General features: G+C 40.7%; 243 protein-coding genes, 4 tRNA genes and 1 pseudogene (2 of these 248 only partly in view). 135 read left to right on the top strand and 113 right to left on the bottom strand.

What is annotated here, in order from left to right:
* Both BLP52_RS08075 and BLP52_RS14580 read left to right on the top strand, forming a co-directional pair.
* Nucleotides 1-243: the end of a V-type ATP synthase subunit D gene (locus tag BLP52_RS08075; protein ID WP_091709956.1), read on the top strand. It extends 375 nt beyond the left edge of the window; the window shows 243 of its 618 coding nt (coding positions 376-618); the start codon falls outside the window, past its left edge; it ends in the stop codon at nucleotides 241-243.
* Between the two features lie 20 nt (nucleotides 244-263).
* The gene (locus BLP52_RS14580) at nucleotides 264-437 is read left to right on the top strand and encodes a hypothetical protein (protein WP_202905746.1); all 174 of its coding nucleotides are present in this window, start codon (nucleotides 264-266) and stop codon (nucleotides 435-437) included.
* A 16-nt stretch (nucleotides 438-453) separates the two neighbouring features.
* Here the strand turns inward: BLP52_RS14580 and bcp are convergent, their stop codons facing one another.
* Entirely contained in the window at nucleotides 454-960 is a 507-nt protein-coding gene (gene bcp / locus BLP52_RS08070; RefSeq protein ID WP_238380762.1) for a thioredoxin-dependent thiol peroxidase, read from the bottom strand.
* A 254-nt stretch (nucleotides 961-1214) separates the two neighbouring features.
* On the opposite strand from bcp, the gene BLP52_RS08065 reads away from it, so the two are divergent.
* Together BLP52_RS08065 and BLP52_RS08060 are read left to right on the top strand one after the other, a co-directional pair.
* The gene (locus BLP52_RS08065) at nucleotides 1215-1847 is read left to right on the top strand and encodes an ABC transporter ATP-binding protein (protein ID WP_091709955.1); all 633 of its coding nucleotides are present in this window, start codon (nucleotides 1215-1217) and stop codon (nucleotides 1845-1847) included.
* On the top strand, nucleotides 1847-2638 hold the full coding sequence (locus tag BLP52_RS08060) for an ABC transporter permease (RefSeq protein ID WP_091709954.1): 792 nt from the start codon (nucleotides 1847-1849) through the stop codon (nucleotides 2636-2638). The genes BLP52_RS08065 and BLP52_RS08060 overlap by 1 nt, the downstream gene beginning before the upstream one ends.
* A 2-nt stretch (nucleotides 2639-2640) precedes the next feature.
* On the opposite strand, the gene BLP52_RS08055 is transcribed toward BLP52_RS08060, so the two are convergent.
* Nucleotides 2641-3000 carry a DMT family transporter gene (locus BLP52_RS08055; RefSeq protein ID WP_338011372.1) on the bottom strand — a complete coding sequence of 120 codons (360 nt, stop codon included), beginning with the start codon at nucleotides 2998-3000 and terminating at the stop codon, nucleotides 2641-2643.
* A gap of 161 nt (nucleotides 3001-3161) precedes the next feature.
* Here BLP52_RS08055 and BLP52_RS08050 point away from each other — a divergent pair, with 161 nt between their 5' ends.
* Together BLP52_RS08050 and BLP52_RS08045 are read left to right on the top strand one after the other, a co-directional pair.
* The gene (locus BLP52_RS08050; protein ID WP_091709953.1) at nucleotides 3162-4973 is read left to right on the top strand and encodes a KUP/HAK/KT family potassium transporter; all 1812 of its coding nucleotides are present in this window, start codon (nucleotides 3162-3164) and stop codon (nucleotides 4971-4973) included.
* A 122-nt stretch (nucleotides 4974-5095) separates the two neighbouring features.
* A complete protein-coding gene (locus BLP52_RS08045; protein ID WP_091709952.1) occupies nucleotides 5096-5878 on the top strand; it encodes a DUF1638 domain-containing protein in 783 nt (260 codons plus the stop codon).
* A 79-nt stretch (nucleotides 5879-5957) separates the two neighbouring features.
* Here BLP52_RS08045 and BLP52_RS08040 read toward each other — a convergent pair whose 3' ends face one another.
* From BLP52_RS08040 to BLP52_RS08025, 4 genes are all read right to left on the bottom strand, one after another.
* Nucleotides 5958-6143, bottom strand: a complete 186-nt coding sequence (locus BLP52_RS08040; RefSeq protein WP_202905745.1) for a hypothetical protein — start codon at nucleotides 6141-6143, stop codon at nucleotides 5958-5960.
* A 264-nt stretch (nucleotides 6144-6407) separates the two neighbouring features.
* Nucleotides 6408-6731, bottom strand: coding sequence for a cupin domain-containing protein (locus BLP52_RS08035; RefSeq protein WP_091709951.1), 324 nt, complete (start codon nucleotides 6729-6731; stop codon nucleotides 6408-6410).
* Nucleotides 6732-7353: 622 nt separating this feature from the next.
* Nucleotides 7354-9360: a monovalent cation:proton antiporter family protein gene (locus BLP52_RS08030; protein ID WP_091709950.1), complete on the bottom strand. Its 2007-nt coding sequence runs from the start codon at nucleotides 9358-9360 to the stop codon at nucleotides 7354-7356.
* Between the two features lie 149 nt (nucleotides 9361-9509).
* Nucleotides 9510-9749, bottom strand: a complete 240-nt coding sequence (locus BLP52_RS08025; protein ID WP_091709949.1) for an MTH865 family protein — start codon at nucleotides 9747-9749, stop codon at nucleotides 9510-9512.
* Nucleotides 9750-9967: 218 nt separating this feature from the next.
* Here BLP52_RS08025 and BLP52_RS08020 point away from each other — a divergent pair, with 218 nt between their 5' ends.
* A complete protein-coding gene (locus tag BLP52_RS08020) occupies nucleotides 9968-10747 on the top strand; it encodes a winged helix-turn-helix domain-containing protein (protein WP_091709948.1) in 780 nt (259 codons plus the stop codon).
* A 10-nt stretch (nucleotides 10748-10757) separates the two neighbouring features.
* Here the strand turns inward: BLP52_RS08020 and BLP52_RS08015 are convergent, their stop codons facing one another.
* The 9 genes from BLP52_RS08015 to BLP52_RS07975 form a co-directional block, all read right to left on the bottom strand.
* Nucleotides 10758-12068 carry an ammonia-forming cytochrome c nitrite reductase subunit c552 gene (locus BLP52_RS08015; protein ID WP_091709947.1) on the bottom strand — a complete coding sequence of 437 codons (1311 nt, stop codon included), beginning with the start codon at nucleotides 12066-12068 and terminating at the stop codon, nucleotides 10758-10760.
* A 189-nt stretch (nucleotides 12069-12257) separates the two neighbouring features.
* Nucleotides 12258-12542 (bottom strand): CxxC-x17-CxxC domain-containing protein, encoded by a 285-nt coding sequence (locus tag BLP52_RS08010; RefSeq protein ID WP_091709946.1) that lies wholly within the window; start codon nucleotides 12540-12542, stop codon nucleotides 12258-12260.
* Nucleotides 12543-12873: 331 nt separating this feature from the next.
* On the bottom strand, nucleotides 12874-13674 hold the full coding sequence (locus BLP52_RS08005; RefSeq protein ID WP_091709945.1) for a helix-turn-helix transcriptional regulator: 801 nt from the start codon (nucleotides 13672-13674) through the stop codon (nucleotides 12874-12876).
* A 112-nt stretch (nucleotides 13675-13786) separates the two neighbouring features.
* A tRNA-Ala gene (locus BLP52_RS08000) sits at nucleotides 13787-13858 on the bottom strand.
* A 63-nt stretch (nucleotides 13859-13921) separates the two neighbouring features.
* The gene (locus BLP52_RS07995) at nucleotides 13922-14191 is read right to left on the bottom strand and encodes an elongation factor 1-beta (protein WP_091709944.1); all 270 of its coding nucleotides are present in this window, start codon (nucleotides 14189-14191) and stop codon (nucleotides 13922-13924) included.
* 10 nt (nucleotides 14192-14201) lie between these two features.
* A complete protein-coding gene (locus BLP52_RS07990) occupies nucleotides 14202-14369 on the bottom strand; it encodes a zinc finger domain-containing protein (RefSeq protein ID WP_091709943.1) in 168 nt (55 codons plus the stop codon).
* An 89-nt stretch (nucleotides 14370-14458) separates the two neighbouring features.
* Entirely contained in the window at nucleotides 14459-15097 is a 639-nt protein-coding gene (locus tag BLP52_RS07985; protein WP_091709942.1) for an amino acid kinase family protein, read from the bottom strand.
* A gap of 99 nt (nucleotides 15098-15196) precedes the next feature.
* Nucleotides 15197-16186 carry a hydantoinase/oxoprolinase family protein gene (locus BLP52_RS07980; protein ID WP_091709941.1) on the bottom strand — a complete coding sequence of 330 codons (990 nt, stop codon included), beginning with the start codon at nucleotides 16184-16186 and terminating at the stop codon, nucleotides 15197-15199.
* On the bottom strand, nucleotides 16183-17112 hold the full coding sequence (locus BLP52_RS07975; protein ID WP_091709940.1) for an ATP-grasp domain-containing protein: 930 nt from the start codon (nucleotides 17110-17112) through the stop codon (nucleotides 16183-16185). Before BLP52_RS07975 ends, BLP52_RS07980 begins: the two co-directional genes overlap by 4 nt.
* Nucleotides 17113-18037: 925 nt before the next feature.
* Here BLP52_RS07975 and BLP52_RS14575 point away from each other — a divergent pair.
* The 9 genes from BLP52_RS14575 (at nucleotide 18038) to BLP52_RS07940 (ending at nucleotide 26742) form a co-directional block, all read left to right on the top strand.
* A complete protein-coding gene (locus tag BLP52_RS14575; protein ID WP_202905744.1) occupies nucleotides 18038-18202 on the top strand; it encodes a hypothetical protein in 165 nt (54 codons plus the stop codon).
* A gap of 3 nt (nucleotides 18203-18205) precedes the next feature.
* Nucleotides 18206-18331, top strand: coding sequence for a zinc finger domain-containing protein (locus BLP52_RS14365; RefSeq protein WP_154717817.1), 126 nt, complete (start codon nucleotides 18206-18208; stop codon nucleotides 18329-18331).
* Nucleotides 18332-18498: 167 nt separating this feature from the next.
* Nucleotides 18499-19284 carry a helix-turn-helix transcriptional regulator gene (locus BLP52_RS07970; protein WP_091709939.1) on the top strand — a complete coding sequence of 262 codons (786 nt, stop codon included), beginning with the start codon at nucleotides 18499-18501 and terminating at the stop codon, nucleotides 19282-19284.
* A 144-nt stretch (nucleotides 19285-19428) separates the two neighbouring features.
* Complete coding sequence (locus BLP52_RS07965; RefSeq protein ID WP_091709938.1) at nucleotides 19429-19842, top strand: heat-shock protein; 414 nt, start codon at nucleotides 19429-19431, stop codon at nucleotides 19840-19842.
* 166 nt (nucleotides 19843-20008) lie between these two features.
* Nucleotides 20009-20530, top strand: a complete 522-nt coding sequence (gene grpE, locus BLP52_RS07960; RefSeq protein ID WP_091709937.1) for a nucleotide exchange factor GrpE — start codon at nucleotides 20009-20011, stop codon at nucleotides 20528-20530.
* A 106-nt stretch (nucleotides 20531-20636) separates the two neighbouring features.
* Entirely contained in the window at nucleotides 20637-22490 is a 1854-nt protein-coding gene (gene dnaK / locus BLP52_RS07955) for a molecular chaperone DnaK (protein ID WP_091709936.1), read from the top strand.
* 111 nt (nucleotides 22491-22601) lie between these two features.
* Nucleotides 22602-23783 (top strand): molecular chaperone DnaJ, encoded by a 1182-nt coding sequence (dnaJ, locus tag BLP52_RS07950; RefSeq protein ID WP_091709935.1) that lies wholly within the window; start codon nucleotides 22602-22604, stop codon nucleotides 23781-23783.
* Nucleotides 23784-23951: 168 nt separating this feature from the next.
* Entirely contained in the window at nucleotides 23952-25286 is a 1335-nt protein-coding gene (gene trkA, locus BLP52_RS07945) for a Trk system potassium transporter TrkA (RefSeq protein ID WP_091709934.1), read from the top strand.
* Nucleotides 25287-25308: 22 nt separating this feature from the next.
* Nucleotides 25309-26742, top strand: coding sequence for a TrkH family potassium uptake protein (locus tag BLP52_RS07940; RefSeq protein ID WP_091709933.1), 1434 nt, complete (start codon nucleotides 25309-25311; stop codon nucleotides 26740-26742).
* Nucleotides 26743-26812: 70 nt separating this feature from the next.
* On the opposite strand, the gene BLP52_RS07935 is transcribed toward BLP52_RS07940, so the two are convergent.
* The 7 genes from BLP52_RS07935 to BLP52_RS07905 form a co-directional block, all read right to left on the bottom strand.
* Entirely contained in the window at nucleotides 26813-28030 is a 1218-nt protein-coding gene (locus BLP52_RS07935; RefSeq protein WP_091709932.1) for an NAD(P)/FAD-dependent oxidoreductase, read from the bottom strand.
* Nucleotides 28027-28203: a 4Fe-4S binding protein gene (locus BLP52_RS07930; RefSeq protein WP_238380761.1), complete on the bottom strand. Its 177-nt coding sequence runs from the start codon at nucleotides 28201-28203 to the stop codon at nucleotides 28027-28029. Before BLP52_RS07930 ends, BLP52_RS07935 begins: the two co-directional genes overlap by 4 nt.
* 119 nt (nucleotides 28204-28322) lie before the next feature.
* The gene (gene cofC / locus BLP52_RS07925) at nucleotides 28323-28958 is read right to left on the bottom strand and encodes a 2-phospho-L-lactate guanylyltransferase (protein WP_091709931.1); all 636 of its coding nucleotides are present in this window, start codon (nucleotides 28956-28958) and stop codon (nucleotides 28323-28325) included.
* 62 nt (nucleotides 28959-29020) lie between these two features.
* Nucleotides 29021-30136 (bottom strand): 5-amino-6-(D-ribitylamino)uracil--L-tyrosine 4-hydroxyphenyl transferase CofH, encoded by a 1116-nt coding sequence (gene cofH, locus BLP52_RS07920; protein WP_091710009.1) that lies wholly within the window; start codon nucleotides 30134-30136, stop codon nucleotides 29021-29023.
* 53 nt (nucleotides 30137-30189) lie between these two features.
* On the bottom strand, nucleotides 30190-31176 hold the full coding sequence (gene cofG / locus BLP52_RS07915; protein WP_091709930.1) for a 7,8-didemethyl-8-hydroxy-5-deazariboflavin synthase subunit CofG: 987 nt from the start codon (nucleotides 31174-31176) through the stop codon (nucleotides 30190-30192).
* Nucleotides 31177-31239: 63 nt separating this feature from the next.
* Nucleotides 31240-32523, bottom strand: a complete 1284-nt coding sequence (locus BLP52_RS07910) for a phytoene desaturase family protein (RefSeq protein ID WP_091709929.1) — start codon at nucleotides 32521-32523, stop codon at nucleotides 31240-31242.
* Nucleotide 32524: 1 nt separating this feature from the next.
* Nucleotides 32525-32680 (bottom strand): 4Fe-4S binding protein, encoded by a 156-nt coding sequence (locus BLP52_RS07905; RefSeq protein WP_023844394.1) that lies wholly within the window; start codon nucleotides 32678-32680, stop codon nucleotides 32525-32527.
* A 184-nt stretch (nucleotides 32681-32864) separates the two neighbouring features.
* Between BLP52_RS07905 and BLP52_RS07900 the strand changes: the two genes are divergently transcribed.
* From BLP52_RS07900 to fpoO, 16 genes are all read left to right on the top strand, one after another.
* Nucleotides 32865-33314: an Lrp/AsnC family transcriptional regulator gene (locus BLP52_RS07900; protein ID WP_091709928.1), complete on the top strand. Its 450-nt coding sequence runs from the start codon at nucleotides 32865-32867 to the stop codon at nucleotides 33312-33314.
* A gap of 157 nt (nucleotides 33315-33471) precedes the next feature.
* Nucleotides 33472-33888: a DUF22 domain-containing protein gene (locus BLP52_RS07895; protein WP_091709927.1), complete on the top strand. Its 417-nt coding sequence runs from the start codon at nucleotides 33472-33474 to the stop codon at nucleotides 33886-33888.
* Nucleotides 33889-33899: 11 nt separating this feature from the next.
* The gene (locus BLP52_RS07890; protein WP_091709926.1) at nucleotides 33900-34406 is read left to right on the top strand and encodes a hypothetical protein; all 507 of its coding nucleotides are present in this window, start codon (nucleotides 33900-33902) and stop codon (nucleotides 34404-34406) included.
* Between the two features lie 367 nt (nucleotides 34407-34773).
* Entirely contained in the window at nucleotides 34774-35166 is a 393-nt protein-coding gene (gene fpoA, locus BLP52_RS07885; RefSeq protein WP_091709925.1) for a F420H2 dehydrogenase subunit FpoA, read from the top strand.
* Nucleotides 35154-35714 (top strand): NADH-quinone oxidoreductase subunit B, encoded by a 561-nt coding sequence (locus BLP52_RS07880; RefSeq protein WP_091709924.1) that lies wholly within the window; start codon nucleotides 35154-35156, stop codon nucleotides 35712-35714. The genes fpoA and BLP52_RS07880 overlap by 13 nt, the downstream gene beginning before the upstream one ends.
* Nucleotides 35715-35723: 9 nt before the next feature.
* Entirely contained in the window at nucleotides 35724-36200 is a 477-nt protein-coding gene (gene fpoC / locus BLP52_RS07875; protein WP_091709923.1) for a F420H2 dehydrogenase subunit FpoC, read from the top strand.
* Between the two features lie 10 nt (nucleotides 36201-36210).
* Nucleotides 36211-37335, top strand: coding sequence for a F420H2 dehydrogenase subunit FpoD (gene fpoD, locus BLP52_RS07870; RefSeq protein ID WP_091709922.1), 1125 nt, complete (start codon nucleotides 36211-36213; stop codon nucleotides 37333-37335).
* 5 nt (nucleotides 37336-37340) lie between these two features.
* Entirely contained in the window at nucleotides 37341-38369 is a 1029-nt protein-coding gene (gene fpoH / locus BLP52_RS07865) for a F420H2 dehydrogenase subunit FpoH (protein ID WP_091709921.1), read from the top strand.
* A 1-nt stretch (nucleotide 38370) separates the two neighbouring features.
* Entirely contained in the window at nucleotides 38371-38814 is a 444-nt protein-coding gene (gene fpoI / locus BLP52_RS07860; protein WP_091709920.1) for a F420H2 dehydrogenase subunit FpoI, read from the top strand.
* Nucleotides 38799-39077, top strand: a complete 279-nt coding sequence (locus BLP52_RS14795) for an NADH-quinone oxidoreductase subunit J (RefSeq protein ID WP_091709919.1) — start codon at nucleotides 38799-38801, stop codon at nucleotides 39075-39077. The genes fpoI and BLP52_RS14795 overlap by 16 nt, the downstream gene beginning before the upstream one ends.
* Nucleotides 39067-39375 carry a F420H2 dehydrogenase subunit FpoJ gene (fpoJ, locus tag BLP52_RS14790; protein ID WP_091709918.1) on the top strand — a complete coding sequence of 103 codons (309 nt, stop codon included), beginning with the start codon at nucleotides 39067-39069 and terminating at the stop codon, nucleotides 39373-39375. The genes BLP52_RS14795 and fpoJ overlap by 11 nt, the downstream gene beginning before the upstream one ends.
* The gene (gene fpoK, locus BLP52_RS07845) at nucleotides 39372-39674 is read left to right on the top strand and encodes a F420H2 dehydrogenase subunit FpoK (RefSeq protein WP_091709917.1); all 303 of its coding nucleotides are present in this window, start codon (nucleotides 39372-39374) and stop codon (nucleotides 39672-39674) included. Before fpoJ ends, fpoK begins: the two co-directional genes overlap by 4 nt.
* Nucleotides 39675-39676: 2 nt before the next feature.
* Entirely contained in the window at nucleotides 39677-41692 is a 2016-nt protein-coding gene (gene fpoL / locus BLP52_RS07840; RefSeq protein WP_202905743.1) for a F420H2 dehydrogenase subunit FpoL, read from the top strand.
* The gene (gene fpoM / locus BLP52_RS07835; protein WP_091709915.1) at nucleotides 41689-43176 is read left to right on the top strand and encodes a F(420)H(2) dehydrogenase subunit M; all 1488 of its coding nucleotides are present in this window, start codon (nucleotides 41689-41691) and stop codon (nucleotides 43174-43176) included. Before fpoL ends, fpoM begins: the two co-directional genes overlap by 4 nt.
* A 3-nt stretch (nucleotides 43177-43179) precedes the next feature.
* A complete protein-coding gene (gene fpoN / locus BLP52_RS07830; protein ID WP_394328633.1) occupies nucleotides 43180-44631 on the top strand; it encodes a F(420)H(2) dehydrogenase subunit N in 1452 nt (483 codons plus the stop codon).
* Nucleotide 44632: 1 nt separating this feature from the next.
* A complete protein-coding gene (fpoO, locus tag BLP52_RS07825) occupies nucleotides 44633-44995 on the top strand; it encodes a F420H2 dehydrogenase subunit FpoO (protein WP_091709913.1) in 363 nt (120 codons plus the stop codon).
* A 391-nt stretch (nucleotides 44996-45386) separates the two neighbouring features.
* Here fpoO and BLP52_RS07820 read toward each other — a convergent pair whose 3' ends face one another.
* From BLP52_RS07820 to BLP52_RS07745, 16 genes are all read right to left on the bottom strand, one after another.
* Entirely contained in the window at nucleotides 45387-46667 is a 1281-nt protein-coding gene (locus BLP52_RS07820; RefSeq protein WP_091709912.1) for a GntP family permease, read from the bottom strand.
* A 72-nt stretch (nucleotides 46668-46739) separates the two neighbouring features.
* A complete protein-coding gene (locus BLP52_RS07815; RefSeq protein ID WP_091710008.1) occupies nucleotides 46740-47345 on the bottom strand; it encodes a hypothetical protein in 606 nt (201 codons plus the stop codon).
* Nucleotides 47346-47356: 11 nt separating this feature from the next.
* Nucleotides 47357-47983 carry a hypothetical protein gene (locus tag BLP52_RS07810; protein ID WP_023844375.1) on the bottom strand — a complete coding sequence of 209 codons (627 nt, stop codon included), beginning with the start codon at nucleotides 47981-47983 and terminating at the stop codon, nucleotides 47357-47359.
* A gap of 114 nt (nucleotides 47984-48097) precedes the next feature.
* Complete coding sequence (locus BLP52_RS07805) at nucleotides 48098-48541, bottom strand: hypothetical protein (RefSeq protein ID WP_091709911.1); 444 nt, start codon at nucleotides 48539-48541, stop codon at nucleotides 48098-48100.
* A 37-nt stretch (nucleotides 48542-48578) separates the two neighbouring features.
* Nucleotides 48579-49205 (bottom strand): chemotaxis protein CheC, encoded by a 627-nt coding sequence (locus BLP52_RS07800; protein WP_091709910.1) that lies wholly within the window; start codon nucleotides 49203-49205, stop codon nucleotides 48579-48581.
* Nucleotides 49205-50173, bottom strand: a complete 969-nt coding sequence (locus tag BLP52_RS07795; RefSeq protein ID WP_238380760.1) for a DUF3795 domain-containing protein — start codon at nucleotides 50171-50173, stop codon at nucleotides 49205-49207. Before BLP52_RS07795 ends, BLP52_RS07800 begins: the two co-directional genes overlap by 1 nt.
* Before the next feature lie 114 nt (nucleotides 50174-50287).
* Nucleotides 50288-50761, bottom strand: a complete 474-nt coding sequence (locus BLP52_RS07790; protein WP_202905742.1) for a chemotaxis protein CheD — start codon at nucleotides 50759-50761, stop codon at nucleotides 50288-50290.
* Between the two features lie 2 nt (nucleotides 50762-50763).
* A complete protein-coding gene (locus BLP52_RS07785; RefSeq protein ID WP_091710006.1) occupies nucleotides 50764-51372 on the bottom strand; it encodes a chemotaxis protein CheC in 609 nt (202 codons plus the stop codon).
* Between the two features lie 14 nt (nucleotides 51373-51386).
* Nucleotides 51387-52001 (bottom strand): chemotaxis protein CheC, encoded by a 615-nt coding sequence (locus BLP52_RS07780; RefSeq protein ID WP_091709908.1) that lies wholly within the window; start codon nucleotides 51999-52001, stop codon nucleotides 51387-51389.
* Between the two features lie 71 nt (nucleotides 52002-52072).
* Nucleotides 52073-52897, bottom strand: coding sequence for a CheR family methyltransferase (locus BLP52_RS07775; RefSeq protein WP_091709907.1), 825 nt, complete (start codon nucleotides 52895-52897; stop codon nucleotides 52073-52075).
* 3 nt (nucleotides 52898-52900) lie between these two features.
* Nucleotides 52901-55021 carry a cell division protein FtsA gene (locus BLP52_RS07770; protein WP_091709906.1) on the bottom strand — a complete coding sequence of 707 codons (2121 nt, stop codon included), beginning with the start codon at nucleotides 55019-55021 and terminating at the stop codon, nucleotides 52901-52903.
* A gap of 1 nt (nucleotide 55022) precedes the next feature.
* Nucleotides 55023-55640 (bottom strand): chemotaxis protein CheC, encoded by a 618-nt coding sequence (locus tag BLP52_RS07765; RefSeq protein WP_091709905.1) that lies wholly within the window; start codon nucleotides 55638-55640, stop codon nucleotides 55023-55025.
* 15 nt (nucleotides 55641-55655) lie between these two features.
* Nucleotides 55656-57719 carry a chemotaxis protein CheA gene (locus tag BLP52_RS07760; RefSeq protein ID WP_091709904.1) on the bottom strand — a complete coding sequence of 688 codons (2064 nt, stop codon included), beginning with the start codon at nucleotides 57717-57719 and terminating at the stop codon, nucleotides 55656-55658.
* Between the two features lie 51 nt (nucleotides 57720-57770).
* Entirely contained in the window at nucleotides 57771-58874 is a 1104-nt protein-coding gene (locus tag BLP52_RS07755) for a protein-glutamate methylesterase/protein-glutamine glutaminase (protein WP_091709903.1), read from the bottom strand.
* Nucleotide 58875: 1 nt separating this feature from the next.
* Nucleotides 58876-59232, bottom strand: coding sequence for a response regulator (locus tag BLP52_RS07750; RefSeq protein ID WP_023844363.1), 357 nt, complete (start codon nucleotides 59230-59232; stop codon nucleotides 58876-58878).
* 322 nt (nucleotides 59233-59554) lie between these two features.
* Nucleotides 59555-60493, bottom strand: coding sequence for a nucleoside recognition domain-containing protein (locus tag BLP52_RS07745; RefSeq protein ID WP_091709902.1), 939 nt, complete (start codon nucleotides 60491-60493; stop codon nucleotides 59555-59557).
* A 132-nt stretch (nucleotides 60494-60625) separates the two neighbouring features.
* Here BLP52_RS07745 and BLP52_RS07740 point away from each other — a divergent pair, with 132 nt between their 5' ends.
* Genes BLP52_RS07740 through pyrG form a run of 3 tightly spaced genes read left to right on the top strand, consistent with a single transcriptional unit; the run spans nucleotide 60626 to nucleotide 63160 of the window.
* On the top strand, nucleotides 60626-60817 hold the full coding sequence (locus BLP52_RS07740) for a methytransferase partner Trm112 (RefSeq protein WP_238380759.1): 192 nt from the start codon (nucleotides 60626-60628) through the stop codon (nucleotides 60815-60817).
* Between the two features lie 19 nt (nucleotides 60818-60836).
* Entirely contained in the window at nucleotides 60837-61565 is a 729-nt protein-coding gene (locus tag BLP52_RS07735; RefSeq protein ID WP_091709901.1) for a DUF7524 family protein, read from the top strand.
* Between the two features lie 14 nt (nucleotides 61566-61579).
* Complete coding sequence (gene pyrG / locus BLP52_RS07730; RefSeq protein ID WP_091709900.1) at nucleotides 61580-63160, top strand: glutamine hydrolyzing CTP synthase; 1581 nt, start codon at nucleotides 61580-61582, stop codon at nucleotides 63158-63160.
* A 76-nt stretch (nucleotides 63161-63236) separates the two neighbouring features.
* Here the strand turns inward: pyrG and truD are convergent, their stop codons facing one another.
* Genes truD through BLP52_RS07705 form a run of 5 tightly spaced genes read right to left on the bottom strand, consistent with a single transcriptional unit; the run spans nucleotide 63237 to nucleotide 67774 of the window.
* On the bottom strand, nucleotides 63237-64550 hold the full coding sequence (gene truD / locus BLP52_RS07725) for a tRNA pseudouridine(13) synthase TruD (RefSeq protein ID WP_091709899.1): 1314 nt from the start codon (nucleotides 64548-64550) through the stop codon (nucleotides 63237-63239).
* A 21-nt stretch (nucleotides 64551-64571) separates the two neighbouring features.
* Nucleotides 64572-65750, bottom strand: coding sequence for a transglutaminase-like domain-containing protein (locus BLP52_RS07720; protein ID WP_091709898.1), 1179 nt, complete (start codon nucleotides 65748-65750; stop codon nucleotides 64572-64574).
* A 25-nt stretch (nucleotides 65751-65775) separates the two neighbouring features.
* Complete coding sequence (gene pth2 / locus BLP52_RS07715; protein ID WP_091709897.1) at nucleotides 65776-66123, bottom strand: peptidyl-tRNA hydrolase Pth2; 348 nt, start codon at nucleotides 66121-66123, stop codon at nucleotides 65776-65778.
* A gap of 1 nt (nucleotide 66124) precedes the next feature.
* The gene (gene mptN, locus BLP52_RS07710; protein ID WP_091709896.1) at nucleotides 66125-67048 is read right to left on the bottom strand and encodes a tetrahydromethanopterin:alpha-L-glutamate ligase; all 924 of its coding nucleotides are present in this window, start codon (nucleotides 67046-67048) and stop codon (nucleotides 66125-66127) included.
* 24 nt (nucleotides 67049-67072) lie between these two features.
* Nucleotides 67073-67774: a DUF434 domain-containing protein gene (locus tag BLP52_RS07705; protein WP_091709895.1), complete on the bottom strand. Its 702-nt coding sequence runs from the start codon at nucleotides 67772-67774 to the stop codon at nucleotides 67073-67075.
* Between the two features lie 164 nt (nucleotides 67775-67938).
* Here BLP52_RS07705 and BLP52_RS07700 point away from each other — a divergent pair, with 164 nt between their 5' ends.
* The 3 genes from BLP52_RS07700 to BLP52_RS07690 all read left to right on the top strand — a co-directional run bounded on the left by BLP52_RS07700 (nucleotide 67939) and on the right by BLP52_RS07690 (nucleotide 71028).
* Nucleotides 67939-69597, top strand: a complete 1659-nt coding sequence (locus tag BLP52_RS07700) for a DUF835 domain-containing protein (protein ID WP_091709894.1) — start codon at nucleotides 67939-67941, stop codon at nucleotides 69595-69597.
* A 201-nt stretch (nucleotides 69598-69798) separates the two neighbouring features.
* A complete protein-coding gene (locus BLP52_RS07695) occupies nucleotides 69799-70497 on the top strand; it encodes an RAD55 family ATPase (protein ID WP_091709893.1) in 699 nt (232 codons plus the stop codon).
* Nucleotides 70498-70608: 111 nt separating this feature from the next.
* Nucleotides 70609-71028, top strand: a complete 420-nt coding sequence (locus tag BLP52_RS07690; RefSeq protein ID WP_154717816.1) for a hypothetical protein — start codon at nucleotides 70609-70611, stop codon at nucleotides 71026-71028.
* A gap of 33 nt (nucleotides 71029-71061) precedes the next feature.
* Here BLP52_RS07690 and ftsA read toward each other — a convergent pair whose 3' ends face one another.
* Together ftsA and BLP52_RS07680 are read right to left on the bottom strand one after the other, a co-directional pair.
* On the bottom strand, nucleotides 71062-72417 hold the full coding sequence (gene ftsA, locus BLP52_RS07685) for a coenzyme F390 synthetase (RefSeq protein WP_091709891.1): 1356 nt from the start codon (nucleotides 72415-72417) through the stop codon (nucleotides 71062-71064).
* A gap of 12 nt (nucleotides 72418-72429) precedes the next feature.
* Entirely contained in the window at nucleotides 72430-74553 is a 2124-nt protein-coding gene (locus BLP52_RS07680; protein ID WP_238380758.1) for a thioredoxin domain-containing protein, read from the bottom strand.
* Nucleotides 74554-74805: 252 nt separating this feature from the next.
* Here BLP52_RS07680 and BLP52_RS07675 point away from each other — a divergent pair, with 252 nt between their 5' ends.
* The 7 genes from BLP52_RS07675 to BLP52_RS07645 all read left to right on the top strand — a co-directional run bounded on the left by BLP52_RS07675 (nucleotide 74806) and on the right by BLP52_RS07645 (nucleotide 80263).
* On the top strand, nucleotides 74806-75501 hold the full coding sequence (locus BLP52_RS07675; RefSeq protein ID WP_238380757.1) for a PKD domain-containing protein: 696 nt from the start codon (nucleotides 74806-74808) through the stop codon (nucleotides 75499-75501).
* A 284-nt stretch (nucleotides 75502-75785) separates the two neighbouring features.
* Nucleotides 75786-76484: a 7-cyano-7-deazaguanine synthase QueC gene (gene queC, locus BLP52_RS07670; RefSeq protein ID WP_091709889.1), complete on the top strand. Its 699-nt coding sequence runs from the start codon at nucleotides 75786-75788 to the stop codon at nucleotides 76482-76484.
* 23 nt (nucleotides 76485-76507) lie between these two features.
* Entirely contained in the window at nucleotides 76508-77065 is a 558-nt protein-coding gene (locus tag BLP52_RS07665) for a DUF366 family protein (RefSeq protein WP_091709888.1), read from the top strand.
* On the top strand, nucleotides 77062-77781 hold the full coding sequence (locus BLP52_RS07660) for a 7-carboxy-7-deazaguanine synthase QueE (RefSeq protein WP_394328632.1): 720 nt from the start codon (nucleotides 77062-77064) through the stop codon (nucleotides 77779-77781). Before BLP52_RS07665 ends, BLP52_RS07660 begins: the two co-directional genes overlap by 4 nt.
* Nucleotides 77778-78125, top strand: coding sequence for a 6-carboxytetrahydropterin synthase QueD (queD, locus tag BLP52_RS07655; RefSeq protein ID WP_091710002.1), 348 nt, complete (start codon nucleotides 77778-77780; stop codon nucleotides 78123-78125). The genes BLP52_RS07660 and queD overlap by 4 nt, the downstream gene beginning before the upstream one ends.
* Before the next feature lie 155 nt (nucleotides 78126-78280).
* Nucleotides 78281-79216, top strand: a complete 936-nt coding sequence (nifB, locus tag BLP52_RS07650; protein WP_091709887.1) for a nitrogenase cofactor biosynthesis protein NifB — start codon at nucleotides 78281-78283, stop codon at nucleotides 79214-79216.
* Between the two features lie 75 nt (nucleotides 79217-79291).
* Complete coding sequence (locus tag BLP52_RS07645) at nucleotides 79292-80263, top strand: methanogenesis marker 2 protein (protein WP_091709886.1); 972 nt, start codon at nucleotides 79292-79294, stop codon at nucleotides 80261-80263.
* Nucleotides 80264-80362: 99 nt separating this feature from the next.
* Here the strand turns inward: BLP52_RS07645 and BLP52_RS07640 are convergent, their stop codons facing one another.
* Nucleotides 80363-80659, bottom strand: coding sequence for a hypothetical protein (locus tag BLP52_RS07640; protein ID WP_091710001.1), 297 nt, complete (start codon nucleotides 80657-80659; stop codon nucleotides 80363-80365).
* Nucleotides 80660-80829: 170 nt separating this feature from the next.
* On the opposite strand from BLP52_RS07640, the gene BLP52_RS07635 reads away from it, so the two are divergent.
* The 4 genes from BLP52_RS07635 to BLP52_RS07620 all read left to right on the top strand — a co-directional run bounded on the left by BLP52_RS07635 (nucleotide 80830) and on the right by BLP52_RS07620 (nucleotide 82672).
* Nucleotides 80830-81525, top strand: coding sequence for a radical SAM protein (locus tag BLP52_RS07635; protein ID WP_091709885.1), 696 nt, complete (start codon nucleotides 80830-80832; stop codon nucleotides 81523-81525).
* A gap of 144 nt (nucleotides 81526-81669) precedes the next feature.
* Nucleotides 81670-81981, top strand: a complete 312-nt coding sequence (locus BLP52_RS07630) for a DUF5611 family protein (RefSeq protein WP_091710000.1) — start codon at nucleotides 81670-81672, stop codon at nucleotides 81979-81981.
* A 37-nt stretch (nucleotides 81982-82018) separates the two neighbouring features.
* Entirely contained in the window at nucleotides 82019-82525 is a 507-nt protein-coding gene (locus BLP52_RS07625) for a chorismate--pyruvate lyase family protein (protein WP_091709884.1), read from the top strand.
* Nucleotides 82526-82600: 75 nt separating this feature from the next.
* Nucleotides 82601-82672: transfer RNA gene (locus BLP52_RS07620), tRNA-Thr, on the top strand.
* A gap of 171 nt (nucleotides 82673-82843) precedes the next feature.
* On the opposite strand, the gene BLP52_RS07615 is transcribed toward BLP52_RS07620, so the two are convergent.
* On the bottom strand, nucleotides 82844-83080 hold the full coding sequence (locus tag BLP52_RS07615; RefSeq protein WP_091709883.1) for a hypothetical protein: 237 nt from the start codon (nucleotides 83078-83080) through the stop codon (nucleotides 82844-82846).
* 549 nt (nucleotides 83081-83629) lie between these two features.
* Between BLP52_RS07615 and BLP52_RS07610 the strand changes: the two genes are divergently transcribed.
* The gene (locus BLP52_RS07610; RefSeq protein WP_091709882.1) at nucleotides 83630-84316 is read left to right on the top strand and encodes a nuclease-related domain-containing protein; all 687 of its coding nucleotides are present in this window, start codon (nucleotides 83630-83632) and stop codon (nucleotides 84314-84316) included.
* Between the two features lie 164 nt (nucleotides 84317-84480).
* Here the strand turns inward: BLP52_RS07610 and BLP52_RS07605 are convergent, their stop codons facing one another.
* Both BLP52_RS07605 and BLP52_RS14520 read right to left on the bottom strand, forming a co-directional pair.
* Nucleotides 84481-84981 (bottom strand): hypothetical protein, encoded by a 501-nt coding sequence (locus BLP52_RS07605; RefSeq protein ID WP_154717815.1) that lies wholly within the window; start codon nucleotides 84979-84981, stop codon nucleotides 84481-84483.
* A 133-nt stretch (nucleotides 84982-85114) separates the two neighbouring features.
* A complete protein-coding gene (locus BLP52_RS14520) occupies nucleotides 85115-85375 on the bottom strand; it encodes a hypothetical protein (protein WP_091709880.1) in 261 nt (86 codons plus the stop codon).
* 621 nt (nucleotides 85376-85996) lie between these two features.
* Here BLP52_RS14520 and BLP52_RS07595 point away from each other — a divergent pair.
* On the top strand, nucleotides 85997-86731 hold the full coding sequence (locus tag BLP52_RS07595; RefSeq protein WP_091709879.1) for a hypothetical protein: 735 nt from the start codon (nucleotides 85997-85999) through the stop codon (nucleotides 86729-86731).
* On the opposite strand, the gene BLP52_RS07590 is transcribed toward BLP52_RS07595, so the two are convergent.
* The 4 genes from BLP52_RS07590 to BLP52_RS07570 all read right to left on the bottom strand — a co-directional run bounded on the left by BLP52_RS07590 (nucleotide 86728) and on the right by BLP52_RS07570 (nucleotide 91105).
* A complete protein-coding gene (locus BLP52_RS07590) occupies nucleotides 86728-87423 on the bottom strand; it encodes a hypothetical protein (protein ID WP_091709878.1) in 696 nt (231 codons plus the stop codon). The genes BLP52_RS07595 and BLP52_RS07590 overlap by 4 nt on opposite strands.
* A gap of 144 nt (nucleotides 87424-87567) precedes the next feature.
* On the bottom strand, nucleotides 87568-89016 hold the full coding sequence (locus BLP52_RS07585) for a DUF7845 domain-containing protein (RefSeq protein WP_091709877.1): 1449 nt from the start codon (nucleotides 89014-89016) through the stop codon (nucleotides 87568-87570).
* 52 nt (nucleotides 89017-89068) lie between these two features.
* Nucleotides 89069-89263, bottom strand: coding sequence for a hypothetical protein (locus BLP52_RS07580; RefSeq protein WP_091709876.1), 195 nt, complete (start codon nucleotides 89261-89263; stop codon nucleotides 89069-89071).
* 669 nt (nucleotides 89264-89932) lie between these two features.
* Nucleotides 89933-91105: a tyrosine-type recombinase/integrase gene (locus BLP52_RS07570; protein ID WP_091709874.1), complete on the bottom strand. Its 1173-nt coding sequence runs from the start codon at nucleotides 91103-91105 to the stop codon at nucleotides 89933-89935.
* 214 nt (nucleotides 91106-91319) lie between these two features.
* On the opposite strand from BLP52_RS07570, the gene BLP52_RS07565 reads away from it, so the two are divergent.
* Nucleotides 91320-92954, top strand: coding sequence for an ABC1 kinase family protein (locus BLP52_RS07565; protein WP_091709999.1), 1635 nt, complete (start codon nucleotides 91320-91322; stop codon nucleotides 92952-92954).
* Between the two features lie 134 nt (nucleotides 92955-93088).
* Here the strand turns inward: BLP52_RS07565 and BLP52_RS07560 are convergent, their stop codons facing one another.
* Genes BLP52_RS07560 through BLP52_RS07550 form a run of 3 tightly spaced genes read right to left on the bottom strand, consistent with a single transcriptional unit; the run spans nucleotide 93089 to nucleotide 94131 of the window.
* A complete protein-coding gene (locus BLP52_RS07560) occupies nucleotides 93089-93310 on the bottom strand; it encodes a hypothetical protein (protein WP_091709873.1) in 222 nt (73 codons plus the stop codon).
* A 50-nt stretch (nucleotides 93311-93360) separates the two neighbouring features.
* Nucleotides 93361-93609: a hypothetical protein gene (locus BLP52_RS14570; protein ID WP_091709872.1), complete on the bottom strand. Its 249-nt coding sequence runs from the start codon at nucleotides 93607-93609 to the stop codon at nucleotides 93361-93363.
* A gap of 39 nt (nucleotides 93610-93648) precedes the next feature.
* Entirely contained in the window at nucleotides 93649-94131 is a 483-nt protein-coding gene (locus tag BLP52_RS07550; protein ID WP_154717814.1) for a hypothetical protein, read from the bottom strand.
* Nucleotides 94132-94613: 482 nt separating this feature from the next.
* Here BLP52_RS07550 and BLP52_RS07545 point away from each other — a divergent pair, with 482 nt between their 5' ends.
* The gene (locus tag BLP52_RS07545) at nucleotides 94614-94910 is read left to right on the top strand and encodes a DUF5658 family protein (RefSeq protein ID WP_091709870.1); all 297 of its coding nucleotides are present in this window, start codon (nucleotides 94614-94616) and stop codon (nucleotides 94908-94910) included.
* Nucleotides 94911-95058: 148 nt separating this feature from the next.
* A complete protein-coding gene (locus BLP52_RS07540) occupies nucleotides 95059-95688 on the top strand; it encodes a type 1 glutamine amidotransferase family protein (RefSeq protein ID WP_091709869.1) in 630 nt (209 codons plus the stop codon).
* Nucleotides 95689-95793: 105 nt separating this feature from the next.
* Here BLP52_RS07540 and BLP52_RS07535 read toward each other — a convergent pair whose 3' ends face one another.
* Complete coding sequence (locus BLP52_RS07535; protein WP_091709868.1) at nucleotides 95794-96408, bottom strand: hypothetical protein; 615 nt, start codon at nucleotides 96406-96408, stop codon at nucleotides 95794-95796.
* Between the two features lie 251 nt (nucleotides 96409-96659).
* On the opposite strand from BLP52_RS07535, the gene BLP52_RS07530 reads away from it, so the two are divergent.
* A complete protein-coding gene (locus BLP52_RS07530) occupies nucleotides 96660-97979 on the top strand; it encodes an ATP-binding protein (protein ID WP_091709867.1) in 1320 nt (439 codons plus the stop codon).
* Between the two features lie 12 nt (nucleotides 97980-97991).
* On the opposite strand, the gene BLP52_RS07525 is transcribed toward BLP52_RS07530, so the two are convergent.
* From BLP52_RS07525 to BLP52_RS07515, 3 genes are all read right to left on the bottom strand, one after another.
* On the bottom strand, nucleotides 97992-98765 hold the full coding sequence (locus BLP52_RS07525; protein ID WP_091709866.1) for an NYN domain-containing protein: 774 nt from the start codon (nucleotides 98763-98765) through the stop codon (nucleotides 97992-97994).
* 88 nt (nucleotides 98766-98853) lie between these two features.
* Nucleotides 98854-99195, bottom strand: a complete 342-nt coding sequence (locus BLP52_RS07520) for a hypothetical protein (RefSeq protein WP_091709865.1) — start codon at nucleotides 99193-99195, stop codon at nucleotides 98854-98856.
* Nucleotides 99196-99453: 258 nt separating this feature from the next.
* Nucleotides 99454-99675, bottom strand: coding sequence for a DUF1059 domain-containing protein (locus BLP52_RS07515; protein ID WP_202905741.1), 222 nt, complete (start codon nucleotides 99673-99675; stop codon nucleotides 99454-99456).
* Nucleotides 99676-99799: 124 nt separating this feature from the next.
* Here BLP52_RS07515 and BLP52_RS07510 point away from each other — a divergent pair, with 124 nt between their 5' ends.
* Nucleotides 99800-100333, top strand: coding sequence for a putative ATP-dependent zinc protease (locus tag BLP52_RS07510; protein ID WP_091709864.1), 534 nt, complete (start codon nucleotides 99800-99802; stop codon nucleotides 100331-100333).
* A gap of 169 nt (nucleotides 100334-100502) precedes the next feature.
* A complete protein-coding gene (locus BLP52_RS07505) occupies nucleotides 100503-101660 on the top strand; it encodes a tetratricopeptide repeat protein (RefSeq protein WP_091709863.1) in 1158 nt (385 codons plus the stop codon).
* 118 nt (nucleotides 101661-101778) lie between these two features.
* On the opposite strand, the gene BLP52_RS07500 is transcribed toward BLP52_RS07505, so the two are convergent.
* A complete protein-coding gene (locus BLP52_RS07500) occupies nucleotides 101779-103020 on the bottom strand; it encodes an SLC13 family permease (RefSeq protein WP_091709862.1) in 1242 nt (413 codons plus the stop codon).
* Nucleotides 103021-103127: 107 nt separating this feature from the next.
* Here BLP52_RS07500 and BLP52_RS07495 point away from each other — a divergent pair, with 107 nt between their 5' ends.
* From BLP52_RS07495 to BLP52_RS07475, 5 genes are all read left to right on the top strand, one after another.
* Entirely contained in the window at nucleotides 103128-103859 is a 732-nt protein-coding gene (locus BLP52_RS07495; protein WP_091709861.1) for a fumarylacetoacetate hydrolase family protein, read from the top strand.
* Nucleotides 103859-104158 (top strand): hypothetical protein, encoded by a 300-nt coding sequence (locus BLP52_RS07490; protein ID WP_091709860.1) that lies wholly within the window; start codon nucleotides 103859-103861, stop codon nucleotides 104156-104158. The genes BLP52_RS07495 and BLP52_RS07490 overlap by 1 nt, the downstream gene beginning before the upstream one ends.
* A 177-nt stretch (nucleotides 104159-104335) precedes the next feature.
* Nucleotides 104336-106045: a glutamate--tRNA ligase gene (locus BLP52_RS07485; RefSeq protein WP_091709859.1), complete on the top strand. Its 1710-nt coding sequence runs from the start codon at nucleotides 104336-104338 to the stop codon at nucleotides 106043-106045.
* A gap of 83 nt (nucleotides 106046-106128) precedes the next feature.
* Nucleotides 106129-107079, top strand: coding sequence for a YbgA family protein (locus BLP52_RS07480; RefSeq protein ID WP_091709858.1), 951 nt, complete (start codon nucleotides 106129-106131; stop codon nucleotides 107077-107079).
* A 140-nt stretch (nucleotides 107080-107219) separates the two neighbouring features.
* Entirely contained in the window at nucleotides 107220-107459 is a 240-nt protein-coding gene (locus tag BLP52_RS07475) for a hypothetical protein (protein ID WP_238380756.1), read from the top strand.
* A gap of 91 nt (nucleotides 107460-107550) precedes the next feature.
* Here the strand turns inward: BLP52_RS07475 and BLP52_RS07470 are convergent, their stop codons facing one another.
* A complete protein-coding gene (locus tag BLP52_RS07470) occupies nucleotides 107551-108141 on the bottom strand; it encodes a 30S ribosomal protein S3ae (RefSeq protein ID WP_091709857.1) in 591 nt (196 codons plus the stop codon).
* 327 nt (nucleotides 108142-108468) lie between these two features.
* Here BLP52_RS07470 and thiM point away from each other — a divergent pair, with 327 nt between their 5' ends.
* The 3 genes from thiM (at nucleotide 108469) to BLP52_RS07455 (ending at nucleotide 111006) form a co-directional block, all read left to right on the top strand.
* Complete coding sequence (gene thiM / locus BLP52_RS07465; protein ID WP_091709856.1) at nucleotides 108469-109254, top strand: hydroxyethylthiazole kinase; 786 nt, start codon at nucleotides 108469-108471, stop codon at nucleotides 109252-109254.
* Nucleotides 109255-109259: 5 nt separating this feature from the next.
* Entirely contained in the window at nucleotides 109260-109919 is a 660-nt protein-coding gene (thiE, locus tag BLP52_RS07460; protein ID WP_091709855.1) for a thiamine phosphate synthase, read from the top strand.
* Between the two features lie 151 nt (nucleotides 109920-110070).
* A complete protein-coding gene (locus BLP52_RS07455) occupies nucleotides 110071-111006 on the top strand; it encodes an NADP-dependent oxidoreductase (protein ID WP_091709854.1) in 936 nt (311 codons plus the stop codon).
* Between the two features lie 64 nt (nucleotides 111007-111070).
* Here the strand turns inward: BLP52_RS07455 and BLP52_RS07450 are convergent, their stop codons facing one another.
* Entirely contained in the window at nucleotides 111071-112579 is a 1509-nt protein-coding gene (locus tag BLP52_RS07450; protein WP_091709996.1) for a serine--tRNA ligase, read from the bottom strand.
* Between the two features lie 267 nt (nucleotides 112580-112846).
* On the opposite strand from BLP52_RS07450, the gene BLP52_RS07445 reads away from it, so the two are divergent.
* From BLP52_RS07445 to BLP52_RS07435, 3 genes are all read left to right on the top strand, one after another.
* Complete coding sequence (locus tag BLP52_RS07445) at nucleotides 112847-113776, top strand: ketopantoate reductase family protein (protein ID WP_091709853.1); 930 nt, start codon at nucleotides 112847-112849, stop codon at nucleotides 113774-113776.
* 56 nt (nucleotides 113777-113832) lie between these two features.
* Entirely contained in the window at nucleotides 113833-114408 is a 576-nt protein-coding gene (locus BLP52_RS07440) for a uracil-DNA glycosylase (protein ID WP_091709852.1), read from the top strand.
* 311 nt (nucleotides 114409-114719) lie between these two features.
* Complete coding sequence (locus BLP52_RS07435; protein ID WP_091709851.1) at nucleotides 114720-115523, top strand: hypothetical protein; 804 nt, start codon at nucleotides 114720-114722, stop codon at nucleotides 115521-115523.
* A 141-nt stretch (nucleotides 115524-115664) separates the two neighbouring features.
* Here the strand turns inward: BLP52_RS07435 and BLP52_RS07430 are convergent, their stop codons facing one another.
* From BLP52_RS07430 to hisS, 12 genes are all read right to left on the bottom strand, one after another.
* Nucleotides 115665-115898, bottom strand: coding sequence for a KEOPS complex subunit Pcc1 (locus BLP52_RS07430; RefSeq protein ID WP_091709850.1), 234 nt, complete (start codon nucleotides 115896-115898; stop codon nucleotides 115665-115667).
* Nucleotides 115895-117235 carry a RecJ family nuclease gene (locus tag BLP52_RS07425; RefSeq protein ID WP_091709849.1) on the bottom strand — a complete coding sequence of 447 codons (1341 nt, stop codon included), beginning with the start codon at nucleotides 117233-117235 and terminating at the stop codon, nucleotides 115895-115897. Before BLP52_RS07425 ends, BLP52_RS07430 begins: the two co-directional genes overlap by 4 nt.
* A gap of 31 nt (nucleotides 117236-117266) precedes the next feature.
* The gene (gene glmU / locus BLP52_RS07420; protein WP_091709848.1) at nucleotides 117267-118475 is read right to left on the bottom strand and encodes a bifunctional sugar-1-phosphate nucleotidylyltransferase/acetyltransferase; all 1209 of its coding nucleotides are present in this window, start codon (nucleotides 118473-118475) and stop codon (nucleotides 117267-117269) included.
* Nucleotides 118472-119773, bottom strand: coding sequence for a phosphoglucosamine mutase (gene glmM / locus BLP52_RS07415; RefSeq protein WP_091709847.1), 1302 nt, complete (start codon nucleotides 119771-119773; stop codon nucleotides 118472-118474). Before glmM ends, glmU (BLP52_RS07420) begins: the two co-directional genes overlap by 4 nt.
* Before the next feature lie 27 nt (nucleotides 119774-119800).
* Nucleotides 119801-121630 (bottom strand): glutamine--fructose-6-phosphate transaminase (isomerizing), encoded by a 1830-nt coding sequence (glmS, locus tag BLP52_RS07410; protein ID WP_091709846.1) that lies wholly within the window; start codon nucleotides 121628-121630, stop codon nucleotides 119801-119803.
* Between the two features lie 16 nt (nucleotides 121631-121646).
* Complete coding sequence (gene glmU, locus BLP52_RS07405; protein WP_091709845.1) at nucleotides 121647-122864, bottom strand: bifunctional sugar-1-phosphate nucleotidylyltransferase/acetyltransferase; 1218 nt, start codon at nucleotides 122862-122864, stop codon at nucleotides 121647-121649.
* Between the two features lie 190 nt (nucleotides 122865-123054).
* Nucleotides 123055-123513 (bottom strand): 30S ribosomal protein S15, encoded by a 459-nt coding sequence (locus BLP52_RS07400; protein WP_091709844.1) that lies wholly within the window; start codon nucleotides 123511-123513, stop codon nucleotides 123055-123057.
* Nucleotides 123514-123737: 224 nt separating this feature from the next.
* Nucleotides 123738-124913 carry a DUF7284 family protein gene (locus BLP52_RS07395; protein WP_091709843.1) on the bottom strand — a complete coding sequence of 392 codons (1176 nt, stop codon included), beginning with the start codon at nucleotides 124911-124913 and terminating at the stop codon, nucleotides 123738-123740.
* A gap of 40 nt (nucleotides 124914-124953) precedes the next feature.
* Complete coding sequence (locus BLP52_RS07390) at nucleotides 124954-125460, bottom strand: hypothetical protein (RefSeq protein ID WP_091709842.1); 507 nt, start codon at nucleotides 125458-125460, stop codon at nucleotides 124954-124956.
* On the bottom strand, nucleotides 125435-126064 hold the full coding sequence (locus BLP52_RS07385) for a hypothetical protein (RefSeq protein WP_091709841.1): 630 nt from the start codon (nucleotides 126062-126064) through the stop codon (nucleotides 125435-125437). The genes BLP52_RS07390 and BLP52_RS07385 overlap by 26 nt, the downstream gene beginning before the upstream one ends.
* A complete protein-coding gene (locus tag BLP52_RS07380; protein ID WP_091709840.1) occupies nucleotides 126064-126555 on the bottom strand; it encodes a hypothetical protein in 492 nt (163 codons plus the stop codon). Before BLP52_RS07380 ends, BLP52_RS07385 begins: the two co-directional genes overlap by 1 nt.
* Nucleotides 126552-127787 carry a histidine--tRNA ligase gene (hisS, locus tag BLP52_RS07375; protein ID WP_091709839.1) on the bottom strand — a complete coding sequence of 412 codons (1236 nt, stop codon included), beginning with the start codon at nucleotides 127785-127787 and terminating at the stop codon, nucleotides 126552-126554. The genes BLP52_RS07380 and hisS overlap by 4 nt, the downstream gene beginning before the upstream one ends.
* A 341-nt stretch (nucleotides 127788-128128) precedes the next feature.
* On the opposite strand from hisS, the gene BLP52_RS07370 reads away from it, so the two are divergent.
* The 4 genes from BLP52_RS07370 to BLP52_RS07355 all read left to right on the top strand — a co-directional run bounded on the left by BLP52_RS07370 (nucleotide 128129) and on the right by BLP52_RS07355 (nucleotide 133847).
* Nucleotides 128129-132157, top strand: a complete 4029-nt coding sequence (locus tag BLP52_RS07370; protein ID WP_091709838.1) for a DUF7286 family protein — start codon at nucleotides 128129-128131, stop codon at nucleotides 132155-132157.
* A gap of 9 nt (nucleotides 132158-132166) precedes the next feature.
* Nucleotides 132167-132763, top strand: a complete 597-nt coding sequence (locus tag BLP52_RS07365) for a sarcinarray family MAST domain-containing protein (protein ID WP_091709837.1) — start codon at nucleotides 132167-132169, stop codon at nucleotides 132761-132763.
* A 546-nt stretch (nucleotides 132764-133309) separates the two neighbouring features.
* Nucleotides 133310-133468: a hypothetical protein gene (locus tag BLP52_RS14515; RefSeq protein ID WP_162272953.1), complete on the top strand. Its 159-nt coding sequence runs from the start codon at nucleotides 133310-133312 to the stop codon at nucleotides 133466-133468.
* A gap of 46 nt (nucleotides 133469-133514) precedes the next feature.
* Entirely contained in the window at nucleotides 133515-133847 is a 333-nt protein-coding gene (locus BLP52_RS07355; protein WP_091709836.1) for a hypothetical protein, read from the top strand.
* Here the strand turns inward: BLP52_RS07355 and BLP52_RS14690 are convergent.
* Nucleotides 133837-134106 (bottom strand): annotated as a pseudogene (locus tag BLP52_RS14690) (IS5 family transposase); the annotation flags it as partial. The gene BLP52_RS07355 and the pseudogene BLP52_RS14690 overlap by 11 nt on opposite strands.
* 110 nt (nucleotides 134107-134216) lie before the next feature.
* On the opposite strand from BLP52_RS14690, the gene BLP52_RS07345 reads away from it, so the two are divergent.
* Together BLP52_RS07345 and BLP52_RS07340 are read left to right on the top strand one after the other, a co-directional pair.
* Complete coding sequence (locus BLP52_RS07345) at nucleotides 134217-134663, top strand: hypothetical protein (protein WP_091709835.1); 447 nt, start codon at nucleotides 134217-134219, stop codon at nucleotides 134661-134663.
* Between the two features lie 127 nt (nucleotides 134664-134790).
* Nucleotides 134791-136089, top strand: coding sequence for a TrpB-like pyridoxal phosphate-dependent enzyme (locus BLP52_RS07340; protein WP_091709834.1), 1299 nt, complete (start codon nucleotides 134791-134793; stop codon nucleotides 136087-136089).
* An 82-nt stretch (nucleotides 136090-136171) separates the two neighbouring features.
* Here the strand turns inward: BLP52_RS07340 and BLP52_RS07335 are convergent, their stop codons facing one another.
* Nucleotides 136172-137086, bottom strand: a complete 915-nt coding sequence (locus BLP52_RS07335; protein WP_091709833.1) for a mechanosensitive ion channel family protein — start codon at nucleotides 137084-137086, stop codon at nucleotides 136172-136174.
* A gap of 284 nt (nucleotides 137087-137370) precedes the next feature.
* Between BLP52_RS07335 and BLP52_RS07330 the strand changes: the two genes are divergently transcribed.
* The 8 genes from BLP52_RS07330 (at nucleotide 137371) to ahbC (ending at nucleotide 147110) form a co-directional block, all read left to right on the top strand.
* Complete coding sequence (locus BLP52_RS07330; RefSeq protein WP_238380755.1) at nucleotides 137371-138855, top strand: DUF2193 domain-containing protein; 1485 nt, start codon at nucleotides 137371-137373, stop codon at nucleotides 138853-138855.
* Between the two features lie 50 nt (nucleotides 138856-138905).
* Entirely contained in the window at nucleotides 138906-139655 is a 750-nt protein-coding gene (locus BLP52_RS07325; protein WP_091709832.1) for an MIP/aquaporin family protein, read from the top strand.
* A gap of 123 nt (nucleotides 139656-139778) precedes the next feature.
* Entirely contained in the window at nucleotides 139779-142031 is a 2253-nt protein-coding gene (locus tag BLP52_RS07320) for an ATP-dependent DNA helicase (RefSeq protein ID WP_091709831.1), read from the top strand.
* A 128-nt stretch (nucleotides 142032-142159) separates the two neighbouring features.
* Nucleotides 142160-143440 carry a histidinol dehydrogenase gene (hisD, locus tag BLP52_RS07315; RefSeq protein WP_091709830.1) on the top strand — a complete coding sequence of 427 codons (1281 nt, stop codon included), beginning with the start codon at nucleotides 142160-142162 and terminating at the stop codon, nucleotides 143438-143440.
* Nucleotides 143441-143543: 103 nt separating this feature from the next.
* The gene (locus tag BLP52_RS07310; protein WP_091709829.1) at nucleotides 143544-143942 is read left to right on the top strand and encodes a DUF1699 family protein; all 399 of its coding nucleotides are present in this window, start codon (nucleotides 143544-143546) and stop codon (nucleotides 143940-143942) included.
* Nucleotides 143943-144190: 248 nt separating this feature from the next.
* Nucleotides 144191-144958 (top strand): uroporphyrinogen-III C-methyltransferase, encoded by a 768-nt coding sequence (cobA, locus tag BLP52_RS07305; protein WP_091709828.1) that lies wholly within the window; start codon nucleotides 144191-144193, stop codon nucleotides 144956-144958.
* 12 nt (nucleotides 144959-144970) lie between these two features.
* Complete coding sequence (locus tag BLP52_RS07300; protein WP_091709827.1) at nucleotides 144971-145768, top strand: uroporphyrinogen-III synthase; 798 nt, start codon at nucleotides 144971-144973, stop codon at nucleotides 145766-145768.
* A 142-nt stretch (nucleotides 145769-145910) separates the two neighbouring features.
* The gene (ahbC, locus tag BLP52_RS07295) at nucleotides 145911-147110 is read left to right on the top strand and encodes a 12,18-didecarboxysiroheme deacetylase (protein WP_091709826.1); all 1200 of its coding nucleotides are present in this window, start codon (nucleotides 145911-145913) and stop codon (nucleotides 147108-147110) included.
* Between the two features lie 238 nt (nucleotides 147111-147348).
* Here ahbC and BLP52_RS07290 read toward each other — a convergent pair whose 3' ends face one another.
* The 3 genes from BLP52_RS07290 to BLP52_RS07280 all read right to left on the bottom strand — a co-directional run bounded on the left by BLP52_RS07290 (nucleotide 147349) and on the right by BLP52_RS07280 (nucleotide 148688).
* Nucleotides 147349-147699 (bottom strand): desulfoferrodoxin family protein, encoded by a 351-nt coding sequence (locus tag BLP52_RS07290; protein WP_091709825.1) that lies wholly within the window; start codon nucleotides 147697-147699, stop codon nucleotides 147349-147351.
* 68 nt (nucleotides 147700-147767) lie between these two features.
* Complete coding sequence (locus tag BLP52_RS07285; RefSeq protein WP_091709824.1) at nucleotides 147768-148283, bottom strand: ferritin; 516 nt, start codon at nucleotides 148281-148283, stop codon at nucleotides 147768-147770.
* Nucleotides 148284-148337: 54 nt separating this feature from the next.
* Entirely contained in the window at nucleotides 148338-148688 is a 351-nt protein-coding gene (locus tag BLP52_RS07280) for a DsrE family protein (RefSeq protein ID WP_091709823.1), read from the bottom strand.
* 592 nt (nucleotides 148689-149280) lie between these two features.
* Here BLP52_RS07280 and BLP52_RS07270 point away from each other — a divergent pair.
* From BLP52_RS07270 to BLP52_RS07240, 8 genes are all read left to right on the top strand, one after another.
* Complete coding sequence (locus BLP52_RS07270) at nucleotides 149281-151872, top strand: valine--tRNA ligase (RefSeq protein ID WP_091709821.1); 2592 nt, start codon at nucleotides 149281-149283, stop codon at nucleotides 151870-151872.
* 230 nt (nucleotides 151873-152102) lie between these two features.
* Nucleotides 152103-152585, top strand: coding sequence for an RNA-binding protein (locus BLP52_RS07265; RefSeq protein ID WP_091709820.1), 483 nt, complete (start codon nucleotides 152103-152105; stop codon nucleotides 152583-152585).
* A 172-nt stretch (nucleotides 152586-152757) separates the two neighbouring features.
* Nucleotides 152758-153138 carry a cell division protein SepF gene (locus tag BLP52_RS07260; protein WP_091709819.1) on the top strand — a complete coding sequence of 127 codons (381 nt, stop codon included), beginning with the start codon at nucleotides 152758-152760 and terminating at the stop codon, nucleotides 153136-153138.
* Entirely contained in the window at nucleotides 153135-153773 is a 639-nt protein-coding gene (locus BLP52_RS07255; protein WP_394328631.1) for a ZPR1 zinc finger domain-containing protein, read from the top strand. Before BLP52_RS07260 ends, BLP52_RS07255 begins: the two co-directional genes overlap by 4 nt.
* Nucleotides 153774-153984: 211 nt before the next feature.
* Entirely contained in the window at nucleotides 153985-155418 is a 1434-nt protein-coding gene (gene proS / locus BLP52_RS07250) for a proline--tRNA ligase (protein ID WP_091709817.1), read from the top strand.
* A 53-nt stretch (nucleotides 155419-155471) separates the two neighbouring features.
* Nucleotides 155472-156548, top strand: coding sequence for a nicotinate mononucleotide-dependent phosphoribosyltransferase CobT (gene cobT / locus BLP52_RS07245; protein WP_091709816.1), 1077 nt, complete (start codon nucleotides 155472-155474; stop codon nucleotides 156546-156548).
* A 69-nt stretch (nucleotides 156549-156617) separates the two neighbouring features.
* Nucleotides 156618-156812, top strand: a tRNA-Trp gene (locus tag BLP52_RS14350).
* 203 nt (nucleotides 156813-157015) lie between these two features.
* A complete protein-coding gene (locus tag BLP52_RS07240) occupies nucleotides 157016-157777 on the top strand; it encodes a response regulator (RefSeq protein ID WP_091709815.1) in 762 nt (253 codons plus the stop codon).
* Nucleotides 157778-157821: 44 nt separating this feature from the next.
* On the opposite strand, the gene BLP52_RS07235 is transcribed toward BLP52_RS07240, so the two are convergent.
* The gene (locus BLP52_RS07235; RefSeq protein WP_091709814.1) at nucleotides 157822-158130 is read right to left on the bottom strand and encodes a DUF4405 domain-containing protein; all 309 of its coding nucleotides are present in this window, start codon (nucleotides 158128-158130) and stop codon (nucleotides 157822-157824) included.
* A gap of 230 nt (nucleotides 158131-158360) precedes the next feature.
* Between BLP52_RS07235 and BLP52_RS07230 the strand changes: the two genes are divergently transcribed.
* The 21 genes from BLP52_RS07230 (at nucleotide 158361) to BLP52_RS07130 (ending at nucleotide 173179) form a co-directional block, all read left to right on the top strand.
* Nucleotides 158361-158951, top strand: coding sequence for a 50S ribosomal protein L15e (locus BLP52_RS07230; RefSeq protein ID WP_091709813.1), 591 nt, complete (start codon nucleotides 158361-158363; stop codon nucleotides 158949-158951).
* Nucleotides 158948-159403: an RNA-binding protein gene (locus BLP52_RS07225; protein ID WP_091709812.1), complete on the top strand. Its 456-nt coding sequence runs from the start codon at nucleotides 158948-158950 to the stop codon at nucleotides 159401-159403. Before BLP52_RS07230 ends, BLP52_RS07225 begins: the two co-directional genes overlap by 4 nt.
* Nucleotides 159396-160133 carry a ribonuclease P protein component 3 gene (rnp3, locus tag BLP52_RS07220; protein WP_091709811.1) on the top strand — a complete coding sequence of 246 codons (738 nt, stop codon included), beginning with the start codon at nucleotides 159396-159398 and terminating at the stop codon, nucleotides 160131-160133. Before BLP52_RS07225 ends, rnp3 begins: the two co-directional genes overlap by 8 nt.
* The gene (locus BLP52_RS07215) at nucleotides 160130-160510 is read left to right on the top strand and encodes an Rpp14/Pop5 family protein (RefSeq protein WP_091709810.1); all 381 of its coding nucleotides are present in this window, start codon (nucleotides 160130-160132) and stop codon (nucleotides 160508-160510) included. The genes rnp3 and BLP52_RS07215 overlap by 4 nt, the downstream gene beginning before the upstream one ends.
* 68 nt (nucleotides 160511-160578) lie before the next feature.
* A complete protein-coding gene (gene psmA / locus BLP52_RS07210) occupies nucleotides 160579-161361 on the top strand; it encodes an archaeal proteasome endopeptidase complex subunit alpha (protein ID WP_091709809.1) in 783 nt (260 codons plus the stop codon).
* Nucleotides 161362-161386: 25 nt separating this feature from the next.
* The gene (locus BLP52_RS07205; RefSeq protein WP_091709808.1) at nucleotides 161387-162079 is read left to right on the top strand and encodes a ribosome assembly factor SBDS; all 693 of its coding nucleotides are present in this window, start codon (nucleotides 161387-161389) and stop codon (nucleotides 162077-162079) included.
* 9 nt (nucleotides 162080-162088) lie between these two features.
* Nucleotides 162089-162865, top strand: a complete 777-nt coding sequence (gene rrp4, locus BLP52_RS07200; protein ID WP_091709807.1) for an exosome complex RNA-binding protein Rrp4 — start codon at nucleotides 162089-162091, stop codon at nucleotides 162863-162865.
* Nucleotides 162866-162917: 52 nt separating this feature from the next.
* Complete coding sequence (gene rrp41 / locus BLP52_RS07195) at nucleotides 162918-163970, top strand: exosome complex exonuclease Rrp41 (RefSeq protein ID WP_091709806.1); 1053 nt, start codon at nucleotides 162918-162920, stop codon at nucleotides 163968-163970.
* Between the two features lie 9 nt (nucleotides 163971-163979).
* Nucleotides 163980-164762 (top strand): exosome complex protein Rrp42, encoded by a 783-nt coding sequence (gene rrp42 / locus BLP52_RS07190; RefSeq protein WP_202905740.1) that lies wholly within the window; start codon nucleotides 163980-163982, stop codon nucleotides 164760-164762.
* A 52-nt stretch (nucleotides 164763-164814) separates the two neighbouring features.
* Nucleotides 164815-165102, top strand: a complete 288-nt coding sequence (locus BLP52_RS07185; protein ID WP_091709805.1) for a 50S ribosomal protein L37ae — start codon at nucleotides 164815-164817, stop codon at nucleotides 165100-165102.
* Nucleotides 165103-165108: 6 nt separating this feature from the next.
* Entirely contained in the window at nucleotides 165109-165246 is a 138-nt protein-coding gene (locus BLP52_RS07180) for a DNA-directed RNA polymerase subunit P (RefSeq protein ID WP_084323965.1), read from the top strand.
* Between the two features lie 6 nt (nucleotides 165247-165252).
* Complete coding sequence (locus tag BLP52_RS07175) at nucleotides 165253-165723, top strand: Brix domain-containing protein (protein WP_154717811.1); 471 nt, start codon at nucleotides 165253-165255, stop codon at nucleotides 165721-165723.
* Nucleotides 165714-165950, top strand: coding sequence for a KEOPS complex subunit Pcc1 (locus BLP52_RS07170; RefSeq protein WP_091709803.1), 237 nt, complete (start codon nucleotides 165714-165716; stop codon nucleotides 165948-165950). The genes BLP52_RS07175 and BLP52_RS07170 overlap by 10 nt, the downstream gene beginning before the upstream one ends.
* Nucleotides 165951-166076: 126 nt before the next feature.
* Nucleotides 166077-166430, top strand: a complete 354-nt coding sequence (locus BLP52_RS07165; protein ID WP_091709802.1) for a prefoldin subunit beta — start codon at nucleotides 166077-166079, stop codon at nucleotides 166428-166430.
* A gap of 60 nt (nucleotides 166431-166490) precedes the next feature.
* Nucleotides 166491-167489, top strand: a complete 999-nt coding sequence (locus BLP52_RS07160; RefSeq protein WP_091709801.1) for a DHH family phosphoesterase — start codon at nucleotides 166491-166493, stop codon at nucleotides 167487-167489.
* A 19-nt stretch (nucleotides 167490-167508) separates the two neighbouring features.
* Nucleotides 167509-168813 carry a phenylacetate--CoA ligase family protein gene (locus tag BLP52_RS07155; RefSeq protein WP_091709800.1) on the top strand — a complete coding sequence of 435 codons (1305 nt, stop codon included), beginning with the start codon at nucleotides 167509-167511 and terminating at the stop codon, nucleotides 168811-168813.
* Nucleotides 168814-168856: 43 nt separating this feature from the next.
* On the top strand, nucleotides 168857-169294 hold the full coding sequence (locus BLP52_RS07150; RefSeq protein WP_091709799.1) for an ACT domain-containing protein: 438 nt from the start codon (nucleotides 168857-168859) through the stop codon (nucleotides 169292-169294).
* A gap of 140 nt (nucleotides 169295-169434) precedes the next feature.
* Nucleotides 169435-170511, top strand: coding sequence for a cobalamin B12-binding domain-containing protein (locus BLP52_RS07145; protein WP_091709798.1), 1077 nt, complete (start codon nucleotides 169435-169437; stop codon nucleotides 170509-170511).
* A gap of 151 nt (nucleotides 170512-170662) precedes the next feature.
* Nucleotides 170663-171733, top strand: a complete 1071-nt coding sequence (locus BLP52_RS07140) for an ATP-binding protein (protein WP_162272952.1) — start codon at nucleotides 170663-170665, stop codon at nucleotides 171731-171733.
* Between the two features lie 101 nt (nucleotides 171734-171834).
* The gene (locus tag BLP52_RS07135) at nucleotides 171835-172182 is read left to right on the top strand and encodes a DUF2103 domain-containing protein (RefSeq protein WP_091709796.1); all 348 of its coding nucleotides are present in this window, start codon (nucleotides 171835-171837) and stop codon (nucleotides 172180-172182) included.
* A 10-nt stretch (nucleotides 172183-172192) separates the two neighbouring features.
* Nucleotides 172193-173179 (top strand): methanogenesis marker 12 protein, encoded by a 987-nt coding sequence (locus tag BLP52_RS07130; protein ID WP_091709795.1) that lies wholly within the window; start codon nucleotides 172193-172195, stop codon nucleotides 173177-173179.
* 89 nt (nucleotides 173180-173268) lie between these two features.
* On the opposite strand, the gene BLP52_RS07125 is transcribed toward BLP52_RS07130, so the two are convergent.
* The 3 genes from BLP52_RS07125 to radC form a co-directional block, all read right to left on the bottom strand.
* Nucleotides 173269-174822: a thiamine pyrophosphate-dependent enzyme gene (locus BLP52_RS07125; protein WP_091709794.1), complete on the bottom strand. Its 1554-nt coding sequence runs from the start codon at nucleotides 174820-174822 to the stop codon at nucleotides 173269-173271.
* Nucleotides 174823-174839: 17 nt separating this feature from the next.
* Nucleotides 174840-175751, bottom strand: a complete 912-nt coding sequence (gene mmp11, locus BLP52_RS07120; protein ID WP_091709793.1) for a methanogenesis marker protein 11 — start codon at nucleotides 175749-175751, stop codon at nucleotides 174840-174842.
* 71 nt (nucleotides 175752-175822) lie between these two features.
* Nucleotides 175823-176512: a RadC family protein gene (gene radC / locus BLP52_RS07115; RefSeq protein WP_091709792.1), complete on the bottom strand. Its 690-nt coding sequence runs from the start codon at nucleotides 176510-176512 to the stop codon at nucleotides 175823-175825.
* 144 nt (nucleotides 176513-176656) lie between these two features.
* Between radC and BLP52_RS07110 the strand changes: the two genes are divergently transcribed.
* Nucleotides 176657-177487, top strand: coding sequence for a molybdopterin synthase (locus tag BLP52_RS07110; protein WP_091709791.1), 831 nt, complete (start codon nucleotides 176657-176659; stop codon nucleotides 177485-177487).
* Between the two features lie 48 nt (nucleotides 177488-177535).
* Here BLP52_RS07110 and BLP52_RS07105 read toward each other — a convergent pair whose 3' ends face one another.
* Nucleotides 177536-177946, bottom strand: coding sequence for an ArsR family transcriptional regulator (locus tag BLP52_RS07105; protein ID WP_091709790.1), 411 nt, complete (start codon nucleotides 177944-177946; stop codon nucleotides 177536-177538).
* A 175-nt stretch (nucleotides 177947-178121) separates the two neighbouring features.
* Between BLP52_RS07105 and groES the strand changes: the two genes are divergently transcribed.
* The 4 genes from groES to clpB all read left to right on the top strand — a co-directional run bounded on the left by groES (nucleotide 178122) and on the right by clpB (nucleotide 183456).
* A complete protein-coding gene (groES, locus tag BLP52_RS07100; RefSeq protein ID WP_091709789.1) occupies nucleotides 178122-178397 on the top strand; it encodes a co-chaperone GroES in 276 nt (91 codons plus the stop codon).
* Between the two features lie 31 nt (nucleotides 178398-178428).
* Entirely contained in the window at nucleotides 178429-180036 is a 1608-nt protein-coding gene (gene groL, locus BLP52_RS07095; RefSeq protein ID WP_091709788.1) for a chaperonin GroEL, read from the top strand.
* Between the two features lie 166 nt (nucleotides 180037-180202).
* Nucleotides 180203-180664, top strand: coding sequence for an Hsp20/alpha crystallin family protein (locus BLP52_RS07090; RefSeq protein ID WP_091709787.1), 462 nt, complete (start codon nucleotides 180203-180205; stop codon nucleotides 180662-180664).
* A gap of 170 nt (nucleotides 180665-180834) precedes the next feature.
* Nucleotides 180835-183456: an ATP-dependent chaperone ClpB gene (clpB, locus tag BLP52_RS07085; RefSeq protein WP_274377642.1), complete on the top strand. Its 2622-nt coding sequence runs from the start codon at nucleotides 180835-180837 to the stop codon at nucleotides 183454-183456.
* Between the two features lie 119 nt (nucleotides 183457-183575).
* Here clpB and BLP52_RS07080 read toward each other — a convergent pair whose 3' ends face one another.
* A complete protein-coding gene (locus BLP52_RS07080; protein WP_091709785.1) occupies nucleotides 183576-184427 on the bottom strand; it encodes a TrmB family transcriptional regulator in 852 nt (283 codons plus the stop codon).
* Nucleotides 184428-184603: 176 nt separating this feature from the next.
* On the opposite strand from BLP52_RS07080, the gene BLP52_RS07075 reads away from it, so the two are divergent.
* The 8 genes from BLP52_RS07075 to BLP52_RS07040 all read left to right on the top strand — a co-directional run bounded on the left by BLP52_RS07075 (nucleotide 184604) and on the right by BLP52_RS07040 (nucleotide 194154).
* Complete coding sequence (locus tag BLP52_RS07075; RefSeq protein WP_091709784.1) at nucleotides 184604-184807, top strand: hypothetical protein; 204 nt, start codon at nucleotides 184604-184606, stop codon at nucleotides 184805-184807.
* 595 nt (nucleotides 184808-185402) lie between these two features.
* Nucleotides 185403-187718, top strand: a complete 2316-nt coding sequence (locus tag BLP52_RS07070; protein WP_091709783.1) for an efflux RND transporter permease subunit — start codon at nucleotides 185403-185405, stop codon at nucleotides 187716-187718.
* Between the two features lie 47 nt (nucleotides 187719-187765).
* Nucleotides 187766-188821 (top strand): COG1361 S-layer family protein, encoded by a 1056-nt coding sequence (locus BLP52_RS07065; protein WP_154717810.1) that lies wholly within the window; start codon nucleotides 187766-187768, stop codon nucleotides 188819-188821.
* 11 nt (nucleotides 188822-188832) lie between these two features.
* Nucleotides 188833-189939: a COG1361 S-layer family protein gene (locus BLP52_RS07060; protein WP_238380754.1), complete on the top strand. Its 1107-nt coding sequence runs from the start codon at nucleotides 188833-188835 to the stop codon at nucleotides 189937-189939.
* Nucleotides 189940-189981: 42 nt separating this feature from the next.
* Entirely contained in the window at nucleotides 189982-190779 is a 798-nt protein-coding gene (locus tag BLP52_RS07055) for a TrmB family transcriptional regulator (protein ID WP_091709780.1), read from the top strand.
* Nucleotides 190780-190849: 70 nt separating this feature from the next.
* The gene (locus tag BLP52_RS07050; protein WP_154717809.1) at nucleotides 190850-192112 is read left to right on the top strand and encodes a PGF-pre-PGF domain-containing protein; all 1263 of its coding nucleotides are present in this window, start codon (nucleotides 190850-190852) and stop codon (nucleotides 192110-192112) included.
* A 19-nt stretch (nucleotides 192113-192131) separates the two neighbouring features.
* Nucleotides 192132-193268 carry an AI-2E family transporter gene (locus BLP52_RS07045; protein ID WP_091709778.1) on the top strand — a complete coding sequence of 379 codons (1137 nt, stop codon included), beginning with the start codon at nucleotides 192132-192134 and terminating at the stop codon, nucleotides 193266-193268.
* 190 nt (nucleotides 193269-193458) lie between these two features.
* Complete coding sequence (locus BLP52_RS07040; protein ID WP_091709777.1) at nucleotides 193459-194154, top strand: DUF169 domain-containing protein; 696 nt, start codon at nucleotides 193459-193461, stop codon at nucleotides 194152-194154.
* Nucleotides 194155-194210: 56 nt separating this feature from the next.
* Here the strand turns inward: BLP52_RS07040 and BLP52_RS07035 are convergent, their stop codons facing one another.
* From BLP52_RS07035 to BLP52_RS06980, 12 genes are all read right to left on the bottom strand, one after another.
* Entirely contained in the window at nucleotides 194211-195197 is a 987-nt protein-coding gene (locus tag BLP52_RS07035) for a radical SAM protein (protein WP_091709776.1), read from the bottom strand.
* 36 nt (nucleotides 195198-195233) lie between these two features.
* Nucleotides 195234-195905, bottom strand: coding sequence for an MBL fold metallo-hydrolase (locus BLP52_RS07030; RefSeq protein ID WP_091709775.1), 672 nt, complete (start codon nucleotides 195903-195905; stop codon nucleotides 195234-195236).
* Nucleotides 195906-195914: 9 nt separating this feature from the next.
* Nucleotides 195915-196487 (bottom strand): DUF1847 domain-containing protein, encoded by a 573-nt coding sequence (locus tag BLP52_RS07025; RefSeq protein WP_091709774.1) that lies wholly within the window; start codon nucleotides 196485-196487, stop codon nucleotides 195915-195917.
* 106 nt (nucleotides 196488-196593) lie between these two features.
* The gene (locus BLP52_RS07020; protein ID WP_091709773.1) at nucleotides 196594-197292 is read right to left on the bottom strand and encodes a DUF169 domain-containing protein; all 699 of its coding nucleotides are present in this window, start codon (nucleotides 197290-197292) and stop codon (nucleotides 196594-196596) included.
* 138 nt (nucleotides 197293-197430) lie between these two features.
* Nucleotides 197431-197856: a sirohydrochlorin nickelochelatase gene (cfbA, locus tag BLP52_RS07015; protein WP_274377645.1), complete on the bottom strand. Its 426-nt coding sequence runs from the start codon at nucleotides 197854-197856 to the stop codon at nucleotides 197431-197433.
* Nucleotides 197857-198121: 265 nt separating this feature from the next.
* The gene (gene cfbA, locus BLP52_RS07010) at nucleotides 198122-198535 is read right to left on the bottom strand and encodes a sirohydrochlorin nickelochelatase (RefSeq protein WP_274377644.1); all 414 of its coding nucleotides are present in this window, start codon (nucleotides 198533-198535) and stop codon (nucleotides 198122-198124) included.
* A gap of 113 nt (nucleotides 198536-198648) precedes the next feature.
* A complete protein-coding gene (fdhD, locus tag BLP52_RS07005; protein WP_091709771.1) occupies nucleotides 198649-199476 on the bottom strand; it encodes a formate dehydrogenase accessory sulfurtransferase FdhD in 828 nt (275 codons plus the stop codon).
* Entirely contained in the window at nucleotides 199473-200786 is a 1314-nt protein-coding gene (locus tag BLP52_RS07000; RefSeq protein WP_091709770.1) for a formylmethanofuran dehydrogenase subunit B, read from the bottom strand. Before BLP52_RS07000 ends, fdhD begins: the two co-directional genes overlap by 4 nt.
* 1 nt (nucleotide 200787) lies before the next feature.
* The gene (locus BLP52_RS06995) at nucleotides 200788-201177 is read right to left on the bottom strand and encodes a molybdopterin dinucleotide binding domain-containing protein (RefSeq protein WP_091709769.1); all 390 of its coding nucleotides are present in this window, start codon (nucleotides 201175-201177) and stop codon (nucleotides 200788-200790) included.
* Nucleotides 201178-201188: 11 nt separating this feature from the next.
* A complete protein-coding gene (locus tag BLP52_RS06990; RefSeq protein ID WP_091709768.1) occupies nucleotides 201189-201998 on the bottom strand; it encodes a formylmethanofuran dehydrogenase subunit C in 810 nt (269 codons plus the stop codon).
* A 5-nt stretch (nucleotides 201999-202003) separates the two neighbouring features.
* A complete protein-coding gene (locus tag BLP52_RS06985) occupies nucleotides 202004-203758 on the bottom strand; it encodes a formylmethanofuran dehydrogenase subunit A (RefSeq protein WP_091709767.1) in 1755 nt (584 codons plus the stop codon).
* Between the two features lie 2 nt (nucleotides 203759-203760).
* Nucleotides 203761-204780: a 4Fe-4S binding protein gene (locus BLP52_RS06980; protein ID WP_091709766.1), complete on the bottom strand. Its 1020-nt coding sequence runs from the start codon at nucleotides 204778-204780 to the stop codon at nucleotides 203761-203763.
* Between the two features lie 554 nt (nucleotides 204781-205334).
* Between BLP52_RS06980 and BLP52_RS06975 the strand changes: the two genes are divergently transcribed.
* From BLP52_RS06975 to BLP52_RS06960, 4 genes are all read left to right on the top strand, one after another.
* Nucleotides 205335-205910, top strand: coding sequence for a hypothetical protein (locus BLP52_RS06975; protein WP_154717808.1), 576 nt, complete (start codon nucleotides 205335-205337; stop codon nucleotides 205908-205910).
* A 149-nt stretch (nucleotides 205911-206059) separates the two neighbouring features.
* Entirely contained in the window at nucleotides 206060-206941 is an 882-nt protein-coding gene (locus BLP52_RS06970; protein WP_091709993.1) for a shikimate kinase, read from the top strand.
* A gap of 99 nt (nucleotides 206942-207040) precedes the next feature.
* The gene (locus tag BLP52_RS06965) at nucleotides 207041-207328 is read left to right on the top strand and encodes a chorismate mutase (RefSeq protein WP_091709764.1); all 288 of its coding nucleotides are present in this window, start codon (nucleotides 207041-207043) and stop codon (nucleotides 207326-207328) included.
* Between the two features lie 10 nt (nucleotides 207329-207338).
* A complete protein-coding gene (locus tag BLP52_RS06960; RefSeq protein WP_091709763.1) occupies nucleotides 207339-207725 on the top strand; it encodes a 5-(carboxyamino)imidazole ribonucleotide mutase in 387 nt (128 codons plus the stop codon).
* A gap of 3 nt (nucleotides 207726-207728) precedes the next feature.
* Here the strand turns inward: BLP52_RS06960 and BLP52_RS06955 are convergent, their stop codons facing one another.
* Both BLP52_RS06955 and BLP52_RS06950 read right to left on the bottom strand, forming a co-directional pair.
* The gene (locus BLP52_RS06955) at nucleotides 207729-208565 is read right to left on the bottom strand and encodes a response regulator (RefSeq protein WP_274377643.1); all 837 of its coding nucleotides are present in this window, start codon (nucleotides 208563-208565) and stop codon (nucleotides 207729-207731) included.
* Nucleotides 208566-208761: 196 nt separating this feature from the next.
* Nucleotides 208762-209559 carry an ATPase domain-containing protein gene (locus BLP52_RS06950; protein WP_091709761.1) on the bottom strand — a complete coding sequence of 266 codons (798 nt, stop codon included), beginning with the start codon at nucleotides 209557-209559 and terminating at the stop codon, nucleotides 208762-208764.
* A gap of 374 nt (nucleotides 209560-209933) precedes the next feature.
* Between BLP52_RS06950 and BLP52_RS06945 the strand changes: the two genes are divergently transcribed.
* A complete protein-coding gene (locus BLP52_RS06945; protein ID WP_091709760.1) occupies nucleotides 209934-211661 on the top strand; it encodes a 2-oxoacid:acceptor oxidoreductase subunit alpha in 1728 nt (575 codons plus the stop codon).
* Nucleotides 211662-212516: a 2-oxoacid:ferredoxin oxidoreductase subunit beta gene (locus BLP52_RS06940; protein WP_091709759.1), complete on the top strand. Its 855-nt coding sequence runs from the start codon at nucleotides 211662-211664 to the stop codon at nucleotides 212514-212516.
* Between the two features lie 4 nt (nucleotides 212517-212520).
* Here the strand turns inward: BLP52_RS06940 and BLP52_RS06935 are convergent, their stop codons facing one another.
* From BLP52_RS06935 to thiD, 10 genes are all read right to left on the bottom strand, one after another.
* A complete protein-coding gene (locus BLP52_RS06935) occupies nucleotides 212521-215190 on the bottom strand; it encodes a PAS domain-containing sensor histidine kinase (protein ID WP_091709758.1) in 2670 nt (889 codons plus the stop codon).
* Nucleotides 215191-215298: 108 nt separating this feature from the next.
* The gene (locus BLP52_RS06930) at nucleotides 215299-215898 is read right to left on the bottom strand and encodes a HemK2/MTQ2 family protein methyltransferase (protein ID WP_091709757.1); all 600 of its coding nucleotides are present in this window, start codon (nucleotides 215896-215898) and stop codon (nucleotides 215299-215301) included.
* Nucleotides 215899-215907: 9 nt separating this feature from the next.
* The gene (rsmA, locus tag BLP52_RS06925; protein WP_091709756.1) at nucleotides 215908-216717 is read right to left on the bottom strand and encodes a 16S rRNA (adenine(1518)-N(6)/adenine(1519)-N(6))-dimethyltransferase RsmA; all 810 of its coding nucleotides are present in this window, start codon (nucleotides 216715-216717) and stop codon (nucleotides 215908-215910) included.
* Nucleotides 216718-216731: 14 nt separating this feature from the next.
* The gene (locus tag BLP52_RS06920; protein WP_091709755.1) at nucleotides 216732-217328 is read right to left on the bottom strand and encodes a DUF655 domain-containing protein; all 597 of its coding nucleotides are present in this window, start codon (nucleotides 217326-217328) and stop codon (nucleotides 216732-216734) included.
* A gap of 83 nt (nucleotides 217329-217411) precedes the next feature.
* Nucleotides 217412-217765 carry an RNA polymerase Rpb4 family protein gene (locus tag BLP52_RS06915; protein WP_091709754.1) on the bottom strand — a complete coding sequence of 118 codons (354 nt, stop codon included), beginning with the start codon at nucleotides 217763-217765 and terminating at the stop codon, nucleotides 217412-217414.
* Between the two features lie 163 nt (nucleotides 217766-217928).
* Nucleotides 217929-218222, bottom strand: a complete 294-nt coding sequence (locus BLP52_RS06910) for a 50S ribosomal protein L21e (protein WP_091709753.1) — start codon at nucleotides 218220-218222, stop codon at nucleotides 217929-217931.
* Between the two features lie 66 nt (nucleotides 218223-218288).
* Nucleotides 218289-219581 (bottom strand): tRNA pseudouridine(54/55) synthase Pus10, encoded by a 1293-nt coding sequence (locus tag BLP52_RS06905; protein WP_091709752.1) that lies wholly within the window; start codon nucleotides 219579-219581, stop codon nucleotides 218289-218291.
* A gap of 82 nt (nucleotides 219582-219663) precedes the next feature.
* Entirely contained in the window at nucleotides 219664-220260 is a 597-nt protein-coding gene (gene trmY, locus BLP52_RS06900; RefSeq protein ID WP_091709751.1) for a tRNA (pseudouridine(54)-N(1))-methyltransferase TrmY, read from the bottom strand.
* 46 nt (nucleotides 220261-220306) lie between these two features.
* A complete protein-coding gene (locus BLP52_RS06895) occupies nucleotides 220307-221602 on the bottom strand; it encodes a DEAD/DEAH box helicase (protein ID WP_091709750.1) in 1296 nt (431 codons plus the stop codon).
* 93 nt (nucleotides 221603-221695) lie between these two features.
* Nucleotides 221696-223030, bottom strand: coding sequence for a bifunctional hydroxymethylpyrimidine kinase/phosphomethylpyrimidine kinase (thiD, locus tag BLP52_RS06890; RefSeq protein WP_091709749.1), 1335 nt, complete (start codon nucleotides 223028-223030; stop codon nucleotides 221696-221698).
* 280 nt (nucleotides 223031-223310) lie between these two features.
* On the opposite strand from thiD, the gene BLP52_RS06885 reads away from it, so the two are divergent.
* From BLP52_RS06885 to purF, 3 genes are all read left to right on the top strand, one after another.
* A complete protein-coding gene (locus BLP52_RS06885; protein WP_023844185.1) occupies nucleotides 223311-223529 on the top strand; it encodes an LSm family protein in 219 nt (72 codons plus the stop codon).
* A gap of 119 nt (nucleotides 223530-223648) precedes the next feature.
* Entirely contained in the window at nucleotides 223649-223819 is a 171-nt protein-coding gene (locus BLP52_RS06880) for a 50S ribosomal protein L37e (protein ID WP_091709748.1), read from the top strand.
* Between the two features lie 23 nt (nucleotides 223820-223842).
* On the top strand, nucleotides 223843-225258 hold the full coding sequence (gene purF, locus BLP52_RS06875) for an amidophosphoribosyltransferase (protein ID WP_091709747.1): 1416 nt from the start codon (nucleotides 223843-223845) through the stop codon (nucleotides 225256-225258).
* Nucleotides 225259-225675: 417 nt separating this feature from the next.
* Here the strand turns inward: purF and BLP52_RS06870 are convergent.
* The 3 genes from BLP52_RS06870 to BLP52_RS06860 form a co-directional block, all read right to left on the bottom strand.
* Nucleotides 225676-225750 (bottom strand) — tRNA-His (locus tag BLP52_RS06870).
* A gap of 120 nt (nucleotides 225751-225870) precedes the next feature.
* Nucleotides 225871-226650, bottom strand: a complete 780-nt coding sequence (locus BLP52_RS06865; protein WP_091709746.1) for a sulfide-dependent adenosine diphosphate thiazole synthase — start codon at nucleotides 226648-226650, stop codon at nucleotides 225871-225873.
* Nucleotides 226651-226709: 59 nt separating this feature from the next.
* A complete protein-coding gene (locus tag BLP52_RS06860; protein WP_091709745.1) occupies nucleotides 226710-229085 on the bottom strand; it encodes a sensor histidine kinase in 2376 nt (791 codons plus the stop codon).
* Between the two features lie 221 nt (nucleotides 229086-229306).
* Between BLP52_RS06860 and BLP52_RS06855 the strand changes: the two genes are divergently transcribed.
* Together BLP52_RS06855 and BLP52_RS06850 are read left to right on the top strand one after the other, a co-directional pair.
* The gene (locus BLP52_RS06855; RefSeq protein ID WP_202905739.1) at nucleotides 229307-230434 is read left to right on the top strand and encodes an AAA family ATPase; all 1128 of its coding nucleotides are present in this window, start codon (nucleotides 229307-229309) and stop codon (nucleotides 230432-230434) included.
* Nucleotides 230435-230503: 69 nt separating this feature from the next.
* Nucleotides 230504-230686, top strand: partial view of a hypothetical protein gene (locus BLP52_RS06850; protein ID WP_091709744.1) — the 5' portion only. The gene runs 90 nt beyond the window's last position; 183 of the gene's 273 nt are visible here — the first part of the coding sequence; the start codon lies at nucleotides 230504-230506; the stop codon falls past the right edge of the window.

The raw sequence follows: 230686 nt of genomic DNA, 5'->3' as shown, positions 1-230686 counted from the left end.
AGTTCATACACCGATGAGGCAGCAGATGCTTATGAGCATCTCGTAGAAAAGATCATCCTTGCAGCAGAGATAGAGACAACCATGAAAAAGCTTCTTGATGATATCGAGAAGACAAAAAGGCGTGTCAATGCTCTCGAGTTCAAGGTTATACCTGAACTACAGGAAGCAATGGTCTTCATTAGGCTCCGTCTCGAAGAGATGGAGAGGGAAAACACCTTCAGACTCAAGAGGATCAAAGGATAATCCTTTGATAACCTTTTTTTATGAACGATGTTCCAGAAGATCGGCCAAGCGCGGTCGATCGTTTTTTTCTAAAAATGATGCAACCTGAGAATCTTGGTAGAATTCTCAGATGGGCATGGTACATATCCCTTATTATGCTGGCACTTGGTTATATTTTGATATTCAGCACAATATCCGATTATATCAATTTCTAGTTTCTAATTTATCAATTTAGTTAGCTTTGATTTCTTTCAGAGTTGCAAGTACTTTTTCTGCATGTTCCTTAGTTTTAACATTGTCCCATATCCTTGCAATATTTCCTTCATTATCAATAAGGAAGGTTGACCTGACTGTTCCAAGGTATTCTTTGCCATAGTTCTTCTTTATTCTCCAGACGTCATACTTCTGATGAATTGTTGTTTCTTCATCTGAAAGAAGGGTAATTCCAAGTTCTTTTTTCTCGATGAATTTTATATGTGACTTAACACTGTCTTTACTTACTCCAAGAATAACAGCATTCTCTGATTCAAAGTCACCTTTAAGAGCTGTAAAGTCCTGTGCTTCCTTTGTACATCCTGAGGTGTTATCCTTTGGATAGAAGTAAAGAACAACCCATTTTCCAGCGAAATCCTTGAGACATACATTATTCTCATCCTGGTCTGGAAGACAAAACTCAGGAGCTTTATGTCCTTCTGTAAGTGAATTCTTGCTCATGACATATTCTATGTATGTTTTCATTTAAAGAGTTTAAGCAAAAAGATTGTTTCCGGACTCTGAATCTTATATGAAAGAGATTTTGGGTTGGTTTCTTATCGGGGGCAGAGTTGTAAGTATATGTCAGACCAACCCACAACTAAGTAAGTAATAGCTCTATATATATCTGAGCTATATTATGTAAATAGGACCCAATATTCTATATTGGGAAGCTATATCCGCATACAGCTTATGGCAATAACGTAAATTTCATCTATGTATTACTGGAGTAAATCATAATGGGGCTATTGGATATTCAAAACCTTTCTGTTAGTTATGATGGAAAATCAATTCTTTCAGATTTTAATTTCTCAATATTAAAAGGTGAGAAAATATTAATAAAAGGGAATTCCGGAATTGGAAAATCAACACTTTTCAGAATGATAATGGGGTTTGGAAAATATAACTCCGGTGAAATATACCTGGAAGGGGTTCCTGTAGATGCCGATAACATATGGGATATCAGAAAAAAGGTCGCTTATGTCTCTCAGGATACCGACATAGCAGAAGGAAAGGTATCAGATCTCATTGATGAGGTCTTCTCATTCAAAGCTAACAGAAATAACAATGGTAAAAGTGATCTTGAGAAACTGCTCAATCGCCTGTCTCTTTCTCCTGATCTGGTGAATAAAGAATACATGAAACTGTCAGGTGGCGAAAAACAAAGAGTGGTTTTAGTCCTTGCATTACTTTCAGGCAAAGATATTTTCCTTCTTGATGAGGTTACATCAGAACTTGACACAGGTTTGAAACAGAAGGTTGTAGACATATTCTTTGATAATCCACAATGGACAGTACTTGCAATTTCTCATGACAGGGAATGGGAAACTAAAGCAATGAAGGTAATTGACTTCTCAGGTAGGGTGAACTGATGGTAACATATGATATAAGCCTTGAAGGAATGTTTTTTTCTTTCTTCCTGCTTATTATACCTGTTCTTATAAGCTATTACTTGGATCTGAAATTAATTTCTTCAACACTTGAAAGTGCATTAAGGATGGTCCTTCAACTCCTCCTTGTTGGTGTTTTTCTAACTTTTGTATTTGACCTGAATAATCCAGTACTCAATATTGTGTGGGTGCTTGTAATGGTTTTTGTGGCATCACATACTGTTCTGAAAAATGCGGAGTTGAAAACACAAAATCTGCTGCCATTGCTCACTATTTTCATGGCAGTGACCAATTATACTATGTTGCTCTACTTCAATAAATTCATAATAGACCTCACTGATCTTTTTGATGCAAGATATTTCATACCTATTGCAGGCATGGTACTGGGTAATTCACTTAAAGCCAATGTAATTGGAATGGATAATTTCTGCAATGAGATACAGAGAAATGAAAATCGATATCTTTTCCGCTTGTCAATGGGGGCTGAAAAGATAGAAGCACTTGTCCCATATCTTCGTAAAAGCATCAGGGTTGCACTAAAGCCTACAATTGCAAATATGGCCACAATAGGAATAGTCTTCCTTCCTGGAATGATGACCGGTCAGATTCTTGCCGGTGCAAGCCCTCTTGTTGCAATAAAATACCAGATAGCCATCATGCTTGCAATATATGTAACAACCATGGTGAATGTGCTTCTGGGAGTATTTGTCCTGATATACAGAGGCTTTGATGAGTATGGGATGTTCAAAAAAGAAATGCTCAGAAGTTCCTGAGTTTAGTTAACACTGCTGCTCAGGTGCAGTCCTATAACACCTATTGCAATGAGGACCAGGAATGCAATTCTGACAGGTGGCATAGGTTCGCCAAATCCAAAATGCCCTATGGCAGATATCATGGCAACACCAAGTCCTGCCCAGATCGCATAGGCTACACTTACCTCTATTTTTTTCAGGGCAATGGTGAATGATATGAAACTTATTCCATAGAACACAAAGATAAGTACAGATGGCAGTGGCTTTGTCAGGCCCGCTGATAATTTCATGCAAGTGGTTCCGCAAATCTCAAAAATGATAGCAAATGCCAGATAAAGATAGCTCATTATTTCCATGTAGTTTCTTTTAGAGTTCTTAATCAAGACTTATTAATCTTTGCCAGAGATTATACAAATTTTGTCAGTATTTCATACGAATGGGATTTTTACTGCTACGGCAAATCGTATAACTATATTTTAAACCAAACGCTTTTGTATTAGCCCTGTATTTAACAGGGGGTATATTAATTACAGGAAATTATTCTATGATTAAAAACATGGATGTCAGAGGGATAATAAACTCCATGGGTCTCGTCTTTGGAGACATCGGTACGAGTCCAATATATACTCTCACAGTTATATTCATTATTACTAAGCTGACAGAAGAACACGTACTTGGTGTTCTCTCTCTTATTTTCTGGACACTTATCATACTTGTGACAATAGAATATTCCTGGCTTGCAATGAGCTTGGGTAAAAAAGGTGAAGGCGGAACCATTGTATTAAAAGAAATTCTTGTTCCGTTACTCAAATCAGGCAGGAAGGTAAGTGTTATTACATTCTTGTCCTATGTGGGTATCTCTTTTCTCCTGGGTGATGGAGTTATCACCCCTGCGATCAGTATTTTAAGTGCTGTGGAAGGATTACGTGTGATTCCGGGTCTTGAAGCCATTCACCAGAATACGCTGATATTGATTGCCGGAATAATTGCAATAGGTCTTTTTTCAATTCAAAGGAAAGGTACTGAAAAGATAGCATGGGTTTTTGGGCCTTTGATGATCTTATGGTTTGGTACACTTGCATTTTCAGGCGTTATTTCTATTTTTTCCACACCAGAAGTTCTGAAAGCTATAAATCCATATTATGCAGTTGAATTCGTTCTAACTAACGGATGGACAGGTTTTTTTGTATTGTCTGAAGTAATTCTTTGTGCAACAGGTGGTGAGGCGCTTTACGCTGACATGGGACATCTGGGTAAAGAACCTATCATAAAAGCATGGAAAATAGTATTTGTAGCACTGGTTCTGAATTATCTGGGGCAGGGAGCATTCATGCTTCGTAATCCCAATTCAACCAATGTTTTGTTTGAAATGATTTATCAGCAGGCGCCTGTAATATATATTCCTTTCCTGATTCTTAGTGTCCTTGCCACTATTATAGCTTCACAGGCAATGATAAGCGGCATGTTCTCAATCGTATATCAGGGAATAAGTACAAGGATTGCTCCTCTTCTGAAGATAGACTATACCTCAGAAGAAATGAAATCCCAGATATACATTAGCGTGGTTAACTGGTTACTTCTGATTTCAGTGTTGTTTGTTATGTATGAATTCAAGGAATCTCATAAATTAGCTGCAGCATACGGACTGACAGTAACCGGAAGTATGGTGATAACCGGAATTATGATGACTTTGATCTTCTATATAAGGAAAGATATGTTGAAGTCAGCAATTGCATTCCTTGTGACAATTGTTGATTTTGTGTACCTCCTGGCTAATATGTACAAGATCCCACATGGGGGTTACTGGTCAATTACCATAGCAGCTATCCTTCTCAGTATGATACTGATCTATACCTCAGGGCAGAAAAGACTATACAGATTGCTGAAACCAATGGTGCTCGATGATTTTCTCAAAAAGTATAATATGCTTTACATGAGGGCATCTAAAATAAAAGGAACAGCTCTTTTCTTTGCACGGGACATGTCTTTTGTTCCTCAATACATTACCCATACGATGTTTGATAATGGGATTATTTATGAAGACAATGTTGTAATTTCAATTTCTTTAAGTGAAGAACCATTTGGTGTAAATAGAACATTTAAAGAAGAAATTTCAAAAGGTTTACGGGTATTTGAGATCAAGATGGGATATATGGAAGTTATCGATCTTGTTGAGATTCTCAGAGCAGAAGGAATAGATGAACGCACCATATTTTATGGTGAAGAGGAGATCATTACAGATAATGTTATCTGGAGAATATTTGCCCTGATGAAGAAATTATCTCCTTCCTTTGTTCAGTTCTATAAGCTTCCTTCAGACAAGCTTCATGGAGTAGTTACAAGGTTTGAGATGTGAGTTCATATTTCCGTTAATCGGTTTGATTTGAACGATTGCTGTTCATCTATCAAAGGGGTAGTTTCTAATACAATGTGGTTTCAGATTAAATCACATTTCTTTTTCATGGAGAGTGTGGACAAATGCCAGTACTTACTTTCATTGCCTGTAGGATGTTTGAGGATGAGATCGTTCATATTGTTGAAAATGACGATTCCATAACGAATCTCTTAGTAGTTGATAATGCGGATTGTGGTGGTCTTGTGGCTAAACTGAAGGATTCGGGTTGTAATTTCACTCTGGTAAAAGAAAACAGGCTTTCAGATTTTCTGCAAGAAACAAAAACTCTTGTTCTTGTTGTGGAAATGCTTGAGCTTGCTTTGCATGCAACTCCTGAGCACCTCAAAGAAGTTGTTTATGACAAAGCACGTGAGATGGCAGAATATTCAGATGGCATCCTTCTTTTTTATGGTCTCTGCGGAAATGTTCTTGGAAAGGTGGATACAGAGCTTTCAGATCTTCCATGTCCTGTGCACATACTGAAGGAGAATAATGGTGATGTTATCGATGACTGCATTGGTGCAGTGCTTGGTGGCAGGGCCGCATATCTTGAGAAACTTAAGAGTTTTAATGGTGTGGGTACCTTTTTCATGACACCTATGTGGGCAGCCCACTGGCGTGAGATGGTCGTATCCGCAGGTATGACGCCTGATCCGGATAATATTAAGCTCTCAAAGTTTGTTTTTGATTATGCAGGATATAAGAATGTGGCTAAAATGGATACGGGGCTTTATTATGAGAAGCAGTTCGAACCCATGGTGGAAGAGTTTGCAAGACTTTTTGATTTTACTATCCTTGATATGAAAGCAAGTCCCAATCTACTTGTTCGTTGCTATGAGCAGTTGAAAGATGAAATCTCCGTTTAATGAAATAATAAACCGTCTATCCTAAAAAGTAAATGGATAATTCCATTATCCATTATTCGGAATCATACACAAAGAGTGCTCACTCTCCTTTGCTATATGTTCTTACTGATTCGATCTTTTCCCAGTCATAATATGTGTTGATCTTCTGACTATTTTCGTCTTCTGTAATACGTACGAACTGTTCTCCCAGGAAAAGAACCACCTTAGAGTAGACTTTCCCTTCATTGACCTGGATGTTCACTCCTTCTCTAAGTTTTCTGGACATCGTTCGTGAAGTGGGGAAGATGCGTATTCAAAGACTTTTTCCCAAGTGTCTTTCATTTTTTCACCTTTTAATTCAGTATGCTTTTTTCAAGTCGGTTCCTATATGAGTACTCATACATCGGATTCCGATGTACGATTATTTACTACACAAATATTACTTATATTTATATACTCGTATATTATTAGTGTAGGATGCTATGTAAAAAACCAAGAAAAAGTAATATAAAAAAGATTGAAACAAATTGAAATATAAACTTAATTTCAATCAGTCAAGATACTCATCCCTGCAGGGAGAGAAAACTTCAACAGCAACAGAATCCTCAATTATATTTGCTTTATGTGGGGTATTAGACGGTATATTCCATGAATCACCGGTGGTTACTTCGTGTGTTTCGCTACCTATGGTAAGCAACATTTTTCCTGAGACCATATATCCGGTTTGCTCATGAATATGCTCGTGTGAAGGTAAATGGCTTCCCTTCTGTAGTAAAAATTCAGTCATCAGGGTCTTTTCCCCGTAAACAATAGTTTTCATCATAATTCCGGGAAGTACTTCTTTGTAATCAAATATACTATGTTTGCTGAACATGAAATAAGCTTATAGCTTATGTCAATTTATTACTTTGCATTTATAGCAGAAAAAAAAGAATGTTTTCCTACCTGGTAAAGGTAAGAATAATATTTCAGTCCCAGTTTGATTAGTACATCGTACTAATGGAAGGCCTTAAAAATCCCACAGCGCAAGTTGATTTTTTTGATGCAAGACATTTATAGCTCTCTGGCTTTGCATCAATTTGTTCGAAATCTTTCCAGACTCTGAAATGTCTGAAACGCTGTTGTGTCTTTCTAGACAACTTCCATTCCATGTTCTATTCTCCATTTACTGATTTAGTATTCTTTTTTCAGACCTTTTGTGAGGTCTTCCTTTTCAATAAGTGCTCTAATTTTCTCCTTTATAAGGTAAACGCATGCAATCTTCATAATCAATTATTTTTTGTGATTATTGGTGAGCACAAAATATTCTGCAGGTTTCTTGCCAGTCTAATTACAGAATATGTGTCTATGTTCCAATACTTTTTTATATGAATATTTTCATGATTAAATGTTATAATTATTAGTTGTAAGTTCATGTATGTGGTGGAGGGATTTGTATCCACATAGGCATTAGTATGCTTTATTGCTTAATATCTTCTGAGGCAGCTCAACTACGTTCATATCCTGCATGAAGGTCCCTTGAATATCTCCCTGATTTTATGCAGGTCTTCTGGCTTGCCGAAAATGATACAGATATCACCTGAGTACAGAGAAATATCACCATCCGGATTTGTGATTGTTTTATTATCTCTGCGGATTGCCAGGATGGTTGCTTTATGCTTCGTCCTGATTTCTAGATCCTTAAGCGTTTTTCCATTTGCAAGACAGCTTTCACCAACTTTGAAAGTACTGACCTCTATCCCCGGCAGTTCATCCTTTAGATCGAAGTGTCTCTCCTGATCCTTGGTGTAGGATTTTCTGAGCATGCTATATCCGTTCGCACGTACTTCACGCGTGAATTTATCAATATCTTCTTCAGGCACAAGGTATTTTTTTAGCAGACGGACAAATATCTCAACAGATGTCTCATATTCCTCTGGGATAACTTCGTCAGCGCCAAGCTCACTGAGTTTACTCATCTCGTTTACATAGCGTGTTCTAGCAATGATGTAAGTTTCAGGATTCAGGCTCTTTGCCATGTCAATTATTTTCCTTGTGGCAACAAAATCGGAAATCCCTACCACCAGGATCCTTGCAGAATCTATATTTGCGGATTCAAGTACAGCTTCATGGCTTGCATCACCATAGATGATCTTTTCACCCTTTTTCTTTTCATTTCTTACAGTTTCAGGATTTGTTTCAATTATCACATATGGTATACCTGCATTCCTTGCTGCGTGTGATAACGTTTTACCATTAAATCCATAACCAACTATGATTAGATGGTCCTCAAGTTTTTCATCACTGCTTTTTGATGTGATAGCAGTTGTATAGAAGCCGTTAATAAGTCTCTGGAATGGTACTACTTTTGATGCTTTGTCCGATATTCCATATGATGATTCTGTAATGAAAGGAGTTGCAGCCATCGTAATTATGGATACTGCAAGGAATATCTGGTACATATTCTGGTCAAGAAGGGAATATTGCAGTCCGAATGTTGACAGCACAAATGAGAATTCCCCAACCTGTGCAAGTGAAAGTCCGGCAATGATAATTGTACGAAGTGGATATCCCAGTATAAGAGCTGCAAAGCCTGCCGTAGCTGTTTTAATTATGACTATTGCAATTGCCAGTAAAATCAGGTATGCAACATTGTCTGTAAAGAAGCTGATATCCAGAAGCATTCCTATGGATACAAAGAAAAAACTCATGAAAATATCTCTGAAGGGCATTATGTTTCCCAGGGCCTGATGACTGTATTCTGATTCTGAAATGATAAGACCTGCCATAAAGGCTCCAAGGGCAAGTGAAAGTCCAATACTGGATGTAAGCCATGCAGTTGCAAGGCAGATAAAAACAATGCTAAGGAGAAATAGTTCCCTGTTCCTTGTCTTTGCTATCTGGTAAAGCAGTGCCGGGACAATCCATCTGGCACTTGCCAGGACAAGTAATATTATGCCTATTGCTTTTAGCATAAATATACCGAATGTATCACCTGATTCTGTAGCTGCTCCTGCAATTATTGGGGTTATCAGTATCATGGGAACTATCATAACGTCCTGGAATATGAGAATCCCAAGAGATGTTTTACCATGAGGTGTATCCAGTTCTGCTTTTTCCTGAAGTAATTTCAGTACAATGGCAGTACTGCTAAGGGAAATTAGGAATCCTATAAATAGAGCAGTCCCTGAACTGAATCCAAGGTAGATATCAATATAGTAGACAAGCAGGATGGTTGCTCCGATCTGTAAAGTTCCTCCGAGAAGTACTGGTCTTTTGATCTCCCAGAGTTCCCTGATTGACATTTCGACTCCAATTGTAAAGAGCAAAAGAATAATGCCTATTTCAGCAAGGGCTTCCACTTCACTTACGCTGCTGATAATTCCAAGCCAGTGAGGGCCTGCAAGCATACCAGTTACAAGGAAACCAAGTACTGAAGGTAGCTTGATCCTGTTAAAAAGCAGTAAAATGGCTATTGATAATCCAAAAATGATTCCTATGTCGGTAAATAATGTCAGATCCATTATTTTATCACAACTTCCATTGTCAATGTGTTAACTGAAAAATATTACACATTAACAGTGGTTGCCGAATTTAAAAAAGATTGTGTCTGAAGGAGGTATAGGTTTAGGTGTGGTTTCATGAAAAGGGAGATGATAAAGGTTGGAAGGACTTAAAGTCCAGCCCTCTCAACGATTACGTCTGCAACTTCCTTTGCACTCTTGAATGGGAAATCATCTGCTGTGAGAAGTCCTCCTGCTTCACCCGCTGTTACTGATACATCTCCTGATTTGCAGGTTGTGTCTGCTCCTGCCGGGAATGCTGCAAGTAATTTTTCAGGTGTCTCAATTGGGAATGTTGCATCTGCAAGTCCACCGACGATCTGGCTGTGTATGTCATCTTTTACGCTCATTTTATTTCTCCATTTTTATTTTATTTCGTTTTTCAGATTTGTTCTCTGGTCAGTTGCTGATGCTTAACTCCGGAGTGTGTTTCAGCAATACCTAATAGTACAGTTTCTGATATATACTTAATCGGCACTGTACTATACCTTGTATAGTTGAGTATACTTGAATGACCTAATTGTATTATGCACAAACCTATATATCCGATCAGAACTAACTTCGTTCTATGGCCCAGGAAAATGACTTCAACTTAGACCTTTCTGATATCAAGCACATGCTTTCCGATATTCAGAGTGACATACGTTCTTTCATGGATTCATCAAATCATCAGCATCTCGATATGATGGTAAGTAATGTGAAAAACGATTACTCTGGGGTAATTGTTCGTCATTTAATGGAAGATGCCGGAAAAGGTCTTGAAAAAAATATGGTCAAAAAATGTGAGATGAGAAATGAATGCAAAGGTCTGATCTCCAATATTCTGGAAAAGAATGCAGGTCTTATCAGGGGTGGTAATGTAAATGAAGCTGCAATAGAGGAAAATCGCCTTGAAATAAAACAGCTCCGCACAAAGGTGCCTTACGATAAATGTGATATCTGTTTTGCAGAAGCATCTGACATTCTCTCAAGACAGGTAACTCTCATGCGTTCCATGCGTATCTATGAGACCAATAAGGATAAACGCCAGGATCTTAGCCAGCTTCCTCCTGAAGAGGTTGTCACTGATATACTTGAACCCCTCTGTCATCAGAAGCGATTTGAGATTCTTAAGGCAATTTCCGCTGAAACTAAGAGTTTTTCTGCTCTTTCAAGTCTAACTGGTCTTAGGGGTGGAAATCTCTTGTTCCATCTTCAAAAACTTGTTGAAAAGGGTATGATAATACAAAGGCACGAAAGAGGTGACTACATGATAACCGCAAAAGGCTTCAAGGTCATGGAAGGTGTCAGCAGCATATATTCTGCCCTTGAACCTGAGTCCGAAAAACAGGCTAATGATTCAGAATAGATCAAATTAATTATTTTCCTCTTTTCTTTTTTGATATTGATAGGGCAATTGCAGTTACAGAGATTATAAAGAGTGATATTACAAATCCAACACTTGGTACTGTCTTTTCTTTTTGCTTTTCATTCACTGCAATTTCTGTTTCTTCAATACCAATATCAGTACTTTCTTCTCCTGTTATTGAGCGAAGCAGGATCTCTGCTTTTTCCAGATATTCTCTGGTTCTTTTTTCATTATGCATTCCAAGACTGCCATCAGCTTTTACAAACTCAATATAGGAAACCGCTTCATTATAGTCTGCCATTAGTTTATCCTGACTTTCATTGAAGTCTGACAAAAACAGGGCATGACTGGCGTTTTTCTGTAATATTTCAAGTTCATGAAGTTTACTTGCGGTTATTTCCTGTCTGCTAGATGTTATATTAGAAAGAGAAACTTCATGACAGTCGTTACAATCACCACTTTCAGGTATCTTATCATGTCCTGTTACATGACATTTCTTGCATATGTTTCCGGAATAAGGATCAGAAAGTAACACCGGATCAAAGTTGAATGAATGACCTGTGACCAATTTCTTCTCTCCGGTTTTATCGGTTATTGTTGCCATATGACAGTCCACACATTTCAGGTTCACTGCATGTACATCATTTGTAAAGATGGACCCGTTGTACATTTCCCACTGAGGCCCACCGTAAAATTCTGAATTGTTGTCTTTATATGTTTCCTTTGAAAGCTTAGAACTATGGCAGCTTTCACAAAGTTCCTGGGTTTCCATTCTAAGTTTTGCACTATGTGGTTCATGGCACATTACGCAGGTGATCCTGGATTCATAACTATTATTCTGCATGTAAGTTTCAGTTTCAGCGGGCTCTGAGTGGCTTTTCATTGAAACAGGATCATAGTCGCTATTGTTGTATTCGTTCCACTCTTCATAGATGATATGGTGAGGTTTTGTATGGCAATCTTCACAAATCTCTGCCGACAGATCAAGTGGTGGAACTGCTTCAGAAGGGGTTACGATATGGGTTGTGAATCCCTCAGCAGGAGGTCTGTGACATATTTCACATTCAGGCGATTCAGCCGAGACTTCTCCATACATTATGCTGTAAAGTCGCGGGGTATTTCCGAAATGGCAAAAAATACAGGCCTCAGGCCCTGGTTTGCCGGAAATGATTCCATCATTGTCGTAATGGACCGATGAGCTCCATGCTTCATATTCGTCCATGTGGCACTTTTTACAATCTTCAGTGGATACTGCATTTGCAATGTTTACAAGTATTGCCATCAGCAATATTACAATGGCAAAAGCTCTTGTTATTTCCATGATCTAACCCTATTTCCGATTAAAAGATGGATATGCCATGTATTTAGTTATTTGTATGGTAATGAAAGGTTTATTTTCTGATGTTCAGGGTTCAAAGTGCAGATTGTAAATCTAAAAAAAGATAGATATGTATATCAGTTTGAGGCAGAGTAAATTCTCTACCTCATGGTCTGATTTTAAATAAATATTTTAGTATCTCTTTGGTCTGTGCTTCTGGAAGCATTCTCTGCAGTAAACAGGTCTGTCTTCTGCTGGCTTGAATGGGACTTCTGTCTCCTGTCCACAGTCTGAGCAGGTTGCCTTGTGCAATTCTCTTGGGCCGTTGTTCTGTCTGAAGTTTCCTCCTCTGCCACCACTATTGCCACTGCGGTTTCCGCCGCCTCTTGGGCCACCTTTTCTGAATCCTCCATTATCACTTCTGCCATTTCCGTCTCTTGAACCGCCTCTGAAACCACTGCTTCTGTCGTCTCTCATATTTATTTTCCTTTGTTGTTTATTTGATCAGTTATCTTCGGGTCAAGATCATTCGCACGATTCGTTCAATTTTGATTCTTATCAAGTCTACAATTATTGCAGCTGAACATAGTCACAACTACTGGATACTGATGATTGTATGATGCCTGGTGGGCATTTTGTTGTGATGCTATAGCAGTTTTCATTGAGACGGGAACCTCTCTCCCGCAATCTATACGACGCTCTCTTGTTAACGATTAACTTAAAAGAAGTAGCCAATGGAATAGTCCCTTTCTTAACCCACAAGTAAGTTAACTGTCTATATTGTGATAAGCCGGATAAATATAAAAAGCTATGTCTGAAGAGTTTGCAGTTCTGAAATTGAAATTGCATCTTTTAAATAATATTCAAAAATCTCCTGTGCCCATTCAAGTGCAGATGGATTAAAAGTGAGTAAATGTTTTATATCGATATTCCCACTATTATTCAAAAGGCGAAGTAGGAAACAATGGTTGTTGTGTGCAAGAACCTGAAATTGCATGTCTTTCTGATATACATATAGATTAAACAAATCTCGATTCAGTAATTTTGTAAAATGTGATGAGTGTTGATTCTGTATTCTTTTAAGGACATCTTCAGAAACAATTATACATAATCTGATGTTCTTTTTTGTCATTTCATCGAATACGCGGGGATAGTCCGGATGAAAAAAAGATGTAATTACAAAAAATGAATCAGATAGGAATGTAGTTTTTACAACGGATGAATTAAGTTGATACGAATCCGTAAGGGACAGATCTACGACTTCACATTCACCAAGTTCACCAATTCTCTCAAATAGCTCTGGAGGTATAAAGTCTGTGTTGTGTGTTCCCCAGTAATCCATATCACTGTCCAGCGCATTAATTGTTTTTAGTAGTGGCGACATGTCGTGAACGATTAGCTGGCCTATTTTTGTTAGTTCATATGTATCATCAATATGCTTGACAAGATTATATTCTTCCAGCATCTTGATCTGAGCAAGCAAAGCATTCCTTGTTGTTTTCAGGTTTTTGAGGATGAAATCTATTTCTTTAGGTCCATCCTGTAATAGCATAAGGGTGCTTTTTCTTTTTTCAGAAGAAAATATCACCTCGATTAGCTTTTTCTTCATTCTTAATGTTCAACCTACATTTTGTATTATTCAGAATTGCTCGCTTTCATATAAATATTGTAGCAAGTTGAGTCCGGAATTATATATTTTGAATATATTATGCAATCTTTCATGGACGCGGCGGGATTTGAACCCGCGGCCTTCACGTTGCGAACGTGACGATCTCCCCCTGATCTACGAGCCCAATAAAGTTACAAAATTAAGAAATTAATAAAAAAAAAGAGTTAAAAAAGAGTGGTTGAGAGATTTAAACAGGTCTTCCGACATCTGTTACGGTAACGCTCTCTACACCTTCTACTGCTGCAAAGGCTTCTTCTACAGCTTCTGTACCGCCTTCTCCGTCACCTACAATGACAACCATTACGATTGCCTTAAGTCCGAATGCAATTGGCTGTATCTCGTGTGTACCGTATTCTGCACCTTCTGGAAGTGCTGCGATAACATCGTCCTTAAGTTTATCGAGGTCTACATCCACGCCTGTTGGCATAATCTTCATTGTTGCTGCAACTTCTCCCATTTAACTCACCTTATGCTCCTGTAAAGCCGCATTTTGGGCATTCGTATGGATTGCTCTGTTGTCTGCAGCTTGTACATCTTCCAAGCTCATTACCACAAACCGGGCATGGGAAACGTACGTAACCTGTTTCCACAAGGCTCTTGTTGCATGTGGTACAATTATCAACTTTATTTGCCATTTAAAATCTCCTTACTGTGAGTAATATATGATCAATAAAATACTGAAAATCAGCATGTCAGTGATTTCAGTACATACGCAGTATATAATTTAAATATTCCCCTTGATGTGAGTGCCAACTACATTTTTTCCGATAACAGCATCAATGACCCTTTCCGGATACATTCCATTGACCACGACACAGTCCATCATATTCTCCATTAAAAAACCTGGTAGTGAACTGTCAATACAGGTAACTCCCATCCTTGAAAGCTCAAGAGCAGTCATCCATTTCTGGATGATGTCATCTGCAATCACTCCATCAACATCAGTTACTTTTACAAATCGTGATCCTGTTTCTTTTGCTATCCATGCTCCTATGGTGTCAGAAGTAATGTTCCATGAATGTGGAAGCCTGTCAGTCTCTTTTAGCATTTTGTATGGCATAAGCACAGAAACACCTGCAGGAATATCGTGTATATTTTCCACGGAGTTGATACCTGTCTTATCTATCAGGAAGTATGCATATTGTTCCATAGAAAGGATTGCCATCCAGTGAGCCGCATCGTCTCCGATGGAACATTTTTCACTGATGTTCCTGACAGAGTTGGCAAACACGCCGCCTCCGGGAACTATCAAAATAGAATTTTCATCTCCCTGTCCCAAAGTTCCAAAACGTTCCTCAAGGGCAGTAATAATAGAAGCCGAATGTTTAATCAGGCTTCCCCCCAGTTTCACCACCGTTCTCATAACAGTCTGCTCCCAATCTTTTTTCAGATAAATATGATATCTTCGATATCATCCTTATCTGTAATTCATGTACTTATTAAATGTATCTTCTCTGAGTTCTTATTCTTTTCCCGGTTGTGAGATCTCATTTTCCAATATCCTTGCAGCAGCATATGCAGGGAACACCTTAGAGATTTCATTTCCCCACTTTTCAGCAACGGAAATGCATTCAAACCCCATTCTCTTTGCTGCTTCCTTTATCATAAATTCACCCAGTCCTGCGGAAACTATCCTGTTGAGTCCATTCTTCTCCGCAACAACAGATATGGTCTCACAAAGATGGCTTATTTGTCTTTCCTTAACCTGGGCTGCAATATTGTAGATATCATCCGGTGATATCTCTGTCAGGTCTGCACAGACAACCCTTGCCAGTCTCCTCATGGTATCGGTCTTACTCTTACCAGCTCCATCTGCTGTTTCACAGGTGTATAATTCTTCGGTGATGTCTCCAAGCAGCAGGTATGCATCAGCAGTGTTTGCAAAAAGCTCTGAGGAAATATTGCAGTGACCATCTGCTACCTGAACTTTGTCCAGCAGGTAAGCAAGATTTGTCCTGAGGGTTCCTGCATAGAAAAGTTCACTTCGGACAAGCCTTGAAAAATCTGTAAGACCTGCAACATGTTTTCCATCTTTGATGGGTATTATGTCACTGGTTGTGCTTCCTACATCAACGAAAATACAGTCTCCTATCTCAGATCCTATCAGCCTTGTGGATGCAGCCCAGTTAGCTGCTGCAAGCTCACGCAGGCTTGAGTCTTCATCGTAGAAGTGTCCATTGCTGTCTATATACATGGTCTTGCAATCAAAGGCCTCATCAACAGACCTCATTATGAACTGAATTCCCTCGAGTTTGTCTTCAAAGCAATCTGCTAGCTCTCCTGTCATGACCACGCTGACCATATCCGGTTTAAGTTCGGTGGCAATGTCCTCCAGTGACTCTGGCAGGGTTGTGTCTTTCCACAGTGGAATATAATGTAGTTCAATGATCTTTCCGTCGGCAGATGCTATCTTAGTATTAGCACCACCAATATCGATCCCTATTATTCTCATATGATGTCCTCAATGTCATCTTTGGTGAAAGAACATTCCCCTGTAAGTTCAACTGAATCAGGAAGCTCTCCAAACATGTTCATAAGTAGTAAATCTCCAATCTCGCATCCAAGTGTTCTGACAAGTCCGAATATTGCAGTGGTCGGTCTTGGGTTCACATCTATTACGTATGGTTTATCTCCATATACTATATCTATTCCCACATATCCATTGCATCCAAGTGTTCCAACAGTTCTCTTTGCAGTGCTGAATACTTCTTCTTCAAACTCTGCTCTGTAGGGAACCTGGTTTCCCTTGTAATCAAAAATGGTTTCGCCATTCTCTTCCTTTATATCGATTAATTGCCTGTTAAGGCTTAAAGGAAGGGACTTCTGTCCACATATCAAACTGACGCTGAGGTGCTCTCCCTCAATGTATTCGGTTGCAATATATTCATCAAGCTGCTCGTCCATTTTGTCAGCATCTTTGAGCCTGACACCTTCGGAGGCACATCCAAACCTGGGTTTAATGACATAGTTCCCTTCGGATTTCATATCCTTGATCTCTGGAACTGCAATTGAATTTGATACAAGCACTTTTGTGCATGTCAGTTTATCTGCACACAGACGTATGGATCCTGAGGCACAACCCAGGTTAACAGTGTTCTTTTCTATTATCTCTGTGAGGTCACCCAACAGTTCGTCAGGGCCAATGACAAGGGCTGCATCACTTTCTTTTGAAACCTTCTCCAGCACATCTTCAAATGTGTTCTCGTCAGATAATACGGCATTTCCACATTTTAACTTGCTTTCCGCGGTAAGGTAGTTAACCTCATGGCCAAGACGAGTAAAACTGTCAGCAAGCGTACTTAGCATAGCTCTGCCTTCCAGCAACAATGTTCCACCAAGGCCAATTCCCATAGCGTATTCAGCAAGCAGTATTTTCATGCTGGATGCAACTGCATTTATTTGATATATCCTTTGCTATTAATATCTGCACATATATTCAGGTCTTTACAGGATACTTACACTTCTTTAGTTGCAATGGTATTTGAAGTTTCAATGACGTTAAAATTTGATATGTGGTAATAAATTTCATCGAATTTGTGTTATATACTATAACTAATATCTTGATAAGTGGAGTTGGGATTTTATCTCAATTAAGGTGCGTCGGGTTGGAGCCGGGTTTAACCGGTTTACGGCGGGGGTACAAAAAGTAGTGTCTTTCCCGATAAGATGCCACTTTCATAAAGAAAAGAGACCCGTATCGGAAGTAAGTGAGTAGAGGAGTAAGGAACCATTGTGTTTTATGGTACACTTTGAACGCAATGGTTCGCTCTTCTTGTTTAACAATATATCTTTTTGGCCCAGTGGAATTTTTCATTTGAGAAATAGTTTCTAAAAATAGTTTCTAAAAATAGTTTCCTAATGTGTCCTTTTTCTTTCATTGTTCTCATAGTTTTCAATTTGGATATTTGTCTTTACGTGAAATTATAAAGCCGTTATAATTTCCAAAAGGTCCGTAATTTAAATCTGAATTGTCTTATATATGAAGAATTCTATTTGTAAGAATGATGATCGAATGGGGCAGTTCGGTCAAAACATCCGCGGGTTGGGAAGGGGAGTTCTTCAACCATTGTGGGAGTGAACTGAAGTTTCGAAGTTCTTTGAGGCGTTGCCATTCAGACAGGAATGTTACCAAGTAACTGAATAAGAACTACGGGACACGAAAAGGTGGAGGAATCTGCCTTCTTCTGTAGCATGAAAGAAAGCAGGCATTAAAAGGACAGAATAGATTCATTCTATCCTGTCTTTCTTTCAAATGTTTAATGGTATAATCTGAGTTTACATATTAAACAATGGAGTATCAAAGATGGGGTCATTAAAAAAATGTCCGGAATGCCATGGTGAATTCCATGATAGTGTAAAAGGAATACTGGTATGCAGGTTCTGTGGCTACTGGACAAAAGAAAATACAGCACGAATGGAATCAATGATGTTATTTGAAGATACCACATTATTGTGCGAGTGGGGTTAAATAATGGAAAATGAGTTACCAAGGTCCTGTGCACGTTGCAGGAATGTATTGAAAAAACAGAAATTAGGTCTGAATGTTGTCTATTATTGTCCTCGATGTGGCAGCATTACCAGTGCTGATTTTATCTGAAAAGGTCATTGCCTGCGTGTAAGTTCATTTTTACTTTATATATTATATTTTTTTATTAATACTTTTTAAATATCCCTGATATTTTTAAACTCTTGATGGCTTCTGGTGGAAAATGTTTATACTGGCTAACTGTGTAATTTATAATTAGCAATAAGGAGGGCCATGTTATGCGACGTTCACTTACAGATGTTATCTTCATGTCGGAAAAAAGAAAAAATTTATTGTTGCTTCTTAAAAATGGTCCGCGTAAAATGGATGAGATTCTTGAGATTCTTGATGTCACCCGCCATGCAATACTCCCTCAAATAAAGATACTATCCGAAAATGGCCTTATGGTCAAGACTAAAGATATCTGCAGACTCACTGAAATTGGTGAGATTATCGTAGAGGATATGCTGCCTCTGATGGGTACAATATCAGTTCTTGAGGGGAACCATCAATACTGGACAGAACATGACATAAGTCCGGTTCCTCTTCATCTTCTCAAAAGAATAAGAGAGTTGCATAGTTGTCATATATTGGAGCCTGACCTGAATGATATGTTCGAGCTTAATAAGCAACTGGTCGAAAATGCACTTGGATCTAGTTCTATAATGGGAGCAACCTCTTTTCTCCATCCTGCTTTTCCTTCGTTTCTATTGGATCTGGTCGAAAAAGGTATCGATGTTTTGATAATTATGTCCGAACCCGCTCTAAAAAAACATATACAGGACTATCAGCATGAGCTAGAGGTCTTCCTTGGGAGTAAAAGAGGAAAACTTTTCGTATATCCTGATGACCTGAAACTTGCATCGCTCTTCATAACTGATCAGTTTCTAATGATGTGCCTTTTTGACAGGAGTGGGAATTATGACCGCAAAGACCTTGTATTCTGTAATGAGGCTGCACTGAAGTGGGGCAGTGAATTGTTCGAATACTATCTTCTGAGGTCACAACCGATAATAGAGCTATAGCCAGAATATTCAATGTAGTTGATTGTGTAGTTGCAAACCTTCAGTTAATAATATTTTGTATGCTGATGCTGCTTTCAATAATATATATTTGCCCTCTATATATTAACAATATCTATATAGTATGATTACCGATAGAAGAATGGGATGAATATGGATGTAAATACGGAAAACCCATTTGTGCAGGCACTGGTTGTATCAACCACAATGGCAGTTTTCATGATCGGTGTAGCTTTTGGACTTATGAGCATGGCTCGGGAAGGCAGCACTCCGGTCCCGATGGCTGTAATGCTTCTTATCTTTGCAGTGATATTCATAGCAGGCTCTGTATTTTTTGAATCAAGAGGTGCAGATTATATGGGCTCTCTTGTTGGTGGAGCAATCATAGGTCTGGCGGCCACTTTTTCTGCAACTGCATTTTTCAGTGGTGTCAGATTCGCTATTGGCGGTGGTATTACTGAGATAGGTTTTGATCAGGTAGTTTCAGCTCTTGCAGTCTGCATGATTGCAAGCATGCTATTGATACGTGTTCTACAGCATAGATTCAGTAATACTTTTTAGTCATGGTCGTATTCAAACAGTCTGTTTAAAATATGGATTTATCTTCTTTTTTGTACACTTCATTTCGCCAAAACAAACAGACTATGCGAAAAGTATTTATAGAACTTCAAACAATCACTAGTTCGACTACACATTACTGCGCACAAAATATGCGGAGATATTGAGAATGGCTGATGGACCAGAGAATTGTGAAGATTTAGATTCAAAAACAGTTGATGAAGGTAAAGTCGAAGAAACCCCTGCTGAAGATGAGGCTGCACAGCTTCGCGACAAGCTCCTGCGACTTACCGCGGAATTTGATAATTTCCGTAAACGAAGCGCAAGGGAGAAAGAAGAATATCGCAAGTTTGCAGTTGAGCAGATTATTATTGAACTTCTTGAAGTTTATGATAATTTTGAGCGTGCATTGGAATCTGCAAAGCAGACCGACGACATTTCATCTGTCATCACTGGTATTGAGATGGTCTTCAAACAGTTTACTGGAATACTTGAGAAAGAAGGTCTCGAAAAGATCGAGTGCAAAGGTGCTGAATTTGACCCCTACCTCCACGAAGCAATGATGCATGTGGAACATCCGGACCATGAAGAAAATACTGTGGTAGATGTTTGTAAACCGGGGTACTGCCTGCACACAAAGGTCATAAGACCTGCAATGGTGACTGTTTCGAAGAAACCTGAAGAAAAGTAAACGCAATGATTTCAGAAGATTACTAGTAATAGGTAATCTTCAATATATATAATGTTCAATAATTTACTATTATACAATAATTTAATTCATATAAAGAGGTAATAAAATGGGAAAGATATTGGGAATTGACCTGGGAACTACAAACTCCTGTATGGCTGTGATCGAAGGTGGGGAACCTACTATTGTCCCTAACGCAGAGGGAGGAAGGACGACTCCTTCAGTTGTAGGTTTCTCTAAGAAAGGTGAGAAACTGGTAGGTCAGGTTGCTAAAAGGCAACTGATCACCAACTCCGAGAATAGTGTAAGCTCAATTAAGAGACACATTGGTGAGGGTGACTATAAGGTAACCCTTAATGGAAAGGAATATTCGCCGCAGGAAGTTTCTGCAATGATCCTGCGTAAGTTGAAGGAGGATGCGGAATCCTATCTTGGTGAGACTATCACACAGGCAGTGATCACTGTTCCTGCATACTTCAATGACTCTCAGAGGCAGGCTACAAAAGATGCAGGTACAATAGCAGGTCTTGAGGTAATGAGAATTATCAACGAGCCAACTGCAGCATCACTTGCATATGGTCTTGACAAGGACGAGGAAGATCACAAGATACTCATCTATGACCTTGGAGGAGGTACTTTCGATGTATCTATCCTTGAACTTGGCGGAGGAGTATTTGAAGTTCTTTCAACTGCAGGAGACACCCACCTTGGTGGAGATGACTTTGACCAGAGAATTGTTGACTTCCTTGTTGAGGAATTCAAGAAGAACGAAGGTATCGATCTCTCAAAGGACAAGGCGGCACTCCAGCGTCTGAAGGATGCAGCTGAGAAGGCAAAGATCGAGCTTTCCGGTGTAACTTCAACCAACATCAACCTTCCATTCATCACTGCAGATGCTAATGGTCAGCCAAAACACATTGACATTGACCTTACAAGGGCACAGTTCGAGAAGATGACATCTGACCTGCTTGACAAGACTCTTGTGGCTGTCAATCAGGCAATGAAGGATGCAAAGGTATCCGCATCAGGTATCGACAGGGTACTTCTTGTAGGAGGTTCCACAAGGATGCCTGCAGTAACCGAGCTTGTAAAGAAGGCAACAGGAAAGGATCCATACAAGAACATCAATCCTGATGAAGCTGTAGCAGTTGGTGCAGCAATCCAGGCCGGTGTACTTGGTGGTGAGGTCCACGACGTACTTCTGCTTGATGTCACACCACTGACACTTGGTATAGAGACTCTTGGAGGAGTTTCAACACCGCTTATCGAAAGGAACACAACAATTCCGACCAAGAAGAGCCAGATATTCTCAACAGCAGCTGACAACCAGCCATCTGTAGAGATCCATGTACTTCAGGGTGAGAGAGGTGTTGCATCAGGTAACAAATCCCTGGGTAAGTTCACACTTGATGGTATTCCACCAGCACCAAGGGGAATCCCACAGATCGAGGTTACATTCGACATTGATGCAAATGGTATTCTTCATGTGAATGCAAAGGATAAGGGAACAGGCAAGGAACAGTCTATATCCATCCAGAAACCAGGTGGTCTTACGGATGATGAGATCGACAAGATGGTCAAGGATGCTGAGATGCATGCTGAAGAGGACAAGAAGCGCAAGGAGGAGGTTGAAGTCAAGAATACGGCAGAATCCCTTGTGAATGCTTCTGAGAAAACTCTCAAGGAAGCTGAAGAGGTTGCAACCGATGAGCAGAAGTCAAAGATCGAAGCTGCGATCAGTGATCTCAAGACTGCCCTTGAATCAGATGACATAGAGGACATCAAAGCTAAGACCGAGACTCTTCAGACAGCTGTCTACGACGTATCCGCTGCAATGTACCAGAAGGCACAGGAAGAAGCTGCAGCTGCAGCATCTGCCGCAGAAGACACAGCAAGTTCTTCAGACTCTGGTGATGACACCATTGTGGACGCGGACTATGAAGTAGTAGACGATGACAAGTAATCAAACATGGATAATGTCGGGTAAGATACTTTAATCTGAAAGTATCTTACTACTTTTAATTTTAAAATCAAACATATCAATATAATATCACAGATATAACAGGAATCATCCATGTCCACCGCACGCGATTATTACGAGATATTAGGTATATCAAAGGATGCCACTGAGTCCGAGATCAAGAAAGCTTACAGAAAGCTTGCAATGCAGTACCATCCGGACAAGAACAAGGAAGAAGGCGCTGAAGAGAAGTTCAAGGAAATATCAGAAGCTTATGCTGTACTTTCGGATGTAGAGAAGAGAGAACAGTATGACAGGTTCGGCCATGCAGGTATAGATGGTCGTTACAGTCAGGAAGATATTTTCAGAAATGCAGACTTCGGAGACTTTGCAGATCTTGGGGATATACTTGGAAACATCTTCGGTGGCGGAGGCTTTGGTGGATTCGGAGGTTTTGGCGGCTTTGGCGGAGGCCAGAGGCGACAGGGTCCAATGAGGGGCTCAGACCTGCGTTATGATCTGGGAATCACTCTTGAGCAGGCTGCTGAAGGTGTAGATACCAAAATTAATGTTCCTCGTGCAGAAAACTGTGAGTCATGTAATGGAACTGGTGCCAAGGCCGGGACAAGTCCGAAATCATGTCCTACATGCCATGGTTCCGGTCAAACGACCCAGGCACGTAAGACACCTTTCGGTACATTCATGTCAACAAGTACCTGTAATGCATGTCATGGACGAGGGGAGATCATTGATGAACCCTGCCCTGCCTGTAAAGGCACAGGTAAGATGAAGAAGGTCCGCAAGATCTCTGTTAAAGTTCCAAAGGGTGCTGACAACGGACTTCGTCTGAAGATCAGAGGAGAAGGCGAAGAAGGTAGTCCGGGTGCACCATCGGGTGACCTTTATGTTGTCATCCATGTGGAACCACATGAAAAGTTCCAGCGTGTTGGTGATGATATTGTCTATGAGCAGCCAATTTCCTTTGCAACCGCTGCGCTTGGGGGGGATGTAATGGTCCCGACACTTCACGGTAAAGTGAAAATGAATATCAAACCCGGTACGCAGACTCATTCTATATTGCGTCTGAAGGGTAAAGGTATGCCCCATCTTCATGGACACTCTCATGGCGATCAGCTTGTGAAGATTATCGTTAAAACACCTACCAAGCTTTCAAATGAGCAGAAAGATATATTCAAAAAGCTTCAGGATCTTGATGGGGGGCCTGATGTGAAGGCTACTAAAGGTGGAAAAGGTATCTTTGAGAAAGTAAAAGGTGCTTTTGAAGCAGGTGCATAGTTCCTTCTTCTTTTTTTTCGTATTTTATTTTGATCTCTTTTTTTAGGACATCTATTTATATTGCTTCACCAGTTGTGTGGGTAAGATATAATAAGAAATAAGAACATTATGCGGTTTTGTTTTCCGTATCAACAAATATCTTATTTATGACCTTTTGAAGGTATTATTATGAAGATCGTGATTATTGGTGCTGGTGAGGTTGGTTATCATATTGCTAAGGCTCTTTACCAGACGAATGATGTTGTGGTAGTTGACCAGAATGAGGAAGCATGTGCACGTGCAGACGAACTTGATGTCCACGTTATTCATGGCAATGGTGCCAACGTTTCCATTCTTCATGAAACCCTTGAAAATGCAGGTCTTCTGGTTGCTGTTACAGGTTCTGATGAGGTGAACATTGTTGCATGTATGGCCTCAAAACTTACTGTGTCTGATAGTACAAAACTGAAAACGGTTGCAAGGGTAAGTAATCCTGATTATATTGACAAACCTGTGGCTAAAAGACCTAAGATCGGAATTGATATTATGGTCTGCCCGGAGCTAACTCTTGCATCAGAAGTTGCAGAGATACTTGCTATTCCTTCCGCAATTGATGCAGAGCTTTTTGCCGATGGCAAGGTTGAGATGATGGAATTTGTGGTTCCATCTGATCATAATATTGTCGGCAAGCAGATGCAGGATCTTCATCTTGCAAATTGCTGCATAGTAAGTGCGCTTTTCAGGGATACAGAGGTTATAATCCCACATGGTGAGGATGTAATCGAAAGTAACGATCATATAGTTGTTATCGGTAAACCTGCTGCAATGAAAGAGGTCCGTGATCTTTTCGGAGAAAAGGCCGGCAAAAGAAGTAAAGTGATGATAATCGGTGGTGGAGTAGTTGGTTTCTATCTTGCTAAAATGGTAGCAAAAAGTGAATTTGACCTGAAGATCATCGAGTCCGATAAAGAAAGGTCCCTTGAAATTGCAGAAGAACTTCCTGATGTACTTGTTCTCAATGGCGACGGAACAGATATCAATCTCCTGAAGGAAGAAGATATTTCCGAGATGGATGTTGTTATATCTGTGACCAACAGTGACGAAAAGAACCTTTTGTGTGCTCTGCTTGCTAAACAGTTAGGTGTGAAAAAAGTTATTGCCAGGTCGGACCGCTCAGATTATGTTTCGCTGTTTGAAATGGTTGGTGTTGACAGTGCAGTAAGTCCAAGACAGGCAACAGTTAACGAAGTTCTGAAAATGACCTTCGGACAGGGAATTGAATCAATAACCACCATTGAAGGTGAAAAAGCCGAGATCATAGAATATACCACTTCTAAGAAGTCAAAGATAGTGGGTAAACCTCTGAAAAATGTAAAATTCCCGGCAGGTGCCATTGTCAGTATGGTTGTCCATAATGGAAATACAATTGTTCCTCGTGGGGAATATGTTATTCAGGAAGGGGATCGTGTAGTAGTTTTCAGTCTCCAGTCTGCAAATGCTGAAGTTGAAAAACTGTTCAAGTAGTTAATGACGAGGGGGTGTATTCTTGAAGTACGAAGTCATATTGAATGTTTTAGGTGGTCTTCTCAGATTCCTGGGTGCCATAATGATCGTTCCTTTGCTGGTGGCTGTCTATTATGGCGATTCTCTCTATCCATTTCTGGCTGCAGTGTTAATTACTGGTATTACTGGCATCCTGCTTTCAGCACGCTACAAATCATCAGAAGAATGGAAAACCAGGGAGGGTTTTGCCATTGTTGCACTTGGATGGCTTGCTGCTGCTATATTCGGTGCCATTCCTTTCATGCTTGATGGTATAAGTCCTATAAACGCAATTTTTGAATCCATGTCCGGTTTTACAACAACCGGAGCAACAGTTCTTCTAGATATCGAAGCTCATTCCCGCAGTATACTTTTCTGGCGCAGTCTGACACAATGGCTTGGTGGTATGGGTATTATCATGCTTTTCATTGCCATTCTTCCAAAACTTGGTGTTGCAGGAAGACAGTTGTTCAGGGCAGAAGCTCCTGGTCCGACCGAGGATAAGATAAAACCAAGAATCAGGGAAACTGCTAAGATCCTCTGGTTGGTCTATTGTTTTATTTCTTTGCTGGAAGTTATTGCTCTGTTGCTTGCAGGCATGTCCTTTTATGACGCATTGACCCATACATTTACAACAATGGCATGTGGAGGTTTTTCCCCATATGGTTTGAGTGTCGCTGCGTTCAACAGTCCTCTCATTGAAGGTATTATCACACTTTTTATGTTCATTTCCGGAGCTAACTTTGCTCTGCACTATCGCACATTATACACTGACAGGAACAGTCTTGTAAAAGATGATGAGTTCAAGTTCTATGCTGCGGTTACGTTAATTGCAACTGCAATTCTCACTTTCAGTCTCTGGAACGATATGGGCGAGACAATATTAACATCGTTCAGGTATGCAGTTTTTCAGGTAGTTTCTATCATGACTACAACTGGTTTTGCAACCGTGGATTTCAATTTGTGGACAGATTCTGCAAAGATTGTATTGCTTGCGGTAATGTTCATAGGTGGCTGTGCAGGTTCAACCTCTGGTGGCATTAAAGTTGTAAGGTTTCTTCTCCTTCTTAAATATGGGCAGCGTGCTCTTTTCAAGTCCATTCATCCAAGGGCTGTCCAGCCTATCAAATTCAATAACAAAACAGTTCCAGATGATGTAATGCAGGCAATCGTCTCTTTTGTAGTGATCTACTTTATGATATTTGCAGTATCTGCTGGTCTTCTTTCTCTTATGGGTATGGATATTCTAAGTTCCATCACTGCATCAATCGCAACATTGGGCAACATTGGCCCTGGATTTAATCTGGTTGGTCCGATGGCTAATTTTGATGTTGTTCCTTTTGTAGGAAAAATATTGCTCATTGGCAATATGTGGATTGGAAGGCTTGAGGTTTTCACAGTGATAGTGATGTTTACTCCAGAATTCTGGAAAAGATAATTAAGAAGTGTTTGAAGGCCAGTTAAAAATAGAAATGAAAATTAGGTAAAGTGATAATTATATCACTTTATTATTTTTCAAAGTCAAGCTCGTACTTTACCACTGTTTTGAAAAGAACTCTTAATTCCCATAAAAGTTTCTTGTTTGCCTTGAAGAGTGCATAAAGAAGATCAAGCAGACTCATACTTGAGAAATTAACTCCTTTGAGTGAGTGTCCCAATGAATTAAGTTCTTTGTCGCTGAATTTAGTGAATGTGTTTTTGACTATCAGGCTGTTATCTATCTCGCGACCAATGGTTTCCCGCCATTTAACCTCATATTCATTAAGTGAATCTGTTGATACATCATTTCTTGATATGGCATTGTATGCAACTTCGCCGGCAATCTTTCCAGCTTCCATTGCATTGATGATTCCACCACCTGTGATAGGATCAGACTGTCTGGCTGCATCTCCTACCAGCATCAGGCCGTTTGCAATGGTTCTTTCAATGCTGCCGCTTACAGGAACGCCGCCAACATCCATTTCCAGTATTTTTGCATCCGGGTATTTATCATTTACAAAATCGTTCAAATAATCTATTGCATGTTTTCCGTTGCCTGATTTATTTCCAAGGATACCTATGCCTACATTGGCCATGTCGTTTCCTTTTGGGAATATCCATACATAACCCGCAGGTGCAACCTCGTTACCAAGGTAGAAATAACAATATTCCTGGTCAATACCTGTACCACTCATAAGGTACTGGGCGCAGGTTTCGATGTCTGCTGGTTTGATAGAAGTATCAATTCCTGCCCATCTGCCAACTTTTGATTCAACTCCATCGGCGCCAATGACGATCTTTGCCTTGATATCGTAGGATTGGCCAAGATGGGATACATTAACACCTTTAATGAATCCATTTTCAATTATAAGTCCAGTGGCTCTTGTCTTAACCATTACTTCTACGCCGGCTTTTGATGCTTCGTAGGCAAGGGCTCTGTCAAATATCTTGCGTTCAAGCACATACCCGACCTCTCCGCCTGCGATCTCTTCTGCCATTTCTACCATTGTTCCGTCAGGAGCAAAGATACGTGAGCCTTTTACATCCGCGCATATCCAGCGGTGATCAGGTTCTATGTGCTTTCTGAGCCATACTTTACTAACTCCTTCGGCACATCTTACAGGATCGCCTATCTCTTGCCTCTTTTCTATCAATAGGACACTGAGGCCTTTTTCTGCGGCTGTTTTTGCAGTAATCGATCCTGCAGGACCGGCGCCTATGACCACAACATCATATTCATTTTTCACTTTTTCACCTCAATAGCACCGACAGGACATATTTTGGCACAGATGCCGCAAGAAGTACATGATTCATTTACTTCTATCCAGGTTTCGACCAATTCAAGTGCTCCAGCCGGACATACACTAACACATGCCCCACAGTAACCGCATTTGAATTTATTTACATTGATGGTCACCATTATCACCTATAAATTTGTATAATTCATCACTAATAGTTTAAAAGGAAATATATCTTTCTAATTCTTGTATTCAAACGAGTAATCAGGGACTCCAATATAGTAAAAGGAATATATGTGGTTTATGCATCGCCCGTAGCATTTATCTTCGCTCTGGCCTTACCTGTTTTCATATCAAACCTTTCATTCACGTATTTTTGTGAGTTCCCATGTCCATGAAGCATTATCTCCACCAGGTCATGCGGCTCGTCGATATCAGTGCTCAGCATGAATGAATCATAAATAAAGACCGAACAGTCCCTGTCCTTTGCTATGTTGCAATGGTTAAGGAAACTGGATCCATAATATTTAACATGGTAATTGGAAGGGTCTTTTATGAAAATAACGTTTGTTCCCCCTCCTTTTCCAGGGACTATTACAATATCCTCATTCCTTGAAACAATATCTTCAATATGCTTTGCTCTCACCAGCGGAAGATCTGCCATTATGATGAATATTGGCATATTTTCCTGTTCCAGATAACCATTGATAGCTTCATTCAGATCATGTTCGCTGAGGACAACATTGACATCCAGGTCTTCTGGGACACCATTATCGGGTGTCGTTAGAATGTCTATTTCCTCAACGCCTGCTTCATTAAGACTTGAAATAACGTCCCTTAGCATGAGTTCTACGAATTCCTCTCGCTCTTTCAAAGTAAGTGCAGGTGAAAGCCTCGATTTGGCATTTTTCTTTTTATAAGGTATCAATGCTTTCATTGTACTTTCTCATAAAATACTTCTTCCTGGCACATCTGCTATACTATCTCTCTTTTTAAGCATCAAGCAACCTTGAACTTCATCTGTTCTGAGTCATTGCTGAGAATTGGTTTGTATATTGTATTTCTCTGCAATGGTTTTCTTCCCGATGATGTGATAAACCATTCCAGTTCCTGCGCTGACATGAACTGTCCGTTTGTAGAACCGGCTGAGGCTGAAATCTTTTCTTCCATCAGGGTTCCGCCAAGGTCATTCACACCACAGAAAAGAGCTACTTGTGCCAGTTTCTTTCCGAGCTTGACCCAGCTTGCCTGAATATTATCAATATGGGTGTTAAGAATAATGCGTGCAAGAGCGTATAATTGTAGATCCTGCATTCCCGGGGTTGCATATCTTCCCTGTTTAATCATTTCAGCGCCTATCTTGTTGTTATAAGGCATGAATGTCAATGGAACGAACTCCGTGAAACCACTAGTATTTTTCTGTATCTTTCTGATGAGCATTATGTGGTCAATACGTTCCTCGATGGTCTCTACGTGTCCGTACATGATCGTTGCGGTAGTGTTGATACCGGTCTGGTGTGCTTGTGTGATCACATCTACCCATTCATCGGTTTTTAGCTTACCTGGGCAAATTATGTCCCTCACTCTGTCAGACAATATTTCTGCAGCAGTGCCAGGCATGGTGTCAAGTCCTGCTTCCTTGAGCATTGTAAGTGCCTCACCAACGGTGATATCTGTCTGTTTTGCAGCATGGTATACTTCCATAGGGGAGAATGCATGTGTGTGGATATGTGGGAATTCGGTCTTAACAGCTCTGATTATGTCTGTATAGAAATTGATATCCACATTTGGAAGGAGTCCACCCTGGATGCATACCTCAGTTGCTCCCTGGCTCTCTGCATCCCTTACCTTCTCGAGTATTTCAGGAATGCCTAAAATATAACCGGTGTTGTCACAGAACGCACAGAATCCACAATTTCCAATACAGCGGTTAGTGAAGTTGATGTTGCGGTTTACTACATAGGTAACTGTATCGCCTACAGTTTCCTGGCGCAACCTGTCCGCAAGTTCGAACAGCTTGAAAGGCGGCACTTCTAACAAAAAAAGCGCATCTTCCTTGGTGGTCTTGCCTTGATAGGCTCGTTCAATGATATCTTCCGGGATATTAGGGTTCATAGTTCTCACTGATACTTTTCTTTTGTATTTAAATTGTGTGCCCTGTTCGGAAATCAAACTTTCCGATACCCATCATCGTCTGCAAGACCGTTGATCAGATCTTTCAGATTATCGCTGTACCACCCTTTCTTAATGTACTGCGGATAAAGCGGAAGCCTTTCCTTAAGCTCCATATCATGCACCATTTCCTTCAATTCTGAGACACTTGGCCATTCAGCTTCAGGATTTATCCAGTCAATTGTGGTTGGTGAGACTCCCCCAAGGTCACTGGCGCCACATTGAATAAGGATATATGGATCTATTAAGTTTGGTGCAACCTGTATTGCTATATCATCGGGAAGTATTTCCCTTGCTATCAGTATAGCCTGTATCATCTCTTCATCAGTAGGAGAGGGCATATCTGCCATTGGTGTGTCCGGCTTGGGAGTGAAGTTCTGTATTATAACTTCCTGTATGTGTCCATATTCCTCATGTAGTTCGGCAATGGTAAGCAGGGAATTGATCCTGTCATCAAGTGTCTCGCCTATGCCTATGAGTATGCCCGTTGTAAAGGGAATATGGAGCTCACCAGCGTAACGTATTGTTTTAATTCTTCTGGAAGGTACTTTTCCGGGAGATCCTTCATGTGCGGCTACGTCGGCTGTAGTTTCTAACATTAATCCCATGCTGGCGTTCAGAGGTTTTAGTTTCTCAAGTTCCGTATAATTCAGTATACCTGCATTTGTATGTGGCAAAAGACCGGTATTGATGGCTATTTTGCACAAGTCATATATGTAATCTACTGTGTTGTTGTATCCCAATTCTTCCAGCCATTCTTTATATTTTGGAACTTCCTCGGCATATTCTCCAAATGTAAAAAGAACTTCTGTGCATCCTGCTTTTTTACCATCTTCTAGTATCGGCAAAATCTCATCTATCTTCATAAGTTTTGCATCCGGATCATCCGGATCGCACCTGAAAGTACAATATCTGCAGTTATTCCTGCAAATATTTGTGACGGGTACGAAGACATTGCGGCAGAATGTTACAAATTCGTCCATTGTTACTTCCTTGTTTTAAAGCAACCATTACATAAGTTTTACTGGTAATGATTTTTATATGTTTCACTCTATCAATATATTCTGCATACAGTTCTTAACACCCAGGGCAATACCTTCAACTTCAATACCACCTTTTCCTTTTGCTCCATCTCCTACAACAAAAAGGTTTGACATTGGAGTTCTGTTCTTAAGGTCTGCTCCTGAGGGAGATCTGTTCACAGGCCAATCATTTGAATATGATTGTATAAGAAGTACTTCATATTCTTTTCCTGAGAAAATGTCCTTTAGGTCTTCAATTCCAAGTTCGATCTCTCTGTCAAGGTTATCAAGATCATTCCAGTGAACACATTGATGTGCCATTGTAAGGTGTTTTCCAGCCGGTGCAAGGGAAGGATCTACATTTGTTACTTCATTAATACCGTTAACCCTTTTTGCATAAGGTGTGAGGAGCACCCCACCATGCCCTATAAGTGGCTTGTCTGATGAAAGGCAGATCTTTATTCCGGCAGATGGTTTAAGGTCTTTCGATTTGAGTATATATTCTTTCATTCCACTAACATTTGTTTGAGTCCCTATCAGGTTTGCAGTGGCAGGATGTCCAATATCGCTAATAATAATATCAGCGGTATGTTCCTCACCATCCACGATAACTGCGGTAACTTTGTCATTGTCTAATTTAAGACCTGCAACTTCTGAGGATGTGTGTATGGTTCCGCCATTGGCATTGATAACATTTACCAGAGCGTCTGTAACTCCTTTACATCCTCCCATTGGAACTCCCGGTCCGCCGAAGTGGTAAAGGTTCTCGATAATTTCAAAGGCTTCTTCAACAGGTACATCTGCTCCTTTGAGGCTGAGTGCCCATCCGAAAAACGAATCTGAAATACGGTATGTCCAATCCTGTGGGATGTGTTTTATGCACCACTCTTCAAAGGATTGTCCTGTTGGAGGGTTTTTTCTGGTACTTATAACGTAATATATGAGTTTAAGGCGATTTAGAAGTGTGAATGGAACTTTAAAGTCCTCAAAAACTATGTCCTTATGACCGTATTTGTAGTCAGTATCTTTTCTGGTTCGTGGAATTCTTATGACTGAGACTGGTTTCTTACGGACTATTTCTACATCTGCACCTATCTCTTTCAGTAACTGTGAAAGGGGTCCGGCAGGTCCGTGAGGGATCATGTGCAATGCGCCGGTGGATAGCTGGAAACCCTGGTACTGGATGTTGGTGAACCTCCCTCCTATAATGGGAAGGCGCTCAAAGATCTCTACTTGATATCCTGCTTTTGAAAGCTTTGCTGCGCTCAAAAGCCCTCCCAGTCCTGAACCGATAATAATTGCTTTCATCCTATGCCTCTATTGCTTTAACCGGACAGTATGCGGCACATGCTCTGCACTCGATGCAGGCAGAAGTAAAACTTGCTTTTCCTCTGATCTCAATGGCTCCAAATTTACAAAAAGCAGCACATTGGCCACATCCTACACAGTTTTTGTTTACTTTCATATTACATTCACCGGATTTCATTGTATAAGGTTTTCAAGAATAAAAAGTCTTATTGTTCTTTGTTTTGTTTTATAAAGCATGATGATTTACGTTAGATGATATTATTTGCAATATAGCACACATTTTTGTCTTCTGGGAATTCAAACGGAAATATTTATTATTATTAACTAATAATTATATTATCATGGATGAAGTTGATCTGGCTATATTAGAACACCTTTGCAAAGATTCCCGTATGCACAGCACTGAGATCGCAACAGCTCTTGACCTCGCAACATCCACTGTGCATAAGAGAATTGAGAAAATGCGTGAAACGGGGATTATCAAGGAATTTACTGTTAAAGTTGATACCAATGAAGTTGGTCTTAATGTTACGACTTTCATAGGTGTTAATATCGAGCAGAGTAAGAGAATCAATATAATCAACCGTCTGAAGACTATCGAGGACGTACTGGAAGTCTATGAATTGCTAGAGCCTTATGATCTGCTCCTTAAAGTGAGAACCTTTGATATCCATTCTCTGAAAGAAAATGTTCTCCAGTTACTGGGCAACATGGATGGTATAAAAGATTCTCAAAGCATACTCACAACAAAATGCCATAAGGAAAAGAGTTGTGTGATCCTTAAAAAATAATGAAATTCAGATAACGTGCTAGTGTGAGCACATTTATGTTTTTGTTTTCTTTCACATACTTGTCGAGTTCATTTTCTGCCGAGTATATCATGATTATTCATGACAGTTGTTGCGAACTTTTATATATCATCATGTCAGTTTCTCTTTAGGTGAACTTATGAAGAAAGAAGTGATCCAGGTAGTTTCAAGGGATAATGGGGAATTGACATCCAAGAAGGTTAAGGCTGCACCGTACGAGTTTACCATCGCAACTCGCGCAAAATGGGAAATGGTAATCTCTGATGAGGATATGGAAATCCGTGCAGGTGAATTCAAGAAGGTCAATGTAAAAGAGATACATCTGGATCCTGATATGGTGGCACTTCCATGTACATTTTCACATCATGCGGTTGTTTCCCTTATCAAGGTCGGTGCAAAAGGTGGTGCAAAACCAGTAGACACTGAACGTGTCATTAATTCTGCTTATGTTATTGGACAGGAAAGCGGAAGGATAAGGGAAGGTGATCTTCTTGCAGTTCTCAATATCTTCCCTATCATGTTCACACGTGAAGCAATGACACCACGCTCTCTCTAAGGGTTGATTATATGGAAACTTGTATGATATGTGGTGAACTACAGGACTTCAAGCATTTTGACGGCTATAATATCTGTACTACTTGTGCAGACATTATGGAAGACGTTATGGGTGAGTATTTCCTTCGAACAATATGGAAACGTGAACCGAAAGCCCATGCTGCTTATCTTAATTATCTCAATAGTACTACAAAATACATTTCTGACTACAAGAAGTTGGTGAAGAAATCAGATCAGCACACTAAAGATGTCAGCGCAAGAGTGCATGATGCCCTAGAAAATGGAGATGAACAGCCTTCAAAGAAGCGTTATTTCGAGCATATGCAAAGAGTACTTGACTGGTTGGAGGCAACTCCTCACTTTTACCATTATTATTTCAAAGACTATTATGTCTGCCCGGAATGTGGTGCTTCCATATTTGAGAAATACGCGCGAAGGGATGTCGGCGACTGGATGGTTATTTCCTGTTCTGAGTGCGACACAGTGATTAAGAAATATTTCTCATTGAAAAGTATTTGACACAAATGTGTGATGTCAAATGATTGTTGGCTATAAGAGTTGAGGCAATTTAAAAAATGCAATATATGGGTAGATGCTAATATCATTTGTTCATTCTTTTCTTTTTTTACCTGTGCAGATTATTCGGAGTTCCGACTCTCTTTCCTATTATAGTTTTTGGCCGGGTTTCAGCCTGCGGTATTTTAATTGAGACAATTTAAATATGATGAATTATTATCAATTATTAGAACTCTATCTATTGAAAAATATGTCGACAGATATTGTTTGTCTATATGCACATGTTTAGTAGTTATTTGAATAATCCATCGCACGAAGGTGTTTTATACAAATAGTCTATGTATCATTATAACTTTCAGGAGAATAGTTTATGTCAGGAATAATCGATATTAGTAACATAGCCAATAGTTACATACCGGTTGCAATAATTCTCATTGTGGCACTAGTGATGCCTCCCATGACAATGCTTATCATTAAATTGTTAAGTCCGAGGAGTAAGGCATCAGCAAAGTACACGACATATGAGGCTGGCTCCTTACCAATAGGAAATGCCAGGATACAATTCAATGTCGAGTATTATCTTTATGCCATTGCTTTTGTTCTCTTTGATATTGAAGTCCTTTTCCTTTATCCCTGGGCTACGATCTTCAAGGGACATGGTATTGATTTTATAGCAACTGTCGAAATGCTTGTCTTTATTTTTGTTGTATTGTTTGGCTACGTTTATCTGATCAAGAAGGAGGCTCTTAAATGGATGAAATAGAGCAGACGAATGTCGAACAAGATGCTGTCTTGGATGTTGGATATACCGATGTTCCAGGAACAATGCTTACAGACTCAAACGCTATCGCTGATTTCATTAAGAAAACGAAGATTCAGGATGTTCTTAACTGGGGACGTAAGAATTCATTATGGTTTATGGTAAATGCAATGGGTTGTTGCGGTGTTGAGCTACTTGCTACAGGTATGGCTCACTATGATACTGACCGTTTTGGTATTATTCCACGTAACTCCCCAAGGCATGCTGATGTAATGATCATCAGTGGTTACGTAACAAAAAAATATCTGCCAGCTCTGAAAAGGATCTGGGATCAGATGCCTGCACCTAAATGGGTGATCTGTTTTGGAGACTGTGCCATCAGCGGTGGTCCATTCTATGAGTCATATAGTACCTACCAGAATGTAGATGATGTCTTCCCGGTAGACGTTTTTGTTCCAGGATGTCCTCCAAGATGTGAAGCTCTTATTCAGGGTTTTGTTGAGCTTCAGAAAAAGATCGAAGCAAAGAAGGACAAAGGTACTGATTACTGAGGTGAAAAAATGGACGCTAATTCTATTATCTCTTCACTTACAGGCAAGTTCCCTGAAGACATCTGTGATGCAAATGTCGAATCTGAGATCAGGACCGTTGCCAAAGTGAAGCCTGAAAATGTAGTGGAAGTTTGCCGCTACCTCAAGGAAGACCTGTCTTTCGGACACCTCTGCTGTGAATTCGGAGTTGACTATCCGGACAGGAATGAGATCGAAGTAATATATGTAATAGGTTCCTACGAACACCCGGTTATCCTAACAATGAAGGCCATCCTTCCAAGGGACAACCCTGAGGTTGAGTCTGTAGTGCCTGTTTACTGGAATGCTAATTGGTACGAAAGAGAAACGTACGAATTGTTTGGTGTGAAGTACCTTAACCACCCCGACCTTAAGCCTCTTGTACTTCCGAAAGAGATGCTCGGTGAGTGGCCACTGCGTAAAGATTACAAAGGCTTCCCCAACAAGACAGCAAGGAATTTGGTGTGAGGGTTAAATTATGGATGAAACAGTTGGACCTTCTGAAATGATAGTACACCTTGGACCACAACACCCCATGATGCCAGGACCATTCAGGCTGAATGCAAAACTTAGGGGTGAGACAGTTGTGGACTCTGAGGTCGAGATGGGCTGGATTCACAAAGGAATTGAAAAGATTCTTGAAAGTAAGACATATCTTCAGGGTATTACTATTGTTGACAGGATATGTTACCTTGCAGCAATGACCAACGAGGAAGCTTATGTTGGTTGTGTTGAAAAGCTTGCAGGAATTGAGGTGCCTGAAAGAGCACAGTATATCCGTGTAATTATGGAAGAACTTTCCAGATTACAGAGCCACCTGCTAGGTATGGGGGAATATGCTTCCTTTGTAGGCTTTGTAAGTATGTTTATGTATACCATCAGGGACAGAGAAGATGTGATGTCTCTTATTGACTCCGTTACCGGAGCACGTGTCACACACAGTTTCCTGCGTTATGGTGGTGTAAAGGACGACCTTCCTGACGGATTCAAGGACGATGTAAAATATGTCTTTGGAAACCTGAGAAAGGCTATTGACAATTATGAAGAACTATACAGGACCGATGCTATCTACAAAGCAAGAACAAAGGGCATAGGAGTTCTTACAGCAGATGTTGCAAAGGATCTTGGAGTATCAGGACCTCCACTCAGGGCAACAGGTGTTGCTTTCGATATTCGAAAGGATGAACCTTATCTTGTTTATGAGGATCTTGATTTCAAGGTATGCACACAGACCGATGGTGATGTTTTCGCAAGGATCCAGGTACGTCTGGATGAGATGCGTGAAAGCATGTATATCATCGAGCAGTGTCTTGACCAGATTCCTTCAGGACCACTCTTCCCGGAGGGAACTCCGTATGGAAAGAGGTCACCTGTAATGAGAGTTCCAGCCGGAGAGGTATTCCACCGCGTGGAAGATCCACGAGGAGAAATGGGATTCTATATGGTATCTGATGGCTCAGACAAACCGTATCGTGTAAAAGTAAGAGGACCTGTGTACCCAACCCTTCAGACCCTGCCACCACTTCTTAAAGGAGTACCAGTTGCAGATATTGTGGCAATTGCCGGCAGTATGGACACATGTACCAGTGAGGTTGACAGGTGATCACGATGGATATAGAAGCAATAATCTATAACCCGATTTTAAGGGGTATCTTCGGATTATGCATCATGGGTGGAGTTTTCGGTGGTGCCTGTGTAGCTGTCTGGTTTGAGCGTAAACTCTCTGCAGATATCCAGCAGAGATACGGCCCTATGAGGGTAGGCCCTCACGGATTACTTCAGCTTGCTGCCGATGCTATCAAGTTGTTCACGAAAGAAGATATCATACCAAGAAATGCTGACCGGTTATTATTCGTTTCAGCACCGATCCTCCTCATGGGATCAGTTTTCCTGATGCTTGTTGCAATGCCTTTTGGTGCTATAATCATAAATGGTCAGAGTTATGTGATCGCTGCAACCGAGATGGATATAAGTGTTCTCTATATTGAAGCAATGTCCGCAATTTCAATCATCGGTATTTTCATGGTTGCATACAGTGCAAACAACAAGTTCTCTGTTCTCGGAGCTTTCAGGAACTTCGCACGTATGATAGGATACGAGGTCCCTCTTGGAATCTGTGTCGTGAGCGTGGCTATCATGGCCGGTTCACTGAATATAGTAAATATCGCCGAGGCTCAGAGCCCTCTATGGTTCGTAATTATGCAGCCTCTTGGAGCTATTGTATTCTTCATCGCTCTTATGGCTGATATGGGTCGTCTTCCCTTTGACCAGAACGAGTCAGAAGAAGAGCTCATTGCAGGTTGGATGACCGAGTATACAAGTATGAGATTCGGTTACTGTTTCTTTGCAGAATATATTCACCTGATCCTTGGTTCAATGCTTGTTGTACTATTGTTCTTTGGTGGATGGAACCTTCCTGCATTCCTGACCAATATAACTATCCTTGGTATAATCCTTCCAACAGCTTTCTTCCTGCTGAAGGTAGCATTGGTGATGCTTGGTATCATCGCAATTAGATGGGCTGTTCCAAGGTACAGGATCGATCAGGTAGTAGACCTGAGCTGGAAAAAACTTCTGCCATTGGCCCTCCTTAACCTTGGATGGGTAATTGCACTTGGTCTGCTGGGGGTATACTAAAATGGTTATTAAAAATATCATAACAGCAGTAAAGAATATTTATTTCGGTCCTCCTGTTACAAGAATGTGTCCGGAAGAACCAACAAAACTTTCAGACAGATTCAGAGGCTTACAAAAACTGGATAAATCAAAATGTATAGGCTGTGGAATATGTGCCAACACATGTCCCAATAATTGTATTAAGATAGTCAGGGCACGTGTAAGCCCAGATAGTGATAAGCAGAGATGGTTCCCATCGATCGACATAGGTCACTGTTTGTTCTGTGGTCTTTGTATCAGCCAGTGTCCAAAAGATGCACTGGAAAGTTCAAAGGTATACCTGACAGGTGTGATCCGCTGGAACCATGAGGATCTTCTCTTTACACCGGACATGTTGGCAAGGGAAGTTGACATTAATGCTGAAGAAGAAGCTGGTGAAGAGGTGAGCAGATGGACGCCACAATAGGCACAGTAATTGAATTGATCGTCTTTGCGATCCTTGCTCTTGTATCGATATTATTCGCAATATTTGTAGTGACGGCTAAAGACGTAGTCAGAGCAGCCATTGCACTGGTGGTAACAATGTTCATTGTTGCAGCTTTCTATATACTGCTCAATGCTCAGTTCCTTGGAGTGGTCCAGGTACTTGTATACATTGGCGCAGTCGGTGTACTGATACTGTTCGCTGTAATGCTTACTAAGAAGGGGTTTGGTGCAGATGCTGAATAAAGAAATCTCATTTACAGCAATGGATGTTATCACATCTGTGTATAACTACCTTAAACCACGAATACTTGGAATGATCATTGCACTTCTGTTCTTGCTCGTGATCGTTGTGTCAGTTGCATTTACAAGTTGGCCAACAATGGATCAGCTTCCACAGAATATTGCTGATCAGAGTAATATTCAGGGTATCGGAATGATGATCTTCACTGATTTTGTGGTTCCGTTCGAAATACTATCAATCATATTGTTGTCCGCATTGATGGGTGCCATCTACATGGCAAAAGGAGATGATAACAAATGATACCAATTGCACTTTATCTTGCTGTTTCAGCAATTATATTCTCCATAGGTCTTTATGGACTAATGACACAGCGCAGTGGTATTCGCATTCTTATGTGCGTGGAACTCATGCTTAATGCTGCAAACCTTAACCTTGTAGCATTCTCAAGTTACCACCATGATCTTACAGGGCAGGTATTTGCACTGTTCTCCATTGCACTGGCAGCATGTGAAGCAGCAATCGGCTTTGCTATACTGATGGCCCTTTACAGATTGAAGGACACTATCAGCCTTGACCATATTAACATACTGAGGTGGTAAAAATGGCAGTAGGAGATTTAGCATTTTTAATTCCGGTCCTGCCTGCACTTGCCTTTGTGCTGACTTTCTTCTTCGGGAAGAAACTGCCAACAGGCGGTGCAATAATTCCAATAGCAGCAATTGCTACATCATTCGTAATTTCATTATTAATAACATTGAATCTGCTTGCAAACCCTGAAGAAGTCGTGAGTCAGTCATACAGCTGGTTTGCCATGCTCAACATAGGTATCCTTGTTGATCCACTGGCAGCAGTTATGCTTACAATGGTTACATTTGTAAGTCTGCTTATCCACATCTATTCTACAGGTTACATGTCACATGACAAGGCACCTTCCAGGTACTTTGCCGAGACAGCACTGTTCACAGCTTCAATGCTTGGTCTGATCCTTTCAGACAACATCCTTCAGCTCTTCGTTTGCTGGGAGCTTGTGGGTGTATGTTCATACCTGCTTATCGGATTCTGGTTCGAGAAACCATCTGCTGCAACAGCAGCAAAGAAGGCTTTCCTGACAACCAGGATTGGTGACGTAATGTTCCTTACAGGTATTATTGTCCTGTTCTCAGACCTTTTCAAGATATTCAACGGCAACGTTCCTGATGGTGTCTATATACTCAGGTTCGACGAGATATTTGCACACATTCCAGACCTTGCAGCAATGAATGCAAACATTCTTGGAATGGAGGTCAGCCACATCACCCTGATAACACTCCTGTTCTTCGGTGGTGCTGTAGGTAAGTCAGGTCAGTTCCCACTCCATGTGTGGCTCCCTGATGCTATGGAAGGTCCAACAACAGTTTCAGCTCTCATACACGCAGCAACAATGGTTACAGCCGGTGTCTATCTGGTTGCAAGGACATTCCCAATGTTCATCGCAGCTCCGGATTCACTCATGGTTGTAGCATATGTCGGTGCTTTCACCGCATTGTTCGCAGGAACAATGGGTATCGTTATGAACGACCTTAAGCGTGTACTTGCATACTCAACCATAAGTCAGCTCGGTTACATGATGCTCGGACTTGGTGTAGGTGCAGCAGTAGGATCTGAAGCAGTCGGTATTGCCCTTTTCCACCTTATCAACCACGCATTCTTCAAGGCTCTTCTCTTCCTGTGTGCCGGTAGTGTGATCCACGCAGTAGGTACACATGATATGAGACAACTTGGAGGCGTTGCAAAGGTAATGCCAGTTACAGCAGTAACAATGATCGTTGCTTCACTGGCTCTTACCGGAATAGGTATACCAGGCACATCCATTGGTACAAGTGGTTTCTTCAGTAAGGATGCTATCATCGAGAGTGCATACCTGATGGGAGAAACAACGGGATCATGGATACCATACATACTTGCAATTGCAGCAGCTCTGCTGACTTCTATATATATCTTCAGGCTTGTCTTCATGACATTCTATGGAAAGCCACGTACGGATTACGGAGGTCACGAGTCCCCTGCATCAATGACAATCCCACTTTCAATACTCGCACTGTTAGCACTGGTCTTCGGTGGACTTACATCCAAGATCTTCAACACATTTGTGAGTGAAACATTTGTGAACAATTTCGTAAATATGAACATACACGAGCTTGCGACACTTGGTGGTTATCACCTTGCTGAACATGCGGGTGAGGAACCAATGCTTGTACTTTGGCTTCCACTCATCATGGCACTTGCAGGTCTTGTAATTACATTCCTTATCTACGGACTTAGGATTGTCAACATGGACAGTCTCGTTTCAAGAAACAACCCAATTTACAAACTCCTGTACAACAGGTACTACCAGAATGCAATATTTACCAACTTTATCTCAGTCAAGGTAATCTACGAAGGCTTTGCCTTTGCAGGACGTGCTGTTGACAGAGGATTTGACTGGACAGTAAAATGGTTCAGCGACCTTGCAATCGAATCTGGTGAATCTCTGCGTCAGTTCCAGACAGGAGCAGTACAGAATTATGCCACAGCAGTAATTACCGGAGTAAGTCTTCTGGTCATTCTCATTAAAGTGGTAATGGAGGTACTCCAATGATGCCGATACTTTCAATGATCGTGCTGATACCTCTGATATTCGCAGCACTTGCATTATTCACAAAAACAAAAGAACAGGCAAGAGTAGTAGCACTTGCCGGTACTGTTATCGTACTGTTACTTACAGTATACATGTACTTTAACTTCGACAGCACTATAGCAGATAACCAATTCGAGGAACTTGCACAGTGGGTACCATCCCTTGGAATTACCTACCACCTCGGTGTTGACGGAATAGCAATGCCATTGATACTTCTCAATGCCATTGTACTTCCACTTCTCGTTCTCTTCACATGGAACGATGACAGGAAATCACCAAACAAGTTCTACGCACTTATACTCGCAACAGAGGGTGCAGTAATCGGTGTATTTACCGCACTTGACTTCTTCCTGTTCTACGTATTCTGGGAACTTACACTCATACCGCTCTTCTTCATGGTGAGCATATGGGGAGGACCCAACAAACATAAAGCAGCAATTAAGTTCTTTATCTATACTCATGTGGCTTCCCTTGTGATGCTACTCGGTATATTCGGACTTTACTTCGCAGCATGGGACATGACAGGAACCCCGAGCCTGGATATACCATATCTCATTAACCAGTTCCAGTTCATTGGATCAGGACTTACGAAAGATATGATATTCCTTGCACTGCTCTTCGGTTTCATCGTTAAGATTCCAAGTTTCCCATTCCACTCATGGCTTCCAGATGCATATACTGAGGCTCCAACAGCCGGAAGTGTGCTCTTTGTCATGCTCAAGATCGGTGGATATGGTCTCTTTAAGGTCATGCTTCCAATGTTGCCATTCACAGCATCACCAAACCTGATGATCACCATCATGGCAGTCCTTGGTTCTGTAAGTGTTCTCTATGGTGCATTCCTTGCACTCTCACAGAAGGACCTCAAGAGGATGGTTGCATACTCCAGTGTAAGTCACATGGGCTACGTAACTCTCGGTGCAGCCGGTCTGGTATCACTCTCCGTTTCCGGAGCAATGTTCCAGCAGTTCTCACACGGACTTATCATGAGCATTATGTTCATGTCATGCGGTGTTATCAACAGCACAACAGGTACAAGGATTATCAATGACCTTGGCGGTCTTGCACAGAAGATGCCAAAGCTGACAGTTATAATGGTACTTACCTTTATGGCATCCCTCGGACTTCCTGGTCTCACTGGTTTCATTGCCGAAGTATCCGTACTTGCAGGAAGCTTTGTGAACCTGCCAATGTACGTTATAATTGCACTGCTTGCAATTGTGATAACCGCAGCATATCATCTGTGGGCTCTCCAGAGGGCAATGTTTGGTGTCTATAATGCGAAACTCGGTACAGTAACGGATATCAATGTCTTCCAAACATTCTCAATGGGAGTCATTGCAATACTTATACTATACTTCGGACTTCATCCAACCCCGGTATTTGATATGATGATGACGAACTCGGAACACATAGTCAGCCTTATGGCTACAATGGGGGTGTAAATTATGGATATTATGTTATTAGCACCTGAACTTGCCATTGTGGTTACAGGACTGGCAGTATTGCTTATCGGACTGTTCCTTCCGACAGACTCTAAAAAAGTTCTTGGCTATCTGGCATCACTTGGTGTCCTGGTTGCCCTGGCATTGACAGTTTCAAGTCTTGGAACAGAAGCAACATTGTTCAACAACACTGTAACGATTGATGCTCTGTCACAGTTCTTCAAGATAGTCTTCCTTGTGGTTTCATTGCTCTTCGCAATAGCAGGGATCAAATACACAGAAGGCCACAGCAACACTGAGGAATTCTATGCACTTGGACTCTTTGCTACAATCGGTATGATGTTCGTTGCATCAGCAAACGACCTTATGTTGCTCTTTGTAGCATTCGAACTTGCAAGTCTTGCAACATATGCACTTGCAGGGTTTGAGAAGAAGAACGCTAAGTCACTGGAAGCAGCCATGAAATATTTCATCATCGGTTCACTTTCAGCAGCACTCATGCTTCTTGGTATCTCATATGTCTACGGAGCAACCGGTACAACCAGCATTCCTGATATTGCAGCAAACTCCGGTGTACTTGTATCAAGTCCAATGGGAATTGTTGCAGTAGTTCTTCTGCTGGCAGGATTCGGTTTCAAAATCGCTCTTGTACCATTCCACATGTGGGCACCTGATACATACCAGGGTTCACCATCAGTTGTATCAGCACTGCTTGCAGCAGGCTCAAAGAAGATGGGTATCGTAGCAGCTCTCAAGGTATTTGTGGTTGCACTCATCGCTCTGAAAGCAGACTGGCAGATCGCTTTTGCAATACTTGCAGTTATCACAATGACATACGGTAACGTTGTAGCCCTAAAACAGACAAGTGTCAAGAGAATGCTTGCATACTCCTCACTTGCACAGGCAGGTTACATAACAATGGCATTTGTGGTACTCACACCAATGGCACTTGGCGGTGGTATATTCTATGCACTGTCACACGGTTTCATGAAGGCAGGAGCTTTCATTGCAACAGCAGCTGTTGGATACATGGTGCTTTCAGAGAACAAGGATTCAGCTGATCCAGACCACATTGACAACTTCAGAGGTCTTGGTAAGAGAATGCCAATAACTGCTCTCTGTATGACAATATTCGTATTTGCTCTTGCAGGTATTCCGCTTACAGCAGGTTACATGAGCAAGTTTGTATTGTTCTCATCAACCATCCAGTCAGGCTTTGTATGGCTCGCAGTAATTGCAATCCTTAACAGTGCAATTTCACTGGGCTACTATGCAAAGATTGTTAAGTACATGTACTTCCTGCCAACAGACAGTGAAAAGGTCTCAGAACCATTCCCATACACTCTTGCAATGATAATTGCAGCAGTCGGTGTACTTGTACTTGGTTTCTGGTCAGAGCCATTTATCCACTGGGCAATGGAAGCAGCATCAGTACTGATTACCGGAGGTATGTAATATGGCAGATTGTGACCTTTGTGGAGTAGCAATCCCAACAGTGGTTCCTGTAAGGGTATTCAAACCAAAGTACGAACACTCCTATCCACATGGAATGTGGCAGGGACTTTGTGAAGGATGCCTTAATGCAGGTAAAAAAGCCCACGATGCACTGGCAGAGTCTCCTAGTTGCGGAACAGCAGGTGTATGTGATTTCTGCGGTGCAATCGCACAGTTGCACGATGTAACGATCAGCAGACCCTCATTCTCAAAGGGTGCTGAAGATGATACCGTACAACTATGCAAGAAGTGTCTTGATTCAATCGATGAAGCACATGCTGCATGGGAAAAGCAAAAGGCTGAAGACGAACACGAACACCATTAAATTTTAAAATAGAAGACCGGCTTTGCCGGTCAACTCTTTTCTTTTTTTGATTATTTGTCTTTATTGTTGCTTTCGATATAGCACTTATTTGATTTCAAATCTGTAGAATTCTGTAATTGCTGTAATTTAGGATTCATCAACTTTCATCATGGATTACTAAATCTATCCCGTAGGGTCCGGCGAAGCCGGCACTTTCCCAGAAGATGAAACAAAACAAAACGCGTAGTACTTTTGAATGTGTTATTTACAAAATTAATGCGCATTTCCCAGTACTTGGAAGCAAAAATCCAATTATTTTTTGCAATATTTCTATGCAGTGGTATTGGAATGTGCCGCCTGCGGCGGATGGTCTCCTTGTATTTAGTTTACAGATTGTTTTTGTGTAACTCAATCAGTAAAAAAGCAGATACACTACACCCGTGAACGCCAGACTTGTTATTCCCATCACAGCACCACCCAGCGTATAACTCCTCAGAACCTCGGAAGTCTCCAGTTCCGCCAGATCCTTATATATCCAGAAGAACGGATCATTGAAGTGTGATATAAGAAACGTTCCTGATACCATAGAAAAAAGTACGATCTCAGGTGGCAACCCAAGAACCGGAACAAGAGGTATGACTATCGAAGGTGCAACCAGCATGGTAACAACACGGGAACCCTGCACACTTTGTATGGCAACTGCAACGAGGAAAGGAACAAGAATAGCAGGCAGAGGTAGTACTGCAAGGAGATTTCCCATTTCCTGTCCAACACCTGTCATTGCAAGGGTGGCACCAAGTGCGCCGCCTCCACACATGTCAAGGATTACAACACCGCTTCTTTTTATTGCTTTTTCAACCCATTCCCTGATCGGATTGAAGGTATACTGCCTGTAAGCAAAGAATATCGCCATGACAACTCCGATTAATAGTGCCATGTCAGGTTCACCCAGAATATCGAACAGGGAAATGTTCGTGAACACATCTGCAAGGATTAGTCCTACAGGAACTGCTATTGGTGAATAGGCAGCGATCCTTCCCGGGACTTTTACATTCTCATTTTCTGTTTCATTGTCAGTTATGAAATCGCTAACATCTCCTGTTTTACAGAATCTCATAGCATAGAAGTATCCAATAACAGAAACAATAAATGCAATTATAATTCCCGGAACAAGAATATCACTGGCATTTATTCCCAAATCATAAACTGCAGAATAAACAACCGGTGATGGATAAACAAGGTTATACGATGCCAGAGTTCCAAAAACAAGTACTGATGCTGTAAGGACTTTAGGAACTCCTTCCTTGATTCTTATTTCCTTTGCTACAGGGATGAATATCACATAGGAAAGAATGCAGCACATAAGGGGCACTGCGAAGATAAAACCAAGCACGTTCAGTCCTAAAAGTGGCTTTCTCGATATTCTCATAACATCTGACGCAATGAGCCTTGCCCCGCCTGTCTGGTGCAGAATGAGTCCGATTATACTTCCCGCGGCAATTATTATAGCAAATTTTGAGAATACTTTGCCCATTCCACTGGCAATTGCTTCAATAGTACCTGCTGATTCCCCTGCAAGAAAACCTACGACAACGGATGTTAAAATTAGCCCGAGAAAAGGATGTATCCTAAGATATGCTGTAAGATAAAGTATCAGTACAAGGGAAAAGACAAAAACTATCAGGGGGTCCATTATCAGAAAATCTGTTGTAGAGCAGTATAAGCCTTACCCTGAATCAGGCATACCACTCTACAGACTAAAATCTTAATCTTCAACATAAAGAAGATACAGGCAACTGTTCTCTCTCATCTCCATGAATCCCTGGGTTTCAGTGATTCCTGCTTTTTCGAGCAGGACCTTCTTCCATGATTCAGGTGGGAGTGCAATCTTTCCAGTGTATGCCTTTGCTGCTATCTGGGCATACTGAAGTGGTTTGCCATCGATCTTAATTCTCTTTGCAACTTCCTTGCGGTAAGTCTGGTGCATCATACATGCACTGTGCGCAGCGGAAGGCTGGATAGTGTGGTTGTAGTGATCGGTTGCTTCCATGTGAACCGGGTTGAAGTTCCCGATTCTCTTAATGTATTCTCTGATAGCTTTAGAGAATGGACATACCTTTGTGACAAAACCAAATTTGCTTATCTGGCCGATATGCTCAAATGATGAAAGAACGGATTCCCCGTTAATAACAGCATTTGCAAAGTCATCCCATGTACGGTATTCTTCCTCAGGAACAGATTTTGCCAGTGATTCTGCCTGGCCGACCATGTAATTGGTAAAACCTTCAACACCCTGTTTATCGGAAATATCCTCAAAGAACAGGAATACTGAAACATCAACAAAAGGGTTGGATTCTATATTTTCAGCCATTATGATCACCATTAGTCTATTATTTCCTCACCTGCACTCTTACCTTTTACAATAAGAGCGAACACGCAGGATGCGCTGCGAAGGATACTCTTTATGTGTCTCTCGTCAACATTGATCCTGGAAAGGTTTTCCTGTACCATTTTTACTTCACCGGTCATTCCCTTGTTTGCAAGATGCAGGCATTCAAGGGCCTGCTTTGCAACAGTTATATTGTTAGCTGCAACTTCCCTGAACTTCTGGTGGGTAATGCAGTAATTAGAAACTGCTGAGTCCCTGACACGGTTATTATAGCTGTCAGCCACATCTGTATCTGAATCCGGTATTGGGCCGATCCTTGAAATGAATCTGGCCATAGTAGGTGCTATTGGACATGTCTTTAAAGCATAGACATAACCGATGACATCTCCATCCTTATCTGTGATTGCGAGGTCAGTCTGGACATTAACATCACCTTCTACAGTGAGAGATGTCCTTCCATCCTTCATTGCCACATTAAAGGCAGGCCATCCTACGTATGCTTCCTTTCCCATTCTTTCTGCATAGCTCTCACCTACACGAAGCCAGTATTCTACGACACCTTCTGTTCCTGCTTTGCTGACCATGTCATCAACAAGCGAGTAAATTGCAATGTCCATCATAATTATAGGTCTCCTTTATCTCTCGGGTCCGATTAGTTATTATACAATATTTATATATTAATTGTTTTAATGGTTTTTATTCTTTGCCATTGAATTTATCTATATATATTAAAGTTATATTATTTTAATCCATTTAAGCTCCGGTTTATCCGGGTAAAGCTGTTCAGTGGTTTCATTATCCTCATCAATAATATTCTGAGCTTCTTCTTCAGATTTCACAGCCATTTCAAAAGGTGTTTCACCGGCAACGTCGTATCTGAGAATAAGTCTCCCATCCTCTGACAAGATAAGCCTAACACTATCTTTCTTCAGGGAATCCATTCCAAGTTCGTATCCTTTATGGCTCTCAGCCACCCAGGTTTTTATCTCAGTTTCTGTCTTGTTAAGAGCAGGTTTATAAGTTCTATTTCCACTGTCTGGAGTTTCTGTGCTGGCTGCCTGTAGATAGTCCTCATTCTCGTTTTTTACAAGAGAGTGTAACATCTGTGAAAACGTGTTTTCCCTGTTGCGGTCATCATTATTTGACCGTTCCAGATGCTGTGTCCAGATATTCTTCATATAGTTCAACCGTAAAACCTGATTCGTTATTAAAAAATTATTTAAGCATTTCATGGATGGAATTCTGCATCCTGTCTAAAGATTCACTATCCAGCAGCAGAAACATGTCACCATATATTGTACCGGCTCCAACATCTTTTTCAGATGAATAGACCATGAACATAGTTTCAATGTTAAGAATTCCCTCTGGTTCTTTCTGCATTTTTCCAAGTCCTTTTTTCAAAATATCATCAATAGTGCCGATGCTGATGTCGGGTACAGAGTGCATGATCTTAAGATCAAGGAAAGATGCAAGAGAATTCAGGTATGAGCCTGCAATAATGTTCCCGGTTTCAAGCAGTGCAGATTCATAGATACTTGGATCATCATCATGCTCAATACTCTGCAATAGCAAATTGCTAAGATAAACTGCATTACCAAATTCGAAAAGCATCATTGCAAGACCATTAAGATCCCCGTGAACCGGCATCATAATGCTGGTCATTGTGATAGAATCCGGTATCATATCGACAATAGCGGACGGCTCGAACAAACGTGCATCTGAAAGGTTTAGCTGGACTCTTTTCTCAATAAGTTTGGACAGGGAAGTAGTAGCATTTCCCATGCCTATACTGCCTATCTCCTTGAATGCATCAATTAGAAAATTGTCAAGTTGCCTGCTCATCAGAACTCAACCTTTTTTTCCTCAAGTATAACCTCTACATCCTGTTCCATGAAAAATTTCTCTCCTACATAGAATCTGATGTATTCCTCTTTTCCACCCTTTACAACACGGATCTTTGCATCCCTCTCTTCCGCAAGGTTCAGGAATAGGCCTTCGAATTTGGAAATGGTCTGTGAGTTATGTGCGTCCTTATTGATAAGACCTACAAGAACTAACTGACTTGCAGAGAAACGCTCTACCATTTCAGACATAAATTCATAGGTTCTCTGTTCACCGTCTGTCAGGATCAACTGGCTAATAGGTTCAAAGATAACAGCACAACCCTCGGGAAGCTTACTTGTAAGTTCAAAGAACTTCTCTATCTCATCTGCAGGCAATTTTACAATTCCATCTTCATTGCTTACATGTTTGCTTGTGGATGATATCTCGATGAACTTCATTGCGCCTATATCCATCAGATCTCCTATTTTCTCTTTGTACATTTCAGTACGTGGTTGTGTTGATACCAGAACAGTGTTCACCATTTCTCCATAAAGGCGAAGACAGATCTCTATGACAGAATCCTCATATCGGGTCTTGGGTGTGTATTCAATAAGTGTTGACCTGCTGAGAAGTTTTGACATCTGCTCTACTTCCGGCAGTTCTTCCATGTCATCTTCGGATTCAATAGGTTTTGTGAATACCATTCCCTCAATAAGGAAATCTCCAAGTTTTTCCCTTGGAATCGTCCTAAATGCCTGAAGCATCAAAAATCCGGCAGCGGCAAATATACTGGTATAGACAGCACTCCAGAAACCAAGGAACAGGAAAATCAGTTCTGTGATATCCTGATCCTGAGAACCAATAGCAATTGATGGGAATATTGAGGATGTGACAAGGAATATAGCTGTAAGTGCAAGAAGTAACCAGGCAATGGATCCTTTTTTAGTTTCAAAATAGACCTTTACCCAGAAGTATATTGCTGCCAATCCACACGCTAATGATATGGATATAAAAATTATGTGTGTTATAGTAATTTCCGGAGTTAACATCCTGCTGTCACCTATTATTCATCCATGTGATATATTATTACGTTGTATATATTAATATACTTTTATACCTTTCAGTGCGCTTTTGACAGTAAGTTCTCCGTTTTCAGTGTCAAGCACAATGGTACGTCCATAGTTCTGTCCAGTATCCTCAGCAACAATGGGTATCTTAAGTTGTTTCAAAGCATCCTTTGTAGCTGCTACGTTCCTTTCCCCTATGTTGAGCTGGGTTTTTGAATTAAATGAGAACATGCTTGCACCGCCTGCAATTTTTGCAATGGTCCGGTGCTTATATGCACCTGTTTCTACCATTTCATCCAGAAGTGCAGGTATTCCTGTATCTGCAAATTTAGCGATATTGTCTTTTGCTCTTGCATTCTCTATGCTTGGAAGCATAATATGCACCATACCGCCAACACCTGTGCTTTTGTCATACATTGAGATTCCCACACAAGATCCCAGTCCAAGAGTGGTGAGTTTTGCAGGTTTCTTTGCAACAGCGCTGTCAGCCATTCCCACTATTATCATGTTTATCTCGTACGCATTTCTTCTATCCTGTCGATGACTGATTGCAAAGAAGCTGTATCCAGAAGCATGTACATATCACCGCTCAGACTATGGTACTCATCTTCTCCTTTGATCTCAAACAAGGTTGTCAGGCCAAAGATGTGTTCGATCTTCCCGCTCATGTGTTTTTTTGCCTTCTCAAATATTTCATCAGTAGTACCTTCAGATATGACAGGAATTGAAGGTATGATTGAAAGGTTCAGGAATTTGGAAAGTGCGTTATAATAACTACCAGCAAGGATATTTGCAACCTCAATGAATGCGGATATTTTCATGTAATTGTCTTCAGCGCCGTCCTTTAGTAGCATATCAGCCAGGACATCGGAATGGTTTTTACCAAGAACCAGTATGAATCCGCCGTTCATATCTCCCATTACTCTGACTATAGCACCAACTTTTTCTGAATTAATATTCTCTGAAATATCCTGGGCTTTAAGCAATGTAAGGGAGGAACCGCTGACCTGTATTGACTTGCCCACAAGTTGTGAGAGTGCAGTTGTAGCATTTCCCATTCCAATATTTCCCACTTCATTTAATGCATCGTAATAGAACTTATCAAGTACTATGTTCATTCATTTCTCTCCTGTCAGATCATCTTTTCAATACGTTCAATAATAGTGTCCATGGAATCAGGATCAAACATTGTGAGGAAGAATCCATCTGTCCTGTTATCCTGAATTATGAACAGAGTGTCAAAAAGAAGCGCATGCTCTACTTTCTGACTCATCTCTATAAGTATCTGGTCAATTATGGCACCCAGCATGTCAAAGGTCTGCATTGGTGTGGAAATCTTTATGTTCAGACCCAGGAAATCAGATAATGAACTTACATAAGATCCTGCAAGAATATGGCCTACCTCTTCAATGAGTGATTGGTTAAGAGGTGTCAGAATATCCGTATTCTCTTCGTGAGTAATTATCTCACAGATTGTCTGAGCGGCTTCTTCAGGCAGCATCATAATGATGTATCCTTCAATATCACCATTAACATGCATGATAACCCCTGATACAACGTTAGCAGCTCCTCCAAGTACTTCCGGAACATCTTCTATAAGCTCAACTTTAAAGTCAGGAACTTCTATTTTTACTCCTGTTTCTATCATTTTGGAAAGCGATGTCACAGCGTTTCCAACGCCGATGTTCACAATTTCCCTCAGGGCACTTAACTGCAACTCGCTCAGGTTTGATATCTTATGTTTCATTTCCAAACTCCATGATTTACGTTTTAAGGATGCCATTTCCTGATATTATTTTCATGTCATTTCTGGTAATGTCATTTCTGGTAGATTCTCTCCTTGGAATTGTAAGGTTTGAATTTGTCCTTGGATGGTCCTATTAATGTCTCTGTCTTTCCCATCACAAAGAAACCATCTTTTCCAAGTGCATCGTAAAAGTCCATATATAACTGTTCTTGCAGTTCTTTCTGGAAATAAATAGTAACATTTCTACAGAAAACTGCATCAAACCCACTCATTTTTGGGCCTGATATCAGATCCTGTTTCTTGAACTGTGTGATCTTTTTCAGTTCATCTGAAACGATGTATTTTCCATCTTCCTTGGTAAAGTATTTCTTAAGAAAAGCAGGTCTGACATCTTTCATCTCTGCATCGGAATACACACCGCTCTGGGCTTTTAGGAGACTCTCCTTATCGATATCGGTGCCGGTGATCTTGATGTTATATTTATTGAAATCATGTCCTAGGAGATGATTCAATAACATTGCTATAGAATACGCTTCTACACCGATGGAACATCCTGCACTCCAAATTCTAATTGAACGCAGGCCGATGTTCTTTGATTTGATTATTGCTGGCAGTACTTCTTTTTCCACAATATCATACACTTCAGGATTCCTGAAAAAATTCGTAACATTGACTGTCAGTGTTTCCATAAGTTCTGGATACTCATTCTTGTCATTTTGCAGCAATTCTACATACTCTTTGTAATTCTTGACATTTGTTGCACGCAATCTGACATCGATCCTTCTTTTGAAGTGAGAGTCCTTATACTGGTTTGAATTAAATCCAAGGTTTTTCTGGATAAGGTTCTTCAGTATTTCGTAATACTCCTCTTCATTTTTCCCAACGGCTTTAAGCATTTTTTATACCTCTGCAAATTCTATTGTCACATTGTTTCCATCCCTCAAAGGGGTTGTAAATCTGGCAGGAACATTGTTCACAAGAAGTCTCATTCTCTTGCCCACAAGTTCTTCCTTTTTAATATCCATAAATTCGAACAGGTCCGAAAGTATCGGATCTGCATCTTCCCCCATTTTCAACGTGATGTTGTCCCCATCATCAATTCTATCAGAAAGAGATGCCCTTTTTCCATTAAGGCCAATTTGTGGCATTGATCCATCAAATACGATCTCATTGCCATTGAGTACGACGCTGATCTTTTTGCCTTCTTCAGGTTTGCCCAGGATGTTCTCGATCCTGTAATTAAACTCTGACTTTTCAATAAATATTATATCGTTATCCCTGATTGGTTGTTGTGAAAGTTCTTCTCTGTCAACAGAGTTACCATTAAGCCTGACTGAATAATTTATCCTGTCAAAATACTGGATATTATTATTGATCACAACTGATATCTTTTCAAGTTCATCATTTCCAAATTCCGCATTAAGAACGTCCTCCAGATTGGGAGTTCGTATCTTAATATCAGACCTGTCAGGTATTATATCGTCAAAAGATGCTTTTTTTCCATTTATGGTTACAAGAGGCGCCATCTCTATTTCCTTGTAGTTGACATTAATGTTAAGTTCGGTCTTCAGTTCCTGCATCTTTATCAGGTCTTTAACTTTCAGATGAGCATTTTTTCCATCCACTGGTGCTGTGAACTCAATAACAGAACCTTTGTGTACAGGGTCACCTAGACTTGCTTTTTTGCCATTGTGGAATATAGTAGCATGTTCACCCATATCTCCCTCAATGGTCCTGAATTCGGAATTAATTGTTAGGCTAAGTGCCATTCCGGGGCGTGGATAAAGACGTTTGACTTTCGCTGCAACAAGTGCATCCATAACAGAGAGTCCATTGATATCCATCAGGTGGATTTCCAGATCATTCACTGTCAGATCAATGAATTCTATGCCTTCATCAAGAATTGCCATACGGGCTATGCCAAGTGGTGTTATCATATCCGCACCGGTGACAATTCCAGTGTTATCTGACAGGCCTTCTATCTGTTTGGGAAGACGTGAACCAATTCTCTGCACAGGTATGTCTAGGTGTTTTGAAAGATGTTCTCTTAGTCCGACAGTCTGCGAACCTCCGCCTACAAGAGCCACTGCACGTGGAACTTTCTCATTGATCGACAATATCTCTTCGGCGATATGCATTGCAAGCTTATCCACTTCATGCTCTATGTCAGCTATTACCTGACTTACCGGGACTTCAGTGGTAACACCAAAGATGTCTTCAAGTTCAATTTTATCTTTGCTTGTAAGGGACCTTTTGATATTTTCTCCCTTCTTAAAATCAACCAGATAATAATCACATATAAAATCAGTAATTTCATCCCCTGCTTCAGGGACCATTCCATAACCAATAACGGTTCCGTTATCCGTAATTGCAATATCGGATGTTCCTGCTCCGATATCCACAAGCGCAATATTGAGTTTGCGCATGTCAGCAGGTATTGCAACATTAAGTGCTGCTATGGGTTCAAGGGTTACGCTTGAGGCTTCAAGTCCGCATCTGTCAAGTACAGCAAACATGCTACTTATTACAGCTTCCGGTAAAAAAGTAGCAAGTACTTCTAGTGTGACCGCACTTCCCTTTTGTCCTATTATATTGGAAATGCATTCTCCGTCAAGTTCGTAGCGAACAACCGAGTACCCAACACAATTAAATCCTTTATCATTTCCAAGTTCGTTGCCTGCACGTGCAACTGCTTCAAATTCCAGTTCAGAGATGTCCTCACGACTAATTTCTCTGTAAGGCATCTCTACTGAAACTTTTACTTTTGATGTTTTAAGTGCTCTTCCTGCAACGGCCACAGCAACTTTTGATAATTTACATCCGGTTTGTTTTTCCAGGTTCTTTCTGACCTCATCAACAACCATTGCAACTTTTTCTACATCATGAATTTGCCCATCCTGCATGCTGCGCTCGTTGTGTTCATGGACACACGCAGCTTTTATGTTGAGGTTCCCATCTTCTGTAACAAGTCCCACAACAGTTCTTGTTCCTATATCCAGGGCAAAATGGGCACTGTTCATCTTATCCCATCATTTTCTTCATGATAGCTGCCATAATTACATCCGTGGCACCGGGTTCAAAAAGCATGTTGAATTCGTTCTTTGAGTTTGTAGAAGGTATCAGACATTCACCTTTAACTACTATGAACTGGTCCGCAAGTTCTCCAATTTCCTGTTTGATGAAATCTCCTACTCCCTCCATGTTAACTTCCATGCTGGGATTTCCAATGTTGAGATTTATTCCAAGGAATTCATTTACAACACGCATATAAGCGCTGCAAAGATTTACTCCCATTTCGCGGAGCTTTTTGATCTGCGGCTCTTCTATCTTATTTGTGGATCCAATTGATTTTTTCATCAGCAGATCTGAAAATGATAGTGCTGAGAACTTAGGGAGTAGTATGAGGGTTCCTCCTGACACGTCACCTGTAATGTGAAGATGAATTCCAACCACACTCTTGTTCTTGCCTTCTTCATTGCTTTTTGCGATTATCTCATCCAGACTGAGCATTTCTACTACAGGGATATCGATTTTCACATCCCTGTTCACCATTTTTGAAAGTGAAGTGGCCAGATGTCCCATTCCAATATTTCCGGCCTCTTGAAATGCTCCTCTTGCCATTTCGTCCAATTCTGTCATATTATTCCCTCATCTTTAGATCAATGTAGCAATATCAAGGATAAGAGCAACACTTCCATCTCCCAGGATGGTTGCACCTGCGAATCCTTTCATATTTTTCAAAAGCTTATTATCAAGTGTCTTGATGATAACTTCCTGCTGTCCAAGAAGGTCATCAACTACCAGTCCGATGTTACTTCCCATCTTTTCTACAACCACAACGATGAGATTCTGTTTTTCTTCCTCTTCGGTGGGGCATTCAAGTACATCATGCAATCTTAGTAATGGAAGCACTTCTCCCCTGAGCATGATGACTTCTTTTCCTTCTATGGTCTTTATGTCGCTGGCTTTAATTCCTACATCACGGATTACATTTCCAAGAGGAATGGCATAAGTTTCACCGGCTACGGTAACCATGAGTGACTGAATGATCGCAACTGTCAACGGTAATTGTAGTTTCATTATGCTACCCTGGCCCGGTACGGAACTTATCTTTACACTTCCTCCCAGAGCTTCGATCTTTGTTTTGACTGCATCCATCCCGACACCTCTTCCAGAGATATCGGTGACTACCTTTGCTCCGCTAAAACCAGGCATGAATATAAGATTCAGTGCATCGTTGTCTGATAACTTATCAACTTCTTCTCTGGTCAAAAGGCCCTTTTTGACAGCTATGTCCCGCAGATGTCCAGGTTCCATTCCTTTACCGTCATCCTCTACCTCGATGAGAACACTGTTCCTCTGACGTGAAGCTGCCAGTCTTACAAGACCTGCTACAGGTTTTCCCAGTTGCTTACGCTCTTGTTCGGATTCGATTCCGTGGTCTACAGCATTTCTTAGAAGGTGAACCAGTGGATCGCCGATCTCATCCAGTACGGTCCTGTCCAGTTCGATCTCTTTACCTTCAATAATAAGATTGATCTGTTTTCCTTCAGACTTTGCAAGGTCTCGTACCATTCTCGGGAATCTGCTGAATATCTGGTCAATTGGGACCATTCTTGATTCCATTACCTCGGTCTGGATCTCATTTGTAAGCCTGTCAAGGTTTGCAAGGGATTCATCCAGATCCTTTGCATTAAGGTCAGATGCAAGCTGATTCAGCCTGATCTTGTTGATAATAAGTTCTCCTACAAGGTTCATCAGGTTGTCAAGGCGTTCTATATTAACTCTTACACTCTGTATGCTCTTGACAGCATCTGATCTCTTAACAGCAGAAGTATTTTTCTTTTCTTCAGTTTCTTCTGATTTCTTTTCCTGCTGCTTTTCTTCAACTCCTGAAGTTTCAGCAACTGTTGTAGGAATTACATCCTTAATCTCTGAGATCTTTTTAATAGTACCCACTATATCCTCATCTGCTGACTTTGTTGCGAAGATTACCGAAAATTCCAGATCAAATTTCTCATCTTCAAGTTCAGCTTCAGTTGGGACACATTTTATTATTTCTCCCATCTTGGATACATTGATAAGTACCAGTGTTGATCTGGCAGATTTCAGAACGCATGACTCATCAAGAATAACTTTCAGTGATACTACACGGTTACCTTCATCTATGGCATCCTGTATCGCTTGCTTTTCATTATCTGACAATTCAACATTGTCGATAACAGGAGCAACGTCTGTCTTTGTTTCTGCATCTGCTGTATTTTCGGGAATTTCCTTACCAATCTCATTTTGAATGGTATCGATACTTGCAGTTACAGATCCCTTGATCTCCTGTACCGGCATGGTTCCTTCCATAGCCTGTGCAAGAGTTGCCTGAAGATGTGCAATGTCTACTTCCTCTCCACTGTCAACAGCTTCAACGAGGGCTTCCAGCGTATCCAGGCATTCAAAAAGAATGTCTATTAATCCATTGCTCACTTCAACCTGTGATTTCCTAACCATGTCCATCAGGTTTTCCATTTCATGAGTAAGCTCTGCAATTGTGCTAAAACCCATTGTAGCCGACATTCCCTTCAGGGTATGCGCTGAACGGAACATGGTATTGATATATTCCAGATCATTGGGGTTTTGTTCAAGCCCCAGTAGTGAATCGTTAAGTTGTTGCAGATGTTCTTCTGATTCTGCTTTAAATATTTCTTTGTATTCTGACATATCCATGGTCACACCAACCCTGAGATCATAATGATCTTCTTATTCTCCAAACACATTTCAATCACCGGATGAATTCAGCATTCGTACTATTTCGGAAGAAACCTTTTCAAGAGGCACGATACTGTCAGCAAGTCCTCTCTGTACAACTGCTTTAGGCATACCATATACCACACATGACCTTTCATCTTCAGCAATTGCTTTTCCACCTGCTTTTTTAATTTCTTCAACTCCATCGGCACCATCGGCTCCCATTCCAGTCAGAACTGCTGATATTATGTTAGATCCATAGATAGGCACAAGTGATTTGAAGAGAATATTGGCACAAGGTCTTACTCCTTGTTCACGGGGTTTCTGGTTGAGTGTCACAACTTCATGGTGAACTCCACCTTTTTCAACAGATGTAATTTCCATGTGGTAATTTCCCGGTGCAAGATAGACATGTCCTGGATTGAGTACATCTCCTTCCTTGGCTTCGGTGACTGTCAGGGCAGACTGCCCGTCCAATCTTTGTGCCAGGGATGCTGTAAATCCTGCAGGCATATGCTGGACAATTACTACGGGTACTTTCAGATTACCTGGTAATTTAGGGACTACCTGTTCAAGAGCACGAGGGCCACCTGTAGAGGATGCGATGGCAATGATCTTTCCGCTTGCGTGGTGTATGCTTTTTGAAATAGTTTTCTTTGGTTTAGCTGGCAAAGGCTTACCTTTGTTTTCCCGGGATATTTTCACGTGTTCTTCCATGAATCCGAGTTTCTTCAGATCCACTTTTGAAGCCATCTTTACTTTTTTGCGGATCTCATCAGCAATATCCGCAATGTTAACGCTTATACTTCCCGAAGGTTTTTGAATGAAATCTACTGCTCCGTATTCGAATGCATTTAGTGTACTTTCCGCAGACCTGGAGTCGACCGCCGTTAACATGACTACCGGAGTTGGGCATTCGCTCATGATGTATCCAAGAGCGTGCAATCCGTCAAGTACAGGCATCTCAATATCCAAGGTCACCACATCCGGCCTGAGTTGTTCGACCTTCTCAACAGCTTCAAGACCGTTCCTGGCCGTAGCTATTACGTTTATTTCAGGGTCTTCTTTCAGGATATCCGAGACGACCTTTCGCATGAGTGCGGAGTCATCGACCACAAGTGCATTGATAGTCATGTTAGATTACTTTTCCAATTACTTCGAGAACTTTTGCTGCATCAAATGGTTTGACTATAAAGTCCAGTGCACCTGTTTTGAGTGCATCGGTGACAACCGACTGTTGTCCAATGGATGAACACATGACTACTTTAGCAGCCGGATCCATTTCCATTATCTTTTTGAGAGCATCGATTCCTTCCATATTTGGCATGACAATATCCATGAATACGAGCTCAGGCTTTACCTCCGGATATTTGTTTACAGCATCAAGCCCGTCAACACATTCGGCAACTACTTCATGACCATTTTTTGTTAATATGTCTTTGATGACCATGCGCATGAAGGCAGCATCATCCACAATCATTACTTTTACCATTTGTTCATATCTCCCATGTTTGGTATTGCATAACATGTGCAAAATTTGCACGATATTTGAGTAGAATATGGATTGTATTTCTACGTTATTATATAGTGTGTAATATAATATATTAATTTATTGTTGTTTTGAATTCCCATATTTATATAGACAAATCACAATTATAATTCCATATCTATGCGGGCTAAAAAATATGGTCTGTGCAAATTATGCAATTAAACTATATTGTGACTAGTATATAATATTTCTCGTTATATATTAATCTCTAAATATGGGTCGGACTATAATATTCCTACAAAAAACAGTATTTAAAATCCCTTAATTAATTCGCGATTGTCAGTAAAATAATAAGGAAACAGAACCTGACAATTACACTGATCCCGGTTGAAAATGCCACGATCTTTACACCTGTTTTCGGACCGAAAATAGATACGTATCTTGGTAACAATGTCCTTATACTGAATAACGGAAGCATGAACATACTTCCAAGCATTAGTACTATCATTGCCTGGACATAAGAAATACCGTTGTTACTGATCATTGGTCCAAGAAGGGATATTCCTAGAATAGGACTTGCAACATAGCTTGTAAGTGGCACTATACTTTCCGAAGGAATACCGAATATGTCTGCCAGGGGTAGCACGCTGAAGATCTCAAATGCACCGTTCTCTTTGAGATAGAATACAAGTGTTGTCATTGATAAGTAGATAATAGCTATTTTCTTGAACAACTTTTTATTACGTTTAAGGGATTTTTTGATAGCCTCAGTCAAAGTGACCTTTTTATCAGCAACTTTTTCATCGTACATACAATTGTTCTTTTCAAGGAATATCTTGCTTAGTATGATCACTGCACTAATTTTCACAATTGCTGTGATTATGAATACCATTACGTAGAAGCCGCCAACTATGGGTCCCAGTGCAGGTAGGACAATAGGAATCTGGTATGTGATAATTTCCCTTATGTATGCAGGAGTACTGTTTAGCACAGCACATAACATTGTCTCTTTTTCGTTGATACATCCATTTTCCTTGAAGTTGACAACCATACTATTAGCAGCAACAGTTGACCCCATTGCAACAAGAAATGAGGATGCACATGTGTCAGGGAGATTCGTATACTTAAAAAGAGGCCTGACAAGACCGGAGAACTTCTGCATAAAACCGAGCTCGATAAGAATTCCGGTACCGAACAATCCTACAAAGATCATAATAAGAATAGGAATGGCAAAGTCCAGTACTTTCAGAAAGATCGAGAACATGAAATATTGTACATTTCAGGTTGTAAATTAAACTATCTCTTCATTCATGCTGTTATTTCTGGTTAACCTGTTTCATTTTTATAGTTTAGGTGATAGAAAAACCTTATATTTATTGTAACGTATTGAAAGGTGGTGATTAAGCTGAAGAAAGACCTTATGAATATTCTTGCCTGCCCGATTTGCAAAGGAGACCTTGTCCTGAACATCGAAAAGGAAGATGCTAACGAGGTAATTTCAGGCACACTGTATTGTTCTGTTTGTAACGAGTACTATCCCATAGAGGAAGGTATTCCAAATATGCTTCCACCTGATCTCAGGGAATGAAACCGGTGAGGATTTTTAATTGCAGCAGGTTCATATCAACAGACTTGGAGTAAATTCTATTGAATTCGACACGGATACTGTTGAGTTACCATTATCTCCCGGCGAGGAACGCAGTTTTGAGGTTGTGCTTATAAATTACGGCGCTCCCACGCATGTCAATCTTTCTGTAAGCGATGCTTTGAGAGAAAATATCACAGTTCTTGAAGACAATCCTTATGTTAAACATGAGGAATATATACCTTTGATAGCACGAATTCCATATGATGGCAGGCTCTACACAAAAGGCCAGGTATATATTACTGTAGGTTATGGTTCAAAAAGACAAGGGTTTAACCTGAATCTTGGTCATCCGGGACCAAACGAGGCCAATTTTAGTGTTGATGTTGATGAATCACTTTACAAACCTGCGTCTTCCCAGAAACCAAAACAACCTTCAAAAGCATCAAAAACTTCTAAATCATCCCGATCATCAAAGTCTTCTTCCATGTTCGCAGAGGATCACTGGAGTGCTCAGCTTCCATCCATTTCTGCTGAAATGTTCAATTCTGCTTTCAAGGCAATTTCCCCATATTCAGGTGGAATCCTCAAATTTGTTATTTTACTGTTATTAGTTGCTTTATTCGTTTCATTTATACTATCACTTGATCTTGAACAGTTCTTTAGTTTCTATAATTCTGTTCTCTATTCGATCATACTGACATTTTTGATGGCTTATCTATTAATGAGACTTCCTAAATCTAAAAGATAATCAAGGTGAATAATATGAAATATATCATAGTTACCGGCGGTGTAATGAGTGGTCTTGGAAAAGGAATAACCACTGCTTCAATAGGGCGGAACCTGAAGAACAAGGGCTACAAGGTCACAGCCATAAAGATCGACCCCTATATCAATATTGATGCAGGTACTATGAGCCCGTTCCAGCATGGAGAGGTCTTTGTCCTTAAAGACGGAGGAGAAGTGGACCTTGATCTTGGAAACTATGAACGCTTCCTTGATACCGAACTTACAAGAGAACATAACCTGACAACAGGTAAGGTCTATGAGTCTGTGATCTCCAAGGAGCGCAGAGGCGAGTACCTTGGTAAGACCGTGCAGATAATCCCTCATATCACAAATGAGATAAAGGACCGCATTCGCAGGGTTGCTGCAAAGAGCGGTGCTGATGTATGTCTGATCGAGGTAGGTGGTACTGTTGGTGACATTGAGAGCATGCCTTTCCTTGAGGCTGTAAGGCAGATGTCAAGAGAAGAGCCAAAAGAGAACCTTGCTTTTGTGCATGTGACACTTGTGCCAATGGACCCTCAGGGTGACCAGAAGACAAAACCAACACAGCATTCTGTAAAAGAATTGAGAGAACTTGGTCTTAAACCCAATATTATAGTGACCAGATGTCCTGAACCACTTCTTGAGGCTACAGTTTCCAAGATATCACTCTTCTGTGATGTTCCGGAAGAGGCCGTAATAAGTGCCCATGATGCAAAGGATATTTATGAAGTCCCTCTGATGCTTGAGAAATATGGACTGACAGACTACCTGATGAAACATCTTGAGCTCAGTTCTACAGGAGCAGAAGATGATTCATGGGCTAAAATGGTAGAGAGGATGAACAATCTTAAAGGTGAAGTGAAGATTGGTATTGTAGGAAAGTATACTCACCTTGAGGATTCATATCTCAGTATCAGTGCATCCATCAAGCACGCTGCAATAGAATGTGGTGTCAACTATGATGTCTGCTGGATAAATGCTGAGACCTTTGAAGAACATCCTGAAACAGTTACCTCACTTTCAGAGTATGATGGTATTCTTGTACCAGGTGGTTTTGGTGAAAGAGGAACAGAAGGTAAGATAAAGGCAATCCAGTTTGCAAGGGAGAACGATATCCCATATCTTGGTCTCTGTCTTGGAATGCAGTTATCTGTTATCGAGTTTGCAAGGAATGTTGCAGGCCTTGAAGATGCCAACAGCACAGAATTCGATGAGGATACTCCTTATCCGGTAATTGATATTCTTCCTGAACAGGAAAATGTGGTTGACATGGGTGCAACAATGCGTCTTGGAGATTATGATGCAGACCTTAGATCTGGTTCACTGGCAGAGAAGATATACGGTCAGTCCAAAATAGTGGAACGCCACAGGCATAGATATGAAGTCAATCCAAACTATGTTGAGAAGATCGAAGCAAGCGGAATGGTATTTTCCGGCAAGAACCGCAACAGAATGGAAATCGCTGAAATCCCTGGCAAGAAGTTCTTCTTCGCATCACAGTTCCATCCTGAATTCAAATCAAGACCTGGAAGACCTTCACCGCCATTCAAGGCTTTCATTGAGTCTATGCTCTGATGCTATCACAAAAATAAGGTCAGAAAAGGTTTTTTCTGAAAACTAATATAAACCAAAAAAGCCCACATTTGTGGGCCTAACTCATTTTTAATGGATCAGTCTTCATGTATTCCCTGAGGACTGTTGTTGCGTAACTTCCCTTTGGTAGGGAAAAAGTAAGTGTGACTTTGCTTTTTCCTGGATTGAGTTCGTCTTCTGCTGTAACAAATTCAGGTTTGCAGTGAAGCAGTATTTCCCTGCGAAGCCCCTTTGATGCAAGGTCAGGAATAGTTTTCATCCTGAAAGATTCCTGTGACATTTCTGTCTCATGGAATACATTCTTTTCAAGCTCACCAGGAGTTCCTGCAGCGAACTCACTTTCGTATCCGACAAGTGGTGCAGTTATAAATGCCCTGTCTCTTTTAAGGAGATTGTTCATGCCATCAACATTCTCATCTGTTGCTGCCTGCATCTTAGTTGTGTCCGGAAGTCCTTCTTTGTTCCTGAAACATATAATATCTCCAGAAGAAGCAACATTCAGTGGAAGTCCTTTTTCTATTCTTTCACAGATAATGCGGTTGAACACATATGACTGGTAGGCATGTATGAACATCTTCCTTATGTTAGGGGAAAGCACACTGAAAGAACCTGCGTAATCTCCGGGATTCTCTACAAGGTAGTGCATCATTGCTCTCTCATACCTGAGACGAAGCGGATATGTTTTCAGTCCTTCAGCAAAGTCCTTTGTTTCCCACACAAAATTCCTGACTTGTTTTACATCATCAATCTCATCAGGGAATGATTTTGCGATATATATCAGGGCAGCTTTTTCTGCATCTCCACGAAGCAATTGTTCACCTACAAGATGGGTAACGGGTCTTACAGCTCCAAACCTCTGAACACCGAAAAAGTTAGGAACACCTCCATATTCATCGATTTCTTTTGTGGTAGCTTCAAGAGTTTTGTTAAGCTCATCAGATTTGATGTCAATGTCCCTGGCAGTAATGATAAATTCGTTTCCATAAAGGTCACCAAGTCCGATGGATCTATTTGATCTTCCGATAACCTTCAGATTTACATCCTTGAGGTAGAAATTTTCAATATCCTCTTCAGAAACATCGTAAATGCTGATCTTCTGGGTGGTCTTAGCTCTTTTATCTTTTGTGCCTGCAAAACCGATCCTTTTCTGGCTGATACCAAGCTTACGTGACATATCCCTTACAAGATGGTGCATGTCCCAGTTTGTTTTTGTAAGTTCAAGTATGAGGTGCTTACCACTGTCACCTTCTTCACGGTTTGTTATCTCTTTGACAATAAAATCTTCAGGCTCCTGCCTGAGCACACCACCTATGCCTTCGGTATGTGTGCTATAAAGTTCGATTCCCATCTTCTTTTCAATTTCCGGTATCATCTATTATCATCCATTCTTTTCCTAAACCTGAGGAGCTATGTCGATCACAGTTACTGTGCTGGTATTGAGGAAAGTCCATCCATTTTCAGTTGGTGCTGTTCCTCCGGGAAGTCCGCCGGCATAGATGCTCGATGTTGGGTCCATCATGAGCCAGCAGCCATACTCATCCGTAGTATAATAGATAGGTACCGGTCCGTAATATTCTCCGATGGCATCTGCAATGTTTTCTGTATCGTTTCCAATGTATGCTGCTGCGAAAGCATGAGTATCCGTGAGATAGACTCTTGAAGTTCCTCCGATAGCTTCTATAAGTGATGCCAGCAGGATAGCATAGTCATCACAATCACCAGCCCCGACTGTAATTGTATCTCCGGGAGTTGACCACAGGTCCTTTCCCCTCGGGTCACTTATGTATTGTATCTTCTCTTTCGTGTCATCGAAAAGGCGACATAACTGGTATATGTTGTACTGGCCAGGATATTTCTTTGCAGAAGCCGCTGCCATGGTACGTACCTGGACATCATAGGGGTCTATTTTCTCGTTAACAAGAATGAATAGTTGTTCCGGGTTCGTAGAGTATTTTGGACTCTGAGCATCCTTTTTATAGGATACATCAATGTTTATTTTCTCAAATTCCTGATCTTCGTAATCGTGCCATTTCGCGGAATCTGTCTGGACAAAGAGTGAAATAAAAGGTTCAAGTTGCATTTGTGTGACATTCTCAGGAACATCTATGGATATGATTCCAACACGTTCTTCTTCTCCAGGTTCCACGTTAACACCTGCTTGGTGGAAAACAATTTCATCTTGCCCTTTCAGCTTAAAACCGAACTGATAAATGTAAACAGGTGAATCTCCCATGTTATGTGCATATACACTAATTGCAGCTTCTGTGCCTTCAAAGAACTCGGTGTAATAATATGAGGTGGATAATTCAAAACCAGGTAGTTTCTCTGTGTATTTGTCAGGACTTTCATCATATATGTTCAGGTCATGAGAAGGAACTACGGGAATTGTCAGCTCACTGGCATCCAGTATATAGTAATCTTCACTCTGAAAAAGGGTTACTGATGAGGGGTCAAAGATAGCCTCTACTTTTTTCACAGATTCCGATATACATCCGGAACTCAGTATGACCCCTGAAAGTAAGAAGACCGTAAAGGTCATTTTGAGCATCTGCATTTTTTTCTCATTTTTCATGCTAAACCCCCCAATAATACAGAACTCAGACAAGTTTCAGATTACCTGTTACTTTATCAATATCATCAGTCTTTGCAGGTCCGATGCCCAGTACGGTAACAGTTCCCGGAGCAATCTCGGTCAGCCCTGCATCCTGTATAAGTGCAGTTGGAAGTCCCTGCCTTCTTGCAACTTCTTTGAGCTCAAAGAGGTCTTTTAATGTTGGAACCCTGAGGACCACTTTTTTCTGTCCTCCTTCCTTCCATTTGTCAAGAGTTGAGCGGTCAGCCCACTCCGATGCAGAGACTGCTGCATGTGCAACCTGTACAGCAAGTTTGCCTTTTGATAGTTTCAGATCGTCCCGGATTACAATGCATTGTTTGTACTCAGTCATTTTAAAGCCCCGTTTTTTCCAGCCTGCTATATATTGCAGTTATAATATGCTCTGCAACATTGATATTCAGGGATTTATAGATACCTGCTCCTGAAGGTGTGGCATTTACTTCCAGTATAAAAGATCCTTTGTCACTTTCGATAATGTCAACGCCTGCGTACATGGCTCCAATTGTTTCTGCAGCGTCTATACACATTCTTTCCTGATTTGCTGTTAATTCACAGGCAAGAGGCGTTCCTCCCTGACTAAGATTATTCAGCCACCAGCCCTGTGGTGCTTTTCTGTAAATAGCACCTATGACTTTGCCGTCAACAACAAATGCACGAATGTCCTGTCCAGAGTTTTCTATGAATTCCTGTATATAAAGCATTCCTTTTTCATCAATGATTTTATTGAAGAGGTCTTCTGGATTTGTTTTCTCTTTTGATCCATCAGGTGCAAGGACAATTCCTTCTTTTATACGGTTAATACCTATTCCCTTGTATCCGAAAACAGGTTTTATTACAACATCATCAAGTTCATCAATTATCTTAATAGTTTTTTCCAGTTCCTGACTTACAAAAGTTCTGGGTGTAGGAATACCCGAGCCTGCCATCAGACAACTTGCATAGAACTTGTTGGCGGCATTCTGTATAGCAGCCGGCGGATTCACTACAAGTATGCCTCTCTGTTCGAGTTCTCTCAGGACATCAAATCGGAATACATGTGCGTCATTTTTTCCCGGTCCCATATCCCTGATAATGATGGCATCAAGTTCTGAAAGACATATCTCTCCTGCTTTGTGGCTAACACTACTGCCAATGGATGTTTCAATTTGTCCAAGGTCAGGATAATATGTTTTGAAGCCTTTTCTCTCCGCTTCCTGCATGAGTGCCTGAGCAGTCCAATCATGCGGATCAGTTACAACGATTCCCAGTTTTTTCATATTCTTTCCTTGCTTCCTAAGTGACTATGGATTATTAGAACTGTTGCCTGCAAGTTTCTGTGGATCCGCTGCAATACATCCTGGAATATCTACTACATATTTCACGGCATCGATGATTACACCATCAGCAGTAGCCACAATATAATCTGATGAACAGTTCTTCAGGTCAAAGTCCACATGTTTCGATGTCCTTGCATCACCAGAGATCGATAGTTCTTCCATGCGTTTCCTTATGATAGCTGCAAGTTCACCACTGTTTTTCATTTGCGTGTCCAGTAATATTTCAACACTTGCAACATCTGATCTCTTAATGAAATCCAGCATTTTCTCAACAGCCTGGAATGTAGTATCTCCATTTGAATGATTCCTGAACACGCCTCTTATATCACGAAGGAAAGAATCATCTCCAATCCAGACTTCTTCATCACCAAGAAGACTTTCCAGTGTGATAAGTACGTTGTACCCGTCTACGAGCAGTTTTCTGCTTTTCAGGCCATGAGTATCAAGTTTCTTTTTCTTGCGTGAACTGGCTGTTGAACAGGAAAATACAGTACGTGCCATTATATATCTTTCATTTTTGTCCAGTCTGTAATGGTCACTCGTAAAACGAATGGCACTATCCCTGCTATAACCTCTTTCGAGTAAGTAACGAATATCTTCTGCAGCTTTTGTTCTTAACTTGATCCTGTTTTTAGGGTTCTTTATTATATGTCTGTTCTCTGTCATCAGGTATCAGTCATTATAACATTCATTTTTTCTTTAAACTAGTTAACGTCTAATTGTTATTCGGGTTTTATTTAAATACTTTAAATATTATACAGTGTTGTGACTTTGGGATATATTTCTCTTACTCTAAATATAATTGGCAATTGGCTTTGTGAGTGACCGGGATGGACGAGCATAAAAAGGGAAAAGTACTGATAGTTGACGATGAATCGATGAATGTCAAGCTATTGGATGCTTATCTCATGCATGAATATGACATAATATCAGCATATGGTGGTGTAGAGGCACTTGAAAAGGTGGAAGCTCATAACCCTGATATTATCCTTCTTGACTTGATGATGCCGGATATTACTGGTTATGAGGTCTGTAAAATTCTGAAAGGTTCTGAAAAGACCCGCTTTATTCCTATTATCATGGTTACAGCACTATCTAGCCTTGAAGACCGTATAAAAGGTATTGATGCCGGTGCAGATGATTTTCTTACAAAACCTCTGGACCGCTTAGAGATCAAGACCAGAGTTGGCTCTCTTCTCAGGATAAAAAAGTTGCATGATGAACTTATATCCGAGAGGGACCAGGCACAGAACTATCTGGATCTTGCAGGAGTAATGCTCTTTGTTCTTGATGAAAATGGTATTGTTAAAGTCATTAACAAGAAAGGGTGCGAAATACTGGGTTATCGGGAGAATGAGATTCTTGGAAATGACTGGTTTGAGAGTTATGTTCCTGAACTTTTCAGGGAAAACGCCAGAAAAGGATTTGAGAAACTGCTTTCGACCCAGGCAGTATCTACAGGTTACTTTGAGATTCCTTTCCTTAACAGTAACAAGCAGAAAAGGATAATGAGCTGGACCAATATTGTACTTCACGACTCTGAAGGGAACATAAACGGTCTGCTTGTTTCCGGTGAAGATATCACAGAAAGGATAGATGCAGAATCCAAGATCAAAAGGGCTAATGAATATCTCGATAATCTTTTGAAGGCATCTCCAATTGCCATATTAGCCCTTGACAGCAAGAAAAGGGTTGTTACTGCTAACAGGAATGCAGCGGATCTACTGGGTTATGAGGTCAGTGAGATAATTGCAAGACCTATCAGGGAATTTGCAGATGATGTAGACTTGCTGGAGTTCACTGATAAGAAAGACTTTGAAATGGTATTCTACACAAAACATGATGAAAAGGTTCGCATGAACGTTTCAACTTCTCTTCTTCCTGATGACGGGGGAACAGAAGGTCTTGTGATTACTCTTCAGGATCGTTCCAGGCTCAGGGGCCTTTTTATCACCCCACTCACAGAAGACATTGAAGTAAATTCAGATCAGGCAGACATCGAACTTGAAAGTGGATATATTTACCTTTCAGGTTCAGAAGACCCCGGGCAGAGCTACCATGCATTTTCCGAACTTGTCAAAAGTGGAAAACCCGGACTTTGTATTACCAGAATGAATCCTGATAAGATAAGGAACATGTACGGTATTGCAAAAACACCTATTGTCTGGTTAACCAAAAATAAAATGTCAGGTCAGCAGTCAATCGATTCCACAGAACTTTTTAGGATACATCCTACAATAGCCGATTTTGTAAATAAGGTTGAAGACGGTGTTGTTCTTATGGATGGTCTGGAGTACCTGATACTTGACAATGATTTCCTTTCGGTTGTCAAACTGCTGGAACAGACCAATGATACTATTATGGCATCAAGTTCCCGAATGATGCTTCAGCTTGATCCCGATGTTCTTGAGAAGAAGGAATTCCATCTTCTAAAAAGGTGGATGCGGCCAGTAACCGGAGACACTCCTCCTCAGGACAAGAATTTATAGAAAAATATATACTAGTGTTATAATTCCATTAAAGTGTCAAATATCTATACTAAGTTGCACTAGGATTGAGAAAAAACAGGTTCAAAAACAGATAGTATTTAGATTTCATACTCCTATTTTTATCACTATCATTAAAGATATATATTATTTTACACTATTATCCTTTACTTCTTTTTGAAAATAGAAGGAATGAGTGGTATTATGAGATTTGTGGATACCATAGATGGTTTGAATGATGTCTTTGAGACAGATATACCCAAAAGCAGTGTAGTGCTGGTCACCGGTGCAGCAGGTACACTGAAATCCGGTTTTACTTTCCAGTTATTATCCAACTATCTGGAAGAACAGGATGAGTATGGTCTGTACATAACATTTGAACAAAGCAAGGAAAACCATCTTCTTAACATGGAAAGTATGGGAATTGACCTATCAAATAAGCTTCATATATCTGATTTCAGTGACTATCGTGTAATGTATGATGAATTTTCAGAAGATCTAATAAACATTCTTGAAGAGAATATTGTTCAGTTCAAGGAACACATTGGCGAGAAATGCACATGTATAGCTGTAGATTCCCTGGGAGCTCTTTATTCTCTGCTTGATGATGATTCCCGTGACCTGAGAAAAAAGATGTACAAATTCCTTGAGACACTGAGGCGTGAGAATCTTACAACTTTTCTGATACTGGAAGAAGAAAACAGATCTGACATGTCTGATCCTTCCACCGGAATGGAAGGCTATCTTGCAGACGGTATCATTGAACTTGGTCTGCATCTGAAAGGCAATGTTGCAAACAGGTATATGAGAGTGAGAAAAATGCGTGCCACCGCACATAGTATGGAACCCTGGATCCTTGCGGTATCTGAAAATGGACTGAAAGTATATAAAGGCAATTTTTAATGTAATCTTTCTGTCCTTAAAACTTCATCATAATCTCAATATCCGGGCTTTGAGCTAAATATTTATATTTTTAGGAAAAACATATCCTGACTAAAATAGGGGTAATGGGATATGTTCACAGGTTTAAATATGGTTTATCTGGACTTGCTTTTGGAGTTTATAGTACTTATATTGCTCATTTTCGCGGTGAAAAAAGCGTACAGGGATCCCTATAATAAACACTGTAAATTCATAACCATTGCCATTGCAGTACAAATTTTGTCTGTACTCATATTCATGGCGCCTTCAATGTATTCCCTTTTAGGGATAATAATGTCAGGTTCCTTTACGTTCCTGATGTATCTTCATCATACTTTGGGTTTAATTGTTATCCTATTTTCAGTATACATCAAACTTGCATTCAGTGGAAAGATTCCTTCACCAGTTCCCCCTTTGAAAATGATGAAGCCAACCCTTGTACTCTGGGTGCTGACCTTGCTGGGTGGATCAATTCTCTACTTGATATTGTGGGAGGGAATCATTATTTTATGATCCACATATGTTTTTGTACATGATGGTGAAGATTCATCTTCTGTCAACAATACGTTTTGGTCTGCCCTTGATACGATAGAATTCCAGTTCCCCGGGTTTTACATAGTTGAACAGAATATTCAGGCTGCCATCGATATAGGCATTCTCAAGGTTCTTTTTGTAAGCAAAGAATGACCTGAGGAAATTCTCCTTGACAAGTTCCTTATTGCATCTCTGCGGATCATTACACTCCATACTTACTCTGAGGGTCGTCTCACCTTCGTCATCTCCCCCATAAAGGAATGCTTCAAACTCTCCTGTGAGGTATTCCATGTTTTCTCTCTGGAAAACTCCTTTTTCAATATCTACCCGGTTAAAAGGTGTTCCTGAAGTCCAGAATGTTTCAGCTTCCCTTTCAGGAGTCATTATTTTCATGTGAGTTCTCCCACATGCACATTCTCCCCTGTCAAGAACAACGGTTGTATCCTCTGTATCATAATTGAGAAGTATGTTTCCACTCTTTGCTCCAACAGGCAGCAATGTTGTAAGAACAAGTCTGCCGCATTCTCCATCTTTTACGAATTTGTCCATGTTGGGGTCGTAAACATCCAGATGCACAAGGTCTTCAGGTACATGCAGGCCACTGACATCAGTGCATTCTCCACACATCGTTCCCTCTGTGCTTCCATAGTTATTGTAAACATCACAGTTCCAGATCTCAGCAACATATTTTCTGGTTTCCTCTGCAAAGCTTTCCCCACCTATGATAAGTCTTTCAATGCTGGATTCATCAGGTTTCATTCCGTTTTCTTTCATTCTTTTTGCAAGACGCAAAAGTTTGAATGTACTGGCAACAATGGAAGTCGGTTTGTACGATTCCAAGACTCTGACAGGGAATGTGCATTTTCCTTCAGGGATCATTGTCATTCCAAGGTTTCTGGCTGCCAGTGTCATTGTATTTGCACCCACATTCATTCCATATGATGCGCAAACAATGACGCGATCATGCTCTCTGAATCCCTGAGATACAAAGCATCTGGCATATTTTTCTGCGTATCTTTCCCAGTCATCCCATGTTAGAAAGAAAGATTTCGGTGTACCGCTTGTACCACTTGTCTCATGTATCGTGAATATATCTTTCCAGTCTACAGTTTTGAATCCAAAATCATCGGTTACAGGTGGCTGATTTTCACGAATGGTTTTTCCTGAGATTATAGGAAGTTCCAGCAGGTCTTCATGAGACCTGATGTCAGATGGTTTTATTTTATGATCCCGGAACCATTTTTTATAGAATAATGAATTTTCAGCAGCGTAATTTACAGTATATCTAATCCTTTCATCGATAAGGGAATCAAGTTCAGACCGTTCCATGGTTTCAATTTCAGGATTGTAGAACTTTCCTGTTGTCATGTGCAGTACTCCTTAGATATGTGACAGTGCCTCTATCTGTTCTTTTATCTTTTCGATATCATTGTATGGAAGTTTGCAGTTGTGATCCTGGCATATATGTACAGTTGTTCTATTATCTGTCATCACCATGTCCTTTGTATAGGGTGCAATTCCAGCAATTTTATCAGCATCATTCTTATCTTTCAATACCACTACTTTTTCCGGAATAAATCTCTCATTGATGAAACTTATAATTTCCATAGCATCGTTATCATCCTTTTCTCCGTCAATCACAATTTCTACAGAGCCGTTAAGTGCAAGGTCTATGGCGGACATGAACTGAGTATATCCTGCAGGCGCAGATTTGACCTTCTCTGCAAAAACCCTAAGAGTTCTGCCTGCCAGTTCCTCGAGTTCGGGATTGCCGGTGATCTTTGCAAGTCTCAGCAGGTTCATTGCAGTTACCGAGTTTCCGGATGGAATTGCACCATCATAAACTTCCTTGCTTCTGAATATCATTTCTTCGGCTTCATCAGATGTATGGAAGAATCCACCATTTTCTTTATCATGGAAATGGGCAATCAGGTAATTGGTCAGTTTCAGTGCATGCTCTAGATAATTGATATGAAAAGTAGTCTGGTAAAGTTCGATAAGTCCCCATGTGAAGAAAGCATAATCTTCAAGGAAGGCATCAATGGCAACTTCACCATCGCGATACCTGTGCTTCATCTTTCCATCAGTGTCTGTCAAATTTTCCATGAAGAAGTTTACAGCTTTAGTGGCTGCTATGGTATACTCTTCATTATCAAATGCCTGTGCAGCTTTACTGAATGCAGCAATGGTCAGTCCGTTCCAGTCAGTGAGGATCTTGTCATCTTTAGATGGATGTACCCTTTTTTCACGTTCATTGAACAACTTTTTCCTTGATTTTTCAATAGATCTGAGGATATAGTCCCCATGTTCTCCGTTCCATATACGGATATTTTGTATACTTTCAGTAGTGTAGAGGATATTATTTCCTGTCAGATTATTACTGTGTTCTTCTGCAAAGTTCCCTTCATTTCTGACATTAAATATTTTTGAAAATATTTCAGCATGCTCTTTTCCCAGTATTTCTTCTATCTCTGCTGCTGTCCATAAATAGAATTTTCCTTCCACACCTTCACTATCAGCATCCTCTGCGGAGTAAAATCCTCCTTCTGGGGATGTCATATCCCTTTCAAGATAGCTAAGTATTTCCATTGCGGTGTTTTTATATTCAGGATTTGCAGTTGCCTGATATGCTTCACTAAGTGTAATGACCATCATGGCCTGGTCGTATAACATTTTTTCAAAATGAGGTAATAACCATTGCCTGTCTGTGGAATATCTATGGACACCATAGCCTATATGGTCATAGATTCCACCCATACGCATCGCTTCCAGTGTCCTTTCAACCATTTCCAGGGCGAGCGCGTTACCGGTTCTTCTCCAGTATCTCAGGAGAAATGTAAGATTATGTACCGTTGGAAACTTAGGAGCCCTGCCAAAACCTGCATATTCTTCGTCAAAAATGCTGTAAAGCTGGTCGAATGTTTTTCTGAGGAATTCTTTATTGACAGTTCTGATATCTTTGTTCTTTTCTCTGTTGTCCTCTGAAACTGCATCTATTATGGCTTCTGCACTATCAAGAAGCTCATGTCTTTTACTTTTCCAGAGTCGTGATATGGCAGGGAGCATCTCAAGCATTCCTGGCACACCGTATCTGCTCTCCCTGGGAATGTAGGTGGCAGCATAGAATGGCTTCCGGTCAGGTGTCATAAGGATTGTAAGTGGCCAGCCTCCCCTGCCGGTTATCGCCTGACAGACTGCCATGTATATATTATCTATATCAGGTCTTTCCTCACGATCAACCTTTATGGAAATGAACGATCCGTTCAAAAGTTCTGCAACAGAATCGTTTTCAAAAGATTCTCTTTCCATTACATGACACCAGTGGCATGTAGAATAGCCTACTGACAGGAATATGGGTTTATCTTCTTCTTTTGCTTTTTTAAAAGCTTCATCTCCCCATGGATACCAGTCAACCGGATTTTTTGAATGTTGTAACAGATAAGGGCTTTTTTCATCTTTCAGTCTGTTGTATTTACAATCCTGATACCTGTTGTTATTATTCACTCTATTACTCCCAGTAGTTATTTGTGCATAATGTATATGTATCCATAGGGTTAGAACTGACCCTGTATAATAATCATTTATATTATGATTCGTTTGACTGATCATTTGCTCATGCTTTGTATTTCAACTTTCTAAATGTCACATATGATTATGAGTATGACTTTTGGCTGTACACAAATATTTATATAGAACTCTCTCTTAATGATTTACTTAGTACGATTTATTTGGATTAAGAAAAAAGGTGGTACGATTATGGACAGACGATTTTTTTTACCAGTTATAATTATGTTCTTATCAGTTCTTTTGCTTGGAGGACTGATAAATTTCCAGGCAGGTTCTGCCCAGGAAACACCAAATTCCGGTGGTTCTGCCCCGGTAATTGGTGATAAGGAGACAATTGAGCAGGAAAGCCCTAAAGCAGATGTTCAGGAACCTGAACAGGTAAATACCAATACCTCAAAAGAAGAAGCTCCTGAGCCATCAGCCACTATGTTCTTTGGCGGTGGTGGAGGAGTCAGTGCACCAACGCCTTCTAGCACAAGTCTAACTTCTGTAGTTGATATTGTAGTGGCAGATTTCGATTACGAGATTGATGGCCTTAATGTGACCTTCACTGATAATTCACAGAATGCTTCTTCTTGGTTCTGGGATTTTGGAGACAATACTAATTCAACAGAGCAGAGTCCGGAGCATGAGTATGAAAATGCTGGTCTCTACACAGTTACTCTGACTGCGTATGGCGAAGATGTATTGAACAATGCTTCAACTGAAATGGATATTGATCTAACTTCAAAGAAAACCGAAGAAGGATCAGAAGAAGGCGGCATCGAAGAAGGTGGCTCTGAAGAGAAAACTCCTGTAACTCAGGAAGTTCCGGAATTCCCAACGATTGCAATCCCAATGGCAGCAATTATTGGTATGGCTTTCATCTTCAGCAGAAGACAGTAAAACTAACATCTGATTAAAACCGTAGGACTACGGTTTTAACTACTTTTTATTTGTCCTTATTTTTTGTTTTACCATTGTTTTACAATACTATACGTTTCATTCCTCTTTGGGAGTATCTCGATTACAAGTTTCTTGAAGCAGCTATTTCCAGTTTTCATTTTCTTGATATTAATGCTCTTTTTTCTTTACAGCGATGATTTTTTATACATTGGTATTCTTTAAGCAATCTCTCAGTATTATCTGAGTAATACTTATCATCAAATACTCTCTTAGGAGGAATCCCTATTACTGCAATTGCTTTGTTAAGTAGTGGCCTTGATTCAGTGACTTCCGTTGCGGCAGTCCTCGAAAAGACTGACATAAAAATGGCCCTTATATTCAGTTACGGACAGCGTGCTGTTAAGCGTGAGATACAGAATTCCATAAAAGTATGTGAACACTTCGGATTGGAGTATCGTGTTCTTGATATTACCTGGATGCAGGAGATCACCAATACATCACTGGTGAACACAGATACCGATGTTCCAAAACTCAGTTTGGAAGAAATATCCGAAGATGCAGACCCTTCCATAACAGTTGAATCTGCAAAGGCTGTCTGGGTCCCAAACAGAAACGGTATACTCATAAACATAGCAGCAGCATATGCTGAAAGCATGGATTGTGACTATGTTATTGTAGGTTTCAACAAAGAGGAAGCTGTTACATTCCCTGATAATTCCCCGGAATTTATCACTGCAATTGATGATTCACTTTCATATTCAACACAGAATGGCGTAAAAGTGCTTGCACCGCTTATTGGCATGGATAAGAAAGAGATAGTTGCCAGGGCCATTGAGCTGAAAGCTCCTCTTGAATATAGCTGGAGCTGCTATCATGGTGCTGATGTTCCTTGCGGGGAATGTGAAAGTTGCACCAGAAGAAGAAGAGCTTTTGAAGCTGCAGGTGCCAAAGATCCTCTGCTTGTAAGGCTTGGTAAGGAATAGATTGTAATTCCATGGTGTTATTTATGGAATGTTTAATTATTGATAAAAAAATGAATTATGACGGTAGCCAGATCTCATCTCTCTGGGCTTATAATCTTGCAGACATCCAGGAAGATTCCATCATAGCTTTCAGAGGTGGATGTGATGTTAAGATCGAGCACATGATCGACCTTGAGGATAAGAAGCAGGGAGATATGATCTTCTCAACAGATATGGTTCATTTTATCATCGAACATTTTGATTCAACAGACCTGAAACTCGTATATGCAAGACAGCGCCTGTTCACTGCAATAGTCAAAGAGATTCTTTCTGAATATCGCAATGACATAATCAGGCAAGGTGATGATCTTTTCGTGGATGACAAAAAGCTGACTGTATCTATCGCAAGTACATCAGCAGTTTCTCAAAAGATCCATTTTGGAATTAATGTTATCCATGATTTCTATGGTAGTTTTGAAGACCTCGGACTTGGAAACAACGATGTTGCAGGTGTGATGGAAAAGATCGCAAAACGATATTACAATGAATTCACCGATATTGAGAAGGACCTCAGGAAATCCAGACCACTGGATGTGATATGATGCGGACAACTCTTAGTGAAGTGTTTTGCTCTGTGCAGGGTGAAGGTCCATATGTAGGATGCAGGCAGGCCTTTGTTCGATTTACAGGATGCAACCTGAAATGCAATTATTGTGACACCCCTGTTGAAGCTACAAAAGTTTGTAAGTTCGAAGCTGTTCCGGGTTCAAATAAGTTTCATGAGATTGAAAATCCATTGAGTCCTGAAAAGGTCAGTGAGATGATCAATTCTTATTCCGGTTTGCACTCCGTATCTTTAACGGGTGGGGAACCACTAATGAATGCAGATTTTATTAATTTGCTCAAAACTAAAGTTCCACTGTATCTGGAGTCAAATATGACACTTCCACGCATGGCTAAGAAAGTGAAGGACAAAGTATCCTATGTTTCAGGTGATGTGAAACTGTTGCCTCATTCATTGCTTGAGGACCCTGAACTTCATCTTGAAAGTACCATTGAGTGCTTCAGGACACTTAAGGTTACTAAAGACAGGGATTGTTTCTGCAAGATAGTTGTAACAAAAGACACATCTGAAGATGACATTGAAGGTGTTGTGGGAGCTATCTCCGGGTATATTTCCTGTTTGATATTACAACCGGTGACACAGAAAGCTATGCAGCCAGAACCTGGATTTCTGCTGAAATTGCAGGAATCTTTCCTTAATGAAATTGATACGCGAATAATACCTCAGACACATAAGATGTGGGGTTGTTTATAATGAAAATGAGACTTGGAATTGTTGATTATATTGATAGTGCCCACTATTTACCAGGGCATGAGACATGTGGCATAGTTCACGGACACACTTACAAAACAGAGATTGTAATTGAAGGCGAAAAGAAAGAGACTGGTATGGTCATGGATTTCTATGAGATCAAGAAGGTCATAAAGGAAGTTCTCAAGGAGTACGACCACGTGCTTCTCAATGACATACTGGAATTCCCAAGTGTTGAGAATCTTTGCGAGCATGTACATGCAAATCTTTCTTCCAGACTTGATTTCCCTCTTTCTGTCAAGATGTGGGAAGGTAATGGCAAGTGGTGTGAAGTAAGTGCATTTTGAATAATTGAATAGAATAATATTAGGGATCTGTAGGAATATGAGGAGTACTTTTGTTAATATAAATTTGTCATAAGTTTACACAAAAGTATATCTACTAGTTTCCCTTAAATTGAGCCGTGTTTATTGGAGCTGCATAGAGCTATAGGAGCTATATAATGGAAAATGAAAAAGCAGACGTTTGTGAAATAGAAATAAACAAGGATGACGATGTCAAGAGAGTGATAGCACAACATCCCTGTTATTCCAAAGAAGCCCAACACAAGTTCGGAAGAATCCACCTTGCAGTAGCTCCGAAATGCAATATTCAGTGCAATTATTGTGATCGTAAGTTTGACTGCGTCAATGAGAGCAGACCAGGTGTTACCAGTGAAGTTCTGAGTCCACAGGCTGCACTTGAGAAGACAAAGCAGGTACTGGAAGCTTATCCATTCATCAAGGTCGTCGGTATTGCAGGACCTGGAGATCCATTGGCTAACGATGAGACATTTGAGACATTGGAGCTTATCAAGAAAGAATTCCCTGATGTAACACTCTGTCTCAGTACAAATGGCCTAGCACTTCCTGAAAAGATGCCTGATCTTCTAAGGGTCGGAGTAACCACGCTTACAGTGACCATGAATGCTATCGATCCTGAGATCGAAGCACAGCTCATAGGCCATATATCCTATAAGGGTAAGATCTACAGAGGTCTAGAGGCTGCTGAGATAATGGTTAAGAACCAGCTTGAAGGTATCAGGATGGCTGTAGAAGCTGGTCTTGTAGTAAAGATCAACACTGTTCTTGTCCCGGGTATTAATGATGAGCATATTGTTGAGCTTGCACAGAAGATCAATGAACTTGGTGTCTTCATAATGAATGTGATGCCACTTATCTGTCAGGCAAAGTTTGCTGACAGGACAGCACCAACACCAGCTGAATGTAAGGCCATTCAGGACAAGTGTGCACCTTATGTCCAGCAGATGAGGCATTGTCGCCAGTGTAGGTCTGATGCATATGGACTTATCGGCCAGGACATGTCACAGATGAGTGAAGAACGCAGGAACATTATTAAGGTTGATATGAAAAAGAAGGGCTCATGTGGAAAGGAGTAAGTCCTTTTCACTGAAACCTTTTCATATTATTTCGTCATTTTATTCTATTAATTCTACTAATTGCAGGTGTTTTTTTTGAATATCGAAGAGCTTGCGGCAAATTTAAGGAACTTTGAAGGCGTCACCAGAAAAAAACCGATAGCAGATATCGTAAGCATATTTGAAACTGTAAGGTCTGAGTATGGTGAGGTCATAGATGATTTTGGTGATGATGCAGCTATCATCGATATTGGTACCGATGATGTAATACTGTTTGCAGCCGATGCCATATGGGGCAGGATCGTCAATAAGAGTCCCTGGTGGACTGGTTATACTTCTGTTGTTGTCAATGTGAATGATATTTCTGCAATGGGTGGGCGTCCTCTTGCAATGGTCAATGTAATGTCTTCCAGTGATCTGGAATCCACAGAAGAGATTATGAAAGGAATTCGTGATGGGATAAAGAAGTTCGGAGTTCCAATGGTGGGTGGTCATATGCACCCTGATACTCCATACAATTCCCTTGCAGTTGCCATAATCGGAATTGCAAAGAAGGACTGCGTTATCAGAAGTGACAGCGCAAATCCTGGAGATGTTGTAATAGTTGCCTACGATATGGATGGTCTTGTCGGCAAGAACTCGCCATATAGCTGGGATACCACGTCTTTTAAGAATGCTGATGTTGTGCGTGAGCGTTTCATGGTTATGCAGGAGATCGGAGAAAAGAAGCTGGTAACTGCTGGAAAAGATATAAGCAATCCCGGAACAATAGGCACACTTGGTATGCTCTGCGAGGTCAGCAGGGTAGGTGCTTCAGTTGACCTTAGCAAGATCCCATGTCCTGAAGGTCTTGATCTTGAGCAGTGGCTTAAGATATATCCTGCAACCGGTTATGTTGTTACTGCAAAGGCTAAGCACGCTGCTGAGTGTGTTGAAGTTTTTGAAAATGCAGGTATAAAGGCTGCAGTGATCGGTGAGATTAACGATAGCCAGGTAATCGATATTTATAGTGACAGCGGTAAAGCTGTTGTTTTTGATTTTAAAGAAAGTGGAATTACAGGAATATAAACAGACAGCAAAAAGCTGCCTTTTTCCTGAATCTTATTTTTGAAAAACTTAATTCTTCTAAAAATACGAATTGTACGTAAACGAGAGTTATCTATTAATTTAACTCTCTATCCATGCCTTAAGTTCTTCATGCAGGAACTTCTCGGCAGCCTGTACTACTTCCAGTGTACCTCTCAGAGCGATTAGTTCTCTCTCATCAGTATCCACAATGTGTACATTGATCTTCCTTTCGACAGGTTCGAGGTCGAACTCTTCCACGAGGTCATAGATGATATATGAAGGAGTTCCAGGTGGTATGATAAGGTCATAGAGGTCTTCAAGATCCTGTTCTGCCGGTCTGTTTTCCTTCTTAGTTTTTGATCTTTCAAGATCTTCAAGAGTAAGTTTCCTTGTCAATGTGATCACCGTCTTTCTGCTTTGATGGTCTAATACACATAAATAGTAATCGCTATATTCTTCTCAGAATAAATCCTAATTTATGAGGTTTAACTATTAATACTGTTAGTTATAAAAATGTAGATAGTGATTATCGTTTTAATATTGATATTGAGTGAAGGAGTTTAAGAATGAGATTAATTGATTTATCCGATGCAAAAGGGCAGATAAGGGTTGAGTTTGGTGGATGTAATATGAAGTGTCCCTATTGCGTTCACATACATCAGCCTGTTAAAGAATGGACTGTGGACGAGATACTTGATTATGCCAGAAAGTCTACAACCGAGAACGTATATCTCGGAGGTGCAGAACCAACCCTGCAAAAAGACCTTCTACCTTTAATAGAGGGCTTGCATGAGATGGGAAAACAGGTCATCCTGAAATCTAATGGCATGAAGCCTGATGTACTTGAAAAAGCTCTTCCGTTTGTTTATGGTTTTGTACTTGAGATCAAAGCACCTGGAGATGATGTCAAAGCAGTGATGGAAGTTACAGGGATGTCTGAAGAGAGGACACAGAAATATCTGAAACTCCTTAATGAATCCATGGCCATTGCAAAGCAAAAATGGCTCCGGCTGTGGATACGTGTAATTCCTGAATATGTGAATGCTGAAAACATGCCTCGCATATTACCAGATCTTGAGGGTGCTTCTGAAGTGATGCTCTACCAGTTCATGAGTAATCCTGAGTTTGATCTGCCATTCATGGGTCATGAGACGCCAACACCTTCATGGGACGAGTTAAAAGAACTTGGAGATATGGTTCTTGAGAAGGTTCCTCAGGTGAGACTTGTAGGGGAGAGGGGAAAACTGGTGCTGACCAAATAGTAGTAGAATTGAAGAGTTAAGAGGATTTTTCGGAATCCTTTGAAATTTATTTTTATATAATTTAATATGTGTCTCAGGTTGCTTTTTATAAATGCAAACCGGTACATTTATTCGTTTAGAGAATGTTATATAGGGTTGATTGAAATGCAGGAATACAAGTTAAAGCGTGGTTATAAACCTGAGATGGATAGGATTTACGAGTGCCTTACTGAGAGTTTTCCAAGTGAGATAAAGGAAGAAGATGGAAAGTATGTAACTTCTTATGGTGTTCTTTCCAAAATTAAGGTATGGATAGAAGGTAAGAAACTTGCTGTCGATACTGAGTCTGATACTTCTGTGACTGATGATGAACTTATTCTTGATTCTAACAAGCGTTTCAGGGATTTCCTTTACGCAGCTACGGGCTATACGGCTAAGGAGCGCCTGAAGCAGGCAAAGAAGGAAGTTTCCAAGTAATTTTCTTCTTTTTCTTTAAGCTCACGGAGTCGTTATCATGGACTTTCTTGAAAAACTGAAGAGCTTTGATATTCCAACCTGTCTGAGAATTTGTGCAGGAACTGACGGTTCGGTTACTTTTCTGCTTGAAATAATGACCAAGCATCCTACTGCTGTGGTTACTGAATATCAGCACATTATTCCTGCAGATGAGCAAATGGCTGAACTGTTCGATGTGAGTGTGGGTTCGGATATCAATGAGCGTGTGGTGACCCTTACTGCCGGCGATGTGCCATATGTTTTTGCCCGTTCCCTGTCGGCTATTGAAAAGATGCCCGAAGGGGTACGTGCTGATATGATGAAAGCTGATATTCCAATCGGCAGGATTTTGCGCGACCACGATATTGAAACTCGCAGGGACTTTGAAAATATTGAGGTTGTTGAAGATGAGCCTCTGTTCGGATCTCAAAAACTACTATCACGTTCCTATCGTATTGTCCACCACAGCGGCGTATTGATGTGGATCAATGAGAAATTCCCTGTCGACACACGCTGGTGTTTATAAATAACTGCTCTTCCAACCGAAAGCTTATTAATTGATTCTGTATATTAGGGGAGAGCACCCCCATATTCTGTTCGTGCCTCGGTGGCTTAGGGGTATAGCGCGTCCTTGGTAAGGACGAGGCCGTGGGTTCAAATCCCACCCGAGGCTTGAAATCTCGGGGTTAAAAGCCCCAATATTCTTATTTTTTATAACTGCTAACTTCAATAGCTCATGCTAGGCAAAAAAATACAATTTTATCAAAAAAGATGTTTTTCTTTACTTCCAAATAAAAATGCTGCATTACTGAAGTAATGCAGCAAAATTTAATTCACAATTATTTTAAGATTTAATGGACTCAAGTATTGATGGTAATTTAGCACTCAATACTTCCAAATCAGAACCAAAGAGGGTGAAATTCTCCCATTTGTTCATTTTCTTGTTGAACTTAGATAACTGGAGCCATTTAACAGTTGAACCGTCATCTTTCTTCTTTTCTGAGATTGTTACTGCTGTGTTTGCTAGATGTATCTTTTCACCTATCTGCCTAATTCCATATTCATTATATTCATCTGACATTCATTAATACCTCAATTGAAAATTGAAATATCAATACAAGAACCTTGATAATTTCGCTAAAAAGAGGGCGTATTAGTAAAATGTAAACAGTACTGTTTTTGTGCAGAGATAAATTTAGAACAGAATTTGACCTATTTTTAGTAAGGAAATGATGTTCCTCACTAGCTCCCCGCAGTGTTCGTCACATCATTTTTAGAGGGGAGTTTGGTATTTGACGGACAGAATTACTTTGTAAATCTGCCCTTTAAAAAAGGTTGGTGCGTCAATGCGCCCTTTGGTTGCATTCACGCATAGCATTTGATTACTTGCAACATATACTGACAGTTTGCAGGACTTGCAGTCCTGCGCAGACTTCCACTCTCAGGGAGCAGAATTTGTCGGCTCCCTTTCGTTTCAGTCTTGCTTTAGTTACAGGATTTAGGTGATGAGCTATTAGGAATATGCTGCGCACACAGTGGGGTTTCGGAGAAACCCCACTTTAACTGCTCGCAGAGGTGCATCAAATATATTAATAATGTATATCTTACCCTATTTGGCAAGTGGTTAAAAATGGCTCAAATATTGAAAGAAGAAACTAGTCTTTCTGAGGCAGGCGGTAAAAGAATATTAGGTGGAATTGGGGCAATTATTTTAGGTATTCTTATATTGTATTTCACTCAACAAGGCTTAATTGGCGTTGGCATTCTTATTATCGGACTTATAATCGTAAAACAAGGTAGTGCTTTTTGGAAAGGATCAGAGGGAGAGGATTTAGTCACCGGTCTCCTTGAACATATGCCTGATAATTGGTATATCATTAATGATATGGTAGTAGGTTCATCACAGATTGATCATATTGTGGTTTGTCCTAAGGGTGTTTATACTATTGAGACTAAGAATTATAGAGGAACAATTTATGGAAATGCAAATGACCAGTATTGGATGCAGGTTTTTCCAAATGGTTCTGAATATGACTTTTACAATCCTGTCAAACAAGGAAACAAGCACTCTTTAGAACTCAGCAAATATCTCGAAGAAAACAATCTGAAATCGTGGGTCAATACTGTTGTTGTTTTCCCAGGTGACGAAGTTACTTTGAAGGTCTATTCTCCAAAAACAAAAGTGTTGTATCTAAAAGAATTGGCTGCTTATTTCATGGAGCAAAGAGACACATTAGATCAAAAATTCTGTGATGATGTTGTGGAGTGCATACAGAAATTAGTTCCAAAAGAAGAAAGTGTCAGCCAAAATAATTAATTGCCAACAAATTTTTTGAATAAATACTAACGAGAACAAAATCAAATAATTTATATGTAAAACTTAACTTAATGCAAAGTGTGGCATGTCTAATAATTGGTCGAAAGTCACCAAAATTTGACTAACCAACCTGTCATGCCACATTTGCTATAAATATATCAATATTATTCAAGCTCGTTAATTACATTATCAACTGTTCGATCAATACTTTCACATCTTGTTTTTTGTTCTACTAAGAATGATTTCTGTTGCATATACATTTGTGAATCATAGTTCATTAGTGAATCTTTGTTTTCTTCCATAAAAGCAAGCATGTCATTAATGTGAGTTTCAAATACTGAACATTGAACTTGCACATCTCTTCCTGCACTTCTAACTTCACTTGCTTTTAAGCTAATTTCATTTTGAGTTGTAGAAGATGTTCTCTTAAAATATGACATATCATTTGTCAACTTTATGTAATCATTATATGCAGTTAATTTGACGTTCCAATTGTTTACTGCATCATTGAAAGCATCGACTCGTATTTTATACTGAGAAGAGTACACATTATATTCATCAATAACTCCCTGATTTGCAATAGTAGAGCTTACTTTACTAACAGTTTCTACATCTTCTGCACAGCCTAGCGTAGAAATTAGTATAATTAGTAGACCAAATGTCAATAATTTGATTTTTGAATCATTTTTAAAAATGTTAACCACATCCTATCTTTAAGAATAAATTAAAGCAGAAGATAAGATACAATCACAATATATATTATTTTTGCATATAATAATGATTTATGGATAAGTTAATCTATATATTGAATACCTGGAATTGCCTGAATGCTTGCATATGATTCTCAAAATGCAGACATGCTGTGTCATATGTTCCCCAGGCACATGCATTTCCTAGAATAATCATCCTTAGTACTATGTCAGGGTGCAGATCACTTGACTGTGTATCAATGAAGTCTTGTACATCGTAAGATGTTAATGCTGAAGTTCTGCGTAGTTTTCGATATTCATTAATTCTGTCGTATAGCTCTTTTTCAGTTGTAATCGGTTTTTCATTCATGAAAAGTGATATGTTTTTTGCATATATGCTGGTGTACCAAGTGGGGTGAAAGTAAACATATTATTTTAACAACAAAACAGAATAAAAAGATTTATATGCAACCTTTCTATTTTTACACGTTGGTGGTATAATGTCTTCAAGTGTTAAAATAATAATAGTCGTATTTTTGTATCTTTTAATGTTGTTTTCTGTTGTTGCAATTGCCGGACTTAGCAATATCTAAGTCTATTTTCCAAGCTTAACCTACATTTCAGGTAGAGATTTTAAATACTGAAATTCAACTAAAAATCGCATTGTAGGCCAACTGTGGCACACACGCCTTAATCGTGTACCTAAGGGAACAGGTGAAAAAAGCCAGAGGCGCCGCGAAGCGGCGCAAATGCTGGGTAGGTAGGATATTTTAGATGTATAGAGGATTTTGTAAAAACGATATCGAGAGATTTTTGAAAGGAAAAATAGTAGTGATTTTTAAGTACCAGTGTATAGATGGATTCCAGTGGAAATACTACAGGATTATCAAGATAAAGGCAAAATAAACACATTTAAAAAGAATGAAAGTCTTTTTACCTTCTACGAATAAAAATAAATTCAACAATAAACATCGATGGAGTGTTGGTTTATATGGTTATGACTACCGGAAGCTTTGGTTACTTTGAAGTGGCAAATGGTTTAGAAAATATTGAAGAAATTAAAAATAAAACTAATAATTTTGGTCATACAAGAAATGAGGATGAACAACAGTTAAACTCTGTTATACGTTTAGATGGAACTATGGGTAACCTAGGCAATGGTATTCATATGATTTCAGGAACTGTTTACGATCAGTATATCAAGACATCTACTTTTGTAAATCGTAATGGTACTGATAATGATGGTCTGCCAGCATATGAAATTGAACGAAGACCGCATGTGGATGTTAGATGGGGCCAATTTTGGATTTTGAATAACGGAATGTTACTTACTCGAATTAAAAACGACAGACCTTTTATATCACAAGTAGTAAGCCAGGCATTGGGTTGTCCAGTTTATTCATCCAGTATTAGCATTAGACGAATTGCTGAAGATTACACAAATAATTGGCTGGGTGGAATAGTCGATAGAGATGGAAATTGGCAAAAAGGAACACTATATGGGGATGATTTAAGATCCGACGACTGTGTTGGAAGTGAATTTGCAAATTGTACAAAGAATCAAGTAGGTAGCTTTACTCAATATTTTGGTGGAACCTCTAAATTTAAGGTTACAAAAGATGGAACAATTGTAGTTTATACAAATTTAGATGACGATAGAGACTCATACGTGAAGTTTGTTTTGAACGAATTACATACCTATTTTATAACGGAAGATACAAATTAGTAACCAATATATTTGCGAATATTTCTAGTTAAATATTGAGGTTTCTTCAAGGTTATTTTGACATTATTTTCCTTAAAAGAAACCTTTGTTTCTTCCTTCTCAATATTAATCGTATCTTCATCAGTTATTTTCTTTATATCACGAATAATTTCGCATACTAAAAAGGAATTCTTTTCTTCAGAATTACCAAAACAATGCTCATGAACAATATTTTTTGTTTCTTCCATTAGAACCAAATAATCATCAATAATTTCTAATTCTTTATATGTCAACCTCAAATCGCTATCTAGCTGTATTGTAAGGCAATATTCTTCCGATTCTGTAATTTCTTCTTCACCCAGAAGTTCGTCAATAGAATCAATGAAAATATTCACTTTAGTTCCAAAATTCTCAGGATTTATACACATTGATTCAGGTCTAACAGTTACTTTTGTAATGTTAAATTGCTTACATTTTTCTTTTATCAAATTATATATATTAGAATCCAAATCTCCTGTTTTTTGAGGATAATAAGCTTTTAAAAGTAGCGAGTAACGAAAACTACGGTAAAAATGCTTAATTTTAAGGCTTCTTAAAAAAATTATGACATGTTTTTGATACAAGTATGTCCCAATTGCTGTAACTATGAATGTAATAACAACGCTAATAGCAATCCAAAAAATTTCCTCTTTAGCATTATCAAGTATACCCATTATTCCCCACAACAATCATTGTTTAATCATAATTATGAATTTTTTCCTATAATGCTTTATCTATTTTTAAGTCTATTGGATTTGAAATGAAACACCTAAGCTCATTTTCGTTTAGATTTATTCATGTCTTTGGCTATTCTATTTTCATCCAAAAACTCTACTATACCTCATTGTATTGTGATTAGATCTAACTGCAATACCCCGAGAAATACCAAGTTCTTTGAATTCTTTTGATAATTGCTTTGCCTGCCTGTATGTATCGACAACAACAGGTTCAAGAGTGGATTTATGGCGAGGTTTAACAGGTTTTAGGTTCTTTTTACGTTCTTTGTATGGTCTGATGACTCCGGAGTCTACAAAGACGTGACCAAATATCTTTTTGAAGCCTATGTTAAAGGTGGTGCAGAAATTGATGAGTGGATCTTTTGCTTTTTCCCATAGGCGTTTGGTTTTGAAGAATACTTTTGTGCAGCTCTCGCGGGCTGTGTCGAGTATTCCTTCTGATTTCCAGTGATTGATATAACGCCAGAGGGAACGTTCAGGAATCTCTGTTTGTTCCTGTATGTCTCGGAAGTCTGCACAGCCTTCAGATTGAAGGGCTATAAATGCCAGGGCTTTTATGGCTTTGATGTTCTCGCCAAGGTCTATGTTTTCAGTTTTGTCTTTGTCCTGTTTGTAGTTCCATTCTGGGAGTTCGTAGCGGTAGTCAAATATCTTTTCAGAATCGAAGTAATTATCAGAAACGTACTCAAGGGGTGCAACAAAGTTAAGCAGGGAGAACAGGAGTTTATCAAGATCTCCTTTCAGGGATAGGAATTCATTGATAGAGGGATTCTGTTTTGAATCGGATTTAAGGAATACTTCAAGCTTGGGGTGTCTGAGTGGATCTTCAGGGACACGGTCAAGGAAGTTTGTTATGCGGTATGATTTGACACTATGCTGATAAAGTGTTCTTATTTTGCAGGTTGAAAAATCCGGATTATCCAGTTTATACATATCATATTTTCCAGATTTCAGGGTTTTGACGAGTTTTGAATCTCCACGCATGGAGGATTCATGTTCTATTGCCTGAAGCATTGTTACTATATCATGCTCAAAGTGTTCATTGTATCGTATGTGTCTGGCCATCTGATAGATGGTAGAACGTGAACGGTCTATCTTTTGCTGGAAGCGATGAGCTCCTAAGAAGTCCATGAGCTCAAAGATGATGTCAAAGTGTTCGTCAAGGTCGATATAGGAGGATTGTATATGGATCTGTGTTCCTACTGAAGGAAGGTTTAGTATTTTGCCTGTTTTTGTTTTTGTTCCTGCACCAAAAAGAGGTTTTATGGTGTATGTGCATTTTGAAGCTCCTTCTTTATCTGTCCATTGTAGCATATATTCAAAGGCCAGTTTCTTTGTTTTTGGATTGTAAAGGCCACCCTGTTTTGACCAGAATTTAAAGGAACGGTCACCTATGTTGATGTGGTGATTATAGCCATCAGTCACATTGTTAGAGTAATAACTGACCACAGCATAATAAAAGTCCAAGTCTGTTATATGGAAATAACAGCCGAACTCATGAGTGACCGGTTCAGGGAATTTATGAACCATATGCTTGTAGAGCTTATCTTTTAAAGATCACTACTTCACGTTTACAACTAAGTTATCCGTTGTTAGGTTCATAAGGTCGAAGTATTGCATATGCTCCGCTGTCATCCATGTCTAATTCATATTTGACACACTCAGTCACCAGATTTCCATCTGGATCAACAATACCTAGAGCAAAAGCAACTTTTTGAGGTAATGTTATATTCAGACGGCCACCATTTTCTCTGATGCGATATGCTGTTTTAGCCATCAGATCAAACCCCTTGACCTTTTTAGCTCATCCAGCGTAATCTCTCCACGTCTTACAGGTTCAAGAAGTAAATTGAGTTTTTCATTTGCCAGCTTATCAATTTTAAGCATCAGTTTTTTTGATGGTGATAAGTGGTTCAAAAATTCATCATCTAATGTACCTAAACAATAGTCATCATTTATAGATTGACTTACAGAATGCAATTGAGTTTTTATGCTAAACATCTCCAGTTCAGTTTAGCAAAAAAGGATGCACAGATTGTGCACCTTCTGGATTTTTATTTTATTATATGTAGGCTTCTTTTATTTTTGGATTTTGTTTGTGGTATTGTTATGGGCTTATTATTTTTGTAGTATTGTTATGGGCTTATTATTTTGATGGTATTATTATGGGCTTATTATTTTTGTGGTTTATATTGGCTTCTTTTGCCTTCTTTTATTTTTGTTGTATTATGCCCTTTATTGTATTTTTGTTGTTATTTGCCCTTTTATTATATTTTGTTGTATTATGCCCTTTATTGTATTTTGTTATTATTTTGTTATTTTTCTTTATTGCCTTTTTCTTATTTTTCTTATCCTTTTGAAGAAAACCTTTTTTGCAAGGTACCTTTAGAAAAATTTATTATTTATAGTTTTTGAAAATCAATAAAAACAGTCATGTTTTTGTATCTCAAATCTTTATATTCTGCAATATCTCATTTACCCTGGCTTCAACTAATTCATTAAGCCTAGATTCCATTAATTTAGATAGAGAATCTTCCAATGGCTGTGATTTTTCTTCGATTTCAAGTGCTTTTTCTAAGGTTAATACTGAACCACACTTGAAACAGAACATATTATTTGGAGTATTCAAGGTTTTACATCTGGGGCACTTATGAACCTTCGGTTTGTTTTCCTCTTCTTCGAGTTCAACACCGTTTGCTTTCAATACGGCTGTATCAACATCACGCCCGGATAAGTGAACATATATCGATGGAACATCAGAACCTTGCACCCATCCAAAATATGAGTTCATTTGTGCTTCTGTTAAGTGATTAGCCATATATGTGGCTCGGCTATGTCTGAATAGATGAGCGTGTATTCTTTTCTTGATACCTGCTTTTTTGGCTATCTTCTTCAATTGCTTAAGTATAGCTGGGTAGCTAATCATTTTAGCAGTATTGTTTTTGTTTGTATCGAAGTTCCACCATAAAGGTGCATTAGGATTATCTCTTTCGGGGTGCTGTTCGAGCCATGCCATAAGGCGGCGAACTGAATAAAAGAGCATTACAGTACGATGTCCTGTTTTGCCATCAACTCTTATTTTCATGCCTTCATCAGAATGCATGATGTGTTTGATTTTCAGATTTCCAATTTCTCCGATTCGACAACCTGAATCCCATAAAATAGCTATTAGAGCTTGATCTCTTGTATTGCGCGTGGCTTCTATCATCTTGTTGACTTCATCCTCTGTGAGAAGTTCTTCAGGTAATTTGCGCCCTTTACTTTTCTTTGTTGATTGGAAGAAGTCTGTTAATTCGGATTCTTTCCCACCATTCAGCCACCTGTAGTATTTCTTAAGTGTGACTGCATAGTCATGTCTTGTTTCTTCGCTCTCTGTTTTTTTCCTGACAGCTATGAGCACATCTTCTATGTCAGTCTTAACTGCTTCATTCAATGGTTTGTCATTCATCATGAGGGCAATTTGCTTCAAAGTACTGACATATTTCATTTTTCTAAATTCGGTTAACCCCTCAATATCGCATTGCCTGATGAAATCCTTAATAAGCTGAATGTTAGTTTCAGATATCTTTCCTTTAAGTCCTGATATTCTTGTTTCAAGCTTGGCAGTATAGAGAGACATACAAAGTAATAGTTTTAGGGGCTCTTAACCCTTTGGTTCAAATCCCACCCGAGGCTTTTGCTATTTTTGCTAGTAAGCAGTCAATTCTCTATATTTACCAATCAAGAAAGATGTTACTGGGATTATAGCAGATTTCATACAGGTAGAGCACGCTTTGATTGGGGGCTCTTACAATGCCAATATATATTAAGTTATAAATTTGAATATAAATTGGATGTTTAGAAAATTAGAGCGGTATCTTACAGTCATCAAAGTCTTCACAAAATACAATTTATTCTCTCTGATCTACAAGGATATACATAGGGATTACATATCACTTAAAAAATGTACCTGCTCCTATGACCAGAAAGGTAGTGGCAATGCTGTTAAACTACGGCTTGCTCTGGAAGAGCTTGGTCCTTGTTTTGTAAAGCTGGGACAGACACTCAGCAAGCGTTCTGATCTGCTCCCACCTACTTATGTAATTGAACTGGAAAAATTACAGGACAAAGTTCAAGCTCTTGATTTTGATGAAATGCGTGCTTCTTTTAGTACAGAATGTATTTGTGAAATGTCAGAATGCCAGCATGAGCATAACTCTGCTTGCTATCATTGTAATGATATATTGGATATCTTCGATGAATTTGACACAAAACCTATTGCAAGTGCATCGATCGGACAGGTATACCATGGTGTTTTGAACGGTAAGGATGTTGCTGTAAAGATTGCACGTCCCAATCTTGCTGATATTATCGATCTGGACCTTTCTATCCTGGATGATATGAAACCCATTCTTATGAAAATCCTTAGATTGGGCCCAAATTTCAACATAGATGCTTTCCTTAAAGAATTCAGAGAAATGTTACATCGGGAACTTGATTACAGGTATGAGGCCGTAAATATGAAACGGCTCCGCAGGAACTTCGAAGATGTAGGCAATGTGATAATTCCCGATGCGTACATGGATTACTGCCGTGAGAATATTCTTGTAATGGATTATATTGAAGGCACTTCTGTAAAGGATCTAACAGGGGTTGACCAGAGTACAAGAGCAGAATATGCAAGAATAATTTCTTCCAGCTATTTGAAACAGGTCTATCTTGATGGTTTCTACCATGCTGATCCTCACGGTGGCAACATAATAGTAAAGGATGGAACTGTTGCATTCATAGACCTTGGTGCTGTGGGGAGCATTGATGGCGATCTGAAACGCAATATGATGAATTTCTTTTATGCCATATACAAACAAAATACGGATATGGCAACTGAAATGCTTCTGAAGATCGCAGATACTGATGAAGAGGATGTTGACATCCGTGGCCTGAAAAAGGACATGGATGATCTGATAGCTGACCAGCATTATGGAGCAGGTGGCAGAAAAAGTGACAGCTATGCCATACTTGCCCTGAAATATGACCTGTCACTGCCTGCAGAATTCTCAACTCTTGAGCGTGCAGTATTGCTCATAGAAGGTGTCAGTCTACAGTTAGATCCGAATTACAATATAATGTCTGAGGCTGAGGAGCTTATCAGCAAAGTACTCAGGGATCGATATTCTCCCGGTAAAGCCTTGGAAGGGGTTCAATTCGAGGCAGATGAATATCTGACCATTCTAAAAGAGATACCCAAAGGCTTTGCAGATGTGCTGAAAACAATAAGGGGTTACAGGATAGAGAATCTGGAAGGTAAGAGCAACATTGTCCGAAAATATGGGCCAATAAAAGACCTCTCTAAAACGTTGTTCCTGCTGGCATTATTAATTCTTTCTGCATACTTGATGATAAAAGGAGAAGGAATTATCTTTACAATAGGAATAAGTGGTTTTATTGTTGGGACTTTAACAGGGATCTATTCCATAATACGTTCCTGATAGTGTCTTATTAGTGAAACAATATGGACTGATCATCGATAGCCGAATCATCGGTATGATAAGTGGTATGTTCAAAAGAATAAGAAAAATGAAACTAATTATAAGCAGGTTCTGGCAGATTGGAACTATGCTATTCATACCAGTATCTGCATGATGAGGTAGCTTACTCCAAATACAATTGCTCCCATGCCCAGGTACAGGAATATGTTCCTGTATACTACCTCTTTTTCAGATCCTGCTTTAATCCCGAATCCACCACAACAGCCGCCTTTTGCACATGTGCTACATGCAGGATATTCTTTTTCATTCTTGTTGGACGTTGTGTTCAAAACAGGTACTATTTTTGTTTCTGTCATTTTATTCATCCCTTGCAATTGATCTAACTTTTCATACATTATGTAGTCATTTAGTTAAGTTTTTGAAGTATTTCATCTAATTTCTCTCTATTCTCTTCCTGGGACCTTTCGATCTTTGAGATCCTTTGATCATAATCATATCTGTCATTTTCATGTCTGTCACTGCCACATCTGTTTCTTCCAAAGCCTGAAGAAACAGCCCATATTATTGCTATGATAATAAGTATACTGAATATCATACCAAATCCTCCGAACAGTCCATAACTGCCGTAGCCTCCGTACATGCCTCCGTACATCATTATATCACCTTATTTTTCTAAATGAGTCTATTGTACGGCTTAATAGCCATACATCATGCCTGGACCCATTCCACCTCTGTAACCACGTCCGTAAGTTCCGGATTGGTAGGTACCAGAATAGGTGCTAGTATCTGTTATCACATCTCCTGTAAATGCATCAATACGTCCTTGTTTTATTGTGCCAGCATCATCTGTGTAATAAACGATCCACCATCTGCCCATGTGGTAGATGTTATCCATTGAGGCATCGGCACTTATCTCTGTCTTTGCAATGTCATAGGCTTCTTTTACAGTTGAAACAGCATATTCTTGTGTTGTATCTGCATATCCATAGCTGTCTCCATAACTTCCCCAGCAGGTTCCTAGTCCATATCCATATCCTCCCATATGGTCAGTCATCCAGTTGTACATTGGCCCGTACCAGGTATTGGTATTTTCATTTGTGTTTGCGTTTACAGCTCCTATTCCACCGAGAAGCAGAAAAGCTGCCCCGATAGCGAGTAGCATTGTTGTTCTTTTCATGTTTTTCGCCTTCTTCATCATAGAATCACACGTGGTATTCATCTTACATGTGTAGTCTATACACTACATATTGCATTAGTATGTTTTATAGTTTACGAACAAAACACAAAATCATAAAAAAGTGACTTAAAAATACACCAAAGTGTTTTCAAATATTCGATTAGATGTTTTCTTCTCTCCATCGCTATGTCCTGTATTTAAACGGTCAGGCTCTTTTTGGTTATGACAGTTTATTTTATTTGTCACTAGTTATGCATCTCCTGATATTATATTTGAAAAATACTATGTGTTCTATTATTAAAACATTATAAAATTATATCGGAAGATTTATACCTTACTTTAGAGAATATAGTCTTGAAATAACTAATCACGGTCTATGGGGTATACATGGAATACATAGAAAATTGTACCAATGAGCTTTGCTTTTGTAAATCCAGTTTGAAGGATGCCAGTTTCTTTATTGATCCAATGGTTGGTTTGTTATGTCTTTTCTGAAAGACATTAAGCCAGTGTTGCTTCTTTATGTTCTGGGTGACACCATAACTACTCTGTATGCGTTGCATACAGGAAATTTCTATGAAGGGAATCCTTTATTATCCAATATCTTCCACACGTATGGCTTTACTTCACTTATCCCTTTGAAGATCGCATTTTTATTTTTAATGTATCATGTCTACAAAAATGCTGACAGGTATTACTGGAACATAACAAGATATTCTGTTGCCTGCATCGGTCTGCTTGCAACATTGAGTAACACAGTAGCAGTTTTTCATGGTTAAGTAAGGAAAAGTACAACATAAATACATACTAACTCTTTCCACATCTATAATTTAAGGAAGCAACCTTTCCCTCACATTTCTAGAGGTAGCTTTTAATCTTTTAAATCAATGTCTACTTAGATTTTCATTATTCAGGAATGGTTTTTCTATGACTAAAATTGCTTATCTGTATGTACTTGACACAATGACTGACTGGGAGCCGAGTTTTTTGATCACTGAACTGAATATGGGTCGATTTTTTAGAATAGATGCAGAAAAGTACACCGTAAAAACGGTTGGTATTACAAAAGAATCTATTGTGACAATGGGTGGAATGCGCATTGTACCCGATCTAAGTATCGATGAGTTATCAACTGATAATGCAGGAGTGTTAATTATTCCAGGTGGGGATACCTGGTTGCAATCAATTCATGATCCTTTTATCAGTAAAGTAAGAGACTTTCTGGATGCCGGTGTTCTGGTGGCTGCTATTTGCGGTGCAACAATGGGACTGGCAAAGGCAGGTTTGCTTGACAACCGGACACATACAAGCAATGACCTTGGATTTCTGAAATCCATTTGCCCGAATTATGCCGGTGAAACGCTTTATTGCAATGAACCTGTTGTTATCGGTGATAATGTTATTACTGCTTCTGGTGTTGCTCCACTTGAGTTTGCACGTGAGGTTTTAAGAGAACTTGATGTTTTTTCAGCAGGGACGCTGGAAGCGTGGTATAATCTTTATACTACTCATGAGGCACAGTATTTCTATGCACTTATGGAGTCGCTGGAGAAGTAAGTGAAAAAAGTATTTATTAGTCGAGTATATTTATGGCCAAAAAGAATTACTCTACTTCATTGGTAATTTTTGGATTAAGTAGTGATATCTAACAGTTATGTGGTTTTACTCACTTAAATTTTCATATGGATTATTTTCATTTTGAAGGGAATTATCGTCTATTAATATTTTATTTATCCTTTTTTCTCCTGCAAGATCAAATGTTACTCCTGTTAACAGTATTTCACCAAATGGGAGCATCACAAGTGTTCCTATCAACAGGGCCAAGAATCCTATATTCACAATAACTCCGTAAAGAACAAATATAATTATTGTTTCCACTGGATTGTTTATTGCAATTCTGGAACTTTCCTTACAAGCTGCAATGCCTCCATACCCTCTGAGGATAAGAAGTGTTATGGAGTAAAACAAGAAAAAAACTACAATGTTTGCTATTACTGAGTTGATAACATAAAGGAGTACAAATGGTATCATCATAGCTATGACGACTATCCAACTTCTAAAGAAGTTTTTGAGTCTAAATCCTTCAAGTATATCTTTTAACCTGATCTCTTCTGATTTTAGGCTTTTTACAGCCATTAAGTTATAACCATATGAAAGAGGAGCAAACGTTATTATAAATATTGATCCAAATATAAGTACGAGAGTTGCTGCAATCCACGTCCCCAAGTCTTTTTTGGTAAGCATCCATGATTCTTTCATTAATCCTTCATAATCCACTATAACTTCTCCAAAAATCGATAATTCTGGTGATGTTTCAATCTATTATTAATTTTCTTATATGAGTGGTGTCGTTTATTTGGATTTAATCAGCATTAACATTATAGTATGTGATATTTTATGATGAAGTTATTTTCTCGTCGACTATACTATACATATATTGGAGTTTTTGTCGAGTATACTCGACAAATTTAGCATTTTTTATCGATTATAGTCGATGTGTATATAAATAAAGATGTTAAATTGTTATTGTGGATATCAAAGAAAAGCTAAAGAATGCAATTATCGATTGGCATGAAAGGGAATTACCATCGTTGCAGAGGCGAGGTTACAAGCTCGATCTCAACACACCGCATGTGAATGATATTGTGGGTGTCAGAAGATGTGGCAAGACCTTTTACATTTATCAGTTGATACAGGAGCTGATTGGTCAGGGAGTTTTAAAGAGTAGAATACTGTACCTAAATCTTGATGATGACCGGCTTCAGCCGATAAATGGAAATGAGCTTCAGCTTTTGATAGAAACATTCAGGGAACTTCAGGACGTTCAGAACAGTGATGATGATCGTTTGTATCTTTTCCTGGATGAAGTTCAGAGTTATCCATCATGGGAGCGATGGGTAAAGGGTGTCTATGACAGAAAACAAAACGTGAAAATAGTCATTAGTGGCTCTAATGCTTCCCTGCTTTCACAGGACATATCCACATTACTAACAGGCAGGCACCTGAGCACAAGGATGTTCCCTTTTAGTTTTGCTGAGTTCCTTGAATATCACTCAATAAATTACAACATGAAGACACTTCCATATTCGGAGGACAAGGTCGTCATTAAGCGAATGTTTAACGAATATCTGGTGAATGGTGGCTTCCCGGAGACGATAGTTTTCCCTTCTATTCAGCATCATGAACTGTTGCAGTCTTATTTTGACGATATTATATATCGTGATATAATCTCAAGATATGGAATCAGGAATCCACAGGTGTTCAAAGACCTTGCTTTGTTCTGTATCTCAAATATCGCAAAACCACATACTTACAATTCACTCAGGAGACTCTTTGCCAATTATTCATCCATAAGCACTGATTCCCTGATAAATTACATCAACTATCTTGAGGATGCTTTCCTGCTTTTCAGTGTTTCCCATTATGATGAGTCTTTAAAGCAGCAGATGAGCAAACCCAGAAAATTGTATTGTATCGATAATGGAATGATCAATGCAGTTTCTTTCAAACTTTCCTCGGACACCGGCAGACTATATGAAAATATGGCTTTCATTCAGCTCTTGCGTTCCGGTCAGGAGGTTTATTATTGGCAGAACCAGAAAGGCCATGAAGTTGATTTTGTTACAAAGAAAGGTCTTGAACCAACCCAGTTGGTACAGGTCTGCTATAATCTTTCGGATCCGGAAACAAAAGAACGGGAGATAAACGGTCTGCTCGCCGGCATGAAGAACTTCAGGATGAATGAAGGATTAATAATCACTTCCGATGAGTTTGGTGAGGAAGAGATTGAGGGGAAGAAGGTGAGGTATATGCCGTTGTGGTATTGGATTTTGAAAGAGAAAACCTGAAAACTTTAAGTTTCACTTCTTCCCCCTATTTCTCTTATCTCTCACATATATCAACATACTTTTTCCTGAACCGCTATGCGTTCTTTTGTCGATATCGAAAAGGTTTGTTGCTTCAACCAGTTCTCCAAGTTTCTTATAGCCATAGTTCCTTGGATCAAAATCAGGACTGCGTTTGATAAGATTTCCGCCAACCTCTGCAAGAAAAGCCCATCCGTCTTCATCAGCTGAATCTTCAACAGCATTTCTCAGGTGATTCACAAGTTTTGAGTCCCCTTTGAGCTCATTAGTACTCCATTTTTCTGATTTAGAGGATGTTGATATTTCAGATATTGAAGTTTCTTCCTTTCTCAGGTTTTCAGTATAGATGAATTTGTCACATGCAGAGATGAAAGCCACAGGTGTTTTCTTTTCCCCGAAACCATATACCTTAAGACCTGCTTCCCTTATTCTCTGTGACAGGCGGGTAAAATCACTGTCACTTGAAACAATGCAAAAACCATCCAGTTTTTCTGTATAAAGAAGGTCCATAGCATCAATGATAAGTGAACTGTCAGTTGCATTCTTTCCTGTGGTATATGCAAATTGCTGAATGGGTTGGATCGAATGGTCCAGCAATGATTCTTTCCATGAAACCAGGTTAGGGGACGTCCAGTCTCCATATATCCTTTTCACACTGGCAACGCCATAGATTGCGATCTCGTCCATCAAGCCTTCTATAATGGATGGCTGTGCGTTATCAGCATCTATCAGTACAGCAAGTTTATCATGAGTTCCATTCTCTTCCATATTTTATATCATCTTCCAGTTTAAAATATCAGAGTTTAAATCTCAATATCATATAATTTGATAGTCACTTGAAGGGAAAAGAAGCAATCTACTGTTGCCCCTTTCTCAGACTCTTCATTCTTTCAAGTTCAGCCTCAAGTTCCTGGATCTTCAGCTCATCGATCTTGTCAGTAAGCTCATCCAGTTCTCTGTCTGCCATCTTTACAGAATCATGGAGTTTTTCAAGAATATTCTTCTCCAGACTGAGTTTTTGTTTCTTAGTCTCACTGACAAGGTCCTCAACAAGGATCTTTCCTTCTTCCTTGCTAAGTTTACCAGTATCAACTTTTTCCTTTACGAATTCTCTGATTCTCTCTTCTGAAAGTGCTGCAAGTCCTGCACCGATAAGTGCTGCTGCCCCTAAAAGACCGACTTTTTTCATTTTATCCATATTTATAACTCCCACTAATCAATTTTCATAGATTATCTATCATACAATGTTTAGATTTAACTACTAGGTCTCATCACATTGTACTGACATAAATAAATGGGACTTCAAAATATATCAAATAAATGGAATGAGAATCCAAAATAGAAACAAAATGTAACACTGATAATAAATCAGTAATCATTAAAAGGAGAAGAGTATCACAGAAGCTATCCGCAAACTCTGTGATCCTACCTGATTTAACAATAACTCTAAAAGTCATTAATGGTGGTGGCCACAGCCGCAACTTCTTCCAAGGAACGTAGAAACCCTGTGTTTAAGATGGTGAACCTGATGTTCGGTCATACTGTCAAGAATATCCTTGTGTTCAGTGTCAATATGTTCAAACATATTCTGCTCAACTTCATCAAGGTTATTTCCTATAGCCATATAGTTACAGCCATCGATTCCTATATCACTGCATTTTACCATTCTTATTTTCATAAAGTCTGCTCCGGATAGTTTGGAATGTGATTAATGCAGGTGGTAGGATATAAACTTAGTTTTCAAACTAATTTTTCCAAATTGGTAACATATTTATCATCAATGATCAATCATATTTTGAAACATGAAGATTAACGAACTAAAAGCCATCCTCAAGTTCAGTTCAAGGGAAGAAGCGATATTCGGAAGATTCGACATTCCCAGAGATGCATTCTATCCCATGATCCTTTCACTCAAAGTTGGAGGTGCATGGAGCTATTCGACAGATGACCTGAAAAGCATCTCTGTGATGAAAGTTTTCACAGACTATGATAAGGAAAGCAAAACGGGTCATACAATTGAAGAGGTCTGGTTGTTGCTGAATCCTAAGTGGGTATCAAAGGAAGGTATTGTTCACAGGCTGGAAAAATGTGGTGGGAAAGACGAGCGTTCTCTTGTCACAAGGCCGTATTCAGTTACGCTAAAAGCTGAAAGAATAATTGTTGCTTCGATTAGCACAGCAAAAAAGAAGATATTCGTAAAAGAATCAACAGATAAAAAGGTATCATTCTCCGGTCCTTCCGCATTCTATGCTGCACATGAGATGGAACATCTGGAACATATAGAAATAGAAGGACTTCCCATGTGGGCTTTTGAATATGAGGAAGTGAAGGATTGATCATCGCAATTTGACGCCTCTATTAAATGCATATCTTTTTATATACGTCATACATGCATTAAAAATGCAAATACAGTTATTAAATAGATAAACAATTTAATGACTGGGTTCAAGGTACTGATTATTTGAATAATTCCGGAAAACTTTCCGGTTTGAAAAAGGTGTTTACATGGGAATGTTAGATGACGTAAAATCAAAGAAGAAGCAGAAAGCTGCTGAGAACTGGATAAAAATGGGTGATTCGGCCAAAACGCTTGAAAAACAGGTTGAATATTATACAAAATCACTGGATATCGATCCTTATAGTGCTGAAGCATGGTTCAAGAAAGGCAAAGCTCTTGAAAAAATGGGACACTTCGAGGAAGCCAAAAAGAGCTTTGATCTTGCCATAGAAGTGGATCCGGATTATCAGGGTCTGATAGGTGCTACAGCTGGATCATCAGCAAGTGTAAACTCTGCTCCTTTAGTGGAGAAAGATGTCTATGAGGCTGAAACTCCTCCTACACCTATAATCGAAGAAGAGATTATGGAAGAAGAGCTTCTTTCAGAACCTGAGATTGTCACCCCCTCTGAACCTTCTGATGAAGGTGTTTCATCATACAGGCCACCGGTTGGCGATGAATCAATATTCAGCAATGTGATTTCAGATGATGATTCAGATAATGTTTCCCCTTCTTATGTAAATGAAGATTATGTTGAAGAGCAGGAAGAGCTCATTGAAGATATCGATACAGAACCAGAAGTTAACTCCTATTTAGAAACGGAGTCTGTATCTGAACCTGCATCAGAGTCAGAAACTTCTACAGAACAGGATTCAGGCTATGAATCCCAGGGAGAGCCGGAAGAGAATGTTTTCGGAAGAAGTTCTGTTTCATCATCAGAATCCACAGAACATGATGTGATCTCTGGTTCATCATCAGTTGTTGAAAGAGATGAACCATCTGTGTTCTCATCTCATGAACCTATGGAAGAAAAGGAAGACACATTCTCATCTCCATCAGCACCTGCACCCCAGGAACCTGTTTCTTCATATAAAGATGATGAAAATATTATCAGAAGGACCGAACCTGAAACAATAAGGTCTGCACCTGTAAGCACACCGGCAAATACACCAGTGGCTGCTTCAGTACCTCCGATGTCCGAAGCACCAAAAAGACAGGCAGTGGGGTACAACTCATCTTCTAGCAGTATAGCGGGCTCAAAACCAGTTGCAATCTCAGGAGCTGATCTTGTGGATATAAGAATACCATTGAATGAAACTCTCAAGTTCTGGGCAGTAGGTGTTGTGGCAATGCTTATTGTGCTGATTCTCTCTAAGATAATTTAAAATGTAAGCTCATAGTTAAAAAAAATCAACATAAAACAGATATCCATTTGCAGGATATCTTTATTTTTTTTTGCAGTTAGATTCTATAGTTGCTATAGGCTTATTACTTTCATCGCTCTTATCCTATGAACAGCCAGTAAACAAATGTCTGCACTATGGTCAGAGGTATTCCAATTCTGGCAAATTCAATGAATCCAAGTGAGATATTACTTCTGCGTTCGGCGTTCTGTATGATAATAACGTTACTCGCAGCGCCCAATATGGAAAGATTTCCAGATATGGTACTTCCTGCTGCAAGCGCTACAAATTCTCCTGTGCTAACATTGGCATGCAAAAGTATGGGAACATAAAGAGCCACCAGTGGAACGTTAGATATTAACTGGCTGAGCGTCACACTTATTGTAAGGATCATTGGCACTGTGCTGATGTCAATTTCGGATGAAGAAATGATATTCTGGAAGAATCCGCTGTCCCATACACTTTCCATGAGAATGAACATGGATACAAAGAATATCAATGTATGCCAATCCATTTTTTTCAGTACTTCTTTTCTCCTTTCACTGAATATAAGAACCGGAATTGAGGCTATCAGGGCTATGTATGTGAGTTTCAGATTGAAATTTCCTGCAAATCCGGTTATTGCTATTAGTATCTTTACGAATACAAGAAAAAGGACAAGTGCCAGTGAAATTCTGGAAAGTCCTGCAAGTTTTTGATCACTTATAACCTGTTTTGAATGACTCAAAACAGTTGAAGTGAAATTCTTCCTGTATGCAATCCTCAGGAATAAGTATGCAATTAGCAGGTTTATAGTAGTTGGAAGAAACAAATGTTCCATAAAAACAATAAATGGATTCTGCATACCACTTTCAATTGCTATCAGAAGATTCTGGGGGTTGCCTATAGGACTTATTACACTTCCAGTTGTCACAGCAAATGCGAGCGTCATCAGAAGCAATTTTGGATTGATATGATGGTCCTTTGCAAGCAGAAGAACCACTGGGGTTCCGATTATAGCAAGTGTGTCATTCATAAGAAAAGCGGAGGCAAATCCCATTCCAAAAAGGATGTATAGTACTACCAGATCGACGGAACCTGCAGTTTTAAAAAAGCGGTACGAAAGATGGGAAAGATAGCCACTCATTTCAAGAGCCTGCCCGATTGTGAACATCCCGAAAAGAAATAGTATAACTTCGATATTGACAGCTTTAATGGCGGAAGCTATTGATATCTGATCTGTGAGAATAACTCCGACCGCACCAAGGGTCATTATCTGCCAGATACCAAGTCTTACATTCCCTACCTGTCTCACGGCTGTAAGAAAGAACACAATGGCTAGAATTGCTAATGCTATTATCACTACAGCTTCAAATCTGTTGGTTTGCTTAAATATTTAACTTGGGACTATGATGTCGGATATTTTCAATACTTATCCTTATCTACAATGAAAACAAAACAGTTCCACTAATGTTCGGACGATTCAGGTATAATGATAATGTATTTTACGGAGAGGTTGATGGAAATAAAGTTACTTCCATGGAAGGCTCTTTCATGGAGTGCGAACTCTCCGAACTGGAAATACTTCCACCTTCAAATCCGTCAAAGATAGTATGTGTGGGTTTGAACTATCACGACCATGCCACTGAACTTGGTATGTCTGTTCCTGAAGAACCAATATTGTTTATAAAACCACCATCAGCTGTTATTGGAAATCATGGAAAGATTATGTATCCTAAAATAAGCAAGCAGGTAGATTATGAAGCAGAGCTTGCTGTTGTTATTGGGAAAAGGTGCAGGAATATAACTTATGACCGGGCTTATGATGTAATTGCAGGATTCACCTGTTTTAATGATGTGACAGCTCGCGACCTGCAGCAGAAGGATGGACAATGGACAAGGGCTAAAAGTTTTGATACTTTTGCACCGGTGGGTCCTTTTGTAGTGCCTGTTGGGGATTTTGATCCCGAGAACGCTTCCATTGTAAGTCGCGTAAATGGTGAAATTAAGCAGGATTCCAACACCAGCAATCTGATATTTGATATTCCTTATCTTCTGGAGTTCATTTCCAGCGTTATGACACTGGAGGTTGGTGATATTATTGCAACAGGAACTCCTCCGGGAGTAGGTGAACTTTGCCCCGGCGATGTTGTTGAAGTGGAGATTGAAGGAATAGGAACTTTGGTCAACGAGGTTGCATAATGCTATTCGATCAGGTTAATAAAGAGCTGGAACTTTCCCAGCGTCATTTAGAGGTTTTAAAAGTAGTTGTTGAAAGAGGTCCTATTGGTATACTCAAACTCGCAGAGGAAACCGGTATGCCAACACATAAAGTACGCTATTCTCTACGTGTGCTTGAACAGGAACAACTTATCAAACCTTCTTCACACGGTGCGGTTGCAGGAGACGCAGTAAAAGAATTCCTGTCTGATTTTGAAAAGAACATCAAAGAACTTATCGACAGGGCTGAGGAAGTAAAGGAAATAGGTACTTCTTTCTGAAAGAATTCCTGTTTCATTTATGATCGACCATATCTTTTAAGTTCAGTTCTAATAATTCACTCTACTATATTGATGATTGCCAAACAACAGAAATCCCACAGCGGAATTCATGTTATTCTGGTATTTGACCAGTATTTGATATTTAATGCTCATATTTGATTTTCCCGGAGATCTATAATGACTTTAACTGACGACGATAAAAAAACCATAGAGAAATATGCATTGCAGAATGCTGTAAAATACGGCCAGGCACCACAGATTGGTGCTGTTATGGGTCGTGTGATGGGTGAATGTGCTCACCTGCGTCCAATGGCAAAGGAAGTCGGACCTGTAATTCAAGAGATCCTTGCAGAAGTTGCCAGGAAAACTCCCGAAGAGTGGCAGGCACGTCTTGAAGCTATTGCACCTGAACTCATTGAGGAGCTCAATACAAAGAAGGAACCTGATAAGGGTCTTAAGGCACTTGATGTTGAAGAGGGTCAGCAAGTCGTTATGCGTTTTGCACCGAATCCAAATGGACCACCAACCCTTGGAAGTACCCGTGGTATCGTTGTCAACTCTGAATATGTGAAGAAATATGGCGGCAAATTCATCATACGCTTCGATGATACTGATCCTCAGACAAAGCGTCCGATGCTTGAAGCATACGACTGGTATGTGGATGACTGTAAATGGCTTGGTGCTGACCCTGATGAGATCGTCATTGCATCGGACAGGATCCCGATGTATTATGACTATGCCAGAAAGCTCATCGAAATGGGAAAGGCATACGTCTGTTTCTGTGACGGTGCGGATTTCAAGAAATTCAAGGATGCCAAGGAGGCATGTCCTCACAGGGATGTAAGTCCGGAAGAGAACCTCATGCATTGGGACAAGATGCTTGCCGGAGAGTACGAGGAGAAATCTGCTGTCCTGCGTATTAAGACCGATATTACTCACAAAGACCCTGCTCTTCGTGATTTTGGAGCATTCAGGATCGTCAAGGTTCCTCACCCACGTCCGGAAGTTGATGATAAGTACTGTGTCTGGCCTCTTCTTGACTTTGAAGGTGCTATTGAAGACCATGAACTTGGGATGACTCACATCATCAGAGGTAAAGATCTGATGGACAGTGAGAAACGCCAGACCTATATTTACAATTATCTTGGATGGAAATATCCGAAAACAACTCACTGGGGTCGTGTGAAGATGCACGAGTTCGGTAAGTTCAGTACCAGTGCATTGCGTAAGGCCATCGAGGATGGCGAGTATTCAGGCTGGGACGACCCACGTCTTCCAACACTTCGTGCAATGCGCAGGAGAGGTATTCTCCCTGAAGCCATACGCAAGTTCTTCATTGAGATGGGTGTAGGAGAAACTGATATCAGTATCAGTATGGACACTCTCTATGCCGAGAACCGCAAACTTATCGACCCGGTTGCAAACAGGTATTTCTTTGTATGGGATCCTGTTGAGATCGAGATCACAGATGCAGAACCATGCACAGTAAATCCATCACTGCATCCAACAGAAGACAGGGGATGCCGTGAGATTGATGTTGCTGATAAGGTGTACATTTGCAGTGAGGATGCTGAAAAACTCCAGGTCGGCTCAAAGCTCAGGCTCAAGGATCTTTTCAATTTAGAGGTCATTTCTATGGAGCCTCTGCAGGCAAAGCATATCGGTGATTCTATCGAGTCAGTGAAAAAGGAAAAGATGAGAATTATCCACTGGGCACCAATGGACGGAGTTCCTGTAAGAGTATTGTCACCTGATGGTGAGTTTACAGGTATCGGTGAAAAGCAGGTTACAACTGAGCTTGATAAGATAGTACAGTTCGAAAGATTCGGGTTCTGCCGTATCGATTCTGTAGATGGCGACGTCGTGGCTTATTATACACATAAGTGAAAAGAAAAGGGGACTTCAAACCCCTATTCTTTTTTATTATTTTACCCAAAAAGTCTTTTTTCCAGTTTACTGTTTTACTTAATATGGAATCTCATCCCAAATGCAGTTTTTCACGCCCAATAATTGTGATCAGCAGATGTCTTGGCTTTGATCACTGTCGCTATGATGGACAGATCGTCCAACTTCCTTTAGCAGAAGCCATGAAACCATTTGCTGAACTCATTGATGTATGTCCTGAATATGATATTGGTCTTGGGATTCCAAGGGAACCTATAATCATAGTTGAGGACATTGAAGATGGCAGCAGGAAACTGATACAAACGGCAACAGGACTTGACCTGACCGACAAGATGGAGTCGTTTTCCCGGTTTTACCTCGATAGACTGGATGATTTTGATGGTTTCATACTCAAATCCAAATCTCCATCATGCGGAGCTGGTACGACCAAAGTATTTCCTGATGCAGAGGCAGAAGAATATACTTATCACGAAGGGAATGGGTTCTTTGCGGAAACTGTACTTAAAAAATATCCTGAAATCCCTATAATAGATGAAGAAAAGTTCAAAGACCCGATAAAGAGGGATCATTTTCTGACACAGGTTTTTGTACTTGCATCTTTCAGGGATGCATCCATGTCATGCAAACTTAATTCACTGGTGCAGTTCCATACTGTAAACAAGCTTCTTTTCATGGCCTATAATAAGCAGGCAATGACAACTATGGGAAACATAGTTGCTAACCGGGAGAATTTGCCGGTTGAAAAAGTGTATGAGGATTACACTGGATATTTAATGCAGATTATATCAGAAGCTCCGCAAAGTGGTCATGTTATCAATGCTTTCATGCATGCGTTTGGTTATTTTTCAAGACATCTCAGTGCCGCTGAAAAATTCAAATTCATGCAGCAATTACAGAAGTTGAGAACAGATAGCTCTGTGATATTTGAATTGAGGCGATGGTTCATGTCAATGACAGAAAAATATAATGTGGAGTATCTTTCAAAACAGACACTCTTCTGTCCATATCCGCCATAACTGGAACAATCTGTTTGATTTTGACGACTTTATGAGTTTTACGAATATCAACGCTTCAGTATCAGATAGTTTATATCATTTGAATTTCCATATTATATTACCGGTACACGTCACGTGGGGAATCTAAAGGAGATGCTATCGTGGAAGACAACAATGATATCGAACTAATGGATGTCCAAGAATCTGATGAAGACGAAGACTTGATAGAAGTTTGTCCTGTATGTGGCAGTCCAGAACTCTATTATGAGGCAGGTGGCACTGAAGGTCTTTACCACTGCAAGTATTGTGGTTATATAGGTGCCTTTGTCATCGATGCGAACCTGGAGATGATGAAACTAATACGTGACGAGTACGAAAGTAAAGCACATATATCCGAATGATCTAAAGCTTCGCTTCCTGAAATGAATCAATTAAAAAAAAGATGTAATCAGGTGGCACAGACCACCCATTTGTTTTAAATCCAATTCAAATTTAAGCTTTTGCAGGGACAGATTTGACTTCTGTCTTTCTGATCTCTACCCTTCTGAGTGGGTAGATGGACTTTGCGTTCCTGTAGATGTTTGCGGAAAGCTTACCCATAATAGCTTCTTCGATGAACTGTTCGAAGTTAAGTTCTGCTGCACGTTCCTTGACGATCTTAACCATTACTTCCCTGATGCCTTTGATCTGGCTTGATCTTGCTCTCTTTACAGTGAAGCATATTGGTTTTACTCTGATGACGTATCCGTCCTTTGTTGTTACGTCAAGGTTTGCGTCTATCCTTGAGGTCTGACGCTTTACAATTGAGCGAAGGTAATCTGTTGTGATCTCATGACCAAGGAATCTTGTGTTTGCGATGTCACCGTTGACATCATTGATCTCGAGTCTGAGTTTTGTGTTATGCTTTGTGAAATCGTTAGCAATTTCGCCGACTGTGGTCTCAACGACACGACCGATGAGCTGTTCAGGCTCTTCTGCAGGTGTAACACCAATGTTTGTCCTGCTGATGAATTCCGGTGTTTCTACGTTGTACCATGTCTTTGACTTCCATTTGTCTAACTTTCTCTGCACTTTCCTTGCCAAGTAATAATTCCTCCAGATGAGTGTGATTTAATGATATAATTTAATGAATATTTGTAATCTGTAATTGTTCAACGAGCTGTCATAAGTAATTATGAGATGATGTATGCACTGATAAATTGGCTCTCTATACTATGCATATCCATATATAAACAAATCGGTTAGGTCTGACCCGAAAAAACCTGTATTAAGTTTTTATTCAGCCAATGATGGTTACAAAAAGTATTTTATGAATAAATACTTCTCTATGCAATCATAGTTGAACAACTGATAAACATAGGTATGTTAATCTCATAAGTATCAATATCAAAAACTAAAAGGGGCACTTCAATGAAAAATCCGCTTGAATCTATAAGGGAATCTAAACCGCTGGTACATCACATCACAAACTGGGTAACCATCTATGATTGTGCAAACATCACAAGAGCATTCGGTGCTCTTCCAATAATGGCTCATGCTCCTGAAGAATGTGCTGATATGACCGGCATTTCCACAGTTTTTGTCCTTAATATCGGAACTCTTACTACAGAACTCATCGATGCAATGATACTTTCTGCAAAGGCTGCAAATGAGAATAACATGCCTGTAGTCCTCGATGCAGTAGGAGTCGGTGCAACAAAGTTCCGTGATGAAATGGCTGCAAAAATACTTGATTCTGTTCGTGTAGATATAATCAAAGGCAACTACTCTGAGATTGCAAAACTTGCAGGTGAGAATGCAATTACAAGAGGAGTTGAGGCTACATCCATTGAAGCTGACCCTAAGAAGCTTGCAAAGGAATTTGCAAAAGCCAGATCATGTGTAGTTGTAATGACAGGTGTTGAGGATATTATCAGTGACGGAGAAAAGACATTCGTTGTTAAGAACGGACACGAACTCATGGGTTCAATTGTCGGAACAGGCTGCATGGCTGCATCAATAATCGGTTCTTTTGCCGGAGTAAACTCGGATTTCTGTGAAGCTGCAAAGGACGCACTCTGCTATTTCGGAATTGCAGGACAACTTGCAGCCCAAAAGTCTGCAGGTCCTGGAACCTTTAAGATGTATCTCTATGATGAGGTCTACAATCTTTCCGACCAAAAAGCACAGTCCATGATGAACTTTGAAGAGTGTTGAAACCGATGACTGACAAAAGAGCACTGCTGGATAAAATTGATTTCTACCTTGTGACAGATTCCGGTCTGTCCAGAAAAGGTACACTATCTGATGTAGAAAAAGCTGTTGCTGCAGGATGCAGAATAATACAGTATCGTGAGAAGTCTATCAGTACAAAGGACATGATAGTTGAAGCATCACAGATTAAGACACTGTGTGGCAGAGAGTCAATTTTCCTTGTAAATGATCGTGTTGATGTTGCGTTAGCTGTGGATGCTGATGGAGTGCACATCGGGCAGGATGACATGCCAATAGACGCTGCAAGAGACCTTCTTGGGCCAGACAAAATAATCGGTCTTACAGTTCACACTGTAGAAGAAGCCCTTGAAGCTGAGAAAATGGGTGCTGATTATGTAGGTCTCAGTCCGATCTTCAATACTTCCACTAAAAAGGATGCCGGAAGCGGCATTGGTCCGGAAAGCATCAGAGCTGTGAAAGATGCTATCAAAATTCCTATTATTGCCATAGGTGGCATCAATAAGCAGAACAGTGAAAGTGTGATTCTAGGTGGCGCTGACAGTCTGGTTGCTATTTCCGCTGTTGTATGCAGCGATGATGTGGAACAGGAAACCCGGGAATTTGTTGCTCTTATAAGGAAAGTAAAGAAGGATGCTTTTGGTAAATAAACAAGTATCTGTGAATTTTATTTTTGAACATTTTATTTTCTTTATCGTCGTTTTTACAAAAGAATATTAATGTTTAATTTCTTATTTTATTCGCTATCATAAATTTATGTTGGCAGACTTAATTAAAGGTTAAATAGTGGAGGGAGTGACTATGAAAGCCGCCCAGATAAGTGAATATGGAAAAGATGTAGTAAGAATAAACAAGAATGTAGAGATTCCAGACCTTTTGCCCGGAAAAGTCATTGTTAAAGTACATGCAGCCGGTGTTAATCCAATTGACTGGAAAATAACAGAAGGATATATGAGTCAGGCAATTTCTGATAATTTCCCATTGACGGTTGGCGATGATTTTGCCGGTACTGTTGAATATGTGGGGGAGGGTGTCACACAATATGACATCGATGACAAAGTCTATGGTTCTGCCGGGATCAGAATGGGAGGTTCAGGAGCTATTGCTGAATACTTGTCAACAGAACCTAAGTTGATCGCAAAAATGCCTGAAAAAGCAAGTGATGAGGAAGCTGCGGCTTTACCTCTTACCGGAGTAAGTGCAGTTGACGTAATCTATAACAAGATTAAGCTGAAAAAAGGTCAGCAGATTCTCATTCATGGTGGTTCTGGTGGAATTGGGTCAATGGCAATCCAGATTGCAAAACATATGGGAGCATATGTGGCTACAACTGCCAGAAAGGATAAAGCGCAGTATCTTGAAAAGCTCGGTGCCGATGAGATAATCGATTACAAAGACGAGGTATTTGAAGAAATACTAAAGGATTATGATGCAGTTTTCGATACGGTAGGCGGAGATACGTATAAAAGATCGTTCAAGGTACTGAAAAAAGGTGGCGTGATCGTATCCATGCTAGGGCAGCCGGACACTGAACTGATGAACAAATATCAGGTTAATGCCATAGGGCAGTTCACACAGACCAACAGCGATAGCCTGAAGAAACTCGCAGAGCTCTTTGACGCCGGAGCTATAAAAGTGAATATTGACCGTTTTTTCCCACTGGATGAAGCGGCAGAAGCGCTAAAATACCAGCGAGACAACAGTGTGAAAGGAAAAGTTGTGATAGAAATAAATTAAAGGAACCCTGCTCCTTTAATTTTAACTATTTTTTTCCAGATTAATTATTTTTTAAAAAACGTATTCAGAGGAACTTAATTCCCCTTGGAATCTCTCCTGCTCTTTTCCTGAATTCCTCAGGCCAGTTCTCAGGGTCAATTCCTTTCTGTGCAAAGAAAGCTGAAGCCCATCTTTCAAGCCCAACACCGGAACATCCTGACCAGAGTTCCTCACCGGACTGACATTTGACATTAAATCCTGATGGATACTTGTTTCCGTTTACACTGACGTTCTGGAATTCCAGCCACTCAGCATCTTCGCCGCGGTAAGGCAGTACAGCTTCATAATCTGTTGTTCCTGCTTCGGTCTGCTCGGAAACTCCTGTAAGTCCTTCCTGTGCCATAAACCAAGGTGTTACCCATGCCTTTCTCCATTCAAGGTCAAGGAGCTCGTTGAAGATGTACATGTACTTCTCATGGAGTTCATTTGCAGTCTTGATAACCTGTTCTTTTGTACCTACCCAGAGAATCTCAATTCTATGGAACTCATCCACACGTTCCATTCCGTGGATTCCACCACTTTCATACCTGTGTGAAGTTCCTGACCTGTCGAACACTTTTATCGGGAACTCGTCAGTTGGAACGGTCTCACCCTGCAGGTATGTCCAGAATGGAGGACACTGTGCGTAGCACATTCCACCGATAGGATCACCAATCTTATCTTTGATAAGAGAAGTTGGAACCTCAAGGGTTACCTTGTAATGATCAATAACTTCCTCCCAGAACTCAGGGTCCCTTGTCTTTGGGGGACATACGTAGTAAATCTCAGGATAGACACCTTTTGCGTGTCCGGATTTCTGCCAGACTTCCCATGGCACAAGTTTTGGGAAGATCATTTCCCTGTAACCAAGAGGTTCAAGAAGTTCTTCAAGAACAATCCTCTCAAAAGTCCTGAACATTCTGGTAGACTGTGGACCATGTATCCACTGTCCCCTGCTGGCACCTCTCTTAAGCCAGCCAGCATCCATCATTGCCTTGGTAGGGTCTTCGTTGAACTTGTGGTCTTTCTTCTCGCTCTGCCAGAGGATATTCCAGTGCTCAGTCTTTCCACCGTAGGACTGCTGCTCTATCTTATCCTCCATAAGGGAAAGTATCCTGTCAGGAACACGGTTTGACATTGCAGACTCGTCAACATCAAGAACTAATCTGATAATTCCGTCGTTGTATGTCATTTCTGCAACATAAGGTATCTTCATTGGAGGAAGTTCTTTCTCAGAAGGCACCTCGATTGTGTAGGACTCGACCTCGATTCCACGAATACCAATCTTAAACTCCTTTCCAAGCTTTCCTGCAAGAGGTTTTCTCATACGAAGCAGCGCATCATGGACACGCACGTACCTGCCGGATTCAATAACGAGCTTTATCCTGTCACCATCTACTTTCCATCCTGTGACCTTTGCACCCTGTCCTTCCGGTGCACCCTTGGTAAGAATACTGTGATTAGCTTCATGGATATACTTGTCAACAACATCTGTAGCCGGTGTTGCATCGGCACTTGTCTTAAGTGAACACTCCAATCTGAATTTGAAGTCAATTGTAATTCCTGCACCTTCCGGTTTATCTACCGGACAGCATTCATCTCTTTTCTTTGCTTCCATAGATTTCCATTCCTCTGTATGATTGTAATAGGGAAAATCAAGCAGTTATAACTGCTTTTCATGAACGTTATTGTTATTTCGAGCCCTCAGGCTACTTTATGCAAGATGTATCTTTTGCTAATTAAGAGCTTCTCTTAATTGGTTATGCTCCAAGAGTTATTCTTTTAACGGAAAAAAGCGTCTAAGGCAAAAAAGAGGTGCTCTATGAAAGTCCTGATATTAGGTGCAGGAGCAGTGGGTCTGACCCTTGCTGCAAAATTATCTTCTGTTTGTGATGTACACGCAGTCTGTCGCCAGAGGCATGCTGAGAAAATAAATACAGATGGTTTTAAGATGACAGGCATCTGGGGTGAAGCCACCTGTAAATTCAGTTGTTCTGAAAATGCTCCAGAGGATGATTATGATTATATATTCATTACTTCCAAGTCCACAGCAACCGAATCTATCTGCGAACAATTTGCCGATATAATCAAAGGCAGGGAGGTTATCAGCATGCAGAACGGTCTTGGCAATGAGGAGATCATTGCCAGATATACCGACAAGGTAATCGGAGGAACCATAATTACCGGTTTTGAATGGGCAGGCGACGCAAAGATTCATGTATCCGTTGAAACCGGACCAATGAACCTCGGAAGATTCCCTTCAGGACTTGATGAAAGCGTACTCAAACTTGTTGATCTGGTTAAAAGTACGGGTATTCAGGTAAACGGAACAGAGAACATCATGAGTTCAGTCTGGTCTAAGGTCCTGTACAATTCAGCCCTCAATCCACTTGGTGCGGTCATGGGAGTTCCATACGGAAAACTTGAGAACTCACACGCATGGAGTATTATAGAGAACATTGTTCATGAGGCTTTCAAGGTCACTGAAGCAGAAGGTGTTGTACTTCCATGGAAGACCGCAGAAGAATATCTTGCTTTCCTGCATGACTTCCAGCTACCCAATACTGCAGAACATCACTCATCCATGTACCAGGATATCACTTCTGGTAGAAAGACTGAGATTGATTTCCTCAACGGTGCAATAGTATCAAGGGCAAAGAAACTTGGAATTGATGCACCATACAACACATTCATTTCAGAACAGATTCGCTTCATGGAAGCATTGCAGGCACAAAAACTGAAACAGGAATAAGGATTGCAAACTAAAGTTGGAATTAATGTTGAAACTAGGATTGGAACAGTGATCATATGGCAGTCAGGTCAGTAAGTGAACTTGTGGAAAAGGGTTTTGAAGCTGTTGAAAAAGAAATACTTGAATGTACAGACTGTCAGCTTCATGAGACTGTAACCAATAAAGTAATCAGCAAAGGCTCCATAACTCCGAGAGTTGTTTTTGTTGGCGAAGCTCCAGGAAAGAACGAAGATGAAACCGGTGTCCCTTTCTGTGGCAGGGCGGGCAAGAATCTCGATGGCATGATCGAGTACATGGGACTTTCAGGCGAGGACTATGCAGTTATAAACACGATCAAATGCCGTCCTCCGAAAAACCGCAATCCTCTCAAAAGCGAGATAAAAGCCTGCAAGCCATTTCTTGAAGCACAGATTCAATTGCTAAATCCAAAAGTGATCATACTTCTCGGAAACACTGCAGAGAAGGCATTCTGCAATGGTGAAAAACTTGAATGGGGAGTTCCAAGAGCGGTAGATGGGAAATATACTCTTCTGAAAATATACCATCCGGCAGCACTTATTTACCAGCGCTCAAGGATTGAGGAACAGAATACGCTGATTGATAATAACAGGCATCTCTGGGAACTGGAATAAAAAGACAAAAAAGGGGTTCGGTAGAGTTCCAAAGGGAAAAGTCAAGCACCTACACAATCAAAAGTTAAAATAAATCATAATGATTGAATATAAATTCTAATTTTGATGGGGCTTGCTCGTAAAGTCTACTTTTGACTATAATGATATATGAATGGTACATAAAAAGATGCAAGAACCTCTATAAGAGTACATGATTGAAATTAAGTAGTAAAAAAAGGCGAGTAACTGATACAATAAATTCAATAAATCCTCCATTTTTATGCAAATGCAATATATACTTATAAATCTTATATTATATGAGAGGCAGATGCATGAAATTTAAAGGAAATTACAAAATCATATTCATCAGCATTACCATAGTTTCTATTTTCCTTATCACAGCAGTTTATGCTATCAATGATTCCCACAAAACTGTAGTAATAGACACCCAGTCTGAATATGGTAGGGAACTGACAGCCATAGCAGAGAAAGCCATTGAAGAGGAAGGTATTGATACTAACTATATTCATCTTAGAACTATTTATTATGAGTATGAAGATAGTATTATGGTAAAATTTGAGGGTGCAAAGAGGTATTCCAACGGTGTGGTCTACTCCCATGCTAACCTTGGTGAAGATGAAACAATTACATTTTTTGCAGCCAACCTTGACAGATACGGGGTATATACATACTATGTACAACCAGAAAATGGAAGAATATACGATAAAAATGTTGTAACTATGTCCGAAACATATGGACAGGGAAAAGATTACAAGTATAACATACAGGATAACTCTATAGAACTAATTGACCCTGTAACAAACAAGGTCATGTTTGTGCTGTCGGACTACGAAATTAATAAGGATGAAGATAAGGCAGACACAATTGCAGATGAAATCAACACTAAATATGACAATGCACAGCAACCGCTTCCAATTAACAAAGATAAACCGTATATCATTATGGATTTAACTATGAATGATGAAGATGGTTGGTTATTAATAGATGTTAATTTCTACAAAGAGCAACTTAACTTTTTGCATATAGAGGAAGGAATCAAAAGTCCATATACAACAACAATATCAAATACTGTGAAATATTATGATGAAAATGGAGATGTAATTCCAGTTGAGTAATTTGACCATAAAATTAGGTACTTTATGGGCAATGCCATTTTGATGAAAGCACTAAATAATATGTTTACATAGGATTATTGAAATTTCAAGCCACGGAAGTTTTTATGATGCTTTCTACAGGGCCAAAAAAGATAGAGTTACTCATTTTTCAAGGTCTTCTGCTATTTCTTCTGCAAGTTTTGCATTCATAAGCAGATCATCCACCGTGGCAATGAGTGAAGTTATCTTTTCAGTGGAAATGTGAATACTTACACTTTCATCACTGACTTCTGTATGCATATTAGTCAGGTTATCAGGAGCCAGTGAATTTGCAATTCTTTTTGCAACCTGTATGGCACCTTCATCCTTGAATTCAATAGTTGTAGTTATCTTCATTCAGCCTTCTCCTGTTTAGGGAGTTGTTCTGCAACTATCTCATCAACCTTAGCAATGAACTGCTCGGCAGTTCCGGGTGGAATTGATGCACCTGATGCAACATTGTGTCCGCCGCCTTCGCCACCAACTAATTTTGCAGCTTCGCGGAGTGCAAATGAAAGGTCAAGTCCTTTTCCAACAAGTGCACGGGTTCCTCTTGCGGAAACCTTCACAAGATCATCAACCTGGTTTACTGCAACAAAAGGCATATCAGGATTTACATACCTGACAAATGTACTGGCAATCATGCCTGTAGACTCCATGTCGGTACCTATCAGGTAACCGATACTTTTTCCTTCTTTGACCATATCCATGCCTTTTTTGATATTCTCAACAATGGATATCTGATGAGAAATTGCCATGTCCCTTGCTTCTTCCAGATGTGTTTTGTCTTTAAGGCATATGGAAAGTCCCATTCCATATTTTTCAGCCTTGCCACAGGTATTGAGAATTGCAACAAGGTCATAGACATTGGAAACTATCTCGTTGTTAAGTATGTAAATATCACCGATTGCAGCATCCACAGCCTCAGGACTTGCATTTTTTGCAAGTTTGAGTGCAACGGCTGAAGTGAGGGCTTTTGTCTGGTCCGGGTTCAGGTCTTCGATTTTTCCTTCAATTCCAAGGAAATCAAGGAACTGGGCTATCTTTTCACTGTCACCGGTTATGTCAAGATAAGGTTCAGGCGTATATTCAAGCACCTTTGCAATATCTCCGTCACCGATTTTCAGCCCTTTTTTAATTGAGACAACTTCAGCATTCACAGCCTCTTCAAGAATATGGCCGTTAAGTGTACTGAAAATCTGTTTGTCACCCACAGCACCTGCAATAGCAAGTCCCGCCAGGTCAATATTTGCAGGTTCCATTTCCATTGATACAAAAAAAGTGACTCCTGAGCCGGATATGTGCATTGCACCGTCAATTCCCACGATATGCGGGTTTACCAGTACTTTTGCAGGAGATTCACCAACTGGGACGTGGTGATCAAGTACAACTATTTCCTGCTTGATTTCGGAGATTATATCTGACTGGCCGCTTCCCATATCACAGAAAATCACAAGATCATCGTCTGCTGTGGTTTCTTTCACCATATCCACAACGGATTTATCAAGACGTGGCACAATGGATGTATGATAACGGATGTCTTGTCTTAATAGGGCCTGGCAGATAATACCGGCTGATGTCAGCCCATCGGCATCGTTATGGGAAATCACACGTACGTGCTCATACTTCTCAATTATGTCTGCCGCTTCTCGTGCCAGTTCCTTGAGTTTTTGCATCTCGATATTTAAATTCATCCGAATCTCCAAATAAAGATGGCGACGAGCCTTAATTAGTCTTTCTTCTGTACATCAAAACTTCACCCGGCATAGTTGAACTTCCGGCTTCCATTACAGTACCGATATTGATACTGGAATTGATGCCTGTGTGAACATCATCACCCATGATAACACCGAGCTTTCTCCTTCCGGTATCTACAACCTCGCCTTTGATAACTGATTTTACATTCTTGTTATCATGCCTGAGATTTGCAACCTTTGTGCCGGCACCGAAGTTACAGTTTGTTCCTATGACACTGTCACCGACATAACTGAGGTGACCAACATTTGTGCCATCCATAATTACAGTGTTTTTAATCTCAACTGCATTTCCAATGCGAACATCATTACCAATTGCAGTTGAAGCCCTGATAAAGCAATTAGGGCCGATATCACAGTCATCGCCTATAATGGCAGGGCCCATAATGTATGCCCCGTTTCTGATAATGGTGTTCTTTCCAACTTTCACATTACCATGAAGTGTTGCATAGGGTTCGATTATCCCTTCACAGGTATTATCGATATTTTCAAGCAGTACCTTGTTAGCATCCAGAATATCCCATGGCCTGCCAATATCGATCCACTCGGTTTCCAGAAGCTCGTAACCAACATTGAGACCATCATCGATCATCATCTGCAGGGAATCAGTAATTTCATATTCTCCCCTTGATGATTTACCGGTTTTTGCAATGTAATCGAAGATAACCTCATGGAATAGGTATATCCCCGCATTTGCAAGGTTAGTAGGCGGTTTTTCAGGTTTTTCAATGATGCGTGTTACTTTCTGTCCATCGGATTCAATTACTCCGAAATGGGAAGGATTTTCCACTTTCTTGACGCTGATAATAGCATCTTCTGTTCTTGATACAAGATGAGCGATATGTTCTGTACTGACAAGCATATCCCCGTTAAGCACTATGAAATGACCTTTCACAAAACCTTTTGCGCAACCAATGGCATTTGCAGTTCCAAGCTGCTCTTCTTGGCGCACGTATTCAACACTGATTCCAAGGTGACTTCCATCTTTGAAATAATCCTTAATAGCATCTTCACGGTAACCTGTAACGATCAGGAATTCTTTCACACCTGCCTTTATTGCCGCATTGATAGTATGCTCCATCATTGGCTTGTTAGCTATTGGAAGCATCACTTTTGGTTTTGAAGCAGTAAGAGGCCTCATGCGTGTGCCTTCACCGGCAGCAAGAATAACTACTTTCATTTGAGGCACTCCTTTACTATATTCTTAACCTTAGCATGCAGCTTATCAACATCCTGTCTGGCTTCTGCTGTGATTCTTATCTTTGCCTCAGTTCCCGAAGGTCTCACAAGCACCCAGCCGCCTTCCATATCAACCCTTATTCCATCGATGCTGGAAACTTCACCCATCTTTTCAAGTTTTGAACTTATAGCCTGCATTACAGCAGCTTTTTTATCATTGTCACATGCAACTGTGCTTCTGAGTGTCGGATACTTAGGAAGCTCCTCCCGCAGTTCTGAGAGTTTCTTCTCTTTCACAATATCAACAAGCAGGGCTGCTGCATAAATTCCATCCGGGCAGTAGGAAATTCTTGGGAATATCCAGCTTCCAGAAGGCTCTCCTCCAAAATCAGCATTCCGTTTCTTCATTTCCTCGGCAACATAAACGTCTCCGACCCTCGTGTGAACAACAGTAGAACCGGGCATGGAGTCATCAACTATCATTGATGTGTCAACCGGAACTACAATTTTAGGATTGCCTTTACATTCAAAGCGTGCAAAAATAGCAAGCATTTCATCTCCAGAAAGGAAAAGTCCGTTCTCATCAACAGCCATCATCCTGTCGGCGTCACCATCATGAGCTATTCCAAGAGCTGCATCGAATTCTTTTACGGCTTTTTTCAGCATCCAGAGATTCTCGTCTTTGGGTTCAGGATTGCGTGCAGGGAAATGCCCGTCAAGCTGTGAATTAAGTGTGATAACCTCACATCCCATCTCGCGTAAAAGGAAAGGTGTAATTGTGCCTCCCGCCCCGCCTCCACAATCAATTACAACACGGATTGGTGCACCCTTGGAGTGGCTGAGTATCATATCCATATGATCCCTTACTGCATTTCCGTATGTGGTGATCTCGCCTACCTTATTCCAGGGAACATAAACAAAATCTTCCTTCTCGATGATATCCTCGATATCTTCCTGCTGGGCTGAATCAAATGCCATCCCATCAGGATTCCATAGTTTTATTCCAACATCGCTTGCAGGGTTATGTGATGCAGTGATCATTACACCACAATCGTAATTCCTTGCTGCGTATGCAAGTGTTGGAGTTGTTACAAGACCAACTCTTACAACATCACAGCCTGCAGACATCAGACCGGAAATTACTGCAAGCTCTATCATCTCCCCTGCTACCCTTGGGTCCCTGCCAATAACAGCAGTCTTTTTTGATTTTCCAAGAGCCATTCCAACTTTCAGTACCAGGTCTACGGTAACTTCCACATTTGCAAGTCCGCGGATGCCTGAAGATCCAAATAACTTCATTTGTTATCCTCTCTAAAAATAAAATGATTATTCAACGGTCACACTCTTTGCAAGGTTCCTTGGTTTATCAATGGAACATCCCTTTGCAAGTGCAGTGTAATATGAAAGCAACTGCAGTGCAACCGAGGAAAGTACGGGTGAGAGTAACTCATGTGCAGGTGGCACACGTATAACCACATCTACATACTTGTCAATTTCCGTATCATCATCATCTGCAACCGCAATAACCGTTGCATCACGTGCCTTTACTTCCTTGATATTGCTCAGTATCTTCTCATAAGTGTGACCTTTAGTGGCTATGGCAACGACCGGTGTCTCATCTGTGATTAGTGCCAGCGGGCCGTGTTTAAGTTCGCCTGCTGCATAACCTTCAGCATGAATGTATGAGATTTCCTTAAGCTTCAAAGCTCCTTCCAGAGCTACCGGGTAATTCAGGTAGCGTCCAATGAAGAAGTAGTCCCTTTTATCAGCGAACTGCACAGCACATTCGTTAATTGCTTCCTTCCTGCTGAGCACTTTCTGTATCTGTCCGGGAAGCTTTTTAATGCCAACTATAAGGTCTTTTGCCTCATTGGCACTGATAACTCCTCGTGTTCTTCCAAGATTTATCGCAAGCATATAGAGTGCCATAAGCTGGGCTGTGAATGTCTTTGTTGCAGCAACTCCTATCTCAGGTCCGGCTCTGGTATAGAGCACACTATCTGATTCCCTTGTGATTGTACTCCCAACTACATTTGTAATCGCAATACTGCGGCATCCGTAAGAGGCTGAACTCCTGACCGCTGCAAGAGTGTCGGCAGTCTCGCCGGATTGGGTGATTGCAATTGTAAGTTCCTCTCCGCAAAGAACCGGATTACTATACCTGAACTCGGATGCGGTTTCAACATCAGTATGCAGGCCTGCAAGTTTCTCAAAGAGATATTTTCCAAGAATACCGGCATTCCAGGAAGTTCCACAAGCTATAATTGTGGCTCTTCTTAGCCTTTTGACCTCGTCAGGTTTGAGATATATCTCTTCAAGTGTGACAGTTCCTTCAAGCTCAGAAAGCTTACCTGCAAAGGTGTTCTGTATGGAAGTTGGCTGCTCGTGAATCTCCTTGAGCATAAAGTGTTCATAACCTGCCTTCTCTGCAGCTTCAAGATCCCATTCTATTGTTTCTGTGTCTCTTGAAACAGAGTTTCCTTCAAGGTCATAGATCTCTATTGAATCGGGCCTTAGAAGACCGACCTCATTATCGTTTATGAATATGACTTCTTTTGTGTGCTTCAAAAAAGCAGTAACATCAGATGCAGCATAGTTACTTCCATTTCCAATTCCTATTACCAGAGGGCTGTCTTTCCTTGCAAATGCTATTAAACCCGGATCGTTGTTGCATAAGGCAGCAATGGCATATGATCCGTCAAGTTCTTTTACGGTTTTAGCAAGACCATCCAGCAGACACATTTCGCTATCACAGTTCATATTGAAATGTAAAAGATGTGCAATGACCTCGGTGTCTGTGTCTGATTTGAACTCATATCCCTGTTCGATTAGTCTTTCCTTGAGTTCTAGGTAATTCTCAATTATACCGTTGTGAACAACTGATATGTCTGATGATATGTGAGGATGAGCATTTCTTGTTTCAGGTTTTCCATGTGTTGCCCATCGAGTGTGGCCAATACCCACATTTCCGGATACATTTTCAGGAATAACTCCCTCAAGGTCCTTTATCCTGCCTGCAATCTTATATGTTTCAAGTTTTTCATTAAATACAGTTACACCGGCAGAGTCGTATCCTCTGTATTCCAGCATCTTAAGAGATTCTAGCAATATAGGTACTGCCTGATTATCCCCAATATATCCAACTATTCCGCACATTTTTATCACCCTTACCTTAATTTATAAGTGCATTTGTTGGTACGTCCTCTGAAATTGTCTTTCCGGAACTGATGCGACAGTTGGATGAAACCATCTTTCCGGCACGGACAAGTACATTTCCGCCAATATCCGTATCATCACCTATGACCGTTCCAAGCTTTCCGGCTTCATGAAGCTCATTTTCAAGAATAATAATCAGCTTCTCACCCTCTTCTGTGATGAAGTTTGGACCTGTTGTAACATTGCTTCCTACAACGGAGCTTGATATATTGCTGTGGGTACCGATACGGATATCATTCATCAGTATACTATTTTTTATGTATGTGAATGATGCAACTGATACGTTATTACCAATACTTGTGGAAGGCAATATGACTACATTTGGACCTATGTCGCAGTTGTCACCAATTACAACCGGTCCAACAATGTACGATCCGGATCTGATGGTTGTGTTCCTGCCTATGGAAACACTACCTTTTATGCTGACACTATCTTCTATTTTTGCTTTTGAAATGTCAGTCTCAAAATCTCCCAGAACAATTGTATTTGCTTCAAGCAGATTCCAGGAATAAGCTGCATCAAGCCATTCAGCGTTTGTTATTGCAGTTGTTACGGGCATTCCTTCATCGATCATCATTTGAAGGGTATCTGTTATTGCGTACTCACCAGTTGTTGATATGGAAGTCTTTTCGATCATGTCAAAAATATCACTCTTGAAAAGATAGATACCTGTATTGATAAGGTGACTTACAAGAGTCTTTGGTTTTTCAATGATCTCAACAACTTTTTTTCCTTTTGCAACTATTACTCCATATCCGCTGACATTATCTTTTTTGCATGTGAGTAATGTTGCATCACCTTCTTCTCCAATTATCAGGTCCGCAATAGCGTCTGGTCCTATTATATTGTCTCCATTCACGACAACGAACTTTTCATCATCCTTTCCTATTAGATCACGTGCCTGAAGAATGGCGTGTGCTGTCCCTATCTGTGCTTTTTGTTCTACATACTTAATTTTCACACCAAAATTGATCCCATCTTCAAAATAGTCCATGATGCGCTCTTTTTTGTAACCGACAACCAGAATTATCTCTTTAATATCATTTTTAACAAGAGCATTGATGATATGTTCAAGAATAGGTTTGTTTGCCACCGGGAGCATTACTTTTGATCTTGTGAGTGTGAGAGGCCGGCATCGTTTTCCTTCACCGGCTGCAAGTATGACAGCTTTCATGGCATATAATGCTCTTTAAAACAATTTATAAGTTACCTTCATAAGTGTTTTAGATAACTATGGATTTCTACACCCAAATGAATTCATTTACAGAGCTACAACTAAGGCAGCGTTAAATCCAATTAAAAAAGAGAAAAGTTTTGTTTGACTGATTGGCCAAACAAGAGTTTATAATTTAATCTGAAAATGCTTATCTGGTGATCAGCATCTCAGCTGTTTCTGGCTTGTATTTCCAGTCAGCTGGAAGAACCTTTGCGGACTGGTAGTATTTTACCAATCTTCTGATCTTGGATTCGGTGTTCTGGAGAGCACGTTTGTTGTGTACATCCTTGTGGTTGTAGCTCATGTGCTTCCTCATTCCGATTGCCTTTACGATAAGGTTGTAGAGATCTTCAGGTACAGCGAACTTTTCACCGTTATCTCTGAGGATCTTTGTAATCTTTTTACCGGTTGCGATCTTAACGTCAGGTACACCATATTTGTCCCTGAGAATCATTCCAATCTCGCTTGTGCTTACGCCCTGCTTCCAGAGGTCTGTAACCACGGTTGTTACTTCTTCGCTGGTCATTGTTGACCATGAAGGTGCTTCTGTGCGAAGTGGTCTTGTAGGTCCGGAGTTTCCTTTCCTACGGGTGTGCATTTTTGCCATTAGCTTCCTCCTGATAATTGTAATTTGAGTTTTGATTTAATTAGTTCTACATTGAATTTAGATGGAATTCAATATAGATGATGTTTTGATCCTTATCGAACTCTTGAACTTGGGAGTCGGTTCGATAAAATATTAATGTGATTGGCGAAGTGCTACCAATGAAGAGCATCATGTAATATATATGTTATGATTGCAGGACTACTGGAAATAATGCATTCCTTCCTTCACCAGATCATTATTATAATATCCGCACCACCAGGATTTGCGGTCCTGTATATCTTTGAGAGTTGTGTATCTGCAAGTTCAATTCTGCTGCTGTTATCAGATGCATTACATATGAGGGCAACAGTCTGGTCGATATCATCACTCTGGCTCGCAAATATATGCTCTGATATCAGGTTAGTATTTTTCTCTTTGATAAGGTCATGTGCCATATTCACAAAATCCAGACTGATACTTTGTTCTTCAGTTGTCAGTTCAACGTTAAGTCCGTACAGGTCTTTTACAGTGTAGTTCACGCAACCAAGCGCACTCTTGATGATCGGACTGCTGTAATTTGCATTATCCGGCCCTGCAATGCATGCAAGTTGCTCGCTGTCTATGGATATCTCAGTTCCATTAAGTGATGACAGGTATTCATACGGAAATACGATATCTGTTATTATATCAGAAGCTCCTTCAGATGCTGTAATAATACTTGAGTTGAACATGTTATGAAGTTCTTTGTCAGCATCTGGTGAGTTCACAGAAGCATAGATATTGCTTTCATTGAATGGCTGACATATTTCGTCTCTAGTTACAGTATATGTCACAGGAACCGATATCCTGGCTTTCTGTTTAATGGCATCCAACGGAGCTGTTTCACCTACTACTATGTCGCTGTGTATATTGTATCCTGAAACAGGTTGCCAGTGTGCCTCAAACCTGTAATTGTATCTCTGTCCTATAGTCCTTTTGAGATGTTCTTCGATAGCTTTTTCAGTTTCTATTCTCTGCATCTTTGTCATTGGATTCAGAGGTTTTTCAGTGCCGTTCTTTTCCATGACCAGACCAAGCACAAGGCCTTCGGCTACAAGGTCTGAAAATGTACGATGTTGTTGCTCTTTTGCAAATAGTGTATCTTCGGCATTTCCAAGAATTGAATCTTCCGATAGATTCACATCAATTCCAGCAAGTTCGGCTGGTTTTACAGTATACTCAAATTCTTCCAGTGTGCTGCTCATTATTGTGTTCATGAGCTGGGTATCCATATCCTGTGCAGATGAATAGGATGCGGAACGATACTGCTCATCCGCAGCAATAGATGGAAAAAGTATTACAGCAGAGACGGATACCAGTACGAGGAACAAAATTGCATCAATGCTGGTAGAAAATCCACTATCATCGTCTATAATTCTCATTCATAATCACCGTTTTTTATTTCGTTTTCAGGGTCGACTTTCAACTCCATCCGTTCTGCACAAGTTTCACGGTTATCGTCCCGGGTTCACAGCGTGCATTGCTTCCAAGTTCTATCACAACAGGTACTGATGAAGCTATTACATCTCTCCCGTTCAATGCAGTATTTCCCTCACTGATGATCCATTGATAATTACCGTCATCAGTTCGTACCTCTACATAGAAATCAAGGTTTGATGAAAACCGGTGGAAGAACATGTAGTGTGATTGCGGGTCTTGTGAAGGATTTGCCAGCACCTCCAGTGTATCTGCAGAAATTAGTTCCTGCCTGCTTCCCTGAAGCGGCGGGTAGGATGCAATATCACTTGCTATCATTGCAGCCTGTTCATAGTTCTCAAGTGCCTGGGAGTTGCCGTTGAATGCGATGAATGTCTTTGAAAGGATCGCAGCAAATACAATAAAACCGATAACAACAAGAGCAGTGGCTATGATGTCATTATTTGGTTCGAGAAGTGCTCTCTCATCACTGGTAAACGAGGATATATTCAAGTCCGTTCACCTCGCTTCCGTCTGTAACAAATACTGTTGTTTTCTGAATATGAAGCTCTTTACTTGTATTAAGATAAAGCTCTCCAGTTCCTCTATCAGCAAGAAAATCAGTTACGTCAGCGTATGGAAAAGCAGAGTTAATCGGCTGGCTGCTGTTGCCATCTGCACCGAATGTTCCTGATAGTAAATTGCGGAATTTATTGGGACTTAGAGGAAGTGTCCTGTAACTTAGCTGCCTGGCAGCTGAGATGTCTCGTCCGTTCTCTGTTAAAGTGCAGAATATATACTCACCGCTGACCGATATGTTCAGTTCGTTTCTCTTGCTTAATTGCTGTTCATAGCTTTCAGGATCAAATGTAATGCAGTTGACAGAATTATCTGAACGGGATGATCCTGCCGAATCTATGTTTGAAGCAATCTCTGTGGCTATGATTTCCAGTTCATCTTTTCTGACAAGGTCTGCAGAGCTGCCTGCAAGGCTGTAAACTGCTGCAAGTATTATCAGAGTAGCCAGTATTAATGCCGTTTTTGAGAGCAGCAAGTCTATCCAGGCAGAATCATCCGTGATCAGATGGTTAATGCCAACTTCTTTTCGTTCTTTCATTATGGTTGCGACTTATCACTAAGTGCAATAAAAATTTTTCCATTTTGATCGCGGACACTTTCAAGAGTCAATATGTGAGATCCTGGATTGAGAATAAAACTGTCATTTAATGTGGAATTAGAATAAGATGCAGATGACTCTCCAATGATCTGCTTCCCATTAATCTCAATATAATAGTTATCGGCATCTGAGGGCCAGGCATCTTCATTTTCAGGAAGCGCTCCAAATATGATCTCCACACCTGAAGGAACGTTCACATCAAGGGTAACAATGCTGCCTGAACCTTTTGCCGACATTTGCTCGGCATTTGATTCAATTTCAGAAATGATGGTTTTGGTGGTATATGTTTGCTCACTTTCAATTAGAGAGGAAACGGTACCTGACATCAATAGTAATAATGCTCCTATTGCTATTACAGCAACCACCATTCTCATGGGGAGGGCGTCTGCTGCCCTCTCGTTCTTCAGAAAAGTTCCGGAAAAGCGGTTCATTTGTTTGTGAGTTTTGTAATGACTTCGTCGATGACCAGGAGTTCCTGTTCACCGCTTACCATATCCTTTAACATTACCTTTCCGGCTTCAACTTCCTTCTCACCAATGATAATGACATGCTTTGCACCAATATTATTGGCATGTGATAACTGAGCCTTGAAGTTCCTCTTCATCAAATCATTGTAAACAGGCATGTGTTTCCTGAGTTCATTGGCTGCTTTTATTGCATCCAGGCGTGTGCTATCTTTTGCAATGATTACAACAGGTACATCATCAGGTGTTTCAAGTTCACATACTTCCATTATCCTGTCAAAACCAAGACCGAAACCTGTTGATGGGACATCTCCGCCTCCAAAGAGCTGGATAAGCTGGTATGAACCGCCGCCACATACCTGGTTCTGGGCACCGAGTCCTTCTGCGTAAATCTCAAAAACAGTTCCTGTGTAATAATCAAGTCCTCTGGCAATTCCAAAGTTGATTGTATATTCCACTCCGTAGGCATCCAGCATGGTAAGAAGTTCTTGGAAGTCATCTATTTCAGGAAGTTCTCCCAGAATATCTCTTGCTTTTGCAATTGCATCATTGCCGGTGAGTGAGATAAGTTCGATAAGTTTTTGACGAAGGTCGGCAGGAGCGTTTATTTCTTCAAGGAAGTTATCAAGTCCTTCATAATCTTTCTTGTCAACAAGTCTCATTATTTTGCTCTGGTTCTCGGTTTCAAGAACACTTAGAAGATGCCTGATAACTCCAAGGTTGTTTACGTTCAGGTCGCCTTTTATTCCTACAGCCTTAAGCATCTCTGTTGCAAGGGCAATTACTTCGGCATCAGCATCCATTCTTTTGCTGCCTATAAGTTCGACTCCAAACTGCCAGAACTCTCTGAAGCGTCCCTTCTGTGGTCTCTCGTACCTGAAACAGTTTTCAAAGTAGAATAATTTCAAAGGCTGTTGATATGCCTGCATCTCATTGACATACATCCTCATTACAGGTGCTGTAAGCTCGGGACGCAGTGTCATTTCCCTGTCGCCTTTGTCAGTGAAGTTGTAAAGCTCTCCGATTACACCTTCGCCTGATTTAAGGGTAAAGAGTTCCAGGTTCTCGAATGTGGGTGTGATTATTTCACTGAATCCCCAGTTTTTAACTACCTGGCGCAGTATGCCTTCTACATATCTTCTTTTCCTTGTGTCCTCCGGGAGGAAATCACGTGTGCCTCTTGGTTTAGTGATCTTCATTTTGTGCCAACCTGATAAGTGTGAATTGTAAATATTGAATGTTTGAATTCTGTAAACAGCTAATGCTCAGTTATTGCTGAGAAAGCTGAATGGATAATTACAACTTTCAGTTAATTATGTCTGCTAGTATAAATGTAGTATATTTTACAGTTTCGATTAGTTTCGGTATATCTGAGCAAATCCTATCATGAACAAATATTCGATTTTTGATTTTATTCTCACACAAATGAATATAGGATGTCAGTTATAAAATTTAAGCTAAAATAGAATAAAATAACAAAGTTTAAATATTCTTCTTACCTGCAATGTCCAGCTCATAAAAGCTGAAAAAAGGTTAGTCTATGATATCCGATCCCGCAAATGAAAAACGAAGCTTTAGCCAGGACACCCGGGCTTATATTCCCTTTGCGGTGATCGGTATATTCATTCTGCTTTTTGCTGTGGTTGCATCGATATACCTGACAAAGACTGACTATGCGCTGGCAGAAGTTATACACAATACGGATACTACAGATATGGAAAAGACTGCAGTGGAATTTGCTTCATCTGACCTTGCACGCTGTCTTAACTACGCGGGCATGGAAGCTCTTGCATGGCAGGGAGAACATCCTGTCATAAAACCCGAGGATCTTGCTTACGAACAAATTGACTCTGACGGTTTTTCCATTGAGCCGGATAACAGGAATGCAGAACCCGGAGATACTATTCAGGTTAGCGTAAGTCTTCCGTCTAATGTGTTAGAAGCTATATCATGCCTGTTTTCTGACAAACCAAGAACTTTGATCCTTAAAAGTGGCTCAGGGGCAGTTTACCAGTCCATATCCTATGATGAAACCCATTCGTTCTGGACATGTTCTGAATTTGAAGAGGAACTAGTCATTCCTGCAAACGCAGAATACGGATATGCCTATCTTGTCCTTGAGTACGATGGCGAGGAGAAAGCGGTGAACTGGTTAAATGTAGGCAGCAGTCCACTTAAAGATATTACAGCGGAGTATTTCAACGAATATCTAAGTACATCATATCAGGAAAACCAGCACACTTTCAACAATTATGCTATCAATATCGATCCTGATGTGTCTCCTTTGCAGATCAGGATAGATATGATCAACGGTACGCTCAAAAGAGAGATCAGCAGGTCTCCAACAGATGATCCGGGATATCCTGTATATTATACAATGACCGTTGAGAATCTCAATTACACCATTGTGGATCTCACAGACAATAGAACAAGAGCCGGTTCCATGAATGTGAGTGCTCTCATAACATCCAGGGAACCTTTACTTGAGGAACTGGTAAATGAATATAAAAATGAACTTAATGGTGGAATCACATCGGATATTGTGCTTGGAGCCACCAACATCAGGACTTTTATCTATGGTCCGTGGCAGCATTACCTGAATGGCCCTCTTAATATCGTAACCGGTCCGTCATTAGCAGCTTCTGTGAATGCAGGTACTCTCTATACACAGAAACGTGTTTTCGATTCAGTAGACCCCTGGGCTTTGACCTACACCACATATTACAATGGCAAAGTTCTCTATGAAGACGTGAAAAAAGGCACGAGTTCATATGAAGATGATTCCGGGAAAAATATCAGCACAACATACGATGAGCTGTCAGAACATGGGACATTCAACATAAGTGTTGAACAGGGTGTCAATGGATCTATGAAAGAAGCCAACATAACAATGGAAGAAGTTGTCAATAATTCTAAGATCATTGTCTCTGTTTCCAATTTCACCAATGAGGTTTACAGTAACTGGGTCTACAATGATGATGAATGGAACGATGCCTATCCTGACCTGCTGCATGATGTAACTCATGAGGTTTACAGTGGCACGGTACAGGGCCAGGTTTACAGGGATGGATTTGATACAGCTATTCCTTATGGCTTGCAGTCTGGTCCTACTACCTATGATTCTGTTTCATACAGTGGAAAAGATATAACGTGGAAAGGCCATTATCCGGTTAAGATATCACATACATGTGCGCTGGCATCTGATTACGAGTGGAATGGCGTTATTGATCTGGATCATAAGATAAGTCTTACTCCATCATCCCATAGCTGGTATTTTACTGATGTAGATGTTGACCATGTTTCAACGGATATAAACTGCGACAGTGTGGACGTTTCCTATGCTTATCTGGGTAATGACAATCTGCTTGACTCTGAACGTACGGATGGCTATCTCTCATGGGAAAACCATAGTTTCGACTGGAGAGTAACGTACAATATCAAACTCAGGATCAAGACGTCCTGGAAAATCGATTATACTTATCATTGGTGGTATAATACATATAATTCCATGACGGGATCCTTTACTCATCACTCCGGCGATTCTGGCGGTTCGGTGAACAGGGTACTCACGGATAGTTTTTCGGTTCCCCATACTCAGACCGAGACAGAGAACATAACTATTGTCTATCACCAATACCTGCCTTCTGGTGGTTATAATGGTTTAGTTTCCTCTTATGATGCAGGAAGTGCCAATGATTACAGGAACATTACCGTAATCGTCAACGGCCTTCCGGAATATGATCCCGGATGCAGTGATGCGGCAGATAAGTATCGTGATCGGCATGTGAATCTGGCTGAGATTGAAAAGGGATACAACACTTACAGTGACGGAACTTACCTTTCTGATGAGAAGGTCTATTGCGATATTCCTTCATGGCTTCATAAGAACATGAGCCGGGAAATGGAGAGCATGTTCAATGCCATTAATACTGATAATCCTACAAGGGAAGTGTACTTGCTTGGTGAGAATCTGGGGAAGAATCCAACCACATTGATTCAGGAGGCTTCACTTGACCTTGCTGCTGAAATGAAAGCTTCTTACAAACGAGATTCTTTTATTCAACAATCTCAATATCTGGATTCAGGTCAGTTCAGTACCAGTAGTGATGCATGTCGTGCAATTTCAAAGAATGAGGCTTATGACCGTTTGCTCAAGGAACTGAAGGAACGGAACAAAAATGTAGAAAATTCTTTTGAGGAATATATCGACAAATCTTTTGAACAGGAACAGGGACATTCTCTTCTTGATCTTGTGCAAAATAAAGTATCAACAGATGTTATCTTCAACAACCCTGCCATGGATAAAGCTTCAACAGCCCTGGCATCTGAAATGGGTATTATCGAAACAATGGAGGTAGTAGGAATGCCCAATAGCAAGTACAACTGGACCGAGAATATGACAATAGTTGTGGACCAGTACCCTGATTATCTGTACCATGACCCGGATTTTGATCTCCAGAATCAATACAAATGGGAGGATGCAACAGGAAAAGCAGTCTATCCACTAGCAGTCAGAAATGTATGTGTTTTTTCCACAGGCATAGGTGATGATATTGCAGGAATGCTTTCGGAGGCTTCCGAACCACTAAAAGATATGGTCTCTCAATCAATGAGCCAGAGTATTTCAGATGCAAATGCTGAGATTGATTCCCTTCTTGAAGATCTTGCAAGCGACAGTACTGAACTTGTCACAAACGGAGTCTCAACGGATACCACTTTTATTGAACAGAACCGCAGCAAAATGATGAGTGAATACAGCGATGCCATCAGGGAACAGGTTCCCACAGCTATTGTTGATGAAGTTTCCAGCGACCCGGTTCTAAGCACCTGGATCAGCGAAGATGACGTGAGAACAATCACAGAGACTTACCTTGACTCGCTTTCCGATGAGAATATAGTGGATATGGCTTCCGATAACACGTTACAGGATGAGATTCTGTATCGCATCAGCCTGAAAATACAAACTGATAATCCAACAATAGATTCTGATGAAATGGATGCCGTTCTTTACCGGCTTGAAGCTGATCTGCGTATAGGAGTATCAGAAGGCATCTGCAAGTCAATTGAACTATGCCAGGACACCATAGATCAGTGTTTTGAGAACATCAACAATGAGTTACAAAACAAACTGGACGAATCAAGTGAAAAACTTACAGGTCAGCTTGCCGAAAAGATCGAAAAGAGACTTGAAAAGTCCCTGGAATATGTTCCATGTGGTCTGCCTGTGCTTCCGCCGAATTGGGTGTGTACTGTGAATGTGTGGGAGTATGATGTGAAAGGTGCGTACAAAAAGTTCGAAGTTATTGATAATGACAATGAGTGTATTTTCAATCCATATTTCGGACACGATGCACAGAGTTACATTCGAAAAAACGAGAGGATTATCCATCCTACTAAAAGAAACGAAAATGGAAATTTGGTTGCTATTGGAAGAAACCAAGAAGTAACGTTTGATTTTTCAGGCTATGCAGCAACTATAGTAGGTCCTGGTGCAAAAGGCGTGGGAGATAAAATTGGTGAAAGAGATGAAAAATCAACGGCTTACGATTATTTTGAATCACAATTTTGAGGAAAGAATATGTATAAATTGATTATTGCATGTACCGTTTGCTTTTTAGTATTATTTTCTATGCCCGCATCTTCAGAAAGTTCCAATCTTAAAGTTGATATGTACTATAATGACCAATTGTATCCTGGTGCATCAATTCCAAAACCACTGTTAAAAATTGGTGAACCATTCAAATTAAGATTTGAAGTGACTTGTTACAAAAAGAACTTTCTTTCTGTTATGTTAACATCTATTGGGGAAAACGATTTTGATATTATAGAAGGCCCAACACCAAGGTTGGGGTCATTTACAGATGAAGTTATGGAAGTAAATGAAACAAGAGTATTTGAGTGGACTGTTGCTCCAAATGAAGAATGGGCTGGTGGAAGTGCACCTATTGATTTCTTCTACCAAATGAACGATTTAAACACAGCTAAATTAATTACAAGTGGCGAATTCACCGCCGCCTACGTCACAATATCCGAAGAGTACTACGATGGTCCTTCAACACCTAAGGAATCCACAGGTGAATCATCTGGTGACAGTACTTCTCCGACTACTCCGGCATTTACTACGCTGTGTGCTGTGCTCGCATTGGTTGTTGTAAGTGTGTATAGGAAAAGATGATTTGCAAGAGTCTTTCAGATTCCGAGTTGATTTTATTGTACTCAGTCTTAATGAGTCGGGTAAAATGGGTAATAAAGACTTTATCAGAACTGGAAGTTATTTTCTAGGGTCAAAACATTCGGAAGCTAAGAAGGTTACTGAGGAGTTTAATTTATGGATAAACAAGAAAGTTCCCTACAAGAAGTAGTCTGTTATGTGGAGTTATACTCTGTTATTAAAAGCAAGATAATTAGCTAAATATCTTATTGATAAAAGGAAATTGTATAGATTTTTGTAATCCCGCTTATATTGAGGAGATCCAAAATTTATAAGAATTTATAACAATGCTCGCTACAGTAAATTATTTAAAAAGTAATATCTATAACTGACATTATTATTCTAATGTTTACTTTATGAAAAATTACTTTTATGAAGGTATTTGATTTGAAATATATTCTAAAAATAGGAACTATTATGTTAATTTTTGTGGCATTGATTGCTTCTGGTTGTACAGATTCTAGTACAAATCAGGTAGAAAAACAACAAGTAGTTGAAGATGGGTCTAAAATGAATGAAGAAAGCAACGAAACAAATGCATCGTTTGATAACCCGGAATCATCAGTCAAACTTGAAACATCTGAAAGTATACAAACTCCAGAGCCAATGGGTAATCCTGAACTCAGAATCATGTCAACATCAATGACAGATAATGTGATACATATATAGAGTTATTAATTCAGGTGATGCTACTGCAAATGATGTGTACTGTGGAGTGGTTGGTGTCACTTATAATTGGAATTTCCATCCTGGGGATTTCCCAAATAAAGCACAGATATTTGAAACTGTTGCATATGAGGCTTTGACAAATGATAGCTCTTCTTATAATGCGGGACTGGTGGATTACAATAGTCCATATCAACAAGAATATACTGGACAAACTACACAGAAGGAATTAATCGTGGAAGGTAAATTGCTTCATCGGTATTATGTTGGTGATTTGAATCCCGAAGAAATAAAAGAAGCTGAAATGACAATTAATTCTAGATATTATGACTACATCAAAATCACATGGACTGAAGACAAAGAAATATTTACTATATATTAACACTCATCAGAAAGTTGATGCTTAAAATTAATTGGTTTATTGGTTCTGTAGAAATCCTTGTTTGAATAATAAACACAACCTTGACATACCTGTCAAGGTTGTGCACTAATTGCTTCAATTTTACTTTTTTTGATTGCTTATGATAACGTTTTGCCTTTACTTCTTCCCCATATTTCTTTTTCAGGACAGAGAACATCGTTTCGACCAAGTTTCTATTATGATATAATTCATTGTCGAATTCCCTCCCATTTTTTCTACGGAGCCCAATTTTCAATAAAGAATAATATATGATTACTCTGTTACTTTATTTTTCAACTAATTTCAGATATATTTATAAACGATATCACTTCAATTGTTTATGGTGGTTGAATGCTGGAAAGAAAGTGTGTGGTTGCACTCAATGTATTTATTGTAATATTGATAGCTATTTTACTGTCCGGTTGTACTGAAAATGGGGCCGAGACTGAGGAAATTATAGATACACTCGAAAGTACTGATGTTGATTCATTTTCCATTGAAGAACAGTATGGAGAATCTGGAGAGACTATCCTAGTTCCTGATGGGATTCAGGTAACAGATTGGAAAATTGCTGTTGACAGAATACTGATCACGCTTGAAAACACTGAAGCATCGGGGATTTACATTAACAAGATCTCTGCGGATGTATCCTTTGATGATGATATGTCGACTTTCAGGCATTATGAAGCTTCTATGAATGCTGAATTAGGTCCGGGTGAGATCAAGGTTATTTCCATAAGGATACACAAGTTCAGTGATTGGGAAAAACCAAATCTAAAATCGATAGAAGTAAGCTGATTAATTAATTCAGTTATTTGTTATTTTATAGTAAATTCGGCTTTATGCATAAATCAAAAGCATTAAATATCACTCTAATGTACTTTGATATACATCAGAGACTCTATTTTTTACAGAGGTATAAACTATGGACCATACAAAGATATTACTTGACGAAAATGAAATGCCGAAACAGTGGTATAACATACTTGCAGACATGCCGGTAGAACCACCACTGAACCCTGCAACCAATGAGCCGATGAACCCTGCGGACCTTGAGCCTATATTTGCAAAGGAACTCATCAATCAGGAGATCAGCTCCAAGAAATACATCGATATTCCTGAAGAGATCAGGGAAATATACACTCTCTGGAGACCATCACCTCTGCACAGGGCACACAGGCTTGAAAAGGCATTGGGAACACCTGCAAAGATCTACTACAAGAACGAAAGTGTCAGTCCCGCAGGAAGCCACAAGCCAAACACTGCAATCGCACAGGCATACTACAACATGAAAGAAGGCACTGAAAGGATCACAACAGAAACAGGTGCAGGCCAGTGGGGCAGTGCATTATCACTTTGCTGTAATTATTTTGATATCGAATGTAAGGTCTACATGGTAAGTTCAAGTTACTACCAGAAACCATACAGAAAGTCACTTATCAATCTATGGGGGGCAAAAGTAGTCCCATCCCCGAGTCCGGACACACAGTTTGGAAGAAAGATTCGTGAAATGTACCCTGACACAACAGGAAGTCTAGGAATAGCCATCAGTGAAGCTATTGAGGATGCAGCTCTTAACGACAACACCAAGTATGCACTGGGCAGTGTCCTTAACCACACCAGTCTTCACCAGACAGTAGTCGGTCTTGAGACCCAGGCACAGTTTGACAAGACAGAGGACTATCCTGATATCGTGATCGGTTGCTGTGGCGGTGGAAGTAATCTTGCCGGTGTAAGTCTGCCATACATCAGGGACAACCTCGCAGGCAAGACCAATACAAGATTCATAGCAGTCGAGCCATCCGCATGTCCAACACTCACATCAGGTGAGTTCAAGTATGACTTCGGTGACATGGCACAGATGACACCTCTCCTTAAGATGTATACACTCGGTTCAGAATTCATACCACCAGCAATCCATGCAGGAGGTCTCAGGTACCACGGTGCATCACCAATTATCAGTAAGCTCGTTGCAGACGGAATCATGGAAGCAACCTCATATCACCAGGTAGAAGTATTTGATGCAGCAGTAACATTTGCACGCAGCGAAGGAATTGCTCCTGCTCCTGAATCATCACATGCTATTAAGTGCGCAATCGATGAAGCACTCAAATGCAAGCAGACCGGTGAGGAGAAGACCATCCTGTTCAACCTCAGTGGACATGGTCACTTTGACATGGGTTCCTATGACAAGTACTTCAGCGGTGAGCTGAGCAACGACTAAATTTTGTTCTAAAAATCTAAAAAAGTGTGGCATGGGTTCATGCCACAAATCCTGTTTTTATTGAAGAGCTCAATTACTTCTTTCATACAGATACTTTTTCTTCCTCTATTGCGGAGACTTCTGCCTGCAGATCCTTCTTGTACACAATGGTACGGTATGGGAATGGTATTTCAATTCCTTCGGCATGAAATCTCTTTTTGATTGCTTCCCTGATGTCGCATCCGGTGTCATAGGCAATATCCCTGTCATCGACCCAGATAAGTAGCCTGAGAATAACCGCAAAATCTCCAAGTTCCCTTACACGAACAGTAACAACTTCCTCTTTCTTCATATCAGGGTGATATTTCTTGATCTGGCTGAAAGTCATGGTGTTTGAGTGTTTTCTTGCCTCACATATCATAATCTGTCTTGCCTTATCAATATCCGCATCGTAACTGATACCAATATCAATTGGCCAGTTGACTGTTGGATCTTCGATGGACCAGTTGATGATTGCGTCCTCACTTATCACACTGTTAGGAATAATGAGTCTCCTGTTATCCCATGTCCTGACCACTGTATGCCTGAGTGTGATATCAGTGATCCTTCCGTATTCATCTTTGATGGTTACAAGGTCTCCCACTCTGAAAGGCCTGAATGCTGCCAGAGAAATACCGGAAATGATATTTGACAGCGTACTTTGTGCTGCAAGACCAAGAACAATACCTGCAAAACCTGCACTGGCAAAAAGAGTAATGGAAAGAGTCTCAAGTGAGGGTATAAGGTTAACGACAATCATTATGCCGATGAGATATATCGCAGCAACTACAGTGTGTCTTACAACCCTGTAACTTGTAAGGTCTACATTCATCTTTTTGCTTACGATGTTGAATTGCCTTATAAGTAACCTGTCAACGAATCTTGCAAGAAAAATAGTAAGTAATATAATTATGATAACGACTAGCAGGTTAACAAGCTTCCATGTTGCCCATTCTGGTATTGCTAAAATGTCAGTCATATAACCCTGCAACATATTAGTAACTGAATAGATATGAGCTTATTGTTACTTTTAATAAAGTTTCGACAACATTTCTTAAGTTTCGAAATCTTTATTATGTATAGTCTCAGATTATTGTATGGAGTGAATTAACATCCTGATGAAGGAGTGTTGTTTGGGAAAAACAAGCATGCTTAGCGGTAGCTAGATTGTTTGTCATTTATATATTTTTAAACTATTATTTGAATTTGATTGAACACTTCTTTCAGGTCTAGTTGTCACTTTCAAGAACAAAAGGGGCTAACATGACTAATATGAATGAAATATACGACAAAATGGCAACAGAAGCCATGAATGCACAGAAAGCCGTCGTCAGCACCATCAATAAGAAGCGAGGTACCGCTTTTAAGGTGGAGGATGCAAAACCCTATGTTGATGCCGTTAACAAGATGAAACCGAAGGGCAATCAGTGTAAAGAAGTGTTTGACCTTCATGTCAATTCAGTAAATACGCATTATGAAGTCCTTTCCAGCTTAACGGATAGCGTAAGGCCGGAGGATGACCCATTTGTCGAACACTATCAGACACCACCTATTCTTGATATCTTGTATGAGGAGGATCCTGCATTCAGGGCATCAGTGGAAAAGTTCATTGACAAAATAGGGAGATCAGAAGCTCTCATCGGTAAAGAATCCATCAGAAGGTATGGTGGATTCTATGGTCCTACCTGTGTTGTAGACTTTGCTTTTGTCCCGGGAAGTACAAGCAATGTAGTCAACAGGATACTTCAGAAAACAGATATTCCCGTTGACCATAAACGAGCAATCCTTTCTTCAAAATCATGGGGTATGAACACATCATATGGTATTGGTGCAAAATTCCAGATGGCAATTGAAAATGGTAAAACTCCTTCTGAAGCCATAAAAGAAGAAATCGAAATGCTTCAGATGGTATATGATTCACCCATGGCTGCCCAGTCCAAGCTCATGGATGAGGCAGGGCACATATCCTTTGACGTAAAGAAGTATATGAGTGAGTACAAAAACAGAATGAAGAAAACTGTCAAAGCTGCCATGGATGCAGATGTCTTCTACGGAAACATCGTTACTGTTCCTGCATATGGTGTTGGTGATGTTGCCCATCATATCTCCCAGTCAATGTTCAACATGACAAAGGACGATGTCGTGATGGCAGTCATCAATGCCGTAACTGAAGTTATGGATGGCACAATGAACAATGCCATGGGCAAGTTCAAGGACGAGTATTCACCACTGACAATTGCAACTGATGCCGCCGCTGCCGCCACCACAAAGATTCTCTGGATGGATGGCTTTACCACAATGATGGTGCTTGATCTGCTGGTCAAGAGATACCACAACCTTGTACTCAACAATCCAACAAGAGGTGCGGCAGCCGAACTCCACAATGTCGACTTCATCGATCTTATCGAAAAGGGAGAGCGCATCATAGATCACAAGCCAAGGGGTATGGGTGGCATGGTTCAGGGTATACCTGTTGACCTGAAACCTATAGAAAAGAATGAAGTTCTCAATAACCCGCAGCGTTATACATATCCTGCATGCGCTATCACGGTCAGGTTCTCAGCCCTTATGCGTCTGGCTGATTTCCCATGCCTGCTGACAAGTGAGCCTGTAACAGCTACCATGATGACAAACATCATAGCCCTGCACAAGACAGAGCCTCATTCACCTGCACGTACCTGCAAGTTCTGTGCAGCCAACTACTTCGACTACAAGTGCAAGTACTGCAACTGGACGGAGGCAGTTTGATCACAGGTGTGCCTTTCTAAGGCACATTTTGTCTTCAGGTAGGTGATTTCATGTCAGAACCGGGTCTGTTAAAGAGATCCATCGCTGAATTGATCGGGACCTATGTGCTGGTATTCCTGGGAACAGGGTCAGTCGTCACAACCGTTCTGCTGATCCAGGGTACAGATTCAATACCTGGTAATAGTTTTAACGTGGGTATTGATATCGCAGCATGGTTTGCTATAGGCATTGCTTTTGCCATAGCGATAATTGCAATGATATATGCCTTTGGTCATATCTCGGGAACACACATCAATCCGGCTGTAAGCATTGCATTATGGGCAACAGGACGTTTCCCTGCAAAGGATATGGTTAGTTACATCGTATTTCAGCTGGTAGGTGCAAGTCTTGCATCCTTCACCATTGTTGCTATTCTGGGAAGCAGGGCTGTTGCTACAGGTCTTGGTGCCACAGCAATGTTCGATGGTGTGAGTTACGGTCAGGCTATACTCTGTGAGGCGGTTGCAACTTTCTTCCTTATGCTGACCATCATGGGTTCAGCGGTGGATAAAAGGGCACCTGCAGGTTTTGCCGGACTTGCAATAGGACTAGTTGTGGCTGCAGATATCATTGTAGTGGGAAACATAACTGGTTCATCGCTAAATCCGGCCCGTACCTTTGGTCCGTATCTCGCGGATTTTCTTATGGGGGGTACGAATTTCTGGTGGCAGTTCCCAATTTATATCGTAGGACCGATAGTTGGTGCTCTGGTTGCAGCTTTCCTCTATGATTATGTGGCAGAGGCAAAAGAAAATAACTGAAATTTGGCAGCATTTTTGCTGCTTTCTCATTTTTCTTTTTTGCATTCAGGATGCAGATAATTCTGAATATTCTGGAAAGGACAATTTTAATTAGACATAACCCTCTCTTAAAACAGAGTTATCATGAAGATCGAATCCCTGGAACTGCCGGAAGCTGTTATACGTTTTTATCTTGATTCTGGCATAGAAGAACTCTATCCACCACAGGCTGAAGCAATTGAAAAAGGCCTTCTTGAAGGGAAAAACCTGCTAGCTGCGATTCCTACAGCTTCGGGAAAAACACTTCTTGCCGAGCTTGCTATGCTAAAGTCCATATCAAACAGAGGAAAGGCTCTCTATATCGTTCCTCTGCGTGCACTTGCAAGTGAGAAGTTCGACCGTTTCAGAACATTCTCATCAGTATCAGTAAAAGGAGAAGGAAACGGAGGTCTGAGGGTTGGCATATCCACAGGTGATTTTGAGTCAAGAGATGAGCGGCTTGGTTCCAATGATATTATAGTTGCTACATCTGAAAAGACGGATTCACTTTTACGTAATGAGACTTCCTGGATGCAGGAAATAACCACAATTGTGGTTGACGAGGTGCATTTGCTTGATTCGGCCAACAGAGGTCCGACACTGGAAGTAACTCTCACAAAGCTCATGAAGTTAAATCCCGGATGTCAGATAATTGCTCTTTCAGCAACTGTGGGAAATGCTTATGAGATAGCTGACTGGCTGAAAGCAAAACTGGTGCTCAGTGAATGGAGACCAACACGCCTTCAGGAAGGGGTCTATCTTAATGGAAACATAAATTTCCATGGCTCACAGAAACGTATTGTATCCAGGACAAAAGATGAGGCTGTTAATGTGGTGCTGGATACACTGGAAGAAGGTGGTCAGTGTCTTGTTTTTGAAAGCAGTAGAAAGAACAGCGTCTCATTTGCTAAAAGAGCGGGCACAAAAGTAGCTGAAATTCTTGACAAACCAACAAGGAAAGCACTTGATGAACTTGTGGAGGAGATTATAGAGAATGGTGAGACCGAAGCAGCCAATGAACTGGCAAAGTGTGTCAGAAATGGAACTGCTTTCCACCATGCAGGACTTAATTCTGCACATCGCAGGATTGTGGAGGATGGGTTCAGAACTAACAAAATAAAAGTAATTTCCAGCACACCAACCCTTGCAGCAGGACTCAATCTTCCTGCAAGAAGGGTGATCATCAGGAGTTACAGGCGTTATGATCCCAATTATGGTATGCAGCCAATCCCTGTGCTGGACTATAAACAAATGGCAGGTCGTGCAGGCAGGCCGCACCTTGATCCTTATGGGGAATCTATCCTTATCGCAAAATCATACAATGAAATGACAGGGCTTTTTGACAATTATATTGATGCTGATGCAGAGGATATCTGGTCCAAGCTTGGTTCTGAGAATGCATTGAGAACTCACATCCTTTCAACAATAGTCAATGGTTTTGCAACAACAAGGGAAGGTCTTCTGGAATTTATCGAAGCCACGTTCTTTGCTCACCAGAACGATACCTGGGGGATCATGGATGTTGTAGATGAATGTCTTGATTTTCTGAGAAATCATGGTATGCTAGAGGGTGAAGATACTCTGCTGCCGACAGTTCTTGGAAGACTTGTTTCTACTCTCTACATCGATCCTCTTTCTGGTGCTTACATAGTAGAAGGTCTTAAAAAAGCTAAAGCTGAGTATATCACTGATATGACCCTTCTGCATTTGATATGCAAAACGCCGGATATGAGACAGCTCTACATGAGAGCCAGCGATTATGAAGTGATCAACGATATTATTATGGCTCGCAGCGAAGAGTTTGTGGAGGTCCCTCCAAGGTCAAAGGAAGTTGATTACGAATGGTTCATGGCAGAAGTGAAAACTGCACTTCTGGTAGAAGATTGGATCAAAGAGAAATCCCTTGACCAGATAACAAAGAAGTTCGGTGTTGGTGAGGGTGATGTCCATGCATTTTCAGATATTGCAGAGTGGCTCATGCATTCCACTTCAAGACTTGCAGGACTTATTTCTCCTGAAATGTCAACAGATATTTCCAGCCATGTTGCATTGCTGGAAAAAAGGATACACTACGGAGCCTCATCCGATCTTATCGAGCTTGTAAGCATCAGGGGAATTGGTCGTGTGCGTGCACGTAAGCTCTATGACAGTGGACTTAAAACAGTGCAGGCTATCAAAAGCTCGGACATTGATACTGTTTCAGAATTGATCGGCCCCAAAACTGCCAGAAAGCTCTTTGAGGAACTTGGCATTGCTTCTGGATTAAGACCATCTGGCTCAGGTGAAGGACTTAAATCAGGAACAATGAGTTCGCTTATGGAAAGAGAGCAGAGCACTTTCAGTGACTTTGAAAAATAGGCTATTGTTCTTATGGCTGAATGCAGGTTCTAAGCGTTATATATGATGAACAGGTATATGCATCAGAAAATAATCATTATCTTTAAACACATCATTACTAACAATTCACATACCTCAGGGGAAATACTATGCTTTACAAGAAACTATCCGAACTTACAGATGAAGAAAAGAACAAACTGATAGGACGTGGTGGCGGAGATCTTGCAAATGTTGAAGATACAGTTGCAGCTATCCTTGAAGATGTAAAGCATAATGGCGATGCAGCCCTGCGTGAATATACTAAGAAGTTCGATGGTGCTGATATAGAGGCTATTGAGGTCACAAAGGAAGAGATCGATGAGGCTGCGGCAAGCATTGATCTTGAACTTATGAAGCATCTTGAGTTCGCTGCAGGCAACATCCGCAGGTTCCATGAAGCTCAGATGCCACAAAAGACATGGTTCATTGAAGTCTCACCGGGAATCGAACTTGGACAGAAATTCACAGCCCTTGAAAGTGTTGGGGCCTATGTGCCTGGTGGAAGAGCATCATATCCTTCCACAGCTCTAATGACCATAGTTCCCGCAAAAGTTGCCGGTGTTAAGAATGTGGTAATGTGTACTCCATCTGGCAAGGATGGAAAGGTTAATCCATTGACACTTGCGGCGGCAAAAGTTGCGGGAGCAGATCATGTTTATAAGATAGGTGGCGTGCAGGCAGTTGCCGGTATGGCATACGGTACTGAAACCGTCATGAAGGTTGACAAGATAGTTGGTCCGGGTAATGTTTTTGTAACATCTGCAAAGATGCAGGTAAGGGACATGGCTGAGATCGATTTCCCCGCCGGGCCAAGTGAAGTGCTCATCATAGCTGATGATTCATGCAATGCCAGGATGGCAGCTTCAGACATGATCGCCCAGGCGGAGCATGATCCTAATGCAGTATCTGTTATTGTAACAACTTCTGAGAAACTTGCCGCAGATGTCAAGGCTGAGGTACTTAAACAGGCAGAAGAAACTCTCAGGACGGAGATAGTTAATACTTCCCTTGCAAATGCCGCTATTCTTGTAACGGACTCAATGGAAGAATGTATAAAGTTCTCAAATGAATTTGCACCTGAGCACCTTGAGATCATGGTTGAGAACGATGATGAGGTTCTTGAGGGGATCGAACATGCAGGTTCTATATTTGTGGGCAACTATGCGCCTGTTCCTGTTGGTGACTATGCATCAGGTACTAATCACGTATTGCCAACTGCAGGTTATGCAAGGATTTACTCAGGGCTTAATCTTGCACACTTTATGAAGTCTGCAAGTATTCAGAGAATCAGTAAGAAGGGACTTGAAACTTTGAAAGATTCTGTAATTGCTCTTGCTGAAAAAGAGGGTCTGCAGGCACATGCAGATTCTATAAGAACCAGGTTTGAATAATATACCTTCATATTTTTTTATTTTCTAAATCGGTAATTATTTAAAAGGTGAGCACATACATTATTTTAATAAGTTCTCAACGAACTGGAGGTGAGGGAGACTTATGAAAATAAGAGTTGTAAGCTCGCGAGAGGAGATACCACACCTGAATCCAGGTGAGAAGGTGATTCATCTTGCTTTCAGACCATCGAACAAGGATATTTTTTCACTGGTCCAGACATGTCCTAAAGTGGAAGTTATCCAGATTCCGAGTTCTTACAGACGTACAGTCTCAAAGTCCATCGAGATGTTCATGCAAATGCAAGGTATTAAGCTCATAGAAGGCGATGTCTGGGGCCACAGGAAAGACATAAACGAATATTATAGTATCGCTCCGGCGCTGCTTGATAAGATCAAAGAGCTTAAATCAGAAGGCATGTCTGATGAGAATATAGTAAGTAAACTTGAGCGTGAAGGTAAGTTAAACAAAGAAATGTTGTTCTACATATTGAGCAAAAAATAAATTGTTAGGGTTGGAAAAGGTGCGGTATCTAACGGTACGGCACTCTATTTATATTTATTTTATATTTAATAAGATTTGCTTTGTATTTTTTAAATCTTTTTATCACATTGGTTTTGTTTTATCTACTGGGTTTCGCTTTTTTGAATACTTATAAAGTTACCTTGTTTTGCATCTTATCAAGACGATGCATATTTATAACTTGGTAAGTTCATTACCATTCTGATAAAGATTAAGAGGATCTCACTAACATGGCCCAGAAATATGGTAAAGTCTATTTAGTTGGTTCAGGCCCGGGTGACCCGGAATTATTGACCATTAAGGCACGCAGGTTACTTGATACAACTGAAGTCGTGGTATACGATCAGCTTCCGGGTAAGGCGATAATAGATTCTATTCCTGACAGTGCTGAAAAGATCGATGCAGGTAAGCATGCAGGTGATCATACCCTCACACAGGACGAGATCAATGCTGTTATCATCCAGAAAGCAAAGGAAGGAAAGGATGTGCTGCGCCTCAAAGGTGGCGATCCTTACATGTTTGGCCGTGGCGGAGAAGAGGCCGAGGAACTCATTGCAGAAGGAATTGAGTTTGAGGTTGTTCCAGGTATCACATCAGCCGTGGCAGTTCCGGCATATGCGGGCATTCCTGTGACCCACAGGGATCATGCATCAATGGTGACTTTCATCACAGGCCACGAAGACCCGACAAAAGAGGAAACAGCTCTTGACTGGGAAACACTTGCAAAGTTCGATGGTACCATTGTCATTTTCATGGGCGTCAAAATGCTTGGCAGAAATGTCGGTGAACTTATGAAATTCGGCAAGGATCCAAAAACACCTGTTGCTCTTATTGAAAAAGGCACAAGACCTGACCAGCGTGTAACCGTTGGTGTTCTTGAGAATATCGCAGAAGTCGCAAAGGAGAGAGGTGTAAAGGCACCTGCAATTACCATAATTGGTAACGTTGTATCATTGCACGATATTCTTGGAGAGCAGGTCTCAAATTATTTTGATTAGAAGGTGTTATCTTTGACAGAAAAGTCCAAAAGACCTGTACTTGCTATAATGAGACCCAAACGTTACCTGAAAGATTCTGTGGAACTTGCAAAAGATATGGGTTTTGAACCGCTTGCAGTTCCAATGATCGAACTTGAGGGCATGAAGGATGAGTTCTTCGATGGCTTTGTTGAAAGGGTAATGGCAGGAAAATCGGATTATGTGATTTTTACAAGTGCAAATGGCATAGATTTCACACTGGATAAGATTCCTGCCGATGAGCATGAAAAATTCATTGCTGCCCTCAATTCTACAAAAGTAATCGCTATCGGACCGACTACGTGCAAGGCACTGGATGATATGGGCATAAATGTACTTGGCATGCCGGGAGTTTATAGTTCAGAAGGTCTTGTGGAATATCTCTGTTCCGATGTTAAGGGTAAGGTCATCGATACTGCAAGAAGTTTCTATGGTTCTACTCTATTGATAGATGGTTTGAAAAGCTGTGGGGCCGAAATTCATGAGACTAATGTCTATACCCTGACAAAACCTGATGGGCAGGAGCAGGCAGAATTCATACGTAAGGTGCTTGCAGGTGAAGTTGATGTTTTTGCATTTACAAGTTCTATGATGGTGCGTAACTTCTTTGAGCATGCCACCGACCAGGTCACAAAAAGCGACGTGATTGGAATTATGAATAAGTCCGTTGTTGCTGCTATTGGTGAGCCAACCGCTCAGACAATTGAAAGCTATGGTGTAAGGGTATCAGTAACTCCGGGAAAGTTCACATTCGAAGAGATTCTCAAGAAAGTTATGGATACGTTAAACTAGCATTTCCACTTTTTCTTTTTTTTTGATTGTTTTTATAGTACTTCTTCCAGTCTATCTACCATAGATGTAATATAGGATGATGGTATAGGAGTTTCGCATATAATAGAACAATCTTCTTTTATCTTTTATTCGGAGTCCGAAAATGATAGGAATTTCAAAACTTTATTGTAGAACTGTGGAGCCCTCGGACGCGCTCAGGTACGGGCGTGATTCTAAAAAACTCCCATCACACCTGCTCCAGTTCTCAAAGGATAAAAAGCCAGTAGTAGTCTGGAATGTCACCCAGCGCTGCAACCTTCGCTGTGTCCATTGTTATGCTCATTCAAAAGACATGGAATACAAAAATGAACTGTCCACTGAAGAAGGTAAAGGTCTCATAGACGACCTTGCAGATTTCGGTTGTCCTGTGATATTGTTCTCAGGTGGAGAACCTCTCATGAGGAAAGACCTGCCTGAGCTTGCAGGCTATGCACGTTCAAAGGGTATCAGGGCTGTAATTTCAACAAACGGTACTATGATCACAGAAGAGATGGCAAAGAAGCTCAAAGATATCGGTCTTTCCTATGTAGGTATCTCTCTTGACGGCATGAGAGATACAAATGATAAGTTCCGTGGCATTGAAGGCTCTTTTGATAAAGCTCTCCAGGGTCTGCACAACTGCCAGAAGGAAGGTATAAAGGTGGGACTGAGGTTTACCATCAATCGCCATAATGTCCATGATATCCCTGCAATATTTGAACTGATGGAAAAGGAGAATATTCCTCGTATCTGTTTCTATCACCTTGTATATTCAGGTCGTGGCTCTGAAATGGTTAACGAGGATCTAAGTCTTGAGGAAAGCCGCAAGACTGTTGACCTGCTAATGGACAAGACAAAAGAACTTCATGCAAAAGGTCTGAAAGCTGAGGTTCTAACTGTGGATAACCACTGTGATGGCCCATACATCTACATGCGCCTTCTGAAAGAGGATCCGCAAAGGGCTGCGGAAGTTCTTGAACTATTGAACATGAACAGGGGCAATTCTACCGGAATTGGTTTTGGATGTGTTTCATGGGACGGTTCCGTGCATCCTGACCAGTTCTGGAGACATTACACATTTGGCAATGTAAGAGAGCGCAAGTTCAGTGAGATCTGGAGAGATACCAGTGATGAACTCATGGCAGGACTAAAAGACCGTAAGCCTCTGATAAAGGAAAAAGCTGACAGGTGTGCACACTGCAAATGGTTCGATGTCTGTAATGGAAACTTCCGTGTAAGGGCAGAAGCTATCTATGGTAACACCTGGGCAGACGATCCTGCATGTTATCTTACCAAGGAAGAGATAGGTTACAACGATTCTTAAGTAACCTTTTTTCTCTTATGCATGCATGTAGGGTAATACATAATTCAATATGATCATTGCCATAATGCCGACTATGATGGCAAGGAATGCAAATTTCCCAATAAGTTTTTTGATCACAGTTGTCCCTCTTTTTCTTTCAACTCAGTTGCACGATGCTTTTAATGAAAGATGGGAATGGACAAATATAAAAAAGATGTGGCGACTGATGCCACAAATGATAATTTTTTCTTTTGAACGTTCAAACTTCAATACAGTTCTTCCACACGCCGTGGATGTTACAGTATTCAAGTGCACAGAAAGCCTTGAAGTCGTCAATGTTGTTTACGTGGAATGAAGCTGTAGGTTCTGTGTGAACAGGTTCGAAGTTCATTCTTCCAAAGTCGACAGTTTTTCCATCTTTAGTAACACCGTAAAGTTCGACCCATTCGATATGGTGCTCAACAGTGTTCGGATGTTTTACTTCCTTCCCGACAGTTACACGTACAAAGTCTGCCTTTGCCTGTCCATGTCCTCTGATAATGTCTATCTCAGGGACGTGCTTCTCTTTACCCTCAACTTCCTTTCCTTTCAGTACTTCTTCAAATTCCATTTGTCTCACCTTTTACTCATATTGTTATGTTTTTGATAACATTAAGTTTGTACAACGATATTTAGTTCTTATTCCTCTGATGCAGCAGGTGGTGTGAACACCCTTGCCAGGAGTTCTTTGTCAAGCATATAGAGACCGTTCCCATCGCTGCCTATAAGCTTGAGCTTTGCAATAAGTTCATTGTCATTTGCTTCTTCCTCGATCTGTTCTGTTACGAACCACTGGAGGAATATCTGTGTGGCGTAGTCCTTTTCTTCATTTGCCAGGGTTACAAGATCGTAGATTGATTTTGTGATGAACTGTTCATGTTTGAGGGTTGCTTCAAACATCTCTAACGGAGTTCCAAAGCTTTCCGGTGGTTTTTCTATTGCTTCAAGAACAACTTTTCCGCCCTGATCATTCACATAGTCATATATCTTCATTGCATGGGTCATTTCTTCCTGATACTGTACCATGAACCAGTTGGCAAAACCGTCAAGCCCTTCATATGTGCAGTGAGCTGACATATCCATGTAAAGATATGCGGAATATATCTCTTTGTTGATCTGCCCGTTGAGGGCTGCTATCATCTTTTCACTTAACATTTACAATCTCCGTTCTTAATGTTGTTTCACTATCTGTTCTGATATATGTATAAATCAAATTACGATTATCTCGTAACCATCATTCATATAGCGAGCCATACTTGGATGTCCGAACATTTCATCGCATAGCGGAAGTTCCTGATGTTTAGCACTTTCAAGGCTTTTCATCTTTGATGCACATGCTCTGCATACACAGTCTATAAGTCCCGCATCCTTTGCTTTGAGGTATAGCGCAGTAAATGGTTTCTTCCCATCTTCTGCCTCCTTCACAAGTCGGGTTGCAGAACCTTCGATTATAAGCTTCACATCATAGCCTTTATCTTTCATATCAAGTGTATTCATCAAGGAATGGATGAAACACATCTCCTCTCCGTTAAAAGCAAAAATAGCTACTTTTCTGGTCATTATATCACCGGATTAACCCTTTTGCTTCCCCTTCATACAATTGAAGAGATTTCTATAAAGTGTTTTCGGTTTCCTGATATTTATATTCAAAATACGGAGGTACCACGGTTGCGATGTAATATGGATTTTGATTGATGATTATTTGTGCATTTTTTCGTGTAGTTATGTACATTAGGAAAACAAAATAGTAAAATTGATATACTAAATTCCCCTCACAATTGGTGGCTTGTCCTTTCGCACATAACCGGGCAGAATATAGGGCATATGTTCCAGGCGGTATCATCACCCATTCGTCAAGGAAATGTTTGCTTTCGATCGTACACCAATGACCTCTTGCCCTGGAGTTTTCTGCAAGATACTCTTTGTGCAAGGGCAGCCTCTTTTTAGTAAAGTAAGATACTTATCAAGTTCCTTCCGGTTCTTATTAATGCTCTTATCCGCATGCTCCGGTGTTCCGGGTCTAACCAGATAATTTAAATAATCTTACACCACTTAGGATAAAAACACAATCAATACATTCAATGAATTGACTAATTTCACATAATATCAAATACATTAAATTATGTTTTATCGCATTTACCGGAGAGTCACAATGACAATTCCTAAAGAATATGACCCACACATAATAGAGCCTAAATGGCGCGATTCATGGGATATGTCCATGTATCACTTTGACTGGAAAGACAACAGCAGGCCCCAGTTCATCATTGATACTCCACCGCCATATCCTACCGGAAATTTCCATATCGGTAACTCCCTTAACTGGTGTTACATCGATTTTGTTGCAAGATACAAGCGTATGTGCGGGTTCAATGTGATGTTCCCACAGGGCTGGGATTGTCACGGTCTTCCTACAGAAGTAAAGGTCGAAGAGATCCATGGCATCACAAAGAATGAGGTTCCAAGAGAAGAGTTCAGGAATATGTGCCGTGAGCTCACAGTTGGTAACATCGAGAAGATGAGACAGACAATGCTGAATCTTGGTTTCTCCACAGACTGGAGCAATGAGTTTGTGACAATGGAGCCTGAGTATTATTCCAAGACCCAGAGGTCTTTCAGGCAGATGTATGATATGGATCGTCTCTATCAGTCCGAGCACCCTGTGAACTGGTGTCCAAGATGTGAAACTGCTATTGCTTTTGCAGAAGTTGAGTATGATGCAAGGGAAACAAAGCTCAATTTCCTGCATTTCGATGGTCTTGAGATAGCAACCACAAGACCGGAATTACTTGCAGCCTGTGTTGCAGTTGTGATAAATCCTGAGGATGAGCGTTACAAACAGCACATTGGTTCAACTGTAAAAGTACCGCTCTTTGGCCACGAAGTAAAGGTAATTGGCGATGAAGCAGTAGACCCAACATTTGGTACAGGTGTTGTTATGATCTGTACTTTCGGTGACAAGCAGGATGTCAGATGGTGGCTGGAGCATGGTCTTCCACTGCGCAAGGCAATTGACAAGCAGGGTCTTATGACCGAAATTGCAGGCAAGTACAAGGGAATGACAATTCCTGAATGTAAGCAGGCAATTATCGAAGACCTCAAAAGTGAAGGCTATCTCTATGAGCAGAAATCACTTGATCAGAATGTTGGTATGTGCTGGAGATGCAGCACTCCTATTGAGATCCTTTCAGAACGTCAGTGGTTCATTAAAATACCTAATGATGAGATTGCAACGGCAGCAAATGAAATAGAGTGGCTGCCAGAGTACATGAAGGTCAGGCTTGACAACTGGAACAACACCATGGAATGGGACTGGTGTATATCCCGCCAGAGACTTTTCGCAACCCCGATCCCTGTATGGTATTGTAAGGAATGTGGTGAAACAATGGTTGCCAGGGAAGAGTGGATGCCAATCGATCCAACAACACAGCAGCCACCAGAAGCCTGTAAATGTGGATGCACAGAATTCGAGGCAGAAGAGGATGTTCTGGATACATGGATGGACTCATCAATAACAGCACTGCATGTTTCCGGCTGGCTCACAGACCACGAAATGAGACTTCCTACACAGCTTCGTCCACAGGGTCATGATATTATCAGGACATGGGCATTCTATACAATTCTCAGGTCAATGGCAATCCGGGGCAAGAGGCCATGGGATGCAATTCTCATTAACGGTATGGTTCTTGGTGAGGACGGACACAAGATGAGTAAGTCACTTGGCAATGTCATTTCACCGGAAGAAGTAATTAAGGATTATAGTGCTGACTCTTTCAGGCAGTGGGCTGCAATTGGTGGTTCACCAGGCTCAGACGTAATGTTCCGCTGGAAAGATGTCGTTTCAGCATCAAGGTTCTTCGCCAAGATGTGGAGCATTTACAGGTTCAGCATGTCCCATCTTGAGGACTACGAGCACAGTGAAATTGATGTTTCAGAGCTTAAAATTGTTGATAAATGGCTTCTTAGCAATCTCAACAGGCTCATAGCTTCAGTAACGGATTCAATGGAAAAATACCAGTTCGATGAAGCTTTCAAGGCTGTAAGAGGTTTCACATGGGATGTACTTGCAGACAACTATATTGAGCTTGTAAAGGCACGTCTCTATGGTGAGGATGAAGCTGGAAAGAAGGCAGCAAGATACACTTTGTATGTGGCAATTGATGCGCTTTCACGCATGCTTGCACCATTCGCTCCGTTCTTTGCAGAGGAAATGTTCTCACGCATAGGTAAAGACAGTGTTCATGTTCAGGCATGGCCTGATGTTTGTGATTCACTTATCAATGAAGATGTAGAAAAATCCGGTGAGTTCATCAAAGAAATCGCAAGTAATGTCAGACGCTACAAGTCTGAGCACGGAATGGCATTGAACGCTCCTCTTGAGAAGATAGAGATATATGGAAGCCTTGATGACCTGACAGACGTACTTGGAGCTACCAATTCTCCAGTAGAGATGATCGACGGTGAACCTGACTTTGAGCACGTACCTGTTAATGTCAAACCAAATATGGGTATGATCGGTCCAAAATTCAGGGGACAGGCTAAGGCAATTATCAATGCACTTACAGAAGCAAATCCAAAGAAGATCGCAGATGAGGTTGCAAGTGGTAAGGTCATTGTTGAGGTAGATGGCCAGACAATTGAGCTTGAACCTGAATGCGTTGAGATCGAGAAAGAGGTAGTTTCTGCAGGAAGGGCTGTGGATGTTCTTGACATCAGCGGAGTTCCTGTTGTAATTATCAGGTAATATGGAAGGTGATGTCGGTAGGTAATCGACAATCTCAGGAATATCTTGCAAATACTATTTCAGGATGCTTTATGTGTTTCACATAACTCTTTTAAAGCATCCTTTACTTACTTTAGTAATATATCTAGCAGAATTAGTGGAATTACTAATAGGAATAAAAATAGTATCAACTACAAGATTATTAACGAAAAACAATCCAAATCAAAATATTTTATCTGACAGGTGATCAGTTGAAAATTAAGTCCAGGGTACAGTTAAGGAAATCTGCAAAGAATCAGCTTTTAAGTGATATCACTTCTGTTTTTGGTGATGCTTCAAAAAAACTGGAAAAAAGCAAGTTTGAAACAGCAAACATAGATGATCTTTCCCTAATACTGGTTGACGGGGAACCTTTGCTTTTCCAGATCGATGAATTCTACTTCCCGACAGTAAAGGGAGTACTGAAACTTGGCCTGATGAAGAATGTGGTAACTGTAGATTCAGGTGCTGTTCGTTTTGTGGTTAATGGTGCTGATATTATGTGTCCTGGCATAGTTGCTGCAGATGATAATATTCAGGAAGGCGATCCGGTTATCATTATTGAGGAAGCCCACAGCAAACCTCTTGCGATCGGGACTGCATTGATACCGGGCGCTGAGATGACAGGAAACACTGGAAAGGGTGTAAAATCCATTCATTACGTAGGCGATAAGCTCTGGAATCTGGACATCTAAAAGAAATCATTAAAATAGGATGAGATTGAATATAAATATCAGAATACCAGTAACTAAAATAACAGCAGTAGATAATACTGATCATGGTCCGGTATATGCAATCCATTCCGGTAACATTTTAAGTATTAGTGCTATTAATATAACAGTGTTTTTGAATACATGAGGGCGAATTATGGCAAATATTGTTAACAAATTGTTTGGTGGCAGCAGCAAAAGCTCAACCACTGAGGATGAGTATACTGAACTTGACCTTACCAAGTATGAAGAGGTAATGGATGACGAGCCTGCAGAGACTTACATCCGTGTTGCAGAACTCACAAACCTCAATGAGCTGACCGCACTCAAAAAAGAGATCTATGATGGTAACATCGTAATGATAGACATTTCAAACATCAAGGTTGATAAGTTATTACTTGACCGTGCTTTGAAGGATCTCAAAGAAGTAGTAATGGATGTTCATGGCGATATAGCCGGTATCAAGGAAGACCAGGTTCTTGTAACTCCAACAGGTATCAAGATCGACAGGTCAAAGATAATTGGTGGCAGATATTGAGCGAAAACGACTCCTGTCAGAAATTTGTAACTAGGACTTCATGTCCTCTCTGCCATGAAGAGCTGATCATCAGCTGGCAGAGTGATGAAATTCCTTATTTTGGTGAGGTAATGTACATCACTGCGGCATGCGATTGCAGTTTCAGATTTGCTGACACTCTAATTCTTACTCAGAAAGAACCAATGCGCTATGAGTTGCTGGTAGAGGATCTTGAGGATCTCAACAGCAGGGTAGTACGATCGACTTCAGGTACCATAAGGATACCTGAGCTTGGAATTGATGTTGAACCTGGTTCCATATCTGAATCATACATAACCAATATCGAGGGTATACTTGACAGGATTCTCAATGTTGTTATAACAGCAACCAAATGGTGCGAGGATGATGAAGAAAAGCAATTGCATGGTCTTGAAATTCAGAATATTCTTAGGGACGCAATTGAAGGGCAAAGGCAAATAACCGTTGTCATAGAGGATCCTTTCGGTAATAGTGCAATTATTTCTGAAAAGGTCAAGTCATGTGTACTTGCTCCTGAAGAGGCTGGTAATCTTAAAACAGGTATGATCGTCTTTGATACCAGCTCCTCTGAAATGGAACTGGATGCCAGCGATTCAGAGCACCGTCTGACTGATTGAAGTCTGGCTGTTCAAAGATTCCACTTTAGTTTTTTTAAAATCTTGTCTATCCGGAAAATCTAATATTATCCGGATAATTGTTTTTATACCTGATTTTATAATTCCATGTCATTAGTGACATCTGTCTCTGTCCGGTTATGAAAGGAAATGGCTATAAGCAATGTATTAGTTATTGTAGCCAAATCAAGTATGAAACTTATAAGGTGAATAAATGGCAGAGCAAGAAAAAGATGCTGCACTTCCTTCTAAAGAGAATTTCAGTGAATGGTATAACGATCTGCTCTTAAAGGGCGAGATCATGGATGTACGTTATCCTGTAAAGGGACTTTATGTGTGGTTCCCATTTGGATTTAACATCAGAAGAAATGTTTATGATATCATGCGCAGGCTTCTTGATAAAGATCATCAGGAAACCATGTTTCCACTTCTTATTCCTGAAAATGAGTTCATGAAAGAAGCAGAGCACATCAAAGGATTTGAAGATGAGGTTTACTGGGTAACTCATGGTGGTCTGACCCCCCTCGATGTGAAACTTGCACTCCGTCCAACCAGTGAGACTGCTATCTATCCAATGTACAAGCTCTGGATAAGGTCACATGCGGACATGCCACTTAAGCTCTATCAGATAGTCAACACTTTCAGATATGAGACAAAACACACACGTCCTCTTATAAGACTTCGTGAGATCACTTCTTTTAAAGAGGCTCATACAGTCCATGCTACATGGGATGATGCGGCAGCCCAGGTTGATGAAGCTATCAGGATCTACACTGATTTCTATCGTCAGCTTGCTGTTCCTGTACTTGCGTCCAAAAGACCAGACTGGGACAAGTTCCCAGGTGCAGATTATACAATAGCTACTGATGCACTGATGCCAGATGGAAAGACGCTTCAGGTAGGTACTGCTCACCACCTTGGTGACAATTTTGCGAAGACATTCGATATAACTTATGAGAATGCTGAAGGAGAACAGGTCTATGCCCACCAGACATGTTATGGAGTTTCCGAGCGTTCCATAGCTGCTCTCATTTCCATCCACGGAGATGACAAGGGTCTTGTTCTTCCACCAGCAATTGCTCCTGTTCAGGTTGTAATAATTCCTATCATTTTCAAGAAAGCTGAAGGTGTCCTTGAAGCTTGTGAAGATCTCATGAGTAAACTCGAGGCAGTGGGAATTCGCGTCAAAATGGATGCAAGTGACGACCGTCCGGGTGCCAAGTATTACAAGTGGGAAATGAAAGGTGTGCCTGTAAGACTTGAACTTGGTCCAAGGGATCTCAAGAACAATGCAGCCATGCTTGTACGCCGTGATACCGGAGAGAAACAGCAGTTTTCCCTGGATACTATTGTTGATGACGTGTCTTCAATGCTTGATGATATTCATGATTCACTATACGAAAAGGCAAAGGAAAGTGTCTATTCACGTGTTTTTGATTGTGAGGACCTTGATGATGTCAAAGAGAATCTTCCAAAAGGTATTGCAAAGATCTTCTGGTGTGGTAACAAGGAATGTGGCCTGAAACTGGAAGATGATATTGGTGCAGGAATACTTGGAATACCAACTGATCAGGAAGAATGTAAGGGGAAGTGTCCGGTATGTGGCGCAGATGCTGAAACCAAAGTATATGTTGCAAGGACATATTGAGTCAATCCGGAAAAAGTCATATACTCCCTGTAAAATACATCTAGGCGATTGGTATGGATACGTTATCAACTGAAAAAGTCCGGTTACCTGAAAAACCGTTGTTCGTCTGTGTTCTTGGAAATACGGAGACTGCATATATCGAAGGTCTTTCCGCAGCAGGAAAGACTGCTAAACTGACAGACTACACGCCTGCCGGTGATGCAGAGGTTCTTGAGACAGGAACTATTATTGATATTCCTATCTTACCTATGACGCCTCCATATGATACGCCTACTCCTGCACTCATTACACGTGCAGCTCTTTCGATAACAGGTGTTCCTCATATATTCGTTAATTCAGGTCTGAAGGTCCTTCCGTCTAAACAGGTTCCTCTTGTAGATATCGGAGGAAAGCCAGGTGATGATATCAGAAATCCTGTTGCTGTGCATAATGTACAGGAGGCTTTTGATAACGCTTTCAAACTTGGGGAGAAGCTTTCAAAGGAACACGACTTTGTCATGATAGGTGAAAGCATCCCTGCCGGAACCACCACTGCAAATGCATTACTGCAGGCACTTGGTTATGATGGAAATGTTAGCAGCAGTTCCGATGCAAATCCTCTGACCCTTAAAAAAGAGGTTGTGAAGGAGGCCCTTTCATCGTCAGGGATCACATTTGGTTCTCTGCGTGATGATCCGCTTAAAGCAATAGCTTCTGTAGGTGATCCTATGATGGTTGCAGTTGCGGGAATTACTGCAGGTCTTGGCGATACTCCTGTAGTCCTTGCAGGAGGTACCCAGATGGCCTCGATATTTGCTGCCATAAAAAACATGGGCTATCCAACTGATAATATTAAGATAGTTACCACAAGTTATGTGGTTCGTGATGAATCTGCCAATTTTGTGGATCTGATGGCTGAGATTGGTGCAAATTATGAAGGAGCTGATCCTGAATTTGGTAAGTCTTCTTTTAAGGGTCTGCAGCAATATGAGGTCGGCTTTGTGAAAGAAGGTGTCGGCGCAGGTGGAGGAATCTACCTCACGGCCATGTATGGTTATTCAATGGAAGAGTTGCGCTCAAAGATAGAGCAACTCTGCGATGAACTGTGCAAATTCGGGGATCTTGCCCGAGTTGCCGGTGAAGATATATAAGCGTAGATGTGTAGTACCGCTAAATATATCTTTGATAAGATGTATTCAGGGGATACTACCCGAATTTATGGGGTTGTGGCCTAGCCCGGCATGGCGATGGGCTCCAGCGGATAAATGATGAACAACGGGTCTACTGAGACTAACCCGACGGGGTTGGTTTGTGAGGAGCCGTTGGAGCACTGATATGTGCTCATGAGAACATGGCTGTTTTTTCAGCTGTTCGGAGAGACCCGTCGATCGTGAGTTCGAATCTCACCAACCCCATCTATCTTCTCTTTTTAGAAGCCCTAATGCAGGGCGAGTAACTCTTTCTATGCCTAAACTATATATGTAGATAGAACTATATAATTAATAGTAAAGTTTAAAATAATTTTACTAATATAATGTAACAAGATTGGAAGGTTACCATTAAATTTATATTGCAATGTATTTATTTAATTCACGTGTAAAAAGGGAGCCTATGATTCATGCACCACAGGGATAAAGTACTCATTGTTGACGACGAGCAGGCTATAGTAGAGCTAATGGGACTTTACCTTAAATCTGATTATGATGTTATTCCTGCATATAGTGGGCAGGAGGCACTGGATAAGGTAAAGGCCGAAAAGCCGGATATTATTCTGCTTGATGTGATGATGCCTGATATGAATGGGTATGAGGTATGCAGGGTTTTAAAGACTTCCGTAGAGACCCAGTTCCTGCCAGTGGTGATGGTTACCGCATTATCCGGAAAGGATGACCGTATAAAGGGTATCGAGGTTGGTGCGGATGAGTTCCTTGGTAAACCTGTAAATCGTCTTGAACTTGTGACCCGGGTGAAATCACTCCTGCGTATAAAACACCTTCAAGATAAGGTTCTTGCAGAGAGGAACGAGGCAATGAACTATCTTGATATTGCCGGTTTTGTTGTTTTTGTGCTTGACGGTGATATGAAGATAAATCTCGTGAACCGCAAAGGTAACGAAGTATTGGGTTACGATGAGTTCGAGCTCATTGGTCATGATTTTGTCAAGTTCCTTGTACCTGAAGAGAAATGTACAGAACTTCAGGATGAGTTAACTAAGATCATCTCCGGTGAATCGGAGCCACCGGAATTTGCCGAGCACGTTGTACTTGCAAAAGATGGAAAAGAAATCCCTATGCGCTGGTATGATGTTGTCCTTATGGATGACGATGGTGAAATTACAGGTATACTGCGTTCAGGGGAAGATCTAAGTAAATTTGAGTGATTTGAATATCGCTTATTTGAAATTATTTGAATCTGAGCATTTGTTTAAATATTTATGATTTCACACTCTGTGTCTTTTTGGTCTTCTTCTTTTTTGAACAAATTCCTTGTCATGCAACACATCCATCTTTTATGCAGAACAAAATGAAGGCCTGTGAATAATGTTAGCAAAATGGCAGATCTGTTGTGAACCAGTGTCCATGTTGCTTTGGTAATTCCTATGAATTCCTGATATCTTCCCTGTCGTACTCCTGAAGGGATAGCAAGGTATAATACAAAACCTGTAATGGCAACTATTATGAATAATACTGTCAGCAAGATATCGATGTAGTAGTTCAGTTTTGATCTGTTCATTTTTTTTCCTCTGAAAAATGGTTTTTACTTATACTGAACTGACTTTATATAAATTTACATTAGTCCTGTGGAAATTTGTATTTTTATATCTGAATTGTGCAAAGGTTTAAATTCAATTGGGCTAAGTAGTAGTCCTGTTTCATTGTCGGGATTAGTCCCGTGGGAATGTAGCTTTTGTAAATCTTAAAAGCTGAACCGTGAAACTAGAAATGAAACTTAGGTGAACAAATTTGTCAAAATCATATTACGCATACGTAAGGGACGCATGGAAAGACCCGGACAACACATATGTCCGTGAACTTAGGTGGGAAAGGCTCCAGGAATGGAGAAAAGAGGGATCTGTAACAAAGATCAGGCGTCCAACTCGTATTGACCGTGCCCGCTCCCTTGGATACAAGGCAAAGCAGGGTATCGTTGTAGCTCGTGTAAAGGTGCGCAGAGGAGGTCTTAGAAAGGCCAGATATATCCGTGGAAGGCGTACACAGCGCATGGGTAAGAACAAGATCACTGGTGGAATGAGCATTCAGAGAATCGCTGAACAGCGTGCTGACAGGAAATTCCCTAACATGGAAGTTCTCAACTCCTACTGGGTAGGCGACGACGGTAAATCCAAGTGGTACGAGGTTATCCTTGTAGATCCAAGCCACCCTGTAATTAAGAGTGACAAGAACCTCAACTGGATCTGTAACAACACTCACAAGGGACGTGCACAGCGCGGTAAGACCAGCGCAGGCCGCAAGGGCAGAGGTATGATGACCCGTGGAACCGGTACTGAAAAGACCAGGCCAAGCCTGAGATCCAACCTTAACAGAGGTAAGTGATCCACTATATCAACTTGCGCGTGATCGCGCACTCAACTGAGGATCTTTCCAGGGTACGAGGTGCCCTGGACTTATTTTTACGGAATGCCACTGGCATGTCCGACGATGATGTTACCGATGAACTTGTAGACGTAACTGATATTGAAGGTCACTATGGTAATCCGTCTGTGATGCTCAGTTCGCAGATCTCACGCAAATCGGATTCTGTACGACTTGCCAGGTTTATCAGGGAAAACATGAGCCCTGGAGATGTAGAGAACCTGCGCAGTGAAATGCCTGACAGGCTAGACGATGATCAGTTATTCCATATGAGGTTTGACAAACAAGCGGCTTTTCTGGGGAAACTGTTACTGAGTTCATCGTCCGATGCCATTACTGTTAAAGTGAAAATAGCCACTTATCCGAAGAACCGTGTTCAGGCGGGGCTGATAGTGGAGGAATTATTTGGCTAGATCTGTTTTTTATGATCTGAATGTTTACTCTGCGCCAGAAGGTAGAAACACGATCGAAGAAATGGCTGCCTTTTCTTCCAGGCTGGAATTTGGTGGAATTGCTATTACCAATCCCTCCGATAGCTGTCATCTGGAAAAGGCAACGAAGATCGGTGATCTTGAAGTTTTCAGTGGTGTTGAGATCAGAGTAGATAATCCTTCCCGCTTACACGGAATGGTGGGAAAATACCGTAAAAACACCGATGTTATAGTTGTACGCGGTGGTAGTGAGAATATAAACCGTGCAGCCGTTGAGAACTCCAATGTGGACATTCTTTGTGGTTTTGGATCAATGAAGGATAATGGTCTGAATCATGTTCTTGCAAAGTCTGCAAGTGACAATAATGTCGCAATTTCATTCGATCTTGGTGAAGTCATCATCCAGCGCGGAGGAAGAAGGGTCAGGACTTTGTCCAATTTCAGAAAAGATCTGGCACTTGTCCGTAAATATGATGTTCCATTTATTCTTACATCCAACGCAAGATCCTGCTATGATCTGCGAGCACCAAGGGAATTAATGGCTCTTGCAGGACTTTTTGGTATGACAAAAGAGGAAGCTGTTTATGGCTTGTCCACCACTCCTGAAAACATAATCTCAGGGAATCGTCCTTCTTCAAAATATGTGTTTGAGGGTGTCGAGATCGTAGATCGTATGCCCGGGGATGTTACAGGTGAAGGTGATGGTCAATGAAGATTCTTCCGCCAACCATGCGGGAAAATAAGCGGTATCTTGCTTTTGAGCTTATAGCTGAGGAGAATTCACTGGTTAGCAGGGACGAACTTATCCGGGAGATATTCTCAGCTTCTGGAAGCCTTCTTGGTGATCTTGGTTCGAGCGAGTGCAATATCTGGCTTTTTGCCTTTGATGATAATAAGGGCGTAATAAGCTGTGATCGTGATCATGTTTCACAGACACGGGCTGTTCTGGCCACCATTACAAATGTAAAAGGAAAAAGAGTTCTTATTCATGTTCTCGGAGTTTCAGGTACTGTTCTTGGTGCAACAAAAAAGTATTTAGAGGGTGTCGGTATATTTAACCCCGAAGAACAGTCACATATAAATGAGTAGAGAGCGTATTTCAGTTAGTTATCGTATATATTCTGTTATTTATAAATAAATCAGGAGATGAAGTGAAGATGCAAATGACGCCACAGATGGGGTATGATCGAGCCATCACAGTTTTTAGTCCTGACGGACGTCTCTTCCAGGTAGAATATGCAAGAGAAGCAGTTAAAAGAGGCACAACCGCAGCCGGTGTAAAAGCAAAGAATGGTGTGGTATTGCTTGTAGACAAAAGGATCACAAGCAGATTGATAGAAGCAGAATCAATTGAGAAGATCTTCCAGATAGATGACCACATAGGTGTTGCCACTTCAGGACTCGTAGCTGATGCCCGTGCTCTTGTCGACAGGGCAAGGGTCGAAGCACAGATAAATATGGTCTCATACGACGAACCAATAGGTGTCGAAGTTATTGCCAAGAAGATCTGTGATCACAAGCAGACATACACACAATACGGTGGTGTCCGTCCATATGGTACGGCTCTTCTTATCGCAGGAGTCGACGATTCACGTCCACGTCTCTTTGAGAGTGACCCAAGCGGGGCATTGCTGGAATATAAGGCAACTGCAATCGGTGCTGGAAGAAATGCTTTCATGGAGATATTTGAGGCAGATTATCAGGAAGATATGGACATTGATGCTGCAATCATGCTTGGAATGAAGGCCCTTTACAAATCAACAGAAGGGAAAGTTGATGCAGCTACCCTTGAGCTTGGTGTTGTAACCCTTGATGATCGTCAGTTCAGGAAGCTTTCTGAAGAGGAAGTTGCTGGTTTTGTCTCAAGAGTTCGTGACGAGCTCAAGGACGAAGTGAAAGAAGAAAATGAAAACTCTGAAAGCGAGGAATCAGAGGAATAATTAGCAATCATTGGAGTGAACTAACATGGTATCTCTTGATGAGTCTGTCATTGCAAGGCTCAAGAAAGGTAAGCATCAGTTCGAGGTTTTAGTTGAACCTGAAGGTGCTTTTTCACTGAAAAGAGGCGATGATGTCAATATTGAGGACATCATTGCTGTAGAATCAGTATTTACTGACGCTGCGCAAGGAGACCATGCCGGAGAATCTGAGCTTGTAAGTGCTTTTGAAACTAACAATATCATGGATGTTGCCAGGCAGATCATATTGCATGGTGAACTCCAGCTCACAAAAGAGCAAAGAAAGCAGATTCTGGAGGAGAAGACCAGGCAGGTCATAACAATTATTGCACAAAATGCTATAAACCCCCAGACAAGGGCGCCCCATCCTCCTGCCAGAATTGAAAAGGCGATGGAAGAGGCAAAGATTCACATCGATCCCTTGAAAGGTGTTGATGAGCAGGTTAATATTGTAATGAAAGCTATTCGTCCGATAATACCTATAAGGTTTGAAGAGGTCGATGTAGCTGTAAGGATTCCGGCTGAATATGCGGCAAAATCCTATGGTGAAATTGCCGGCTTTGCAACCCTTGTAAAGAATGAATGGCAGAATGACGGTTCATGGGTAGCCGTGATCAAAATGCCTGCTGGGCTGCAGAATGATTTCTATGGCCTTGTGAATCATCTTACAAAAGGTGATGCTGAAACTAAATTATTATGAGGCCCCATAATGGAACGTGAAATTGTAATTCCTGGACAACTTTTGTCTGAAAACAAGACTGATTCCGGTCCTGGTACGTATGTAAAGGACGGAAAAGTCTATTCACTTTTATACGGAGTTAAGAACGCCAAGAACAAGATATCAGTTATTCCTTTTTCTGGAAAATATATTCCTTCTTCCAGGGATTACGTTATTGGTACTGTTATAGAGGTAACACCCTCTAACTGGATATTTGATATTGGATCGCCATATGACGGATTGTTGCACGTGTCTGAATATCCAAGGCGTGTGGAGCAGGAAAAAATGGCGGAGTACATGGGTATAGGCTCATCAGCCTTACTTCGTGTGAAAGATGTAAGTTCATCCATGAAGGTCGAATTGACCATGAGAGAACGTGGTCTGAGACTTCTCGACAAGGGTCGTGTTATTGAAGTAACTCCTACGAAGGTTCCTCGTATCATAGGGCATGGTGGTTCTATGGTATCAATGCTTAAGAAAGAGACTAATTGTGAGGTATTCGTAGGCCAGAACGGAAGAATATGGATAAAAGGAAAAGATAGTGAAATGGACCTTCTTACAGAGGCTATTGAGCTTATAATGAAACATTCTCACACATCAGGATTGACTGATAGGATCTCTCTTTTTTTGAAAGGTGAGGATGAATTTGTTTCAGAGAAGGATGAAGCTGTTTTTGAAGAAGATCTCACAGAAGATACGGAAGACGAAAGTGAGATAAGGGAAGATACCTACCGAAAAGTGGATGCTCTTTTGGAAGATGATGATTGACCAGAGTGACTCTTTTTGATCAGGGAGAATGTGTGAACATTGGAGAATTAATATGAGTGATAAACCTGAAAAGTTCATTGATGAAAATGGATTACGTCTGGATGGCAGGCGTGTTGATGAGATCAGGCCAATGAAAATGGAGATAGGTGTACTCTCCAGGGCTGATGGTTCATGTTATTTAGAATGGGGTAAGAACAAGGTACTTGCGGCTGTTTACGGCCCAAGGGAACTTCACCCAAGAAGATTGCAGAAAGCTGATTCTGCACTGATTAGATACCGTTATAATATGGCAGCTTTTTCTGTAGAGGATCGTATAAGACCAGGTCCAAGCAGAAGAAGTATTGAGATATCAAAGGTAAGCCGTGAGGCATTTGAGCCTGTTGTACTTACTCACCTTTATCCTGGTGCAGTAATTGATGTTTTTGCTGAGGTACTCCAGGCCGATGCAGGTACAAGAACTGCAGCTATCAATGCGGCATGTATGGCTCTTGCTGATGCAGGTATTCCTATGAAGGGACTTGTTTCTGCATGTGCAGTAGGAAAGGTTGACGGTCAGCTTGTGCTTGACCTTAACAAGCCTGAAGACAACTATGGTGATGCTGACATCCCAATGGCTATGACCTCCGACGGCGAGATAACACTTGTCCAGATGGACGGTGACGTTACTCCGGAAGAGTTCAAACAGGCAATTGAGATGTGTAAGGAAGGATGTCGTCAGATAATGGAATTACAGAAAGAGACTCTCAAAAACAAGTTCACAAAACTTGAAGATGTAGAGATATCTGACGATGAGGAAGAAGTTGATGTTTCTGCCCTTGTGGAATCCACTCTTGAACCATCCGGTGATGATGTTGAAGGTGAGGAAGAGTCTGAAGACAAATCCGACGATGATGCTGATCAGGAAGAAGAGGTTGAAGATGCTGGCGAGGATTCAGTTGATGAACCTGGGCCTGAATCTGAGGACGACGAAGATGAAGACCTAGATTCCGTAGAATCTCATTCTGATTTCGAAGCTGTCGAGATGGTAGAGGATTTTGAAGAGTCTTTCACTGATGTGGATGAAGAGGATGCCACTGAAGATGAAGATGATGAAGAGAAGGCCTGAGGTGAGATCATGGGCAATCAAGTAATGTCAGTACTTAAGAAAGATTATATTTACAACCTTATGCTCAAAGGTCAGCGTTCTGATGGGCGTGCTTTTGATGAGATAAGGGATATTGAGATCAGGACTAACGTTATAGAAAAGGCAGAAGGATCTGCCTGGATAAAGATGGGCGGTACTGAGATCCTTGTAGGAGTAAAACTACAGGTAGGTACACCTTTCCCGGATTCTGCAGATCAAGGTGTCATTATCACAAGTATGGAACTAAATCCAATAGCTTCTCCTGATTTTGAGGCTGGTCCTCCAAAAGAGAATGCCATTGAAATGGCCCGTGTCACTGACAGGGGAATCCGTGAATCAGGCGCAATTGATTTAAATAAGTTGTGTATTACGGAGGGAGAAGAAGTCTGGATGGTATTCATCGATATCCATGTTCTCAATAATGAAGGGAACATTCAGGATGTATCCTCTCTGGGTGCAATAGCTGCCCTTCTGACTGCCGTTGTTCCTGGTGAACGCGAAGGCCGTGGTGAGGATATGCCAATGCCTATAAGGGATATGCCCATTTCAGTTACGCTGGTAGACATCGGCGGTGAGATGATGATTGACCCTGCTCTTGATGAAGAAACTGTTTGTGACACCCGCATAACCATTGTTTCAAATCAGGATGGCTCTATATCAGGTATGCAGAAGAGTGGTGATGGCGCACTTACTGAGGAAAAGCTGTTAAAGGCTGTGTCACTTGCCTGCCAGAAAGCATCTGAGCTCAGGGAAGCTCACCTGTTGAATATCTGATCAGAATATCAATATCATATAATATTTACACCATTTCAAGGAGATAAGATTCATGGCAAAAAAATATACACGAAAAGGCCGAGTATCCAGGTCAGCCGGTAGATTTGGTACTCGCTATGGTAGAAGGGACCGTAAACTTGTGGCAGATCTTGAAGAAAAGATGCGTATGCCACACAAGTGCCCACAATGTGCACGTCCTAATGTTAAGAGAGCAGGTACAGGTATCTGGAAATGTACCAAATGTGATTACACTTTTGCAGGTGGCACATTCCTGCCTCAGACCAACGTCGGTAAGACAGTTGCACGTACAGTAAAGAAGGCTACAGAAGCATTAGAGTAGGTGAGTATGGCCTATAAATGTACAAGATGCAAGAGAAACGTTGAGATCGACTACGAGTATACAGGTATTCGTTGTCCTTACTGTGGACACCGTATCCTTGTGAAAGAGCGTCCAACAACTATCAAACGCATCAAAGCAGAGTAAGAAGCGATGTATATCACTTCTTCTCGCAAACCTTCTGCCGGAACGCGTACTTTATGTAAGCATCTGGCATCTTTTTTCGGTTTCGAGTACTTTAACCGAGGTAAGATGAGCATGGGTGAGGTCTTAAGCCTCTCTCATGATAATCCCCTTATTATTGTCGGTGAATATCATGGTAATCCTGGAAGCTTAGCTTTTTATGACCGGGAAGGGTTCTGTGCTCTTTCAATTTATATTACCGTACTGGAAGCTCCTTCTAATTATCCAAAGAGATCTAAATCATTTCCTTTAATTGATGGTGATAATGAATTAGTACCACTGATCAATGATATAGTAGTTCCGGAAGACTCAATATCTTCAAATTTGTTGTCTCTTATAATTTCAGGAAATCAACTGGATTTCAAAGAAGGTGAAAATGAGCTTTTCAGTCTCAGAATGAAGAGCTACAAGGTTTTTGAGGTCGATGAAGAATGCTGCTGACTTCTCACTCTGTTTTTGAAACACCTGCAGCTTCACGTATTTACAGATCACTTAAACCTGAAATTGAAAGTCAGGTGACTGAACGGTCATCTGTTGATATGAAAGTTCAAAATTCAACACTTTTTCTGGAAATAAGGTCGGATGATCTTGTTGCCATGCGTTCAACTCTTAATACATGGTTGCGTCTCATACAGGTTGCGTCCGAGACAGCAGACTGTCTTGTTTAATATCAATTGTTTGTAATTGCAACAATTATTCTGTATCTTATTCTCTCTTTCATTCCTGTTTTTGCATTAATGTACATAGAAACATTAAAATCACTTCAGGTTTATTGGTATGCCAGGTGAAACCAAATGAGTACGCAAATACCCCCACAGATACAGAACCAGCTTGCACAGTTGCAGCAGGTTCAGCAGCAGGCGCAGTCCCTTGCCATGCAGAAATCTCAGATCGAGTCCATGCAAAAAGAAGCTGAAATGGCACTTGAAGAGCTGGATAAACTGCCTGATGATGTTGTAATTTATCGCAGTATCGGTGAATTGCAGGTTAAATCAAACAAGGAAGAGTCTGTGTCCAAACTGAATGAAAAAGTAGAAACTCTTTCACTCAGGTTACAATCCATTTCCAGACAGGAAGAAAGGATATCAAAACGTTTCACACAACTTCAGGAACAGATTGAACAGTCTATGGGGAACCAGGCACAGTAAGCCTGTTCTCTATTTCTGATGACATGCTGGTATAAGCACCGGCAATGTTCAGAGGTTTCCATGCGAGTTGAAGAAACGGAGTTTTACAATAAGCTTCTGGATTATAATAATATCCTTTATCTTTGTCATCGGAACGCTGATCCGGATGCGGTAAGCAGTGCTTTTGCATTATCTGAAGCCATTGGTGGAACAATCGGGCTTGTTGATGGATGTAACCGGGTTGCTTCCCTTATTATTGATAAACTTGACATTGACGTGGTCGAGAAACCCGATCCGTCAGAATATGACATTACTCTTGTAGTTGACACTTCAACCAGTTCTCAGCTTAATGACATCAAACTTGGCAAATACTGTGTGATAGATCATCACGCAACAACCGCTCTTATCGAAAATGCCGAGTTCTATCTGCACCGTCATGCAACATCCACTGCTGAGATGGTCTTTGATATTCTCAGGTCCATGGGTGCACCGGTAATGCGCCGTACTGCTATGGGTCTGCTTACCGGTATAATCACTGATACAGGCCATTTTAAACACGCTACACAGGAAACATTCAGGACGGTTTCTGAAATAATCACCTGTAGTGGAGTTGAATATGCAGATGTATTGGAGATGATGGCAGCAACCCCGCAGGATATATCCATGCGCATAGCAATGTTAAAATGTGCTACCCGTGCAAACATTGAAAGGGTTGATGACTGGCTGCTGGTGGATTCACATGTGAATTCATTTGGCGGTGCAGCTTCATCAATGTTCCTCAATATCGGTGCTGATGTGGCTCTCATAGGAACATCCCGTGATGCTAATATCAGGGTCAGTGGAAGAGCCAAGCGTGAAGCTGTTGCTGCAGGTGTCAATCTGGGAAAGATAATGGAAGATATAAGCCAGAATTATGATGGTACCGGAGGAGGTCATGCGGGCGCTGCTGGAATAGATGTAGTTGCCGACATGGATACCATTTTAGGTGAATGCAAAGACAGGATACGTAATATCCTCAAAGGCAAACCCAATCCTTCTATATGTGACTCACTGAATGATGAATGTCACGAATCTGAATAATTGATAAAGGGGCAATTAGATGATAGAATACTGGAACCCATTGATGGAAAGGATGCCAGTTGATGAACTGGAGAGGATGCAGGAGAATAAACTCAAAAACCTGGTAAACTATGTCTACCAGCACTCGGATTTCTACAAAAAGAGATTTGATGAAGCAGGTGTCAAACCTGAAGACATCCAGACACTTGATGACCTGAAAAAATTACCTTTCACATACAAGTCCGATCTAAGAGATACGTATCCTACAGGAATGTTCTGTGTTCCTAACGAACAGCTTACACGTTTCCATGTATCCTCAGGAACCACTGGAAAGCCAACTGTTGTAGGTTACACAAAGAATGATATCCAGGCATGGAACACATCCCTTGCAAGAGCTCTCACCTCAATTGGTGTGGGTCGTGGGGATATTATTCAGGTAAGCTATGGATATGGTCTTTTCACAGGCGGATTGGGACTGCACTACGGTGCTGAAGAAGTGGGCTCTACAGTTCTTCCTACAAGTTCTGGAAATACCGAAAAACAGCTTGAGCTTATGCAGGATCTTGGCAGCACAGCAATTGCCTGTACTCCATCTTACTTCCTCTTCATGAGTGAAGTTGCAAACCAGAATGGTATCAGCATACAGAATGACACTAAGCTTAAGGCCGGGATCTTCGGTGCAGAGCCATGGTCAGAGGAAATGAGAGCAAGGATCGAGGAAGCAACAGGTATCAAAGCCTACGACATCTACGGTACTTCAGAACTCAGTGGTCCTCTCTGTACTGAATGCCAGTTCCAGGAAGGTATCCACATCTGGGCTGACATGTTCCTTCTCGAAGTAATTGACCCTGCAACAGGTGAGCAGTTAGGCGATGGTGAGCGCGGAGAGCTTGTGATCACAACCCTTGCAAAGGAAGCACTTCCACTTATCAGGTATCGCATTGGTGATATCACTATCATTAACAAGGAACCATGCAAATGTGGTCGTACACACCCACGTATCATGAGGGTACTTGGACGTGCAGATGACATGCTTATCGTGCGTGGGATCAATGTATTCCCAGGACAGGTAGAATCTGTACTGATGACAATTCCTGAAGTTGGGGAGCACTTCATGATAATCGTGGACAGGGTGAATGAACTTGATATCATGACAATTCAGATTGAGATGACTGATGAAGCATTCAGTGACAAGGTTAATGATATGATCAATCTTGAAAAGAAGGTTCAGGCTGCTCTTAAGAACGTGCTTAATCTGGCAGTTAAGGTCGAGCTTGTTGAGAAGGGAACGATCCCACGTTCAATGGGTAAAGCCAAAAAAGTGATAGACAACAGAAAGCTATAAACGCTTATGCCACATAACTTCTAATAAAAATGCAGGTGTTAATATGGAAGAAAAAATAATCAAGCAGATATCACTTTTCGCTGAGAACAAGCCAGGTCGCCTTGCCAATATTGCAACAAACTTCAGGAATGCAGGTATTAACATAAGAGCTTTTACTATTGCTGAAGCCGGGGATTTCGGTATCATCAGGATGGTAGTTGACAAGCCGGACCTCGCTCATGAAGTTCTTCATGATGCAGGATTTACGGTTTCTGAGACCAGTGTTCTGGGTATAGAAATGGAAGATGTTCCTGGGGGCCTGGGTAAGATCGCTGATGTGCTTGGTGGTCAGAGTATCAACATTGATTATGCCTATGCCTTTGTTACAAAGACCGAGAAGGCACTTCTTATCCTCAGGGTCAATGATATTGAGGGAGCTATCAAGGTCCTTAACGGCGCAGGTGTAAAGCTCATCGATATGGCAGATATTCAGGAAATCTGATTTTCTGAATATATTTTCTTTAATTTGCTTTTTTCCATAATATTTTTCTTTCAATCTGTCGTTTGTTCTTATTTCATTCTAACACTATTATATTATTGATATAGAGAACTATATATATTAATATGTTCTAATTAAATGACATGTTGGAAGAAGGGGACCTGTCAACATGTTTGTTGAATGAGCTTGATCAGATTGCAAATGAAATTGTAGATCTGCATTATGAAAGAATTCCTGATCTATATTTAAAATATGGCAGTTCAGGGAAAAAGAAAAGCATCGCTGATGTAAAACATCATCTAATCTTTCTTGAAAATGCCTGTAAGTATGAAAGTCCTGAACTTTTCATGGCATATATTGATTGGTTAAAAATTCTCTTTAAACATCTTGGTCTTCCTTCTTCTTATATGCTTGATAATCTTGACGTGATCAGAGAGGTTCTTGGATCAAGAGATGATCTGAATAATTCAAAGATACTTTTTGATATACTTGACAGTGGAAAAGATAGGCTATTGTCAGATACACCCGTATTGTCCTGCTATCTTGAAAAAAGCAAGCTACCTTCACTTGTAAAAGAATACAATTCTTTTCTGCTTGAAAATGATGAAAAGGGAGCATACCGACTCATAATTCAGGCAGTGGAACAGGGAATAGATATAAAGGATATATATCTCAATATCTTCCAGTGTTCCCAATTAGAAATAGGAAGGCTATGGCAACTGAATTCTATCAGTGTTGCAAAAGAACATTTCTGCACCGCTGCAACACAGAAGATAATGGCACAACTCTATCCTTATGTTCTTTCCAGGTCGGGCAATAAGCATGGTGTAGTGGCTGCATGTGTCGGAACCGAACTTCATGAGATGGGAATGAGAATGGTTGCAGACTTTTTTGAGATGGAAGGCTGGAACACTTGTTATCTGGGAGCAAATACTCCTGTGGAGAGCATTATTCGCACGGTTGCTGAAGTTCAGGCAGATCTGTTACTTTTATCTGTTACTATGGTAGGCCATCTGAATATGCTGAGTGATGTCATAAGACGAATAAGGGAAGATGAAAGGATCAATGATATTCTCATAATTGTGGGTGGATATCCTTTCAATGTGGACCGGGATCTATGGAAAAAAGTAGGTGCTGATGCTTATGCTCGCAATGCCCGGAAAGCAGTTGAAATTGCGGATACACTGGTCGATGGATTAAGTAGACAGGAAGTATCATGAGCGTAGTATATTGACATGATGTTCCGGGAAAAGGTAAATGAATATGAAATTAATAACTTCTGAATCTCATGTAAGATTGAACAGACAGCCTGAATATGATTCATGTTGCAGTCTCACTATTCCTGGACAAAGCATTTATGATAGGCTCAGCATGCTTAACAATGAGCTTGTCAATATCCAGCGTGAGCTTATTAAAAAGAACCTGCAGATCGAATTTCAGAACAAAAGATTCAGGCAAACAATAGGCAATATCACTGATTCAATAGCTATAATTGGTCCTGACCGAAAAATAAAGTTCATAAATGACTCTTTCAAAAGGATGCTCGAAATAAAAGGTCATTCAAATATCGAAGGTGATATATGCGCTTTGATCGGTATTCGTTATGCAGATGTTGATGATGTTTGTGATTTCAGGGAAATGATGGGCCTGGTAGAAGGTGGCAGTTCTTTTTGCCAAGATGTGATACTTGTTCATAATGATGGTTGTGAACAGCATGTTGAGATGAATATTTCTAGAATAGAAGGTAATGCTAACCAGGATAGCGACCTTTTACTTGTTTTTCATGATATTGATCAGCGTAAGAAACTTGAGTACCAGCAGGCTGAAATGAATGAGTTCCTGCGGGTAATAAACAGCATTCTTCGTCATGATATTTCCAATGACCTTGCTGTTGTGAGGATGTCACTTGACATGATGGTGACTGATGAGAACTGGGATATAGCTAAAAAAGCCATAAAGAGTGTGGATAAATGTGTTCAGTTGATGACAAGGATGCAAGAACTTGAATCTGCTCTATTCTCTGATGAAAGTTTGAAATCCTTTAATCTGAGAGGAGTGGTTGCTTCAGTTCTGGAGAATTATGATGTGGACTTTTGTCTTGAAGGCAATTGCATGGTAGCAGGTGATGAGGCTTTGTATTCGGTCTTCGACAATATGATCTCTAACTCGATTACTCATGGACATGCTGACAGAATAGATGTCTCAATAAAGGGAAATAAGAACTTCTGTGAAGTTTCAGTTGCAGATGATGGTATAGGTATTCCTCTGGAGGTTCAGTCCATGGTATTTGATAAGAATTTCAAATATGGTTCCCGCGGCCACACAGGTATTGGTCTGTATATTGTAAAGAAAATAATTGAACGCTATGGTGGCGAAGTAACCCTTCGCACTAACGTTCCATCAGGTACGATATTTGATCTAAAATTACCGATATCGTTGTGATATTAAAAAATTTTATGATTCATGCTCTCTTCCTGTTTTTGTAAGTAGGTGCAGGACTGAACCACTAATATTTTATATGACCTGTTGTCATTCCAATTGAAATGACGGATACTATCAATTCAAAAGGAGTTCGCAAGCCAGAGTGCAAACTCGGTGGTTCTCATACTACTATTATTGGCGGACGTGCAGGTAAAAAGATAGTGTCCTTGCTGAGTCAGCATCCTTCTGTCAAAAAAATGATCCCTTCTGTGATCACTGTTAAAGGAAAAAGTAATTCCGGTGGAAAACTAACTGCCAGGGTACAGAGGCCGGATGACAGGGGAAACCTGCGACTTCTTCTTTCACACGGTACATCTTTCCAGGAACTGCGCATTATCACAAATGTGGGCAGTTTTGAGGAAGGTGAACATGTAATGGAAGAGCTTAATTCATTATTATCAGATATTTAAGGTGAAATTTATGTTCATTGGAATAGATCATGGTACCACTGCAATGCGTTTTGCTGCACTTTTTCCTGACGGGAAGGTGCTGAGACTTGAGATTCCAAGGACTGATGCTGCCGAGATGACTCAGTCCCAGCTTATATCTTCAATGGAAACTGCTTTCGGGATAAGTTCTTCAGATATTTCCCTCATGGCTGTGACCTATTCAATGGGGGATGGCATAAAGGATATAGAGGACATAGCTACTGTTAAAAACCGTGGTGTCAAGAGTATAGAAGGTGCCGGTAAGAAAACAGGTGGTGGGGGTCTTGTTTTTGATTCCATAAGATCTTCTGCTATTCCTGCTGTTGTTATTCCGGGTATCCATGAAAACAGCGACACAGACTCCCGCCTCAATATTTTCTCACATTCCACCAGTCCTGAAAAAATAGGTATCGCTTACCATGCATTTGCTCTTGGATTCAGTGACTTTGTGCTTTCCGATATAAGCTCGAATACTGTTACTGTGGCGGTTGCAAACGGAAAACTTATCGGTGCCATAGATGCCTGTATATTTGCTCCGGGATTGCAGCATGGGCCACTGGATGTGCAAGCTCTCAGGGATGTTGATGCAGGCAAGATAAGTGCTAATGAGGCGTTTGTAAATTCGGGTGTTCTCAAACACACTTCTTTCTCAGATAGACATGAACTCATTAAAGCGGCAGAAGATGGGGATTCTCAGGCCATGTTGGCCATGGATAGTATCGCACTTTTTGCAGCCATGGAAATTGCAGGTATGCAGCTTCTGATGAAGGAGTACGGTTCCGTTGGTGAAGTTATTATCGAAGGTTCCGTTGGCGAGGTTCCTGAGGTCGTGAAAAAGATAGAAACACATCTTGACGTTAAAGCCCATGTACTTGACAGATGGAGTGCTGCTATTGGTTGTGCAGAGATCGCACGTGATATCCATTCAGGTTCAAGCAAAATTCTGGGTTTAAATGTCAATTTCAAGAATAAGCGCTAATAACTTCTGTTTGAAATTTTAAATTATAAACTTAAAACTATAAATTTCAAACAATTTGTTTTAAACAACAAATTTGAAACATCAAACAATTAGTTTTTTGTACACTTGCCTTCAATATAGATCACAGAAACGCCCTTTGTGTTTAATTTTTTCTGTATCATATCTTTAATATTTTCTGAGCAAGCTTCTTTTCCTTCCAAATCCTGCATCTCATCGATATTTATGCAGGTTGTATCAGATACAAGTGATGTTACAACTCCTTTCAGGTCAGGTGCACTTTGTCCTCCTGTCATTGCAGCAACATCATTCTGAAGTATGATCGCAAGGATGTCAAAGCCAGCATCAACTGCGTTAATGAGTCCGATAATACCGGAATGTGCAAGCCCGAAGTCTCCGATAACTGCTATTCCCTTTCCTGGAAAACCACAGGCAGTTGATATTGCACCACCAAGTGCAAATCCTGTATCAACTGCATTTAATGGGTCGGGTGCTGTACGTATGGAGCATCCCATATCACCTGCAACGGGTTGAATGTCGTGGAGGATGTTGTAAAGTGGCATGAACGGACAATCACTGCATATTGGTCTTGAGCCTCTGCTGAGAATAGTCTGAATATCTGTGTATTTTGAGACTTTGTCATTATCGATGTTCTCAAAAGCAAACTCAACATGTTCCTTTTCTGTCATGCCAAAAGGCAGATGGCCGGTCCTTTTTCCAAGGATACTGTCGCAGCCTGTCCTGATTTGTGATTCGATGAAAGCTTCACTTTCTTCCACAACAAGTATGCGTTCATGTTTTTCTATGAAACTTTTAATCAGTTCCACAGGAAATGGCGTAACCATTCCAAGACCCAAGTGTGAATAAGAAGAATAAACTACCTGCGTGGAAAGTATCTCATCTACAATTAGCGAAGGATAACCTGATGAGATTATTCCAACTTTGTCACTATTGATTGAAATATGGTTGGAACGTGAGTTCTCAGCTTCATGAATAAGGATAGGTTCAGATTCAATATGGAATCTCTGGTGTTTACCATGCATGGTAAGTTTCCAGATGTCCCTGTCTAGAAGCTTTTCTTCCTGTTTTGCTTTTGAGTTTATCTGTGACCTGCTGACCTTCTGTTTTTCCTTTTCAAGCCTGTCGGTAATTCTCATAATAACAGGTACCTTCGCTTCCTCAGAGAGTTCAAAAGCCCTGCTCAGTGAATCATAAGCATCCCGGGGTGTTGCAGGGTCAAAGACAGCAGTCTCGGCAATAGCTCCGTAGAATCTGGAATCCTGCTCGTTCTGTGATGCTTTTGCTGCCGGGTCATCGCCTGCAAGTATCACAAGCCCTGAACCGATAGTGTGCATCATTGCTGTCATAAGGGGGTCGGAAAGCACATTCATTCCTACGTGCTTGACCATCACCATGGAGCGACGTCCGGTAACTGATGCTCCAAGTGCAGCTTCCATGGCTGCTTTCTCATTGGTGAACCAGTGAATATTATAGTTATTGCAGTTACTGGGATCTTTATTCTCAAAAAAGTAGTCTGCAACTGCAGTCATGGGATATCCGGCAACAGCAGTAATGAACCTCACATTGCTGTCAAGTGCTGCAAGGAAAATTGCTTCAAGGCCGGTTATATCCTCATTGTTAGTCATATATTGGTTAATATTGATTATTCAAGTTGAGCTTTCAGTTTGACTGACTCATCTGGTTGTGCAAACCATGCCAGTGATGCAAGAGCACCTATGACACCGTTGCCGTCAAGCCAGATATCAACACCGTTATCTTTTGCATACTGGATGGCGTATTCTTTTGTAAGCTCTCCGCTACGACATTTTGTGCTATATTCATTTATCTTTTTTGCATCAAAGTCTGAGAGTACAACCATTCCGGTCTCATCTGAAACACTGTATTTCAGGAGGGCTGCCTTAACACTTTCAAGCAATTCCTGCTTTGCGTTTTCATCCACACATCCGAATTCAAGAACCGTGGAAACACAATTCTGGGTTCTTGCGGATACCGGAAAAAGCTGTACTAGTGAGTGTGACAGGTAAATTGATTCGTTACAGTCCAGTGCCTTTGCCATATTGTGGGTAAGTGTCCAGGTAGCACCTTCTTCCTTGGTGTCAGTGTCATCGATCCCTATGAGCACTCTTTCCCTTTTAGGAACTACGATGGTACCTTTTGCAGCACGACCTCCGCCAGATTCGGTGTAGTTACAGCGAAGCACGCCGTCGGCAAATGCCCTGCATTTGGTGGCACCCACTCCGCCCCCTCCAAGCCCTGCATAGGTAATGTGGACTTCATCTCCTTCCACTACCACGGACTCAATTCCTGCAGCTGCTGTGGATGGTTTCAGCTCAAGGGTTGAAGTGCCTGTCTTTACGATGTATCTTATCATGTTCCCTATGGAACGTGTATCAAGGATAAGCGGCGAGTGAGAATAATGGAACTTAGACCATGCAGCACCGCCATAACAGTTCGAATGCTCAATGATCTCAGCATATTCGTTTTTACTGTCGCATATTGCGTATATGCCCCTGTATGGAGTGATATAGGGGTCACTAAGTTCAATCTCTTTCATTTGGGACTTAAATGCAAGTCAATACCTTAAATGTTTTGTTTGTCCGGATGGTCTGCTGAGTTGTCAGATATTTATCGCACATACCCTTCATCCTTCAAACTGACATATCTTCCGTCTCCTATAACCACATGATCCAGCACATCGATGCCAAGAAGCTTACCACCTTCAACAAGTTTCTCGGTAACTGCAATATCCTCTCTGCTTGGTGTAGGGTCGCCGGATGGATGATTATGTGAAAGAATAACTGAAGCACAGGATTCCATGAGTGCTGCCTTGAAAACTTCTCTTGGATGAACTATATTTGCATTCAGGCTGCCGATAGAGATAAGTTCCTCCCGGATCACCTGATTCTTAGTGTCAAGCAAAAGCGCTACAAGTCTTTCTCTCTTGTGTTCTCGCATTCCGGGATAAAGAATTGAATAGACGTCTGCAGGTGACCTTATCTTTCTTTTCGGTTCGTCGGAGAATCCTTCAAGTTTGCGGGCAAGTTCAAAGATAGCAGCTATCTGTGATGCCTTTGCAGTACCAATACCGTGAATTTTGGTGAGATTTGTAATGTTGGCCTGGCTGAGTTGCTTGATATTATATTCTGAGAAAATACGGCTGCACATGTTAACAACATTCTCTTTTTGTGATCCGGTTCTCAGGATTATTGCCAGCAGTTCTGCATTTGAAAGTGCCTCAGGGCCATATTTCAGTAGTCTTTCCCTGGGCCGTTCGTCCATTGGCATATCATGTATACTGATCTTGTACTCACTCATTGTTATGGGTACAAAATTCAAGGATATAAATTAATCGTAATTATCATATTATAATTTACTCTAAATCTAAAAAATAGTTTGTATGAATGTGCTGGCTGCTGTTTGCGCTGTGTACTTATAGAATGACTCTCCATAATTCCCTTTATGAAAGTCATTTGTGTTGCAGGATATAAGAACTCAGGCAAAACAACTCTGGTCACCCGCCTTGTAGAAGCTCTTTCAGAACATGGAAAAGTTGGAACTGTAAAACAGATGCTGCATCATCGTTTTAATCCCCAGGACACTGACACGGGTAAACACTTTGATGCAGGCGCTGATCTGGTTGCAGCAATAACAGACACTGAGCTTGTAATTATAAAGCGAGATCCTACTCTTGAGGACGCCCTGAACTCTCTTGCAGACAACGGAGCAGACTTTGCAATAGTTGAAGGTGCAAAAAGCAGTGATCTTCCGAAGATCTTCCTTGGTGAACCGGAAGTATCTGATGAAATTTCTAACATACTTGTCAAACTACCTGAAAGGTCAGATTGGGATTTTGCTCCTGTTGTGGAGCTTATCCTTGACCAGCCTGAATGGGTCACACTGGACTCTCTTATCAGAAAAGTACGCTCCAATCCTGATATGCGCCTTTCTGGAGGTATCGCAACATTTACCGGAATAGTCCGCCGTATCAATGATAATGTGGAAACAACTGCCATCGATTTTGAAAAATATGAAGGTGTTGCCGACAGGGCTATTGAAAAGATATGCTTTGACATGAAACAGAAAGACAACATAATTGATGTATTGATCCATCACAAGACTGGATTGATAAGATCGGGCGAGGACATTGTTTATATAGTCGTAGCTGCCGCTCACCGGCAGGAGCTTTTCCAGACACTCATCGCTGCACTTGAGCGCATAAAAGAAGACGTTCCAATTTGGAAAAAAGAGTATACCATTGAAGGCGACTTCTGGGTTCACGATAAACTCTGAATTTGAGCAATAAATCGCTTTTCATAAAAATAAATGAGTGAAGATGGTTCATCTGTTCTTCAGACCCATCTGTTCATCAATTTCTTCGGCTATTTCTTCAAGTTCCTGGAAAATACGCTCGGAATCCTTTCGCATTTCCTGTACTGCGGCCTTAAGACTTCCTCCACGAATGTACAACCCTCTTTTTTCCCTGTAGATAAGACCTGAGTTGATAAGGTTCCTTATGTGGTGGTTCACTCTGGACTGGTTGACCTCAATACTCCTGGCTATTATATCTGATGATATCTTATCTTGGTTTTCTGCCAGCTGCTGAAGAAGATCAAGTACTATCTGTGTAGCAAGATTTTCTGTGTCCCTTCCGGAAGATAATCCGAAACTGTTACAGAACCAGCGAATATCTTCTTCCAGCTTTTTTTCCCTGGGCTTTTCCAGATTTATCAGGATTATCTGTTGTGGCATAGGATTAGTCTATCTTGCATGTCGTATATAATCTTATCTGTGTAAAATCGAAATGATATCGATAAAAACGAGAAAAAAGCCATTTTTTGCAAAAAGTTTATATATGAAGTGTGGAATATTATTGCTCAGTTAACCGGAACTTTCCGGTTAGATGATAATTGGAGGAAAATAAACGATGATTATCAGGCCAATTGGTGAGAGAGTCTTGATTAAATCTGTAAAAAAGGCAGAGGTCACTGAAAGTGGAATTTACATCCCTGATTCCGCGCAGGAAGAGAAAAAAGAAGGAATCATAGTCGCAGTGGGAGCATATGAGGACGGCAAAGAACTTCCATTAAAAGCCGGCCAACGTGTTATCTACGGCGGTTACAAGAGTGACGAGATAGACATTGATGGTGAACTTCATATATTCCTTGATTTCAAGGATGTCTTAGCAGTAGTTGAGGAATAGCAATACTAAGGGAACTGATGAGGAAATATCTATGTCAAAACAGATAATGTTCGATGAGGATGCACGTAAGGCATTGTTAAGTGGTGTAGATAAGGTAGCAAACACTGTGAAGATCACACTTGGTCCAAAGGGTCGTAATGTTGTCCTTGACAAACCAGGCAGTCCGGTTGTAACCAATGATGGTGTGACCATTGCCAAAGAGATTGAACTTAAGGATAAGTTCGAGAACATGGGTGCAAAGCTTGTAAAAGAGGTCGCATCAAAAACTCAGGACAATACTGGTGACGGAACGACCACTGCAACCTTGCTTGCACAGTCAATGATAAGAGAAGGATTAAAGAATATCAGTGCCGGTGCAAATCCTATAGAGGTCAAAAAAGGCATTGAAAAAGCAACCGAAAAGGTCGTTGCAAGCCTCAAGGAAAAGAGCAAGGATGTAAAGGATAAAGGAAAAATTCTCCAGGTTGCGACAATCTCAGCAAACAACGATGAGGTTGTTGGTGAGTTCATTGCAGATGCAATGGAAAAAGTGGGTTACAACGGTGTGATCACAGTTGAGAATTCCAAAACCATGGAAACACACCTCGAAGTTGTGGAAGGTATGCAGTTTGACCGCGGTTTCGTGTCACCATACATGGCAACAGACCAGGAGAAGATGACCTGTGAGTTCGAGGACCCCTACGTCCTGATAACAGATCGCAAGATCAACACTATGAGCCAGATCATCCCTGTGCTTGAGAAGGTTGCCAAGGAAGGCAGACCACTTGTCATGATCGCACAGGACGTCGAAGGCGACGCACAGGCCGCATTGATATTGAACATCATTCGCGGTTCACTGCGTGTATGTGCTGTGAAGGCTCCGGGATTCGGAGATGAGCAAAAGGCAATGCTTGAGGATATTGCAATTCTCACAGGCGGTATGGTGATCAGCGAAGATAAGGGAATGAAGATCGAGGAATTCGCAGAACACATGCTTGGAACTGCACGCAAGGTCAATATCGACAAGAACAAGACAACCATCATCGAAGGCAAAGGTGACAAAGCTGAAATCGAAAAGAGAATGCAGCTTATCGAGTCACAGATCAATGTCACAGATGCAGAGTTCAAGAAGAAAGAACTAAAAAAGCGTCTTGCAAAACTTGGCGGCGGCGTAGCTGTCATTAAGGTAGGAGCTGTAACAGAAACCGAACTCAAGGAAAAGAAGATGCGGATCGATGACGCCCTTAATGCTACAAAGGCTGCCGTTGAGGAAGGTGTGGTTGCCGGCGGTGGAATTTCACTGTTCCGTGCAATATCTGTGCTTGACGGTCTGGAACTTGAAGGTGAGCAGGAAATTGGTCTTAAGATTGTCAAACGTGCGCTGGAAGAACCTATCCGTCAGATCTCACTGAATGCCGGAAGGGATGGCGCTGAGATAATTGCACAGATCAGAAGTGAGTCTAATGAGCAGTACGGTTACAACGCCAAGAAAGATGTCTTTGAAGACCTCTTTGAGGCTGGTGTTATTGACCCGACAAAGGTTGTCAGAAGCGGATTACAAAATGCCGCATCCATTGCGGCTATGATCCTGACAACTGAGGCGGTTGTAGCTGACTTTGACGATGAGAAGGATGAGAGAACGTCTGCGATCATAATCTGATCGTTCTCTTATCTTTATTTATTCAACAAATATCACAAAAGAGAAAAAAGAGGTGGAGAACCGACATTTCGAATTTAACTGAAAATCACAGTAAATTTAAAAAAGAATTGTACAGCCTGACGAGCAAAGAACAACAAAATATCCATGAGAGAAAAGGAGTGATAGTATGAGATTTGGTCTGACAAAAGTGACACCTGCAAGGGGTGGATTATGGAACCCTATGGAAGAGATCGTGCAGATGCAGGATATGCTGAACAACATGTTCAAAGAGAGAAGTTTCGGGGAGAGATGGTCAGAAACCGGAATACTTGCACCACTTGTGGATGTAAAGGACGAAGGTTCCGAATTACTTGTGACCACTGATCTCCCGGGAGTTGAGAAAGGTGACGTTGACCTTGATGTCAGTGATAACATGCTGACTATATCTGCAAACAGAAACTCTGTAAATGAGGAAAAGGACGAAGGCTACCTTAGAAGGGAGCGGACTTACAGTTCATTCTCAAGGACTGTGACCTTACCAAATGCAGTCTCTGTCGAAGGTGCAAAGGCAAAACTTGAGAATGGTGTGCTTTCCGTAACTTTGCCAAAGATGCAGATTGAAGAAAACAAAAAGATACTCATCGAATAGATGGGTTCATAAGTGAGTAACATTCCTGTATAGCTGCGGCAATGGCCGTTTGCTATCATGTTTTTTATTTACTCATTCCGGGTTCAGACATGGCCCAGAAAAACGTGTCAAAAAGGATTTAAGTTAAAATTAAAAATTAATAAAAGGGAAATGTCAATCCCGGGGAGTTTATGATAATGGATCTTAATCGTTTCACACAGAAAGCCCAGGAAGCCATCCAGGGTTCAAGTACAATTGCTGCAAGATATAGAAATCAGCAGATAGATTGCGAACATATGCTTCTTGCATTGCTGGAGCAGAGCGGAGGACTGGTAACAACCTTACTTCAGAATATGGAAGTGCCGGTGGACCGCGTAAAGGAAAAAGTTGAGGCTCAGCTTGCAAACCAGCCACAGGTCTCAGGTCCGGGAGGGGATCAGGTCTACATGACCCAGACCATGAGACGTGTCCTTGATGCTGCTTCACAGGAAGCCGGCAAAATGAAGGATGAATATGTAAGTGTCGAGCATCTCCTTCTTGCAATGGTAAAGGAAAAGGATAGCCAGTGTGGTAAGATACTTGCAAGTGAGGGTGTTACACGTGACAGGCTTCTTGAAGCAATAAAGCAGGTAAGGGGGAACAGAAGAATAACCTCAGAAAATCCGGAAGATACAATGGAACCACTGAAGAAGTACGGAATTGATTTCACAGAACTTGCAGCCCAGGGTAAGCTTGACCCTGTTATCGGAAGAGATCAGGAGATCAGGCACTCAGTTGAGATCCTTTCACGCCGCAGGAAGAACAACCCTGTACTCATCGGTGAGGCCGGTGTCGGTAAGACTGCAATTGTGGAAGCACTTGCTCAGCGTATTGCCAAGAAGGATGTTCCTGATGCCATGAAGGACAAGCGTATCATAGCTCTTGATATGGGTGCACTTATTGCAGGTGCCAAGTTCCGTGGTGAGTTTGAGGAAAGGCTCAAAGCTGTGCTTAAAGAAGTCGCAGACTCAGAGGGGCAGATCATTCTCTTCATTGATGAGATCCACACAATCGTAGGTGCAGGTGCCACAGAAGGTGCTATGGATGCAGGAAACCTCCTCAAGCCAATGCTTGCGCGTGGAGAGCTTCACTGTATCGGTGCAACAACCATTGACGAGTACCGCAAGTATATTGAAAAGGATGCTGCACTTGAACGCAGGTTCCTTCCGGTATTTGTCGAGCAGCCAACTGTGGAGGACACAATTTCCATCCTTCGTGGACTGAAGGAGAAATATGAGGTACACCACGGTGTACGTCTTAAGGACTCAGCACTTGTAGCTGCTGCAATTATGAGTAACCGCTACATTGCAGACAGGTTCCTTCCTGACAAGGCAATCGACCTTGTGGACGAAGCTGCTGCAAAAAAGAGAACTGCAATTGACAGCAAGCCTGCTGAACTTGATGAGGCGGATCGTAAGATCATGCAGCTTGAGATCGAGCGCGAGGCACTGAAGAAAGAGAAGGATGCAGCTTCAAAGGATCGTCTGGAGATCCTTGAGAAGGAACTTGCAGACATCAGGGCTGAATCCGATGCTATGAGAGCAAGATGGGATCGCGAAAAGGAAGCCATCTCAAAGCTTGGTTCACTGAAACAGGAGATAGAGGACACAAAGATCCAACTTGAACTTGCTGAGAATGATAACAATCTTGAACTTGCATCCAGGCTAAAGTACGGAACACTCATTCCACTGCAACATCAGTATGCTGAAGAGGAAAAACTGCTTCAGGATATGCAGGGTGAAATGCTTCTGAATGAGGAAGTCGGTGAAGAGGATATTGCTGATGTTGTCAGCCAGTGGACTCACATACCTGTAACCAAGCTCATGGAAGGGCAGCGTGAGAAGCTTGTGCACTTTGAGGACAACCTTCACAACCGTATCATCGGTCAGAGTGAAGCCGTAAAGGCAGTTGCAGATGCGGTCATACGCAACTATGCAGGTATCAAGGACCCGAGACGTCCGATTGGAAGTTTCATATTCCTTGGTCCGACTGGTGTTGGTAAGACCGAGCTTGTAAAGGCTCTTGCAGCAGAGTTGTTCGATGATGAGAACAACATGGTACGTATTGACATGTCCGAGTATATGGAAAAGCACACTGTTTCAAGGATGATCGGTGCACCACCAGGTTATGTAGGACACGATGAAGGTGGCCAGCTCACAGAAGCTGTACGCAGAAGACCATATTCCGTTGTACTCTTCGATGAGATCGAGAAGGCACATCCGGATGTGTTCAATGTCATGTTGCAGATCCTTGATGATGGTCGCCTGACAGATTCCAAGGGCAGGACCGTGGACTTCAAGAACACGTTGATAATAATGACATCCAACATCTTTGCAGGTGATCTTACCGAACTCCTGAAGTCTGGTGAGAAAGAGGAGGATGTGGATTACAACATACTTCAGATGCGTGCAATGACTGAGCTTGGAAAATATTTCAGGCCGGAGTTCCTCAACCGTATCGATGAGATCGCTCTCTTCCATGCACTTAAGCCGGAAGAGCTTGTAAAGATCGTTGACATCAAGGTTGCAGACCTTGCTGAAAGACTCAAGGACAAGCGTATTAACCTTGACCTTACGGATGCTGCAAAGACGTATCTTGCTGAAGCAGGATATAGTGCAACCTTTGGTGCAAGACCACTTAAGAGAGTCATTCAGAACGAGGTTGAAACAAGGATTGCAAAGCTTATTGTTGCAGGTGAGGTTCCGGAAGGCTCTACTGTCCGTGTTGACAGCGATGGTGCGGACCTGCTTGTTGAGGTAAGTTCTACAGAGTAATACACAAGTCAATAAGAAAATAAACTCTGATTTGGTTGCAATTTGCAACCAACAAATTCTTTTTTTTTTGCAAAATTGAACTGATCATTGAATTAATCATTTTTCAATATCTTCATGGGTCAAAAGTTGAAATTCATCTTTTTTCCCTTTCTCCAGAGTTCATCAAACTTATCTTTCAGTTTTGCTGCATATTCTTTGTCGTATACTTTCAGTTCGCCGAATAGCTCGTCAGGATTTAATGGGTCTGGAATTGATATGTGTGTTATATAATCGTCAATAAGTCTGAAATCATAATCACAATCTAAAGCTTTTGCATCTATATTATTTTTGATTGTTTCTCTGTCATGTGGATCTTTAATGTGCTTAAACCTATCTTCCATTAGATAGGCAAGTGCATCTTCTGGAAAAATGATTTTTATCTTCACTCCTTTTTTTGCAGCCTTGACAAATTCATCAATCACAGTAGGCATGAATTTATTAGGATCAATATGTTTTCCTTTACGAATTAAATTTGAGAGTTTTGCTGATTTTACATGTAATATCTCAGTTTCCACTTCATCAAGCATATTTTTTATGTTCTTGATAATGTCTTCTTCACCTATTGATGTAGCCCAAAACTGAAGTTCCGTATGTTCAGGTTGTGTTATATCGGAGAATTTGGATTCAAGTTCTGAGACTTTAAGTTTGAAGTTCTCCAGTTCATTTTTTGTTTCCTCTTCTTTTTTGGTGTAAAGATTATTCAGAGCAATGGAAGGTTTAACAGCCCTATATTTTCGGGGTCTTGATCTCTGGAACTCAACAAGTCCCATGTTGTTCAGGTTTGAAAGAACTTCATAGATCTTTCCAACAGGTATGTCTGATTTGCGTGACAGTTCCTGTGCGCCGGTTACTCCTTCTTTTAGTAATGTAGAATATGCAGAGGCTTCGTATTTAGTAAGCCCCAGGTCTCTTAATGATCCTTCATGGTCCATATTATCACGTTTTATTTTTTCAGTTTGAAAGCTGTATATTTATAATTTGTTTGTTAAAACAACTATAAAGATGTTTTTACCGGCAAGATTTATATCCTATTTGAACATAGTCCTTCTTGACGATACATAGTCATGTATTTGTAATGTTACGTTGCTTAATTAGAAGGTGTTTCAAAATGAAACAAAGGTCAGCTACATCATCTGAAACAGAATCTTCAGTAGATATATTAAAATCTCATATTGAAGAGATTTCTATAAAATGCCTTGATAACAACTGGATTCAGGAAAATAAGATCGATCTGAATTCATTAATGGAAGATAACCGTCATGACACTGGTTTTAAACTTTCTGACAGGCATTTTTGCAACAATCAAGAGTAAATATTATTACAATGTAACTTATTATGTGTTTTTTTTAGAGTGAAATCGTTATATATGCACCTGTATATACAAGAGCTGTAAAGTATCATGATTCTTTTGTTAAAAGCTGTATATTCTTAGTTATATCATTGCTTTTCATATTGAGGTTAAGTTTCTATTGCACAAATATGTTCTTTGATGTTCTAGCATCGCATGTAAAAAATCTATTTTGACTATTTATCGCAAGGTTTATTAACTAATAATGCTGTACATATTTTTGTGTACCATCAACAGCACGCAATGCGTGTATGTTAGTACCACCCTATCCAACCCCCAACGAGGCATCCTCTTCAGGATGTCTCAACCCTGTTTTTTTGCTTGTATTAAAAAATGGGTTAATTGATATGTTGTTAAGAATAAATATTACCAAATACACTTTTCACTAGTTTATTAAAGGGTAAAACCCTTATATATTAAACTGGCTATTTATCGACATGTTAAAACAACTCGTACAGAGTTTTTTTGTAATAATAATTAATCACAAGGAGTGTTTATCATAAAAAACATCTTTCAAAAGCTGGGTGTTTTCGTAGAGGATAATACCGTTCCAATTATAATGATAGCACTACTTCTGATAATTATCTCTTTTCAGGGTGCTCAGTTAATTGGAATGGCTTCAGGTACGGATACATTTGTCGAGAAAAGTTCAAAGCTTTATCAGGACTATGATCACCTTTACCTGAATCTTTTTGGAACTGAGTCCATTGTTGTAATGGTTGAAGGTAGTGATGTTACAAAACCGGAGCTTCTGAAAGCCCTTGATAGGGCATACCTGTCAGTTCAGAACATACCCGGCGTTGTGGAAGTGACTTCGCCGTCGACTGTTATAAAAGAAGTTAATTATCAGATGACCGGCAGAAGTACAATTCCTGACGATCCGCAAACGATTGACGGGATAATTGATAGCTCCATGCCCAGTGCACTCATGCCGGATAACACACATGCTATAATGTCTGTTGTCCTGGAAGGAACCTCATCGGATTCTACTCAGGAGGAAATTCTCAGGGAAACAGAAACTTCCATTGAGCTTGCAAATTTCCCTGCTGATTATAACATAATTGTAACCGGGAATCCTGCTTTTAGTATTGCCATGAATGAAGAGATGAACACAAGTATGGGTATACTTCTTTTGTTGTCAATTCTTCTGATGGTAGTAGTACTATATCTGGTGTTCAAACATGTAAGGTGGAGGTTACTTCCGCTGCCAATAGTACTGGTAGGTATAATATTCACCTTCGGTGCAATGGGATTCCTTAATATTCCAATGTCAATGGTATCAATGTCTGCGTTCCCCGTTCTGATTGGACTTGGTATTGATTATGCCATTCAGTTCCATAACAGGATAGAAGAAGAACTTGAACGTGGTGAAACGGATGAAGAAGCTGTCATTGACACTATCAAGCATACCGGTCCGGCAGTATTGATAGCACTTATTATCACAGCTCTTGGATTTTTCTCATTGTTCACTTCTACAGTTCCAATGATCCAGGATTTCGGAAAGCTTCTGATGATAGGAATAGTAATGTGTTTCATTTCTTCTTTATTCCTGGGAGTTACTGTGCTCTATGGATTCGATAAGATATCTAAGTGGAACATACTTGGTAGATTCGGTTTAAAAAAGAATTCAGCACACCATGAAACTCATACCCACGTCATTATTGATGAAGAACATGAGCCGGATTTCCTCGAAAAGGCTTTGAAGGGAATGTCTACATTTTCAATGAGAAATCCAATTCTTATATTGTCTATTGCAGGTTTACTGTGTATTGGTGGTCTTTACGCAGATAATCTTGTAGGTATTCAGACGGATACTCAAACCTTTGTTCCTCAGGATATGCCTGCTCTGCTTGATCTACAACATATGGGGGAGATCCTCGGAGGATCTGACCAGCTAAATCTCATCATAAAAACAGATGATAATAGTGATCCGGAACTTCTGAAATGGATCGATGAATTCTCTGCTCATGAAGTTGCAGGTAGAAGTCACATACAAGATTCCTCCAGTATTGTTGATCTTGTAAAAGAAGCAAATTCTGGTAAAATCCCAGATAGTTCAGATGAAGTACAGGCGATATATGATCAGCTACCAGAAATGCAAAAAGATGCTTACCTGAACGGAAATTCAATAATCATGCTGAACCTGAACATTGGTAATGCAATGAGTGAGCTTGGTCTTGAGGGTATAGAATCTCTTTCAAATGTTGTTCAAGAGGATCTTCAATGGATGGCCCCACCTCCAGGTGTGCATGTAACAATAACCGGTCACTCAATGGTCTATGTAGAGGTAATATCTGCTCTGACCTCAGGCAGGGTCTTTATGACAATGCTTGGTATCGTGCTGGTATTTGCGGGTCTCTTGGTAATTTACAGAGATATTCTCAAGGCTCTTACACCTGTTCTGACCATGATTATAGTTGTAGGATGGTCTGGAGGACTCATGTATTATACAGGAATGGAATATACACCAATGACTGCAACACTTGGAGCATTGATCCTTGGTGTTGGTTCGGAATACGCCATCCTTATGATGGAGCGTTATTTTGAAGAAAGGGAAAAAGGCGCAGGTCCGGAAGAAGCAATGCAGGAAGCAAGTGTCAAGATCGGAAAGGCCATTGTAACATCAGGTCTTACAACAGTATTTGGTTTCTCAGCACTAATAGCTTCACCATTCTCAATTACCAGTAACTTTGGAGTTATCACGGTAATGGATGTAATACTTGCATTACTTGCAACATTTGTGATCTTCCCTCCGATCATAGTTACACTGGATAAATACAGGGAAAAAAGGAGACACTTCCACCAGTCACATCACAATTCCGGTTCAAGTGGAAGTAACATATTAAAAAGCATTCAGGAGGCAATTACCCAATGAATGTGAGATATAGTAATATAAGTGGTTTTAAAAAATATACTAGTCTTATGGTGGTATGTATTCTGCTTTCTATTGCTTTTGTAGCTGCAGTACCTTCTGTGGCTGCAAAAGAATACCTGCCTCCGACTTATGAATATACAAGTAATTTCTATACCTCGTACGGTGAGCCTGCTATTTCAGCCTCTGTACTTGGTGACACAGAATTCGAACGAGGAGAGACCGCAACTCTTGAAGTGGTTCTTGCAAACCGTGGTGTTATCTATGGTATCAAGGCTGACAAGACAGTCGGTACTTCAGAAACCCTGCATCAGCTCTCACTTACAGAGTTGCAGTATGAGACACAGAGAACAATTGCTTATGGTTTAAAGGCAGGCCTGGTATCATCTACTGATATGATCGATGTTGATCCTGAAACAAGCAGTCATACTCTGGAGGCATTATATCCGGGAGTTTTGCCGGAAAGGCCAATGAAGTTCACTATTACTCTGTCTGAAGATATTCCTGCAGGTGTCTACATACTTGAATTGCCTCTGAGCTACGAGTATCAGAGTGATGTCAGGATGACGGTAGGTCAATCCATAATACTTGGTGAGCCTGATCTTGATCATACAAATATTTACACTAATGTGAATACAACTCTTCAGATTCCCATTATCGTAAAACCTGCAGCAAAGTTCGAAGTAACAAATGTTACTGGTACTTTGGTATCAGGTGGTACAGGTGTAGTGAACGTAACATATACCAACACAGGAGAACTCACTGCTGAAGATGCAATTGCAAGGATAGTTGCAATGAAGCCTCTGAGTGCAGCACGTTCAACCAAAAGTCTTGGCACAATAGAGCCAGGTGAAAGCAGAACTGCTACCTTTACAATAAGTTCTGATGTTGGTACACTTGCAAAGAATTATGGTATCGATAGTGAGATCAAATACATCGACGAAAATGGTGACGATACCTTCTCTACAAGTATGAAAATAAGCCTGCCACTTGAGGAGCCTCAAAGAGAGATCAATGTAACAGGATTTGCTCTTGCTGGTATTTTTGTAATAATAATTGTATTGGTTGTTAAAAATAAAAGGAAAAACGCGTCTAATGATAATTAAGAGGGATGCTTATGATTAAAAATATTAACTTTAAAACAGTGGTTTCAGTATCATTGATCCTCAGTCTGCTCTTTGTATTACCTGTAAGTGCTGATGATGCTATGTCCACAATGGATCTGAAACTCCCTGATTTCTTCAATTTTGATGAGAACTATTACACAGTTTACGGTGGTCCGGATGTATCTGCCACCCTGATAGGAGATAATGAATATTCAAGGGGTGATGAGGTTACCCTTAATGTAAACCTTATGAACAAAGGTGTTATTACTGGTTTTAAATCCGAACAGGATAATAATCCTATATCAGCACTTGACCAGAAGATACAGCAAACTGAAATGGGTTATGAGGCACAGAGGACCACAGCTATTGGTATTGTTGCGATCCTGACATCTGATGATCCGAACATCAGGGTAAAGTCAGGTCCACAGGAGGCAGGAACCCTTGCATCCGGTGAACAGACAACTGATCCACTGAAGTTTAACATCGAAGTATCAAAGAATGCACCTGCCGGTGAATATCCATTAAACCTGACACTTTACTATGGTTATCAGGAAAATGTTGAGATCAACGGAGACAATGAAACCAGTCTTGGTATCACTAACATGGAAGTAGGTCTCTGGTATGCCGTGGGCCAGCAGATGGACCAGGTCAGTGTCATTGTTAAGAAAGAAGCTGACTTTGATATCACAAATGTCACTGGTGAACTTGTTCTTGGTCAGGAAGGTATAATTCATGTAACCTACAAGAACGTTGGTGAAGAAGCTGTAAAAGATGCAACCGTAAGGATAAGTTCTGCCGATCCTTTCAGCACAACCGATGACCAGTCATTCATAGGCACGCTTGAACCTGGAGAGTCCGCAGACGCAATTTTTAAGCTGAAGGTAGATGAGACCGGTGTTGCAAAGACATATGCTATCAACAGTGAGGTCAAGTATGAAGATACGGATGGTCACAGCAAGACATCTGATACCGTGAAGATCACAACAGAGGTTCTTCCTGCAGGATCTTCCGACTCCGGCTCAGGAACATATGTGGGTATTGTTGTAGTACTTATTGTTGTAGTCGTGGCTGCAATAGGCGCTAAGAAATTCCTTGGGAAAAAAGAAGAAGATAACTGATCTTCTTCTAATTTTTATTTTTAGTTTTCAGGTGCAATTATCATGATCGTCACATCTCTTCAAAATCTTGGTTTTACTTCTTACGAAGCAAAAGTTTACGTGGCTCTTGTCAGGAACGCGGATGCAACAGTTTCAACTCTGCATGATGATTCAGGAGTTCCGAATTCAGCAATCTACGGAGCTTTGAAAAAGCTGGAAAAAAAAGGAATAATCGAGTTCCAGAACACAAAACCAATGCGTTACAGGTGTATCCCTCCCGAAGAGGCTCTTGCCAAACTGAAGAATGATTATGCAGATGAATGTGATATTGTCTTTGAAAAACTAAGTGAAATATATGGCGAGTCTGCAAGTGAAACAACCGAGGAGCATATCTGGAACATCAATGGTGCAAGAAATGTTACCTGTAAAGTGATCCAGATGATGGAAGGCGCAAAAAAAGATATTCTGATACTGGCTTCATCGACACCTTTCAGGACAATTGCAGAGAACCATTCCTCCCTCAAAAAGGATTATACTACTATAATAGGCGTCATGAACAGGAAAGCCGGTGAAGAAGGCATTACTGTAAGGGTCATAAGTTCCTGTGAAGATGAAGCAAAGAAAATTAAGAATCTGGTTCCCCTGGCGACAGTACGTGTAAACTCTATTGAAGAGACCGATTCGAAACTGAAAAGCTTCGTTATTGTTATTGACAATTCAGAAATGCTTGTTGATATACTTAAAGATGGAGATGGAGATACTGATCTGTCTGCAGTATGGACAAATGGTGCAGAGTTCTCTTCTGTAATTTCCCATCTATTAAGTGCGAAATGGGAAATATCTGAAAAATATACAATATGAGGTTTTGATCTTGTCTTTTACTAAACACGATATTAGGATACATTTTATTATTTCAGCTATTTTTCTGATATTGGCAGTAGTTCCTGCATCTGCAATCGGCAGTGTCACATTTGATCCGATTGCACAATCTCAGTCTGTATCAACTAATGATTCACTTGGATTCTCAGTTTCAGCCACTGCTTCATCAGATATTGTATGGTTGCTGGATGATGTAGTTGTAGAGCAGAGTTTGTCATCTACAAGTTCATCTTATTCATTCGCAGAAACAGAAGCAGGAACTTATAATTTGACCGCAGTTGTTTCCGGTTCAACCGATACAAGTAAAATATGGACTGTAAATGTCGTACCTGCGTTCAATGTCACATTCTCGCCAGATGATACTGTTCTCAGTTCAAGACTTGATCGCAAGCCTGTTTTCAGGGCAAATGTAAGTGAAGGATCTGATGTGACCTGGTATCTTAATAATAACCAGGTAGCAAATTATGATGGTATCTTTAACAGCATTTATGTTCCTGATGTTTCCGAAACAGGAAATTACAGTATAAAAGTCCATGTTTTGAATCCTAACGGAAGCATTGAAAACCAGTGGTACTGGGTAGCCACTCCTACTCCCTCTCAGATAATGTCTGGGGGAAGCGGAAGTAGTAGTTCTTCAGGTTCTGTTTCCTCCAATGAGGATTACAAAAAAATTCTTGTGAAAGAAGTGAATATGCAGTTCATAAACAAAAATGTGCTAACTGAGTTCTCATTTAATGATGAGAAAAATCCTATAAGTTCTCTGGAATTCACTTCATCTGTCAACATAGGCTATGTACGTATGTCACTTGAAGTGCTGAATAATCGTTCATCTTTTGTTTCAGAAGATCCGCATGATAAAGTCTATTATTATGTAAATATCAATCCTGACAAAATAGGCCTTGATAATAAGATAAGTAATACTCGCATTTTTTTCAACGTAAGTCAGCAGTGGCTTGATGATAACAATATCGATGCTGATTCTGTACGTCTGAACCTGTTCAGCGGTCATGTCTGGAAAACATTCCCCGTAAAGATACTGGAAGGTTCAAATACATCAGATAATTCACATTCAAATGTCACTTTCGTTTCAACTACCACTGGCTTTGGTAATTTTGCAATAACCGGAAAGGTAAATGAGATTTCAGGGGATGATGTGGTGGTAATCGATATGGGTGGGAATACTTCAAATAAATCTTCAGGTGCAGGTCCTGTTTCCAAAAAAGAAGAGGATACTTCTAACTCAGAAAACGTACTTGATTCTGTATTTAAATCCATGAAAGAATTATTTATAAAAAGAAATCCTGTAATTACTTAAAATCTTACAGGGAGCAAAAATGGCACTGACAACTAATTCTAAAGTATGGAGCATAATGCTTGTAGTATCCGTGTTCCTTTCAATTATCTTTGCTGTGCTGTTCCACTTTGAGGATATATTCATCGTTCTGATAATTGGAAGCATACTCGTGCTTGTGACCGATAGCATCCTCATAGAATTTAACCGATATTTTGGTCATAAGTCTCTCTGGGCCAGGAGGATCTATTCTGTATCTCTTGTTGTAATTGGATTATTGCTGGTATCTCTGTTAATGGTGGGACAGTTGTCAGACATGAATTCTCTTGTAAATTCTCAGGAAGAGTATGAAACAGGTATTTCCAGTATCTTTTCGACCTATGGTTATCTCCTTTCTTCACAAAATAATGCTAATATTGGTCAAATAATGGGTGAAACCCCGTCAGTTGTTCCCTCTGGAAATATGAGCGAAAACATGAGTGCTAATGTTAATGGAAATATGGCTGCGGGTCCATTGATATCCAGCGCTGACATGAAGTCAATTGGAGATTATATCTTCAGTTTCTTCTCATCACTGATCTCTAGATTATCATACTTTGTATTCACAGGTCTGCTCATCATACCGATGATGTTCCGTCTTTATTTTGCAAAGAAGAATGTAATAGTTTCTGAGATAGTTGCTTTTTTCCCGGTAAAGTATCAGGACTGCGTGTCCTCTTCGATACTTGATATTGGAAAGCGCCTCCGGGATTATTTCTCTGCAAAGATTCTTGAAAGTGTTATTGTGGGACTTATCTGTTGTATCGGCTTTTATCTGGCAGGCATAAATGGGTGGTTCTTCCTTGGTATACTTGCAGGTTTGCTGAACATAGTACCTTACATAGGTCCTTTTATTGGTGCAATTCCTGCTGTGATCATAGCTTTCATTGTAAGCCCGACAACTGCACTTTATGCGATAATAACAGTTGTAATTGCCCAGCTTGTGGACAACCTGTATCTCATTCCATATATGATATCAGGTAAGATGAATGTTAATCCATTATTGAGTGTTTTGTTGACTCTTATGTTTGCAAACATGCTTGGTGCTCTGGGCATGATTCTTGCAATTCCCGTGTATATTATCTATAAAGTTGTGCTGACTGAGTTCTATAATGAACTGAGAAAGATCTATCCTGATTAATATGATCCTTGATTGTGTTTTTTCTAAGATCCGGGCACACTGTTCTCTTTTTAGTGATGTTCACGGGTGTGAATATTTCGTGTCTCTATATTGCGATTTTTTATTCAAATGGCAAGCTTGATATAGCAGTTGTGCATAATAAATGCACATCCTAGAACTAATGTCTTTTTCTTTTACAGGAGATTCCATAATGAACAACGAAGATATCCAGAAATATGGTAACGAACTCAAAGAAGTACTTCAAATGACCACATCTCCGGTTGCTGTACACCTTGTTAGAGCTGACGAGGAAATCCCGGAACAGATTCCACATGTTGGAGAGACAACAAGGCACTGCCAGATGGTTGACAATGTAAGAAGGCTTGGTACTGAGTTCTATGCAACACTTAATGACCAGATGTGCAAAGGTGGTGCATCTGTAATGGGACTTACAGAGATGAGCCCAAAACTCAAGTCCGGCGAGGTTTATTACAATCTCAATCACTTTGCCTCTCTTGATGCTGCAAAAGCAACTATGGACAGGGTTCCTATGGTGGAGGCAAATTCAATCAAGGCTGTACTCTATGCTCCACTTGAGAAGGCAAGCTTCGTACCTGATGTAATCCTTGTCATTGCAAAGCCAAAGATAGTAATGGAACTTTCACAGGCCCTGCTTCAGAAGAACGGTGGACGTGTAAATGCAGGATTTGCCGGTAAACAGAGTGTCTGTGCAGATGGTGTTTCATACCCATATCTTACAGGTGAGGCAGGTATCACGATCGGCTGCAGTGGCAGCAGAAAGTATACTGAGATACAGGATGAGGAAATGATCATGAGCGTACCTGTAGATATGTTGCCTGCTCTTGTAGAATCTGCAAAGGCAATGTTTGGTACATACGCCTGTTAAAAAATATTATAATAATTTCATTCAGTACAATTATGTACTGAGTTCTTATTTTTTAGCTATCTGTTTATTTTGTAGTATTTCTTTTCCCCGGCAGTTATTTCCTTTATACTTTTAGATGAGAGAAACCTGTCGATAATTACTTTGAGCTCTTTGTCATTAATTCCAAGGGATACAGATATTTGTTTGAAAGTGCAGGGCCTTCTCATGATGAGGTCATAAATTTCTTCTTCGATGTTTACATGTTTCATTTTTGAACGAGATCTTTTTATTCCTTTAAGTACCAGCTTAACACGTTCTTTTCCAAACACTTTTTCAAATTCCGTGGCAATTTCTTTTAATCTGTCTTCAGGAACCGGAATAATATAATTCTCTGCAGGAGGTCTGCTGACCGTGAGAATCTCTATTTCATCAGGATCAATCTCGATCAAGGTCTCTTTTAATTTCTCAATCTCTCTTTCTGTGTGGTTTACAGGAAAATCAATGTTTGAATCAACCAGCATCACTTCAATACCGAGGATAGGACGTTTGTCCATTTTTTTGATTTCTTTAAGTCCGTTGATTATGTTCTCAAGAATAATACCATCAGCAGGTCTGTTGATGGCCATGAATGTTTCTTCATAACCGGAAACGAGAGTTGCTACTACAAGATCAGCTTCAGATAGATTTTCACGTATCTTTTCTTTGTCAACAAGTGATGAATTTGTAATAACACAAACCGGATGAGAACTTATTTTCTTAATTCCTCTGATCATCTCTCCAAGTTCTGGATTTAATGTGGGCTCGCATGTGCCTGAAAAAGTGATGTATTCAAGGTCTTCGATATTTTTGTGGTAACAACGTAAGTCTTCAATAACTTCTTCAGGTGTTACAGTGCCTTTTACATCGTTGGTTCCTGTTATTTTTTTGAGAACATGTCCAAGCTGGCAATAAACGCAATCAAAGTTACAGTTTTTCTTAGTATCTGATGTTTTGATCACATCGATACCAAGAGATCTTCCAAGTCTTCTGGAAAGTATGGGGCCGTAAATTATTCTTTTTGTCATACAGGTATTTCTCAGTTGATATTTTACTTTTGGATCTCAAAGCTCAATTGAATATCCGGCATATATTTTCTGGAATTTCTCAGGATACATTTTTCTTATAACATCTTTATGTGATGTGCAATGTCCTGCTCCGATGAGTTGCATATCTTTGAATGAGCCATATTCCTGGCTGTCATGTAAACCTCCGATGATTCCGTTTATTTTGCCAAAAGGAGCTGCTGCTTCTAATATTAAGAGCAGGCCAGGATGAGCACAACCTGTGAGGACAAAATTTCCTGATTCACATTCAAGGACCAGGGATTGTTCTTTTATACCGGTGTCACTTTTCTCTAATTCGCCTATTGTGTATATCTTATCACGGATCTCCCGGGGAGAAGATACTCCATATAATTTCTTCTTAATTCTGGATGTAATCTCTTTTTTAAGACGAGGGGAGAATCCGGATGGTACATATACATCAACATCCGGGTTTATATTTAGAAAAGTTGTAACTCCACCGATGTGGTCCCAATGCTGGTGAGAAAGTACAAGTGTATCAATTATCTGTGGATCAATTGATAATTTTTCCATATTTTCTAGAAGTAGGTGCCCATCCCAGCCAGTATCAAACAGTATGTTGTTCTTTCCCGTTTCGATTAGGCAGGCGAATCCCCAGCCGCATTGAAGCCCTTCCTTTGCATTATTATCATAAACAATGGTGATTTTCATACAGACACCTCATTCACTTATTCCGAAAACTTTCTTCAGGTAGTAACCTGAGTATATGGCTCCTGCAGGATTATGTGCAAGCACACGGTCCTTTACAATGAATGTGGTCACAGGGGCTGATGAATGCTGTGTGAAAAGTATGTCGTGTCCTATACACAGTCCTATGATGATATTGAGCTCTGTTCCATCCTTTTCAAGCAGCATTGCCTGACCTATTGGGTTACATGTTGGGTCAAATGAATCAGGGTGTAGTTTCTCAAGGCCGTATTCTTCTTTGCTGATTGCAGAAACCTTGCAGCATACAGAGAATACTTTAAAATGCTTTTCCAGGATTTTTTCTACTACTTTTGCTTCCTTTTCCATACCAACACAGAAGGCAAGCCCAATTTTTTTGTATTCCATTTCCTGTGCATAAAGGATTATCTCTTCAAGTCTTGTTTTCTGCATATAGTACCGGGCTTCAATGGCAGCAGAAGTCTTCATGGATTTAAGTTCGTTCCCTTCATAACTTATATCGTCTGTTATGCCTGCACAATCCTTGCCTTCCCGGCACATTTTATCATCGCAGTATGCGCATTTCATTCAGAGACCACCTGATGACCTGAAATAAGGTCATGTATGAATGAGATATTCCCTCATATGAGATAAAATGTGTGGTGACATAGACTTCAGTTAAAAACTCAGAAGCTCATTTCTGTCTTGCTTTTTGCATTGGTCCATCGCTTATTTTCTCAAGAGCTTCTATCATCTTTTCAAGATTTTGATAAGGAATTCCTGCAATCATTTCCTCATTTTGAATGTCTGTAGAACGACGACATCCATAACAACCAAGGCTCATGTTCATTTTGCCACTTATCACTGGTATTATGGTAGAATCTACACATGTTGCCTGGAAGGCAGCAGTACTGAATGCCTGTCTTCCTCCTTCAAAGAATGTAGCTGCAGGGACAAGCCAGTATAATGTTTCAGGAAGGTCAACAAGTATGACAACGTCAGGTTCTGTTTTGAAGTCCTTCAAAGGTCCAACGACAGTTGCAATAGTACTTTTTTCTTCAAATGCTGAGCGCTGGTCTATCATATTTGCCGCAGCATCGGAGCAATCAAACATTCCAAGATTGGAATGGAATTCGCCTTCTTTTACTTTCGGAGGCAGAGGCACAAGTCCAAGACTTGAAGCACCAACCATGCATGCATGTTTGTTTGCGGGAATTACAAAAGATTCTCCCTTCCTTGCCCTCATTATGGACTGGCAGTGTCGGATGTTTTTTTCAGGTTCAATGAATCCTTCCGGGATCTTTTCACCTTTCTTTATTACTTTTACAGCAACCGGCTCATGCCTGAGGTCAAGGAGCCTTACGAGTTTGTCTGATATCTTGGCATTATCCATGTTTCCAACTCCTCATAAACCTTTATTATTAATATTTTGGCAAGCTGGCTATTTACCGGTTTCGATTCTATTTCATAGTAATATTTGATAGGAGTATGGATAGATCAATATGAAAAAAGAACTGTGTTCAAACACAGTTTAAAGTGCTTCCTGTACTCTCTTGAAAATAAGGTCTGCAATGAGCTTATCACTGCCAAGAGGTTTGGCATAGACTATCTTTGCCTTCTGTCCGTCAAAATCTACTTCACCTTCATTGGTTTCAGGGTCCAGCTGGAGAAATTCCGGAATATCTTCTGTAAGGTGGACTCCTGATGCCATGAATACAGGTGTTGCAGCTATTCTAGTCACACCTGTGCCTTTAAATGACATCAGTGCTTCCCTTACTTTTGGTTCACTGTGTTCTACAAAACCTGTTTTTACAACATATTCCGGATTATTTTCTGCGATTATATTTGAAATTTCAGTAACAACCTGATTGTTATATGGTAGCCTGCTGCCATGTCCAATGATCAAGATTCCTATTTTTTCACTCATAATGTGACCTTCCTTCCCAAAGGTCATTATTACTATGGTATATATGTCTTTGCGAACTTAACACGTGTGAATCCTAATTTCTCCATAGATCATGTAAAATATAGTAAACTCTAGTTGCAATACAAAATAGTTATTGATATAAATTCAAAATTTCTGACCATGACTATGGTTCAGGATTTTTATTTTGATGAAATGTCCATCAAAAGTACAAAATAATTGGCCATTATGGAATCAAATGAAGATATTGCAAAATATGATTTGCTAGTAAAAAAGAGAACTGTGTCGTTGACACAGCTTAAAGGACTTCCTGTGCTCTCTTGAAGATAAGATCTGCAATGAGCTTGTCGCTTCCAAGAGGTTTTGCGTATACGATTCTGACTTTATTTCCGTCAAGTTCGAGCTCGCCTTCGTTTGTCTCTGGGTCGAGTTTGAGGATTGCAGGAATGTCTTTTGTGATGTGAATTCCGGATGCAAGAAATACTGGTGCTGCAGCAATTGTTGTTACACCTGTACCTTCAAATGACATGAGTGCCTCTTCAACTGTAGGCTCACTGTTCTCCATGAATCCTGCCTTTACAACATATTCCGGATTGTTCTCTGCGATCATGTTTGCAATTTCAGTAACAACCTGGTTGTTGTATGGTAATCTGCTGCCGTGTCCAATTGCCAAAATTCCTATTTTTTCACTCATGATTAAAACCTTCTTTATTATATGAAGTATTATTCTCAACAGTATTTGTGTTACGTTGCAGGGGGTAGTAGGGTGTTAATGGGATATAATGGTTTTTGTTTGGATGAGGATTGACAACTAGAAGAAGCTGATTATTTTGTAATCACTCTCTCTTCCCCTGCATACACATACAGATTCTTCCCCCTCACAAAAGCCACCAGTGTCATCCCTGCCTTATCAGCCAGTTCTACTGACTCACGAACAGTGGCTCCTTTACTTGAAATGAGGGGTATGCCCGCATTCATGGCTTTTGAAACCATAGTTGATGCCAGTCTACCTGTAGTAGCCAGAGCACATTCAGAAATATTGACATCGTTCATCAGGGCTTTACCTACAACCTTGTCCACAGAGCATGCTCTTCCTACATCCTCGCAGAAAAAGAGCACTTCTCCCTGGTTGTTATAGATAATAGATGTATGTGCACCGCCGGTACTATGCCATGCTCTTCCAAGTTCTTTTAACTGGCTGACTGCATGGATTATTGCATCAGTAGTGAATTTAGTATCAGAATCAATATGTTTGATAACATCTTTGCGATATGATGTTGTTCCACATCTTTCAAGATGCGTTAGTTCTTCAAGTTCAGGAGTATTAATTTCAATTTCACAGAAAATGGATTTATCTTTGATTTTTATGGAATCAACCTGGGTGTCAGGTTCAATGAATCCCTCGCAAACGAGAAATCCCAGCGCAAGCTCCTTAAGTTCATGGGGACTTGCAAAAAAAGTGGTTACGTGAACGTTATTCACGAAAAGTTCGAACTTTTCCTCAACAATAACGTCCACAGTAATGTTTTGTTTACTGTTCTCAGTGATCTCCAGGCACTCTAAGGGGACATAAAAGGTAGAGGAAATACTTTCCTCGCCTTTGCGGAAGGTTTCATCCTTCCCTTTCCTTTCAGAGTACCAGTGCTCACTCATGCTTCCTTTTTAGCCTTTACCTTTGCGAAGAGCTGCTTAAGGGTGTCCTCATTGCTCTTTGTTTCAGAGAATGGGGAATCTGTGAATGGCTCGAAGTATACAGGCACGTTGTCAAGCCTGTAGAATGTACCATCACATTCCATAGCATCAATTACACCAGGCAGAACCACGTCTGCTGCGGTAGTAGATGGACATGGTGCAATGTCAAGGCAGATCATTGGAATGTCTGCGAGGTACTGTGCACTGTCTGCAGGAATGTGGTCCATCAAATCAGCTGACATTACAAATGCAGCGTCAACGTCCTTCTCCCTGAGCAGGTCCACACAGGTTGTCTCTCCAGGGTTGTACCTTGGGTATCCCTTTGTGAAGTCAAGACCGAATGGGTAACCGTAGAGGTAGGATGCAAGCTGGTTGAATCCTGCTACGTTACAGTGGCCTCTGAGAGCACCGATGTTACACTTGGTGTAGTTGTTCATTTCCTTGACGAAGTTCAGTGCGATCTCAATGTTTCTGTGTTTTCCGTATGAGGATGAAACTCCAAGACCTACGTAGATAGCTACGAAGTTTGATTCCTTCATCATCTCAACTGTCTGTTTCATCACTGAAATTGGAATTCCTGTGATTTCTTCGACAGATGGATGTGGCTCTTTGCCATTAAGGATTGTGAACATTGCACTAAGAAGCTCGTAGTCAGAGTTAGGGTTAAGCTGAAGGTGCAGGTCTGCTGCAGCGGCTGTAGGTGTTACCCTTGGGTCCACTGTGACCATTGTCCTGTCAAATCTTCCTCTCTTTGTCCAGTAACCTCTTGGAAATACTCCGTACCTTGACATGTGTCTTGGCATGGATTCCAGTGCATTGACACCCCAGTATACGATCATGTCGGCTCTGTTCTTTGCCTGACCGGCTGTAGCTCCGACCATACCGGATTCCTGGATACCCATGACAGTTGGTCCGTGACAGATAGTTGCGTTAGAGTCTGCCATTCCGCCAAGGTATTCTGCAATGTGAAGACCTACTTCCTGTGCTTCACAGGATGTCTCACTTCCAAGGAAGAAGAATGGCTTCTTTGCATTTACAAGAATGTCTGCTGCCATTTCCAGTGCTTCGTCCCAGCTTACATCCTTTACCTTACCATTCTCTCTTATGGTTGGTTTCAGGAGCCTGTGATGGCTTACAACTTCCTGGAACTTTGCGTTACCCATCTTGCATGCGTTCTGGACATCAATTGTACCGTTCTCTTTATCCAGGTTCACCTGTACGTCGTCACATGAACCTCCGCAAACCGGGCAGATAATGTTCTTATAGACCATTTTATTTGCCTCCCATGTACATCTTCATGACAACTTCCTCTGCGCTGAGGATTTCGTCGTCAGTAGGTTCAACAAAAACAGGGCTTCCCTTGTAACGTGGTGAACCGGTTGAGAATGTGTCAGGCTCAACAACAACATTTGCCCAAATGGACCTTGGTATGAATACCTGACCTGTTCTCATTGCCTCAGTCACTTTTGGTGTAACTGCAACTGAGTATTTTCTATCTCTTGATATGACTGCCACTTTTTCCGGGCAGCCAAGGGATGTAAAGTCTTCTGCACACATCCAGCAGACTGCACATTCCTTTGTGTAGTCATCGGTATACTTGCTTCCGCCTTTTGCAAGTCTTCCTTCATCGATCGTACTACCTGTATTGAGTAATGCTTCCATGATTAAACACCTCACAGACACTCGTTGTTATCACAGGAAACGTACAGTACGCCTTTTCCTTTCTGTGGAATAGCATAGTCACCTGCGAATTTCTTGTATTCTCCAGGGCACTCGATGTCATCGAATTTAAGGTCGGATTCAACACCTTCCATTGTAAATCCTGGTGTGAATCTCTCAATGCAACCACCGATAACAATGGTACCACCGGTCATCTCTGCTCCAACGGTTCTGACAGCGTTTCCTTTTACGACAATAAGACCGCCACTGATGCGAATGCCGCAGAAGTGTTTTACACTGCCGCCAATGATGATCTGTCCGCCAATAAGGCCACCGCCTACCTGGCTGACAGCATTTCCGTCAACAGTGATGCGTCCGCCGGACATTCCTTTCCAGCTACCACGGTATGCACAGCCGACGTGGTCTTTTGTGTTACCTTTAATGTGGATGGAACCGCCTTTCATTTCCATTCCTGTCCATGAGTCAGCATCGCCTTCGACAACAATTTCGCCGCCCTTCATTCCGGAACCAACGTGCATTCCTGCACCGCCCTTCACGAGGATCTTGCCTGCTGTCATTTCCTGACCTATGCGTTTTACTCTTGAGATATCCCCATCAATGACGATGGTTGTATCTTCTGCTGAGCTTCCACCATTGCCTTCTACTGAAAAGAAGTCTGTAAGTGGGTACTCTGTCGGACCCTGCCAGACGAGTAATTTTCCAATCTCATCGGCACTTTTACCGGCAAAGTTGTCAGGTGTGACAACCTCTGCCTCTACGGTAAGGTCGAAATTTCCTGTTGGTTTAAGTATTACGTCTGCCATTAAAATCACTTCTCCGCATTGACCTGGATCGGTGTTGGGTTTGCCAGGTACTTATCAGGTGTTGGGTATCTGTCGAAACCAAGTGTGTAGTACTTGAACCACTTCTTGACATCCTGGAGCATGCTCTTCTCATCATCTGCATCGGTTGCGATATCAGAGTAGAATGTGTTCTTCTCCGGGATTGCTACGATCTCACCCATCTGGGAGACTACTTCTCCTGCCTTGATGGTGTATGCAGCGTTCTCGAATCCTCTTATGATGCTCTCGTAGTCGTTGACCTCAAGGCTCTTTGGATCGATGTCATAGATTGCGACGTCACCGTCTGCACCGAGACCAAGTGTTCCTTTCCTGTATGACATACCGATTGTTCTTGCAGGGTTTGCACGGGTGATTGTTGCGATCTCAAAGAGGTCCATTTCCCTTGTCTCTGCACCGAGGTCGGTTCTGTCCTGTGCCCACTTGTGACATTCTGAGAATGTGTCCTGTCTTGCCTTGTTGGACATAAGCCATGCAATGACCTGTGGGTATTTTATGAATGGTCCACCGTTTGGACTGTCAGTTGTCATGATGCTCTTCCATGCGTCCTTGACGTAGAGAAGTACCTCAAGACCCATTGCCCACTGTACACTGTGTACAGGGTTGCTCTTCAGGTATTCGAATGGAAGTACACCTGATCCACACTCACACTCTACATCAGTGTTTGACCATTTGTGGCCTGTGAGTACGTAGAGGTCATGGATTGCAGGACCGTCACCGGTCATAACTGTTGCGTCACCGAAAGGTACACAACCACTGTCCATTACAACGTGGTCGACGCTGTTGACGTAGTCAGTGATTCCCTTTACACCGGACTCGAAGTCTCTCCATGATGTTCCACCGAAAGCATTGAACTGGCAGTGTGTAAGGTAAACTGATTCGTGTCTCTTAGCGTTCTTCTTTGTCTCAGCCCATTCAACGTCTGTGTTTGGCTTTGCCTTGACGTTCTTTGGGATCTTGAGTGAGTCCCTGGTTATTTCCCAGCATCCTGGGTGACCAAGGTTGTTTGCGTGAAGGTGAACAGGCATTGGGATACCGAGCTTCTCGTTAAGCTCTGTGAGTCCCTTGATGATCTCTTCAGGTGTGACCTCGAAGTGGATATTAGCCTGATCGAGAGCTCCAATGTTCTCTCCCCATCCCCAGTTCTCTACACCTGCTGGGTTGACACATTTTATACCATAGGTCTTGTGTGTCCTCATCATCCATGAAATGTATGCTGCTGCCTTGTCGATATCTCCTTCCTTGAGGTATCTCATAAGGAACCAGTTGTTACCCAGTACAAGGTATCCGCCCATGTCAAGCATAGGGGTTGAGCGCATCTCTTCATGTGTGTGGCGTGCTTCCATTGGTGGGACAGCTGCCTCAAAAACAGTTGTATATCCCATCTTGGAGTACTCGTATCCTCCAAGGTATACTGAAGGTACACTGTATCCACAGCCAGAGTGGGTAATTGGTGTTTTCTTCTGGTAGAACTTGTAGTGGTCTTCCGGCCTCATCATCCTACCGACATTGACCTTTGCTCCTGCTACGTGAGAGTGAGAGTCAACACCACCAGGCATAACGGTCTTGCCCTTTGCATCAATTTCCTTTACATCCTTCATGTCAGCACCGGAAAGTTCTGTGACAACCTTTCCGTCCTTGATGAAGATGTCCATCATGTCGCCGTTAATGTCGTTGAGCGGGTCATAAACATAACCGTTCTTGATTGCAATAGTTCCTGCCATTTTTAAACCTCCCTTTTCTCAAGTGTAATGGCACCTACCGGGCAGATCATAGCACATGCACCATCTGAACCACAGAGATCCTGGTTTACGACCTGTGCTACACCGTTCCTTACTTCAAGGATCTTCTTGCCATCGACCTCGTTAAGGTAACCTGCTCCAACTTCATCATCAGTTGCATTTACAGGACAGACAATTACACAATTTCCGCATCCAAGACATGCAGCTTCATCGATAACAAGTGTTGATGTAAGTGTAGGTCTCTTCATTTCAGCATTCAGCAATTTTTTCTCAAGAAGTGTCTTCTTGTCAACTTCAGGGATAATCGCTGTCTTAGTAACAGTAATAGCATCGACAGGACATGCCATGTCACATGCACCACAATAGATACACGCATCAGCACGCTGTGCAACTTTATCAACTCTTTCTCCTGATTCCCAGTCAGGGTTGAACAGTGCATTACATGGGCATGTGTCTACACAGCTGCGACATGCGGTACACACATTCTCATCTCTGAACCATGTTCCTTCAAATGGCTTTTCAACACTGATTGCTTCAGCAGGGCAGACTTCTGCACACCATCCGCAGTGTATGCAACATTCTGTGTCAATAATAGTTTCACCGTCAACACTGGCAGTTCCATCGTTGGAAAGCCACTGTTTGACCTCAATGCAACCCTGAGGACAGATCTGTTCACAGAGTCCGCAGTGCACACAGTTGTCATTGACTGTTGTGTCCTTAAGTGCAACACTTATGTATGCATTATCATTTACAGACTCTCCGGCCTGTTTCAGTTCGAGTGCACCTGTAGGGCATGTCTTAGCACAGATTCCGCAAACAATGCAGAGTTCTGTCTGGTTCTCAAGGAAATCTTTGTCGATAAGTCCTCTGGCCACGGCTCCTACTGAACCGATAACTAATGAACCTTTAGGACATGCCATAACGCACGTTCCGCAACCGATACACTTCTCAGGAGTGTATTCGAGTTGCTTGTCGTCTTTTACTCCAAACACTACTTCGTTCATTTGATCTTCTCCGTAATCCTGCCTATAAGTACAAATGCTTCCAGGTCATGTCTTGTGAAAGATTGCAGCGGTTCTGCAAAAAAAGAATGCAGATATCAGTATTACTGAGGCCACTAAAGAACATTTCTCAATCAAGCACTTTTTGTGTTTGCGGGCATGAATACGCCTTTTTCAACAAGTATTCTCATCAGGCAAAGAGCCTTTCGGAATAACTTGCTAACAATCTTGATTCTCAATGATCGTGTCACTTTACTTAATTCCGGCCCATTGGGTCGAGAATTGTAAAATATAGTGACGCGTATTTGTTATAAAAGTATCGTTTGTAGCCGTTGTTATCGTTTGTATTTTTCGACTGTCCATTTTATTGTGTCATATTCATACTAAATATTTTAATGAATGACATACTTTTCGTAGGATTTATATACTACTAACTATGCCATAATATATGGGGTATATAATTGGTCTGCGAAATTTTTTGCTGTTAGTCTACATGGTCGATCATCGACCAGTTTGCAATATTTTTGTGATACCCTCATTTGTGAGGAGATGGGAATGTGCCTTTGATGAGTATAATAGGATGCATGGAATACGAAAAAGAGATTGCCAGAATATTGGCCGAAGATAAGACGATAGAAGATATCATTGTTGTAGATGGTTCCAGATCGTCAGAACTGGTTTCTGATCTGGAACATATGGGTGTTAAACCAAGAGTACTGTTCCCGGAGACAATACCTCCGGGATTAAAGAAAAGTAAAGGTTTTAAGGTGCTTGTAACACTTCAGGATGATAATGTTTACAAGTCTCCACAGCATCTCAAAAATGAGACGTGTGAGAAGATAAAGTTCTATGGACCTGTGTCAAATGGTGTCCTGATGTACTCAACCTCCTGCGGAGAATTATTAAAAGAAGAGGGAATTGATTTCCACAACAGTAAATTCATTCTGGAATTATTGCATGAAGATGATACTAACTCCTCTTATCTGAGAGAGAAACTTGATGAATGTCTTTCGAGTTCGACAATGAAGAAAAGCCCTCTGGCAGAGAATGATTCTCTGGAATTGGAAGAAAAACATAGGGTTTGTTATAACAGACTTAAGGACATGATCCTGATGCCAAAGACTAATTCATAAGTCTTATCCTGTATTTCTGTTTTCACTGCTGTAAACATTATTCTTTAATAGTTTACAGTACTGGTATGGGTAAAAATGCAGAGTTGCGCAGAGTTTTAATCTTTTTAAATCTGCATCCTGTATTTTCAAAGGATAACAGGGATCACATAATGGTAGCAAAAGGAAGTGCTTATGCACTTGGTGCAGGTACGGTAATCAACGCAATAGCCACATGGAAGGGTGCGGCTTTTGGTATCGATCTGAAAACATTTGCTGATGTGGAGCTGACAGATGAGACTACTTCTGTGAGTGGTACAATTCAGGGAATGCCCGATGCAGACACTCAGCTCATTGAAAGGTCAGTATCATATGTACTTGAACATTTTGGCATTGAGATGGGTGGAACAGTAATCACCAGATCAGAAGTTCCCCTTGCAAGCGGCCTTAAAAGTAGCAGTGCAGCAGCAAACGCTTCTATCCTTGCAACCCTTGATGCCATTGGTGAAGAGCTTGATCCATTTGAAGCTGTTAAAATGGGTGTAAGGGCTGCCCTTGACTCTAAAGTGACAATCACCGGTGCTCTGGATGATGCATGTGCGTCCTTTTATGGTGGTTTTGTAGTAACTGACAACAAGGCCATGGAACTTTTGAAAAGGACAGAGCACGAGTATGAGGTACTGATATTTGCACCTGACAGGAAGTCATTCAGTTCAAGTACCAACGTAGACCGATCCAGACTAATCGCACCATGGGTAGATATGGCATATGCCCTCTCCATGGAAAGCAATTTTGAAAAGGCAATGACACTTAACGGTTTTCTTTACTGCGGTGCTCTTGGTTTTGATACTGAATTCCTGATGCGTGCCCTTGAGATCGGTGTTGAAGGGGTGACACTTTCAGGAACTGGCCCTTCATTTGTTGCACTTGTAAATAACGAACAGGCAGGTATGCTTGAAGATGCCTGGAAAGACTATAATGTCAGCGGAAACGTGATAAGGACAAAAGTAAATAATAAAGGTGCTCATAAAGGAGCATGCCATGAAACAGCATAGCTCAAAACGTATAGCTAAACGGCAATAAATAACGATATCAGGTCAAATCACATTCTTAAATTATAGTAATAAATAGATGTTTTTACATGCGGGGTATACATGTCCACTATCAAAGAAGTACGCACAGAAATAGAACAGATTGATAGCGAGATCATGCAGCTTATTCATAAGCGGGTAGGTATGGCTGCTAAGGTACTTGAGGCCAAGAAACATGAAAAGATTAATATTAACGATCCGACCCAGAACACAGTAGTTCTGGACCGTGCAGCAGATGCTGCGATCGAATTGAATCTTGATGTTTCTGCTGTTAAAGAAATATTCAATATATTGATAAGGATGAATATCGAGCGCCAGCATGAGCTGAGAGGCGAAGGTAATCTTCCTTAGGAGGAAAGAAATGGTTGATATTGCAATAATAATGGGTTCCGAATCCGATCGTTCTGTGGCAAACAGAGTGACCGGAGTGCTTGACGGTACAGATTATTCATACGATGTCCAGGTAATTTCCGCTCACCGTAATCCGGACAAGCTGGATGAGTACATTTCTCAAAGCGATTCAAAAGTATACATAGCCATAGCAGGATTGTCAGCAGCACTTCCGGGTGTCATAGCATCAAAGACAAAAAAACCGGTCATTGGTGTTCCTGTAAGCGCAAAAATGATGGGCCTTGATGCCTTGCTTTCAACAGCACAGATGCCACCGGGTGTACCAGTAGCAAGTGTTGGTGTTGACAACGGTGCAAATGCCGCCCATCTGGCAATAAGAATATTGGATCTTATCTAATATTCAATATTCTATTTTATTTAACTGGAATAGGCACTGCTCGTCCCCATTTCCCATGGTTTCGAGCACATCGACCTCAAGGTCCTGTCCGTATATATCAATTATTCTTGAGAATATTCCCCTTGAAAGAGTACATAATATGGGGTTGAGCTGAGCTTCTTCTTTTCCCCACGGACACACGTTTCCTTTGATAAGGAATGCTGTGTTTTCATTCTCTCCTGACTCGTTATCAAAATTAGCACCCAGCTGGTTGATGATATTGCAGCAGATATCTCCTATTCCTTCATGTCCGTCTCCACGTTCTTCCGGATCGGTATTCTCAAGAATAGCTTCAACCACCATGTCGATCATCTGGTGTATGACGACACTTTTCTGTTCTGCCGGAAGCGTGCGAAGTAACGTAGGGATTATCTGTGTAAGTACTGATCTGATCTTGTTCTGCAGATTGAGTTTATCTCTTTCCTCAAGTAGGTCATAGTGCATCTTCTTCAATTTCAATAATGAAGTGATACGTGTTAGAAGCTCCATCTTGTTCACTGGCTTTGTGAGGAACTCATCCGCACCTGCCTCAATACCTGCGATCCAGTCATCTCTACCGGAAAGTGCAGTGACCATTATCACAGGGATAAATTGCGTTTCAGGATCACCTTTTAATGTTTCACATACCTGATATCCGTTAAGGTCTGGCATCATGACATCAAGAAGAATGACATCGGGTTTTTCCGTTGGCACTAGGTCCAGTGCATCTCTGCCATTTGTGGCTGATATAACTGAGTAATCATCTTCAAGATATGCCTTGAGCAACTCTATGTTCATGATCTCATCGTCAACAACGAGTATTTTTGGATTATCGGTAAGAGTAATGGTAAGGTCTCCTGGTGCGTTTTATTGGGATAGTCACTACTATTTTTCAGATTAATTATATATTTCAGTTTTTATTATATATAGCTAATGCTTTTTAAGGTAAAATACTGAAATATCTAAAAAAACAGTTGCAAATCTAAATTTTGGTTATGTGGTAAAAAAGCAGGCCTGATCAGAGCTCAACAAGTTTGGCCTTTGAACCCTTAAGGCTGATTCCGGCAGAAGTTATGTCAAATATTGTAATATCAAGTGATATTTTTGTACTTCGCATCTTTGGTATGCTAAGGAAGCGTTCATTCTTGCCGGTATATGGATTCTCTTTAACCATAAGCTTGACAGCACCATAGGTAGAATAGTCTGCTATCTTGTGTGTCATCTCATATGCAGCTTCATCCATAATGTAAAGAGTTGTTGTTTTCTGTTTTGCAAGCAAACGGTTTATGGTATCAAATTTATCTCTGAACTCCTTTGGTGTAAGGCCAAATGCGAGCACACCAATATTGTCAATGACAGCCACATCTGTTCCTTCAGGTATAAGCCTTACAAGGTCTATGAGGTCTATCTCTTCAATGTTGAAGCCTTCCTGATCTGGTTTGATATACCTGTCAAGGTGTGTCTCTTCAATAATATCAATCTCTGTATCACTGAAGTCGTCAACAAGATGAGCTCCCCTGGCAATTGTTCTGGTTCTGAACTCAATGACCTGTTTAATAACAAGCTGTCCTTTCTCAATAAATGACTCTAATCCAAGTCCCAGCATTGCAGCCTGCTCCAATACGTCTTCCGGAGTCTCTTCAGTTGCGACCATTACGCATTTCTTGCCGTCCATACATGATTTATGCAGAAAGTGTAGTCCAAAAATGGTTTTCCCGGCACCCGGGACTCCTGTGATAAGAATTCCTTTACCTTTCGGATAACCGCCACTAATTTTTTTATCAAGGTTTGCTATTCCAGTGGGCATTCTTTCCATTTATATCACGTCAGATAGTATAATCATCAACTTTCAATGAATTATATATTATTAAGGATAATATATTATATAAATATATTCTCGAGAGGTTTCCAGTAGTTACTTTTTGTAACAGATTGATACAACATCGTAAATGTGTAAAAATTGATTCACTGGCGAATTTCTGAATAGTTATATGCCGTTTTTTGCGAATGTTTTTATATATTAACCTCAAAAAATAACGTGGGATTGGATAAGACAAACTGTTTCAACAAGCAGTTTTCCAATTAGTGTTTAGAACATATTTCGGTTGTAAGTGATACACAAAGATCTCTTGTGGAGGGATTTTCAGTCATCACTTCCAGATCTGATACAAATCGTAAAAGGGGATTATCGTGAACATAGATCTTAATATCAAAGTAGGGGGTGCAGCCGGACAGGGTCTTCAGACCACCGGCATGGCTCTTGCCAAGACGCTAAAGAAAAGTGGATTCCATGTTTTTGCAACGCAGTACTATCTTTCAAGAGTACGTGGTGGGCACAACACATTCAAGATTCGCATAAGCGATTCTCCAATAGCTGCAATGACTGAAAGCGTGGATCTGCTACTTGCGCTGGATTCTCAGTCCATTGACAAACACCTCTCTGAAGTAAAGGATGGTGTTGTGGTTGTTGATGCTGATGTTGTCAAAGTCAACAGTTCATCTGAATCTATATTCCATGTTCCCATGCTGGAGATCGCAAAGGATGTTTGCGGTGATAAAATATATTCTAATTCGGTTTCCATGGGTGCTGTGATTGGTCTTCTGTGTCTGGATATGTCTGACCTTGAGGAAATACTGAAAGCTTCTTTCAAAAAGAAAGGTGAAGAGATTATACAGAAAAATATCAATGCTGCAAGGGCAGGCTATGATCATGTCAAGGAGCACTATCCGGGAGGTTGTAAGTTCTCTGTAAGTGATCCGGGTGAAAAGGAAAATATGATGCTCATAAGCGGTAACGAGGCAGTTGGTCTCGGTGCTCTTGCTGCAGGAGTGCAGTTCCTGTCGGCCTATCCAATGACGCCTTCTACAGGTGTCATGACATATGTGGCTGCAAATGCGGATAAATTCAATGCTGTTGTAGAGCAGGCAGAAGATGAGCTTGCAGCACTTAACATGGTACTTGGTGCTTCCTATGCAGGAGCCCGTTCCATGACCACTACTTCAGGTGGTGGATTCGCTCTTATGGCCGAAGCTTTAGGACTGGCAGGCATGACAGAAACCCCGGCTGTTATTTTCCTATGTCAGCGTCCGGGTCCTGCAACAGGTCTTCCAACTATGACTGAGCAGGGCGACCTTCAGTTCGTTCTGACCGCTGCACAGGGTGAGTTCCCAAGGTGTATACTCGCACCAGGAACTCCGGAGGAGTGTTTCTATCTGACTGCTGAAGCCTTCAATATCGCTGATAAATACCAGATTCCTGTTTTCGTTTTGAGTGACCAGTATCTGGCAGATTCACTTTTCACATCAAAGAGGTTTGACCCCTCCAAAATAACTGTGGAACGTCACCTTCTTTCTGATTCTGAATTAAGGACTAAAAAAGAAGAATACAAACGTTACAAACTGACCCCTCTTGGAATCTCTCCGCGTGCTCTTCCTGGTCAGGAAGGTGTGCTTGTCCTATCAGACAGTGACGAGCATGATGAGTTCGGTCACATCTGTGAGGATGCGGAAAACCGTATTAAAATGAATGACAAACGCATGAAGAAACTGGAAGTTCTCCGTGATGAGATATCTGTTGCTAAGGTCTATGGAAATCCGAATGCTTCAACATCGCTCATTGGATGGGGTTCAACCTATGGTCCTCTTGCAGAGGTGGTGGATATTCTGACAGCTAAAGGCAAATCGGTAAATCTTATTCATTTCACTCATATTCATCCGCTACCAGTAGAAGCAACAAAAAAACTTCTCTCTAAAGCCAAAAAGACGGTATGTGTTGAGAATAATTCAACATGTCAGTTTTCTCGTCATCTCAAGCTTGAGGCTGATGTGAAGATAACTGAAAATATTCTTCGGTTTGATGGTGAACCTTTCAGTCCGGAGTTCATAATTGCTGCCCTTAAGGAAAAGGAGGTGATCTGAATGGTCAGCATAGAAGATTATGGTAACTTTGAAACTGCATGGTGTCCGGGATGTGGTAATTTTGGAATTCTCAAGGCCATTAAACAGGCACTTGTAAACCTTGGTCGCTCGCCTCATGAAGTACTTGTGGCATCAGGTATCGGTCAGTCAAGCAAAACCCCGCATTATCTCAATTGCAATGGTTTCAACGGACTTCATGGTCGCTCACTCCCGCCTGCAACAGGTGCCAAGATAGCCAACCATGAACTTACTGTTATTGCAGTGACAGGTGATGGGGATTGTTATGGTGAAGGCGGCAATCATTTCCTGCATACCGTCAGGAGAAATCCGGATATAACCATGATTGTTCACGACAATCAGATTTATGGACTTACAAAAGGGCAGGCATCGCCTACAAGTGAGATAGGTATGAAGACAAAAGTACAGACCCATGGAGTGTTTAACATGCCACTGAATCCGCTTTCATTGGCTATATCCCTGGATTGTTCTTTTGTGGCCCGTGGATATGCCGGAAAGGTATCACATTTAACATCCCTGATCGAAAAGGCCATTGAGCACAAAGGTCTTTCACTTGTTGATGTGCTTCAGCCATGTGTATCTTTCAATAAGCTGAACACTTTCAAGTGGTATTCTGAAAGAGTATATGAAATGGAAGATACTGGTTATGAACTTAATAATCGTGTGAAAGCATTCGAAAAGTCTATGGAATGGGGTGAAAAGATTCCTCTTGGTGTTTTCTATGTTAATGAAAAACCAACTTTTGGGGATTATCTTGATGTTCTTAGATCAGGTCCGCTTTACAAGAATAAGCCTGCACCAGAAAAAGTGAATGATCTTATAGACGGCTTCGTATAAGCCGTTATTTATTTTTTTTTATGGGTAATGTGAAAGTAAATGTACTTCCTTTTCCGACTTCACTTTCCATAGCAATAGTGCCTCCATGAAGTTCAACCATTTTTTTCACAATTGACAGACCAAGACCTGTACCCTGGTATTCTCTTGCTGTTGAAGAATCTGCCTGATAGAATGGTGTAAAGAGTTTTTTCTGTTCTTCCAGAGAAATTCCTATCCCATCATCAATGACTGATATTTTTAAATAACTTTCATTTGTGCTAATCTTTGCTGTAACATGCCCGCTGTTTGGTGTGAATTTGATTGCATTGCTCATAAGGTTGTAGAGTATCTGCTTGAACCTGACTTTATCGGCATATATGGAAATGTCCTTGTCAATTTCAAAATTAAGCTCTATATTTTTCTTTACAGCGAGTGGGTCGATTATGTTGTAAACATTCTTTAGTACTTCATTAACATCAAAGGTTTCCATGTAAAGATCCATTTTTCCTGCTTCTATTTTTGAAAGGTCTAGAATATCATTAATAAGCTCCAGAAGGTGCTTTCCACTTGTAGAAATATGGTTTGCAAAACGTTGCTGTTTTTCTGTCATATTTCCAAAATTAGTTTCCTGAAGCATCTGCGAATAGCCTATGATCGCATTTAGTGGTGTTCTGAGTTCATGACTCATGGTTGCCAGGAATTCACTTTTTGTACGATTAGCTTGTTCTGCTTCGAGCTTTGAAAGTATTGTTGCTTTCTCTGCCATTTTCCTTGCAGTGATGTCTTCTACGCTGACAACTATCTTTGGTTCATCAGGAATTTCTATATATGCAGTTGAAACCAGCACATTAAGTTGAATAGCTTTACCTGTCGGGTTAAGTATGGCAGTTTTACCTTCCCTTTTATGAATATTCTTTTTAGTTTTGAATGTCTCAATGGCTGAATCATTAAAGATACATTTGATACATTCTTTATTAGTTCCGCAACCTTCTCCTTTTACTGAATTTATGCAGTCGAAAACTTCTCCGGCTTTAAGCCCAGGCATGTCTTCCTTTTTCCGCTGTAACATCTCTACACATGCGTTATTCATATTCTCTACAATTGCATCTTCATTGAGAAGTAGCATGGGTATAGGTGCAAGGTCGAAAATGCTGTCAAGCATATTCTTTTGTTTCATTAGTTCCTGCTCACTCTTTTTCCGTTCACTGATGTCACGGGTAATTCCAAGGAAATATCTGAAATTGCCTTCACCATCAAGTATCGGATTGATGTGCATTTCAGTCCAGACAGTGGATCCATCTTTGCATGGCTGCTCAACTTCTAGTTTTTGGGATATATCAGGAACTATGCCTTTTTTGAAATTCTGAAAAAAATAATTCCAATGCTTCATTGCCTGAACACCGGATTCATTTGCAATTCTTTTTTCAATGGATAGTTCAAATATCTCCTCCGGAGTATATCCTCTTAGTTTCTGAACAGAAGGACTGACGTATAGGAGTTCTCCATTCTCATTCATCATCCATATCACATCATTGGCATTCTCTGCTATGAGCCTGAACATCTCTTCGCTCTTTTTCAAAGCATTCTCGATTTCTTTTCGTTCAGTAATATCGGAGCAGACACCAATGGTTCTTAGAATTTTTCTGTTATCTCTATCATAAACTGGAAGGCCATGCTCGATCCAGTATTTGATTTTTTCATCTTTGGTTATCATCCTGTATTCGGCATCGAAACTCTCACCATTCAAACGATATTTATTGATTTTCTCCGTTACACCAGGGAGATCATCAGGATGGACATGTTTGGACCATGAGTCAATTGTTCCTTTTATTTTCCCCGGTTCATAGCCAAGGTGTTCATCAATATCTCCAAACCATTCCATGTTGTCATTTTTCATGTCCCATTCATATATCAGATCACTTACGCATTGTGCGGCTATTCTGAAACGTTCTTCTGCGTTTTTCCTGGAGTTGATGTCGCGGATAACTCCTATGAAATGCTTGAAATTGTTATTCGAATCGACAACAGGACTTACAGTAAGTTCTACCCATATGATCTCTGAGTTTTTGCATATGAGTTCGATTTCAAAAGTCGGTGGTACATTTACAATCCCTTTGCTCAATTCTATGGCGAAATGATTAATAAGGTCAATACAATATTCGTAGGATTCTTTTGTTATCCATCCTGAAAGATTCTTCTTAACAGCTTCTTCCTGCGTAAAACCTGAGATATTTTTTATGGAGGGACTGAAATAAGAAAAGTTTCCTGCTATATCCATTACAAAAATGGCATCATTTACATTTTCTGCTATCAGGCGGAACTGGTCTTCTTTTTTCTCAAGCAGAGAACCGAGATGCTCAAGTATATGTTTAAGTTCAGTTGTAATATATGGTTCTTTAATGTACCATACATTTTCTTTATCAGCAATTGTTTCAAAGAAGAGTTCATCAGGGTTTGATATTATAAAAAGGACCGGTGAGTTGCTGGCGGATGAAATTTCGATTGCTTCTTTTATGTATTTCTGATCATTGTTCTCAACTCTGGCAATAAATACTAAGTCATTTCCATATACAGGAATTTCCGGCTTTCCATTGTCCATGTGATATATGGAAAACTCATGGTGCATCTCCTCTAGTTCACCTTTAAGTCGGTCATGACTTTTTTCTGTAAAGTTGAGAATTATAGCTTTAATCATTTCTACCAGTTATTCCCTTGCGATGGCCAATTTCAAGAGAGAAATCGTGATGGTATTTTATGCAAACATATTATATAATACCAGACTATACAAATGAGTGCTGACATTCTATTCGTTATTCGTTGCACTTGCCATGATAATTACCAGCTTTTCAAAAGAGCATTTTTCGCTGGCAATCACTTGTGCATTGAATGAGTATTTTCTCATCTTCTCAATAACTTCATCTATGCCTGTAAGTGATGATATAAGCATAAGAATAAATCCATGAGGTTTGAGATAGTTGCTAACCTGTTGCATAAAGGGTTCTACGTCCTTCCGTCCGTCTACGCCGCCATCGAATGCATAGTTAAGCCACCCGGGTACTTTTTCATCTTCAGATGTAGGGAGATAAGGAGGGTTGAATAACACAACGTCAAATTGCTTTTTTTCTATCAGACCGGCAAACATGTCAGTTCTTATAACATCTATTCCGTTTGACTTCGCACATTTTGCAGCGATGGGACTGATCTCTGTAGCTATAAGGCTGATATTCCTGTTAGCTTTCAGGACAGCAGAAACAAAACCAGTTCCTGTTCCAATCTCCAGAATGCTCATACAATCTTTAACAAGGTCAAGAGCAGTATCTGCCAGTAAATAGGAATCTTCAGCGGGTTCATAAACCTGCTCGGCCAATTTGACCTTTGCATTTCTGTGTTCAATTGTAACCATGGATGAATATCATTTTTCTTTATGCCTGAACATTATATTCGCAAGTTCTGCGAATTGTTCCGGTTCAAGATTTTCCGGTCTTTTATCAAGCAATTCCTGCGGTAACTCATTTATGAAATCCTTCATGTCATCAATGCCCAGAAGCTGCTTATTTCTTAATATAGAATTTCTCATCTTCTTTCGTCTCTGTCCGAAAACCGCAGTGACAAAATCAAGGAAATACTTCTCTTCCAGAACTTCAAAATGAGCAGGGCGTGGTTTAATCTCAACAACAGCTGAAAGCACTTCTGGAGGAGGTGAGAATGCTCCTCTTGGTATTTTCATTATCATTGAAGTGTCTGCAAAATAGTGTGCATTGACTGACAGGCGGCTGTAATCTTTAGAATTGGCGTGGGCTACCAGTCTCTGTGCGAATTCGTACTGGTACATCAGGATTGCCAGTTTAAAATCGTATTTGAATAACTTGAATGTGATCTCAGATGAGATTGAGTAAGGAAGATTAGCAACAACTTTGTCAAAAGGCGGGAGGTCAACTTCAAGCACATCTCCATGTATGAGCGTGAAATTCTCTGGTTCTCCAAAACGGTCCTTTAATACAAAAATAAGTTCAGGGTCCCTCTCGATTGCAATGACATGGCCGGCTTTTGCCATTAGCCTTTCTGTGAGGTTTCCGATACCTGCACCGATTTCCAGCACTGTCTCATGAGGCTTTATGTCTGCAGCATCGACGATTCTGTCAAGGATCCTTTCGTCGATCAAAAAATGCTGGTCATGGTATCCACCACGGATACCATATTTTCTGAGTATCTCATAGACCAAGAAACGAACACCTTTTAGTGATTACGTGGACGGCGTGATGGAGTTGTGAAAAGCCTGTATTTGATATTCTCATCCTTCAGCTCTTCTATTATCCTGTTCACGATGACCTTTTCGGGGGAATGCACTCCGCCGACCCTTTCATGAAGTTCTGCAAGGGTCTTGAAAGTTCCTTTTTTCCTTTCATCAATAATGGCCCACATGAGCTTCTTCCCTATTCCCGGAAGTAGTTCAAGCATGTGAAGTCTGTTTGTGATTGGATGTGCATCGTTAAAGAATTGTACAAACCTGTCCTCGTGATGTTTAACGGTCATTTCCAGGATGTATGGCAACTCAAGCTGAGCTCCATGGCTAAGATCAGTATATGTGATGCGGTGTTTTACATGGTCTATAAGATCTCTGTCACCATCACCAATATAAACCCTTGACTGTATGTCAGGTACTTTACCTTCTTTTGGCACAAGCTCCATCAGAACGAAATGGTTCTCTCCGACTGCCTGGACAAGAGGTTTCTTTTGATATGAAGGGCGTTTATCATCGGTGCTTCCATATGGAAGATAATCTAAAATCCATGCGTACTCTTCTTTCTCAGGTGGTTTTCCCCTTGCTTGCATATATTCATTCCCTCCAGTGGCATACCTATTGCTACTGCTACAACTTCTCTCGATGTAAAAAAAGGGGTGTATCGAATATAAATCTAATCCATTGCTTCTTCAACAAGGTCTAGCATTTCATCGAGTTCTTCTTCGGTAAGTGTGAATCTTTCTTTTGCGTAAAGTGATCTGAGCTCATCTCTTGACTGTGGCATGATGTCTGCAATCCTGATTGCGATCTCAGGCTTCATCTTTTCCAGCTCAAGAAGTTTGTTTACAAGATCTCTTGCCTTTTCAGGAGTTGTCTTTGAGAACATCTCTGCATGGTTGATAGCTTTGCGCAGTTCATAGCCCAGCTCTTCCTCACTGTTGAGGCGTTCTTCCATAATCTCGTGCAGCATACCCTTAACTTCAGACAGGGTCAACAACTCTTCACTAAGAACTTCTTTTACTATCATTGATATACACTCTATGCATTAGTTGGATTAAAGCCACATTGAAATGGCAATATGATTACAAATATTTAGGGATAAAATATTATCGCTAAATATATGCAGTAAAGATATATCTAACGATAAATAAAGCTAATCCAGGTATTACACCTGAATTTGCTATGAATTTTTAGTATTTCTGTGGTTTAAGGTGCTGTGGAAGGGATATAAGTTCCTTCATTGCGTTTCCGTCCCTTATCTGAAGGACGAAAGCACGTCCACGCTGACCGGTAATCTTTCCAGTCTTTCCCTGGAATCTTGCGTGTGGCATTCCCTTCTGTACGCTAGGGTCGATGTCGATATGGACCATCTGACCGCAGTCGAACTCCTGAATTGCCTTGCTTACTGGTGAAAGTCCTCTTTCTCTTGAGGTCTTCTTTAACTTGTATCTTGTGCAGTGTTTTTCACCGTGTGATGTTGCCATGATTATTTTCCTCCATTGAAAATATGATTTTAATGTATGAATTGTATGTGAGTCTTTAGGACTTATTTATATGTCTACTTTAATGACGTTGAGTTCATCAACCTTTGCCTGGATGCCCAGAAGCCCTGTAAGGCTTGGTTCTGTTCTTCCATCGTCTCCTGATGTAAGTTCCTTGACATACAGACCGCCATCACAATGCACCTCTATGATAGCGAAATCATCTGTTCTCTCAACGAGTTTCATGTTGTGGACATATCGTTTCCTGACAAGATCCGCTCTTCTGTGGGCCACTCTCTGCGGAGTCCTCTGATGTATCTGTACTCCGATAAGTGAATTTATAGCATCTTCCAGTTTGTCCGTGGAAACAGGCTCTTTGAATGTAACTTTAAGGTTATAAACTTTATCCGCCTTTGAGGACTTCAGAGTCTCAATTACTGCCTTTTCAACTATTTTTAGTCCTTCAACTTCAACTTTCCCGTCTGCAAACTCGTTTATCTTCTTTTCAAGTTCCCAGACATCTATGCTGCGTATTCTGGGGCTAACAGCTTCTACTACAAATGGTCTTCCTGTACCTAACATCAGCGCATCGATATCTTCCCTTCCGGCGCCGTGGAACTTGGAATCCTTTGCCTCTGTCATCTCTACAAGTTCCTTGCCAATGAGCTCATCCACAGATTCAGGGTATTGTTTACCAGTGTTATCACACTGCTCACATCCTCTGCCACCGCAGCTTCTGCATGGCCATCTAGTTTGCGGGATTCCTCTTACAAGTTTCCTGTATCTTCCCTGTACGTAGAGTGATTTTACCTGCACACTTGTGCTTTCATCTGCAATGTCAAGGGTTATAACAAGGTCCGGCCTCTCAAATTCCACATCTTTGCCAGTGTGTGCAGAAATGAGCTTACCGACCTCACGGTTCATTTCCGTCTTGAACTGCTCAGCCTGTGTGATCCCGCACTCACTCCAGAGTATCTCCTCGTTCTCCCCAATGAGTCCACTGACCTTAGTACCAACCAGGATTGTTGAATACTCCCTGTCTCCGATGCTTTCCACCGCTCTGTCTGCCCAGACATCAAGGTTTTCAAAGATCCCAAGGCATACCCAGCATTTTTCATCCTCGCCTTCTATCTTCAACGTCTTCCTGGCATATTTGCTGCTCTTTGCCATCTCTTCAAGAAGTGAATCATCGCCTGATTCTTTGAATATTGCATCGCCTTCCATTGTAAGGGCTAGCTTGATAGCCTGTCCTCTTTCAACATTGGTAAGGCCTGTGGACAATTTGGCGAACTGCCTGCCCATGCAATGGTCGCAGATGGGGCCTTCTTCGATTATTTTCTTAGCGGTTTCAAGTATGCTCATTGGATCACTTTGTAGTATATTATGTGGGGAATTTAGGATTTGCTTAAATAGGTACTATATAATATAACCTTTTTTGACTATTTTAGGCTTCTTTCCTGTCAAGTTCATTGTGGATGATTATCATACAATGGTCTGAGTGCAGGGAAATAGGTCCGATATTAAGTGTGCATTTTGCAACCTTATCTATCATTTCTTCTTCCTCTTCAGTAACACCCATATGGTCACCAAGGACGAACACAGCATCAGAGTTAAGTTCGGAGTATTCCATGATGTCCTTTCCATCTTCTCTCAGGTAGTAAATATCCCTGCCTGCCTCACTGAATTCCTTGAGCAGCTCTTCCAGTCCTGCACGACGTATGAATACTCCGGGAGTTGACTGTATCTCATACTCAATTGCATCCTTTTCAAGTGCTTTCTTGATAAGGGAACCACTGCTTCTCTCATCAGGATTAAGATATTTCAGTTTCTCTCCATTGAACCTGACAATTTTAGCAGGGTCTGGTTCTCCCTGAAGCACAAGGTGGACATTCACATCACGTCTCATTCCGTGTGAGAGGAAAAGGGCTGAATTGACACATCTGCAGAGAATGTCCATCCTTCCGGCAGAGCCTGGAAGGTCATTCAGGGAGAAATCTCCGGTGGTCAGTGCTTTATGTCCTATTATTACAAAATCTTTCATTGAATTTCCTCAATTATAATTGGTTATTTGAATCTTTTTAGTTAGATCAGTTGTCACCTTTCAGCAACATCTTTGCAAGGGCTGCTGCTATCTGACGGTAATTCATGTCATCATCCGTTATGCCGGCAACGAATTCGTCATATTTATCGAGTTTTCCACGTCTGACAAGCATTTTAATTTCATCGGCAACCCTGTTCTCCTTTATCTTTTCGATGTCACGATTGCTTGGAAGTTCCCTTTTCTCAATATCGGAATTAGTTGTCTCTTTTATGGATTCCAGTTTTGCTTTTTCCTTTGCTGTTACAAAGCTATATGCAAGTCCGGGTCTGCCGGCACGTGCTGTTCTCCCTATCCTGTGTACGTATATCTCAGGGTCATGTGGCAGGTCATAATTGAAAACAACTTCAATGTTGTCAACGTCAATACCCCTTGCAGCAACATCAGTAGCAATAAGGATGCCTATGTCCTCATCTCTGAATTTGTTCATGCGCTGCTCTCTCTTATTTTGCTTGACATCTCCGTGAAGTGCATCAACGGGATATCCTCTGGAGCGCAGCTTGATTACAAGTTTGTCAACTTCCTTTTTGGTGTTACAGAAAACGAGTGCAGATTTGATATTCTCAGCTTCGATAAGGCGTCTTAAGGATTCCTGTTTTGCGTTATCCTTCACTTCGAAATAATATTGTTTTACCTGAGGAACTGTCATTTTCTTCTGTACCACTTTAATATGTACCGGATCTTTCTGGTACATGTCTGTCAGTTTGAGTATTGGTCCCGGCATTGTTGCTGAGAAGAGAAGTGTCTGCCTGTCCGCTGGCGTATTATTGAGTATCTTTTCGATGTCATCTCTAAAACCCATATTCAGCATTTCATCTGCTTCATCAAGCACAACAATTCCAATATCATCCGTGTGGAAATTTCCTCTTTCCAGATGGTCAATTATTCTTCCAGGTGTCCCTACAACAATCTGTGCGCCATTTTTCAGACCATTTGCCTGTGACTCCATTGCGGCTCCGCCGTAAACAGCTAAAATTTGCATTTCAGGTATGTATTTTGCAAGTTTTCCCAGTTCTTCAGATACCTGTATTGCAAGTTCCCTTGTAGGACAAACTACAAGTGCCTGAGTCTTCCTCTCAGCTGCTTCAAGCATTTCCATAAGGGGAATGCCAAAGGCAGCAGTCTTGCCGGTTCCTGTCTGTGCATGACCAATGACATCTTTACCCTCCATTATTACAGGGATACATTTCTCCTGGATCTCTGTTGCTTTCCTGAAACCCATTTCACGGATACTTTTCCTTATTTCCTTTGACAGGTAAAGGTCTTTGAAAAATTCTGTTTCCATTTTATTTTCACTCTTGAAGATACCTGAATTTGTTTTGTAAAATCTATTTCTGGCATGTATTGGTAATATTATGGATTGGTAAAATATTTAGTATCATAAATGCCGGTACTTTTCGGCTATCTTTCCGGCAGTTTTAGCAACATCAACAGCATTACGTCCCATGATCCGTATCATTGCTTCCTTTCCGACCCCGCCTTTGTCATATATTATGTCTGGTACGGATTTGAAGGCTTCAATTGCAAAGGATGTTCCCCAGTCCATTGTATGTGTGTCAGTAGGTTCTTCATTCCTTGAGAATGATGAGATTGTAAATCCCAGTTCCCTGCAGATATCAAGTATAGTTTCCGAATATCTGATGTTCATTGCCGCCCTGCAAGAAGTGTCATATCTCATTGCAGATAGAATTATTCTGGCAACATGGCTGCTTGCATCAAATTCAATATCGCCGACAACATGAGCACTGCCTTTGAGTTTTACGATCCTGCCGGTTACAGCCGCTACTTCTGCCGGACTTTGCGCATTTGGAAGTGCCATTGCGATATTGCATCCAACTTCAGGGATGAGCTTTGCGAACTCATTTGTTTCCTTTAAGATTTGCACTCCATCTCTGACGTTATTGATAATTGCACATTGTTCTACATTGTTCAGGAGCCATGCAAGCTGGTTAATCGGTCCGACACCTTTGCCTACAGGTATGCTTCCTTTGATGCCTTCAACAACAAATTCTTTTGCCATTCTGGCAGCTTCCTCTATGCTATGTCCTTTCGCAAGGAATGAAGCAAGAGATGAGGAATATGTGCATCCTGATCCGTGGGTGCCACCTTTTATGAAAATTCCTTTTATAGTAAAGTACCTGTCATTACAGGAGTCATATATTATATCAGAGGCGTCCAGGTGTCCTCCGGTGACAATGACATATTTGACTCCGGTTTTACTGATGACTTTTGCGGCATGTTTTGCATCTTCTACAGTCTCTATCTGCATTTCTGCAAGTGTGTTTGCCTCGTTAATGTTCGGAGTTACAACCTCCGCAACAGGTAAGAGCTCATCTCGTAGGGTTTGTACAGCTTCTTTTCGGAGCAGGTCTCCGCCAGCCTCTGCTGCCATTACCGGATCAACCACAATTCTAAGGTTATATTTTTTAACCATTTCTGCAACAGTTGATGTAATCTCTGATGAGGAAAGCATACCGGATTTTGCCCATGTGATATCCATGTCTTCGCAAACGGCATCAATCTGGTCTATAATCACATTACAGGGGATGTCGTAGGCACTTCTGACTCCCAGTGTGTTCTGGGCGGTAACTGACGTGATGGCACATGCCGGATGGAGTCCAAGTGAGGCTATGGTCTTGATGTCTGCTTCAACTCCTGCACCTCCACCGGAATCTGACCCTGCTATGGAAAGTATGACTGGTATTTTGCTCATTTGATCCCTCATCTCTTCTTTGACGTGTGACGGAGCTCTTAAATGTCTTGCCGCTTATATAACAGTTGGTCAACTGGACCTATATATCTTTGCGACTAATTTTCATGGCTTTGCATTCTCTGGATATCTGAAAACTGTTCATCACGATAGTTTTATATACAGCATATGCAACATTGGAGCATCGCAATATGTATATGTAAATAAACAAATTTACAAGCTAGATATTAACTACAAGTTTAAGTGTAGAATTTATTTGACCTACTTAACTGAGGCGACTAAAATGGGAAACAGACCTCTTGATATACTGAACGATGCTTTGAACACACCTGTAATTGTGAGACTTAAAGGCGCAAGGGAATTCCGTGGAAAACTCCAGGGATATGACGTACATATGAACCTTGTACTTGATGATGCAGAGGAACTTAAGGAAGGAGAAATTGTAAGAAAACTGGGTAGTGTTGTAATCAGAGGTGACAACGTAGTTTACGTATCTCCCTGAAAATGAACGTAACCTATAAGAACTACTAGCAATATCATGGGTAACCTCCAGGCTGTAATTCATAGGCTTTAAAATTATTATTGATCAATTAAGGAATTTCATATTAAAGGTGATTATAAATGTCAAAAGGTACTCCCTCAATGGGTAAAAGACAAAAGCGCACACATGTAAAATGCAGGCGCTGCGGTAGTGTTTCACTCAACATTCACACAAAACAGTGTACATCCTGTGGCTTTGGAAAGAGCACACGTATGAGAAGCTACAAGTGGCAGGCAAAGTGCAAATATTAAGTCTTTTTAGACTAGGGATATAAATGCGCGAAGAATGCGGTGTTGTTGGGGTTGTACAGTTCGATGAAGAACCACATCCAGTCCCTTCCGCGCTTCGCATATATTATGCATTATACGCTCTGCAGCATCGTGGACAGGAATCCGCTGGAGTAACTGTACATGATGGCAGAGAACCTCATACCCTAAAAGGTATGGGTCTTGTGCCTGAGGTTTTCAACAAGGATGAACTTGTTGGACTCAAAGGCAATGTGGGCATCGGCCACGTTCGCTATTCTACTTCCGGTGACTCACGTATAGAGAACTGCCAGCCTTTTATTGTAAAATATAAGAGCGGCAATGTAGCTCTTGCTCACAATGGCAATCTTGTCAATGGTTATGATCTGCGTGATCAGCTTGAAGCTGAAGGTCATGTATTCATCGCTAGTTCTGACACTGAGGTACTAGCTCATCTTCTGGTTAAGGAGCTTTTGAAACATGATCCTGTTGATGCCATACGTAATGTGATGAAACAACTCAACGGGTCTTACTCACTTACCATATTAATAGATGACATGCTCATGGCTGTAAGGGATCCGATGGGATTCAAGCCTTTGTGTTTTGGTACTATTGATTCTGGTTATGTGGTTGCTTCTGAAAGTGTGGCTATTGATACGCTCAACGGTAAACTTATCAGGGATGTGGAGCCCGGAGAGCTTCTTATTTTCCGCGATGGTGAGGTTGAATCTTATCAACTCTTTGAAGAGAAGTATTGTGCTCACTGTGTTTTTGAATATGTTTATTTTGCACGCCCGGATTCTATCATCGATGGACAACTGGTTTATAAGGTCCGTGAAAGAATAGGTGAAAGGCTTGCCCTTGAGCATCCTGTGGATGCAGATATGGTATCTCCGGTGCCTGATTCTGGCATAACTTCTGCTATCGGTTATGCAAAAGGATCTAAGATCGATTATGAAGAAAGTCTGATGAAGAATCGTTATATTGGTCGAACTTTTATTCTTCCCGGTCAGGCAATGCGCGAAACTGCGGTGCGCCTGAAAATGAATACCATTGGCCAGAATATCAAAGGCAAAAAAGTGGTTCTTATTGATGACAGTGTAGTAAGAGGTACTACTTCGCGCCGTATCATTGATATGGTTCGTAACGCAGGTGCTACTGAAGTTCACGCACGTATAGGTAGTCCTCCGATCATTGCTCCATGTTATCTGGGAATTGATATGGCTTCCAGAGAAGAGCTCATAGCAGCTCACAAGACCATTAAGGGTGTTGAAGCAGTGATCAATGCCGATTCACTTGGTTATCTTAGTATAGATGGTCTGGTAGAATCAATAGGAATAGACAGGGATCATCTGTGCATAGGATGTCTTACAGGTGCATATCCTGTAGAAATTCCCGGTGAAGATATGTGTCAGAGAAGGCAGTTAAAACTGAATGAGTTTTAACTACTATTTATTTAATTTTCTGTTATTTTTCATTTCAATTCTTTTGACATTTGCTTAGTTATTTAAAAGCAACACTGTATTCATTATGTTAATTAACCATTCATATTTTTTAACATATTGTATAATCTTAGTATTATAGTACTGTCGCACTTAATGTGTACTGTTAAATAGTATCAAAACATAACGTAAAAATGGATCTGTTATCTCAGATTCTGCAAGGATGTACCACCCCTTGCATCGGGATGGGGTTTAACCTTCATACGATAGTATGATGGGCAATACAACGTAATGTTGTAGATAAAAACGTGAAAAACGTAATTTTTCATTCTAGATTTAATCTTTTCTGCAATTGCCAAGCAAATAATCTTGCATATTTCATGAATATAGCTTAAAACAATAATTAGACTAATTAGAAAATGGGGCCGGGATCGAGAATCGAACTCGAATCGTAGCCTCCACAGGGCTACAGGATAACCGCTACCCTACCCCGGCACGAAGTAGGTGCTTTACTTGAAAGCACCCTATAGATGTCCGTTTCTTACATAAACTTTTCCTTCGGAAACATGTTAAACAGTGTCCTCAGGCGTGTTTGCTTATATATAAAATCTCTTTTTATTCTTTTTTCAGTTTTTCAATTGCAATTTCAGCAGCTTTTTTACCGGAGAGCATCATCCCGCCAAAGACAGGCCCCATTCTGGGTGCACCTGCAACTGCATTTGCTGCCATCCCAGCAACTATCAGTCCGGGATATACTTCTTTAGTTGTATCCATCAGGGCACGCTCCCCAATATCTGCCCACATTGGTTTTTCTCCGGGGATGCCTGTGCCTATCTCTGCACCTGGTATCTTTCTTAGGACCGTACTGCATATCCCTGCATCATGTCCGGTTCCGTCAATGACAACCTTTGCCTTAATGGCAAGAGGATCAACATGAAGCCGTGTCATGGAAATAGTTCCCCAATTAATGACAAGTCCGCAAACAGCGTCGTTTTCCCGGATCATTACATCTTCCACATCTATCAGGTTGAATATCTCCGCACCTGCTCCAGTGGCTCCGCAAATGAGTTTGGCAACAGACTCCACAGAGCTTGCAACATAGTATCCTTCCTCATATTCGTGGTAATTAATATCAAAATCATCAAGGATATGCTTTGCATCTGCCTGTACAACTATACGTGGGAACATCATTCCGCCTCCCCACATACCTCCGCCTATGGAGAGTTTCTTCTCAAACAGCACGGTTTTAAGACCTGCTTCTGCAAGATATTTAGCAGCTACAAGGTTTGCCGGTCCTCCACCTACAAGTGCCACATCAACATCTGTGTAATCAAGAAAAACCTTTGAAAATTCATCAACTATAGCCCTTGTTATGATTAGTTCATCAAGTTCCATCTTATTTCCTCATGATATTTGATATCAAAGGCTTCTGATGGTTATTATGTCCCTTAAACCTAATGCAACATTGAATGCATCTCAGTATTTATATTCTGGATAGTTTCTGTTCCAATGTTAGTTTCTGTTCCAATGTTAGTTTCTGTTCCAATGTTAGTTTCAATGCCTATGATAGGTGATGTATCATCGCTCGTAGTCCCATGATATTTTCTGAGCTTTACCCAGAACATACTTCCATTTCCTTCCGGATTGTCCTCTACGCCCACCGAACCACCAAGCAGTTCAGCTATTTTCTTTACAATAGCAAGTCCAAGCCCGGTTCCTTTTACTCCGCTCTTGTTCACCCTTTTAAAGCGGTCAAAGACCAGTGGTTTTGCATCATCAGAGATTCCTTCACCGGAATCTGTTACAGTTACCATCCATGTGTAGTTCTGATCAATAACATCAATGTTGATCTCTGTTTTTTCAGGGCTGTATTTGATGGCATTGGATATATAATTGGCAAAAATTTCCTCTACTATAGGATTGAGCATTGCAGGATAGTTCCCATCTGCCCGTACATGAAGGATCATGTTCTTATCATGAAGCTGTTGTTCGAACTGTTCGATAACATTTCTCAGACTTGCCATAATGTCTATTCCTTTCAATTCCAGTTCTTCTGTTGCTTCAAGCTTTGCAAACTTAGCAGCTGTTTCAATCATATCTATGAGCCTGTTGGTGTTGCGCTGCACACTGCCGATTATCTTTGATTTTTTAGGATCCTCTTCCAGCTCATAGAGCACTTCTGAAAATCCTCTGATATTTCCTGCAGGATTGAGCAGATCATGGCGCATAATATCAGTGAACAGATCTTTTAGTTCATTTGAGTGTCGTAATTCTTCCTCTACTTTCTTTCTCTCATCGAGATCCATTGTAGTACCGGTAAACCTGAAAGGTTCGTTATTCTTGTCCCATTCTGTTATCTTACCTCTGGCAAGTATCCACTGCCATCTGTCTTTACTGTTCTTCATACGGAACTCTGCTTCAAAGAACGGTGTTATGTGGTTGATATGCTCATTTATGATATTCTCAACCAGTTCCTGGTCATCGGGATGAACCAGTTTTTTCCAGCTTTCTATGTTCTTTTCAATATCATTGACATCGTATCCGATCATCTCTGCCCAGCGTTCATTATACATGACCTCATCTGTCCTGAGGTTCCAGTCCCACATTCCAAGATCGGCACCTTCCATGGCAAGTTCCATTACTTGCTTTGTCTTTGCAAGTCTGCTTTCCATATCCAGACGTGCGGCAATGCCACGTACAACGGCAAGAGCATAATTATGGTGGTCATGGGTTACAAAAGTAATATTCATCTCAACTGGTATCTTTGTTCCATCCTTTTTGGTAAGTGTCTGGCCAGGTTGCAGATACCTGTCTCCTGCAAGGTCACGAAGGTCACTTTTCCAGAATGTATCTTCAAAAAGTGAACTAAGACCATTCTCTTCCATGACTGTAAGCTCTTTGATGGTGTACCCAAGTTCTTTGCACGCAGTTTCATTTGCATCAAGGATACGATTCTTTTCTATATCTATAATGAAAATGAAGTCATTTGACCTGTCAATAAGGTCTTTAAAAAGTCCGAGGTCTTTAAGGAATGATCTGTGGTTAAGGGCTGTACTCATTATCTCTGATAAAACTTTCAATGTCTGAATATTATCAAGGTCACAATCGTTTTTGCTTGATGTACTTTCAATACTGATAAATCCGATACATGATGACTCAGATTCTACCGGAACTACCATCAATGACTGGATTTCGTCTGATAAGATGATATTTCTTTCTCTGTCAGCAGCGGGCAGAAGATGTTCTTCTTTTGAGATGTGTATCATCTGTTTTTGAACGATCTTTTTCCCGAGCCATGGGAATTTGGAATAAGGTGTTGATTCAAAAACACTCTTCTTTTCGTTTTTTCCCTCATTTTTCCAGCTGTGTGATATGTATGGATCCCCATTTGTTTTGAATAAAAAAAGGTAACAATATTCTGCATTACAGAAAGAAGCTGTTTTCTTTAATATCTCATCCAGAGTTCCATCTATGTTCCCCGGTTTGATGAACATAGAGATCAATGAAGATATCATGTTCTCTATCTTTGTGTTACGGGATACAAGATATTCTAATCCTTTATGCTTCTCGTTCAACTCTTTATGCATTTTGTCCAGTTCACTTATTTTCATTTCCAGTTCAGTGTTCTTCTTCTCTATCTGCCTACTTGCATAGAAGATTATTGTGAATGTGGAAATTATCAAAGCTAAGCTGACGATCAGGGAATTCGTATCTTTTGAAATAACGAATGGCACAACTAATACGAATCCAAATATACTGATTATGAGAATCAGAACAGTGTTTACCACACTGGTGATCTTTACGTTTTTCAGTGTGCGTTCATGTATCATTAATCTATTAATATAGTATTAATTACTATATTTATTATTCGTTCATATGTTTGTTTTAAAACTTAATAGAGTCCCCTTGACCGTGTCTTTTAAATCCAGGATTGCAATATGTGATGAAATTCCGGCCTGTTAAGGGCAAAAACCCTTTTGAATCTTAAAATAGGTTTAAGGGTTAGCTTTAATAGCTTTCTTAAATCAATTAGTATTAGAAAATAAAAGAGATGATACATATAGTAAGGACTGCCCAGAAAACGACTACTAAATCCAGCAGGGAACCAAGTTCTGAACCCGGGGAAAGTACGGCTGATTTTCTCATCCTGGAGCCTGCCGGTTATCCAATGACCAGTCTTCTTGATGAATATCCTGAGATCACAGATCCGGGAGTTTTTGAACACTATGCACGTGAGCAGTGGAAAGGCTATATTGCACACAAAGGCGATTATCTCTTTGACCGCAGGATGTTTCCCGATTTCGCATACAAAGTAATTGATGTCGAACCACCTGGTTCTATTATTGGCCAGAATACGCATATAATTGTGAATGAAACGGTTATTAGCAGTACTCCTGCTGTTGAGTTTAGAAGTGAGGTCACATTTGATGATGTTATCGGACAGCAAAGCGCACGCAAGAAGTGCAAGTTAATTGAGCGTTTTCTGGAAGCACCTGAGAAGTTTGGTAAATGGGCACCAAGAAATGTACTTTTTTACGGTCCGTCCGGTACCGGAAAGACTATGCTTGCAAAGGCACTTGCAAATAAGGCTCATGTCCCAATTCTTCCTGTAAAGGCAACGGAACTCATCGGTGAATTTGTAGGTGAAGGTGCCAGGCAGATCCATCAGTTATACGATCGTGCGCAGGAAATGGCTCCATGTATCATTTTCATAGACGAGCTTGATGCCATTGCACTTGACCGCAGACACCAGGAACTGCGTGGCGATGTTGCAGAGATAGTCAATGCCCTGCTGACTGAGATGGACGGTATCGTTGAACGTGAAGGTGTTTGTACTATCGGTGCTACCAACCGCACAGATACTATTGACCCTGCCGTAAGAAGCAGGTTTGAAGAAGAGATCGAGTTCACACTGCCTGATGAGAAAGAGCGTCTTGCAATCCTTGAATCCAATGTCGAAACATTTCCATTACCTGTGAGGGATCTTGATCTTTCTGCCATTGCAAAGATGACCGAAGGACTTTCAGGAAGGGATATTGTTAGTAAGGTATTGAAGACTGCTATTCATAATGTTATTATCGAAGACAGGGAATATGTCATTCAGGATGACCTTTATGCTTCTGTAAAAAAGCTAAAGAATATTCCTACATCACCAAACACTGACAGGATGTACATTTAATGTGCATCTGATCCTAAGTGTTCGTTCTAGGATTATCTTTTTAAAACCTGAGAAATATATCGGAGAGCTATGTCTGAGGTAAATGAATCTGACCGTTTCGAATGTGTCATAGTGAATATAATTGACACTCTCATGTGGAAAGGTGTCACAGTTGAAGAAGTAGAATCTGGTGGTCGTGTGTATTTCGGCAAGGTCAAACCTGAAGGGTTTGATTATGTACCGGGTGATGTTCTGTATATAGGTATGAAACGC

This window comes from Methanolobus vulcani (assembly GCF_900100715.1).
Lineage (GTDB): Archaea > Halobacteriota > Methanosarcinia > Methanosarcinales > Methanosarcinaceae > Methanolobus > Methanolobus vulcani.
This window is presented reverse-complemented; position numbering and strand designations above follow the sequence as displayed.

Excerpts from the sequence above, each read along its gene's own strand:
- BLP52_RS08015 (WP_091709947.1), bottom strand. The coding sequence starts at position 12,068 with ATGGAAATAACAAGAGCTTTTGCCATTGTAATATTGCTGATGGCAATA.
- BLP52_RS07750 (WP_023844363.1), bottom strand. The coding sequence starts at position 59,232 with ATGGTAAAAGTAATGATTGTGGATGATGCTGCCTTCATGCGCATGGTC.
- BLP52_RS07365 (WP_091709837.1), top strand. The coding sequence starts at position 132,167 with ATGTATAAATTGATTATTGCATGTACCGTTTGCTTTTTAGTATTATTT.
- BLP52_RS07455 (WP_091709854.1), top strand. The coding sequence starts at position 110,071 with ATGAAAGCCGCCCAGATAAGTGAATATGGAAAAGATGTAGTAAGAATA.
- BLP52_RS07030 (WP_091709775.1), bottom strand. The coding sequence starts at position 195,905 with ATGAAAATCACCATTGTTTATGATAATAATGCAAAGGAAGGGCTTCAA.
- BLP52_RS07525 (WP_091709866.1), bottom strand. The coding sequence starts at position 98,765 with ATGGAAGAGAATGGAACTCATGATAAACTTGCTGTACTGATAGATGCT.
- glmU (WP_091709848.1), bottom strand. The coding sequence starts at position 118,475 with ATGAAAGTAGTTATTCTTGCTGCCGGTGAAGGCACACGCATGAGGCCT.
- rrp41 (WP_091709806.1), top strand. The coding sequence starts at position 162,918 with ATGAGTGATAAACCTGAAAAGTTCATTGATGAAAATGGATTACGTCTG.
- BLP52_RS08045 (WP_091709952.1), top strand. The coding sequence starts at position 5,096 with ATGCCAGTACTTACTTTCATTGCCTGTAGGATGTTTGAGGATGAGATC.
- dnaK (WP_091709936.1), top strand. The coding sequence starts at position 20,637 with ATGGGAAAGATATTGGGAATTGACCTGGGAACTACAAACTCCTGTATG.
- BLP52_RS07430 (WP_091709850.1), bottom strand. The coding sequence starts at position 115,898 with ATGAAGATAACTACAACTATTGAATTCAAGGATGAAGGTGCCATACAG.
- BLP52_RS07540 (WP_091709869.1), top strand. The coding sequence starts at position 95,059 with ATGACTAAAATTGCTTATCTGTATGTACTTGACACAATGACTGACTGG.
- fpoO (WP_091709913.1), top strand. The coding sequence starts at position 44,633 with ATGGCAGATTGTGACCTTTGTGGAGTAGCAATCCCAACAGTGGTTCCT.
- ahbC (WP_091709826.1), top strand. The coding sequence starts at position 145,911 with ATGATAGGAATTTCAAAACTTTATTGTAGAACTGTGGAGCCCTCGGAC.
- BLP52_RS07070 (WP_091709783.1), top strand. The coding sequence starts at position 185,403 with ATGATAGCACTACTTCTGATAATTATCTCTTTTCAGGGTGCTCAGTTA.
- BLP52_RS07000 (WP_091709770.1), bottom strand. The coding sequence starts at position 200,786 with ATGGTCTATAAGAACATTATCTGCCCGGTTTGCGGAGGTTCATGTGAC.
- BLP52_RS07480 (WP_091709858.1), top strand. The coding sequence starts at position 106,129 with ATGGAATCTCATCCCAAATGCAGTTTTTCACGCCCAATAATTGTGATC.
- thiM (WP_091709856.1), top strand. The coding sequence starts at position 108,469 with ATGAAAAATCCGCTTGAATCTATAAGGGAATCTAAACCGCTGGTACAT.
- fpoL (WP_202905743.1), top strand. The coding sequence starts at position 39,677 with ATGGCAGTAGGAGATTTAGCATTTTTAATTCCGGTCCTGCCTGCACTT.
- BLP52_RS07150 (WP_091709799.1), top strand. The coding sequence starts at position 168,857 with ATGGAAGAAAAAATAATCAAGCAGATATCACTTTTCGCTGAGAACAAG.
- BLP52_RS07435 (WP_091709851.1), top strand. The coding sequence starts at position 114,720 with ATGAAATTTAAAGGAAATTACAAAATCATATTCATCAGCATTACCATA.
- fpoD (WP_091709922.1), top strand. The coding sequence starts at position 36,211 with ATGGATGAAACAGTTGGACCTTCTGAAATGATAGTACACCTTGGACCA.
- groL (WP_091709788.1), top strand. The coding sequence starts at position 178,429 with ATGTCAAAACAGATAATGTTCGATGAGGATGCACGTAAGGCATTGTTA.
- BLP52_RS06885 (WP_023844185.1), top strand. The coding sequence starts at position 223,311 with ATGGGAAACAGACCTCTTGATATACTGAACGATGCTTTGAACACACCT.
- BLP52_RS07425 (WP_091709849.1), bottom strand. The coding sequence starts at position 117,235 with ATGAATTTAAATATCGAGATGCAAAAACTCAAGGAACTGGCACGAGAA.
- BLP52_RS07805 (WP_091709911.1), bottom strand. The coding sequence starts at position 48,541 with ATGAAGAATATCTGGACACAGCATCTGGAACGGTCAAATAATGATGAC.
- BLP52_RS07240 (WP_091709815.1), top strand. The coding sequence starts at position 157,016 with ATGCACCACAGGGATAAAGTACTCATTGTTGACGACGAGCAGGCTATA.
- BLP52_RS07705 (WP_091709895.1), bottom strand. The coding sequence starts at position 67,774 with ATGACAGAGAACAGACATATAATAAAGAACCCTAAAAACAGGATCAAG.
- BLP52_RS07720 (WP_091709898.1), bottom strand. The coding sequence starts at position 65,750 with ATGAAAAATGAGAAAAAAATGCAGATGCTCAAAATGACCTTTACGGTC.
- purF (WP_091709747.1), top strand. The coding sequence starts at position 223,843 with ATGCGCGAAGAATGCGGTGTTGTTGGGGTTGTACAGTTCGATGAAGAA.
- BLP52_RS06965 (WP_091709764.1), top strand. The coding sequence starts at position 207,041 with ATGTCCACTATCAAAGAAGTACGCACAGAAATAGAACAGATTGATAGC.
- ftsA (WP_091709891.1), bottom strand. The coding sequence starts at position 72,417 with ATGACAACAGGAAAGTTCTACAATCCTGAAATTGAAACCATGGAACGG.
- BLP52_RS07675 (WP_238380757.1), top strand. The coding sequence starts at position 74,806 with ATGGACAGACGATTTTTTTTACCAGTTATAATTATGTTCTTATCAGTT.
- rrp42 (WP_202905740.1), top strand. The coding sequence starts at position 163,980 with ATGGGCAATCAAGTAATGTCAGTACTTAAGAAAGATTATATTTACAAC.
- fdhD (WP_091709771.1), bottom strand. The coding sequence starts at position 199,476 with ATGAGTGAGCACTGGTACTCTGAAAGGAAAGGGAAGGATGAAACCTTC.
- BLP52_RS07280 (WP_091709823.1), bottom strand. The coding sequence starts at position 148,688 with ATGACCAGAAAAGTAGCTATTTTTGCTTTTAACGGAGAGGAGATGTGT.
- BLP52_RS07700 (WP_091709894.1), top strand. The coding sequence starts at position 67,939 with ATGGACGAGCATAAAAAGGGAAAAGTACTGATAGTTGACGATGAATCG.
- fpoN (WP_394328633.1), top strand. The coding sequence starts at position 43,180 with ATGGATATTATGTTATTAGCACCTGAACTTGCCATTGTGGTTACAGGA.
- BLP52_RS06990 (WP_091709768.1), bottom strand. The coding sequence starts at position 201,998 with ATGGCAGACGTAATACTTAAACCAACAGGAAATTTCGACCTTACCGTA.
- fpoM (WP_091709915.1), top strand. The coding sequence starts at position 41,689 with ATGATGCCGATACTTTCAATGATCGTGCTGATACCTCTGATATTCGCA.
- BLP52_RS07820 (WP_091709912.1), bottom strand. The coding sequence starts at position 46,667 with ATGGACCCCCTGATAGTTTTTGTCTTTTCCCTTGTACTGATACTTTAT.
- truD (WP_091709899.1), bottom strand. The coding sequence starts at position 64,550 with ATGATACCGGAAATTGAAAAGAAGATGGGAATCGAACTTTATAGCACA.
- BLP52_RS14365 (WP_154717817.1), top strand. The coding sequence starts at position 18,206 with ATGGAAAATGAGTTACCAAGGTCCTGTGCACGTTGCAGGAATGTATTG.
- glmS (WP_091709846.1), bottom strand. The coding sequence starts at position 121,630 with ATGTGCGGAATAGTTGGATATATTGGGGATAATCAGGCAGTACCTATA.
- BLP52_RS07985 (WP_091709942.1), bottom strand. The coding sequence starts at position 15,097 with ATGAGAACGGTGGTGAAACTGGGGGGAAGCCTGATTAAACATTCGGCT.
- BLP52_RS06940 (WP_091709759.1), top strand. The coding sequence starts at position 211,662 with ATGGTCAGCATAGAAGATTATGGTAACTTTGAAACTGCATGGTGTCCG.
- BLP52_RS07320 (WP_091709831.1), top strand. The coding sequence starts at position 139,779 with ATGAAGATCGAATCCCTGGAACTGCCGGAAGCTGTTATACGTTTTTAT.
- BLP52_RS08020 (WP_091709948.1), top strand. The coding sequence starts at position 9,968 with ATGGCCCAGGAAAATGACTTCAACTTAGACCTTTCTGATATCAAGCAC.
- nifB (WP_091709887.1), top strand. The coding sequence starts at position 78,281 with ATGGAAAATGAAAAAGCAGACGTTTGTGAAATAGAAATAAACAAGGAT.
- BLP52_RS08005 (WP_091709945.1), bottom strand. The coding sequence starts at position 13,674 with ATGAAGAAAAAGCTAATCGAGGTGATATTTTCTTCTGAAAAAAGAAAA.
- psmA (WP_091709809.1), top strand. The coding sequence starts at position 160,579 with ATGCAAATGACGCCACAGATGGGGTATGATCGAGCCATCACAGTTTTT.
- BLP52_RS07780 (WP_091709908.1), bottom strand. The coding sequence starts at position 52,001 with ATGAAACATAAGATATCAAACCTGAGCGAGTTGCAGTTAAGTGCCCTG.
- BLP52_RS08065 (WP_091709955.1), top strand. The coding sequence starts at position 1,215 with ATGGGGCTATTGGATATTCAAAACCTTTCTGTTAGTTATGATGGAAAA.
- BLP52_RS07020 (WP_091709773.1), bottom strand. The coding sequence starts at position 197,292 with ATGGATAATGCCAAGATATCAGACAAACTCGTAAGGCTCCTTGACCTC.
- BLP52_RS07910 (WP_091709929.1), bottom strand. The coding sequence starts at position 32,523 with ATGAAAGCAATTATTATCGGTTCAGGACTGGGAGGGCTTTTGAGCGCA.
- BLP52_RS07065 (WP_154717810.1), top strand. The coding sequence starts at position 187,766 with ATGGTGGTATGTATTCTGCTTTCTATTGCTTTTGTAGCTGCAGTACCT.
- BLP52_RS07310 (WP_091709829.1), top strand. The coding sequence starts at position 143,544 with ATGAAAATAAGAGTTGTAAGCTCGCGAGAGGAGATACCACACCTGAAT.
- grpE (WP_091709937.1), top strand. The coding sequence starts at position 20,009 with ATGGCTGATGGACCAGAGAATTGTGAAGATTTAGATTCAAAAACAGTT.
- BLP52_RS07660 (WP_394328632.1), top strand. The coding sequence starts at position 77,062 with ATGATGCGGACAACTCTTAGTGAAGTGTTTTGCTCTGTGCAGGGTGAA.
- BLP52_RS07270 (WP_091709821.1), top strand. The coding sequence starts at position 149,281 with ATGACAATTCCTAAAGAATATGACCCACACATAATAGAGCCTAAATGG.
- fpoC (WP_091709923.1), top strand. The coding sequence starts at position 35,724 with ATGGACGCTAATTCTATTATCTCTTCACTTACAGGCAAGTTCCCTGAA.
- radC (WP_091709792.1), bottom strand. The coding sequence starts at position 176,512 with ATGAGTGAGTACAAGATCAGTATACATGATATGCCAATGGACGAACGG.
- BLP52_RS07045 (WP_091709778.1), top strand. The coding sequence starts at position 192,132 with ATGGCACTGACAACTAATTCTAAAGTATGGAGCATAATGCTTGTAGTA.
- BLP52_RS07485 (WP_091709859.1), top strand. The coding sequence starts at position 104,336 with ATGACTTTAACTGACGACGATAAAAAAACCATAGAGAAATATGCATTG.
- BLP52_RS07110 (WP_091709791.1), top strand. The coding sequence starts at position 176,657 with ATGAAAGTCATTTGTGTTGCAGGATATAAGAACTCAGGCAAAACAACT.
- BLP52_RS07400 (WP_091709844.1), bottom strand. The coding sequence starts at position 123,513 with ATGGCAAAAATGCACACCCGTAGGAAAGGAAACTCCGGACCTACAAGA.
- BLP52_RS07125 (WP_091709794.1), bottom strand. The coding sequence starts at position 174,822 with ATGACTAACAATGAGGATATAACCGGCCTTGAAGCAATTTTCCTTGCA.
- BLP52_RS07610 (WP_091709882.1), top strand. The coding sequence starts at position 83,630 with ATGGCTCAAATATTGAAAGAAGAAACTAGTCTTTCTGAGGCAGGCGGT.
- BLP52_RS07290 (WP_091709825.1), bottom strand. The coding sequence starts at position 147,699 with ATGGAATTTGAAGAAGTACTGAAAGGAAAGGAAGTTGAGGGTAAAGAG.
- BLP52_RS07140 (WP_162272952.1), top strand. The coding sequence starts at position 170,663 with ATGCTTAACAATGAGCTTGTCAATATCCAGCGTGAGCTTATTAAAAAG.
- clpB (WP_274377642.1), top strand. The coding sequence starts at position 180,835 with ATGATAATGGATCTTAATCGTTTCACACAGAAAGCCCAGGAAGCCATC.
- BLP52_RS08040 (WP_202905745.1), bottom strand. The coding sequence starts at position 6,143 with ATGTCCAGAAAACTTAGAGAAGGAGTGAACATCCAGGTCAATGAAGGG.
- BLP52_RS07510 (WP_091709864.1), top strand. The coding sequence starts at position 99,800 with ATGAAGATTAACGAACTAAAAGCCATCCTCAAGTTCAGTTCAAGGGAA.
- BLP52_RS07815 (WP_091710008.1), bottom strand. The coding sequence starts at position 47,345 with ATGGCTGAAAATATAGAATCCAACCCTTTTGTTGATGTTTCAGTATTC.
- BLP52_RS07385 (WP_091709841.1), bottom strand. The coding sequence starts at position 126,064 with ATGAAAGAACGAAAAGAAGTTGGCATTAACCATCTGATCACGGATGAT.
- BLP52_RS14795 (WP_091709919.1), top strand. The coding sequence starts at position 38,799 with ATGGACGCCACAATAGGCACAGTAATTGAATTGATCGTCTTTGCGATC.
- thiD (WP_091709749.1), bottom strand. The coding sequence starts at position 223,030 with ATGAGCAAAATACCAGTCATACTTTCCATAGCAGGGTCAGATTCCGGT.
- BLP52_RS07170 (WP_091709803.1), top strand. The coding sequence starts at position 165,714 with ATGCTGCTGACTTCTCACTCTGTTTTTGAAACACCTGCAGCTTCACGT.
- BLP52_RS07105 (WP_091709790.1), bottom strand. The coding sequence starts at position 177,946 with ATGCCACAACAGATAATCCTGATAAATCTGGAAAAGCCCAGGGAAAAA.
- BLP52_RS07060 (WP_238380754.1), top strand. The coding sequence starts at position 188,833 with ATGATTAAAAATATTAACTTTAAAACAGTGGTTTCAGTATCATTGATC.
- BLP52_RS07145 (WP_091709798.1), top strand. The coding sequence starts at position 169,435 with ATGTTGGAAGAAGGGGACCTGTCAACATGTTTGTTGAATGAGCTTGAT.
- BLP52_RS07755 (WP_091709903.1), bottom strand. The coding sequence starts at position 58,874 with ATGACTATCAATGCACTTGTGGTCGATGACTCCGCACTCATGCGAAAG.
- BLP52_RS07285 (WP_091709824.1), bottom strand. The coding sequence starts at position 148,283 with ATGTTAAGTGAAAAGATGATAGCAGCCCTCAACGGGCAGATCAACAAA.
- BLP52_RS06985 (WP_091709767.1), bottom strand. The coding sequence starts at position 203,758 with ATGGCAGGAACTATTGCAATCAAGAACGGTTATGTTTATGACCCGCTC.
- BLP52_RS08010 (WP_091709946.1), bottom strand. The coding sequence starts at position 12,542 with ATGAGAGACGACAGAAGCAGTGGTTTCAGAGGCGGTTCAAGAGACGGA.
- trmY (WP_091709751.1), bottom strand. The coding sequence starts at position 220,260 with ATGAAAGATTTTGTAATAATAGGACATAAAGCACTGACCACCGGAGAT.
- BLP52_RS07630 (WP_091710000.1), top strand. The coding sequence starts at position 81,670 with ATGCAGGAATACAAGTTAAAGCGTGGTTATAAACCTGAGATGGATAGG.
- BLP52_RS07900 (WP_091709928.1), top strand. The coding sequence starts at position 32,865 with ATGGATGAAGTTGATCTGGCTATATTAGAACACCTTTGCAAAGATTCC.
- BLP52_RS07585 (WP_091709877.1), bottom strand. The coding sequence starts at position 89,016 with ATGGTTCATAAATTCCCTGAACCGGTCACTCATGAGTTCGGCTGTTAT.
- proS (WP_091709817.1), top strand. The coding sequence starts at position 153,985 with ATGGCAGAGCAAGAAAAAGATGCTGCACTTCCTTCTAAAGAGAATTTC.
- rrp4 (WP_091709807.1), top strand. The coding sequence starts at position 162,089 with ATGGAACGTGAAATTGTAATTCCTGGACAACTTTTGTCTGAAAACAAG.
- cofC (WP_091709931.1), bottom strand. The coding sequence starts at position 28,958 with ATGAAAGCATTGATACCTTATAAAAAGAAAAATGCCAAATCGAGGCTT.
- thiE (WP_091709855.1), top strand. The coding sequence starts at position 109,260 with ATGACTGACAAAAGAGCACTGCTGGATAAAATTGATTTCTACCTTGTG.
- BLP52_RS06970 (WP_091709993.1), top strand. The coding sequence starts at position 206,060 with ATGGTAGCAAAAGGAAGTGCTTATGCACTTGGTGCAGGTACGGTAATC.
- BLP52_RS07580 (WP_091709876.1), bottom strand. The coding sequence starts at position 89,263 with ATGGCTAAAACAGCATATCGCATCAGAGAAAATGGTGGCCGTCTGAAT.
- BLP52_RS07760 (WP_091709904.1), bottom strand. The coding sequence starts at position 57,719 with ATGGATATGTCAGAATACAAAGAAATATTTAAAGCAGAATCAGAAGAA.
- bcp (WP_238380762.1), bottom strand. The coding sequence starts at position 960 with ATGAAAACATACATAGAATATGTCATGAGCAAGAATTCACTTACAGAA.
- BLP52_RS07175 (WP_154717811.1), top strand. The coding sequence starts at position 165,253 with ATGTATATCACTTCTTCTCGCAAACCTTCTGCCGGAACGCGTACTTTA.
- BLP52_RS06960 (WP_091709763.1), top strand. The coding sequence starts at position 207,339 with ATGGTTGATATTGCAATAATAATGGGTTCCGAATCCGATCGTTCTGTG.
- BLP52_RS14570 (WP_091709872.1), bottom strand. The coding sequence starts at position 93,609 with ATGATGTACGGAGGCATGTACGGAGGCTACGGCAGTTATGGACTGTTC.
- BLP52_RS07665 (WP_091709888.1), top strand. The coding sequence starts at position 76,508 with ATGGAATGTTTAATTATTGATAAAAAAATGAATTATGACGGTAGCCAG.
- BLP52_RS07380 (WP_091709840.1), bottom strand. The coding sequence starts at position 126,555 with ATGAACCGCTTTTCCGGAACTTTTCTGAAGAACGAGAGGGCAGCAGAC.
- BLP52_RS07615 (WP_091709883.1), bottom strand. The coding sequence starts at position 83,080 with ATGTCAGATGAATATAATGAATATGGAATTAGGCAGATAGGTGAAAAG.
- BLP52_RS07590 (WP_091709878.1), bottom strand. The coding sequence starts at position 87,423 with ATGGGTATACTTGATAATGCTAAAGAGGAAATTTTTTGGATTGCTATT.
- BLP52_RS07970 (WP_091709939.1), top strand. The coding sequence starts at position 18,499 with ATGCGACGTTCACTTACAGATGTTATCTTCATGTCGGAAAAAAGAAAA.
- BLP52_RS08050 (WP_091709953.1), top strand. The coding sequence starts at position 3,162 with ATGATTAAAAACATGGATGTCAGAGGGATAATAAACTCCATGGGTCTC.
- fpoI (WP_091709920.1), top strand. The coding sequence starts at position 38,371 with ATGGTTATTAAAAATATCATAACAGCAGTAAAGAATATTTATTTCGGT.
- BLP52_RS06855 (WP_202905739.1), top strand. The coding sequence starts at position 229,307 with ATGATACATATAGTAAGGACTGCCCAGAAAACGACTACTAAATCCAGC.
- BLP52_RS07180 (WP_084323965.1), top strand. The coding sequence starts at position 165,109 with ATGGCCTATAAATGTACAAGATGCAAGAGAAACGTTGAGATCGACTAC.
- BLP52_RS07185 (WP_091709805.1), top strand. The coding sequence starts at position 164,815 with ATGGCAAAAAAATATACACGAAAAGGCCGAGTATCCAGGTCAGCCGGT.
- BLP52_RS07205 (WP_091709808.1), top strand. The coding sequence starts at position 161,387 with ATGGTATCTCTTGATGAGTCTGTCATTGCAAGGCTCAAGAAAGGTAAG.
- glmU (WP_091709845.1), bottom strand. The coding sequence starts at position 122,864 with ATGAAAGCTGTCATACTTGCAGCCGGTGAAGGAAAACGATGCCGGCCT.
- hisS (WP_091709839.1), bottom strand. The coding sequence starts at position 127,787 with ATGAAGATCACTAAACCAAGAGGCACACGTGATTTCCTCCCGGAGGAC.
- BLP52_RS07595 (WP_091709879.1), top strand. The coding sequence starts at position 85,997 with ATGGTTATGACTACCGGAAGCTTTGGTTACTTTGAAGTGGCAAATGGT.
- BLP52_RS07440 (WP_091709852.1), top strand. The coding sequence starts at position 113,833 with ATGGCAGTCAGGTCAGTAAGTGAACTTGTGGAAAAGGGTTTTGAAGCT.
- BLP52_RS14520 (WP_091709880.1), bottom strand. The coding sequence starts at position 85,375 with ATGAATGAAAAACCGATTACAACTGAAAAAGAGCTATACGACAGAATT.
- BLP52_RS07775 (WP_091709907.1), bottom strand. The coding sequence starts at position 52,897 with ATGCTTAAAGCCGTTGGGAAAAATGAAGAGGAGTATTACGAAATACTG.
- BLP52_RS07090 (WP_091709787.1), top strand. The coding sequence starts at position 180,203 with ATGAGATTTGGTCTGACAAAAGTGACACCTGCAAGGGGTGGATTATGG.
- BLP52_RS07445 (WP_091709853.1), top strand. The coding sequence starts at position 112,847 with ATGAAAGTCCTGATATTAGGTGCAGGAGCAGTGGGTCTGACCCTTGCT.
- BLP52_RS06950 (WP_091709761.1), bottom strand. The coding sequence starts at position 209,559 with ATGGAAAGAATGCCCACTGGAATAGCAAACCTTGATAAAAAAATTAGT.
- BLP52_RS07770 (WP_091709906.1), bottom strand. The coding sequence starts at position 55,021 with ATGAACAGTGCCCATTTTGCCCTGGATATAGGAACAAGAACTGTTGTG.
- BLP52_RS07635 (WP_091709885.1), top strand. The coding sequence starts at position 80,830 with ATGAGATTAATTGATTTATCCGATGCAAAAGGGCAGATAAGGGTTGAG.
- BLP52_RS07215 (WP_091709810.1), top strand. The coding sequence starts at position 160,130 with ATGAAGATTCTTCCGCCAACCATGCGGGAAAATAAGCGGTATCTTGCT.
- BLP52_RS14580 (WP_202905746.1), top strand. The coding sequence starts at position 264 with ATGAACGATGTTCCAGAAGATCGGCCAAGCGCGGTCGATCGTTTTTTT.
- BLP52_RS07135 (WP_091709796.1), top strand. The coding sequence starts at position 171,835 with ATGACGGATACTATCAATTCAAAAGGAGTTCGCAAGCCAGAGTGCAAA.
- BLP52_RS14515 (WP_162272953.1), top strand. The coding sequence starts at position 133,310 with ATGAATGAAGAAAGCAACGAAACAAATGCATCGTTTGATAACCCGGAA.
- BLP52_RS07515 (WP_202905741.1), bottom strand. The coding sequence starts at position 99,675 with ATGAAAATAAGAATGGTAAAATGCAGTGATATAGGAATCGATGGCTGT.
- BLP52_RS07075 (WP_091709784.1), top strand. The coding sequence starts at position 184,604 with ATGAAACAAAGGTCAGCTACATCATCTGAAACAGAATCTTCAGTAGAT.
- BLP52_RS07765 (WP_091709905.1), bottom strand. The coding sequence starts at position 55,640 with ATGACAGAATTGGACGAAATGGCAAGAGGAGCATTTCAAGAGGCCGGA.
- cofG (WP_091709930.1), bottom strand. The coding sequence starts at position 31,176 with ATGGACGAATTTGTAACATTCTGCCGCAATGTCTTCGTACCCGTCACA.
- glmM (WP_091709847.1), bottom strand. The coding sequence starts at position 119,773 with ATGAAGTTATTTGGATCTTCAGGCATCCGCGGACTTGCAAATGTGGAA.
- BLP52_RS08025 (WP_091709949.1), bottom strand. The coding sequence starts at position 9,749 with ATGAGCGTAAAAGATGACATACACAGCCAGATCGTCGGTGGACTTGCA.
- BLP52_RS07695 (WP_091709893.1), top strand. The coding sequence starts at position 69,799 with ATGAGATTTGTGGATACCATAGATGGTTTGAATGATGTCTTTGAGACA.
- BLP52_RS07055 (WP_091709780.1), top strand. The coding sequence starts at position 189,982 with ATGATCGTCACATCTCTTCAAAATCTTGGTTTTACTTCTTACGAAGCA.
- BLP52_RS07890 (WP_091709926.1), top strand. The coding sequence starts at position 33,900 with ATGGAAACTTGTATGATATGTGGTGAACTACAGGACTTCAAGCATTTT.
- fpoK (WP_091709917.1), top strand. The coding sequence starts at position 39,372 with ATGATACCAATTGCACTTTATCTTGCTGTTTCAGCAATTATATTCTCC.
- BLP52_RS07165 (WP_091709802.1), top strand. The coding sequence starts at position 166,077 with ATGAGTACGCAAATACCCCCACAGATACAGAACCAGCTTGCACAGTTG.
- BLP52_RS07995 (WP_091709944.1), bottom strand. The coding sequence starts at position 14,191 with ATGGGAGAAGTTGCAGCAACAATGAAGATTATGCCAACAGGCGTGGAT.
- BLP52_RS06915 (WP_091709754.1), bottom strand. The coding sequence starts at position 217,765 with ATGATAGTAAAAGAAGTTCTTAGTGAAGAGTTGTTGACCCTGTCTGAA.
- BLP52_RS06895 (WP_091709750.1), bottom strand. The coding sequence starts at position 221,602 with ATGGAAACAGAATTTTTCAAAGACCTTTACCTGTCAAAGGAAATAAGG.
- BLP52_RS07155 (WP_091709800.1), top strand. The coding sequence starts at position 167,509 with ATGATAGAATACTGGAACCCATTGATGGAAAGGATGCCAGTTGATGAA.
- BLP52_RS07545 (WP_091709870.1), top strand. The coding sequence starts at position 94,614 with ATGTCTTTTCTGAAAGACATTAAGCCAGTGTTGCTTCTTTATGTTCTG.
- BLP52_RS07330 (WP_238380755.1), top strand. The coding sequence starts at position 137,371 with ATGACTAATATGAATGAAATATACGACAAAATGGCAACAGAAGCCATG.
- BLP52_RS06860 (WP_091709745.1), bottom strand. The coding sequence starts at position 229,085 with ATGATACATGAACGCACACTGAAAAACGTAAAGATCACCAGTGTGGTA.
- BLP52_RS07980 (WP_091709941.1), bottom strand. The coding sequence starts at position 16,186 with ATGAGAATAATAGGGATCGATATTGGTGGTGCTAATACTAAGATAGCA.
- BLP52_RS07965 (WP_091709938.1), top strand. The coding sequence starts at position 19,429 with ATGAATATGGATGTAAATACGGAAAACCCATTTGTGCAGGCACTGGTT.
- BLP52_RS07025 (WP_091709774.1), bottom strand. The coding sequence starts at position 196,487 with ATGAAATGCGCATACTGCGATGATAAAATGTGCCGGGAAGGCAAGGAT.
- BLP52_RS07930 (WP_238380761.1), bottom strand. The coding sequence starts at position 28,203 with ATGGTGACCATCAATGTAAATAAATTCAAATGCGGTTACTGTGGGGCA.
- BLP52_RS07080 (WP_091709785.1), bottom strand. The coding sequence starts at position 184,427 with ATGGACCATGAAGGATCATTAAGAGACCTGGGGCTTACTAAATACGAA.
- dnaJ (WP_091709935.1), top strand. The coding sequence starts at position 22,602 with ATGTCCACCGCACGCGATTATTACGAGATATTAGGTATATCAAAGGAT.
- BLP52_RS07235 (WP_091709814.1), bottom strand. The coding sequence starts at position 158,130 with ATGAACAGATCAAAACTGAACTACTACATCGATATCTTGCTGACAGTA.
- BLP52_RS07745 (WP_091709902.1), bottom strand. The coding sequence starts at position 60,493 with ATGTTCTCGATCTTTCTGAAAGTACTGGACTTTGCCATTCCTATTCTT.
- BLP52_RS06920 (WP_091709755.1), bottom strand. The coding sequence starts at position 217,328 with ATGCAAGCAAGGGGAAAACCACCTGAGAAAGAAGAGTACGCATGGATT.
- BLP52_RS06880 (WP_091709748.1), top strand. The coding sequence starts at position 223,649 with ATGTCAAAAGGTACTCCCTCAATGGGTAAAAGACAAAAGCGCACACAT.
- BLP52_RS07810 (WP_023844375.1), bottom strand. The coding sequence starts at position 47,983 with ATGATGGACATTGCAATTTACTCGCTTGTTGATGACATGGTCAGCAAA.
- BLP52_RS07905 (WP_023844394.1), bottom strand. The coding sequence starts at position 32,680 with ATGAAAGTAAACAAAAACTGTGTAGGATGTGGCCAATGTGCTGCTTTT.
- BLP52_RS06935 (WP_091709758.1), bottom strand. The coding sequence starts at position 215,190 with ATGATTAAAGCTATAATTCTCAACTTTACAGAAAAAAGTCATGACCGA.
- BLP52_RS07505 (WP_091709863.1), top strand. The coding sequence starts at position 100,503 with ATGGGAATGTTAGATGACGTAAAATCAAAGAAGAAGCAGAAAGCTGCT.
- BLP52_RS07260 (WP_091709819.1), top strand. The coding sequence starts at position 152,758 with ATGGCAAATATTGTTAACAAATTGTTTGGTGGCAGCAGCAAAAGCTCA.
- BLP52_RS07495 (WP_091709861.1), top strand. The coding sequence starts at position 103,128 with ATGTTCGGACGATTCAGGTATAATGATAATGTATTTTACGGAGAGGTT.
- BLP52_RS07340 (WP_091709834.1), top strand. The coding sequence starts at position 134,791 with ATGGACCATACAAAGATATTACTTGACGAAAATGAAATGCCGAAACAG.
- BLP52_RS07345 (WP_091709835.1), top strand. The coding sequence starts at position 134,217 with ATGCTGGAAAGAAAGTGTGTGGTTGCACTCAATGTATTTATTGTAATA.
- BLP52_RS07785 (WP_091710006.1), bottom strand. The coding sequence starts at position 51,372 with ATGAACATAGTACTTGATAAGTTCTATTACGATGCATTAAATGAAGTG.
- BLP52_RS07035 (WP_091709776.1), bottom strand. The coding sequence starts at position 195,197 with ATGACAAAAAGAATAATTTACGGCCCCATACTTTCCAGAAGACTTGGA.
- BLP52_RS07325 (WP_091709832.1), top strand. The coding sequence starts at position 138,906 with ATGTCAGAACCGGGTCTGTTAAAGAGATCCATCGCTGAATTGATCGGG.
- BLP52_RS14575 (WP_202905744.1), top strand. The coding sequence starts at position 18,038 with ATGGGGTCATTAAAAAAATGTCCGGAATGCCATGGTGAATTCCATGAT.
- trkA (WP_091709934.1), top strand. The coding sequence starts at position 23,952 with ATGAAGATCGTGATTATTGGTGCTGGTGAGGTTGGTTATCATATTGCT.
- BLP52_RS08060 (WP_091709954.1), top strand. The coding sequence starts at position 1,847 with ATGGTAACATATGATATAAGCCTTGAAGGAATGTTTTTTTCTTTCTTC.
- BLP52_RS07160 (WP_091709801.1), top strand. The coding sequence starts at position 166,491 with ATGCGAGTTGAAGAAACGGAGTTTTACAATAAGCTTCTGGATTATAAT.
- BLP52_RS07130 (WP_091709795.1), top strand. The coding sequence starts at position 172,193 with ATGTTCATTGGAATAGATCATGGTACCACTGCAATGCGTTTTGCTGCA.
- BLP52_RS08035 (WP_091709951.1), bottom strand. The coding sequence starts at position 6,731 with ATGTTCAGCAAACATAGTATATTTGATTACAAAGAAGTACTTCCCGGA.
- cobA (WP_091709828.1), top strand. The coding sequence starts at position 144,191 with ATGGCCCAGAAATATGGTAAAGTCTATTTAGTTGGTTCAGGCCCGGGT.
- BLP52_RS07800 (WP_091709910.1), bottom strand. The coding sequence starts at position 49,205 with ATGAGCAGGCAACTTGACAATTTTCTAATTGATGCATTCAAGGAGATA.
- BLP52_RS07880 (WP_091709924.1), top strand. The coding sequence starts at position 35,154 with ATGGATGAAATAGAGCAGACGAATGTCGAACAAGATGCTGTCTTGGAT.
- BLP52_RS06980 (WP_091709766.1), bottom strand. The coding sequence starts at position 204,780 with ATGAACGAAGTAGTGTTTGGAGTAAAAGACGACAAGCAACTCGAATAC.
- mptN (WP_091709896.1), bottom strand. The coding sequence starts at position 67,048 with ATGAAAAAACTGGGAATCGTTGTAACTGATCCGCATGATTGGACTGCT.
- hisD (WP_091709830.1), top strand. The coding sequence starts at position 142,160 with ATGCTTTACAAGAAACTATCCGAACTTACAGATGAAGAAAAGAACAAA.
- BLP52_RS07560 (WP_091709873.1), bottom strand. The coding sequence starts at position 93,310 with ATGACAGAAACAAAAATAGTACCTGTTTTGAACACAACGTCCAACAAG.
- BLP52_RS07895 (WP_091709927.1), top strand. The coding sequence starts at position 33,472 with ATGAAGAAAGAAGTGATCCAGGTAGTTTCAAGGGATAATGGGGAATTG.
- pyrG (WP_091709900.1), top strand. The coding sequence starts at position 61,580 with ATGAAATATATCATAGTTACCGGCGGTGTAATGAGTGGTCTTGGAAAA.
- fpoH (WP_091709921.1), top strand. The coding sequence starts at position 37,341 with ATGGATATAGAAGCAATAATCTATAACCCGATTTTAAGGGGTATCTTC.
- BLP52_RS07395 (WP_091709843.1), bottom strand. The coding sequence starts at position 124,913 with ATGAGAATTATAGACGATGATAGTGGATTTTCTACCAGCATTGATGCA.
- cofH (WP_091710009.1), bottom strand. The coding sequence starts at position 30,136 with ATGAACCCTAATATCCCGGAAGATATCATTGAACGAGCCTATCAAGGC.
- BLP52_RS07690 (WP_154717816.1), top strand. The coding sequence starts at position 70,609 with ATGTTCACAGGTTTAAATATGGTTTATCTGGACTTGCTTTTGGAGTTT.
- BLP52_RS07625 (WP_091709884.1), top strand. The coding sequence starts at position 82,019 with ATGGACTTTCTTGAAAAACTGAAGAGCTTTGATATTCCAACCTGTCTG.
- BLP52_RS07570 (WP_091709874.1), bottom strand. The coding sequence starts at position 91,105 with ATGTCTCTCTATACTGCCAAGCTTGAAACAAGAATATCAGGACTTAAA.
- groES (WP_091709789.1), top strand. The coding sequence starts at position 178,122 with ATGATTATCAGGCCAATTGGTGAGAGAGTCTTGATTAAATCTGTAAAA.
- BLP52_RS07565 (WP_091709999.1), top strand. The coding sequence starts at position 91,320 with ATGTTTAGAAAATTAGAGCGGTATCTTACAGTCATCAAAGTCTTCACA.
- BLP52_RS07520 (WP_091709865.1), bottom strand. The coding sequence starts at position 99,195 with ATGGATAAAATGAAAAAAGTCGGTCTTTTAGGGGCAGCAGCACTTATC.
- BLP52_RS07370 (WP_091709838.1), top strand. The coding sequence starts at position 128,129 with ATGATATCCGATCCCGCAAATGAAAAACGAAGCTTTAGCCAGGACACC.
- BLP52_RS06930 (WP_091709757.1), bottom strand. The coding sequence starts at position 215,898 with ATGGTTACAATTGAACACAGAAATGCAAAGGTCAAATTGGCCGAGCAG.
- fpoJ (WP_091709918.1), top strand. The coding sequence starts at position 39,067 with ATGCTGAATAAAGAAATCTCATTTACAGCAATGGATGTTATCACATCT.
- BLP52_RS07490 (WP_091709860.1), top strand. The coding sequence starts at position 103,859 with ATGCTATTCGATCAGGTTAATAAAGAGCTGGAACTTTCCCAGCGTCAT.
- BLP52_RS06905 (WP_091709752.1), bottom strand. The coding sequence starts at position 219,581 with ATGAGCATACTTGAAACCGCTAAGAAAATAATCGAAGAAGGCCCCATC.
- BLP52_RS07990 (WP_091709943.1), bottom strand. The coding sequence starts at position 14,369 with ATGGCAAATAAAGTTGATAATTGTACCACATGCAACAAGAGCCTTGTG.
- BLP52_RS07335 (WP_091709833.1), bottom strand. The coding sequence starts at position 137,086 with ATGACTGACATTTTAGCAATACCAGAATGGGCAACATGGAAGCTTGTT.
- BLP52_RS06910 (WP_091709753.1), bottom strand. The coding sequence starts at position 218,222 with ATGGCAACATCACACGGTGAAAAACACTGCACAAGATACAAGTTAAAG.
- pth2 (WP_091709897.1), bottom strand. The coding sequence starts at position 66,123 with ATGACTGAGTACAAACAATGCATTGTAATCCGGGACGATCTGAAACTA.
- BLP52_RS07550 (WP_154717814.1), bottom strand. The coding sequence starts at position 94,131 with ATGAAAAGAACAACAATGCTACTCGCTATCGGGGCAGCTTTTCTGCTT.
- fpoA (WP_091709925.1), top strand. The coding sequence starts at position 34,774 with ATGTCAGGAATAATCGATATTAGTAACATAGCCAATAGTTACATACCG.
- BLP52_RS06865 (WP_091709746.1), bottom strand. The coding sequence starts at position 226,650 with ATGGAACTTGATGAACTAATCATAACAAGGGCTATAGTTGATGAATTT.
- cobT (WP_091709816.1), top strand. The coding sequence starts at position 155,472 with ATGGATACGTTATCAACTGAAAAAGTCCGGTTACCTGAAAAACCGTTG.
- BLP52_RS07790 (WP_202905742.1), bottom strand. The coding sequence starts at position 50,761 with ATGATAATAGTGGGAATGGCTGACAGCGCTGTTGCAAAGAAACCTGCA.
- BLP52_RS07975 (WP_091709940.1), bottom strand. The coding sequence starts at position 17,112 with ATGAAAATACTGCTTGCTGAATACGCTATGGGAATTGGCCTTGGTGGA.
- mmp11 (WP_091709793.1), bottom strand. The coding sequence starts at position 175,751 with ATGAAAGAGATTGAACTTAGTGACCCCTATATCACTCCATACAGGGGC.
- BLP52_RS08030 (WP_091709950.1), bottom strand. The coding sequence starts at position 9,360 with ATGGATCTGACATTATTTACCGACATAGGAATCATTTTTGGATTATCA.
- BLP52_RS06995 (WP_091709769.1), bottom strand. The coding sequence starts at position 201,177 with ATGGAAGCATTACTCAATACAGGTAGTACGATCGATGAAGGAAGACTT.
- BLP52_RS07040 (WP_091709777.1), top strand. The coding sequence starts at position 193,459 with ATGAACAACGAAGATATCCAGAAATATGGTAACGAACTCAAAGAAGTA.